General features: G+C 41.8%; 179 protein-coding genes (1 of these 179 cut by a window edge). 85 read left to right on the forward strand and 94 right to left on the reverse strand.

Translation table 11 applies throughout. From position 1 onward, the window contains the following. Nucleotides 1–396: 396 nt before the first annotated feature. Nucleotides 397–1,863: a UDP-N-acetylmuramoyl-L-alanyl-D-glutamate--2,6-diaminopimelate ligase gene (locus NZ848_RS07065; RefSeq protein ID WP_259014928.1), complete on the forward strand. Its 1,467-nt coding sequence runs from the start codon at nt 397–399 to the stop codon at nt 1,861–1,863. A gap of 86 nt (nt 1,864–1,949) precedes the next feature. Here the strand turns inward: NZ848_RS07065 and NZ848_RS07070 are convergent, their stop codons facing one another. From NZ848_RS07070 to NZ848_RS07115, 10 genes are all read right to left on the reverse strand, one after another. Then, nucleotides 1,950–2,570, reverse strand: a complete 621-nt coding sequence (locus tag NZ848_RS07070) for an OmpH family outer membrane protein (RefSeq protein ID WP_253531853.1) — start codon at nt 2,568–2,570, stop codon at nt 1,950–1,952. Between the two features lie 110 nt (nt 2,571–2,680). Continuing rightward, nucleotides 2,681–3,751: a 3-isopropylmalate dehydrogenase gene (gene leuB, locus NZ848_RS07075; protein ID WP_101724944.1), complete on the reverse strand. Its 1,071-nt coding sequence runs from the start codon at nt 3,749–3,751 to the stop codon at nt 2,681–2,683. Nucleotides 3,752–3,819: 68 nt separating this feature from the next. Then, nucleotides 3,820–4,206: a GxxExxY protein gene (locus NZ848_RS07080; RefSeq protein WP_259014929.1), complete on the reverse strand. Its 387-nt coding sequence runs from the start codon at nt 4,204–4,206 to the stop codon at nt 3,820–3,822. Between the two features lie 32 nt (nt 4,207–4,238). Next, nucleotides 4,239–5,756, reverse strand: coding sequence for an alpha-isopropylmalate synthase regulatory domain-containing protein (locus NZ848_RS07085; protein WP_216824391.1), 1,518 nt, complete (start codon nt 5,754–5,756; stop codon nt 4,239–4,241). 54 nt (nt 5,757–5,810) lie between these two features. Continuing rightward, nucleotides 5,811–6,407 (reverse strand): 3-isopropylmalate dehydratase small subunit, encoded by a 597-nt coding sequence (gene leuD, locus NZ848_RS07090; protein ID WP_259014930.1) that lies wholly within the window; start codon nt 6,405–6,407, stop codon nt 5,811–5,813. 60 nt (nt 6,408–6,467) lie between these two features. Continuing rightward, on the reverse strand, nt 6,468–7,868 hold the full coding sequence (gene leuC, locus NZ848_RS07095) for a 3-isopropylmalate dehydratase large subunit (RefSeq protein WP_259014931.1): 1,401 nt from the start codon (nt 7,866–7,868) through the stop codon (nt 6,468–6,470). 29 nt (nt 7,869–7,897) lie between these two features. Further along, nucleotides 7,898–8,533 carry a transposase gene (locus NZ848_RS07100; RefSeq protein WP_259014932.1) on the reverse strand — a complete coding sequence of 212 codons (636 nt, stop codon included), beginning with the start codon at nt 8,531–8,533 and terminating at the stop codon, nt 7,898–7,900. Nucleotides 8,534–8,615: 82 nt separating this feature from the next. Then, complete coding sequence (locus NZ848_RS07105) at nt 8,616–9,458, reverse strand: helix-turn-helix transcriptional regulator (protein ID WP_253531841.1); 843 nt, start codon at nt 9,456–9,458, stop codon at nt 8,616–8,618. Between the two features lie 3 nt (nt 9,459–9,461). After that, the gene (locus tag NZ848_RS07110; RefSeq protein ID WP_259014933.1) at nt 9,462–10,220 is read right to left on the reverse strand and encodes an ABC transporter ATP-binding protein; all 759 of its coding nucleotides are present in this window, start codon (nt 10,218–10,220) and stop codon (nt 9,462–9,464) included. Between the two features lie 61 nt (nt 10,221–10,281). Beyond that, a complete protein-coding gene (locus NZ848_RS07115) occupies nt 10,282–11,013 on the reverse strand; it encodes an MlaE family ABC transporter permease (protein ID WP_101724938.1) in 732 nt (243 codons plus the stop codon). Between the two features lie 112 nt (nt 11,014–11,125). Between NZ848_RS07115 and NZ848_RS07120 the strand changes: the two genes are divergently transcribed. Beyond that, nucleotides 11,126–11,833, forward strand: coding sequence for an SDR family oxidoreductase (locus tag NZ848_RS07120; protein ID WP_259014934.1), 708 nt, complete (start codon nt 11,126–11,128; stop codon nt 11,831–11,833). 76 nt (nt 11,834–11,909) lie between these two features. Here the strand turns inward: NZ848_RS07120 and pdhA are convergent, their stop codons facing one another. From pdhA to recF, 3 genes are all read right to left on the reverse strand, one after another. Continuing rightward, on the reverse strand, nt 11,910–12,926 hold the full coding sequence (gene pdhA / locus NZ848_RS07125; protein WP_101724936.1) for a pyruvate dehydrogenase (acetyl-transferring) E1 component subunit alpha: 1,017 nt from the start codon (nt 12,924–12,926) through the stop codon (nt 11,910–11,912). A gap of 212 nt (nt 12,927–13,138) precedes the next feature. Then, on the reverse strand, nt 13,139–13,444 hold the full coding sequence (gene rpsJ / locus NZ848_RS07130) for a 30S ribosomal protein S10 (RefSeq protein WP_101724935.1): 306 nt from the start codon (nt 13,442–13,444) through the stop codon (nt 13,139–13,141). A 174-nt stretch (nt 13,445–13,618) separates the two neighbouring features. Further along, nucleotides 13,619–14,722, reverse strand: a complete 1,104-nt coding sequence (gene recF / locus NZ848_RS07135) for a DNA replication/repair protein RecF (protein WP_259014935.1) — start codon at nt 14,720–14,722, stop codon at nt 13,619–13,621. 133 nt (nt 14,723–14,855) lie between these two features. Between recF and NZ848_RS07140 the strand changes: the two genes are divergently transcribed. The 6 genes from NZ848_RS07140 (at nt 14,856) to NZ848_RS07165 (ending at nt 21,530) form a co-directional block, all read left to right on the forward strand. Continuing rightward, complete coding sequence (locus NZ848_RS07140; protein ID WP_259014936.1) at nt 14,856–16,205, forward strand: sugar porter family MFS transporter; 1,350 nt, start codon at nt 14,856–14,858, stop codon at nt 16,203–16,205. A 321-nt stretch (nt 16,206–16,526) separates the two neighbouring features. Beyond that, complete coding sequence (atpD, locus tag NZ848_RS07145; protein WP_253531820.1) at nt 16,527–18,035, forward strand: F0F1 ATP synthase subunit beta; 1,509 nt, start codon at nt 16,527–16,529, stop codon at nt 18,033–18,035. Between the two features lie 2 nt (nt 18,036–18,037). Next, nucleotides 18,038–18,280: an ATP synthase F1 subunit epsilon gene (gene atpC, locus NZ848_RS07150; protein ID WP_101724931.1), complete on the forward strand. Its 243-nt coding sequence runs from the start codon at nt 18,038–18,040 to the stop codon at nt 18,278–18,280. Between the two features lie 288 nt (nt 18,281–18,568). After that, complete coding sequence (gene moaA / locus NZ848_RS07155) at nt 18,569–19,558, forward strand: GTP 3',8-cyclase MoaA (protein ID WP_259014937.1); 990 nt, start codon at nt 18,569–18,571, stop codon at nt 19,556–19,558. Between the two features lie 57 nt (nt 19,559–19,615). After that, nucleotides 19,616–20,059, forward strand: coding sequence for a peptidylprolyl isomerase (locus NZ848_RS07160; RefSeq protein WP_101724929.1), 444 nt, complete (start codon nt 19,616–19,618; stop codon nt 20,057–20,059). A gap of 94 nt (nt 20,060–20,153) precedes the next feature. Then, the gene (locus tag NZ848_RS07165; RefSeq protein ID WP_259014938.1) at nt 20,154–21,530 is read left to right on the forward strand and encodes a protein-disulfide reductase DsbD family protein; all 1,377 of its coding nucleotides are present in this window, start codon (nt 20,154–20,156) and stop codon (nt 21,528–21,530) included. On the opposite strand, the gene aat is transcribed toward NZ848_RS07165, so the two are convergent. The 5 genes from aat to NZ848_RS07190 all read right to left on the reverse strand — a co-directional run bounded on the left by aat (nt 21,520) and on the right by NZ848_RS07190 (nt 27,342). After that, entirely contained in the window at nt 21,520–22,158 is a 639-nt protein-coding gene (gene aat / locus NZ848_RS07170) for a leucyl/phenylalanyl-tRNA--protein transferase (RefSeq protein ID WP_253531813.1), read from the reverse strand. The genes NZ848_RS07165 and aat overlap by 11 nt on opposite strands. Nucleotides 22,159–22,229: 71 nt before the next feature. Continuing rightward, on the reverse strand, nt 22,230–23,237 hold the full coding sequence (locus NZ848_RS07175; RefSeq protein WP_259014939.1) for a toxin-antitoxin system YwqK family antitoxin: 1,008 nt from the start codon (nt 23,235–23,237) through the stop codon (nt 22,230–22,232). A 170-nt stretch (nt 23,238–23,407) separates the two neighbouring features. Next, nucleotides 23,408–23,905 carry a DUF2911 domain-containing protein gene (locus NZ848_RS07180; RefSeq protein WP_259014940.1) on the reverse strand — a complete coding sequence of 166 codons (498 nt, stop codon included), beginning with the start codon at nt 23,903–23,905 and terminating at the stop codon, nt 23,408–23,410. 72 nt (nt 23,906–23,977) lie between these two features. Next, the gene (locus NZ848_RS07185) at nt 23,978–24,715 is read right to left on the reverse strand and encodes an ABC transporter ATP-binding protein (RefSeq protein WP_101724924.1); all 738 of its coding nucleotides are present in this window, start codon (nt 24,713–24,715) and stop codon (nt 23,978–23,980) included. A 77-nt stretch (nt 24,716–24,792) separates the two neighbouring features. After that, the gene (locus NZ848_RS07190; protein ID WP_259014941.1) at nt 24,793–27,342 is read right to left on the reverse strand and encodes a tetratricopeptide repeat protein; all 2,550 of its coding nucleotides are present in this window, start codon (nt 27,340–27,342) and stop codon (nt 24,793–24,795) included. Nucleotides 27,343–27,480: 138 nt separating this feature from the next. Between NZ848_RS07190 and NZ848_RS07195 the strand changes: the two genes are divergently transcribed. Together NZ848_RS07195 and NZ848_RS07200 are read left to right on the forward strand one after the other, a co-directional pair. Then, nucleotides 27,481–28,140 (forward strand): phosphatidylserine decarboxylase family protein, encoded by a 660-nt coding sequence (locus NZ848_RS07195; RefSeq protein WP_259014942.1) that lies wholly within the window; start codon nt 27,481–27,483, stop codon nt 28,138–28,140. A 30-nt stretch (nt 28,141–28,170) separates the two neighbouring features. Further along, nucleotides 28,171–28,521, forward strand: coding sequence for a YraN family protein (locus tag NZ848_RS07200; RefSeq protein WP_259014943.1), 351 nt, complete (start codon nt 28,171–28,173; stop codon nt 28,519–28,521). Here NZ848_RS07200 and ruvB read toward each other — a convergent pair. Continuing rightward, nucleotides 28,518–29,543: a Holliday junction branch migration DNA helicase RuvB gene (gene ruvB / locus NZ848_RS07205; RefSeq protein ID WP_259014944.1), complete on the reverse strand. Its 1,026-nt coding sequence runs from the start codon at nt 29,541–29,543 to the stop codon at nt 28,518–28,520. The genes NZ848_RS07200 and ruvB overlap by 4 nt on opposite strands. A 162-nt stretch (nt 29,544–29,705) precedes the next feature. Continuing rightward, nucleotides 29,706–32,363, reverse strand: a complete 2,658-nt coding sequence (locus NZ848_RS07210; RefSeq protein ID WP_259014945.1) for a PKD domain-containing protein — start codon at nt 32,361–32,363, stop codon at nt 29,706–29,708. Between the two features lie 328 nt (nt 32,364–32,691). Here NZ848_RS07210 and NZ848_RS07215 point away from each other — a divergent pair, with 328 nt between their 5' ends. From NZ848_RS07215 to NZ848_RS07230, 4 genes are all read left to right on the forward strand, one after another. Continuing rightward, a complete protein-coding gene (locus tag NZ848_RS07215; protein ID WP_253531794.1) occupies nt 32,692–33,741 on the forward strand; it encodes a PorP/SprF family type IX secretion system membrane protein in 1,050 nt (349 codons plus the stop codon). 329 nt (nt 33,742–34,070) lie between these two features. After that, the gene (locus tag NZ848_RS07220; RefSeq protein ID WP_253531792.1) at nt 34,071–35,549 is read left to right on the forward strand and encodes an APC family permease; all 1,479 of its coding nucleotides are present in this window, start codon (nt 34,071–34,073) and stop codon (nt 35,547–35,549) included. Nucleotides 35,550–35,883: 334 nt separating this feature from the next. Then, entirely contained in the window at nt 35,884–37,527 is a 1,644-nt protein-coding gene (locus NZ848_RS07225; protein WP_259014946.1) for a hypothetical protein, read from the forward strand. A 318-nt stretch (nt 37,528–37,845) separates the two neighbouring features. Continuing rightward, nucleotides 37,846–40,170, forward strand: a complete 2,325-nt coding sequence (locus tag NZ848_RS07230; RefSeq protein WP_259014947.1) for a beta-galactosidase — start codon at nt 37,846–37,848, stop codon at nt 40,168–40,170. 24 nt (nt 40,171–40,194) lie between these two features. Here the strand turns inward: NZ848_RS07230 and NZ848_RS07235 are convergent, their stop codons facing one another. From NZ848_RS07235 to msrA, 3 genes are all read right to left on the reverse strand, one after another. Continuing rightward, nucleotides 40,195–40,635, reverse strand: a complete 441-nt coding sequence (locus tag NZ848_RS07235) for a small multi-drug export protein (protein ID WP_101724914.1) — start codon at nt 40,633–40,635, stop codon at nt 40,195–40,197. 332 nt (nt 40,636–40,967) lie between these two features. After that, on the reverse strand, nt 40,968–42,182 hold the full coding sequence (locus NZ848_RS07240; RefSeq protein ID WP_101724913.1) for a pyridoxal phosphate-dependent aminotransferase: 1,215 nt from the start codon (nt 42,180–42,182) through the stop codon (nt 40,968–40,970). A 265-nt stretch (nt 42,183–42,447) separates the two neighbouring features. Further along, a complete protein-coding gene (gene msrA, locus NZ848_RS07245; RefSeq protein WP_259015095.1) occupies nt 42,448–43,011 on the reverse strand; it encodes a peptide-methionine (S)-S-oxide reductase MsrA in 564 nt (187 codons plus the stop codon). A 215-nt stretch (nt 43,012–43,226) separates the two neighbouring features. Between msrA and NZ848_RS07250 the strand changes: the two genes are divergently transcribed. The 3 genes from NZ848_RS07250 to gldJ all read left to right on the forward strand — a co-directional run bounded on the left by NZ848_RS07250 (nt 43,227) and on the right by gldJ (nt 49,022). Beyond that, complete coding sequence (locus NZ848_RS07250; protein ID WP_259014948.1) at nt 43,227–44,108, forward strand: PPK2 family polyphosphate kinase; 882 nt, start codon at nt 43,227–43,229, stop codon at nt 44,106–44,108. A gap of 195 nt (nt 44,109–44,303) precedes the next feature. Then, the gene (gene mfd / locus NZ848_RS07255; RefSeq protein WP_259014949.1) at nt 44,304–47,654 is read left to right on the forward strand and encodes a transcription-repair coupling factor; all 3,351 of its coding nucleotides are present in this window, start codon (nt 44,304–44,306) and stop codon (nt 47,652–47,654) included. Nucleotides 47,655–47,750: 96 nt separating this feature from the next. Further along, a complete protein-coding gene (gldJ, locus tag NZ848_RS07260) occupies nt 47,751–49,022 on the forward strand; it encodes a gliding motility lipoprotein GldJ (RefSeq protein WP_259014950.1) in 1,272 nt (423 codons plus the stop codon). Nucleotides 49,023–49,122: 100 nt separating this feature from the next. Here gldJ and NZ848_RS07265 read toward each other — a convergent pair whose 3' ends face one another. After that, nucleotides 49,123–49,809, reverse strand: a complete 687-nt coding sequence (locus tag NZ848_RS07265; protein WP_259014951.1) for a ComF family protein — start codon at nt 49,807–49,809, stop codon at nt 49,123–49,125. A 37-nt stretch (nt 49,810–49,846) separates the two neighbouring features. Between NZ848_RS07265 and NZ848_RS07270 the strand changes: the two genes are divergently transcribed. The 8 genes from NZ848_RS07270 to NZ848_RS07305 all read left to right on the forward strand — a co-directional run bounded on the left by NZ848_RS07270 (nt 49,847) and on the right by NZ848_RS07305 (nt 63,214). Beyond that, on the forward strand, nt 49,847–50,203 hold the full coding sequence (locus NZ848_RS07270; RefSeq protein ID WP_101724905.1) for a hypothetical protein: 357 nt from the start codon (nt 49,847–49,849) through the stop codon (nt 50,201–50,203). Then, nucleotides 50,200–50,967: an exodeoxyribonuclease III gene (locus NZ848_RS07275; RefSeq protein ID WP_259014952.1), complete on the forward strand. Its 768-nt coding sequence runs from the start codon at nt 50,200–50,202 to the stop codon at nt 50,965–50,967. The genes NZ848_RS07270 and NZ848_RS07275 overlap by 4 nt, the downstream gene beginning before the upstream one ends. A gap of 158 nt (nt 50,968–51,125) precedes the next feature. Next, entirely contained in the window at nt 51,126–54,446 is a 3,321-nt protein-coding gene (locus tag NZ848_RS07280) for a DUF4175 family protein (RefSeq protein ID WP_259014953.1), read from the forward strand. Between the two features lie 214 nt (nt 54,447–54,660). Next, on the forward strand, nt 54,661–56,523 hold the full coding sequence (gene mnmG / locus NZ848_RS07285; protein ID WP_259014954.1) for a tRNA uridine-5-carboxymethylaminomethyl(34) synthesis enzyme MnmG: 1,863 nt from the start codon (nt 54,661–54,663) through the stop codon (nt 56,521–56,523). Between the two features lie 74 nt (nt 56,524–56,597). Next, a complete protein-coding gene (locus NZ848_RS07290) occupies nt 56,598–58,220 on the forward strand; it encodes an Ig-like domain-containing domain (protein ID WP_259014955.1) in 1,623 nt (540 codons plus the stop codon). A gap of 599 nt (nt 58,221–58,819) precedes the next feature. After that, a complete protein-coding gene (locus tag NZ848_RS07295) occupies nt 58,820–60,619 on the forward strand; it encodes a tetratricopeptide repeat protein (protein ID WP_253531776.1) in 1,800 nt (599 codons plus the stop codon). A 728-nt stretch (nt 60,620–61,347) separates the two neighbouring features. Continuing rightward, nucleotides 61,348–62,190 carry an acetyl-CoA carboxylase, carboxyltransferase subunit beta gene (accD, locus tag NZ848_RS07300; RefSeq protein ID WP_253531775.1) on the forward strand — a complete coding sequence of 281 codons (843 nt, stop codon included), beginning with the start codon at nt 61,348–61,350 and terminating at the stop codon, nt 62,188–62,190. A gap of 46 nt (nt 62,191–62,236) precedes the next feature. After that, the gene (locus NZ848_RS07305) at nt 62,237–63,214 is read left to right on the forward strand and encodes a radical SAM protein (protein WP_259014956.1); all 978 of its coding nucleotides are present in this window, start codon (nt 62,237–62,239) and stop codon (nt 63,212–63,214) included. 4 nt (nt 63,215–63,218) lie between these two features. On the opposite strand, the gene NZ848_RS07310 is transcribed toward NZ848_RS07305, so the two are convergent. After that, complete coding sequence (locus NZ848_RS07310; RefSeq protein WP_253531771.1) at nt 63,219–63,503, reverse strand: putative quinol monooxygenase; 285 nt, start codon at nt 63,501–63,503, stop codon at nt 63,219–63,221. A 181-nt stretch (nt 63,504–63,684) separates the two neighbouring features. On the opposite strand from NZ848_RS07310, the gene NZ848_RS07315 reads away from it, so the two are divergent. The 3 genes from NZ848_RS07315 (at nt 63,685) to fbaA (ending at nt 66,576) form a co-directional block, all read left to right on the forward strand. Then, on the forward strand, nt 63,685–64,359 hold the full coding sequence (locus NZ848_RS07315) for an SGNH/GDSL hydrolase family protein (protein WP_259014957.1): 675 nt from the start codon (nt 63,685–63,687) through the stop codon (nt 64,357–64,359). A gap of 39 nt (nt 64,360–64,398) precedes the next feature. Next, complete coding sequence (locus NZ848_RS07320; RefSeq protein ID WP_259014959.1) at nt 64,399–65,304, forward strand: polysaccharide deacetylase family protein; 906 nt, start codon at nt 64,399–64,401, stop codon at nt 65,302–65,304. 189 nt (nt 65,305–65,493) lie between these two features. Further along, nucleotides 65,494–66,576, forward strand: a complete 1,083-nt coding sequence (gene fbaA / locus NZ848_RS07325) for a class II fructose-bisphosphate aldolase (RefSeq protein WP_101724894.1) — start codon at nt 65,494–65,496, stop codon at nt 66,574–66,576. A 61-nt stretch (nt 66,577–66,637) separates the two neighbouring features. Here fbaA and NZ848_RS07330 read toward each other — a convergent pair whose 3' ends face one another. Continuing rightward, nucleotides 66,638–67,432, reverse strand: coding sequence for a Rossmann-like and DUF2520 domain-containing protein (locus NZ848_RS07330; protein WP_259014961.1), 795 nt, complete (start codon nt 67,430–67,432; stop codon nt 66,638–66,640). 608 nt (nt 67,433–68,040) lie between these two features. On the opposite strand from NZ848_RS07330, the gene hemE reads away from it, so the two are divergent. After that, nucleotides 68,041–69,066: a uroporphyrinogen decarboxylase gene (hemE, locus tag NZ848_RS07335; protein WP_259014962.1), complete on the forward strand. Its 1,026-nt coding sequence runs from the start codon at nt 68,041–68,043 to the stop codon at nt 69,064–69,066. A gap of 39 nt (nt 69,067–69,105) precedes the next feature. Here the strand turns inward: hemE and NZ848_RS07340 are convergent, their stop codons facing one another. Both NZ848_RS07340 and NZ848_RS07345 read right to left on the reverse strand, forming a co-directional pair. Then, nucleotides 69,106–70,167, reverse strand: a complete 1,062-nt coding sequence (locus tag NZ848_RS07340; RefSeq protein WP_259014963.1) for an NAD-dependent epimerase/dehydratase family protein — start codon at nt 70,165–70,167, stop codon at nt 69,106–69,108. Between the two features lie 20 nt (nt 70,168–70,187). Further along, nucleotides 70,188–72,236 (reverse strand): KUP/HAK/KT family potassium transporter, encoded by a 2,049-nt coding sequence (locus NZ848_RS07345; protein WP_101724890.1) that lies wholly within the window; start codon nt 72,234–72,236, stop codon nt 70,188–70,190. A gap of 172 nt (nt 72,237–72,408) precedes the next feature. Here NZ848_RS07345 and NZ848_RS07350 point away from each other — a divergent pair, with 172 nt between their 5' ends. The 4 genes from NZ848_RS07350 to NZ848_RS07365 all read left to right on the forward strand — a co-directional run bounded on the left by NZ848_RS07350 (nt 72,409) and on the right by NZ848_RS07365 (nt 76,395). After that, a complete protein-coding gene (locus NZ848_RS07350; RefSeq protein WP_253531761.1) occupies nt 72,409–73,191 on the forward strand; it encodes an enoyl-CoA hydratase/isomerase family protein in 783 nt (260 codons plus the stop codon). 110 nt (nt 73,192–73,301) lie between these two features. Continuing rightward, nucleotides 73,302–74,408 carry a hypothetical protein gene (locus NZ848_RS07355; RefSeq protein ID WP_259014964.1) on the forward strand — a complete coding sequence of 369 codons (1,107 nt, stop codon included), beginning with the start codon at nt 73,302–73,304 and terminating at the stop codon, nt 74,406–74,408. A gap of 116 nt (nt 74,409–74,524) precedes the next feature. Beyond that, entirely contained in the window at nt 74,525–75,100 is a 576-nt protein-coding gene (locus tag NZ848_RS07360; protein ID WP_259014965.1) for an RNA polymerase sigma factor, read from the forward strand. Continuing rightward, nucleotides 75,100–76,395 (forward strand): energy transducer TonB, encoded by a 1,296-nt coding sequence (locus NZ848_RS07365; protein WP_259014966.1) that lies wholly within the window; start codon nt 75,100–75,102, stop codon nt 76,393–76,395. The genes NZ848_RS07360 and NZ848_RS07365 overlap by 1 nt, the downstream gene beginning before the upstream one ends. 67 nt (nt 76,396–76,462) lie before the next feature. Here the strand turns inward: NZ848_RS07365 and NZ848_RS07370 are convergent, their stop codons facing one another. The 4 genes from NZ848_RS07370 to NZ848_RS07385 form a co-directional block, all read right to left on the reverse strand. Continuing rightward, entirely contained in the window at nt 76,463–79,870 is a 3,408-nt protein-coding gene (locus NZ848_RS07370; RefSeq protein ID WP_259014967.1) for a DUF7133 domain-containing protein, read from the reverse strand. 110 nt (nt 79,871–79,980) lie between these two features. Then, nucleotides 79,981–82,386: an outer membrane beta-barrel protein gene (locus NZ848_RS07375; protein WP_259014968.1), complete on the reverse strand. Its 2,406-nt coding sequence runs from the start codon at nt 82,384–82,386 to the stop codon at nt 79,981–79,983. A 380-nt stretch (nt 82,387–82,766) separates the two neighbouring features. After that, nucleotides 82,767–83,294 carry a YceI family protein gene (locus tag NZ848_RS07380; RefSeq protein WP_253531735.1) on the reverse strand — a complete coding sequence of 176 codons (528 nt, stop codon included), beginning with the start codon at nt 83,292–83,294 and terminating at the stop codon, nt 82,767–82,769. A 159-nt stretch (nt 83,295–83,453) separates the two neighbouring features. Continuing rightward, complete coding sequence (locus NZ848_RS07385; protein ID WP_259014970.1) at nt 83,454–84,497, reverse strand: quinone-dependent dihydroorotate dehydrogenase; 1,044 nt, start codon at nt 84,495–84,497, stop codon at nt 83,454–83,456. Nucleotides 84,498–84,922: 425 nt separating this feature from the next. Between NZ848_RS07385 and NZ848_RS07390 the strand changes: the two genes are divergently transcribed. From NZ848_RS07390 to rpoN, 5 genes are all read left to right on the forward strand, one after another. Beyond that, a complete protein-coding gene (locus NZ848_RS07390; RefSeq protein WP_259014971.1) occupies nt 84,923–85,543 on the forward strand; it encodes a TetR/AcrR family transcriptional regulator in 621 nt (206 codons plus the stop codon). Between the two features lie 22 nt (nt 85,544–85,565). Continuing rightward, on the forward strand, nt 85,566–86,894 hold the full coding sequence (locus tag NZ848_RS07395) for a TolC family protein (protein ID WP_253531730.1): 1,329 nt from the start codon (nt 85,566–85,568) through the stop codon (nt 86,892–86,894). 56 nt (nt 86,895–86,950) lie between these two features. After that, a complete protein-coding gene (locus tag NZ848_RS07400) occupies nt 86,951–88,123 on the forward strand; it encodes an efflux RND transporter periplasmic adaptor subunit (protein ID WP_259014972.1) in 1,173 nt (390 codons plus the stop codon). Nucleotides 88,124–88,273: 150 nt separating this feature from the next. Next, a complete protein-coding gene (locus tag NZ848_RS07405; protein WP_259015096.1) occupies nt 88,274–91,663 on the forward strand; it encodes an efflux RND transporter permease subunit in 3,390 nt (1,129 codons plus the stop codon). 279 nt (nt 91,664–91,942) lie between these two features. Further along, the gene (gene rpoN, locus NZ848_RS07410; RefSeq protein ID WP_253531726.1) at nt 91,943–93,415 is read left to right on the forward strand and encodes an RNA polymerase factor sigma-54; all 1,473 of its coding nucleotides are present in this window, start codon (nt 91,943–91,945) and stop codon (nt 93,413–93,415) included. 65 nt (nt 93,416–93,480) lie between these two features. On the opposite strand, the gene NZ848_RS07415 is transcribed toward rpoN, so the two are convergent. Together NZ848_RS07415 and NZ848_RS07420 are read right to left on the reverse strand one after the other, a co-directional pair. Then, complete coding sequence (locus tag NZ848_RS07415) at nt 93,481–94,164, reverse strand: response regulator transcription factor (protein ID WP_259014973.1); 684 nt, start codon at nt 94,162–94,164, stop codon at nt 93,481–93,483. 63 nt (nt 94,165–94,227) lie between these two features. Further along, nucleotides 94,228–96,150 carry a sensor histidine kinase gene (locus tag NZ848_RS07420; RefSeq protein ID WP_259014974.1) on the reverse strand — a complete coding sequence of 641 codons (1,923 nt, stop codon included), beginning with the start codon at nt 96,148–96,150 and terminating at the stop codon, nt 94,228–94,230. Between the two features lie 155 nt (nt 96,151–96,305). On the opposite strand from NZ848_RS07420, the gene NZ848_RS07425 reads away from it, so the two are divergent. Together NZ848_RS07425 and NZ848_RS07430 are read left to right on the forward strand one after the other, a co-directional pair. Then, nucleotides 96,306–97,151, forward strand: coding sequence for an SGNH/GDSL hydrolase family protein (locus NZ848_RS07425; RefSeq protein ID WP_259014975.1), 846 nt, complete (start codon nt 96,306–96,308; stop codon nt 97,149–97,151). Between the two features lie 12 nt (nt 97,152–97,163). Then, nucleotides 97,164–98,234, forward strand: a complete 1,071-nt coding sequence (locus NZ848_RS07430; RefSeq protein ID WP_259014976.1) for an aminotransferase class I/II-fold pyridoxal phosphate-dependent enzyme — start codon at nt 97,164–97,166, stop codon at nt 98,232–98,234. Between the two features lie 4 nt (nt 98,235–98,238). Here NZ848_RS07430 and pyrR read toward each other — a convergent pair whose 3' ends face one another. Then, nucleotides 98,239–98,772 carry a bifunctional pyr operon transcriptional regulator/uracil phosphoribosyltransferase PyrR gene (gene pyrR, locus NZ848_RS07435; RefSeq protein WP_101724873.1) on the reverse strand — a complete coding sequence of 178 codons (534 nt, stop codon included), beginning with the start codon at nt 98,770–98,772 and terminating at the stop codon, nt 98,239–98,241. A 135-nt stretch (nt 98,773–98,907) separates the two neighbouring features. On the opposite strand from pyrR, the gene pth reads away from it, so the two are divergent. The 3 genes from pth (at nt 98,908) to NZ848_RS07450 (ending at nt 100,885) form a co-directional block, all read left to right on the forward strand. Then, entirely contained in the window at nt 98,908–99,468 is a 561-nt protein-coding gene (gene pth / locus NZ848_RS07440; RefSeq protein WP_259014977.1) for an aminoacyl-tRNA hydrolase, read from the forward strand. 241 nt (nt 99,469–99,709) lie between these two features. Further along, a complete protein-coding gene (locus tag NZ848_RS07445) occupies nt 99,710–100,171 on the forward strand; it encodes a hypothetical protein (protein WP_253531716.1) in 462 nt (153 codons plus the stop codon). 171 nt (nt 100,172–100,342) lie between these two features. Next, entirely contained in the window at nt 100,343–100,885 is a 543-nt protein-coding gene (locus NZ848_RS07450; protein ID WP_259014978.1) for a hypothetical protein, read from the forward strand. Here the strand turns inward: NZ848_RS07450 and NZ848_RS07455 are convergent. The 6 genes from NZ848_RS07455 to purQ all read right to left on the reverse strand — a co-directional run bounded on the left by NZ848_RS07455 (nt 100,882) and on the right by purQ (nt 105,587). Continuing rightward, the gene (locus NZ848_RS07455; RefSeq protein WP_259014979.1) at nt 100,882–101,628 is read right to left on the reverse strand and encodes a TPM domain-containing protein; all 747 of its coding nucleotides are present in this window, start codon (nt 101,626–101,628) and stop codon (nt 100,882–100,884) included. The two genes, NZ848_RS07450 and NZ848_RS07455, sit on opposite strands and share 4 nt — an antisense overlap. A 39-nt stretch (nt 101,629–101,667) precedes the next feature. Continuing rightward, the gene (locus tag NZ848_RS07460; protein WP_253531711.1) at nt 101,668–102,102 is read right to left on the reverse strand and encodes a TPM domain-containing protein; all 435 of its coding nucleotides are present in this window, start codon (nt 102,100–102,102) and stop codon (nt 101,668–101,670) included. A gap of 90 nt (nt 102,103–102,192) precedes the next feature. Next, nucleotides 102,193–102,774 carry a LemA family protein gene (locus NZ848_RS07465; RefSeq protein WP_253531709.1) on the reverse strand — a complete coding sequence of 194 codons (582 nt, stop codon included), beginning with the start codon at nt 102,772–102,774 and terminating at the stop codon, nt 102,193–102,195. 111 nt (nt 102,775–102,885) lie between these two features. After that, nucleotides 102,886–104,178, reverse strand: a complete 1,293-nt coding sequence (locus NZ848_RS07470) for a DASH family cryptochrome (protein ID WP_259014980.1) — start codon at nt 104,176–104,178, stop codon at nt 102,886–102,888. 108 nt (nt 104,179–104,286) lie between these two features. Continuing rightward, entirely contained in the window at nt 104,287–104,898 is a 612-nt protein-coding gene (gene udk, locus NZ848_RS07475; protein ID WP_253531705.1) for a uridine kinase, read from the reverse strand. 2 nt (nt 104,899–104,900) lie between these two features. Continuing rightward, nucleotides 104,901–105,587, reverse strand: a complete 687-nt coding sequence (gene purQ, locus NZ848_RS07480) for a phosphoribosylformylglycinamidine synthase subunit PurQ (RefSeq protein ID WP_101724864.1) — start codon at nt 105,585–105,587, stop codon at nt 104,901–104,903. Nucleotides 105,588–105,743: 156 nt separating this feature from the next. On the opposite strand from purQ, the gene NZ848_RS07485 reads away from it, so the two are divergent. Then, nucleotides 105,744–106,889: a carbon-nitrogen hydrolase family protein gene (locus tag NZ848_RS07485; protein ID WP_259014981.1), complete on the forward strand. Its 1,146-nt coding sequence runs from the start codon at nt 105,744–105,746 to the stop codon at nt 106,887–106,889. Here NZ848_RS07485 and NZ848_RS07490 read toward each other — a convergent pair whose 3' ends face one another. From NZ848_RS07490 to NZ848_RS07505, 4 genes are all read right to left on the reverse strand, one after another. Beyond that, nucleotides 106,890–108,071, reverse strand: coding sequence for a PepSY-associated TM helix domain-containing protein (locus tag NZ848_RS07490; RefSeq protein WP_259014982.1), 1,182 nt, complete (start codon nt 108,069–108,071; stop codon nt 106,890–106,892). Between the two features lie 101 nt (nt 108,072–108,172). Next, a complete protein-coding gene (locus tag NZ848_RS07495; RefSeq protein ID WP_259014983.1) occupies nt 108,173–110,539 on the reverse strand; it encodes a TonB-dependent receptor in 2,367 nt (788 codons plus the stop codon). Nucleotides 110,540–110,724: 185 nt separating this feature from the next. Then, the gene (locus tag NZ848_RS07500; protein ID WP_253531698.1) at nt 110,725–111,108 is read right to left on the reverse strand and encodes a DUF983 domain-containing protein; all 384 of its coding nucleotides are present in this window, start codon (nt 111,106–111,108) and stop codon (nt 110,725–110,727) included. Nucleotides 111,109–111,115: 7 nt separating this feature from the next. Continuing rightward, complete coding sequence (locus NZ848_RS07505) at nt 111,116–111,910, reverse strand: sulfite exporter TauE/SafE family protein (RefSeq protein WP_259014984.1); 795 nt, start codon at nt 111,908–111,910, stop codon at nt 111,116–111,118. 220 nt (nt 111,911–112,130) lie between these two features. On the opposite strand from NZ848_RS07505, the gene NZ848_RS07510 reads away from it, so the two are divergent. Further along, on the forward strand, nt 112,131–113,741 hold the full coding sequence (locus NZ848_RS07510; protein ID WP_259014985.1) for an amidohydrolase family protein: 1,611 nt from the start codon (nt 112,131–112,133) through the stop codon (nt 113,739–113,741). Nucleotides 113,742–113,790: 49 nt separating this feature from the next. On the opposite strand, the gene NZ848_RS07515 is transcribed toward NZ848_RS07510, so the two are convergent. Next, nucleotides 113,791–114,525, reverse strand: coding sequence for a glycosyltransferase family 2 protein (locus NZ848_RS07515; RefSeq protein WP_259014986.1), 735 nt, complete (start codon nt 114,523–114,525; stop codon nt 113,791–113,793). Between the two features lie 278 nt (nt 114,526–114,803). Between NZ848_RS07515 and dinB the strand changes: the two genes are divergently transcribed. Further along, the gene (gene dinB, locus NZ848_RS07520; RefSeq protein WP_253531690.1) at nt 114,804–115,844 is read left to right on the forward strand and encodes a DNA polymerase IV; all 1,041 of its coding nucleotides are present in this window, start codon (nt 114,804–114,806) and stop codon (nt 115,842–115,844) included. Nucleotides 115,845–115,897: 53 nt separating this feature from the next. On the opposite strand, the gene pyk is transcribed toward dinB, so the two are convergent. Then, nucleotides 115,898–117,349, reverse strand: coding sequence for a pyruvate kinase (pyk, locus tag NZ848_RS07525; RefSeq protein WP_253531688.1), 1,452 nt, complete (start codon nt 117,347–117,349; stop codon nt 115,898–115,900). A 541-nt stretch (nt 117,350–117,890) separates the two neighbouring features. Between pyk and NZ848_RS07530 the strand changes: the two genes are divergently transcribed. Both NZ848_RS07530 and NZ848_RS07535 read left to right on the forward strand, forming a co-directional pair. After that, complete coding sequence (locus NZ848_RS07530) at nt 117,891–119,045, forward strand: 2-isopropylmalate synthase (RefSeq protein WP_259014987.1); 1,155 nt, start codon at nt 117,891–117,893, stop codon at nt 119,043–119,045. A gap of 113 nt (nt 119,046–119,158) precedes the next feature. Further along, nucleotides 119,159–120,202 (forward strand): S66 peptidase family protein, encoded by a 1,044-nt coding sequence (locus NZ848_RS07535; RefSeq protein WP_259014988.1) that lies wholly within the window; start codon nt 119,159–119,161, stop codon nt 120,200–120,202. Nucleotides 120,203–120,260: 58 nt separating this feature from the next. On the opposite strand, the gene NZ848_RS07540 is transcribed toward NZ848_RS07535, so the two are convergent. Then, a complete protein-coding gene (locus NZ848_RS07540; protein ID WP_259014989.1) occupies nt 120,261–122,795 on the reverse strand; it encodes a M14 family zinc carboxypeptidase in 2,535 nt (844 codons plus the stop codon). A gap of 181 nt (nt 122,796–122,976) precedes the next feature. Then, nucleotides 122,977–123,366 carry a TraR/DksA family transcriptional regulator gene (locus tag NZ848_RS07545; protein ID WP_101724850.1) on the reverse strand — a complete coding sequence of 130 codons (390 nt, stop codon included), beginning with the start codon at nt 123,364–123,366 and terminating at the stop codon, nt 122,977–122,979. 307 nt (nt 123,367–123,673) lie between these two features. On the opposite strand from NZ848_RS07545, the gene NZ848_RS07550 reads away from it, so the two are divergent. Together NZ848_RS07550 and NZ848_RS07555 are read left to right on the forward strand one after the other, a co-directional pair. Continuing rightward, complete coding sequence (locus NZ848_RS07550) at nt 123,674–124,951, forward strand: Glu/Leu/Phe/Val family dehydrogenase (protein WP_101724848.1); 1,278 nt, start codon at nt 123,674–123,676, stop codon at nt 124,949–124,951. Between the two features lie 171 nt (nt 124,952–125,122). Then, nucleotides 125,123–125,542, forward strand: coding sequence for a nucleoside-diphosphate kinase (locus tag NZ848_RS07555; RefSeq protein ID WP_101724847.1), 420 nt, complete (start codon nt 125,123–125,125; stop codon nt 125,540–125,542). Between the two features lie 51 nt (nt 125,543–125,593). Here the strand turns inward: NZ848_RS07555 and NZ848_RS07560 are convergent, their stop codons facing one another. From NZ848_RS07560 to NZ848_RS07570, 3 genes are all read right to left on the reverse strand, one after another. Then, a complete protein-coding gene (locus tag NZ848_RS07560; RefSeq protein WP_259014990.1) occupies nt 125,594–126,580 on the reverse strand; it encodes a Gfo/Idh/MocA family protein in 987 nt (328 codons plus the stop codon). A 199-nt stretch (nt 126,581–126,779) separates the two neighbouring features. Further along, nucleotides 126,780–128,009, reverse strand: coding sequence for an isocitrate dehydrogenase (NADP(+)) (locus NZ848_RS07565; RefSeq protein ID WP_253531679.1), 1,230 nt, complete (start codon nt 128,007–128,009; stop codon nt 126,780–126,782). A gap of 161 nt (nt 128,010–128,170) precedes the next feature. Continuing rightward, nucleotides 128,171–131,287, reverse strand: a complete 3,117-nt coding sequence (locus NZ848_RS07570) for a carboxypeptidase-like regulatory domain-containing protein (RefSeq protein WP_259014991.1) — start codon at nt 131,285–131,287, stop codon at nt 128,171–128,173. Nucleotides 131,288–131,957: 670 nt separating this feature from the next. Here NZ848_RS07570 and NZ848_RS07575 point away from each other — a divergent pair. Then, nucleotides 131,958–133,025: a mannose-1-phosphate guanylyltransferase gene (locus tag NZ848_RS07575; RefSeq protein WP_253531675.1), complete on the forward strand. Its 1,068-nt coding sequence runs from the start codon at nt 131,958–131,960 to the stop codon at nt 133,023–133,025. Nucleotides 133,026–133,034: 9 nt separating this feature from the next. Next, nucleotides 133,035–133,607, forward strand: coding sequence for a hypothetical protein (locus tag NZ848_RS07580; RefSeq protein WP_259014992.1), 573 nt, complete (start codon nt 133,035–133,037; stop codon nt 133,605–133,607). 72 nt (nt 133,608–133,679) lie between these two features. On the opposite strand, the gene NZ848_RS07585 is transcribed toward NZ848_RS07580, so the two are convergent. Beyond that, the gene (locus tag NZ848_RS07585; RefSeq protein WP_259014993.1) at nt 133,680–136,229 is read right to left on the reverse strand and encodes an outer membrane beta-barrel family protein; all 2,550 of its coding nucleotides are present in this window, start codon (nt 136,227–136,229) and stop codon (nt 133,680–133,682) included. A 453-nt stretch (nt 136,230–136,682) separates the two neighbouring features. Here NZ848_RS07585 and NZ848_RS07590 point away from each other — a divergent pair, with 453 nt between their 5' ends. From NZ848_RS07590 to secDF, 6 genes are all read left to right on the forward strand, one after another. Further along, nucleotides 136,683–137,633, forward strand: coding sequence for a sensor histidine kinase (locus NZ848_RS07590; protein ID WP_259014994.1), 951 nt, complete (start codon nt 136,683–136,685; stop codon nt 137,631–137,633). Next, nucleotides 137,630–138,382, forward strand: coding sequence for a LytR/AlgR family response regulator transcription factor (locus tag NZ848_RS07595; protein WP_253531668.1), 753 nt, complete (start codon nt 137,630–137,632; stop codon nt 138,380–138,382). The genes NZ848_RS07590 and NZ848_RS07595 overlap by 4 nt, the downstream gene beginning before the upstream one ends. 21 nt (nt 138,383–138,403) lie before the next feature. After that, entirely contained in the window at nt 138,404–141,220 is a 2,817-nt protein-coding gene (locus NZ848_RS07600; protein ID WP_259014995.1) for a PQQ-dependent sugar dehydrogenase, read from the forward strand. Between the two features lie 24 nt (nt 141,221–141,244). Then, the gene (locus NZ848_RS07605) at nt 141,245–142,927 is read left to right on the forward strand and encodes a carboxylesterase family protein (protein ID WP_259014996.1); all 1,683 of its coding nucleotides are present in this window, start codon (nt 141,245–141,247) and stop codon (nt 142,925–142,927) included. 139 nt (nt 142,928–143,066) lie between these two features. Further along, entirely contained in the window at nt 143,067–143,441 is a 375-nt protein-coding gene (locus NZ848_RS07610; RefSeq protein WP_259014997.1) for a hypothetical protein, read from the forward strand. Between the two features lie 100 nt (nt 143,442–143,541). Further along, a complete protein-coding gene (secDF, locus tag NZ848_RS07615; protein WP_259014998.1) occupies nt 143,542–146,529 on the forward strand; it encodes a protein translocase subunit SecDF in 2,988 nt (995 codons plus the stop codon). Between the two features lie 78 nt (nt 146,530–146,607). Here the strand turns inward: secDF and NZ848_RS07620 are convergent, their stop codons facing one another. After that, entirely contained in the window at nt 146,608–147,492 is an 885-nt protein-coding gene (locus NZ848_RS07620; protein WP_259014999.1) for a MerR family transcriptional regulator, read from the reverse strand. A 263-nt stretch (nt 147,493–147,755) separates the two neighbouring features. On the opposite strand from NZ848_RS07620, the gene prfB reads away from it, so the two are divergent. Next, nucleotides 147,756–148,830 (forward strand): peptide chain release factor 2 gene (gene prfB / locus NZ848_RS07625; RefSeq protein WP_101724834.1). Its coding sequence is split into 2 segments (ribosomal slippage): nt 147,756–147,815 and nt 147,817–148,830, totalling 1,074 coding nucleotides; the frame shifts between segments, so codons are not numbered across the junction. Nucleotides 148,831–148,893: 63 nt separating this feature from the next. Here the strand turns inward: prfB and lgt are convergent. Next, on the reverse strand, nt 148,894–149,784 hold the full coding sequence (gene lgt, locus NZ848_RS07630; RefSeq protein ID WP_253531656.1) for a prolipoprotein diacylglyceryl transferase: 891 nt from the start codon (nt 149,782–149,784) through the stop codon (nt 148,894–148,896). A 258-nt stretch (nt 149,785–150,042) separates the two neighbouring features. Here lgt and argC point away from each other — a divergent pair, with 258 nt between their 5' ends. Continuing rightward, entirely contained in the window at nt 150,043–151,011 is a 969-nt protein-coding gene (gene argC / locus NZ848_RS07635; RefSeq protein ID WP_259015001.1) for an N-acetyl-gamma-glutamyl-phosphate reductase, read from the forward strand. 156 nt (nt 151,012–151,167) lie between these two features. Here the strand turns inward: argC and NZ848_RS07640 are convergent, their stop codons facing one another. Both NZ848_RS07640 and ahcY read right to left on the reverse strand, forming a co-directional pair. Next, nucleotides 151,168–151,689 carry a KdsC family phosphatase gene (locus NZ848_RS07640; RefSeq protein WP_259015002.1) on the reverse strand — a complete coding sequence of 174 codons (522 nt, stop codon included), beginning with the start codon at nt 151,687–151,689 and terminating at the stop codon, nt 151,168–151,170. Nucleotides 151,690–151,853: 164 nt separating this feature from the next. Further along, the gene (ahcY, locus tag NZ848_RS07645) at nt 151,854–153,167 is read right to left on the reverse strand and encodes an adenosylhomocysteinase (protein ID WP_253531644.1); all 1,314 of its coding nucleotides are present in this window, start codon (nt 153,165–153,167) and stop codon (nt 151,854–151,856) included. A 316-nt stretch (nt 153,168–153,483) separates the two neighbouring features. Between ahcY and NZ848_RS07650 the strand changes: the two genes are divergently transcribed. After that, nucleotides 153,484–155,241: an SMP-30/gluconolactonase/LRE family protein gene (locus NZ848_RS07650; protein WP_259015003.1), complete on the forward strand. Its 1,758-nt coding sequence runs from the start codon at nt 153,484–153,486 to the stop codon at nt 155,239–155,241. A gap of 458 nt (nt 155,242–155,699) precedes the next feature. Further along, entirely contained in the window at nt 155,700–156,092 is a 393-nt protein-coding gene (locus tag NZ848_RS07655) for a hypothetical protein (RefSeq protein WP_259015004.1), read from the forward strand. A 120-nt stretch (nt 156,093–156,212) separates the two neighbouring features. On the opposite strand, the gene NZ848_RS07660 is transcribed toward NZ848_RS07655, so the two are convergent. The 4 genes from NZ848_RS07660 to NZ848_RS07675 form a co-directional block, all read right to left on the reverse strand. After that, the gene (locus NZ848_RS07660; RefSeq protein ID WP_259015005.1) at nt 156,213–157,337 is read right to left on the reverse strand and encodes a Gfo/Idh/MocA family protein; all 1,125 of its coding nucleotides are present in this window, start codon (nt 157,335–157,337) and stop codon (nt 156,213–156,215) included. A gap of 19 nt (nt 157,338–157,356) precedes the next feature. Further along, a complete protein-coding gene (locus tag NZ848_RS07665; RefSeq protein WP_259015006.1) occupies nt 157,357–158,265 on the reverse strand; it encodes a TolB family protein in 909 nt (302 codons plus the stop codon). A gap of 73 nt (nt 158,266–158,338) precedes the next feature. Continuing rightward, entirely contained in the window at nt 158,339–159,928 is a 1,590-nt protein-coding gene (nadB, locus tag NZ848_RS07670; RefSeq protein WP_259015007.1) for an L-aspartate oxidase, read from the reverse strand. 76 nt (nt 159,929–160,004) lie between these two features. Continuing rightward, on the reverse strand, nt 160,005–160,775 hold the full coding sequence (locus NZ848_RS07675; RefSeq protein ID WP_253531633.1) for an SDR family NAD(P)-dependent oxidoreductase: 771 nt from the start codon (nt 160,773–160,775) through the stop codon (nt 160,005–160,007). A gap of 174 nt (nt 160,776–160,949) precedes the next feature. Here NZ848_RS07675 and NZ848_RS07680 point away from each other — a divergent pair, with 174 nt between their 5' ends. The 8 genes from NZ848_RS07680 to NZ848_RS07715 all read left to right on the forward strand — a co-directional run bounded on the left by NZ848_RS07680 (nt 160,950) and on the right by NZ848_RS07715 (nt 170,196). Continuing rightward, nucleotides 160,950–162,344 carry an MBL fold metallo-hydrolase RNA specificity domain-containing protein gene (locus NZ848_RS07680; RefSeq protein WP_259015008.1) on the forward strand — a complete coding sequence of 465 codons (1,395 nt, stop codon included), beginning with the start codon at nt 160,950–160,952 and terminating at the stop codon, nt 162,342–162,344. A 185-nt stretch (nt 162,345–162,529) separates the two neighbouring features. After that, a complete protein-coding gene (locus NZ848_RS07685; RefSeq protein WP_253531629.1) occupies nt 162,530–163,414 on the forward strand; it encodes an NAD kinase in 885 nt (294 codons plus the stop codon). Between the two features lie 69 nt (nt 163,415–163,483). Next, nucleotides 163,484–164,497, forward strand: coding sequence for a DUF6089 family protein (locus NZ848_RS07690; RefSeq protein ID WP_101724822.1), 1,014 nt, complete (start codon nt 163,484–163,486; stop codon nt 164,495–164,497). Between the two features lie 29 nt (nt 164,498–164,526). After that, nucleotides 164,527–165,297: a type IX secretion system protein PorG gene (gene porG, locus NZ848_RS07695; protein ID WP_158237874.1), complete on the forward strand. Its 771-nt coding sequence runs from the start codon at nt 164,527–164,529 to the stop codon at nt 165,295–165,297. Nucleotides 165,298–165,478: 181 nt separating this feature from the next. Continuing rightward, nucleotides 165,479–166,234 (forward strand): isoprenyl transferase, encoded by a 756-nt coding sequence (locus NZ848_RS07700; protein ID WP_253531623.1) that lies wholly within the window; start codon nt 165,479–165,481, stop codon nt 166,232–166,234. Nucleotides 166,235–166,245: 11 nt separating this feature from the next. Next, nucleotides 166,246–168,900, forward strand: coding sequence for an outer membrane protein assembly factor BamA (gene bamA, locus NZ848_RS07705; protein ID WP_390890868.1), 2,655 nt, complete (start codon nt 166,246–166,248; stop codon nt 168,898–168,900). Nucleotides 168,901–169,037: 137 nt separating this feature from the next. Continuing rightward, nucleotides 169,038–169,595 (forward strand): OmpH family outer membrane protein, encoded by a 558-nt coding sequence (locus NZ848_RS07710; RefSeq protein ID WP_259015010.1) that lies wholly within the window; start codon nt 169,038–169,040, stop codon nt 169,593–169,595. Nucleotides 169,596–169,602: 7 nt separating this feature from the next. Beyond that, a complete protein-coding gene (locus NZ848_RS07715; RefSeq protein WP_101724817.1) occupies nt 169,603–170,196 on the forward strand; it encodes an OmpH family outer membrane protein in 594 nt (197 codons plus the stop codon). 77 nt (nt 170,197–170,273) lie between these two features. On the opposite strand, the gene NZ848_RS07720 is transcribed toward NZ848_RS07715, so the two are convergent. From NZ848_RS07720 to NZ848_RS07730, 3 genes are all read right to left on the reverse strand, one after another. Further along, nucleotides 170,274–171,509, reverse strand: a complete 1,236-nt coding sequence (locus tag NZ848_RS07720) for a thioredoxin family protein (protein WP_259015011.1) — start codon at nt 171,507–171,509, stop codon at nt 170,274–170,276. Between the two features lie 183 nt (nt 171,510–171,692). After that, entirely contained in the window at nt 171,693–172,721 is a 1,029-nt protein-coding gene (locus tag NZ848_RS07725) for a sugar phosphate isomerase/epimerase family protein (protein ID WP_259015012.1), read from the reverse strand. Between the two features lie 33 nt (nt 172,722–172,754). Continuing rightward, nucleotides 172,755–175,481 carry a PQQ-dependent sugar dehydrogenase gene (locus tag NZ848_RS07730; RefSeq protein WP_259015014.1) on the reverse strand — a complete coding sequence of 909 codons (2,727 nt, stop codon included), beginning with the start codon at nt 175,479–175,481 and terminating at the stop codon, nt 172,755–172,757. A 296-nt stretch (nt 175,482–175,777) separates the two neighbouring features. Here NZ848_RS07730 and NZ848_RS07735 point away from each other — a divergent pair, with 296 nt between their 5' ends. Continuing rightward, the gene (locus NZ848_RS07735; RefSeq protein WP_259015015.1) at nt 175,778–176,542 is read left to right on the forward strand and encodes an NUDIX hydrolase; all 765 of its coding nucleotides are present in this window, start codon (nt 175,778–175,780) and stop codon (nt 176,540–176,542) included. A gap of 46 nt (nt 176,543–176,588) precedes the next feature. Here NZ848_RS07735 and glpK read toward each other — a convergent pair whose 3' ends face one another. From glpK to NZ848_RS07750, 3 genes are all read right to left on the reverse strand, one after another. Further along, nucleotides 176,589–178,085 carry a glycerol kinase GlpK gene (gene glpK / locus NZ848_RS07740; protein WP_259015016.1) on the reverse strand — a complete coding sequence of 499 codons (1,497 nt, stop codon included), beginning with the start codon at nt 178,083–178,085 and terminating at the stop codon, nt 176,589–176,591. A gap of 67 nt (nt 178,086–178,152) precedes the next feature. Next, complete coding sequence (gene fucP / locus NZ848_RS07745) at nt 178,153–179,412, reverse strand: L-fucose:H+ symporter permease (RefSeq protein ID WP_253531601.1); 1,260 nt, start codon at nt 179,410–179,412, stop codon at nt 178,153–178,155. Between the two features lie 192 nt (nt 179,413–179,604). Then, nucleotides 179,605–180,525, reverse strand: coding sequence for a sugar phosphate isomerase/epimerase family protein (locus NZ848_RS07750; RefSeq protein ID WP_259015017.1), 921 nt, complete (start codon nt 180,523–180,525; stop codon nt 179,605–179,607). 342 nt (nt 180,526–180,867) lie between these two features. Between NZ848_RS07750 and NZ848_RS07755 the strand changes: the two genes are divergently transcribed. Further along, entirely contained in the window at nt 180,868–181,374 is a 507-nt protein-coding gene (locus NZ848_RS07755; RefSeq protein WP_253531597.1) for an RNA polymerase sigma factor, read from the forward strand. Nucleotides 181,375–181,529: 155 nt separating this feature from the next. Here NZ848_RS07755 and NZ848_RS07760 read toward each other — a convergent pair whose 3' ends face one another. From NZ848_RS07760 to NZ848_RS07810, 11 genes are all read right to left on the reverse strand, one after another. Further along, nucleotides 181,530–181,907: a phage holin family protein gene (locus NZ848_RS07760; RefSeq protein WP_259015018.1), complete on the reverse strand. Its 378-nt coding sequence runs from the start codon at nt 181,905–181,907 to the stop codon at nt 181,530–181,532. Between the two features lie 149 nt (nt 181,908–182,056). Next, complete coding sequence (locus tag NZ848_RS07765) at nt 182,057–185,095, reverse strand: efflux RND transporter permease subunit (RefSeq protein WP_259015019.1); 3,039 nt, start codon at nt 185,093–185,095, stop codon at nt 182,057–182,059. 113 nt (nt 185,096–185,208) lie between these two features. Then, the gene (locus tag NZ848_RS07770; protein ID WP_259015020.1) at nt 185,209–186,258 is read right to left on the reverse strand and encodes an efflux RND transporter periplasmic adaptor subunit; all 1,050 of its coding nucleotides are present in this window, start codon (nt 186,256–186,258) and stop codon (nt 185,209–185,211) included. Between the two features lie 11 nt (nt 186,259–186,269). After that, entirely contained in the window at nt 186,270–186,848 is a 579-nt protein-coding gene (locus tag NZ848_RS07775; protein WP_259015021.1) for an NAD(P)H-dependent oxidoreductase, read from the reverse strand. Between the two features lie 13 nt (nt 186,849–186,861). Continuing rightward, nucleotides 186,862–188,208 (reverse strand): TolC family protein, encoded by a 1,347-nt coding sequence (locus NZ848_RS07780; RefSeq protein ID WP_259015022.1) that lies wholly within the window; start codon nt 188,206–188,208, stop codon nt 186,862–186,864. Nucleotides 188,209–188,290: 82 nt separating this feature from the next. Continuing rightward, on the reverse strand, nt 188,291–188,725 hold the full coding sequence (locus NZ848_RS07785) for a PaaI family thioesterase (protein ID WP_101724804.1): 435 nt from the start codon (nt 188,723–188,725) through the stop codon (nt 188,291–188,293). Between the two features lie 35 nt (nt 188,726–188,760). Continuing rightward, entirely contained in the window at nt 188,761–189,378 is a 618-nt protein-coding gene (locus tag NZ848_RS07790; protein ID WP_101724803.1) for a TetR/AcrR family transcriptional regulator, read from the reverse strand. Nucleotides 189,379–189,542: 164 nt separating this feature from the next. After that, complete coding sequence (gene bshC, locus NZ848_RS07795; RefSeq protein WP_259015023.1) at nt 189,543–191,087, reverse strand: bacillithiol biosynthesis cysteine-adding enzyme BshC; 1,545 nt, start codon at nt 191,085–191,087, stop codon at nt 189,543–189,545. A 197-nt stretch (nt 191,088–191,284) separates the two neighbouring features. Continuing rightward, nucleotides 191,285–193,051 carry an AMP-dependent synthetase/ligase gene (locus NZ848_RS07800; protein ID WP_259015024.1) on the reverse strand — a complete coding sequence of 589 codons (1,767 nt, stop codon included), beginning with the start codon at nt 193,049–193,051 and terminating at the stop codon, nt 191,285–191,287. Nucleotides 193,052–193,110: 59 nt separating this feature from the next. Next, entirely contained in the window at nt 193,111–195,603 is a 2,493-nt protein-coding gene (gene priA, locus NZ848_RS07805) for a replication restart helicase PriA (RefSeq protein ID WP_259015025.1), read from the reverse strand. Nucleotides 195,604–195,834: 231 nt separating this feature from the next. Further along, nucleotides 195,835–197,175, reverse strand: coding sequence for an Nramp family divalent metal transporter (locus NZ848_RS07810; RefSeq protein ID WP_259015026.1), 1,341 nt, complete (start codon nt 197,173–197,175; stop codon nt 195,835–195,837). Nucleotides 197,176–197,324: 149 nt separating this feature from the next. On the opposite strand from NZ848_RS07810, the gene NZ848_RS07815 reads away from it, so the two are divergent. After that, nucleotides 197,325–197,981 (forward strand): metal-dependent transcriptional regulator, encoded by a 657-nt coding sequence (locus NZ848_RS07815; RefSeq protein ID WP_259015027.1) that lies wholly within the window; start codon nt 197,325–197,327, stop codon nt 197,979–197,981. Between the two features lie 134 nt (nt 197,982–198,115). Continuing rightward, nucleotides 198,116–199,195, forward strand: a complete 1,080-nt coding sequence (locus NZ848_RS07820) for an LptF/LptG family permease (RefSeq protein ID WP_253531559.1) — start codon at nt 198,116–198,118, stop codon at nt 199,193–199,195. Here the strand turns inward: NZ848_RS07820 and NZ848_RS07825 are convergent, their stop codons facing one another. Further along, nucleotides 199,196–199,897 (reverse strand): SGNH/GDSL hydrolase family protein, encoded by a 702-nt coding sequence (locus NZ848_RS07825; protein ID WP_259015028.1) that lies wholly within the window; start codon nt 199,895–199,897, stop codon nt 199,196–199,198. Nucleotides 199,898–200,036: 139 nt separating this feature from the next. Here NZ848_RS07825 and NZ848_RS07830 point away from each other — a divergent pair, with 139 nt between their 5' ends. Both NZ848_RS07830 and NZ848_RS07835 read left to right on the forward strand, forming a co-directional pair. Beyond that, on the forward strand, nt 200,037–201,233 hold the full coding sequence (locus tag NZ848_RS07830; protein ID WP_173830513.1) for an argininosuccinate synthase: 1,197 nt from the start codon (nt 200,037–200,039) through the stop codon (nt 201,231–201,233). A gap of 270 nt (nt 201,234–201,503) precedes the next feature. Next, nucleotides 201,504–201,647, forward strand: a complete 144-nt coding sequence (locus tag NZ848_RS07835; RefSeq protein WP_158237873.1) for a hypothetical protein — start codon at nt 201,504–201,506, stop codon at nt 201,645–201,647. A gap of 83 nt (nt 201,648–201,730) precedes the next feature. Here NZ848_RS07835 and NZ848_RS07840 read toward each other — a convergent pair whose 3' ends face one another. Next, nucleotides 201,731–202,018, reverse strand: coding sequence for a PqqD family peptide modification chaperone (locus tag NZ848_RS07840; protein WP_259015029.1), 288 nt, complete (start codon nt 202,016–202,018; stop codon nt 201,731–201,733). Nucleotides 202,019–202,093: 75 nt separating this feature from the next. On the opposite strand from NZ848_RS07840, the gene NZ848_RS07845 reads away from it, so the two are divergent. Together NZ848_RS07845 and NZ848_RS07850 are read left to right on the forward strand one after the other, a co-directional pair. Then, the gene (locus NZ848_RS07845; RefSeq protein WP_259015030.1) at nt 202,094–202,999 is read left to right on the forward strand and encodes a hypothetical protein; all 906 of its coding nucleotides are present in this window, start codon (nt 202,094–202,096) and stop codon (nt 202,997–202,999) included. A 53-nt stretch (nt 203,000–203,052) separates the two neighbouring features. Then, nucleotides 203,053–204,924: an asparagine synthase-related protein gene (locus tag NZ848_RS07850; RefSeq protein ID WP_253531550.1), complete on the forward strand. Its 1,872-nt coding sequence runs from the start codon at nt 203,053–203,055 to the stop codon at nt 204,922–204,924. A gap of 164 nt (nt 204,925–205,088) precedes the next feature. Here the strand turns inward: NZ848_RS07850 and NZ848_RS07855 are convergent, their stop codons facing one another. After that, nucleotides 205,089–205,823 (reverse strand): copper homeostasis protein CutC, encoded by a 735-nt coding sequence (locus tag NZ848_RS07855; RefSeq protein WP_259015031.1) that lies wholly within the window; start codon nt 205,821–205,823, stop codon nt 205,089–205,091. A 50-nt stretch (nt 205,824–205,873) separates the two neighbouring features. Then, complete coding sequence (gene gldA, locus NZ848_RS07860; RefSeq protein WP_259015032.1) at nt 205,874–206,581, reverse strand: gliding motility-associated ABC transporter ATP-binding subunit GldA; 708 nt, start codon at nt 206,579–206,581, stop codon at nt 205,874–205,876. A 175-nt stretch (nt 206,582–206,756) separates the two neighbouring features. Here gldA and NZ848_RS07865 point away from each other — a divergent pair, with 175 nt between their 5' ends. After that, entirely contained in the window at nt 206,757–207,845 is a 1,089-nt protein-coding gene (locus NZ848_RS07865) for a Gfo/Idh/MocA family protein (RefSeq protein ID WP_259015035.1), read from the forward strand. On the opposite strand, the gene NZ848_RS07870 is transcribed toward NZ848_RS07865, so the two are convergent. The 7 genes from NZ848_RS07870 to NZ848_RS07900 all read right to left on the reverse strand — a co-directional run bounded on the left by NZ848_RS07870 (nt 207,846) and on the right by NZ848_RS07900 (nt 215,551). After that, entirely contained in the window at nt 207,846–209,636 is a 1,791-nt protein-coding gene (locus NZ848_RS07870; protein WP_259015037.1) for a family 43 glycosylhydrolase, read from the reverse strand. 125 nt (nt 209,637–209,761) lie between these two features. After that, the gene (gene guaB / locus NZ848_RS07875) at nt 209,762–211,228 is read right to left on the reverse strand and encodes an IMP dehydrogenase (RefSeq protein ID WP_259015038.1); all 1,467 of its coding nucleotides are present in this window, start codon (nt 211,226–211,228) and stop codon (nt 209,762–209,764) included. 147 nt (nt 211,229–211,375) lie between these two features. Continuing rightward, entirely contained in the window at nt 211,376–212,716 is a 1,341-nt protein-coding gene (gene xylA, locus NZ848_RS07880) for a xylose isomerase (protein ID WP_259015039.1), read from the reverse strand. Between the two features lie 218 nt (nt 212,717–212,934). Then, nucleotides 212,935–213,192, reverse strand: coding sequence for a SemiSWEET transporter (locus tag NZ848_RS07885; protein WP_101724785.1), 258 nt, complete (start codon nt 213,190–213,192; stop codon nt 212,935–212,937). A gap of 183 nt (nt 213,193–213,375) precedes the next feature. Further along, complete coding sequence (locus NZ848_RS07890; RefSeq protein ID WP_259015040.1) at nt 213,376–214,986, reverse strand: PepSY-associated TM helix domain-containing protein; 1,611 nt, start codon at nt 214,984–214,986, stop codon at nt 213,376–213,378. 5 nt (nt 214,987–214,991) lie between these two features. Further along, entirely contained in the window at nt 214,992–215,279 is a 288-nt protein-coding gene (locus tag NZ848_RS07895; RefSeq protein ID WP_253531526.1) for a hypothetical protein, read from the reverse strand. Nucleotides 215,280–215,296: 17 nt separating this feature from the next. Then, nucleotides 215,297–215,551 (reverse strand): hypothetical protein, encoded by a 255-nt coding sequence (locus NZ848_RS07900; RefSeq protein WP_259015041.1) that lies wholly within the window; start codon nt 215,549–215,551, stop codon nt 215,297–215,299. A gap of 93 nt (nt 215,552–215,644) precedes the next feature. Between NZ848_RS07900 and NZ848_RS07905 the strand changes: the two genes are divergently transcribed. Next, nucleotides 215,645–217,966: a TonB-dependent receptor gene (locus tag NZ848_RS07905; RefSeq protein WP_259015042.1), complete on the forward strand. Its 2,322-nt coding sequence runs from the start codon at nt 215,645–215,647 to the stop codon at nt 217,964–217,966. A gap of 6 nt (nt 217,967–217,972) precedes the next feature. Continuing rightward, entirely contained in the window at nt 217,973–219,277 is a 1,305-nt protein-coding gene (locus NZ848_RS07910) for a hypothetical protein (RefSeq protein WP_259015044.1), read from the forward strand. A 41-nt stretch (nt 219,278–219,318) separates the two neighbouring features. On the opposite strand, the gene NZ848_RS07915 is transcribed toward NZ848_RS07910, so the two are convergent. Then, complete coding sequence (locus tag NZ848_RS07915) at nt 219,319–220,596, reverse strand: Hsp70 family protein (protein WP_259015045.1); 1,278 nt, start codon at nt 220,594–220,596, stop codon at nt 219,319–219,321. A 453-nt stretch (nt 220,597–221,049) separates the two neighbouring features. Between NZ848_RS07915 and NZ848_RS07920 the strand changes: the two genes are divergently transcribed. Further along, nucleotides 221,050–222,246: a PQQ-dependent sugar dehydrogenase gene (locus tag NZ848_RS07920; protein WP_259015046.1), complete on the forward strand. Its 1,197-nt coding sequence runs from the start codon at nt 221,050–221,052 to the stop codon at nt 222,244–222,246. A 67-nt stretch (nt 222,247–222,313) separates the two neighbouring features. On the opposite strand, the gene NZ848_RS07925 is transcribed toward NZ848_RS07920, so the two are convergent. Continuing rightward, nucleotides 222,314–223,189, reverse strand: a complete 876-nt coding sequence (locus NZ848_RS07925; RefSeq protein WP_259015047.1) for an SDR family oxidoreductase — start codon at nt 223,187–223,189, stop codon at nt 222,314–222,316. 113 nt (nt 223,190–223,302) lie between these two features. Between NZ848_RS07925 and NZ848_RS07930 the strand changes: the two genes are divergently transcribed. From NZ848_RS07930 to hemC, 3 genes are read left to right on the forward strand one after another with little or no spacing between them, the layout of a single operon-like run. After that, nucleotides 223,303–224,484, forward strand: coding sequence for a putative sugar nucleotidyl transferase (locus tag NZ848_RS07930; protein ID WP_259015048.1), 1,182 nt, complete (start codon nt 223,303–223,305; stop codon nt 224,482–224,484). Nucleotides 224,485–224,507: 23 nt separating this feature from the next. Beyond that, on the forward strand, nt 224,508–225,614 hold the full coding sequence (locus NZ848_RS07935; RefSeq protein ID WP_259015049.1) for a DNA polymerase III subunit: 1,107 nt from the start codon (nt 224,508–224,510) through the stop codon (nt 225,612–225,614). A gap of 13 nt (nt 225,615–225,627) precedes the next feature. Beyond that, nucleotides 225,628–226,566: a hydroxymethylbilane synthase gene (gene hemC / locus NZ848_RS07940; protein ID WP_259015050.1), complete on the forward strand. Its 939-nt coding sequence runs from the start codon at nt 225,628–225,630 to the stop codon at nt 226,564–226,566. Between the two features lie 81 nt (nt 226,567–226,647). Here hemC and NZ848_RS07945 read toward each other — a convergent pair whose 3' ends face one another. The 3 genes from NZ848_RS07945 to NZ848_RS07955 all read right to left on the reverse strand — a co-directional run. Further along, nucleotides 226,648–229,290, reverse strand: coding sequence for an SbcC/MukB-like Walker B domain-containing protein (locus NZ848_RS07945; RefSeq protein ID WP_259015052.1), 2,643 nt, complete (start codon nt 229,288–229,290; stop codon nt 226,648–226,650). A gap of 14 nt (nt 229,291–229,304) precedes the next feature. Beyond that, a complete protein-coding gene (locus tag NZ848_RS07950; protein WP_259015053.1) occupies nt 229,305–230,528 on the reverse strand; it encodes a metallophosphoesterase family protein in 1,224 nt (407 codons plus the stop codon). Nucleotides 230,529–230,636: 108 nt separating this feature from the next. Then, on the reverse strand, nt 230,637–230,686 hold the final stretch of the coding sequence (locus NZ848_RS07955) for a GH3 auxin-responsive promoter family protein (protein ID WP_253531484.1). It continues 1,471 nt past the right edge of the window; only the last 50 of its 1,521 coding nucleotides appear in the window; the start codon falls outside the window, past its right edge; it ends in the stop codon at nt 230,637–230,639.

Raw genomic sequence — 230,686 nt, forward strand, 5'->3', positions numbered from 1 at the left:
AATTTCCTGAACTATCTGTAACTTAAAAGATAATGAATAGTCTTTTTGGGTACGTTTGACATAACTGTTTTGTCCTTCCATTTTTGATACTTTTTTTGTGTATCGCTATTTCAGGACGGGACAGTCAGAGGGTTTAAAATCGGCGTAACAAAATGGTATAGAGAAACCACTCTTTCTCAAAATCAAATCTGGCAAAGAAATTATCATGAACATATCATACGAAACGAAGAGTCTTATAATACCATCTCTCACTACATCCACAATAATCCAAAAAATTGGAAAGCAGATAAATTTTATATCTGATATATTTGCAAAAGGTATGTGTCTGTAGGGGTTCAAAATTTTGAACCCCCATCGCAAGAACCACCCCTATGACAAATTAACCAAGCCGTTATTATGATATTAAGCGATATTCTATATAAAGTTTCTCTGTTAGCTGTTTCGGGCAAAACAGATATTGAAATAAAAAACATTGTCTTTGATTCCCGTCAGGTACAAAGCGGAAGCCTTTTTGTTGCCATTGGTGGCACACAGGTTGACGGCCACAATTTCATACAGAAAGCCATTGAACTGGGGGCTTCTGCCATTATCTGTGAGCACCTGCCAGAGGTTTTAAATGAAGAAATCTGTTATCTGCAGGTAGAAAATTCAGCCCGCACCATGGGTCTGGTGGCAGCCAATTTTTATGGCAACCCATCTAAAAAACTAAAGCTGGTGGGTGTTACTGGCACCAACGGCAAAACCTCAACAGTTACATTGTTATTCCGTTTGTTCCGTAAATTGGGGTATCGCTGCGGCTTGCTGTCTACCGTTCAGAATCAGATAGATGATGATATCATTCCGTCTACCCATACCACGCCCGATTCGGTAAAAATCAATGAATTGCTACTGGAAATGGTTCAGAAAGGTGTGCGCTATTGTTTCATGGAGGTTAGCTCGCACTCAGTAGTGCAAGAGCGTATTGCAGGACTTCATTTTGCTGGAGGCATATTTACAAACATTACCCACGACCACCTTGATTTCCACGAAACTTTTGATAATTACATAAAAGCCAAAAAAGGATTTTTCGATCAGCTTCCGGCGTCGGCTTTTGCATTGGTAAATACAGACGACAAGAACGGCAAAATAATGATTCAGAATACAGCCGCCCGCAAGGAGACTTATTCATTAAAGAATATCGGCAGTTTTAAAGGCAAAATTCTGGCTTGCGGGTTGTTTGGCTTGCAGATGGATATTGACGGGCGAGAAGTATGGTTTAAGTTAATAGGTGCATTTAATGCCTACAATCTGCTGGGTGTATTTGGCGCCGCTGTTTTACTGGGCGAAAATCCGGACGAGGTACTGATGCAACTTTCAGACATCAAACCACCCTCTGGCAGGTTTGAGCAGGTAGTATCACAAAACCATATTGTAGGTATAGTTGATTACGCACATACCCCCGATGCCCTGAAAAATGTACTGGAAACCATTGTTGATTTACAGGAAGGCAACCAACAGATTATTACAGTGGTGGGTTGTGGCGGAAACAGAGATGCTACCAAGCGCCCCATTATGGCCGAAATAGCCAGTCGCCTCAGCAATAGAGTTATACTTACTTCTGACAACCCAAGAAATGAAGACCCTTTTGCTATTCTTGGGCAAATGGAGGGCGGTGTGCCTGTGATTTATGTCAACAAAGTACAAACCATAGAAGACCGCAGAGAGGCCATATTTGAAGCCGTGAGAATAGCCCGTCCGCAGGATATTATCTTAGTAGCTGGCAAAGGGCATGAAACGTATCAGGACATTAAGGGCGTGAAGCATCACTTTGATGACAAAGAAGTGCTGCAGGAGGCCTTTAAAGAGATTTGGGAGAAACAATAAAAATACGCCCCTAAACAATTCTTACATCGTTTAGGGGCGTTTTTCCTATTTTGTCAATCTAAAAACAGTCAACCTGTTTCAGGATATTAAGATTTTTTAGGCGCTGGCTTTTTGGTGGTTGCTGCCGGTTTTGGTGCAGAAACTGCCGGCTTCGGTTTTGGCGGAGGCGTTGAACCCAGTTTTAGCAAAATGGCATCAGACAGGTTATCTCGGTCGTTGTCGTTAGCAAAAAGCAATATAGGCGTTGACTCCCTGTTGGAACCGTCTACATTTCTTCTGAAAACAAATTTATAACCTTTTTCGGCAGCTACTTTCTTGGTAGTGGCATCTACCTTGTCGCGAATCTCTTTATATTTTGTCTGAATCAGGTTTTGCAATTCTGCTTCAGCACTGGACTGATATTCATCTGCCACTTTTTTCAGATCCTGTACTTCTTTCAGGGCTGCATTTAACGATTCAGTGGTAACATTGCTTATATCTTTTAAAGACTGCTGATAAAGCGCGTATTTCTCTTGATAAACCTTGGCTTTTGCTTCAAACTGCTTTGAAAACTCTTCTCTTTTAGCCGCTACTTCGTTCTGCAGATCTTTTATATCTTTCAGATTTACCATCACGTAGTCATCATACACATAACCAATTTTAGGGAGCTGAGCGAATGATACCTGACTAACCAAAGCAGCAATAAGAACAAGAAATAACTTTTTCATTGGGGGTGTTTACGTAATTTTTTATCAAAACTAACTAATATTTCTGATGAAAAAAAGAGTGCGCCACATAAGGCTTATGTGACGCACTTGCTTATAAGAAACACTTCTGCTTATATTCTTTTCAGAATCTCCTCTCCTATTGCGTCGGTTCCCAGAATCATTTCTTTTGGTGTTGAAGCATCGGCGATGTCTCCGGTACGGAAGCCCGCCTTCAACGTCTGCTCAACTGCAGAAATGATGGCTTCGCTTTCGGCTTTTAGACCAAACGAGATATCTAACATCAGAGCTGCCGACAAAACAGAGGCCATAGGGTTAGCCAGACCTTTACCAGTAATATCATGCGCCGAACCGTGGATTGGCTCATAAACACCGGTACTGTCACCAATTGAGGCTGAAGCCAACATTCCCATTGAACCGGCAATCTGTGAGGCTTCGTCAGTCAGGATATCGCCAAAAAGATTAGCTGTTACTACTACGTCAAACTGTCTTGGGTTCTTGATTAGTAACATAGCAGCCGAATCTACAAACTGGTGCTCAACTGTTACTTCAGGATATTCTTTTGCTACTTTCTGCACTACTTCTCTCCACAAACGGCTGGTTTCCAACACATTGGCTTTGTCAACAGACATTACTTTCTTACCGCGTGTCATGGCTGCATCAAAGGCCTTACGGGCTATGCGCTCAACTTCATAACGGCTATACTCGGCAATGTCATAAGCGGTATCGCCATCGTTTTTACGGCCTTTTTCTCCGAAATAAATATCGCCTGTCAGTTCACGGAAAAACAGGATGTCTGAACCCTTCAGAATCTCCGGTTTGATGCTTGATGCCCCCAAGAGTTCATCAAACAACTTAATTGGGCGCAGGTTGGCATACAAACCTAACTCCTTACGCATTTTTAAAAGTCCTTGCTCCGGACGCACTTTGGCCGATGGGTCGTTATCATATTTCGGGTGGCCTACTGCTCCGAAAAGAACGGCGTCAGAGGCACGCATTTTCACAAGGGTTTCTTCCGGTAGCGGGTCTCCGGTAGCTTCTATGGCTACGTGACCAATCAGGGCTTCGTCATAAGTAAACTCATGACCGAATTTCTGCGCTATTTTTTCTACTACTTTTTTTCCGACGGCTGTTACTTCCTGCCCGATTCCGTCTCCGGGAACAACTAAAATATGTTTTTTCATTTATTTTTGATTATTTATTCTTTATAACCACGGAGTTACTCAGAGTTCTACACAGAGTTTCACGAAGTTTATATTACGAATCTTTTTATTCCTTCTTTTAAACTTATTACATTGAAATTCATCAAGTAGCCTAATTTATATTTACCTAATCTCATATAGGTTAATACCTGGGCCCGATGAACATCATTGATTGCTTCAACAGATTTTATTTCTAATACAATTTTATTCTCAACTAAAATATCAATTCTATATCCACATTCAAGCTTCACTTCTTCAAAAATCAATGGCATTGGTTTCTCTTTTTCAGCAAAGATGTTTGCCTGAAACAATTTATAAAATAGGCATTCTTTATAAGCACTTTCTAAAAGTCCAGGACCCAAAGCTGAATGAACTTCATAAGATACTTTTAATATCCTACCAGATAATTCATTTAGCTCTGTGTAACTTAGTGCCATAACTTTGTGAAACTCTGTGGTAAAAATTAATTTTAAAACTGTATCAGATTCAACATTTTCTGGGTTGCTTTAATGGCAGATACCGTCTGGTCAGAATCAAGGCCACGCGTTTTAAATTCCTTGTTGTTCTGTTCCCAGGTAATTATTGTTTCACAAAGTGCATCTGTTTTTCCACCAGGTGGAATCCGAACGGTATAATCCGTCAGCATCGGAAGCAATATTTTCTTTTTATCATAAATCTTCTTTAAAGCATTCATGAAAGCATCATACTGCCCATCCCCCTGCGCGTTTTCCTCAAACACAACCCCATCAATTTTAACCTGTAAAGTGGTAGACGGCCGTAGGTTTCTTGAATGGGTCAAAACATAATTCATTACCTCTACTCTTTCAACAATAGCATTAGAATCAATAACATCAGAGATAATATACGGTAAGTCTTCTCTGGTTACTACCTCCTTCTTATCACCCAGTTCAATTATACGTTGCGTTACTTTCTTTAAATCAGCCTGCGACAATTTGATGCCCAGCTCCTGCAGATTCTTTTCAATATTAGCCTTGCCCGAAGTTTTGCCCAGCGCATATTTCCGCTGCCGACCAAAACGCTCCGGCATCAGATCGTTGAAATACAGATTGTTTTTATTGTCGCCGTCGGCATGTATGCCCGCCGTTTGCGTAAACACGTTTTCTCCTACAACAGGCTTATTGACTGGTACAAGAAAACCTGAAAACGTTTCAACAATTTTACTGACCGAATACAATGACTCTTCTACAACCGATGTTTTTACATCCGGAAAAAAGTCGTTCAGCACTGCAATGGTACTGGCCAGCGGCGCATTACCTGCACGCTCACCCATACCGTTTACGGTCAGGTGCAGGCCTTTGGCTCCTGCACGCACGGCTTCCATGACATTGGCTACGCTGAGGTCGTAGTCGTTATGGGCATGAAAATCGAAGTGATGATTGGGGTAACGCTCAACAATGGCATGTATAAAGTCGTACGATTCCTTAGGGGTTAGTACCCCCAGGGTATCTGGCAGCAGCACTCTTTCGATGGGCTGCCTGGTTATAAAATCCAGGTATTGAAACACATACTCACGAGAATTTCTCATGCCGTTGCTCCAGTCTTCCAGGTATACATTACATTTAATACCTTTCGATTGCGCCAGCGCAATTACCTGAGCTATTTCGTCGAAATGCTGTTCGGGGGTTTTCTTTAACTGATGGGTAAGGTGATTCAGAGAGCCTTTGGTGAGCAGGTTCATCACTCTGGCTCCGGCTTCAAGCATCCAGTTAACAGATGTCTCTCCGTCAACAAAGGTCAATACCTCTATTTTTTCGAGAAACCCGTTTTCTGCTGCCCAGGATGTTATTTTCTTCACGGCCTCAAACTCACCGTCAGACACCCTCGCAGAAGCAACCTCTAGTCGGTCAACTTTTACTTCTGTTAATAGTAACTGGGCAATGGTAAGTTTTTCGGTAGAAGAAAAAGACACTCCGCTGGTTTGTTCACCATCGCGGAGTGTTGTATCCATTATTTCTATATAGTTCATTATGCTGTTGCTTAAAGCAGTGGTTTTGTTGTCTCCGGTAAAAGGGGTAGCTGATTAATAGAGACTCTTTTCAGCAAATGATTTTATTTCCTCTTTCATGGCTTGCAGATAATCAATGTCATCGTAGCCGTTTATCAGGTTATCTTTCTTATATCCGTTAATGGCAAAACTTTCTTTCTCGCCGGTAGATAATATCGTGATGCTTTGTTCAGGCAGGCTTACTTCCAGCTCGGCTTTAGGGTCTGCCTCTATGGCCTGGAAAATTTTATCCAGAAACTCCGGGCTTACCTGTACAGGCAAAATACCTACGTTGATGGAATTACCTTTGAAGATGTCGGCAAAGAAGCTAGACACCACACAACGGAAGCCGTAGTCATAAATAGCCCAGGCGGCGTGTTCGCGACTGGAGCCACTACCAAAGTTACGGCCACCTACCAGAATCTTGCCCGAATAAATTGGGTTGTTGAGTACAAAATCCGGTTTCGGAGAATCGTCTGAATTATAGCGCCAGTCTCTGAACAGGTTGTCGCCAAAGCCTTCGCGCTTGGTTGCTTTCAAGAAACGGGCAGGTATTATCTGGTCAGTATCCACGTTCTCGATAGGCATGGGTACAGCGGTACTTTTTAGTACTGTAAATTTATCGTAAGCCATTTGTCGTAATATTTTTAAAGTCAGACAATTGTTCGACTTATCTGACACCTTTGTTTTTGTTTAGATTAATTCTCTTGGGTCGGTTACTTTTCCGGTTACGGCTGCTGCTGCTGCTACTAATGGGCTGGCCAATAGTGTACGCGCACCCGGCCCCTGACGGCCTTCGAAGTTACGGTTAGAGGTAGACACCGCATACTTACCTGCCGGAATCTTGTCGTCGTTCATGGCCAGACATGCCGAGCAACCCGGTTGGCGCAATTCGAACCCGGCTTCATTCAACACATCCAGAATACCCTCTTCCTTGATCTGAGACTCAACCACATGAGAGCCAGGCACCAACCATGCCGTTACGTTGTCTGCTTTCTTGCGGCCTTTTACAATAGAAGCAAAAGCGCGGAAGTCTTCAATACGGCCGTTGGTACAGCTGCCTAAGAAAACGTAGTCAATAGGTTTGCCTATGATCTGCTCGTTTTCTGCAAAGCCCATATAACCCAATGATTTTTTGTAGCTGGCTTCGCCGTCTTTTACCTGACTGGCCATTGGGATATTCTGAGAAATACCTGTACCCAAACCCGGGTTTGTACCGTAGGTTATCTGCGGCTCAATATCGGCAGCATCAAATGTATATTCTAAATCAAAAACGGTGCCTTCGTCAGTTGGCAGGGTTTTCCAGTAGGCAAGGGCTTTGTCCCATGCTTCGCCTTTTGGTGCCATCTCTCTTCCTTTCAGATAAGCAAAGGTAGTTTCATCAGGAGCAATGATACCCCCTCTGGCACCCATCTCGATAGACATATTACAAACCGTCATGCGGCCTTCCATGCTCATATTTCTGAAAACATCTCCGGCGTACTCTACAAAATATCCGGTTGCTCCCGCTGCAGTTAATTGAGCAATAATATAAAGCGTTACGTCTTTAGGCATAACGGCAGGCCCCAATTTACCATTGATGTTTACACGCATCTTTTTAGGTTTAGGCTGCATGATACATTGCGAAGAAAGTACCATTTCAACCTCTGAAGTACCGATACCAAAAGCAATGGCACCAAATGCTCCGTGGGTAGACGTGTGCGAGTCGCCACAAACAATAGTCATACCCGGTAAAGTAATACCATTTTCAGGCCCTACTACGTGTACAATACCGTTCTTCTGATGGCCCAAACCCCAGTGTGAGATGCCATATTTGGCCGTATTTGTTTCAAGGGCTTTCAACTGATTGGCAGAGAGCGGGTCTGAAACCGGCAGGTGTTGGTTAATGGTAGGTGTATTATGGTCGGCAGTAGCAAAGGTACGATTCGGGAACAGTACGTTGATTCCTCTGGTTTCCAGACCTAAGAAAGCCACCGGGCTTGTTACTTCATGAATAAAGTGACGGTCGATAAAGAACACATCCGGGCCGTCTTCGATTTTACGAACAACGTGCGCATCCCATACTTTGTCGAATAGTGATTTTGGTGTTGACATTTTATATTTAAGCGTTTTATTTCTGTGATTCACTTGTCAGGATTTCCTGACTCGTCTATTAAGTTTTCTGTTTGCTCTCCAAATAGCTTATCATTTTCCCAGGTTAATGGGTTATTGATTATATATTGGCTAATCGTGTTAAAATCCTTATCGTCTCTAATGATATTGTCCCAGAAACGGCTTTGCCATTCAAAATCAGGTACAATCGGGTGAATATGTTTTGTACAAATTGACTTGTAAGGACCAATAATTGATGAAACTGTATTTTTACCCTGATTTCTGAACCGTAATTGGGCATGAGTTTTATCATTTGATAATTCACCGTTCTGTGTAGAGACAGGGCAATGCCCTGTCTCTACCTCAATATTGGATTCACTATTAATATTAGTCTTATCAAAAATCAAAATGCCATGAATATGATTGGGCATTACAACGAAATCACCTAAGGTAACGAATGGAAAATGTTTGGGGATTTCATGCCAAAAACCTTGTACGATAGCCCCTGCCGTAGATAATTTCATTATCCCTTCTTTACATTCACCCAGAAAATACTGACGATTTTTAGTACAAACAGTAATAAAATAGATTCCATTAGACCCGTAATCCCAATGTGGGTGCCGAGCAGACGGAATACGATATTTGTTCTGAAACTTATCTGCCGACATTTCTCTAATTCAACAATACAAATTTGAGTATAATAACTCAATGCGGATTAACGAAATACGACCAAAAAATAATGTTTTTGGCTCATTGGTTTTTCTTGGGCGTAAAACCGTATTTTTCTTTGTAGGCTTTGATGAAATGAGAAACGCTCTCATATCCTATTTCGAGACTGATTTCAGAGACGTTCTTTGGGGTATTTTGCAGAAGAAATGAGGCGTATTCTAAGCGCCTGTTTTTGATCCAGGCAGCCGGCGAGGTATGAAATTGTTGTTCGAAATCACGCTTGAAAACCGACAGACTGCGGCCGGATATCCGCGCTAATTCACTAATAGAAAGGGGTTTAAGATAATAGTTTTCGAGCAGATAGGCCAGGTCTATTTTCTGACCCTGATAAATTTTGAAGAGTGTTGACTGGAACTGACCCGTTTGGTCCAATTCAAGCAGGTGTAACATCAACTCATTGAATTTCAGTTTCAGAAACTGATTGAGCAGATTGGTACGGGCACTGAAGAACGGAATAAGCGAATCGACAAACTTATCAAAGTTCTCGTTGCTTTCAAGGCTCAGTATTTGTTCAAATGCCCCGTCGGGCGAATCTTCAAAGAGCGAAAGATTTTGCCCTACAAACTCTTTCAGCAGGTTTTCGGGAAAGAAAAAAACAAGGCTGCGGTAGTTGCTGTCGATAGACTCGTTCATGGAGTAGCAACCCCGTTGAAAGAAAAGAATCTGCCCTTTTTGTACGTGGATGTCTTGTGTAGGAGAAATAAACTTCTTTTCGCCTTCCAGCACATACACGATGGCGTGTTCTTCAAAGAAAATCTCATTGCGCGACGGATAGACATTGTTACGGTAAGCAACGAAGGTCATTTCCTGAATCTTGAGCAATTCAAACTCATTGGCGCTTATGGAAGACGGTACCCTGAGCATTGCCTATTTCTTGTTATCACCTCTCATTTTCTGTAAGGCTTTATTAGAGAAAACAAACTCTTCCAGTTCTGGGGTAGTGACATCAAGAATGGTCTGGCTACTGCCCTCCCATATTTTTTTTCCTTGGTACAAAAACATAATGTAGTCACCTATCGAGAGAACCGAGTTCATATCGTGTGTAATAACAACTGTGGTTGTGTTATATTCTTCGGTTATTTCCTGAATCAACTCATCTATTTTTATTGAGGTAAGTGGGTCAAGGCCAGAGTTGGGCTCATCACAAAACAGGTATTTCGGGTTCATTACAATGGCTCTGGCTATACCTACCCTTTTCTTCATTCCACCCGATATCTCAGAAGGCATCCGGTTTCCGGTTCCTTCCAAACCTACTCTTTGCAAACAAAACTCTACCCGGTCTTTTTTCTCTGCTTCCGGCATTTCGGTAAGCATATCTAAAGGAAACTGTATATTCTGATGCACGGTTTGCGAATCGAAAAGCGCCCCACCCTGAAACAGTACGCCCATTTCGCGGCGGATATCCTTCTTGTCTTCCTCTTCTCCCAGATAAAAATCACGGCCATCATAAAGCGTTAAGCCGCCTTCTGGCCGCACCAGGTCTAGCATACATTTTAACAATACGCTTTTTCCTGTACCGCTTGCCCCGATAACCAGACTTATCTTTCCTTTTTTAAAAACACCACTTACATTATCTAAAACCTTGCGGTCGTTGAAAGACTTCGAAATGTTTTTTATTTCTATCATATAATTTCAATCCTGAAAAGAACGCTGTGAAGAGTAATGAAAAAACCGGGTTTGCCGGGTATCAGGTCAATAATTCAGCCAACAGGTAGTCGGCAATTAAAACAGCTATACAACTATTGGTTACGGCCGATGTACTTGCCTGCCCTACTTCTAAAGCCCCGCCCCGGGTGTAATATCCTTTAAAAGCAGAGATGGTAGAAATAAGAAACCCAAAAACAAAGGCTTTAATAATGGCAATAAAAACATTGAACGGAACAAACGAATATCTGATACCATAGATATAATCTTCGGGGGTAATAATGCCTGTTAGTGTTCCGGCTAGGTAGCCGCCCAGAATACCCAGAAAACCTGAAAGAATAGCCAACAACGGAAACGTAAACATAGAAGCCAGTAATTTAGGCAGCACCAGGTAAGACGCAGAGTTGATTCCCATTACCTCCAGTGCGTCTATCTGCTCGGTTATTTTCATGGTTCCCAGCTCACCAGCAATGTTAGACCCTATTTTACCTGCAAGCACCACACACATAAAAGTAGATGAGAGCTCCAGGAGGGTCATGTCGCGCACAATATTACTTACTACATATACCGGTATTAAGGGGCTTACCAGGTTGGCTCTTGTCTGCACACAGGTAACGGCGCCAATAAATACAGCCACAATGGAAACAATGAGAACTGAACTGACACCAATAGCCAGACACTCGTCTATAAACCGATTCCAGTAAACTTTGAAAGTTTCTCTACGGCTAAATAGTTTCCCCAGAAATATTAAATATTCTCCTACAGTTCTTAACATGCTTTTTAACGATATTTGCAAAGATAACGAATAGTTTAATAACGCATTTTAGATAAGAAAGTTTATATTCAAAAACCAGAGCCATACCATAAAACAATTAAATGAGCTGAACATGAGCAAAAAACTGATAGTAGTTTCAGGCGGTAGCCGCGGAATCGGTCGGGCCATTATTGAAATCTTCGCCCAAAACGGCTTTGATGTACTGGCCTCGGCCCGAAAAGAGGCTGATTTAAAAGAGCTGCAAAACCATATAACCACCCAATATAAAGTAAACTGTTTTATTTATGCCGCCGACCTGGCCATAAAACAAGAGGTAGCAGGGCTGGTGGGGTTTATTCAGTCGCTCAACAGGCCGGTAGATGTGCTTGTAAATAATGCAGGGAGTTTCATTCCGGGGAATATCCACGAAGAGCAGGATGGCGTGCTTGAAAGCCTGATAGAAACAAACCTTTACAGCGCGTATTACCTGACCCGCGGACTAATCAAAGGCATGATTGCCCAAAAAAGCGGGTATATATTTAATATGTGTTCGGTTGCCAGCCTGATGGCCTACCCTAAAGGTGGGTCTTATAGTATTTCAAAATTTGCCCTGCTGGGTTTCAGCAAAGGCTTGCGCGAAGAAATGAAACCCTATCAAGTAAAAGTAACATCTATTATGCCTGGTGCGGTACTAACAGACAGCTGGGCGGGTGCAGACATACCAGCCGAAAGGTTTATGCAACCGGCTGATATAGCCAAGACCGTCTGGACTGCCTACTGCCTGTCTGACGGAGCTGTGATTGAAGAAATTGTACTGCGCCCACAGAAGGGCGATTTGTAAAATACATTTTTACAGGAAACAATAAAGCCGGCTTTTATGGGCCGGCTTTATTGCTATTATAAATTACTCAGAAAGACTATTCTCTCAGGAAAGGATAATCAGATTGTACGTAAATATCATCAAATGCGGTTTCTGCTTTAGGGAACGGCGATTCTTCTGCAAATTTTACCGACTCCTCTACTTTCGCTTTCACTCGTAAATCTATTTCTTCCAATTCTGCTTCTGTAGCTATACCGTTGGTTAAGATACGGTCGCGGCAAAGTTCTAACGGGTCGCGGCGTTTCCATTCTTCCACTTCATCCTTGGTACGGTATTTCTGAGGGTCTGACATTGAGTGACCACGGAAACGATAGGTTTTGAACTCAAGGAAAGTAGGGCCTTCTCCTGCTCTGGCGCGGTCGGCAGCACGTTTTACTGCTTCGTGTACCATTTCAACATCCATCGCGTCTACCGGTTCTGCAGGCATATCATACGCCTCACCAATGGTGTATAGTTCTCTTACGTTTGAGGTACGCTCTACCGATGTACCCATGGCATAGCCGTTGTTTTCAACTACAAATATTACGGGTAATTTCCAGGTCATGGCCATGTTGAACGCCTCGTGCAACGCCCCCTGACGCACAGCGCCATCGCCAAAATAACACATACAAAGGTTTTGCGTACCTTTATATTTTTCGGCAAATGCTATACCTGCACCTAACGGAATCTGCGCCCCTACAATACCATGCCCGCCAATAAAGTTTACTTCTTTATCAAAAATGTGCATTGAGCCCCCTTTACCTTTGGTTGTACCGGTTTCTTTTCCGTACAACTCTGCCATAATTCTGTTGGGGTCAGTACCCAGCGCCAACGGATGGCCGTGGTCTCTGTAGGCGGTAATCCATTTGTCATCTTTGGTTAATGCCGAAACAGCTCCTGAAGAACAAGCCTCCTGGCCTATATATAAATGACAAAATCCACGAATCTTTTGCTGCCCATACAACTGGCCGGCCTTCTCTTCAAATTTTCTTTGAAGAAACATAGACTCGTACCAATACATATATGTTTCTTTAGAATACTTTACTTTTGGTGCTTTTTCTTTGGTAGCTGCCATCTCTGATTCTTTTATAATTAAACGTCATTTTGCTTAGACGAAGCAAATTTATGAATTAAATCATTATCGACGAAAAATATTGAGATAATCTGTTCATTTAAATAGCCAACCGGGGGGAATTATCACCTGATTCTCCGTCAACCCATGCCTTATAAAACACAAAAAAGCCTCTGAGTTAACTCAGAGGCCTATCGCAATCAACTAAGAGATAACTATACTTTAATCTCAACGTCAACACCACTTGGTAGTTCCAGTTTCATCAACGCGTCAACAGTTTTCGGGCTGGCCGAGTAAATGTCGATCAAACGTTTGTAAGTACATAACTGGAATTGCTCACGTGATTTTTTGTTAACGTGCGGAGAACGCAATACAGTGAAGATTTCTTTGCGAGTAGGCAACGGAATTGGTCCGCTAACAACGGCTCCTGTAGATTTTACAGCCTTCACAATTCTCTCTGCCGATTTGTCCACTAAGTTGTGGTCAAACGACTTTAATTTGATTCTGATTTTTTGTGACATTGGTTCAAAAATTTTAAGATGAACCCCTCCGAAAGAACCATTTGCTTCAGAAAGGGCATAAAAAAACGTCGTTTTTTACAACGCGGGTGCAAAAATACGTAAAAACTTGGTACTTATAAAGTTATAAGCGAAAAATTAATAAAAAACATAGAAGCAAAACCACCTGGCCCAACTTTACGAAGCTACGTTTTTATGATTGTCAATACTGAAATACTTTACCTCGGTATCTACCTGTTCCAGAATTTTCCGGGTTCGTTCAGGCCGGGCATCCGTAATAAAAACCTGCCCGAAAATACCATGATTAATGCTCTCTATCAGGCTGTGAATCCGGCGGTCGTCTAGCTTATCAAAAATATCGTCCAGCAGCAGTATGGGCTTTAGCTCTTTCAGTATCTCTATCATTTCAAACTGCGCCAGCCGTAGCGCCATTACAAAAGATTTCTGTTGCCCCTGCGAGCCAAACTTCTTGATGGGGTAAGTGTCTATCTCAAAAACATAATCATCTTTATGTATGCCTTTGGTAGTGCGTTGCGCCCTTATGTCCGTCTGGCGATTCTGGCGGAACTCCTGCGTAAAATTATCAACGGCTACTTCAGACTCATACACTATTTCTACCTCTTCCCTACCCTCACTTATTAAGGCATAATGGTTTTTAAACACCGGCAGAAAAGTTTCCATAAACTCTTTCCTTTGTTTATGAAGCCTAACGGCCAGTTTTACCAGTGGGTCAGAGTAGGTATCCAGTAAATCATGGTCCATATAATTACGCTCGGCAAAGATTTTCAACAAGCTGTTTCTTTGCTCAAGAATACGGTTATACTGCTGGTAGTCAGTCAGGTATTCGCTATCCATCTGCGACAGCACCCCGTCAAAAAACCTTCGTCTTTCTTCGCTGCCCTCTTTAATAAGTTCGGTATCATCCGGGGCAATCAATACTACCGGAAACTGCCCTATGTGGTCAGCAATACGTTCGTAGGGTTTCTTTTCATACATCATTATTTTACGCTGCCCCCGCTGAATAGTACAGGTAATCTGATGAGTATGGCTGTTTTTACTAAAAACACCGTCAATCATCATGTAGTCGGCATCATGATTAATGCTGAACACATCCTGGTGGTGCATGGCACTTTTGCTCAGTGCCAGAAAATAAACAGCATCAAGCAGATTTGTTTTCCCACTCCCGTTCTCACCCACTATACAATTTACCTGCGGCGAGAAAGTAAATGTGGCTTCTTCGTAATTCTTAAAATTAGATAGATAGATTTTCTCTAAAAACATTCTGCTGACTTCGATAACAATATCCTCACTACCCAAAACGGGTATCTACTTACCAATCTGTAATACGAAATTACAGATATTTCCTGAAAATTTAGTTAATTTGTAAGCGTTGTTGCATTTAACCTATCTATTTATGAACAAAAATCTACTATTGTATTTTATTGCTGCTGTTGCCGCTACCGGCGGGCTTCTTTTTGGTTTTGACACCGGTGTTATTAACGTGGCTCTCCCCTCATTGCGGGCACAATTTAACCCAAGCCCTGAAACAGAAAGCCGGATAGTGAGCGCAGTTCTGGCCGGTGGTATGCTGGGGCCTTTTCTCAGCGGCCCCCTGACCGACATACTGGGCCGAAAAAAGATTAACATCGTGGCATCGTTGATTTTCGTAGTTGGCTCTATTATTACTGCCATGGCGCCAAGCACTCTGTTCCTCATTATCGGCCGTTTATTTCTGGGGCTTGCCATAGGTATTGTGGCCTCAACAGTACCTATGTATCTGGCAGAAATTGCCCCTACCCACATGAGAGGCCAGCTGGTAACGTTTTTTCAATTGGCTATTACCCTGGGTATATTGTTATCTTATGTGGTGGGTTTCTTCTTTGCCGAGCAGGCCGACGGCTGGCGGAATATGTTCTGGGCGGGGTTTGTGCCGGCTGCCATTTTGTTTCTGGGCATGCTTTTTGTGCCCGAAAGCCCACGCTGGCTTATTAGCAAGGGCCGCGATGCCGAGGCACTGGCTGTACTGAACCGCCTGCGCGAACCTGAACAGGCCACACAAGAGCTTACCCAAACCAAAAGAATAGTAGAAAACGAAAAACATAACAAAGCCGACTGGAAAATGCTGTTCAGCAAGCGCCTGCGTATTCCTTTATTTATTGCGGTGGGTATTTTCTTTATACAACAGTTTTCGGGTATTAATGCTATCATTTATTTTTCGACAGATATTTTCAAAAACGTATTTCCGGAGGGCAACACAGCAGCACTGGCCACAGTGGGCGTGGGTGTAACCAACTCAATAGCTACCGTGTTTGCTATTATGTTTCTTGATAAATGGGGGCGTAAACCATTACTTTATACAGGGCTTATAGGCACGGCTATTTGCTTATCTACGGTAGGGCTGGCTTTTTTTATGAAAGACTCGCTTGATGCAGGCTTGCAGCAATTCATGCTGGTAGGTGGTATTTATACTTATATTATTTTCTTTGCTATCAGCCTGGGGCCATTAGGCTGGCTGTTGATTTCAGAGATTTACCCATTAAAAATACGCGGGTTTGCTTCAAGCATGGGCAGCTTCAATCACTGGGTTTTTGATTTATGCGTGGCTTATACATTTCCTATTATGGCGGCTACTTCGCTGGGTACCAATGGCGGCATATTTGGTATTTATACCATTGTAGTGCTGCTGGGCTTGCTTTTTGCCAAGTTTGTGGTTTTTGAAACCAAAGGTATGAGCCTGGAAGACATTGAAGATAAATGGAAGTAAATATACGCCTGTAACTTTTTTACGTTATATTTTAATTGCGCTTTAATGTGAGGTATCCGGTATGGTTTTTAGGGCAATGCGACCGATTCCCGGGGGGTTTAACAAGACAAATTATTGAATTTATACTACGAACCGTTTTTTAAATTTGCAAGTGTACCCATTTAGGATTCGGTATGTTATCTAAAAAAAATACAAAATCATTGCCCAAGATTTTGCTTTTAAAAACTAGAAGCATTAATTTTGCGTCCCAAAACGAGATGTTATCGTTTTTACGCGCAACATCTTGCTTTCAAACTATCTAAATTTTAAAATACTCCATAAATGGCTAATATTGGTAAAATCTCACAGATTATCGGACCCGTGGTTGACGTGAGTTTTGAGGGAAAAGGTTCGTTTATCCCCCCTATTCTTGATGCGTTGTCGGTAGAAAAGGCGAATGGTCAAAAAGTAATCCTGGAAGTACAACAACACCTTGGCGAAGACCGCGTACGTACCATTGCAATGGACGGAACCGAAGGTTTGCAACGTGGTATGGCTGTAACGCACCTGGGTTCTCCGATTACCATGCCAACTGGCGATGCCATCAAAGGTCGTTTGTTCAATGTGGTTGGTGAGGCTATCGACGGCTTGGAGCAGGTTACTACTCCGGGTATGTCTATTCACCGTTCTGCACCTAAATTTGAAGAATTAGCAACAGCAACTGAGGTTCTTTTTACTGGTATTAAAGTAATTGACCTGCTTGCTCCATACGTAAAAGGTGGTAAAATCGGTTTGTTTGGTGGTGCGGGTGTAGGTAAAACCGTATTGATTCAGGAGTTGATTAACAATATTGCCAAAGCTTATGCCGGTCTGTCGGTATTTGCCGGTGTAGGTGAGCGTACCCGTGAAGGAAATGACCTTCTTCGTGAGATGATTGAGTCTGGTATCGTAAAATACGGTGAGGCTTTCAAACACTCAATGGAAGAAGGTGGCTGGGACCTGAGCGTAGTTGATAAAGAAGCTTTGAAAGAATCTCAGGCAACCTTTATCTTCGGTCAGATGAACGAGCCTCCTGGAGCACGTGCACGTGTTGCCTTGTCTGGTCTTACTGTTGCTGAGCACTTCCGCGATGGCGACGGCGAAGGCAAAGGTCGTGATATCCTTTTCTTTATTGATAACATTTTCCGCTTTACACAGGCCGGTTCTGAGGTATCAGCACTTTTGGGTCGTATGCCTTCAGCGGTAGGTTATCAGCCAACTCTGGCAACAGAGATGGGTAATATGCAAGAGCGTATTGCTTCAACCAAACGTGGTTCTATTACTTCAGTACAAGCGGTTTATGTACCTGCCGATGACTTGACTGACCCTGCTCCTGCCACAACATTTACCCACTTGGATGCTACCACGGTATTGAGCCGTAAAATTGCCGAGCTAGGTATCTATCCTGCGGTAGACCCTCTTGATTCTTCTTCACGTATTCTTTCTGCTGCTGTATTGGGCGATGCGCACTACAACACTGCTCAACGTGTAAAAAACATTTTGCAACGTTATAAAGAACTACAGGATATCATCGCAATCCTTGGTCTGGAAGAGTTATCAGAAGAAGATAAACTGGTTGTATCTCGTGCGCGTCGTGTGCAACGTTTCTTGTCACAACCGTTCTTCGTGGCTGAACAGTTTACAGGTTTAAAAGGGGTATTGGTTGATATCAACGATACCATCAAAGGCTTTAACCAGATTATGGATGGCGCCTATGACAACCTTCCTGAAGCCGCTTTCAACCTTGTTGGAACCATTGAAGATGCCGTTGCGAAAGGTGAAAGATTAATTGCAGAAGCGAACAAACAATAACAATGAACTTAGAAATAATTACCCCCGATAAAAAAGTATATACTGGCGAAGTAAACGCTGTTTCTTTCCCTGGTAGCGAAGGTCGTTTTCAGGTTTTGAAAGACCATGCTCCGCTTGTCAGTACACTTGCCAAAGGTGATTTGGTGATCGAAGCAAATGGTAAAAAAGAAACATTTGTGGTAGATGGTGGCGTGGTAGAAGTAGTAAAAAACAAAATTCTGGTACTTGCTGAAGCAGTAGCTTAATTTTTCAGATATGCTTGAAAGAGGCCTGGACATCCAGGCCTCTTTTGTTTTTTAGCAGATTGTGAGTACTTTTACCGTGAAAGTTTAGTGATTTAGTAAATGAGCAATTGCGTGATTTGTCATTCTCACATCAGGAATCAGAGAATACGTATCTTAGGTGTTGGTTGCCAAAATTACACGCATGTGTAAAATTTAGCACAATTATTTTCTATTAAAGATTGGGGTTAATAGCTGTAGAGTGGTGTAATCATACATTCACTAAATCACTCACTCACCAAATTCTTCAATATGCTCATAGATAACCACGGCAGGCCTATCAATTATCTGAGGCTGGCAGTTACAGACCGCTGTAACCTGCGTTGCTTTTATTGTATGCCTGAAGAAGGCATACAGTATCTGCCTAAACCTCATTTGTTGAGCTATGAAGAAATGCTACGGCTGGTGGGTATTCTGGCAGAAATGGGCATCAGTAAAGTGCGTATTACAGGGGGTGAACCTTTTCTGAGAAGAGACCTTATGCCGTTTCTATGGAAGTTGTCTGAGATTGAAGGAATCAATAAAATCAATATTACTACTAATGGTGTGCTAACGGCTCCGTTAGTACCTGAACTAAAAAAACTGGGTGTCAATTCGGTTAATCTGAGCCTGGACTCGCTTGACCGCCAACGGTTTTTTGAAATTACACGCCGCGACGAATTTACTAAAGTGTGGCAGACGCTGGAGGCTCTTCTGGAGCATGAGATTCCGGTAAAAATTAATACAGTGGTAATGTCTGGCAAAAATGATGAGGATATTCTATCAATGGTTGAGCTGGCACGAAACAAAAGTGTATCTGTCAGGTTTATTGAAGAAATGCCCTTTAATGGAGCCGGGCTGCGCCCTGAACAGATTCAGGATTTCTGGAGTTATGGAAAAATAATGGATTTAATCCGATTGGCACATCCTGACATATACCGGATGGCTGACGAACCGAACTCAACCTCATACAATTACCGGATTCCGAACTTTAAAGGATCCATTGGTGTTATTGCTGCTTTCAGCCGTACTTTTTGCGGCACCTGTAATCGTATCAGGGTAACTCCTACCGGGGTATTTAAAACCTGCCTGTATGACGATGGCGTTTTTAACGTACGAGATATGATGCGGCAGAAACTTTCTGACAGTGAAATGAAGTTATTAATCAGTGAAGCGCTACAGAAGCGGGCTGCTGATGGCTTTGAAGCAGAAAAGAACAGGAAAAGCCTGGTGTCTGAATCAATGACCACCATTGGAGGATAAAATATTCAGTTTTATAATTATTAATTTTTTAAACGGGTCGCCGTAACGATAACTATTATGTTAAAGGCAGAAATGATTACCGATAAGGGTACTATGCTTATCGAATTTTACGAAGAAGATGCTCCTATTGCAGTTAATAATTTTGTAACGCTTGCAAAGAAAGGATTTTACGATGGCTTGAAATTTCACCGCGTTATTCCTGATTTCATGATTCAGGGCGGTGACCCAACCGGCACAGGTGCAGGTGGCCCCGGTTATACCATTCAATGCGAGTTGACAGGCAATAACCAATACCACGACAGAGGCGTACTTTCAATGGCGCACAGAGGCCGTAACACGGGCGGTTCGCAATTCTTTATTTGCCACAACCGTTCTAACACGCAACATCTTGACCGTAACCATACCTGCTTCGGCAAAGTAGTTGATGGCCTTGAAGTAATTGATGCGATTCGCCAGGGAGATAAAATCCAGAAAATCAACATTACCGAAACAGAAGCTTAAGTCATAAATTTTTTGTTAAAAACTGCTCGTTCTGTAATATTTCCGGGCAGTTTTTTGTTTACCATACAAAGCAAGTACCAACAACAAACACCCTATGCAAGAAAGTAACACATTGATTGGATTTCTACTGACCGCCTTTCTGGCAGGTTTCGCATCAATATTCATGCCGTGTATATATCCAATAATGCCAATGACCGTCAGCTTTTTTACCAAGCAGTCGCAAGGTACTGGTAAGGCCACATTCTATGGTTTATCTATCATGTTTGTATTTGCCATTATCGGCCTGGTAGCTACCCTATTTGGCGCCCCGTTTCTGAATTTCATTAGCACACACTGGGCACCAAATCTGATATTCTTTGTCATATTTGTTATTTTCGGCATTTCGTTATTAGGGGCGTTTGAAATTGTATTGCCTCACGGTATGGTGAACAACATTGACCGGATGTCTGAAAAAGGTGGTTTGCTGGGTATATTCTTTATGGCTTTAACACTGGTGGTGGTTTCTTTCTCGTGTACAGCTCCGTTTGTTGGTTCTTTATTGATACTTGCAGCCAAAGGCGAGGTATGGCGCCCTTTGTGGGGTATGCTGGCTTTTGGTTTACCTTTCGGTTTGGTCTTTACTTCTCTGGCGCTGTTTCCGCAATGGTTGAAAAGCCTGCCGAAGTCTGGCGGCTGGATGAACGAAATGAAAGCTGTTTTCGGTATTCTTGAATTTGCACTGGCCTTGAAATTCCTGTCGAATATCGATTTAACCTACCATTTCAATCTGATATCGCGCAATCTGTTCCTTATTGTCTGGATTATCATTTTCATTGCCATCGGCCTTTATATATTAGGTGTTATCCGCTTGCCTAAAGATAGCAAGGTTGGCAAGTATAGTTTTCAGCGTGTGGGCTTTGCCATTCTGTTTTTTGCATTTGCGGCCTACATGGTGCCTGGTGTTGTAAAAGGAAAAGAACTAAGCCTGTTGTCTGGCCTTTTGCCTCCTAAAACGTTAAACACTGCCCCTATTGATGGTTCAAAGCTGCGTGCCCTACCGCATGACTTACAGGGCTTCTATGATTATGACGATGCCCTAGCCTATGCCAAAGAAGTAAACAAACCACTGTTTATTGACTTTACCGGCTATGCCTGCGCCAACTGCCGTAAGATGGAAGAAAACGTATGGCCAAAGCCGGAGGTATTAGAAAGACTAAAAAATGAGTTTGTGATAGCATCTTTATATGTAGACGATAAAAAGGCGCTGCCTAAAGAAAAACAATATACCTCTAAATATGACGAGGAACTGAAAGAAACAATTGGTGATAAAAATATGGATCTTGAAATTGTGAAATACAATAACAATGCGCAGCCGTATTATGTAATTGAAGACACCAACGGAAAACTGATTGTGAAACAACCGATAGGCTATAGTTCTACTGCAGACTTCATTAAGTTTTTAGACGAAGGAATTAACAATTTCAAGAAATAAGGTCATCTGTTTGCACATTGAACAAATGTGCAACTTCAGCCTCTACAAATTTAGCCTTGTGGCGAATGGCTCTTTTCAGCATTCGCATGTATTCTGCCTTACTGATTTCTATGGCGCCGAAACGCTTCACGTTGTCGTTGATAAACTGTGTGTCAAGCAATTCGAAATCCTGTTTTTTGAGTAGCTCCATCAACGCGTGAAAAGCAACCTTTGATGCATTTGGCTCAGTATAAAACATTGATTCGCCAAAAAAAGCAGCACCTATGGCTACGCCATATACCCCCCCTACCAGTTGCTCACCCAGGTATGCTTCAACACTATGCGCAAAGCCCATCTGATGCAGGTTTGTATAGGCATTGATTATTTCTTCTGAAATCCAGGTGTCGTCAGAATCCCGGCGCGGCTGAGAACAAGCCACCATTACTGCCCTGAAATTGTAGTTGATACGAATCTCAAAAATCTGCTTATTAAGAAAAGGCCTGAGCGATTTAGCGGGTTTATAGGTGTCTATCGGAATAATGGCCCGAGGGTCTGGTGAATACCAGTATAGTGTGCCGTCGGAGTCGGCCATCGGAAAAATACCATTTATATACCCATAAATAAGATCGTCAGCAGAAAGTGGACTCATTGAGTTTTTTGAAATACACTAAGCAAATATAGAAACAAAATCGAAACCAGCAACAACGCTTTCATTCTTGCCTAGTTCTTTTTCAACCTCGGCGACTCAAAAACTACCTTGCCGCGTTCGTCATATTCTCTGATTACGTAAGATTCAAACTTCGTATCGAAACAGTCTCTACCATATTGTACTTCCTTTTTACGACGATTACCCGTTGGATAATACTCTACCCACTGCCCTACTTTCACGCTATCATCCATCATTCCCTGTTCAGCCAATGTTCCGTTTTCATTGAAAAGAAAATACTCGCCGCTCACTTTATTGTAGTTTACGGGTATTACCTCTTTTATCTTCTGCTGCGAGCCATCAAAATAACTGATGCGGGCGTCTCGGGCAAACCCTCTTTCATAATACTCTTTATTAACCAGATTATTGTTTTTGTCATACAACTCCCACCGGCCGTGCTTTGTACCCATATAGTACCAGCCTTCTTCTAACAGTAAATCGCCCTGGTATCTTTTGTAAGGCCCGTGCATGAGGTCGTTTTTGGTTTTGTCACGACCTAAACCCTCCACTATGCGATTGGCTTTGTGGTCAAACCAGTACAAATGCCGGCTATAATTGTCTGGCTGTTTATATTCCTGCAAAGTATAAAACTCTATATAAGTTGGTGAGCTGCTACTCCCCTGGCTGATGGTCTGCTTCTTCACTTTTATGCCTTCGTAATCGCGGCCGTTAAACTCTCTTCTGTAGCTTTTCAGTTCTTTTTTAAGCTTTTTAACACCCTTAGATATTTTCAGGCCCAGGTCTGGCAAGGTTTCGGTAGCTAGTTTACGGGCATCTTCAGCATTTGAGATACTGAAATTGGCAGCTGGTAAAGCTGCACTCTGGGTGCCCAATGCAGAGGTTGCCCCAGCCGAACCGGATACACCTCCGGAAACCTTAGGGCCGCTTATTTCAACAGCATCTTTTATTATGTCTTTTGCCGATCTCCTTTTTGCTGTGGGTACAGCACCGGGTGTCTGCGCTGCTGCGTCAAGACCCATAAGCATACCGGCACAAACTATAATAAGGGGTAGAAATCTCATTTTATAAACACTTTTATACTTCTTTATAGAAACGAATGCTTCAAAGAAAAATTTTATTGCCACTAATAAGGCCACAGTAAAATTAACAGGTTTGTTAACGCGTTCAACCAAAACACAAAAAAAAGCAGAAGCACATGCCTCTGCTTTTTATCACTACACTTACCTAAACCCTAAAACTCCATGGGAACACTAACACTAGTGGTATCCCAGGCGATGGTTAAAACCTTATCATCAGTAGTGATTGTTAGCTTTTCTACCGGTTGCGACAATGCTTTTACAGGTACTGTTACTTCTACTACGTTCTTGTCTTTGATTTTGTCGTAGCCATAAGCACCCCATTGTTTCAACTCACTATTCAATATGATTGTCCACTCTTTTTCTCCTAATTTAGAAAAAAGCGTATATGTTCCTGCTTTTACCGGTTTACCTCCAAATTTTACATTTTTATGAAACGTAATCTCGGTTGCTTCATCTGCTCCTGTTCTCCATATTGTTCCATATTTCTCAAGACCTCCAAAAATGGTACGTCCTTTTTTTGATGGTTGGCCATAAGTAACTTTTACATTTTTACTTTCTGCCGTAACATGTGGGCTGGCTCTTTTTTCCTGAGCAAAAACTAGAGAGGTGATACTAAACAAAAAAGATAATAAGAATACTGATTTTTTCATGGTTAATAAAATAGTTATGGTATATGGGTATTAACGAAAAAACACCTGGTTTAGTTTAACAATATTTTGAAATTATTCTTTCGTTTTCTCGGCAAATATCTTAGCCATTTCACGCGGATTTGTGGGTGTTGCATTAATTATATCCGACTCCACCAGCCCGTCTCTTAAACGCACAATGCGGTGCGCATATTTGGCAATGTCTTCTTCGTGGGTTACCATTACAATGGTGTTTCCCTTTGAATAGAGTTGGTCAAACAATTCCATAATTTCGTAAGACGTCTTGGTATCAAGGTTACCAGTAGGCTCATCGGCCAGCAATATACTGGGGTCGTTTACAAGCGCCCGGGCAATGGCCACACGCTGGCGCTGCCCACCAGACAACTCATTAGGTTTATGGTGCGCGCGGTTCTCAAGACCTACGTTTTTTAACGTCTGCATGGCCTTTTCTGTCCGCTGCGACTTCGTATAGCCAGCATAAATCAGCGGTAGGGCCACATTTTCTAAAGCAGATTGACGAGGCAAAAGGTTGAACGTCTGGAAAACGAAGCCAATCTCTTTGTTTCTGACCTCGGCCAGTTCGTTCTCACTCATGCGGCTTACATCATGATTATTCAACACATAACGGCCGGCTGTTGGCGAATCGAGACAACCTATAATATTCATCAACGTAGACTTACCGGAGCCTGACGGCCCCATAAACGCTACATATTCTCCTCTTTCTACAGAAATGGTAACCGACTTCAGGGCATCGATTATTTCGCTACCCATAATGTAGCGTTTAGAAATATTGGTAGTCTCAATTATTTTCATTTGCAATTATGAATGAGTGAGTTCGGGCTAATAAGAGGTAGTTTGCAAACCTCCGTTTTCATTTCAAATATATTCTTTCATTCAAAACCAACCTTGTTTTTTTCCATCAATGCTTTTTGGGCTTGATAGGTGGAAAGAAACGCTTGATAATCGGTAGGACTCAATAAAGCCCGAAGCTTTTCAAGGCCGTCTATGGCGTAATTCTCCACTCCTATTTTCAAAGATTGCTGTACATACAGCTTCCAAAGTGCCGCATTTTCGTCGTTCAGCTGCAGTGCGTTAAATATAAACAGGTAGGCATCCCCCGGCTTTTTTAGCCTGATATTGTAGAATTCTGTAACCCGGGCTATCACCAGGGGGTTTAGCGGATTAGCAGCAAGCGCCTTATCAAAATCATTTTTGGTTCTGGCATTTTCCAAAGCTTCCTCGGCCTGGGTTTCCTGATATTCGGCCAGTATTGCCCGGTAGCCCTGCTTTTGCAATACCTCTGCCGATGCCCTGTCACCTGCTATTAATAAATGTCTTTCGGCCTTATCAAATATCCCTTGCTGCAAATACCACATACCAGCAACCTGATTGTACAACCTCTTTTTGCTTGTTGAGTCATTAGCCAGAATGGTAAGCTGTTTCAAACCCTCCAGTTTATTTTCTCTATAGTAATTCTGCGATGCAATGGCAAACTCAAGATCTTCATAAAAACTTTGGTTGCCCTCTTTCTGCTGAATCTTTTTTAAAACCCGGGCGGTGTATGGGGCTTGCAAATCTTTGCCGGCAGTACAATTGTAAATTAAAGCAAACTGGCTTACGTTCAGCACCGAGTCTGTTCTTAATTGTATTGAGCCAGGTGGTGTATTTTTGTTTATTTCATACGCTGTGAGATTTGCATGTAGCGCATCGTCTTTACTCTTGCCCGCATCTATGCGATTCTCAGAAGCCTCGCTTTTCTTGTATTTCATTTGAAACGCCAACAGGTTGGCCTCTGCCAAATCGCAGTCAGTACAATTTTCTCTGGCTAGTGTCAGGTAGTGCTGCGTTGAGTCGGTCACTTTTGTTTTTTCATATAACCATGCCAGGTTGGTCAGCAATGGTTGGTTATCCGGAAATCGCCTTACCCCTTCCTGCAAAGTAAAGAGGGCATCAAAAAACATATCTTTCTCTTGCAGAATTTTACTCAACCCTGCGTATGCATACGGGCTGGGGTTTTTCTCTAAAGCACTTTTCAGAAATGCCCCGGTATTCTCTTTATCATTCACTGCCATTGCCAGAGAAGCCAATCCGTAGTTCGACTGATGATTCAGGATATCAGCATGAAGCGCCTCTTTATAAAATGCCTCGGCATATACGCCATCGTTATCGGTTTTGTAGTAATTGGCAATGGTATTGTAATAACCGGCCGTGGCTTGATAATAAATATAAAAGTTTTTTAAAGAGAACAATGTAACCATACCTACGATAGCCCCTAAACGAAAAAGCGAAAGTTCGAGAAACTGAGGCTTGTAAAGAATACGATGCACAGGTAAGCCTTTTTGCATGGCCTGAATAAAATTAAGAACAACATACAATGCAAAGGCTAAACCCATTACCAGATGCGCCGCTACAATAAATTTCTGAAAGGCTTCCATTAACGGGTCATTGCCCGAAGCGAACACAAAGGCAATTGTTGCGGTGGTAATTATACCTAAGCCCAGATACAACCAGGCACCTATGTTTCTAAAATGAAAAGTATCTGACTCTTCTGTTACACATCTGAAACCCCAGATACCTAACAGCAAAGAGCTGACATATAACACTATCGGGCTTATGGGTAGAACGTTCCAGTCAATGTATCTGTTACGCTCTAAAAACATCAGTAACACATTAAGCAGGTAAATGCTTGAAACAATCAGGAATTGGCTCAAAGAACTCTTACCCTTTACGCCAGCGTTGGAAACAACCCACACCAGTGATGCCACAATTTCATGTGATACCAAGAGAATAAACAACACACTTAAAACAATGGCCGACACAAGCCCGTAAGAGGCAACTGCCAACCAAGGATGGTTTATTTTTGAGAAACCAGTTATAAGCACCCCCCCTACAATACTTAGCAGCAAAAAAGAAGAAAGTCTGGTTAAGAAACCTGCACTTTTATTAAAATTATTGAAATAAAAAGCCACACCTGCAAAGCCGGCAAAGGCAATAAGAAAAGCCGCCTGATTGGTGAGATTAAAAACGTTTTCAAGATGAAACGTAACCAATATACCTGCCAGCAGCACCATGCCACCTAAAAACCAGTATCTGGGCATGGCAGATACCGATGCCAGCAGTAAGTTGAGGCCAATAAGATACAAACCTATAAAGCCGTAAGCCGCCAGGGTATTGGTTTGCATCATAGAAGCAATAAAGCGTTCTTTTACCAGATACGCATTGCCGTTGATTGTAAACTTCAGCTGGCCGTCAGAGAAACTGTCTGATATTTTTGCGACTTCGTCCAATTCGCTCAGAATATCCCAGTGTATTACGTTGTCAATACCATAATAGGTATACCACGCCATTGCCGCTACAGAAAAAAACAATACCACCAAAATCGCCCAAAAGATACTTTTCTCAGGTTTAGACCAGTTTTGCCAAAAAAACCAATGATACATAAATGCTTAATGTTTTCTACCTGAAGGCCTGTTTGTCAACAGGTTATTCACATGTACCGATAAATATTTGCGCTGTGAAGATAACGCAAAAACATTGTTTGATTATATTTGCGCATCCAAAAAACCGAGATATTAATCATGACACTGCATAAAGAGGGAACAGGAACAATTTCTTTAACAATAATTGCTTTCGTAATACTTAACGGATTAGTAAGATACTTTGCTCCTGACAATTCTCTTGTTCATCAAATAGCGCTGGGTGTAAGTCTGGTGTTCTTTATTATCATTGTTCAGTTTTTCCGTAAGCCTACACGCAATACTACTAAAAACAGCAAGCATATAATTGCCCCTGCCGACGGCAAAGTGGTTGTGATTGAAGAGGTGGTGGAAACAGAGTATTTTAAGGAGCCTCGCCGACAGGTTTCCATTTTTATGTCACCTATCAACGTGCATATTAACTTTAACCCTATTTCGGGCATTGTAACTTATTTCAAGTATCATCCCGGCAAATATCTGTTTGCCTGGCATCCGAAATCAAGTACTGAAAACGAAAGAACTACCATTGTAGTAAAACATAGCAACGGTACCGAAGTGCTTTTCAGGCAGATAGCCGGTGCATTGGCGCGCAGGTTGTGCTGGTATGTACAGGAAGGCAAAAACGTAGAGCAGGGCACTGAGTTCGGGTTTATTAAGTTTGGTTCAAGAATTGATATTTTTCTGCCTTTAGATGCCAAAATTCTGGTAAATATTGATGACCGCCCGGTAGGTGGAGAAACCGTTATTGCCGAATTACCTTAACCTATTCTGTATTCATAACTTCTGCCCAGCATGGCTCAACACAATGATACCGGTAACAAAGCAGAAGAAATGGCCGCCGGTTTCTTAATAAAAAACGGGTATGAGATACTTGACCGCAACTATGTATTTGGCAAGGGCGAAATAGATATTATTGCAACCAAAGACAACTGGCTGGTGTTTGTTGAAGTGCGGGCCCGCTCTGAGGTTTTGCATGGGTATCCTGAGCAAACCATTTCAAAGGCCAAAGCAGGGCTCATTATAAAAACAGCCGAAAACTACGTTTATCAGAAAAACTGGCGAGGCAAAATACGGTTTGACATCATTGCTATTATTGTCGGGCAGCACTTCGAAATCCGCCAGTTTGAAGACGTTTTCTTTTAAAACAACTCTCCCATTTTGTATTTAGGCAGAATATTCAGATGCTTATAGGCTTTTTCTGTTGCTTCTCTGCCCCTAGCGGTGCGTTTCAGGTATCCTTCCTGAATCAGGAAAGGCTCGTAAACTTCTTCAATTGTTTCGGCCTCCTCTCCTACTGCCGTTGCAATGGTTGATAAACCAACCGGCCCGCCTTTAAATTTATCTATAATCGTCTGCAAGATTCTGTTATCCATTTCATCCAAACCATCCTGGTCTACATCCAAGGCTGTTAAAGCCATTTCTGCAATGGCAAGGTTTATTTTGCCATCGCCTTTTACCTGAGCAAAATCACGGGTGCGTCTCAACAAATTATTGGCAATACGCGGGGTTCCCCTGCTTCTGCGGGCAATCTCAAATGCGCCATCTTCACTGATTGGCGTTTTTAATATATACGACGAACGCTTGATAATCTTACAAAGTAACTGAGAGTCGTAGTATTCCAGCCTTGAATTGATACCAAACCTGGCGCGGAGTGGCGAGGTGAGCAATCCGGCTCTGGTGGTAGCGCCTATCAAGGTAAACGGATTCAGGCCAATCTGTACGCTGCGGGCGTTGGGGCCGGTATCAAGCATGATGTCAATGCGGTAATCTTCCATTGCTGAATATAGATACTCTTCCACAATGGGATTCAGCCGGTGGATTTCATCAATGAAAAGCACATCAAATGGCTCAAGATTGGTCAGCAGGCCAGCCAGGTCGCTTGGTTTGTCAAGCACCGGGCCTGAGGTTATTTTAATATTAGTACCCAGCTCATTAGAGATAATGTACGATAACGTGGTTTTACCCAACCCCGGAGGGCCGTGCAACAACACATGGTCGAGCGCTTCTTTTCTTTGTTTGGCAGCCAGAACAAAGACTTTTAAGTTCTCAAGAATTTTATCCTGCCCTGTAAAATCATCAAACGAAAGAGGCCGCAGCGCTTTTTCTATTTCCTTTTCAACCGGCGAAAGCCCCTCGCTCTCGCCTTTTATATAATCTTTTCGCATGAAATCTCTGAGAAATGCTCTCTTTTATACAACCAAATATACGATATTTCAGGGGGTTTATAATAGAAACCCTTTGAAAGTATCTGTGAAGTATCTTTTTATAATTACCTGCCCAAAGGTATAAAGAGTGGCCGTAATGAAGAATGTAAATCTTATAAAATGTTATCTGATTAAAAGTATCCCCCCAGATTTAGTTATTTTAGGTCGCTCAGGGAAGTATTCACTTTTATAGCTTACTACAAAGGCATACAGCATTGGAGCCATTATCTGCCCTTTGTAAGAGCCATCCCATTTATCAAATGGATCTAGAGACTGAAATATAATCTCACCCCAGCGGTTATAAATTTTCAGGTCGTAATCTGTGATATATTTATTAGGCGTTTCCAATACATCATTCACACCATCGCCATTGGGTGAAAAGGCCTCCGGAATAAAAAGGCGGGGGTCACATTTGTCTTCTACAACAATTTTATCGTCTGTGGTGCAGGTGTAAAGTTCTCCGCTTTGAGATGTAAAGTTATTGGTTACAAATGTAGTGTATGTGCTTTGCACATCAACGGTTATGGTTGGTGTTGTTTCATTCCTTGGCCTCCATAAATAGGTTGGGTCAACGGTATTTTGGGCTTTGGGGTCTAATAAAAGCGTAGCCCCTTCCCGAAAACAGGCATAAGCAGAATCTGCCAGATTAATTATTGGTGAGGGCTTAATGTTTATTTCATCTGTTACCGTAAACACATCACATTTCTCTCTTAACGAATTACCCAATATAGGTATATTCACCACCTTGCTTATTGCTGTCTCGGCATAAACTTCTACCGTCATTGTAATGGTGTATCGCCCGGGTTTTGTATAAATATGAGACACTTGCGTTCCTTTACCTTTTGTACCATCGCCAAAGTCCCAGCTTACTTCATTTTTCATGGGGCTGCAAATGCCTTTGGTTTCAAAAATAGTAGGTTGGTTCTGGCAGGTTCCTTTATAGGTAGCACTTAAGCCGTCTCCATCCTGCTGTGGCTTGGCATGTACTACGTTCGGAAGCCCCAACTTACTGGTACCTACCACATTAGGAGCCGTAGCCTGATTAAAAGAAATATAATTAACTACTGCCACATTGCTTGTTATCAATGCATCGGGTTGTGTTATATAGGCAATTTCTGTGCTGCCATCTACTGCCATGTAAATAAACCCACCCGTACCTGCATTGGTAGGCCCCATTTGCAAAGCCCCAAAAATATGAGTAGACGACTCTGCTATCTGTTTTTTCTGCTGGCTTATCTGGGCATCTGAACTTAAATTAAGATTTAACTGATACAAATAAGATTTTACTGTTGAGGATGGAGCTCCTCTGAGGGTATAATAAAGTTTTTCGCCATCCTGCGAAAACTCTACACCATATATTTTTGGGGGCGCATTGCCCAACTCAATGGTATGCACAAGTGTTAATACGCCTGTGGTAGCATTAATGCCATATACTTCTATATAATTTTTGCCGTCTTTTATATATGCTGTAGCCAGCTTACGTCCATTCGGAGATATTTTCATATATCCGCTTTCATCAGGTATTTTATTAGTAATTGGGGGTTGATTAACCAGATTAGAGCCAGTGGAATCAATTTTCAGTACTTTAAATTGTCCGGTAGTTTTATCCTGCGAATACACAAAGAACACCATGTTCTTTTTATCATCTTCAATACTTTTTGTTACGATTTGTTCTGTTGATGCCAGACTAACAGGAATATCGGTTTCAACAATTGCCCCCTGCCCACCATTACGGCGCATATCTACAATACTGTAAGACAGCCTGCCTGTGGTTTCGTTCATGGTGTACACATAATAAAGATGATGCGGACACTCATTGCAATTGCTTTTAGGAACAATTAGAGACGACTGTGTAGATGTATTAGTACCCGGCAATGAAGTAGCTGTAGCCGGTGGTGGCAGCTGAAAAGGTACGGGTTGGTCGTCTTTGCTGTATATTTTTACGCCATCGGTATACAATACCAGATCTCCTTTGGGGTCAAAAACCATAGCTACACCTTCGGGGGAGTCAATCGGATTACTTTGGGTTGACTGAACAGGTATGTAAACAGGGTTGTCCTGGTTTGGGGGTTCAAATAGGTCACCATTATCAGCCAGCGGGTCTCTGGGTACTACCGAAGTTGGGTTAATACCAAACTCAAGCGTTGCCCCTTTGCCGAAATACCACTTTTCAGCACCCCCTCCACCGGCAGATTGCATACAGAATTTTACATTGATTTTGGCTGTTCTTGAGCATTGTCCACTTGCATCAAAAACCTCAACAGAATAACAGCCAGATTTGGTAACATCAATGGTTTTGGTTGTCTCACCATTCGGAAACCATAAATACTTAACACCCGGGGGTTCAGGCGAGCCTTTTTCTAAAACGTTATATGGGTTTAAGGTTATGGTTTTACCATCACAAATGGTAGAGTCTTTACTGATTTGGCCTTTAAATGTGGGTTGAGTGGGTGGCTGGCTGATGGTAATCGTGCGGGTTACAGGTGCTTGTTGTACCCCTCCTTTTGTTCGGGTAAGAGTTACCGTATAGGTACCTGCTTGGTCATAAAGATGATTCGGATTACGCAAGTCAGACGTTTTGCCGTCACCAAAATCCCAAAGCCAGGCAGTAGAAAGCGGGTCTTCATCAAAAAAAATAGTGGGTTCGTTACAGTCAGCGGTTGTAGGGGTTCCTCCTGGCCCGGTAGAAGAAGCAGGCATACTTTTACATAGCTTCCCCCCTACGTAAAACGGATTCTGACCAAAGGCGATAGTTGATATACATGCTAATGTGGCTGTCAAAAAATAAATCCTTAGATTAGTACCTGTACCTGCCCACATAATTCATTATACATTTTGTAAGTACTGATTAAAACAGAAAGTTACGGTTTAATTCCAGAATTTTAACGATAGCCAACCCGTATTTATTTGATACCCTCAATAAAGATTAATAGCAAAATTGAGTTTTTTTTTGTTCTTTACACCAAACAATAGGGCATGCTCGTTACTTTATATATTAATATTAAAAAATTAGTAATTTCGCCCTGTACCCTTTTCGTAAAAACCGGGATTTTGCTGTAGTATGGATTTTTGCTTGGAAATACACCATTATCTCCTAACGGAACAGGCTATGAAAAAATTTTATTTACGAATAGTTCTCTTGTGCCTGGTTTGTTACAGTGGGCAGGCACAAGACCCGCAGTTTTCGCAGTTTTACGCTGCCCCTTTATATCAGAATCCGGCCTTTGCCGGTAGCGCTTTTGCTACCCGGTTAATAGCCAATTACCGTAACCAATGGCCCTCAATAACGGCCAATTTTGTTACGAGTTCTTTTTCTATAGACCACCACCTGCAAAGCCTGAATAGCGGTATCGGTTTAATTGTTACCAACGACTCACAAGGGCCCAACAGGCTTACCAGCACCGATATAAGCGCCATTTATGCGTATCAGTTAAAGATAGACGAAGATAATTTTCTAAGGCTTGGCCTGCAAGGGACTTACTCAAACAAAAGTATGAACTATCTGGGGCTTACTTTTGGCGACCAGTATGATGACAAAGGCCTTACCGGAAACCCCACAAATGACCCCTTCGGCCCCAATGGAAGCAATTTACCGAATATCAATATGGCCGACTTCAGCGCCGGGGCATTGTACTACAACAGTACATCATGGTTAGGCGTTACGGCACACCATATCAACCAGCCATCTTACACGTTTTTTGCTTCTGATGCCCCCAAGAGCGCTTTTTTACCCATGAAACTGAGCATCAGCGGAGGTGTAAAAATACCCATTGCTAATCCTTACTCTGGTGCGGCCTATTCAGACAAAGAGTTTTCGGTATCACCGGCGTTTTTGATTAAACGGCAAGGCAAATTTAACCAGCTTGATTTAGGGCTGTATGCCACCTATACTCCGCTTACGGTTGGGGTCTGGTATAGGGGGATTCCGATAAAAAAGAGGAACATCACCCCTACTAATCATGATGCCCTGGTTTTTTTGATAGGCGTAAGACAAGACAGCTTTTCTATCGGCTATAGTTATGACGTAACGATCTCAAGCCTGGGTGCCTCTTCCGGTGGTTCGCATGAAATATCGCTGGCTTATCAGTTTGAACCCGTTATTAAAAAACTAACACGTTATAAAAGAAATAAAAAGTCGCTGGCGTGTCCTAAATTTTAATACTTAAAACATCTGGCATTGGCCAAAGCGCTGCCAATAGCTGGTTTATTAGAATGATAACCACAAACTTTAAATACGGTATATCGGGCTTTAACTGAGGCATTTCAGATACTAATTTGGTTGCTGCCAAAAACGTAACTAAATGCCCGTTTTATTCTTTCCGATTAAAATTTCAATTCTTCATTAATACAAGCCTGTTTTTCTAAGTAAAAAGCTAAAAATTAAAAGAATATTTCGTTTTTTGGACAAACAGTTTGGCTTTTCAACCCAATTTTACATTATATTGCACTATATTTCTAAAACAAACCAAAAACAACTCTAAACATCTTATGAAACACAGTATTTGGCGTAAAAAGCCAATGTCTGCATATGAGGCAGATATTAAAAATAACCAACTCAAGAAGATAATGGGTAAGTGGAGTCTTACCGCAATTGGAATCGGGGGTATTATTGGAGGGGGTATATTTGTATTAACAGGTACTGCTGCTCATTACCATGCCGGGCCGGCATTAGCACTTTCGTTCATTATAGCGGGTATTGGTTGCGTTTTTGCTGCGCTTTGCTATTCTGAATTTGCTTCTATGCTTCCGGTTGAAGGCTCAGCTTATGCTTATGCCTATGGTACTATCGGTGAGCTATTTGCATGGATTATCGGATGGGGATTGATTTTGGAATATGCCATGGGGGCCATGACAGTGGCCGTAAGCTGGTCTGGTTACTTCAATAAGCTGGTTCATTTATTTGGTGTTGATATTCCTTACTATTTACGTAACGACCCCTGGTCGGCAGCATCTTATGCACAGGCGAACGGTCTGGAGCCGGTTGGTTTTGCATTCAATTTACCTGCTTTTATTATTACCTGGGTTGTAACCTGGATTCTCGTAAAAGGTATTAAAGAAGCAACTAATACCAATAACCTGATTGTAATTTTAAAGTTAGGTGCGGTTATTTTCGTAATTATTGCAGGCGCTTTCTTTATCAATTATTCAAATTGGGAGCCATTCATTCCTGAGCCAACTATGGTAATGCATGAAGACGGTATAGCAAAAGAAGCCTATGGCTGGAAAGGTATATTTAGTGGCGCTGCGGCTATTTTCTTTGCTTATATCGGTTTCGACGTAGTTTCTACCTCAGCCGGTGAAGCCATTAATCCTAAAAAAGACATTCCGTTTGCTATCATCGCATCGTTGTTAATCTGTACAGTATTATACATATTGGTTTCGTTGGTGTTAACCGGTATGCTTAATTATAACGACATTGTGGGTGATGCGCTTAAAGCTCCGGTGGCCTTTGCTTTCGATAAGGTAGGTCAACCCTGGGCTGTTTTCATAATTACCGCTGCGGCCACCGCAGGTTTAATCTCGGTAATGTTGGTGATGATGTTGGGTCAAACCCGGGTTTTCTTAGGTATGGCAAAAGACGGGTTATTACCTGATTTCTTTAAGCAAGTGCATACCACATGGAAAACACCATGGAAAAGCACCATTCTTGTAGGTCTTTTAGTTTCGTTAGTGGCCTCATTTACTCCTATCGGTATTCTGAGCGACATGACAAGCTTTGGTACCTTGTTTGCCTTTGCTATGGTTTGTCTGGCCGTTTTAATTCTGCGCTTCAGAGAGCCAAACAGAGACAGACCTTTCAAAACACCAATGGTGTATATAATAGGGCCATTAGGTATCGTGACAAACTTTGCCTTGATGCTTCTTTTAGACAGTAAAGCGCAGCAGTTTGCTGTTATCTGGATGCTACTAGGCTTAATTGTTTATTTCTTATACAGCCGGAATAAAAGCAATCTGAATAAATTATAAGCATTGTTTTGCTATAAAAAGGGTCGTTCTACCACAATGGAACGACCCTTTTTTCATTTTTAAGCTATTACCTACCTCCTGCTTTATATTATTTCTGAGGTTTGTTATTTAGTTTATTTACTCAATTGTTTTCGTAATTTTGCAAACATCATGATGCTCAGTATCATTGAGCATTTGTAGCTGTTTCTTTGATTGTTTATAATAAAATCTGTGACGGCATCAGTAGCCATAACGCCAGACAGTTGAGGTACCATGGTTAATCATTACCTGCACTGCTGGCTGCATATTGTTTTTATCTTTTAAACGTTGCTGCCTGGTCTATTAAATTTAACCTATGCGAAACACAAGGCTTGTTTTTTATTTGTTGCTGCTGCTTTTACCCTTTTTTGCTTTCCTGGTGATTTTTATCAGATACGGCCTAAATATTCCGTTTGAAGACGATATCGGGCTTCTCCGTTCTGTGTTAATAGACTTACCTGCTTTAAATGGAATAAAAGATAAAGTCCGGATATTTTTTATTCCGCAGAATGAACATCCAGTGGCTATTTTCAAATTTGCCATCTGGGCATATTACCATTTATTGGGTAATATCAACATCAAACACATCAATTTTATTGGCAACCTTATATTTTTAACTTCATTTGGCTTTTTTTTCCGACAACTCAAAATTTTAAAGATTTCTTGGCTTTGGTTAATCCCAATTCCTTATATTCTATTATCACTATACGCTTACGAAAACGCCCTGTGGGCTTTGTGTTCTTTTCAGCATACTGCCATAATAAGCTTCTTTTTATGGGGGTTTTATTTTTGTTTTTTCTATACCGAAACCTCAGGCAGGTTTTATGCAGGCCTGGTTTTACTGATTTGTGCCAGTTTCAGCAGTGGTAACGGCATTCTGGGCTTTATTACGGTTTTTATTATATTAATTTCTGAAAAACGTTTCAAAAGTGCTGCAATTATTGGCTTTGCGCTATTAATCACTAAATTTTGGATTCTTAACCGGCTGCCCTTTCATGAGCCGTTTCCTATAAAAGATATACTTAAATCTTTACTTATTTTAACCGGCTCTATAGTTCAAACCTCAAGCAAGCTATTTATTATCTATTTACTGGGCGGGTTTGTAATTGCCTTACTGCTAATTTTCTTAATTTATAGCTTCTTTGCCCGATTGGATCGCGAAAAACGATTGTATTACCTGCTTACCAGTGGGATTTGCCTTTTCGCTTTAGGTACATTTTTAGGATTATCAACTTTCAGAAATATTATTTCCTCCGATTTTCCGGATAGGTACAGAACCTATACGCAATTGCTCTGGATTACCCTGTACCTATATCTGATTCCTTTTCTGGTTCAGTTAAGAACCCGGAAATATATGTTTAGTGTCGCTTTACTGGGGGGCATGCTTTATTTTTGCCATTCTTTTTTTGCTGCACGCTCTAAGGCCCTGTTTTTTTACCATCAGAAACAGCTTATTTCGGTAAACTACCATTATTCTAATACAACCTCCTGTGGTTGTTATTACCGTAATTATTTCGATCAGACCCTACATACTTTAGCAGAAAGAAACATTTTCCATTTACCAGAGCCGGTGTATAGTTTGAATAAATTAAAAGAATTACCCGGTATTTTTAAGTTGAATGCCATGACTCTTAATTCTGAAACACTTTATATGGCATCAGAAAACAGTATTCTTACAAATGACGGAAACCTCTTTATTCTTTTACTTAACTCAGCAAACAAAAACGCATTGCTAGTGCCAGTAATGAGTCTGCGGAACACTGATAAAGTATCCTTATTATCAAACAGGACCTTTTTCAATGGTTTCAGAATGGTAATTCTTAAAAACTGCCTTCCTGAAGGTACTTATAAAGTTGCAGTAGCCGCCTGGAAAAAAAACGCCTTTGTCTTTACTGACTGCCAGTTAATATTTGATGCCAAAACACACAAAATTGTTAATAGTAAGGCACTTGTCCTCTAGTAAATTAGCATTCTCAGGCCAAATAAGCGATAGGGGTATTATGGTTTATTATACTTCATAAAGTCATTAAAAACCCCACTAAGAACGATTGGTCTTTCAATTACTTCATCGCATTTATTCGCTTGGCCATGTTATTTACCAGATTTGTATCTATTTTACTCAATAACCTTACGCTTTTTTCGATTTTCTCGCTTAATATTTCTAAATTTCAATTAATTTAGTTGAAGCCTGCCATTATTGTATTTTTCTGAGAATCATTAATTTTAAGAGGTCTGAAGATTCATTTTTTCGAGCAAGATAAATAACAACCATTTCGAAATGAGATTATCTGTATTTTCAATTATTATATGGTTAGCGTGTGTTTTTCCTTATAACTCTGACGCGCAAAGGTATTTATGCCACGGATTAGGTAATCTTGAGAGAGATGTTAATCATGGGTTGAATGTGATGAATAAAATGGTTGGAGCTGGTTGTAATTCAACATTACTGACAGTCTGGTGGGACAGGGTGTATCCAAAACCAAATTCTACCCCAGATTGGGCTCAATTAGATAACCAGATAAACCATGCTGTAAATAATCTGAAGATAAAAGTAGCCATCAGAATACATTTAGGCAGGCACATAGCAAGCATAAATGGGTTTTATACTCTGGAAGACGCCGTAACTGATTTTAAAGGCAAGCCACTAACCATGTATTATGATAATAACCACTTTAGCTTTGCGCACCAGCCCTCAGTTGAAAAAGCCGGTAGTTTCGTAAAGGAAGTGTGCGAGAGATATAAAAAATTACAACAACAAGGGCATATCATATTTATTTCGGTTGTCAATACCCCCACTCAGGAAATAGGCTATAACTATGATAACCAGCAATATCCTGCTGCGCCGTATCCGGCGGTTTTTGACCACTCCAAATGGGCAATGATTAAATGGATTGAATGGACAAAGTCTAAATACAAAACCATTAGAACACTAAATACCTACTGGAGAACCAGTTATAAAACTTTCGACGAAGTTGAACCTTATGTAAACTGGGGGAATATAAAAGACTCTTTTAATGGGCAACGAGGAAAAGACTGGTATTATTTCCGCCATTTAATGTTAAAGAATTATATTGATTATATGACCCGAACCATAAAAAGTGTTGACCCGGGTTATAATGTGGCTTGCGAGTATGGCGGGATAAGTGATGATTTAACCTTGCTCAGGGGTACGTTTGGATTTAAGGATTTGTCTGAAAATGTTGATATAATTAAAACCTCTACCGATGCATTTAGAGGAGACGGCATGCAGGGAGACCTGGTTATCAGTAATTTAAAGCCTAATCAGAAGTTTTATACCGAGGTTGCGCACTTTGATTTGCCCACGCCTGAGGCTTTGAGAAACTACGTAACACGGGCGGCTGAATATGGTTGTAATTTTATAATGCTTGGCGCCGACTACGACAACGGGAAGGATATAGAGAAAATTTTGCCCGCTGTATTTGAAGGGGTAAAGTGGATTAACAGGCCAACGCCACCAATTGTTTTTGCAGATACCATGAATTACAGGCTCTCGCAATTTATTGACAATCGAGAAGCAGTAGTAGATGATTGGAAAAAGCGCTCGGAAAACGGTAAAAAAAAGATAAAATTCAATTATGATGAAGATATCATTAACGAAAAACATGTAATTGACAACCCGTTGCCAGATATTGTATCTGGTAACCCTAATGAACCAACCAAACCTCCGGTTCAGGAAGGGCCAAATGATATTCCTACTGCCAATACAAATGCTTATACATTCAATGTTGTACTCGACGAGTCTTTTGTACTGCGTATCCCCAATAATCTTTTCGTTGACCCTGACGGATACATTGCTTACATTGAGTTAATTAATCCCCCGGGCTGGTTAAAATTCAACCAATTTGAATTCAGCTTTTATGGAAGGCCTACCGCTGCCGGCAAAACACCTGTGAAGTTACGTGTCTATGATAACATGGGGGCAAGCATTGAATCTGTAGTTTATTTTGATTGCGCTTTGCCTAATATTAATTTTGAGCTCATAAAAGCCACTTATTTTGAGAATCCGATTGAGAGCCGGGGATGGATTGACAATAATACCATTTTGTATGCTGAAAATCTGCCTGATAAATTGAATATTTTAGCCCGGTGCAATCTAAATTCGGTGATTTTTAAGTTCGAACTCAACGGTCCATATAAATTTGAACGAATTTCTGAACGGGTGCCACATAATTTGTTTGGTGAAGGCGAAATCAGAGGCATGAAATTCCCGCTTGGCAGGTATTCTCTCACGGCAAAAGTCTATCGAAACGACTCCCTTATCACTTCAAAAAGCATTCATTTTACTGTAAAATATTCTCTAGACGCATCTAAAAAGACACTGCCTGACTGGGTTGTTTATCCTAATCCTTTTCTGGACGTGTGCAATATAAAACTACCGGCAGAAGAGTCTTTTGATATGCTTGCCTTTACACTTATTAGCTCTTCGGGTAAAAGGATACCCGTATCAAAACAATACATACAATACGTAGACGGAGTTGCTTACATAGATATGGGCGCAATGGGAGTAATGGGAGGGAGCTACCTGCTCGAAGTCAGCAAGCCGGATATGGTTATAAAGCGTATCAGAGTAATAAAGATATAGCTAAATACCTGATTTACAGCGTTTTCAGGTAAAAATATCGCGTAGATAATAAAGGAATAAACTCTGGATTATACCCCATACGCAGGCGCTTAAAAGCATATTCAGAATAATTTCTTTCTTCTGATATCTGAAAGCAATAGCCAGTATGGCGCCTAAAATAGGGCTGAAAAATATAGGAGTAAGAAAGGATATACCAATAAGACCAAACCTGCGCCGTACTTTTATGGCCAATCTGTTAGACCTGGTAAATACCTTTTTTTTGGTTTTTCTACGGAAAATCTTTGAAAATACCTCACCAATATAATTACCAAAAAACGTTATCAGCGTTACTGTAATCATCATTCCGATAACCGAACAGACGGCTGTTTCTACCCAGGAAATTTTCAACGCCCAACCGGTTAATGGGCCCCCAAAGAACTTGAGCATACTAGCCAGAATTACCGATACATACTTAGCCACTTCCATTATCTGTATTCTTTTAAAAATAATTGCTTATCTATTTTTTATCAACTCTCAAACTTAAAAACAGGTTAGTATATTAACGCAGCAATTATCTATTTTGGTTTAAATTTATGAATAACATGTAAAGTAAAAAACTAAAGATTGAATCTTAATTTTTTCTTTATCTCTTCTCTGCATCATTCCAATTGCATTATTAGTAACAGTTAAAACAATCTGTTTTTTCTTTTTTAACCGAACTGTACTAAAAACACTATTAAAAAGTATAATACTTTTTAATAGTTGAAAAATAAAATAAGGGGCTCTGATATGCCAGAACCCCTGTACTTTATTAACAATTATTTCAAAGTAGCTAAAGCCGCCTTAACTCTTCCCATGGCTTCTGTAAGAGCTTCGTCTGATGCTGCAGTTGATATTCTCAAACATTTAGGCGCGCCAAACGAACCACCTCCTACCATAGCCACGTGTGCGGTTTCAAGCAACCACATACATAGCTGGTCGGCATCCTTAATAGTTACCTTGCCGTCAGATTTACCAAAGTAGTAACTTACGTCAGGGAACGCGTAAAATGCACCATCAGGCACGTTTACTTTCAAACCCGGGATATCTCTTAAAAGCTTAATAACCAATTCTCTACGACGCAGATACGCCTCCTTCATCATTTTCGGTGCCGACATGTCTTCCCATGCTACCACAGCACCGCGCTGAGATATTGAGCTGGTACCAGATGTAACCTGCCCTTGTAGTTTTTCAACACCGTCAGCAATCCATTTGGCCGCTGCAATGTAACCCAAACGCCAGCCGGTCATGGCAAAACCCTTGGCAAAACCATTCACAGTAATGACTCTGTCTTTAATTTCCGGAATAGACCCGATACTGAAATGGCCTTCGTCGGTAAAGTTAATGTACTCATAAATCTCATCAGCCAAAATAAATACGTTTTCATGATATTGTATCACTTTGGCTAAAGCTCTTAGCTCCGCTTCGCTATAAACAGACCCCGTAGGGTTGTTAGGAGAAGCATACATAACCACTTTTGTACGGTCTGTAATGGCTGCTTCCAGCTGCTCAGGCGTTACTTTGAAATCGTTTTCAAAGGCGCCCTCAACAATTACTGACTTTCCATCGGCTAGTTTTACCATTTCAGAGTAGCTAACCCAGTAGGGGGCTAATATGACTACCTCATCGCCCGGATTTACCAGACATTGTATTACGTTTGCTAATGAATGTTTTGCTCCTGTAGAAATTACAATATTTTCAGGTTTCCAATCCAGATTATTCTCACGCTTGAGCTTGTCTGCAATTGCTTTGCGGAGTTCAGGAATACCAGCTACTGGTGTGTAGTGGTGGAAACCATTATCGATAGCTGCCTTGGCAGCTTCACAAATGTGTTGTGGAGTTTTGAAATCTGGCTCTCCGACAGATAAATTAATGACTTTGTGCCCCTGGGCCGCTAATTCGCGCGATTTTTTCGACATACCAAGCGTGGCCGATTCCTCCAACGCATTGATTCTGTCAGCGAGTAAACTCGCTGTTTCAACTAATGCAGACATGATTTTTTGAAATGAAAAGTACAATAATTTTTTATCTTTCAATTACCGTAATTAGCTTCTTGATTGACAGCTAAGTACTTATAACTAAAATTCGGGTGCAAAATTAGTTTGTTTATAACAGAAATACCATTTTTTTCTACTGTTTTAAAAGTTACTGTGGTTTTATTACCTATAAAACCACAAAAAATCTGTTAAGACTATACTAAACAACAAAAAAGCGCCCTGCATCGGCTTGGATTCAGGGCGCTGTAACTATCCGGTTTTCTTATTGTTTTTTCTTGGCCAGTTTATCTTTAAAAACCTTCTCAAACTTCTCAACTTTTGGTCTTACCACCAATTGGCAATAAGGCTGCGAGCCGTTTTCATTGAAATAGTTTTGATGGTAGTCTTCCGCTACATAAAAATCCTTTTCAGGCTCAATAGCGGTTACAATAGGGGCCTTAAAAATACCGGAAGCGTTTAACTCTGTTTTGTATTTTTCTGCCAGCGCTTTCTGGGTATTGTCATGATAAAACACCACTGAGCGATACTGCGTACCGATATCATTGCCCTGGCGGTTAAGTGTGGTTGGGTCATGGGTTTTCCAGAAAACCTCAAGTAACTCTTCATAAGATATTTTCTTGGGGTCGTAAGTAATCCGCGTAACCTCTACATGGCCTGTTGTACCTGTACAAACCTCTTTATAGGTAGGGTTTTTGGTGGTTCCACCCATATACCCTGATTCTACCTTTATAACACCTTCAAGCCTCTGAAAAACGGCTTCAACACACCAGAAACATCCGGCACCAAAGGTGGCAACGGCTTTATCAAGCACTACTTCTTCGTTCATTTTCTTTTCTTTTTTGTTGATTTTATATCCTGATAGGGCCATAACTCCAATTATGACTCCCAGCATTGCTATTGATAGTATCCTCATTATTTAACAGTTTTTCTTGATTGAACGTTTTAATTAATAAACGAAATATTTAACATTTCAGTTTATTAATTTAGAAAATGTATTTCTGATATTAGCATACCTTATTGTATTTCTTTAATTGCCTTTTTATGAACAAAATAGATATTCAGGATTTCCTATCTGATAAACCCGGAAAGTTTTCAATCAGTGCAACCAAAACCAAATGTAAGAACTTTTACGAAGACAAAGTAGATTATGAAAAATCTCTTGCAGAAATGCATAAGCAGATGGATGAGTTACAAAGTTTAATGTATGCCCACAACAGATATGGTCTGCTTGTGATTTTACAGGCAATGGATGCCGCAGGGAAAGACGGCACCCTTAATGCTGTTTTTTCAGGCGTTAATCCACAGGGTTTAAAATGTCATTCATTTAAAAGACCTACTGAAACAGAGCTGGAGCATGATTATCTGTGGCGAACCAACCTGCAATTGCCTGAAAGAGGCAGTATTACGGTCTTTAACCGTTCTTATTATGAAGAGGTATTGATAACCAAAGTTCACCCTGAAATATTAAAAAATAACCAGCGCCTGCCCGAGGAATTAACCGACGACATGGACAAACTCTTTAAAAACAGATACGAAGACATTAAAAATATGGAAGCCTACCTGCACAGAAATGGGGTACGGGTAGTAAAACTTTTTCTTAACGTTTCTAAAGAAGAACAAGCCCAAAGGCTTATTGAACGCATAAAAGACCCATCAAAAAACTGGAAATTTGATGAAACCGATGTAAAAGAACGCGGTTTCTGGAAAGCGTATCAACATGCCTACGAAGACCTAATCAACGCCACAGCCACAGAAAAATGCCCCTGGTATGTGGTTCCGGCTGATGATAAAAAAAATATGCGGCTCATTGTTGCTTCAATAGTAATAAAAGAGTTACAAAAGCTTAAAATGGCCTATCCGGATACAACTGAGGCTCAACAACAGGCACTTAAAAAACTGATTGATATCATTCAATCGCAATAGAATCATGCACTTCGTATTACTATAACCATACTAACTAAAGGCGCATTTTTATGCCCCATTTTATCAGCAATTCAGGTTTTTTGAAAGTATTAATACATCAAAAAATCAGTATTGCGTTTATTTTATAATTTTGTACTGAAATTAAGAATCCGGAAATTTAATTCGGTCCGTTTACTATATACAAAAAATTGCCCTGTGGAAGTAAAAGAGTTACTGAAAATATATAGTGAAGACAGTTTCATTCAAACTGCCATTGAAAACATAAAGTCAAACAATGTTCTGCAACTGAAAGGGCTTTCCGGAAGTTTAGACGCCGTTTTTGCAGCTGTTTATTACCAAAATAACCCGCAGCACAATGTTTTTATTCTGAACGATAAAGAAGATGCAGCCTATTTCTACAATGATTTACAGAATCTGCTGGGCGAAGAAAATGTGTTTCTTTTTCCGATGTCATATAAAAAACCTTATGAATATGAAGAAATAGATAATGCCAATGTACTGCAAAGAGCTGAAATTCTGAATCAACTCAATAATGATAAGGCAAACCTGCTGATTGTTACCTACCCTGAGGCACTGTCAGAAAAAGTAATCAATAAGAAATCGCTCATTGCCAATACTTTACAACTTAAAACCGGTGATACCCTTGACATTACATTTATTGCCGAGCTACTCATTTCGTATGATTTCGAAAAGGCCGACTTTGTGTATGAACCGGGGCAATTTTCGGTTCGCGGGGGTATAGTTGATATCTTCTCTTTTGCTTCAGAGTACCCCTGCCGTATTGAACTTTTCGGCGATGAGATAGACAGCATCCGCTTGTTTAATCCTGAGTCTCAACTTTCAGTTCAAACCGTTAGCCAGATTAACATAATACCTGATGTACAGAACAAACTGATTCAGGAAACCCGCGAATCATTCTTTAGCTTTATTCGTCAGACAAGTATTATTTGGACAAAAGACGCATCGTTCTGTTTTGAAGTAATTGATGAGTGTTTTCAGCAGGTAGAACAGCACTTTCAGCAGATTCTGGCCAAGAGCGGCGGCATACGAGTAATAGAAACACCCGAGGCATTATTTGAAACCCGCAGGGGAGTGCAGAACGAATTTAAGAAGTTTAAATTAATTGAATTTGGAACCAAAAATTATTATAAAGACGCCGAAAAATTAACTTTTCAGAGTAAAAATCAGCCTTCATTTAATAAAGATTTTAAACGCCTGACAGACAACATCAAAGAAAACCAGGCGCGCCATTTTACTACTGCTATTACGGCAGAATCAGTAAAACAACTTAGCAGACTAAATTCAATTTTTGATGAAATTGACCCTTTCACCAAATTTCAATCGCTTCAGATTTCGCTACGCAGTGGTTTCATTGATGAACAAACCAAAGTAGCCGTTTATACCGACCATCAGATATTCGACCGTTACCATCGTTTCAAAGTCCGCGACAAGTTCAGCAAAACTAAAGCGCTGACAATGAAGGAGTTAAAGTCTCTGCAAACAGGTGATTTTGTAACTCATATTGATTACGGTATTGGCCGGTTTGCCGGCCTGGAGAAGGTAACGGTAGGCGACAAAGAGCAGGAAGCCGTAAGACTTATATACCGCGATAACGACATTCTGCTGGTTAATATTCACTCTCTGCACAAGATAGCCAAATACTCTGGCAAAGAAGGTGCCCCGCCAACCATGAGTAAATTAGGCTCAGCTGAGTGGGAAAACAAGAAGTCGAGAGTCAAAAAGCAGGTAAAAGACATTGCCAAAGAGCTGATAGCGCTGTATGCCAAACGCCGTATGGCGCCGGGTTTTGCGTTCTCAAAAGACGGATTCATGCAGGCCGAGCTGGAATCCTCATTCTTTTATGAAGATACCCCAGACCAGGCCAAAGCTACCAGCGATGTAAAAGAAGACATGGAAAAACCGTATCCGATGGATAGGCTGGTATGCGGAGATGTAGGCTTTGGCAAAACAGAAGTGGCCATCCGGGCGGCCTTTAAAGCTGTAGCCGATAGCAAGCAGGTGGCTGTACTGGTACCTACAACTATTCTGGCCATGCAACACCACAAAACATTTGCCGAACGCCTTGCCAAATTGCCTGTAACTGTTGACCAGATAAGCCGGTTCAGAAGTGCCAAAGAGGTTGCTGAAACACTTAAAAAGCTTAAAGAAGGCAAAATTGATATACTGATCGGCACTCACCGAATACTGAACAAAGACATTGAGTTTAAGAATTTAGGCCTGCTTATTATAGACGAAGAACAAAAATTTGGTGTAAAAGCCAAAGACAGACTTAAAGAACTGAAGTTAAATGTAGATGTACTTACGCTTACAGCCACACCTATACCTCGCACACTGCATTTTTCATTACTGGGGGCAAGAGATTTATCTGTTATTTCAACGCCTCCGCCCAACAGGCAGCCTGTAACAACAGAGGTGCATGTTTTTAGAGAAGAAATGATTCGTGACGCCATCAGCTATGAACTCAAACGCGGTGGGCAGGTCTATTTTGTTCATAACAGGGTTAATGATATTGAATCTATTGCCAATATCATCTTAAGACTGGTACCAGATGCCAAAATTGGCATAGCTCATGGGCAAATGGAAGGTGACAGGCTTGAAAAAGTAATGATGAAGTTTGTTGAGGGCGAATATGACGTGCTGGTTTCTACCAACATTATTGAATCGGGGCTTGATATTCCAAACGCTAATACTATCATTATCAATCAGGCGCAGAATTTCGGCATGTCAGACTTGCATCAAATGAGGGGCAGGGTAGGGCGTTCAAACCGTAAAGCCTTCTGTTATCTGCTTACGCCACCTATGTCTGTTTTATCAAGTGATGGCCGAAAAAGACTTCAGACATTGGAAGAGTTTTCTGATTTGGGCGATGGATTTAAGGTTTCTATGCGTGATTTAGACATCAGAGGTGCCGGAAACCTGCTCGGTTCCGAGCAAAGCGGGTTTATCAATGATCTGGGCTACGAAACCTATCATAAAATTCTGGATGAAGCTGTGCAGGAGCTGAAAGAAACCGAGTTTAAAGACCTATTTATGAAGGAATTGACGGCTGCAACTGCAGATTTGCGTTTGCCAGACTGCCAGATTGAGACAGATTTGCAGATAATTATACCAGAAAATTACGTGAGTAATATATCTGAACGCCTTTCGTTGTATAATCAGCTTGATAACATCGAAAAAGAAGAAGAATTATCAGCTTTTCAGACATCCCTTATCGACCGGTTCGGTCCTATGCCACAAGAAGTACAGAATCTTGTTAAAATGGTAAGAATCAGATGGAAAGCCGAGCAATTAGGTTTCGAAAAATTAACTTTAAAAAACAATATCTTAAAATGTTATTTCGTTTCCTCTGAGAAAACGGAGTATTTCCAGGCAGATAAATTTGGTAGGATTCTGGATTACATAAAAAACAACCCTAAAAAGTGTTCTTTGAAGGAATTGAAATCAAAACTTCTTTTTACAGTAGAAAATTTACATACTATTGATGATTTAGATATACTTTTAAGTAAGTTTGTTGGAAAAGATTGACCTTTCTTTCAGTTTTGCGGAACAGTATATGAAGATATTAACGCCAAATAACCTATTTTTGCAAAACGAATTCTATTAACACAAATCATTTTTACAATGAAAAGAATACTTTTTAGTTCGATTACAGGAGCATTAGCCCTGTCGCTTGTCCTAAGTGGTTGTTCGAGCAAAAAAAGAACCAGTATTGATCCGGGGCGTAACAGTAATGCAACAGGTATAGCATACGCAAAAGAAAAAAAAGGTAGAAAAGCGAGGAGAGGGCCGGCAAATGAAGGTTTTCAGGTGAATTCGTTTAAAGGGCAGCCCGCCGGGCCTAACCTGGTGTATATTGAAGGAGGACGCTTTACAATGGGTACTGTTGAAGAAGACATTGCATACTCTCGCGATAACCTTGAAAGAACAGTAACGGTATCTTCTTTTTATATGGACGAAACCGAGATTTCAAACCTCAACTGGCTTGAGTATCTATACAGTGTTCAGAGAGATTCTTCACAGGAGTTTTATGAGTCTGCCTTGCCCGATACCACTGTCTGGATGAATAAACTCTCTTTTAATGACCAATATACTGAACAATATCTAAGATACCCCGGTTTCAGATTGTATCCTGTTGTGGGTGTAACATGGGTACAGGCTTCTGATTATTGTAAATGGAGAACCCGCGCAGTTAATAGCGAAATGGCCATGCGTGCTGCTCCAAAAACCAGAAAAAACCGAAGAAACCCAACAACACAGGCTCCACAAGCCAGAGTTGAAAGCCGTTTAGCCATTGAAACCGGAAACGTACTGCCTAGTTATCGGCTTCCGACAGAGGCTGAATGGGAATATGCAGCCAAAGCTATGGTGGGTACACAATACATGGACGAGAACCAATCTAATCAGCGCATTTATCCCTGGGATGGTTCATCTTTGCGTACACCTAAAGGTAGCAAGAAAGGAGCTATGCTGGCCAACTTTAAAAGGGGCAGGGGTGACTTCGCCGGTATAGCCGGCCGCAGTAACGACGGCGGTATCATTACGATGGAAGTTTACGATTTTCCTCCAAACGATTTTGGTTTGTATAACATGGCTGGCAATGTGAACGAATGGGTTATTGACCTGTACAGACCTAACTCATTCCAGGATGTGAACGATTTGAACCCTATCAGACGTAATGATTACATGGATGAAGAAAGCCTTTACGACAAGAAAGGATTTAATACCCTGATTGATAATAAATTACGTGTTTATAAAGGAGGTTCGTGGAACGACGTTGCCTATTGGTTGTCGCCGGGTACGCGTCGTTATTTAGACCAGGACTCTGCCACTGCTACCATTGGTTTCCGTTGCGCAATGATTGCAATCGGACCTAAAGGAAAACGTAAGTTATAAGCTCATTATAAGCAAGTTATATTGATTTTTGAACCTTGGCTGGCCGCCAAGGTTTTTTTATTCCCTATCAACCCCCGATTCGTTTTGCTACAGCCAATTCTCAGTCGGCAGCAGCGAGTGTAATTATGGCAATTTCAGAGCATCCTCCGTCTAATAAAGACTGTCCGAAAGATTCTATCGTGGCACCCGTCGTCAGCACATCATCAACAATCGCAATTTTCTTACCCTTTATCTTTTCGGTATCGTCTATATCAAAAACATTCTGTGCATTCGTGAAACGTTCAAACCGGCTCTTGTTGGTTTGAGTAGTGGTGCTGATCAATTTTTTTGCAACTGCTGTATCGTACGGAACACCAAGTGCGTTTGATAATCCTTCGGCTATACAGTTGGCCTGATTATAGCCACGCTGTTTCTCTTTTTCTTTATGCATCGGCACACCTATAATCAAATCTATTTTTTTATCAAACCCTGCTGCTTTTAAATCCCGTCCATAAAGCTCGCCCAACAAAACACCCAGCTCTGGTTTGTTTTTGTATTTCAGCTGATGCAACAAGCGTTGCACTTTTCCCTTTTTAGAAAACCTTACAAAAGAAATTGTAAATGCAACATTGAGTTTTCCCCAGAATCTTTTTTCTATATCAACGTTGGGCTTTAGGTGTGTATAGGTTCTGGGTAAATCTATAAGGCATTTAGTACAAATCAGTTTTTCTCCACCCAAAAGTGTATCACCACAAGATTCACACGTTTTCGGATAGATTATATCTACCAAATGATTTACCCATTTCATAAGCTTTCATTAAGTTTGTAAATAAATAGAATTGTGCATGACAGACGATGTTAATTTAAAAGAAAACTGGCAAACATTATTAATGTTTCTGAAACAAAATCTGGGAAAAAAACCAGTCGACCTCAATGGTGTATTGTTTATAATTGGTGTACAGGAGTTAGGGAAAGGCAAAAAATTCTTTACAAAAGAAGAAAAACAGGATTTAATGCACATAGCTATTTGCAAAGTATTAAGTTATGGTGGATATTACGTACTCGATGGGGTAGATGCTGAAGGCTGGCCTCATTGGAAACTTATAAAACCTTTACCTAATTTTGACTTACTGGCGCAGGAAAACCTGTTGAAACATTTTGTGATAGAGTATTTCAGAACCGAAGTCGGACTACATATATGAAAATTATCAGCTACAATGTCAATGGCATACGTGCCGCCATCAATAAGGGATTATTAGATTGGCTAAAAATTACTCAACCTGATGCTATCTGTTTACAAGAAATTAAGATTTCTGAAACAGAACTAATTGCCCCGGCATTTGAAGAATTAGGCTTTCATTGCTACTGGTTTCCTGCACAGAAACGTGGCTATAGCGGCGTTGCCATACTAACAAAAATAAGGCCTAAGCACGTTGAATACGGCATAGGCATAGCTGAGTATGACTTTGAAGGCCGGGTTATCAGGGCAGACTATGATAATTTCTCATTATTATGCGCCTATTTCCCTTCCGGAACTACCGGCGATATAAGGCAGACAATAAAAATGAAATTTCTGGATGATTTTTTCATTTACGTACAAAAACTAAATGAGGTTATTCCAAACCTGATTGTGAGTGGCGACGTGAACATTTGTCATACAGAAATAGACATTCATAATCCGAAATCCAATGCCAATTCTTCGGGTTTCTTACCAGAAGAACGCGCCTGGGTTGGCAAATTTATTGAGAACGGTTACATTGATACCTTCCGTTTCTTTAATAAAGACCCTCATCATTATACCTGGTGGTCATACAGGGCAGGGGCTAGGGTCAAGAATCTTGGCTGGCGTATTGATTACCACTTTGCCTCAAAACCTATGGAAGCACATCTGAAGAGCGCTCTCATCCATCCTGATTTACATTGCTCTGATCACTGCCCGATAGAACTTTGTATCGATTTTAATTAAAAATCTAGTGCATATACGTAGGTATTCGGGAATATTCAATATTAATATTAAATAAATTGAATATTCCCTTTCACTAAAAAGAGCAAGTTTCCGTTAAAATATAGTAAATTAGATTTATTGAGTCGTTGCAAATAGAAACTCCTTAACTTTTTCATACTATGTCGGGTACTGTTAAAGCTCTTTTCGAAAAAATTGATGAGTACAAGCGTCGGTATTATAAGAATCTTTTAATTAAAGGTTCATTAATTACTTTAGGTTTATTGCTCAGCTCTTTTTTGTTGCTCAATACCATTGAGTACTTCGGCCGTTTCAATTCTTTTGTAAGAGGGGCTTTACTACTGCTCTTTGTTGGAGTTACCATTTACTCGCTTATCTTCTGGGTTATCAAACCCATTATGTATCTGCTACATCTGAACGAACCACTTACTTATGAAAAAGCCGCTCAAGAAATCGGAAAGTTTTTTCCGGAGGTAGGGGATAGGCTCCTCAATACACTTCAGTTAGCACGGTTTTCAGAGAAAGACAACGCTCTGTTGCAGGCAAGTATTAATCAGAAATCGCAGGATTTGAAATTTGTTCGCTTTGCCGATGCTATCAAATTCAGTGAAAACAAGAAATACCTCAAGTACGCACTGCCACCGCTGGTTCTGATTTTATTGATAGCTGCTGTTTCTCCTAAATTTTTCAGGAGCAGCACTGAGCGGATTGTGTATTTTCAGAAAGAGTTTGCCGAAGAAGCACCATTTAAATTTGAGATAACCAACGATAAACTAAAAGCCATAAAAAATGAAGATTTTATATTAAATCTCAAACTCATTGGTAATGCCATACCAGAAGCTGTATACCTGGTGGCCAATGACAGAAAGTTTAAAATGAACTCAATCGATAACAAAACCTATTCTTTTACTTTTTCAAAGGTACAGAACGCTGTCGATTTTCATTTTCTTGCCTCCGGCTATAAGTCTAACCAGTTTGAGCTGGAGCTGGTTAGTAGGCCTAACTTATTATCTTTTGATGTTAGCCTAAATTACCCTGCTTACCTGAATAAAGCCAACGAAAATTTCAATAACGTGGGTAATCTGGTAGTTCCGGAAGGTACCACAATACAATGGAATTTAAAGGCTGCCAATACAGACTCCTTATTTTTGAGTTTTAACAATGAAGGCAAAGTACATGCTAAAGATGGTTTTGGAGACAATTTTTCTTATGTAAAGCGCCTCAAAAACTCAGTTTCTTACCAGATTCAATTAAAAAATGAATTTAGTAGTAACCGGGAAAACGTTGACTTTTACATAAATGTAATTCCGGATAAGTATCCACAAATACAACTGGAGCAGTTAAGAGATTCTACATTATTCAATTATATTGTTTTAGGCGGAAACATTACCGATGATTACGGACTGTCGCAGTTTAAATTATTCTATAAGACTGTCAGAGACAATAACAAAAGTGAGGTTTTTCAACCATTAGACGTTGCCTTTAACAAATCGCAGGTTTCGCAGAGTTTTTATTACCAGCTACCTTTAACGGATTTAAAGCTGAATCCTGGTGATAAAGTTGAATATTACTTACAGCTATGGGATAATGACGGAATTAATGGCTCTAAAAGCTCAAAAACGCCCGTTATGACACTTTCTCTGCCATCTACTAAGCTATATGATGCTGAGATAGAAAAAGCTACTGAGAAGACCGAAAATATGCTTGAGAAAATAACTGAGAAGTCGAAGAAATTAAAAAATGAGCTGAATACCCTTGAAAACCGGCTTAAGAGCAAAAAAGACCTTGATTTTCAGGAGAAAAAACAATTGGAAGAGCTACTCAGAAAGCGTGATGACCTGGTTAATGAATTAAAAGCATTGCAGGAGCAGTTTGACAGTATGCAGGATAAAGCCAATCGTTTCCAACAACAAAGCCCACAGATGCAGGAAAAAATGCAGCAGTTGAAAAAACTGATGAATGAGCTAATGAATGATGAGTCGAGCAAAATGTATGAAGAGCTTAAAAAATTGCTTAATAAAGACATGGACGAAAAAACCATTGAGCAATTGGAAAAACTAAAAAACAAAGAGCGGAATATGGATAGGGAAATTGACCGCACTTTAAAGTTATTTAAACAATTACAATTGCAACAAAAAGTTGAAAAAGCCGCTCAGGAATTAGAAAAACTTGCCGACAAACAGGATAATCTTGCTGATGAAACAAAGAAACAGGAAGAACCTGATAAGGGGAATCAGGATGAAAACAAGGATAAAGATTTAAAAGAAGAGCAGGAGGATCTGAATAATGAGTTTGACGATATGAAAGAAAAGATGGAAGATATAGATAAACTCAGTAAAGAATTAAAAAAGGACCTTGATACAAAAAAAGAAGAGCAGGAAGAAATATCTAAAGAGCAGAAAAACGCCAGTAAACAGCTTGAGCAAAAGCAGAAATCATCGGCATCAAAGAGCCAGAAAAAGGCTGCCTCAAAAATGAGACAAATGGCCAGGCAGATGTCGGAAGAAATGCAGAGTGCTGAAATGCAGGAAATGGATGAAGACCTGGATGCCATGAGAGCCATACTGGAAAACCTGGTAAAACTGTCTTTTGACCAGGAAAGCCTAATGAAGAACTTCCGCACCATGACAGTCTCTGACCCCCGTTTTGTGAAATTATCGCAAGACCAGTTAAAACTACAGGATGACGCCAAAATTATTGAAGACAGCCTTTATTCATTAGCCAAACGTGTGTTGCAGATTCAATCGTTCATTACCAAAGAAGTTACTACCATGCGTAATTCGATGGATGAAAGTGTGAAGTTTATCAAGGAACGTAAACTGAATGTGGCATCGGCCAAGCAGCAATTTGCCATGACATCCATTAATAATCTGGCGTTGATGCTGAGCGATACCTTTAATCAGATGCAGCAAATGATGGCCAACGCCATGCCTGGAAGCGGTAAAAAAGGAAAGAAGAATCAGAAGCCATCTCAAATGCCACTAGGAGAAATGCAACAAAAGCTAAACCAGGGTATGGAAAAAATGGGGCAGGGGCAAGGAACAGGCAGGCAGATGTCTGAAGAAGCAGCACGTCTGGCACAGGAACAAGCCAGATTAAGAAAGATGATTCAACAATTACAAGAAGACCTGAAAGGAACAGAAGCTGGCAAAAAACTCGGTAATGAATTAAAGGACCTTGAGAAGAAGATGGATGAAAACGAAACAGACCTTGTAAATAAAAAAATAAACCCTGAATTAATAAGACGGTCAAAGGATATCCAGACCCGTTTATTGGAAGCTGAAAAAGCCATTAAACAACAGGAAGAAGACCCGAATCGTCAGTCGCGTACGGCGCAACAATTTAATCGGCCGGCTCCACCATCTATGGAGAAATTCTTACAAGAGAAAATAAAACAGGTAGAACTTATCAGAACAGTTCCTCCTAATTATACACCCTTTTATAAGAAACAAACGGATAATTATTTCAGAAAAATCAAGTAATTATATTTATTTGTACCTTTGCAAGGGCGCTCTAAGGGGTGTCCTTTTTTATGAGACACTATATTATTGAACTTATTACCCTTTTTATTAATTAAGTAATCACAGTTATAAAAATTTCAAATAGCTGTTTCACGTGGAACATGAAATTTAAATCTTAAATATTTCATTTGAATATAATGTTTCACGTGAAACAACGTCTAAAAAAACAAAAGTAATGTTTCCAGAGTATGATGTTATTGTGGTAGGAGCAGGGCATGCAGGGTGCGAAGCTGCAACAGCAGCTGCCAATATGGGTTCGTCGGTATTATTAATAACCATGAACATGCAAACCATAGCTCAGATGTCGTGCAACCCGGCAATGGGAGGAGTAGCAAAAGGCCAGATAGTAAGAGAAATTGATGCACTTGGTGGGCAATCAGGCATTATCAGTGATAAAACAATGATTCAGTTCAGAATGCTGAACAGGTCTAAAGGGCCAGCCATGTGGAGCCCCAGATGCCAAAGCGATAGAATGATGTTTGCACTAGAATGGAGAGATACACTTGAAAGAACCACTAATCTGGATATCTGGCAAGATATGGTATCTGGCCTATTGGTAAAAAACAACAGGGTAGCAGGTGTAAAAACTTCCATGGGTATAGAAATACAAAGCAAATCGGTGGTTCTAACCAATGGCACATTTTTGAACGGCAAAATACATATCGGAGAAAAAACATTTGGCGGTGGCCGAACCGGAGAAAAAGCAGCACATGGCATAACAGAACAATTGGTTGAATTGGGTTTTGAAGCAGGTAGAATGAAAACCGGAACACCTCCAAGAGTAGACGGTCGGTCATTGGACTGGAACGAAATGGAAGAACAAAAAGGAGACGAAAACCCCGAAAAGTTTTCGTACACAGATACACCCCGCTTACAAAAACAAAGAAGTTGTTATGTAACATATACCAACGAAAACGTTCACCAGGCACTTAGAAAAGGCTTTGATAAATCGCCCATGTTTAGCGGTAGAATAAAAGGTTTAGGGCCACGTTATTGCCCGTCAGTAGAAGATAAAATAAACCGTTTTGCAGACAAAGACCGCCATCAGATATTTGTAGAACCAGAAGGATGGAACACCGTAGAAATGTATATCAATGGTTTTTCTACATCACTTCCTGAAGATATACAGTATGAAGCCCTTCGCCTTATACCAGGATTCAAAAATGCAAAAATGTTTCGTCCGGGATATGCAATTGAGTACGACTTCTTTCCGCCTACGCAACTAAAACTGACCTTAGAAACACACCTGATAGAGAACCTATTCTTTGCAGGCCAGATAAACGGAACAACAGGTTATGAAGAAGCCGCGTGCCAGGGATTAATAGCCGGTATAAATGCGCATAATAAAGTAAAAGAAAAAGATAGCTTTATTCTAAAAAGAAATGAAGCATATATTGGGGTATTGATAGATGACCTAGTAAACAAAGGCACCGATGAACCCTACCGAATGTTTACGTCAAGGGCAGAATTCCGCACATTGTTAAGACAAGACAATGCAGATATACGCCTTACACAAAAAGGATTTAACATTGGTCTTGCATCACAGCCACGCCTGGAAAGAATGAACCAGAAAAAAGAAAAATCAGACAAACTGGTTAAGGCATTGAAAGAAATGAAAATAGCACCAGACCAGGCTAATAACTTTCTGGAATCTATTGAATCTGCCGCACTCAGAGAAAAATCATCATACTATAGCATATTAAAACGACCAGAGATTGAACTGGAACATATCAGAAACCTAAGCGATGAAATAAATACATATCTTAGTACTTTTGATGACGAAGTACTGGAGCAGGCAGTAATTCATGTAAAATACGAAAGCTATATTGAAAAAGAATTATTAATGGCAGAGAAAATGTCTAAGCTTGAAAACCTGAATATAGTGCCTAACATAGATTACGACAAACTCACGTCCATATCAATAGAAGCACGTCAGAAACTAAAAAAGCTAAAGCCGCAAACCCTGGGGCAGGCATCAAGAATTAGTGGCGTATCACCTGCCGACATCTCAGTATTAATGGTTCATTTAGGCAGATAAAACTATTAAATTTTCTTAATTACCCTCAAATATACTTTGAGGGTTTTATTTTTGAGCAAACAAAGCAAACAGTAATGCTAAATAGAAAATTATACCAACTAATAGCTATCATTATCAGTAGTAATTTTATTCTGGGTTGTGCTCAGTTCGTACCACCAACAGGAGGGAAGAAAGACGAAACACCGCCCAAGCTGATAAAATCATTGCCGTCAGATAAACAAACCAACTTCAAAGGAAACCAGGTAGAATTGTATTTTGATGAACTGATTGATGTAACATCACTTCGGCAAGAGTTAGTCATTGTGCCAGAGCAGGAAGGATACTACAATATAAAACCTAAATCAAATAGTGTAGTCTTAAAATTCGACAAACCATTTAAAGACAGTACTACGTATACTCTTAACTTCAAAAAAGGAATTAAAGACCTTAATGAAAGAAATGAGGCAAGAAACCTTAAAATTGCTTTTAGCACAGGAGCAAAAATAGACTCACTTGAGGTACAGGGAAATGTAAAAAATCTGTTCACAAACCAGCCAATATTAGATGCCCAGGTATCATTATATCAGGTACAGGATTCTCTCAATTTAAGAAAAACAAAACCAAACTATTTCACCAAAACAGACTCAAGTGGTAATTTCAAGTTCGAAAACCTAAAAAAAGGTAGATACAGATTATACGCATTTAACGACAAAAACAGCAATCTGAGGTACGATACAAAATCAGAAATGATAGCCTTTGTGAAAGACACAATCAGGCTCGACTCAAACATTGCCAACATTAATATGGCACTTTATATGGCCAATAATGAAAAACCAAAAAACCAGAAAACACTACAAAGGGCAGAAGATTTTACAATTATATACGATAAAGGAATTAAGTCTTATAAGGTTTCATTCGTTAATCCCGCAGATAGCCTTCCTTATTCAGCCAAAAGAAACGAGCTTAAATTCTACAACATACCATTAAAAACAGACACTGTTAAAGTAAACATAACCGTTAGAGACTCGGCAGATAACGAACTGACGCACCTGCAAAAAATTAAATTCAGAGACCAGGAAAGAAAAAGAAACGTAAAAGCAGAGAACTTAAGCTTTGAAATAGAGCCCAAAACAAAAACACCGGTAGAAAAAAATCTAAACTACAAACTTTACTTTGATACCCCCATTGCCAAAACAGATTTAGGAAAGATAAAGATAATGAGCGATACCATTAAAAACGAACAGCTTGATGTAAAGGAATTATCGTGGAACAGTTATAAAACACAATTGATTATAAAAAAAGAAATAACAGCCACAAGAGAGGTTAAAACGGTTTTCGAAACTGGTGCTTTTATAACCATAAAGGGCGATTCAAGTAAAAAAACAATCAATCAGAACCCAATATTAATGCCTGAAGATTACGGAATAGTAGAAGGCAGCATTACAGGAAACGAATATAATAAAATAGTGCAGCTGATTGACGAGAATTACAAAGTTGAAAAAGAACAAAAAACAAAAGAGAAATTTAACTTCGTCAACGTAAAGCCGGGTGCATACCTCATACGAATTATAGAAGATAAAAATAACAACGGCCAATGGGACTATGGAAACGTAGAAAAAGATATAGAACCAGAAAAAGTATATTTTTCGACCGACGTCATTCGCGTAAAGGCAAACTTTGAACTACGTGATATAAAAGTAGCCATAGAGAATAAATAAATAGTTTTCTACAAACAAACAGTAGGGTGGGAGGTAGGCTCTTCCACCCTTTTCTTTTATCTGAACAATAACAAATACCTTCTCAGACCATAATAAGGCATTAAAACAATCTGAATGCCAATCAATAAAACAAAAAATAGCACTTCAGACACCAAAAACTAAGGCAAAATAGGATAAAAGTAATTATAAACATAGTGGATAAACTGTGGATAACCTATGGACAGCATGCCTATAACCTTGTATAACGCCGTGGGGAACACACCTGTAAAAGTGGAAAGAATAAATAAACTGTGGAATACGCCTGAAAGTATCCTGTTTTCCTCAATTCACACCAAGTGGATTAACGTGGAAACATAATGTGGATTAATACATACCCTATAAACAGTATTTAAAAAAACAGTAGTGTGTATAATAGTATTTAAAACTAATAATCAACAAAATAAATGTGGATTAACATAATAAAACTGTGGAAAAACAGATTATTAAATTGAAAAGTTGGATAAGCGTTTTCCACAGATTATATTTATTCACATTTCCACAGGCTTAACAAAATAAAAACAACAATAAAACATTTTTATTTTTTCTTTTTCCCGAAAAACATGAAGCGGTATTTTTTATTTTTTGTGTTGATTTCAATCTCTTTGGGCCTTTGCGCTCAGGACATTGAATTGGCTAATGAATATTTTAAACAGGGAGAATTTGAAAAAGCAAAAGAAATATATGGGAGGCTGGCCCGCGACAAAAATTCAGTGGGGCTTATCCACAGCAATTATCTGCAGACTTTATACAAATTAAAAGAATGGGGCGAGGCCGAAAAATTTCTGAAGCGCCAGATAAAAGCCAATGAACAGTTTTTAACCTACAGAGCAGATTACGCGCTTATGCTTGAAATGACGGGCAGAGTAGACGATTCTCAGAAAGAACTAAATAGTTTAATTGACCTGGCTGCTCGCAATGAGGGTACACTGTACGAAATACAAGACTTTCTTTTTAAAAATAACAAAGCTGAGCAGGTAATTCAGTTGTTAAAAAAAGCCCGTGAATTGGCTAGAGATGATAACAAATATGCCATTTTCTTTGCACGGGCTTATCTTTACAACGGTCAAAAAGAACCTATGATTGACGAAATGCTGAAATATGGCTTAAACGAAGGTAATAGTGATTACGTAAAAGCCACGTTTCAGGATAATCTAAAGACAGAAGCTGAAGTAGAATTGCTCGAGAAAGCCCTTTACAGCAAGGTACAGAAGTTTCCGAACGAACAATACTACCTGGATATACTTATATGGCATTTGGTGCAGCAGAAAGAGTTTTACAAGGCTTTTGTACAAACACGGGCATTAGACAGAAGATTTAAACAGGAAGGGCAAAAAGTTTTTGAGCTGGCGCAGATGGCTTTGATAAACAAGGATTTCAAAAATGCTATTCTGATGTATGAATACGTAATGAAGGAGTATCCGCAAGGTCAGTTTTATCCTTATGCTCGCAGAAATGCCATTTTTTGTAAAGAGGAGGTAATAAAAACCACGTATCCGGTTGATTTACTCCAGATCAGGGGCCTTATCAAAGACTATAATAACTTGTTTACAGATTTGGGCCGGAATCAGAAAACCATGGAGGCCATGCGTAACACCGCACAGTTGTATGCTTTTTATCTGAATGAAAAAGATACGGCCATTGCCGTACTTGAAAAGGCCATAAGTATAGCCGGTAATGATATTGTTTTCAGAGATAAGTGTAAATTAGACCTGGGAGATATTTATATACTGAAAAACGAGCCCTGGGAGGCGACTTTGCTGTATTCTCAGGTTGAAAAATCTCAAAAAGAAGATTTTCTGGGGCAGGAAGCCAAACTAAAAAATGCCAAGCTGCATTATTATAACGGTTTATTTGATTTATCAAAAGAGGTTCTGGATATTCTTAAAAAAGCCACAACCCGCGAAATAGCCAACGATGCCATGCAACTGAGTTTGCTTATTCAGGACAACACAGGCCTTGATAGCACTGAAGCCGCCATGAAAGAATATGCCGCTATTGATTTATTGCTTTTTCAGAATAAAAATCAGGAGGCCTTGGCTGCACTTGAAAGCGCCTTTCAAAAATACAAAAGTCATTCTCTGGCTGACGAAATTCTGTGGTTAAGGGCCAATACCTACCTGAAAACCAATCAACCTAACAAAGCGTTGGATGATTTGGAATTTTTACGAAAAAACTATAACTATGATATTCTGGCCGACGATGCGCTTTATCTGGAAGCCAAAATCTATCAGGAAAACCTGGGTCAGAAAGACAAAGCAATGGAGTTGTACAGGGAAATCCTGCAGAATTTCCCTGGCAGTATATACAGTGCTGACGCCCGCAGGCGATTCAGAATCCTTCGGGGTGATGCAATTAACTGATACCAGGTTCTTTTTAATTTGAATGAGTTTCATAAATACCGCTATGAGACTCATTTTTTTGTTTTAGAGGGCTGTAGATATTCAAAAGAGAAGTCTAACCAGATTAATTAGTAATTTTTATTGAGGTAATTTCAAGATGCTACTGGCGTAATTATTTCAGATTAAAGCCAGGTAGGAACGGAATAACTCAAAAAGTTAAAAAACAGGTATAATGTGGATAATGTGGATAAAAATGTGAATAAGCCTGAATACTTTATCAGATATATCGAGAAATTAAGTCTAACTGGTGTGAATCGTTAAAGTTTATCAGTAAAATGTGGATAAGTTATCAACAGTTGTTAATAAACTGGCTTTTTTTGAGGAAAACACTAATATTAAATAGGGTCTAAATCTAAATTTTGAATTCCGGAAAATACAAAAGAGAGTGAAGCAAGGGTAAATGCAGGGGTAGGAGTATTGAATTTCTCAGCAGGGTGTATATAAACAAACGTGGTATTTATAGATACAAGGGGGCAGTTCATTAATTAATAATTAATCGGCAACATTATAATTTTTCGGGTAGCTAAGGGCCTGAAATGAGCATATTTTGTACAAATTTGAAGCTGCTAACCATCTCAAACCCGGCTTTTGGATTAAAAATATGAGCTGAGTCATAAAAATTTAAGTAAAAAGGTTGAAATGAAAACCTAAGATTATTTACCTTTGACCCCTCAAAATGATTTTCACATATGTCTTGGTTTAAGCGAACTGTCAAAGGGATTCAGACACCAACCGAAATGAAGCGTGAAGCTCCTGATGGGTTGTGGTATCAATGTCCGAATTGCAAGAAAGTAATGCATACACGTGAGCATAAAAACAATGCTTTTACTTGTATTCATTGTAATTACCACGAAAAAATCGGCTCAGAGGCCTATTTCAATATATTATTTGACGAAGGAGTTTACACAGAACTGGATGCCAATTTGCGCTCTGGTGACCCACTTCATTTTGTAGACACAAAGCCTTATCCGGATAGAATCCGTTCTACTGAGAAAAAAACCGGCTTAAAAGACGCGGCTCGTACTGCCCACGGTAAAATGGAAGGTATTGATATTGTAATTACCTGTATGGATTTCGGTTTCATCGGTGGTTCAATGGGGTCGGTAGTAGGCGAGAAAATAGCCAGAGCCATAGAATATGCCTTGAAAAACAAAGTGCCGTTTCTTATGATTTCACGCTCTGGCGGTGCCAGAATGATGGAAGCAGGCTTTTCTTTAATGCAAATGGCCAAAACATCAGCCCGTCTGGCGCAATTGGCAGAGGCAGGTATTCCATATATTTCGCTTTTAACAGACCCAACAACCGGTGGTGTAACTGCTTCTTATGCCATGCTGGGCGATTTCAATATATCTGAACCACAGGCCCTTATCGGTTTTGCGGGCCCTCGGGTAATTAAAGAAACAATTGGTAAAGAATTACCGAAAGGCTTCCAGACAGCCGAATTCGTTCTTGATCACGGTTTCCTTGATTTCATTGTCGACAGAAAAGATTTAAAAGATAAGCTGGCAAGTTTATTAAAAATGCTTGCTTAAATGCCATCTGGGGTAAAATCATACTTATCAACCACCAACTAAAAGTATGAGACTTATCAAGCATCCTGTATTGTGCAATTATTACCTTACCTATAGGTGTAATGCTACCTGTAGTTTTTGCGATATATGGGAGAAACCCTCACCCTACATTTCAATTGATAACTTCAGAGAAAACCTGAGAGACCTGAAACGATTGGGGGTAAAAGTTATTGACTTTACAGGGGGCGAACCTCTGCTGCACCGCGATTTAGATATACTGCTACTGGAAGCCAAAAAAGCAGGCATGATTACAACCGTAACTACCAATTGCCTGTTGTATCCTAAGTATGCCGAACGCCTCAAAGGCAGGATAGATATGCTTCATTTTTCACTTGATTCGCCTGTTGAAGAAGAACACAATTTGTCCAGAGGTGTAAAGTGTTTCGACAAAGTGATGGAATCAATTGAAATTGCGAAACAAATAGGTGAAAGACCCGATATTCTCTTCACAGTTTTTGAGCAGAATATTGATAAAATAGAACAGGTATGGAAAGATATTATCATGCCCAATAACTTGGTGCTGATACTGAATCCGGTGTTTGATTACAATAATGTTGAAACCGGAGGGGGCCTGTCAGAACAAACCTTAGAGAAACTTTTATGGTGGGGCAGGCAAAAAAATGTTTACCTCAATGAGGCCTTCATCAGCCTTCGCAGAAACGGCGGTAACCATACAGACAACCCCATCTGCAAGGCAGCATCAACCACGCTCGTAATATCGCCTGAAAACAAACTTGTTTTACCGTGTTATCATTTGGGCACAAAAAGTTTTAGTATAGATAATAATCTCTACGAATTATATAAATCGGCAGAAGTACAGGAAATTGTTGCGCTGGAAGGTAAACTAAAAGAATGCGAAGGCTGCGTTATAAATTGCTATATGCAGCCATCATTTGCTGTTGAGATAAACAAGTACTTCTGGAAAGCCCTGCCAAGTACTCTTAAATACAATTACATTAAGAGTACCTGGAAACAGCTACTATAAGTTTTTATACCTTAGATAAGAAAAACAATTCGGCGGGCGCTGCCAGCAAATCTTCGGCTTTGGCAGAAAACTCAGCAATATGAACATTGGCCAGATGGTTTTCAAGACTCTCTTTGTCTGTCCAGTTTTCATAAAAGAAAAATAGTTTGGGGTCGTCGTTGCTTTGGTGCAGCACATAATCAATACAACCGTCTTCTTTCAGGGTAGGGGCAACCAATGCGTGCAAAGCGCTTTTGGCTTCTTCAATTTTTTCTTCTTTTACTAAAATCTTGGCAATTACAGTAAGCATATAAAAAATATGTTGATGGCACAAACAGAGTTTCAAAAATAGAAATTTATTCTTTCGGAAGAAGGGTTTTTGTCATAAATTAAAAAATAACTTCCTTACTATTGCAAACTTTGACAATCAATTCAAAAAAACTAATTTTAGCCGGATAAAAATAATTAACAGATTCAACCTTAAAAAAAGAATGAAAAACACCCTGAAATTTCTCTCTATTCTATTTCTGTCAATACTTATGTTTTCAATGAAACAGGATAAACCCACCAAAGTAATTTTCTTTGGTGACTCCATCACGCAAGCAGGCATCGGACCCGGCGGATACATCACCAAAATGAAAGAAATGCTTGAAAAACAAGGCATAAAAAGCAAATATCAACTGATAGGCGCCGGTATAGGAGGCAATAAAGTTTATGATTTGTTTTTGCGTATGGAAGATGACGTACTGGCGCAAAACCCCGACGTGGTAGTTATTTATATTGGCGTAAATGATGTATGGCACAAAACAAGCCATGGCACCGGTACAGACGCCGATAAATTTACAGGTTTCTATAATGCCATTATAAAAAAGTTGCAGTCTAAGGGCATTAAAGTGATTTGCTGCACACCGGCAGTAATTGGCGAGCGCACCGATAACAGTAATGCACAAGATGGAGACCTGAACTATTATTCTGGCTTAATCAGGACTATAGCTTCTAAATATGACTGCCCGCTGGTTGATTTAAGAAAAGAATTTATCAGCTATAATCTTAAGAATAATCCTCAGAATAAAGAGTCTGGTATTCTTACAACCGACAGAGTACACCTGAACGACACGGGTAATCAGTTTGTGGCCGACTTGATGATGAAAGCTATCTTAAAATAAAAAAATTTTCGGGGCGCATTCGCGCCCCTTTCTATTATTATGAAAAACCTTTTTACTTTATTCGTTTTAATGTTTTTTACGCGTGCAAATGCACAGAAGCAGATAGCTATAACGATTGACGACCTACCGTTTGTCAGCGAAATATCCTTAAAACATGCGCATACTTCAACCGATAAACTGCTTCAGAAAATAAGAAAACACAATATCCAGGCCGTAGGTTTTGTGAACGAATCGATGGCTGTCAGAATCGGAGAAATTGATGCACGTGTGGCTTTGCTTGAAAAATGGCTGGCCAGCGGAAACCTGCTTGGGAATCATACGTTCTCGCATCGTTCATTAACTACAACCCCATTGGAAGATTTCAAAATAGACTTACTGAAAGGTGAGATTATTACTACTCAGCTCAATAAAAAGTATAATCATACTAAAAAATACTTCAGGTATCCGTTTTTGCAAATGGGTGCCGACAGCGCAAAAAGATATGGCTTTGAAAAAGTGCTGAAAGACCAGGGGTACATTAATGCACCCGTTACAATAGAAGCCGACGACTGGTACTACAATAAAGTGTACATGGATGCCATGAAAGCCGGTAAACACGAGCTGATGAAAAGCATTGCCCGCCAATACATTCAGCATAATATTGATTACTTTGATTATTACGAGAAGTATACTCAGGAGATTATAGGCAGGCCAATCAAACATATTTTTCTTTGCCATGCAAACGCCCTGAATGCCGATTATTTTGACGAGTTATGTAAGGTAATGACCGACCGCGGCTACAGCTTCATTTCACTCGACGAGGCACTGGAAGACGAGGTGTATAAACACGCCGATACAGTGCTGGCAAAGGGTGGTTTCTCATGGCTGCACAGATGGAAAATAACAGAAAAAAAAATCAGCTTTGAAAGAAGTGGAGATTCCCGCCGACATCAGAGCTCTGTATGAAACAAAATAACAGGTTATATTTTTTGAAAGCCCCATTTTTAACCACCCAGTAAGGCTATATAATGTAAACTTTTCGTTATTTTCTGATACAAATTTTTTAAAAATATCTAATTTGCATAAAATTTAAAACTGGCTTCATCTACATATCTATAATAACATTTATTCTTTTTAAAATTCAAAATACTTAACATGAGTCAATCTTTGATTAAGCCGGGCGTAGTTTCAGGTGAAGCACTTGCTGCTTTATTACGCCACGCCAACGAAAACGATTATGCCCTACCCGCTGTTAATGTTGTAGGAACAAACTCAGTAAATGGTGTAATGGAAGCAGCAAAAGCTGTTAATTCGCCGGTTATTGTTCAGTTCTCAAATGGCGGTGCATCTTTTTATGCAGGGAAATCTCTACCAAACAAAAATCAGGAAGCCTCTATTGCCGGTGCAATATCAGGAGCTATACATGTACACCAGATTGCCGAAATGTATGGCATTCCGGTGGTTTTGCATACCGACCACTGTGCAAAGAAACTTTTACCTTGGTTAGATGGTCTTTTAGATGCAGGTGAAAAATACTTCGACCTACACGGCAAGCCATTGTTTGGCTCGCACATGATTGACCTTTCAGAAGAGCCAATCGAAGAGAACATAGAAATATGCGTAAAATACTTCGAGCGTATGTCTAAATTAGGCATGACCCTTGAAATTGAACTAGGTGTAACAGGCGGAGAAGAAGACGGTGTTGATAACTCAGATGTTGACAGCTCAAAACTATATACTCAGCCATCAGAAGTAGCGTATGCTTACGAAGAACTGAAGAAAATCTCTCCGAACTTCACTATTGCTGCGGCATTTGGAAACGTTCATGGTGTTTATAAACCAGGTAATGTGAAGTTACAGCCGATTATTCTGAAAAACTCTCAGGATTACATCAAAGAAAAATTCGGTACCGGTGAATTACCAGTAAACTTCGTGTTCCATGGTGGTTCAGGTTCATCTCGTGAAGAAATCAGAGAAGCCATTAAATATGGTGCCGTAAAAATGAACATCGATACCGACGTCCAATGGTCAACCTGGGAAGGAATCCTGAAATATTACAAAGACAAAGAAGGATATCTGCAAGGCCAGCTGGGTAACCCTGAAGGTTCAGATTCTCCGAACAAAAAATATTATGACCCACGTGTCTGGCTTCGTAAAGGCGAAGAAAGCATGATTAGCCGTCTGAAAATAGCTTTCGAAGATTTGAATTGTATCAATCGTTGCGAAGGTCTGTTTTAATCAGCAGCCGGGTTTAGCTTTTAAATCATCAGCTTATTTGCAGGCTGATGATTTTCTTTTTTCAGGAGTGCCACTTCCTGATACTTTCGCTCATTACTTCATAAATCTCAAACAAATCAGGCTGGTTGTTCAGATACAACAGATGGGTATTAATAGTTGATTTATCTCCTCTTATTGCCGGTCCGGTTTGTACATCAGCCGGATGGTCAGCCAGCAAAGCTTTCTGAAAAGTTTCTTTTATTAGCGGTTTCAGTAATTCAAATTCCAGGTTTTCTTCGGTGGTAATTTCGTTAGCAAGCGCCAGTAAATGGTTGGTAAAATTGCAGGCAAATACCGCTGCAACATGCAGCACTTTTCTTTCGCGTGAGCTTATCAGATATACTGTATTGCTTACGCTCTGCGCCAGTTGTACCAGTTTGTCTTCGGCAGATGCCTCCTCGGCCTCAATGCAAAACGGCACTTCTTTCAACGACATTTTTTTCTGAATGCTGAAAGTCATTAACGGATAAAATACGCCACATCTGACAGGTAAATCATGGTGGGCAATCATCAGGTTTTGCAAATCTTCCAGACTTTTTGTTCCGGAAGTGTGCACCAGAATGGCATTCTCTGGTAAAACCAGCATTGAACATACTTCGGCAATGGCATCATCAGCAACGGCCAGAATAAAAACTTCAGCATTGCTTTCAGAAAAGTCGAGGTCAGTTTTGACCTTTGCCTGATACAGCATTGAAACCAGCGCCCGCGCCTTTACCTGCTTACGACTATACACTTCACATACCTGATGGTGGTGATCTTCCAGTGCAATGCTTAAGTGCCAGGCCACATTACCGGCACCAATCATTGAAATCTTCATGATGCTTTTAGTTAACGATTAAACTGATGGCTGCAAAAATCAGAAAAAACGGCCGAATAATAGCAAGTAACCTTAAAACTAGTTCTCAAATTTAATCGGTGCCGGAAAGGTAGAAAAACAACTGTTTTTTTCAATACGCTAATCTTGACATACAGCATTGAACAGCTGTTTTTATGCACCAGGATTTAATTTTTTTATCAGCCTGATTTTCAGTTGAAAACAGAGAAAATTGCGCTAAAAAATATGCAAACACTTGAAAACGTGCGGTTTACGTTGTATATTAGCAGAGCCGGTTAAGAAAAAAACTAAGTATTTCAGAATAAACATAGTTAATAATACTTAAAAACCGGCGCAAATATGGCTTTGGTTTAAGCAAAACAAGTTTGCGAATTGCAGACATTCTTAAACCAAAAGGCCTTTGTTAAGCGTATCCCAAGAAAGAAATAGTGACGTTAACTGCTGTAATTACTTAAAATCAAAAACTCCCTGTAGAATTAAAGATGACTTTCAGGTTAACCGAACGGGCCATGAGCGAAACTCATGGCTTTTTTTATATAAATATGCCAGTGTCTCAAAGCACGACCTGCGTTTTTAATTATCTTTGTGGCATGGAATTACAAAATGATTTGCTTTTACGTGCTGCCAGAGGAGAGCAGGTAGAGCGCGTACCGGTCTGGATGATGCGTCAGGCAGGCAGGATTTTACCTGAGTATAGAGCCGTAAGGGCTCAGGCAGGCAGCTTTATTAAGTTAGCCACTACACCTGAGCTGGCCGCAGAAGTAACGATTCAACCGGTTGATATTCTGAAAACCGACGCCGCCATCATTTTTTCGGATATTCTGGTTGTGCCAGAGGCTATGGGTTTACCCTACGAAATGATTGAGGCCCGGGGCCCGGTATTCCCCAAAGTAGTACAATCAAAAAAAGATGTAGATGCGCTGAAAATAAGTGACCCCGAGACAGACCTTGGGTATGTACTTGCCGCTATTGATATTGTAAAGAAAGAACTCAACGGCCGCGTGCCGCTGATAGGCTTTGCAGGGGCGCCTTTTACTATCTTTTGCTACATGGTTGAGGGGCGGGGGTCTAAAACATTCTCTACAGCTAAAAAGATGCTGTATTCTCAGCCCCAATTAGCGCACCTGCTGCTTCAAAAGATAACAGACAGTACCATTACCTATCTGAAAGCCCAGGCGCGCCACGGAGCCGATTTGGTGCAGATTTTCGATTCATGGGCCGGCATTCTTTCGCCAGACCAATACAGAAAGTTTTCTTTGCCTTATATTGCCCAGATTTGCGATGCAATCGATGAGGTGCCGGTAACGGTTTTTGCAAAAGGGGCTTTCTTTGCCCGTAAGGAGATGTCGAAACTGAATTGCAGCGTAGTGGGTATTGACTGGAACATGGACATCCGGGAGTCACGCAGAATGCTGCCCGGTAAAACGCTGCAGGGTAACCTGGACCCCTGTGTGTTGTATGCATCGTTTAAGGAAGTTGAAAAGCAGACCAAAAAGATGCTGAAAGCCTTTGGTACACAAAGATACATAGCTAACCTGGGGCATGGTGTTTACCCTGACACAGACCCCGAAAAAGTGAAGTGCTTCTTTGAAACCGTAAAAACGTATTCGGTATAAAAACGATAAAGCCGTTCAGATTCTGAACGGCTTTATCGTTTACTTTAATATCGGTTCAAGGGCTTCCCTGTTTTCGGCAAGCCAGGCCGTTATATCTTCTACAATTTGTTCTATACCTATCTGCGGCTTCCAGCCTGTCAGTGCCGTTACTTTTGAGTTGTCGGTAATATACAACCGGATATCTGCCGGACGGTTCTCTGCTACCTGACTGATTGGGATATTTTTACCGGTAACTTTCTGGCAAATGCTGGTTAGCTCCTGCAATGAGGCACTTACTTCTACACCACCCCCGGCGTTCAGAATTTCGCCGTTTATTTTATCAATGTTATGAAGCTGCCAGTCAATTAGTCTGTAAAGGTCTGCCACGTGCAGCATATCCCTTGTTTGTTTTCCTTTGCCGCCATAGCCAATGTAAGCCAGTTGTTGTTCAAAAAAATGTTTGGCAATCCAGAGAACCATTACGCCCTGGTCTACTTTACCCATTTGCCAGGGGCCGGTTAAAACACCGCAGCGGTTAATAACGGTTTTCAGGTTATAAAACTCGTTATATTCCTGAATGATAAGTTCAGAGGCCAGCTTGGTGGTTCCATAAAGAGAACGGGCGCCATCCAGCGGAAAATCTTCAGCAATTCCTTTTGAAGATACGCCTTTTATTTGCTGATTATCTGTTAGTTCAAAGCGTGTTTCAGATTCTCTAAAATCAAGCGTTTCGATGGTTTTTATCGGATAAATACGGCTTGTAGAGAGAAAAATAAAATTAGCCTTGCAACGCACAGCATAGTTAAGGCAGTTAACAGTACCAAACAGGTTGGTATTAATCAGATAGTCTGGCGAGCCATTCAACCCGGCCAGTACGGATGGCTCTGCCGATGCCTCGATGATTGAATCCACCACTGGCAGGGTATCAAAATCTTCTTTGTTGCGAATATCGCCATGAATAAAACTTATACCGTGTTTTCCCAGCCGGGCCACATTTAACTCAGACCCCTTTCTTCTGAGGTTGTCAAGACAGAAAACTTCATAAGAAGGATAATTTTGTTTGAGCGCAATAGCCAGCGAAGAACCGACGAATCCGGCACCTCCGGTAATTAAAATTCGCATATATAAGTTTTTAGGTTGTGTTATCCGTTATTCTGCCAGGGCACTCTTTTCAGATTAATGTTTTCTGCCGGCCTAATCACAAGCGGTACTTTTTCTACTTTTACCGAGCTGCTATCCAGGCCAAACCATTTGTCTTCAGAAGGTGTAAATTCTTTGATGAAGAAATAAGCCTTCATAATCAGGTTTTCGCCAAAAGGAAGCTGGTTATCATAAGACAGAAACTTCTCTAAAACCACAAAGCGGAAGTCACCAATCACATTATGTTTATTCAAAGATTCGTAACGGCTTCTGATATCTACCTCGCCACATTTAACCATGTCTTCCAGAACCTTTTTAAAGTACAGATTTACCTTATGCGGCACCCGGAAACCCAGGCGGAAGTTTACTTTATAAACGTCATCAGGGGCAATGGTTTTTACTTTATACTCCATGGTGTACGGGTCATCGAGTGTATCCACATGCACAAACCAGTACACATCTGCTCGCTTCGGGCGTTTCTGGAAAATAGAGTAAATTATCTTGTTTTCAATCTCTGACGCACGCGAGGCATTACTTAAAAAAACCAGGTGAGTGGCATATTTTGGAACCGTGATGTCATTACTTAATTCCTGAAGAGACTCAACGTATTTATCCAGCTTTTCATATTCTGTAAGGCGCATTTTAATGTTAAATGCCATTATCCAGATATACATTATAAGCGCAAGAATGCCCCCTATAATGAGAGATACATAGCCACCATGAGGGAATTTCTCCAAGTTGGCAATCAGAAATGCCCCTTCAATAAAGAAATACACCAGCATAAACAGCAATACACCCCAGATATTATATTTCTTGGCATAAAGATAATAAGACATCAGCATGGTGGTCATTAACATGGTAAGCGTAATGGCCAGCCCATAAGCGGCCTCCATGGCAGAAGACGTATCTGTTGGTACACCCTCCAGGGTTCTTTCTTTGGCTACGTTAAAGAAATACAGCTCAACACCCAGGCAGCCAATCCAGAGCAGAATATTAATGCTCGGAACGTACAACTGGCCTTTCTGGTCTGATGGATAATTGATTTTTATCTTAGGCCAGAAATTCAGACGAATAGCCTCTGATACTAATGTGAAAGAACCGCTTATTAAAGCCTGGCTGGCAATAATTGCAGCAGAAGTAGCAATTACAATGCCGAATGGCAAGAACCACTCAGGCATAAGCCCATAAAAAGGATTAAAGTTGGGGATACTTGCCGCCTTTTGTCCGGCAAATTGCATCACATATACCCCTTGTCCGAGGTAATTCAGAATCAGGCAAAGCTTCACGAAAATCCAGCTGATACGGATATTACCACGGCCACAGTGTCCTAAATCAGAATAAAGCGCTTCAGCCCCTGTAGTACAAAGAAAAACAGCGCCAAGAAGCCAGAATCCACCCGGATGATGAACCAGCAGCTTGTAAGCATAATAAGGGTTCAGGGCCTTTAAAACAGTGGCGTCGCGGATAATCCAGGAAAAACCCAACGTTGCCAGCATACCAAACCATAAAAACATGAGAGGGCCAAACAAAAACCCTACCTTTTTGGTGCCCAGTATCTGAACCAGAAACAATCCGGACAAAATAACCAACACAATTTTTACAATAGTGTCGGGCGTTATTTGTGGAAAAGTAATCCGGAGCCCCTCAATAGCAGAGGTAACAGAAATAGGAGGGGTAATGATGCCGTCGGCCAGTAATGCACTGGCGCCAATAATGGCAGGAACGGTGAGCCATTTGGCGTGGCGGCGTACTAATGCAAATAAAGCCAGAATTCCCCCTTCGCCTTTATTATCGGCTCTGAGTGTCAGAATAACGTACTTCACAGTGGTTTGCATGGTCAGTGTCCAGAAAATACACGACAAGGCACCATAAATAACTTCCTGATTAATTGGTTCGGTTCCGGCAATTGCTTTTAAAACATATAGCGGAGACGTACCAATATCACCATAAATTATACCAAGTGCAACTAACAAACCTGCAGCAGAAACTTTATCGAGGTTATGATGTATGGAACCACTTCCATTACCGGTTAACGGTTTATTTAATTCCATTTTGGAGAAAAATTAAAAAAAGTTCGCAAATATATCGCATCAATGTGAATTCCTATAAATTTTGTTTGAAAATGTTTGGATAAGCCACTTTAGTTGTCAAATTTGTGTATATAATATAACAATTTTCAGCCAGTTTAAATTACATAAAATAATAAAAACCTGAATATCAATTATGTACGAAAATATAATCTATGAAATTTCGGAGAACACAGCTACTATTACACTTAACAGGCCCCAGGTATATAACGCACTAAGCACCGCACTTATTAAAGAAATAACCCAGGCTGTGCAATCGGCCGACCGGAATGAAGACATAAGGGCTATTGTTATAACCGGAACCGGCGACAAAGCTTTTTGTTCAGGGGCAGATTTAAAAGCCGGATTAGAAGGCGGAACATTCTCATTGGGTGAATCGTTGCGAGAAAACTATAACCCGATGGTGCTGGCTATCCGCAATGCAGAGAAACCGGTTATCTGCCGCCTAAATGGCATTGCCACCGGGGCAGGAATGTCTCTGGCACTGGCCTGTGATCTGATAGTTGCCCATGAAGCAGCCTACATGAGTGAATTGTTTGTGGGTATAGGACTAATGCCAGACGCCGGGTCTATGTTTTTTCTGCCGCGCATCATCGGGCCCCACAAAACCTTTGAATTATGCAGCACCGGTAGAAAGATATTTATGGAAGAAGCCCTGCAACTAGGCCTGGTAAGTAAAGCCGTACCTTATGAAAAACTGGATGAGGCCGTTAATGAGCTTACGGGTTTCTATAAAACGGCTGCAACACGCTCAATAGCAGTAATGAAAAAGGTACTGAACCAGAGTTTTAACTCAACACTGGAAGATGTATTGGAGCAGGAAGCCGTTAATCAGGATTTGTTGGGTACGACACACGATTTTGCAGAAGGGGTGATGGCGTTTTTACAGAAAAGGAAACCCGTCTTTCAAGGTAAATAAAGGCTAAAATACATATAATCCACTGATTCAGCAGCTTGCTTGTAATGGCTGTAATTGTTTTTTTTCCTACTTTTGTATCAAGAAACACAAACAACCAAAATTAACTCACAATGAAAAAAACTATACTGCTCATTGCTGTAGCAGCCATTTCAACTTTTACTCTTTTGTCTTGTGGCAGTGAAGACCTTTTTCTTGTTAATCCTAATGGTGCGAAGGAGCCGATGCAAACATGCACTGTTACGGAGATGAAACAAGTAGACGGTGAAGATTCAGTGATAGTAAAGCTTTCATATAATTCAAAAAATTTGTTGGTCAGCCAACTTACGGGTAATAAAGGATTTAGGTTTGAATATGATGATAAGAATCGTATCGTAAAGTTGACCTCTAATGAAGGAGATGAGGAGACTATTAAATATGAATATGACGGGAAAGGTAATATTTCTAAGGCTGTTTATGATTTAAAAGGCAACATGCTTTCAATGCATAGCGAGTTTATTTATACTACTAACGCAAATGGCCAGGTTGAAAAAATCACACTAGTTACTGAAGAAGAAGAAGAGACGCCGGGTGGTGGTAATGGAGGAGAAGAAGGAGACGACGATGAAGGCGGTAATGATGATGGAGGAAACAACGGCGGTGGTGAAGGAGATGGCGGTGGTGATGATGGTGGAGACACCGGCGGTGATAATGGTGAAGACACCGGCGGTGATGAAGGAGATGGCGGTGACAGCGGTGGAGATGATAGCGGAGAAGACGATGGTAATGAAGGTGGAGAAGATGACGGCGGTGGTAGAAAAGGGCTTAGGAAAAAAACCAAAAAAACTACTAATGTTGATTTTTTCATTGAGTATGATGCTAAAAATAACATCAAGAAAATTTCAATAGAAAATGAAGGTAAAAGAATAACATTATTAGAAAACGGTAGTTTTGATGATAAACCAAATGTCCAAAGTAATCCGAGTTTAGCAAAGGCATTTTTTCCATATATAATTCAGGGTGTTGTTTTTGGTGGAGACTATACTATGTATTTTAATGCAAATAATACATTGAGCAGTAAAGTACTGGTAAATATAGGGGATTTAGTAGGAGAGATTAAGTACACCTATAAATATGAATATACCAAAAACGGGTATCCATCTAAAATGAAAGCCACAGTATTGGTCCCAAAAGAAGACCCACAAGAGTTTGAGCAGATATTTTCATACAGTTGCAAATAACAAAAAAGACCCTGAGTAATCAGGGTCTTTTTTGTAGGTACCTACTCCACAAAAATCAGCTTGTTTTTTTCTAACAAGAATGATTAAATTGGGCTGATAAACACAAAAGCTGTCGCATGCATTTTTTCAAGAGAAAATCAAATCCACGCACTGATGCCGAATACCTGGAGGCCTATCAGAAAAGCAGTGATTTGAATGTGCTCGGCGAATTGTATGCCCGACACATGGAAATGGTTTTTGCTGTTTGCTACCAATATCTGCGAGACGAAGAAGAAAGTAAAGATGCCACTATGGCCATTTTTGAACAATTGATTGGCTCTCTGAAAAAACACAGCATCACTAATTTTAAAAGCTGGTTGCATAGCGTGGCGCGCAATTATTGTCTGATGCATTTGCGGGAAAAAAAGATAGAAGTGGGAGGTTTGCAATTGTTTGATAACGATTTTGTGGAAAAAGAGATTTTTGTGCATCTACCTGATGACGACCTTGACGTTGAAGCTGATTTACAAAAACTGGAAACCTGTATTGAAAGACTGGAATCTGAACAGAAAAGATGTATTGATTTGTTTTATATACAAGGCAAATGTTACAAAGAGATAGCAGAACAAACCCGACTGGAGATGAATAAAGTGAAAAGTTATATTCAGAATGGCAAGCGGAACCTGAAAATTTGTATGGAAAAAAACAACTAATGGCAAAGAAAAAAAGCATAGAACAGGAACAAAGTCTACTCACAGCCGACGATTTAAAAAGATATGAGGCAGGAGAAATGACGTTCCGGGAAATGAATCGGGTAGAGAAAATACTACTCAGACAGCCGTTCTATGCCGATGCCAGCGAGGGTTTCAAAAAACTGGATGAAGACGGTATATCAGAAGAAAAAACGGCAGCAGACTTAAAAACAAGGCTTCAGCATAGAATCAACAAACCAGCAGGTAAGCAAGTTCGCCCCGGATGGAATAACGCCTGGCGTGTGTCAATAGGCATTGCGGCCGCGGTGGCAATGGTTATTACTACTCTGCTTTTCTGGCTCAACAAAGAGGCCGTAAAGGCTCCGGTAGCCCTCGGGCAAAAAGAAAAACAAATAAAGCCAGCCCCCCCAACAAATATTGAAAGCCAGCAGATAGAAACCCCAAAAATTGACCAGAAACGACCTGATTTGGATGAAAAGAGGCAAGCTCTGTATAGTATTAAACAAACACAACCGGCCGGTGCTGGAGTGGCAGATAACCCGCACTTAAAGGAAGACGCCGGCTCTGCCGTTGCACCAAAAGAAACCGAAACTCTGGCAGAGGTGGTGCAGGTTCAGCCTGCTGCTGTTGCAGCCACGGCAGAAAAGAAAACATCAGCTACAGTGGAAGGATTTTCAACTAATGACATCGTAACGTCTGGCGCGGTAGCTCGTATGCCTACGGCCGGTATAACAGGCATAGTAGTAGATGAAGACTATGAGCCGATGAAAGATGTAACCGTTGTTACAAGGGGTAAATTTACCGGTGTAAAAACAGATGAAGAAGGGCGGTTCAGATTAAAAGATACAAGAAAGGGCGATGTATTGGTCTTTAACAGCTTATTGCTTCCACAAATGGAGGTGCCGGTAAAGTCGGTCGAGTCTGGAAAAGTGGTTTACAGTGAGTACAATATCAACCTGTATAACAAACCGGGTATTTCGGTAAGAAGCCCCAATGAAGTAAATGCCATTCAGGCCAAGCCCGAGTATGGCTGGGAAGCTTTTGAGCTATATCTGAAAGAAAATATGAAGTTACCGTCAATACCCATCGAGAAAAGAGTAAAGGGCAGGGTAGTGGTGAGTTTTAAAATAAGTGATAAAGGCGAGCTATCAGATTTTTCTATCGTTAAAGGTATGGGTTCGGGCTATGATGAAGAGGCCATCAGGCTGATTAAAAACGGGCCGCGGTGGTTTCCGGCTACTAAAGATGATACCCCGGTTTACAGCACCAGACAGGTTGTTGTAAGGGTTAGATAAAGATGCCGTTAAACCAAAAAAGCGCCTCAGCAAATCTGAAGCGCTTTTTTGATTAATATCTGTAGGTTTACTTTTTCAGACTTGATAAAAACTCTACCATATCTCTGATTTCTCTTTTCGACATCAGTGTTCCCATCGGAGGCATGCCTGATGGCATGTTTTCTCTTTTGGCAATACGTGCTACCGGAATAATCAGCGGCTCGGCATCAGAGGTGTTGATAGTTAATTCAGTTTCTGTTTCCTTAGCCAATGTTCCGGTTATTTCCTGACCGTCTTTCAGCTTAATCATAACTGAACCAAAACCGGGAGAAATTCTGGCACTTGGTTCAATCAAAGCCTGCAGAATCTGTTCACGGGTCAGCACATCACCAATATGTGTCAATGGAGGCCCAACGGCGCCACCAACACCCCCTAAAGAGTGGCATCTTACACACTGCCCGGTTGAGTTAGTATTGAAATACTGACGGCCGGCAAATCTATTGCCACCAAACAAGGCTTCTCTAAACTCATCCATAGGCGAATTATGCACACTATTGGCGGCCAGCCTGGCTTTCAGCGCTTCCGGGCCTTTGGCATCAACAGCCTCTTTTAATTCAAGGGCAATATTAGGAGATAACTTTTTATCTATCAATTGCGTAACCAGATCTTCCAATATAACCTGTGTTTTATCGGCATCCATTTTGGTTAATACCGCAAGCATCTGTTGTTGTTCTCTAACGCTGCCCTTAGTAAAGATTGAGTTTACAATAGCAGGTAAAGACTCTTTCGTTACGTTTGAGTTATTCAATAAACCCAGAGCAGACGTTCTTACGGTTTCATCCTTATCGTCCATGCCTTTCTTCATCAATGCATCCATTTCAGAATACTTCAGCGTGTTCAGGGCAGATAACAAAGCAATTTTAACTTTGGCATCGTTGCTGGCTTCATAAATAGTAACCAGCTGGTTATTGGCATTTGTGATATTCAAATCAGCCAGCAGGCCTGCCGTAGCAATAATAGTTTCCGGATTCTTTTCTTTCAGAAATACTGCAATATGTGGTTGAACTTTGTTTCTGGCTATGGCCGGGTCTCTTTCAATTTTACCACGATAACGGCCATCTACACGGTCAAGCACTGATGGGTTAGCCCATGAACCCAAAGTAGCCAGTGCCTCCGCTTTCAACTCGTCTTTAATATCAGTTCTTTTGGCGAAATCAATCAATAAATCCAGTTCTTTGTCTCCTCCAACACGTAAAGCCGCGTTGATGGCTCTTCTGATAATAACCTCCGATTTAATGCGTTTGTCTTTCAGCGTAGCGGCCAGTGCAGGTAACGCAGCCTCAATAGACAAATCATCATTGATGGCTCTGGCGGCCTCTGCCACAATATACTCATCAGCATCATTTAAGAAAACACTGATATTCGGGTCTTTTAATCTTCTTAAAACCAGAACCGCGGCTGTTCTGAGCGCCTTGCTTGAATTGCTTGAAAGTGCAATGATAGGCTCTGCCTTGCCGATTCTGGATAAGGCCAGAACTGCGGCGTGTCTGATATACAAATCAGTGTCGTTATTGGCTTTCAATAAGTCTATTAAAGGCTGAACGGCATCCTGATTAGCCGTGCGGCCCAACGCTTCTGCGGCAAAGAATCTTACACGGGCATTTGAGCTTTTCAATAAAGGAATCAACTGGCTGCCAAAAGTAGTTACGCGGGCATCGCCAATAACTTTGGCGGTCTGGGCTACTATTTCTTCATCTTTATCGTTCAACAGCTCTCCCAAAGCGGCGCCAAATGACTTATTCATGCGCGTTAACTGACCAATACCCCAAATACCATGAATACGCGCCAGTTGGTTCTGTTTCTGTGCAATAGCTTTGTTAAAAATGGCAAAGCCTCTTTTGTCTCTTTGGGCCAGTTCAAACTGTGCTTTCTGGCGGATACGCATATCGGCATACATCAATAGGCTATACAACTGGTCGTCAGTCTGCTCGGCATATTTTAGCTGCATCAGGCGCTTGGTTTCTTCTCTTTGCGCTTTCAGGTCATTTTTGTCGGCATTTACATCTATTTTCCAGATACGGCCATAGTTTTTGGTTCCCCAGCCGTTAATCCAGTCAGCTACATATAATGCACCATCCGGGCCGAATCGGATGCCTGTCGGCAAAATGCCACTTACTACATCTTTTTCGCTGTCAAAATCAAATGAAGCACCTTTAGGTTTTAAACCAAAAGACCAGATGTGCGAGCGCGTTGGCGTACCAACAAACTCTACCAGAAAGAACTTGTTTTTCCATTCTGAACCTAAGGCCGTACCTGGGTTGTAAATCATACCTGTTGGGCCATTATGATAGTTTCTGATGGGCGGAATGATATAAGCTGCCTGCCCGTCCCAACGTGGTTTATACAAGCCCTCATCCATCCAGACTTTGTATTTGTTGTTTTTGGGGTCTGTATATTTACCATATTGCCAGTTAGAGCGCCAGCCTGCATCTGAACCCTCAACTACGTGTACGAGCCTTTCGCTTTCGCCGGGATGATCGCCGTCGTTGTCTGATGATATCAGGTTGCCGTATTCATCGAACGCAAATTCGTGGGTATTACGAAGCCCCGCTGCAAAAATCTCGAAATCGCTGCCGTCAGGGTTTGAGCGCGCAATAATACCCGAGTTTGGGTGTTCAAATTTCTTGCCGTCTTTAGTGGTAACATTTGCGCCAATATCGCCTATGTTCCAGTAAATTCGTCCGTCCGGGCCTTCTGTTAGGCCAGACATACCATGACCACTGAAACCAATATGCACAGCATAACCATGGCTGATTGAAGTTTTGGTGTCAGGAATCCCGTCGCCGTTTTTGTCGGTTAAACGCCACACATCAGGTGCAATACTTACAAACATATCTTTTTCTCTAACCAGAATCCCTCCGGCAACGTCGGTAACTTCGGTAGAAAAGTCGCTCAGAATGCGTGTAGAAATATCAGCAATGCCATCTTTGTTTTTGTCTTCAATCCGCCAGATTTCATCTTTTTCCACGGCAAGATCTCGCCAGTCATGAGAGCCGTCTTCGTTCAGGTCTTTCAGCCATTCGTTTTCCTTGCTTTTTTCGGGTGCAAATGTGCTTTTCAAAAAAGCCCGGCGGTCTTCTACGGTCTGCAAGCCAATAGAGGCCGTCATCCAGTCGCGGTGCCCACGGATATCAAACTCTGAGTTTTTCTGTCTGTTGGTACGGGTCAGATACACACGTCCCCAGTCGTCGATGGTCATGGCAACCGGGTCCGGAGCCAGCGAGTCAGACGCCCAAAGGGTCATCTGCAGTCCATCAGCCAACTTTGCAGCCGTTTTTTCACGAATTTCTTTCGCTTTGGCAACTGCCTGTGCGGGGTCTTCAGTAACAACAATGGGTTTGTCTTTAGTTGTAGACGAGCGCATGCACGATACAACCAAAACAATAGATAAAAGCAAAAGAAACGCCTTACTTTTAATTGGGGTTTTAAATGTCATGAGATTTAATAATGATTAGAATTTAAAAAAGAGCCGAAAAATAATGAATAAACCTCAAATTAAAGCCATTGCTAAAGCGTTTTTAGCAAAAAATCATTGGCTTGGGGGCATTAATTGCTGCTTTTTTCGAGATTATCAAAATTGAAAGGGTTGTTGCGCTCGTCTTTTTTTCTTAAACCAAAATTATAACGAAGGTTAAAGCCAACCCGGCGGGTATCTGCCCGGCGGAAACCAAACGCCGATATACTGCCCTGGTTAATGGTAAAGTTATTTTTATTGGTGTAGAACACATCATTGATACTAAGGTTAACCATCAGCTTTTTTTCAAAAAACTGGCGGTTTACACTTAAGTTGAGATTGCCGAAGTTGCTTAGCTCATAAAACTGTTGCTGGCCTTTCATTCTGAAAAAACCATTCATGCTGATGTTGGTGAGTTTATCAACCTTAAACTGGTGGAATGTAAAAAACGACCAACTACCCCTCTGAAACGAAAGCGGCGCGTTTTCATAAAGGCCGTTATAGTCGTTATAGTTATACTGTGCCCCTGCCACAAAGAAATAACGGCTTATGGGAGGAACCGCCCCCAGAATCCGGAAATAGGTCTCCTGGTTTTTGCCCAGGTTGTCATAAGTACGGTAAGCAACACTCTGGTTTTTAGGGTCCTGATATATTACATTCGTGAATATATCTTGTGTGTAATTACGACCTACGGCAAAAATCGGCCGGTCTTCAACACTGATATTTACCTCAAAGTTTTGTGTAAACTGAGGCCTTAATGAGGGGTTTCCAATTTCATAGAGGTACTGGTCAATAAAACGCGGCGACGGATTAAGGTATTCATAAACCGGGCGCGTAATTGAACGCCGATGCACCAGATACGCGCGCATATCGTAACCTGCAATTCTGGCCAGTTTTCGGCTCAGGTAAACATACGGAAAGAGGTCTGTTCTTTTAATTCTGAATGAAGTGTCGTTGGGTACAACCTGATGCCCGTTCATGTTGGTGTTTTCAAGCCTTGTTCCGGCTTTCAGAATAAACTCTCCGAAAGTCTTCGATAGCTGAACGTAAGCCGCATAGATTTGCTCATTATAATTAAATTCGTTGGTTCTTGAAAAATCAATGCTTTGTGTTTCGCCTGCTTTAGAGTAATAAGCAGTGGCGCTGGTAAAGTTCTGAAATGTAGCTTTCAGGCCTGATTCAAAAGTAATTTTATGTGGAAGTTTCCATTTTATATCCGACTGTAAGGCCAGAAAATTACGGGTGTTTCCTATGTTACCTGTTCCGCCGGTAGCTGTGCCTGCAGGTACTAAGTAGGCGGTATTAAAAATCTGGTCGGTTTTGTTGTTGAAATAATTAAACGACACGTCGTTGGTCCATTCCGAACCCAGCGAATCAATCTTGTATTTAGACGAAACCCCCTGATTAACAGAATAGTTGTTTCCCTTGTTATCAGTTGTGTTGATGTTATTGGTAAGGATACCGGCGGAATTCAGGCTACGGATAACGCTCTCGTTGCTGGAAGACGAGTTGTTCTGATTATAGCTTAGCCGGCCGTCATAATTTAGCTCCCATTTTTTTGTAAGCTCATATCCTAATCCAAATCCGGCGTAGACCATATTGCCCGGGTAAGTAGTAAAGGCCTTCTGAGATAACTCCCTGTCGGCCGAAAACCTCCGGGTGGTTTCTATTTCCTCAAAACTATTCCGGTGTGAATAATTCAGATTCAAGAACGAGGTAAGCTTGCCGCTGCTGTTATTAAGGCTGGCACCTATAAACTGGTTTCCGTATCTACCCTGATTCATACCAGCATTTACACTTCCGGTAAGGCCAATTTTTACTCCTTTTTTCAGAATTACATTCACAACCCCACCGCTTCCGCTGGCGTCATATTTTGCCGACGGCGTACGCAGAATCTCTATCTTTTCAATGCTGTTAGGTGGCAGGCTTTTTAAGATAGAGGCAATGTCAGCCGTGCTCATCTTCTGCTCGCGGCCATTTATATAAATTGTGGCAGGGCTGGTGGTGCTCAGATAAATGTTTCCGTCCTGATCAACAAAGAGGCCAGGTATTTTTTCCATCACTTCATAAGCGCTAGTGCTGGTATTGACAATGGGTTCGGGGTCTACTACGGTTTTGTCGTCTTCCTGTTGCATTAATGGTTTGCGGGCGGTTACCACTACATCGCCCAGCAGTTGGTTGTCGGCTTCCATTACAAACTTAAAATTGCTTTGTTTGTCAGACACACTTATGCCCTTTTGTACTGCCTTGTAACCAATAGATGTGGCCAAAAGCGTATATTGCCGACCCACCTGTAAACTAAACCTGGCAATGCCCAGGGTGTCGGTGGTGGCGTTAAGCACTTTGGTTGTATCGGCCCGGTTTACAATTTTGATGGTTGCGCCAATAACTGGGCTCTGGTTGCTTTCTGTCAACTGAATACGGATGGGTAAAGTCTGAGAAAAAACAAAAGCAGGCAGAAAAATAAAAATGGAAATAGAAAGAATAGCTTTTTTCATTTGAATAGCAGTAATGCGGTATTTTTTCGGCAAAACTAACCAAAAAAGGCTGCTGAAATGATTAAAAAATGCTAAATGGTAGGCTTTAATGCGTTGATTGCAGTAATCTAATAAAAAATATAAAATTACAAGGAGGGTAAAAAACGGACTTAAAACGATGAAAAAAAGATAAAACCGTACAAAAGCCGTTTAAGTAGCGACGAAAGAAAAAATAAAAAATTTTAATAAATATATTGCGTTTAATAAAATATCCATATATTTGACTTGTCATTTCATAAAACAAGCAATAAACCTAAACTAAATCATACTTTTTAAAAAAGAAAACCCCTGCTGTAAAGTAGGGGTTTCTTTTTTTGATTCTGGTTTCAGAAAAGCGTTTCTTAACCTTTCACCACCTGTATATTCAGTACCAGTTTCACGTCATCACTTACTACCACTCCGCCTGCTTCTGTTACTGCGCTCCAGGTTAAACCAAAATCCTGACGGTTTACTTTACCTGCAATTTCAAATCCGGCTTTTGTTTGTCCATAAAAATCTGTCATCACACCACCAAACTCAGCTTTCAATGTAACAGGCTTGGTTACACCGCGCATTGTCAAATCACCTTTTAGTGTATAGTTCTCGTCGTCTACTTTCTCAAATGAAGTAGAGGCAAATGAAATTTTCGGGAAATTTGCTGCGTCAAAGAAATCAGCCGATTTCAAGTGGCCGTCTCTTTGCTCTTGTCCTGTTGAAATGCTGTCTACATCGGCCGAAAATTTGATAGAAGCGCCTTCAAAATCTGTGTCGTTAGCGGTTTCTACCGTTCCTTCATAAGAACCGAAAGTACCGGTTACGGTTGAAATCATCAAGTGTCTTACTTTAAACTGTACTTCTGAGTGAGAAGCATCAATAGTCCATGTTGCCATTGTTTTAAATAGTTTTTATTGTTAATAATTTTTTTCGTGTTTTTACATTGTATGTATATACATAGAAAACAAATGTCATTAAAAAAAGTTCATAAAAACAAAAAAATCATTTAATGTCTAAATGATTTTTTGTTAATAACAGATAAGAAGCAGCTTATGTTATATTTTTTCTTGTAGAATTCTGTTACAGATGTCTTTTACAAGGCCGGGGCCTTCATATATAAAGCCTGAGTAAATCTGAACCAGCGAGGCACCCGCTTTCAGTTTTTCGATGGCATCGTCTTGCGAATGAATACCACCCACCCCAATAATAGGGAATGCCTTCTTAGATTTTTCAGAAAGATACCGTATCACTTCCGTAGAACGGGCTGCTAAAGGCCTGCCGCTCAGGCCACCGGCGCCAATGGCTTCAACCTCTGCCCGGTCAGTTACCAGTCCGTCACGGCTGATGGTCGTATTGGTAGCTATTACACCCGAAATACGTGTTTCTTTCACTATTTCAATGATATCATCCAATTGTTCGTTTGTCAGGTCCGGAGCAATTTTCAGTAGTATAGGTTTGGGTTTTGACTTCCGCCCGTTGTCTCGTTCCAATACTTTTAATAAATACTTTAAGGGTTCTTTTTCCTGTAGTGCTCTGAGACCGGGTGTATTGGGCGAACTTACATTAACCACAAAATAATCTACATAAGGATATAAGTCATTAAAAGCTTTCAGATAATCATAAACGGCGTCGTCGTTTTCGGTGGTTTTATTTTTACCTATGTTGCCACCTACAATAACCTTCGTTTTTCTTTTACGAAGTTCCCTGCCTGCAAACGTCGAACCTTCGTTATTGAACCCCATGCGGTTAATCAGAGCTTCGTCTGGCTTTAGTCTGAAAAGCCGGGGTTTATCATTGCCCAACTGCGCCCTGGGCGTAACGGTTCCTATCTCTATAAAACCAAAACCCAGATTCGCCAATTCGTCAGTCCATACGCCGTTTTTATCAAATCCGGCTGCCAGCCCTACCGGATTCTTGAACCGGAGGCCAAATACTTTACGCTCAAGGCGAGGGTCTTTTTTTTCAAAAATAAATCTTAGAACTGATGGCGCCAGAGGAATCTTGCAAACAAACTTCAGTACATCCATCACTTTGTAGTGAATCTTCTCGGCGTCGTAGCGAGTAAGATAAGGAAAAACGTATTTCTTATAGAAAGTCATTAAAAATGATAAGCCGTGCTACGGCAAAATTGTTGTAAATAAAACGAAATATCAGGTAAGCCGGTAGAATTGTCATACAGACAGCAAAATTACATGATACGGGGGGATTTCCGCAAAAAATTGATTAATTGATTTGCTCTCGAAAAACACACCTAAAAAAAGTACAAAAATTTGTTGATATATAAACAATGTGTCTGTTTTAAAATCGGGTATAAACCAAATCTACAGCGGTTAATGATAAGTTTATCAGCAAATAATTGTGGTTCATCATATATCAATTGGCAAATACTTCTGTAAGGCTCAATTTTGTGCTACTTAAAGGGTTCTAAAAAAAATTATAAAAACTTTGAACCTTTCAAAAGTTTCCACAGTTTCTACGCTTAGATAACCTTACTATAATGATATAAGAAGCACAGAAAATGTAAATGGAAATTAAAGAAAGAATTTTAAAGACTGCCGAATCGCTCTTCCGGAAATTCGGGATAAGAAGCGTATCAATGGACGACATTGCGTCAGAACTCGGCATTTCAAAAAAGACGATTTATCAGAATTTCGAAGACAAAGATTCTATAGTTTATGAGATTGCCCGTACCAACATGGTGTGCGACATCGAAGAGTCTGAGCGAATATATAAAGAGTCGGCTAATCCTATTGAACAGGTCTTTAAAGAAACCACGCTGCTGCGCAAACAGGCCTCAACCATTAACCCGGCTGTGTTTTATGATTTGAAGAAGTATCATCCTAAAACATGGCAGCTTTTTCAGGAATACAACAAGGTTAATTTTTTAGAAATAGTAAAACAAAACCTGAGAGAAGGTATAGCACAGGGATACTACCGTGAAGATATCAATATAGAGATACTCTCCCGGTTACGAATGGAAGAAGTTGAGTTTGCTTTTAGCCGGGAGGTTTTCCCTCCGGAAAGTTTTAATCAGATGGATGTACATACTACGCTCATTGACCATTTCCTGAGAGGCATTATGACGCCCAAGGGGCTGGCTTTTTATGAGAAATGCCAGCAGGATGCCCATCTTGAGCATTTTTAATTTTAATAAAACAATCAACTATATGAGAATAAAATACCTGATTTTTTTCCTAATCTGTGGAGTAGCCACACATGCCCAACAGACCTTTACCCTGAAAGAGGCTGTACAGTATGGTGTAAAAAACCACCTGTCTGTAAAAAATGCCGAACTGGATATATTAGGTGCCGAGCTGACAATCAGGCAAATTAAGGCATCTGGTATGCCCCAGATAAACGGCCAGTTTCAGTATACCTACAACGCCATTATACCAACGCAGCTAATAGATGCCAAAAACTTTGACCCTAACGCACCAGACGGCGCCGTTACCAAATTTAAATTTGGTGTACCCTGGGCAGGGCAGGCCGGTGTAGGGTTAAACCAGCTTATTTTTGATGCCACCTGGCTGGTAGGTCTTAAAGCCGCTCCGGTTTACCGCGAACTGGCAAAAAGAGGCGTTACAAATTCAAAAATTGCAGTGGCCGAAAACATTGCCAAGGCTTATTACTCAGTGTTGGTTGCCGACGAAAGAGGCAAAATACTTGATTTGAACATTGCCCGTCTTGATTCATTAATCAAAGAAATGAAAGCCATGTTTCAGCAGGGTTTTATTGAGAAAATAGACCTTGACCGCCTGGAGGTGCAACGCAATAACCTGATTACCGAAAGCCAGAAAGTAAAGAACCTGATTGCTCTGAGCCAGACACTTCTGAAATTTCAGATGGGGCTTAAACTGGATACGCCAATTGTGTTGACAGACAAACTGGCTGATACCAATGTTAATGCGCTGGCCCTTACTGAATATCAGGGCGTTGACTATGCAAACCGGATTGAATACTCTACCCTGATGGTTCAGCGACAACTGGCTTTGCTCGACATTGAGCGTACTCAAAAGGGTGCTATTCCGAAACTCTCTTTCAACGGCACATTTGGCGCCGGCCACAGTAATACCCGTTTTAACCCGTTTGAACGCTGGTTTGGTTCTTCTGCCTTAACCCTGGGCGTAACAATACCTATTTATGACAGCGGCTTAAGAAGAATACAGGTGCAACAACAACAGATTTCACTAACCAAACTTGACCAAAGCGCATTGTTGCTTCGCGAATCATTCGATTTACAGGCTCAAAATGCCTCAATCAGTCTTAAAAACGGCCTTGAGAGCCTGAATGTGCAACAAAGAAATCTTGAACTGGCACAAGAGGTTATCAGAGTTACTAAAATTAAGTATCAGGCCGGAACAGGCTCAAATATTGAGGTAGTCAATGCCGAGTCGGCTCTGAAAGAAGCACAAACCAATTATTTTGCTGCTCTGTATGACGTACTCATTGCCAAAGTTGATTTAGACAAAGCATTGGGTAAACTTTGGATAGAGTAGCCTGAATACCATCAATTACAATTCAAGACATAAAGTATTAATAAAACACATTTTGTATGAAAAATATATCTCTTACCCATTACAGGACCCTCTCAGGATTTTCTAATATAACACTTGCCCTTGTACTTGTTGTGCTGGTTGCGGCCTGTTCGAAAGGCGGAGGCAATAGTGTTGAGCAGAAAAAAGAAGAGCTTGCCAAACTACAGGCCGAAGAAAAAACGATTTCAGAAAAAATTCAGAAACTACAAGGCGAACTAAAGGTGCTTGACCCCAAGCAGGAGGCAGAAAAAGTACTAAGCGTTTCGGTTACACCTGTTTCGGCTCAGAATTTCCAGCATTATGTTGAGTTTCAGGGCAGGCTTGATGCCAAAAACAACATTTTTGTTTCTCCGCAAATTGGTGGCGCTATCACCAATCTGTATGTAAAAGAAGGAGACTACGTAAAACAGGGCCAGACCATTGCTACTATTGATAATTCGGTAATGAAACAGTCTCTTCAGGAGGTTGATGTGCAACTGGAAACCGCCCGTGTGTTTTATAACAAGCAAAAGAATCTCTGGGATCAGAAAATCGGTACAGAAGTACAGTATATTCAGGCCAAAAGCAATGTTGAGGCTCTGGAAAAACGCCTGGCTACCTTGCAAAGCCAATTGGCTATGACCAAAGTAACAGCGCCCATGAACGGATTTGTGGATGAAGTACGCCAGAGAGCAGGCGAACTGGCAGCCCCTGGCCTTGGTATTGTAAGAATCGTGAACTCAGATAACCTGAAAGTGGTAGCACAAGCTGCCGACTCTTATGCGGGTACAATTAAACAGGGCGATGTTGTAACCATAAAGTTCCCGGATTTAGGTAAAGAAACCACAGCCAGATTGTCTTTTGTAAGCCAGACAGTTAACCCGGCCTCTCGTACTTTTACCATTGAGGCGTCGGTTCCTAAGATAGACAAACAGCTGAAACCCAACATGACAGCTGTTATGAACGTAAACGACCAGAATAAAAGCAATGCCATCATTATCAACCGTAATCTTATTCAGCAGGATGAGAGCGGCAATATTGTTTACGTTGCTGTAACAGAAGGCGGTAAAAAAGTGGCTCGCAGCCGTAAAATCACTACCGGGCTCACCTATGGTGGCGACATTGAAATCGTTTCGGGTTTACAGGCGGGTGATCTTTTAGTTACACAGGGATATCAGGACCTGGTAGACGGCCAGCTGATAAGCTTCTAATCATTACCGGAAAGGCAGCACGGCAATTGCCAATGCTAGCTTTCTTTATGTCTTCAAATTAAAAAATTAAAAATCATATAAGCCTTTCAGAGGTTTTAGATTATGGAACACGACGATTTACAAAAACAGGATCTTCCTCACGGTAGTGGGATGATTTATGGGATGGTCAGATGGCTGGGGAATAACCAGACCACTGTCTATATATTTACGGTTATGATATTTCTGGCAGGTCTGGGTATCTACTTCAACCTTCCGAAAGAGCAGTTTCCGGATATTAAAGTCCCACAGATTTACGTTCAGACCATCTATTTCGGAACAACGCCTTCTGACATAGAGAACGTAATCAATAAACCGATTGAAAAGCAGCTAAAAACCATTACGGGTGTAAAACGCATCAAGTCTAATGCCTTGCAAGACGTATCGGTTATTCTTATTGAGTTTAATCCGGATGTAAAGGTTGAGGCGGCGCTTCAGCGTGTGCGCGACGCCGTTGATAAAGCCAAAAGAGACCTGCCTCAAAAGCTGGACAGCGGCCCGACAGCCCAGGACGTAAACTTTTCGGAGTTTCCGATTATGAACATCAACCTGGCCGGCAATTTTCCTTTAGAAAAACTGAAAGACTATGCTGAAGAATTACAGGATGACATAGAGTCGTACCCCGAAATCACAAAGGTTGATATTGTTGGTACACTTAAGAGAGAAATCCAGATAAATCTGGATTTATACAAAATGCAGTCTACCGGTCTTACATTCTATGACATTCAAACTGCTATTCAGGGAGAAAACATCAATATTTCAGGTGGAGACCTGAATGTTGACAATGTACGCCGCACCATTCGTGTAAAAGGAGAATTTAAAGATGTGTATCAGATACAGGACGTACAGATTCGCAGCTCAACCGGTGCAACGGTAAGGCTGGGTGATGTGGCCGAAGTTGTAGACAGCAACGAAGAGCAACAGGATTTTGCACGCCTGGATGGTAAACGTGTTGTAACCCTAAACGTTATAAAAAGAGCAGGTGCCAGTGTGATTGACGTGTCGGAGCGGATTGAAGAATTGTTGGAGAAATACCGCGAGGAACGTTTCCCCCGTGGCCTTGAAGCCAGAATTACTGCCGACACATCAGAGCGTGTAAAAAGCGAAATCGCCGATTTGATTAACACAGTTGTGTTGGGCTTTATATTTGTTGTAATTGTACTGATGTTTTTCATGGGAGTGCGCGATGCCGTTTTCGTGGGGCTTTCAGTACCTCTTTCAGCGCTTATTGCCTTTATACCGCTTTGGTTTTCTGGCTTTACGCTTAATACAATCGTACTTTTTGCATTTTTGTTAGGCTTAGGTATAGTGGTTGATGACGCCATTGTGGTAATAGAAAACGCCCACCGCTTGTTTAACCGCTTCAGGAATCTGAGCATAAAAGAGGCGGTGAGTCTGGCGGCATCTGAGGTGTTCCTTCCGGTATTGTCAGGTACGCTTACTACTATCGCTCCGTTCTTCCCACTGCTATTCTGGCCGGGTATTGTGGGTGAGTTCATGAAGTTTCTGCCTATAACGCTGATATATACTTTGTTTGCATCTTTAATTGTTGCCTACGTAATTAACCCTGTGTTTGCCATTTCGTTTATGCGCAGGCATGACGAAGAGCAACATGAAGATACCAGCTTTAAGTCTATTCAGCGGCCACTTATTATTATGGCTATTGTGGCACTGCCTGCCTACTTTATAAATGTAGGTATTGGTAATTTCATAGTGCTGATGGCCATTCTTTATGCGTTCAATCATTTTGTGTTGACACCAAAAGTAATTATCCCGTTTCAGGACGGCGCGCTGCCACGTTTCAAAAACGCGTATCGTCGCCTTATTGCCTGGATAATCACAGGGTATCGCCCGGTTTTTGCCGTAATAAGTATGTTTGGTTTGTTGATTTTCACTTTTGTAATGCTGGGCATTGTGCAGCCAAAGGTAATTTTCTTCCCAAGCGGAGAGCCCGACTACATATATGTATATAACGTAATGCCTGTGGGTACCGACGCCCGCGTAACCGACTCCGTAACCAAAGTTATTGAGAAAAAGGTATTTGGTATCATCAAGAAAAACAAAGCAGAAGCGGCCATTAACTCGGTTATATCAAACGTAGGTAAAAATGCCGGAGATCCGTTTAACCCTGACCGTTCGGCCACGCCGCAGAAATCTAAGGTTACCATTGCTTTCGTGAAAAAAGAAGAGCGAGGCGATATCTCGTCTGCAGCCATTCTTGACCAGATGAGAAACGAAATTAAAGGAATACCCGGTACAGAAATTTCGGTTCAACGAGAAAACAACGGCCCACCGACAGGTAAACCAATTTCGATTGAAATTATGGGTGATGATTTCAATCAGTTGATTCAATTGGAGAAAGAAGTTCGTAAAAACATCGAAAAAGAGGGTATTAAAGGTATAGAAGAGTTAAAGTCTGACCTGATTACCAATAAGCCGGAAATCATTATTGATGTTGATAAAGTAAAAGCACAGCGCGAGGGCATCAGTACGTCGCAGGTAGCAATGGCTGTTCGTACCGCTTTGTTCGGAGCTGAGATTTCGAAGTTCAGAGACGATAAAGACGAGTATCCGATACAATTGCGTTTGAAAGAAAATGACCGTAACAGCATTGAAAAACTTCTGAGTATGAATATCACCTATCGTGATATGAACCTCGGCGGGGTGTTGCGTCAGGTACCTTTAAACTCAATTGCCAATATCACTTACTCAACAACGTTCAGCCAGATTAACCGCAAAGACCAGTCGAGAATTATTACTTTGGGCTCAGAGGTACTCAATGGTTATAACGCCAACGAAATTGTACAAGAGATACAAAGCAAAGTAATAAACCGTATGACGGTACCAAGCGGGTACGCCGTTAAAATGGGCGGAGAGCAGGAAGAACAGATGGAGTCTATGATATTCCTGATGGGCGCACTCGGAGCCGCAGTATTGCTCATTTACCTCATTCTGGCAACACAGTTTAACTCTGTAGTGAAACCGGTTATCATCTTCGTTACCATCTTGCTTTCGTTCATAGGGGTATTCCTTGGCTTTATGGCATTTGGTATGACATTCTCTGTTATTATGTCGGGTGTGGGTATCATTGCACTGGCAGGTATTGTGGTGAAAAACGGTATATTACTGATAGAATTTACTGATGAGTTAAGAAGTAGGGGGTATCCGTTAAAGCAGGCTATTATTGAAGCCGGTGGGGTGCGTCTTACTCCGGTACTTTTAACGGCCTCGGCAGCTGTATTAGGTCTTGTGCCTTTGGCATTAGGTTTAAGTATGGACTTCGTAACTTTATTTACAGACCTGAACCCCCATATCTTTATCGGCGGAGACAGTGCCGTGTTCTGGGGTATTCTGGCCTGGACCATTATTTTCGGTCTGTCGTTCTCAACTGTGCTTACTTTGGTGATTGTGCCTTGCATGTACTACATTAATGAGAGAGTGCGCGATAAGTATTTCCGTAAGAATAAAAAACAGCAACCCGGAGCCGCCGAATCAATGGCCTAAAAGCCAATTTCAACACGCGGCAGGTTTATTACATACCCTACAGGACATAAACTCTTGTAGGGTATTTTTATAGAATTAAAGTTTTCTTAATGCTTCATAATTGGCTTATTTTCAATTAATTGTCTTTTTTTAGGTTTTTTAATTACAATTTTTTGTCTCAAAAATTTGTTCATTCAATAAAAAACCCATTCCTTTAATTACTGCTCGGGCTTTTTGGCACGAAAAATGTGGAGGGGGGTTGCCATAATCCACTCCAATTGAAAAAATTCTACAATTCACATGCAAAAGTTAAGTCTTAATCAATCACTTCAGCAAAGGCTGTCTCCTCAGCAGATACAGTTTATTAAACTGTTGCAGATACCTACGGCCGAGCTGGACCAACGAATAGAAGAGGAGCTGGAGGTTAACCCGGCTCTTGAAGAGGGGCTGGATATGGACGACCGGGTGAAAGATGAATATGAAGATGATTATAGCGACGATTACGATGAATATAACGAGTATGAAACTTATGAAGGCCTGGATGTAAAACAATATCTGGATCAGGACGATTACGCCGGTTATAAAATGTATGGCGATGGATGGGGAGAAGAAGACAAAGACGTAATGCCCATTGTGGCAACCAGCACCCTGGCCGAGTCGCTGATACAGCAATTGGGGTATCTGAAACTGGACGAACGCCAGGAGGCCATAGGTCAGCAACTCATTGGCAGTATAGAAGAAGATGGGTACATCCGCCGGCCGCTGCGTTCTATTAGTAATGATATGGCCTTTACTCAGAATATCTATACTAATGAGGAAGAACTGGCTGAGATTCTAAAAAAAATTCAAACTTTTGAGCCTTCAGGTATTGGTGCCAGAGATTTAAGAGAATGCCTTTTGCTGCAGCTTGAACGTAAGAATCATGAAGATTTTGAAGTTCAGGTGGCAATCAGAATCATTACTGATTTTTTTGATGAGTTTACAAAAAAGCATTATGAAAAAATTCAACGCCGACTCGACATTGATGATGAGGTTTTGAAAGATGCCATCAGGGTTATAACAAGGCTAAACCCTAAACCGGGTAACACCGGCAATGGCGATAGTACGGCGGCATATCTGTTGGCCGATTTTATTGTTACCAATAATAATGGTAAACTGGATGTTATTCTTAATTCAAAAAATGCGCCTGAATTACGGGTAAGCCGTTCTTTTGCCGACATGCTTGATACTTATGACAAAACAGACAAGAATGGTTCGGCGCAGCATAAAAGTATAAAAGAGACCGTAACCTTCGTGAAGCAAAAACTGGATGCCGCCAAGTGGTTTATTGACGCCATTAAGCAGCGGCAGCAAACATTGCTTAAAACCATGAAGGCCATAGTAGATTATCAGTACGATTTTTTTCTGGAAGGAGACGAGTCTAAGCTAAGACCTATGATTCTGAAAGATATTGCTATTAGAATTGACATGGATATTTCAACGGTCTCGAGGGTTGCTAACAGTAAAGCCGTACAAACCGATTTTGGCATTTATCCGCTTAAATACTTCTTTTCTGAGGGTATTTCGACAGACTCGGGCGAGGATGCTTCCAGCAGAGAAGTGAAGAATATTCTGAAAGACCTGATTGACAATGAGCCCAAAAATGCCCCTTTGTCAGACGATAAACTTGAAAAAATACTCAACAAGCGGGGCTATAACATAGCGCGCCGTACAGTAGCCAAATACCGTGAGCAACTGAATATTCCGGTAGCCCGGTTAAGAAAGCAGTTGTAGGGTATTACCAGCCGAACTAAAAAGGGGTCTGCAAACATAATTCGAAGACCCCTTTTCAATATATCTTATCCTTCTATCAATTTAAACCCTTCGCCATGCATATTCATAATCTGTACGGCAGGGTCTTCTTTCAGGTGCTTGCGGAGTTTCGTGATATAAACATCCATACTGCGGGCATTGAAATAACTGTCGTCTCCCCAGATGAGCTTTAAGGCAAAACTACGGCTTACCGACTGGTTTTTGTTCTGGCAAAGTAGTTTCAGCAGTTCTGACTCCTTCGTTGTTAATTTATTTTGTGTTTCGTTTAATGTCAGGGTGTTTGTCTGGGTATCAAAACTATAAGCGCCTATTCTGAAAACCGTGGCAGGTGTTTCAGACTCCTGCTTGTTAATACGCCTGAAGATGGCCTTCATCCGCATCAGCAGCTCTTCCATACTGAAAGGCTTGGTTATGTAATCATCAGCCCCCACTTTAAAGCCCTGAATGGTATCTTCTTTCATTGACTTCGCTGTCAGAAAAATAATAGGTACCTCCTTATCTTTCATGCGTATTTCTTTGGCCAACGAAAACCCGTCTTTTTTAGGCATCATCACATCGCAGATACACATGGCATAGTTACCCTGCTCAATAAACATTTTAATACCTTCTTCTCCATTTCTGGCCAGGTCGGTAGTAAATCCTTTGGCGGTCAGGTACTCTTGCAATAACATGCCCAGGTTTGGGTCGTCTTCTGTCAATAAAACTTTCATAGTATATACGAGCGTGGCGGTTAAAAAACCTTCTGAATATAAATTCAGACTGTTTGTCAGATACTAAGCAATTTTGGCATTCAATGGCAGATATACCTCAAAGCGGCTGCCGTCACCAGGTTTACTGTCAACCTGTATGATACCCTGATGCGACTCCACCATTTTCTTCACATAACTTAAACCCAGGCCAAAGCCTTTTACATCGTGCAGGTTGCCTGTGGGAACCCTGTAGAAACGTTCAAAAATCTTGTTCAGCTGGTCTTTAGTCATCCCGATACCTTTATCGGCAATAGTTATTTTCAGGTAATCGTCAATGTTTTCTGTCTTAATGGTAATTTCCGGGTTTTCAGGAGAATACTTGTTGGCATTGTCGAGCAAGTTAAAGATAATATTGGTCAGATGCACATCATCTGCTTCAATTTCCGGATGCTCAGCATCCAGCTCCAGATGCACCATTCCGTTTTTCTGTTCAATCTGCACGCTCAGGTTGTGCAGCACCTGCTCAATGGTTTCATGAATATTTACACGCTCCATTTTTAGTTTTACATCCCCTTTGTCAAGCAATGCCATTTGTAGCACTTTTTCAACCTGCGTGCCCAGTCGGCGGTTTTCATCCTGAATAATATTCAGATATCTGGTCATCTTGCTATTATCTTTCTTCACTTCATTGTCTTTCATCACCTCAACAGCTAACGATATCGTTGAAATGGGCGTTTTAAACTCATGGGTCATGTTATTGATGAAGTCGTTCTTGATAGTAGCCAGCTTTTTCTGTTTCAGCATTGTATTGACGGAGGTATAAAATATACCGCCAATCATCAGAATTAACAGAATAGAACTAGCAAAAACGGTCCACATATTACTTAAAATAAAACCCTGGGTATCTGGAAAATGCACATATAAATAGTGGTTTTGAGGTTGCAGGTCGCTTGGAAACAACTGCGCCTTATAAGCATCTTTTACAAAATCAGAATTCGGGTTGGTGGCAAAAGATGCAAAAATCATATTAGAGTTATCTTTAACCACATATTGATAAGGAATAATGATGCCCTTACTTTTCAATGCCTTTTTCAATAAGGTATCGAGCGAAATACGGTCAAGGCGCTCATGAATATCACGCGAACCATGAATCACGTCTGTTAATACATCTTTAACCAGTTCGGCTTTGTTTTTGGTGCGCTCAATATTTTCCTGGTCATTAATAATTGCCTTTGAAACCTCTTCGGGTTTTTCGGCGGGTTTCCGTTTTGGGGGCTTCACAAGTGCCAGATTCAGGGTGTCAATAGATGGAAAAGTATAAGAGTATCCAAAACTGATTACGCTGTTGGTTCTGTCGTCGCCACCAATGCTAATCTGGTGGCCTTCCTGGCTATGCTTGTTTACCGACAACATCTGGCGGTTAAACTCCCGTATTAAATCTTCGGCGGTTTTCTGGCGTAAAAGGTTGTTTTTCATTGGCTGGCTCATGTCTTCTACCACCAGGTTTTGTTCTTCCAGCATTTCCTTTATCAAATCCATTTGCTTTACGGGTATTTCAAACAACTGCACACCGCCGAAAACATCGGTAGCAGCCACAGTATTATTACCTTGCTTACGTATTCTGGTTGCGGGGGCAGTAGCTATATGCGGATTAAACCTGTCAGCGCCATTTGAAAAATTTGATACAGTAGGAGCCTCTGCGTTAATCATCAGGCCGAAATCTTCCGGTTGTTCAGGTTTTAAAAGTTTAGACACATGTTTTTTCTCTTGTTGTTTCTGAGTAATAGCCACTAGCCTTTTCTGCTCTTCAATTTTCATTTGCTGATTAGCCAGAAAAATAATCTCCTGCTTTTCTATTTTTTTGATGGTTTCCTGCAAAGCATCGTTTACGTTGCGGTCAAATTGCTCCTGCCTTACTGAAATGGCATTCTCTATCCAGTACCATTGAAAGGTGATAAGCCCAATCATGGCAATAAGCATAAATATGATAATATTTCTGAAGTTCATCTGCTGGCTCATTAAACGCAAACCTGATACATTATATAAAACAAAGTTTATCCACGAAATTAACGCCAAACAAATGAAAATTTGTCTTATTTAACACTTTTTAACATCAGATATTATCATTAGGTTTACAGTTTTAACATTTATCAGAACCGCTAATGCTTTGGCTTTTATTAATTGCAATACTATTGGGGCTTGCTTGTGTTTATGCGTTTTTTTGGAAGAAAATCGCCCGCAGTAAACCCGTCAATTATCCGTCGCCGGAGAATCGGAAAAAACTAGATGCAACCAGAAAAACGCTGGTGTGCCTGGGTGATAGCATTACCCAGGGCAATTTAAGTTATAACTGGGTTGACGGTCTGGCAGAAGCGCTGCCGGATATGCAGGTTTTAAACGCGGGCATTAATTCTGACCTTACCTTTTCTATACTGAACAGGATAGAAGACGTAATTGCCAGCCAGCCGGATTACCTGATTATTCTGGTTGGCACTAATGACGTAAACGCAACTATGGGTTTGGCAAATCTGAATAGTTATAAACAGTCTGGGAGGATTTCGAAAGACACTATTCCTGACTTTGGTTCGTTCAAAAATAATTATCGCGAAATAGTAAAGTTGTTAAAGCAAAAGACCCGGGCTCAAATAGCGCTGGTATCATTGCCGGTAATGAGCGAAGACCTGGCACATGAAGTCAACCGCAAGGCAGACGATTACAGCCTTTTTGTTAAAGAACTGGCAATAGAACAGGGTATAGGGTATGTGCCTTTCAGAGAAAAACAGAAAGAATATCTAGGGGCAAATCCGCATGAGGGTATTTATACGTTTGAAGATACCACCAGACTATTCATGCTTTCGTTAATTAATCATTATATTCTGGGTAAAGATTGGGACTCCATCAGTGCAAAACATGGTAATCTGCTTACGCCCGATAACCTGCACCTCAATTCTGTTTCCGGCAGCATGTTGCTTGATTTAGCCAAGGCATTTATTATTTCAGCCAGATAATGCACATAACCCATGCACAACCACTTTACTATACATCAGCAGCCTTCAAACAAGATATTACTAAATGAGCAGGAATATCACTTTTTTAGTGGTACGTCGTATCTGGGTATGAATCAGGATGCAGCGTTCAGAGATTTACTGATAGAAGGCCTGCATCAATATGGTTTGTCATTCGGCAGTTCCCGTAACGGTAATGTACAGCTGGCAGTTTACGAAGCCGCCGAAAACAAGCTGGCAGACTGGGTAGGGGCAGAGGTGGCCCTGACGCTGTCGTCCGGCATGCTGGCAGGGCAAGTAGTGGCGCAATACCTGAAAACGCAACAGGCGGCCTTTTTCTATGCACCACAGAGCCATGCGGCCAACTTCCACGAACCTGAAGTGCAGTTGCCCGCCATGAGTTTTCAGGAGTGGTCAGAGCAGATAGCACAGCAAATAAATGATACAAATGCAGCACATTCAGTTATTGTATGTAATTCAACAGATGGTTTAAGAGCAACAGCCTATCCATTTGGCTGGGTGAAAACTTTACCCACAAGCAAGGCCATTACGCTGGTTATTGACGATTCTCACGGGTTGGGTATTACCGGTAACAATGGCGCAGGCATTTTTCAGCAGATAGAAGTAAAGCCTAATGTAGGCCTTATAGTTGTTTCGTCATTACATAAAGCAATGGGGATTCCGGGTGGAGTTGTTTTTAGCGGCAAGCAAACCATTAATGCCCTTAGGCATACTGCCTATTTTGCCTCTTGTTCTCCTATTGCTCCGGCTTATTTGTACGCCTACCTGAGAGCAGATGAAATCTACAAACGTAATTATGAGCGCTTGCAGAAGAATATCGGGCGGTTTGTTTCTCAACTGCAATCAGCGCAGTCTTTGTTTGGGTTTCAGCCAGCTTATCCGGTTTTTTATACCAGCCATGATAACCTCTATACTTACCTGTTTAAAAACGGCATACTTATTTACAGCTTTGCTTACCCAATTAAAACAGGCAAGCCTAATACCCGTATTGTTATAAGCGCCTGGCATACAGAAGAGCAAATAGATTTACTGGCTGGTAAGTGCAGGGCATTTGCAGAGAAGTAGGCCATCAGCCCATTAACCATATTTTGTCTTCTTCGTGGCCTTGTTCTTTCCACTCTACTAACACCCGCTGGCTGTCTAGTGTATTTACTTTCATGCCGGTGTAGTCTGGCTGAATTGGCAAATCTCGCACATACCTGCGGTTAATGAGGCATAGCAATTCTATTTTTTCGGGTCTTCCAAAAGCCTGCATGGCATCAATAGCAGCCCGAACCATTCTTCCGGTTGCCAGTACGTCATCTATCAGAATCACTTTTTTGTTTTCAATCACAAACGGCACTTTGGTTTCGTTGGGTTTAAGTGGCGAATCTCTCCGTCGGAAGTCGTCACGGTAAAAAGTGGCATCCAGATAACCCAATTTAATCGAAACGCCAGTTTCTTCCTTTAGTTTTTGCGTTATTCGCTCTGCCAGGTATATACCACGTGGTTGCAGACCCAGTATTACTGAATTAGAAAAATCTTTATGGTTTTCAATCAGTTGCTGACATAAACGGTTAATCGTGATGTCAAGAAGCGGATTGGTAAGAATAAGTCGTTTCATACAAAAATTAATAAATAATGGAATTGTAATTGTGTGATTGGTGTCTATTGTTAAAGATTGTCGTCAAATTTTAGGAACTTTGCCGACAAATTTATCGACTCATTTTCTCATTCACTAATTCGCTCATTAAAAAAAATGAAATATCTGATTGCCGGGCTCGGAAACATTGGTCCTGAATATGCTTTCACTCGTCATAATGTAGGTTTTATGGTGCTAGACCGCCTGGCCGCACAAAATAACTTCAGTTTTAAGATGGAAAGGTTGGCCTATACAGCCGAATTTAAGCACAAAGGCCGCCAGATATACTGTATCAAGCCCACTACTTATATGAACCTGAGCGGTAATGCCGTAAACTACTGGTTGCAGGCATTAAAAATACCGGTTGAAAATCTGTTGGTGATATGCGATGACCTGGCTCTGCCTTTTGGTAAACTGCGCCTGAAGACCAAGGGCTCGCACGGTGGGCAGAACGGTTTAAGGAATATTGAAGAAAAGCTGGGAACGCAGAATTATCATCGGTTACGCTTCGGAATCGGCAATGATTTCCCTTCCGGAAGGCAGGTAAATTACGTTCTGGAGCCTTTTAGCGAAGATGAAATGAGCCAGTTGGTCGCAAGATTAGACCGAGCCGACGACATAATTGCCAGTTTTTGTACGATTGGCTCCGAACGAACAATGAATTTTTTCAACGAATGATTGTATTATTTAAAGAATTTTCATATTTCCCGATTTTGGAATTTTATATAAGTTGTATTTTTCTAAGACGAACAAAATTTTGTTTTCCCGTTTATTAAATGTGTAAAATTCTGAGAATAACCCATTAGTAAGAATATATTTAGAACAATATTCGGCACCTGCACGGATTGCATATTTGGATTATATTAATTTTCGCTGTAGTTTTGCATCGTTATCCACAAGATAAAAATAGAACAAAACAATGAAAAATTCATTTAAATCCGTTATATTTGCAGTTGTACTTGGGTCATTCTTGATTTCTGCAAATATTGTAAAAGCAAATGACCGTGACTCAGCCAAGAAGGAAGTGATGTTGGTAAAAGGTGCTGAAGTAGATTTCGCGAACTTCATGTCGAAAAAAGCGAAAAAATTTGTAAAGACCGAAGATTGGGGTATATTTGTAAATGTTGTAAAGCTGTATAATGCCTCTCCTGCCAAATTTATGGCGTTGAGTTCAGCTCAGAAAGCAGCGTTTAACGAAGCAGCAGCTAACATTGAAACGAAAGTTTCTAATCTACGTGGCGAAGAGGCAAAGGCCTGGAGAAACAAGGTAATAGCTACTACAAAGATTATTAACGTACTGTGGAACTACCAGTCAAACGTTGAGCCAATTGAACCAGAAAACGCAGTAAGCCCGGTTGTGGTTGAAATGTTAGGTCGCTAAGGCTCAACTTAGCAAAGAATTAAGTTTTTCATAGTTTAATAGGTTAGGGTTGAATAGATGGACACTTACCCCACTGCTTCTGGCGGTGGGGTTAAGTTTTTTATAGGGGTTTGTGTTTTACTCCGGAACATCTGACCCCGTTATTTGCGTTATAAACTAAACTTCAACCTGATGCGCGTTTTATTACTTCTATTGCTCTTTTTAACGGCTTGTACCGAAACCGAAAACAAAATACAATCAAAGGCTTATTATGATCTGGCAGGTTTGTTCAACGCGCACATCAGTCGTCTGGCATCTGGCAGGCCTCAGGTAGAAAAAACAGTGTTAATAAAAGATAAGCAAGAGAAAATTGTAACCGGCAAAATTGACCGGCGCAAAGAACTGGATTTATTTCTGCAGGCAGACCTGAACAAGCAGTCGTATCAATCTGCCTATACCATACATCAAACACAGAATGAAATATCATATAAGCTAAAAACAGGAGAAAAAATGCCCGTAAAGCATTTGTTGATCAGGTTTGATACCAAAGGCTTGCCACAGCAGATTGAAGCCGAAATTTACGCAAGAAACTATCTGTATGAGTCTGAAAAAAAACTAAAAGCGCATTTTGAGAATAACCAGCTGAAAACTTACCATATAGAAGGGTATCAGGAGTTGTTTATTGGCAGCAGGAAGTATTTCTCTGTTGATGCCAAAATAAAAGGAGACTATTAATAGTCTCCTCCGGCGCCGCCGCCACCAAAATCTCCTCCGCCAAAGCCTCCGAAACCACCGCTATCTCCACCGCCTGACCAGCCGCCAGACGAGCTTCCCCAACCCGTGAAAGTGGTATAGGGTATCCAGCCACCACCACCGCGATTACCATGGTTTCCGCCTTTACCCCGGCTAAGGATGGCAATAATAACAAAAATGATGATGATAACAACCACAAATCCTAGCCAGCCACCGTCTTCTTCGTCATCTTTATCGGCCTTAAATTCGCCTTTGGCGTAATTAATAATTTTATCAGTAGCCACATCAAGCCCTTCATAATATCGGGCTTCTTTAAATCTCGGCTTTATGTCTTTCTCAATGATACGTTTACTGTAAGCGTCAGTTATAGTGCCCTCCATGCCATAACCGGTGGCAATAAATACTTTTCTGTCGCCGGGAGCCCATAAAACAACAATACCGTTATTTTTGCCTTTTTCGCCTATACCCCATGCTTTACCAAGTTTAAAGGCATATTCGCTGATATCGTATGGCTGAACGGTCTTTACTATTACAATCGTAATTTGCGTAGAGGTGGTATCATAATAACCCTTTAGCTTCGCTTCCAGTTGTGCGGTCTGGTCTGGGCTCAGAAGGCCACCCACAAAGTCATTGACAAATCGGGCAGGGTTCGGCTTTTCCGGTATATCCTGCGCAAAGGCCAGGCTTTGCAACAAAAAAAATAATATGAGCAGTTTTTTGAACATTTTCTAGTGGTTGTTTACACACAGGTAAACATTTACAGGCTAAGGTATAGGGTCGGTTGAGATATCATCAGATAATTCGTTGATATCGTCAGAACGATACGGAAAAAACTTCTTTAATTGATTTCCCGTTTCCCGGATTCCCATCTGCAGGCCTCCGGCAAAATCTTCCAGTAAAAAGTATTGTCTCATGCTGTCTCTTATACCATCCCAGAAGTTAGTGGGTACCACCTTATCAATGCCTTCGTCTCCCCAAACGGCAAACTTATGGCTTCCGTAAGCCAGATAAAACAAAACCCCGTTGCGTTGGGCGGTTCTTTCAAGGCAAAGAAACTGAAACACCTGTCTGGCCCTTTCAGTGGGGTCTTCTGTAGGGCATATTTCCTCAACATGCACTTTTATTTCGCCAGAAGTGTTCAGTTCGGCATCTTTAATTGCCTTCACAATTCTTTCTTTAGCGATTTCCGTCAGAAACATGATTGTATGAGATAAGATGTGGCTGAGAAACAAAACAGCACATACAGGCTTTGGTTAAGCCTGTATGTGTCTGAAAATACTTCTTTAAAATCAGAACTTAACTGTTGGTGCAGCCTGGGCAGCGTCTGATGCCTGGAAGAAGCCTTTCTCGCTAAATCCGAATATTTTTGCAAAAATTACAGCCGGGAAACGTAATGCAGCAGTATTGTAGGTTTGTACGGCTCCGTTAAACTCATTACGCGCCACTCCAATTCTGTTTTCTGTACCTTCCAGTTGAGACTGTAGCTCCAGGAAATTCTCGTTGGCCTTCAGTTGCGGATACTGCTCAACACTTACAAGCAAACGGCTCAAAGCCCCGCTTAACTGGTCTTGCGCTGCCTGAAACTTCTGAATGTTTTCAGGTGTAAGGTTCTCAGGGTTTATTTGCATAGAAGTGGCTTTAGCACGGGCTTCTATTACTTGTGTAAGCGTAGTTTTTTCAAAGTCTGCTGCTCCCTTTACTGTGCTTACCAGATTAGGTATCAGATCTGAACGGCGTTGGTATTGCGTTTGTACATTAGACCATTTACGTTTCACTTCCTGATCTTTTTCTAAAAGGCCATTATATGACGAGCAACCATAAACGCTTAAAAGTAAAATAATACCAATTATAATTAAGGTGCTTTTTTTCATTTTTTCGAAATTTTGTTTGTTTACTGAAATTTGATTCAAATGTAATAATTAGAACATGATATGCAAGAATTACATATAACAAGTGGATTAAAATCGTTATAAACGGACGTTTTAACCCATCCACAATTGTATGTATGCCTGTTGCAATTCTGTAGTATCGGCCAGATTGCCCACTTCTGAAATTTCTTCATCCAATAAATCTCTGCCTGTGTCTGCTATGAGATTCCAGTTACCCCAGTTGCTGCAAACATCATAATCGGTCAGCACACTCTCAAAGTAGGTGGCTCCCCAGGTCCAGTCTATGCCCAGCTCTTGTATCAAATGCTTGGCAACCGCTTTTCTGCCCATTTCAGACATATATCCTGTCAGGCTCACTTCTTTCATGTTAGCATCAACAAATGGTATGCCGGTTTCTCCTTTTACCCAGGTATCAAACGTTGGGCGGTGGCGTTTCCAGGGTTTCATCAGGTCGTTTTTTATACCACTGGCCTTAAACATGCGTGTGCCATGTTTTAATGCCGAAAAGTGATAGAAATCTCTTTTGAGTAACAGTATTATTAACCAATAAGCAGACTCTTTGTTTGCGGTCTCGGCTTCAAAACGTTTAACTTCTTCATAAACCGTGCGCGCCGAAATGCAACCGAGGCTTAACCAGCCCGATAGTTTTGTCGAAAAATCGGCACCTAACAGACCGTCTCTTGTTTCTTTAAAGGTTCTCAGCAGATCTTTTTCCCATATATACTCATTAAGCCTGGCCAGTCCTTCGGTTTCACCACCTGCAAACTGAAATGCTGCCCGGGTATCGGCTACCGGGGCTGTTTCAAAACCCAGCTCCTGATAGGTAGGCAGGTTACCGGGTTCAATACAGTCAACAACGGGCAATTGCCCGGGTGATCGAAATGTTTGGCGTACCGGTGTTGCCCTTTCAATTTTTTTCTTGAATTCGGCAAAAGTTGCCGGTATAAAGTTTATCTGAAAGGGCAGGTCGCGGGCATGAAAAAGCGTGGCCGACCAGATCAGCTCTATCTCGATATTCATCGGCTTCAGTACTTTAGATAAAGAAGCTTCAATGGTGGTTTCGTCCTGTGTTACTTCTTTGCTTGCATAAACTGCGGCAGCGTCAGTGTCTTTAGCTATTTTTGCTATTATATCTTCCGATATACCCCTTCGTATTATTAAATCAGAGCCTTTTTCCTGAAGGTTTTTCCGAAGATTCTCAACGGCTTCCAGCAGAAATTTAGTTCTGAACGCCCCTGTTCTTTTAAAGCCCAGAAAGTTTTTGTCGAAGTATCGGTCATCAAAAACATAAACCGGAATCACATTGCCTGCTTTAGAGGCCTCTAAAAATGCCTCGTTGTCATGAAGCCTTAAATCGTTTCTGAACCAGAAGATTATATTTTGCATGAGGATTATTAAAAAGTTTGATGCTAATGTCTGGGGTTTGGTTTTAAATCAAATGGCTTACACAAGCCCCGTTAGACAGAAAAAGCCCTCGGCAGAGGGCTCCTGGATTTATAGTTTTGTCTTTAAAAAGGCGGTCAGAATTTCCAGGCCTTTCTCAAAATGTGTATTATTATTGATGATAATATCTGCGTCATACTTGGTGGGTTCTATAAACTTCTCATAAGTGGGTGCCACGTGGTTTTCCCAGCGGTACAGCACATCTGTTAAGTCGTAGCCACGCTCGTTTCCGTCGCGTATAATCCTTCGTTTAATCTTTACGTGTTCGCGTGCGTCAATAAACACTTTCAGGTCTAGCAGGCGCGATACTTCTACTGAATGAAAAACAAAGATTCCTTCAACTACAATGATAGGCGCCGGATTGAAGGTCAGAATTTTAGGAACAATACTCGGGTTATTAAAGGTATATTCTTTCTGCTGAACCACCTTTCCGTTTTTCAGGTCTTCTACATGCTGGGCATATAAGCCAAAATCTATGGCCTCGGGTAAGTCGTAGTTCTCAATGTTGTTCAGGTCTTTAGGCACTAAAGCCTGCGGACGGTAATAGTTGTCCTGAGAAATAAGACAGATATCCTGAGCCGAAAATGCACTTAACAACTGATGCAGAAAATACGTCTTTCCGGAAGCGCTCCCACCTGTAATACCAACAATATATGGATTCATGCTTAAGCCAGTACTTGTATAACTTGTTCCAGTATAAATCGACCGTCAATATTGCCCAGTGCTTCGTCAGAGGCGCGCTCAGGGTGCGGCATCATGCCAAATACATTTTTTCCGGCATTTGTTACGCCTGCAATATTTTCAATGCTGCCATTAGGGTTTGCCTCAGCAACAATATTGCCTGCTTCATCACAATAGCGGAACAACACCTGGTCGTTGTCGTTAAGTCTTTTCAAGGTGTCTTCATCAGCAAAATAGCGGCCATCGCCATGGGCTATCGGTATTTTAAACGCTCTGTCTTCCAGGCCGGCCGTCAAAAGCGCAGTGCTACTTTGTGGTTTCAGATAAACATTGCGGCAGATGTACTTTTGAGCAATGTTTTTTAATAAAACACCCGGTACCAGCCCGGCCTCTGCTATTACCTGAAAACCATTGCAAATACCCATTACATACCCACCCCTGTTGGCATGAGCGATAACCTCGTTCATAACAGGCGAAAACCGGGCAATGGCTCCCGAACGGAGGTAGTCTCCATAAGAGAATCCACCCGGTAATATAATAAAATCACAACCTTGCAGGTCATGGTCTTTGTGCCAGATTTTAACAATCTCTTGTCCAAGATTGTGTCTTAAGGTAAAAACGGTATCGTCTTCACAATTGGAGCCGGGAAATACTACTACGCCGAATTTCATAATTTAAAATCCCGAAAGCGAGCCAGGGGATTGTTTTATTTTTAGTAAATAAGAAATTTTACGCAAAATTATGAAAAATCTATAGCATTCAGCCTAATATTTTTCAGAAATTGCTGGTAGATATTCAACCGCATCACATTTATTATTCCTACCCGAATGAAAACCACTAGAAAAATACTTCTTTCTGCAGGCAGTGTCTTGGTATTATTATTAACTTTTTATCTGGTATGGGCCAATACAGGCCTGGGTTCTGAAACAAAACAAAGCTTGAAGATTGATGCCACTGCCTCTTACGGAGACTCAAGCAACAAAGGGAATGTGGTTGGCATACAGGCGTTTGTAGAGCCGGTTGATTATGCCTCTGAAGCGAATTTTAGAAGAAAAATAAGGTTTTATATGGAAGAAGCCAAAAAGAAAAACTGGCTGATACCTAATAAATCGATTGTGGTTTTTCCTGAGTACTTTGGTACTTGGCTGGTAGCTTTACAGGAAAAAGAGCGTATTTACAGCACGCCTGAAATAGAAGAGGGTATGCAGACAATGGTGCTGCGGAATGCAGGCAGGTTTCTTGCAACCTTCTTGAAATGCCCCCCAAACGTACAGGATAAGTTGAAATACAGCGTTTTTGCCATGAAGGCGAAAGTTATAGCCAGGGTGTATCAGGATACATTTGCTTCTTTGGCTAAAGAATACAAGGTTACCATTGTGGGTGGGTCTGTTTTATTACCTGACCCCGTGGTTGAGAATGGCTTGCTGAAAACAAGAGGGGGGCTATTGTATAACACATCAGTAGTTTTTGAGACCGATGGCACTATTAATCCGCAATTAATTAAAAAGGCCTTTCCAACAGCCGATGAATTAGGGTTTATTTGTCCGGTAAAACCAAAGGCCATTCCTGTATTCAATACAGGTGCTGGTAAAATGGGTGTTTTGATTTGTGCAGACGCGTGGTTTTCTGAGGCTTACCAGACATTAAAGAGCAAAAGCGCCGATTTTGTGATAACGCCGTCGTACTCTAATGGTTATGGCTATTGGCAACAGCCCTGGAGCGGGTACTCCGGCGCAAAAACACCTGAAAAGGCGAAGGCTGATGTAGGGAAAATATCGTTAGGAGAGGCCTGGGTTAAATATGCCATGGCTACCCGCGCCAAAGAAGAGGCCGGAATAAAAAAAGGAATCAATGTTTTTCTTCAGGGAAAACTCTGGGATTTAGGCGCTGATGGTTCAACCATTGTGTTAAGCGACTCGGCACATGCCACACCCTTTGTTGGTAAGTCGGCTTTAATAAACCTTTGGCTGTAATTAGGCCATAGCCAATTGGTTTTTTTTAGCTGATGACACCTTTTTACTAACCTTTTTATATTTACGCTGATACCATATCAGAAAGCCTGTAACAGGCAAAGAGGCGGCAAACAGGCTTGCAATAAAAGCAAGCAGCTTACCTGCAAAACCAAAGTTCTGGCCGGTGTGTAAATCTCTGTTGGCGTGTTTCAGCTTATCAGCCGTAGAGTAGTCTTTAAAGAGTTCGGTTTTAAGTACCGCACCAGAGTACTGATCAAACTCAAAAACATTGCTTTTTTTGTAAATCTGGTATGGATACTTAAGATTTACCTTTATAGTTTCTTTATTATTTTTGGCAAAATTAATATGTGCCTCTTTCCAGCCTCCGTAGGCCAGAGCCACGCTTGAAAGCGCATCATCAGGGCTAAAAACCTTGCCAGGTTGGTAAATAGAAATGGTCTTTTTTTGTTCTGGCATTTTTTGTCCTAACGCAGCATAGGTAATTTTCTGAACTGGTTTAATGGCCCACCAGATGCCCGTCATGGTTATTACAAACAGAGGTAGCAGAAAATAAAAACCCAGCACATTATGAAGGCTGTAATTGAGTACCTGAAACTTGCTCTTAAAATTAACAGTAAATGCAAACCTGCGTTGGTTTCTCTTACGTGGCCACCACAAATACAGACCCGAAAGCAGCATTACAAGAAAAACCACCACATTTATTTTAATAATCCATTTGCCGGTTTCTCCCAGAAGAAGGCTTTTGTGAGTGTCTTCTACCAGATGCATAAAATCGTGCTCCAGATTATAGCGGCCAAGTAAGGCGCCCGTATACGGGTCGAATCCATAGGCTTCTTTTCGGTATTCTTTTTCTTCTTTATTGCCTTTGGCGGGCTTTGCTTTAGCATCTGCTAATTTTACAATAACAGAACGTGTTGCATCTGAGAAAACCCTGACCTGCTCAATTTTTTTATCGGGGAAAACTCTCTTTGCCTCTGCCTCAATAGTAGCCAGCGATACCCTGGCCGATTTTGACGGTTCAACAAACCGATATTTTCTCAGGGTTAGGTCACGAATCTCTTCTTCAAAAACAAATAAGCATCCGGTAATAGAAACAATAAATACTACAATACCGCTAATAAGCCCACCCCAGAGATGGACCCTCCCCAGCCAATATTTTATACCGTTGTTTTTCTTTGCCATGAGTAAAAAGAAGTTATTTATGCAAAACAATTTTAGATTTATAATTATTAAAAATTACCATCTGTAATTTTAAGTACTATTCATATCTGAACGGTCTCAAATCAGAAGTTCACCGATGCACCTACACTCAATATTCTGCCCTGGGTGTGTTCATAAGTATTAGATACCTGCGTAGCGGTATTAGTGTACTTATGCTTTTTAAGGTTATCGAAGATATCAGTAGCACGTAAAAACAAAGCATTGTTTTTGCCGAAGGTTTTCTGAATACCGATATCCACAAAATGTACTTTCCCTTCCCCTTCCTGTACTGTATTTTTTGGCCCTACCCAGTTGCTTATAATCTGAGCGTTTATTTTTGAAGGCAGGCTGAAATCGGCAAGAACTTTGGCTGTCCAGGCAAACTGGTCTTTCAGTTGGTCACCATTATTGATGTCATCTGAACTGATTTTCGACCAGAACCTTGAGTAATTACCGTTAACATTGAGCCATTCGCCTATTTTTGCTGCCGATACCAATTCAATACCGCTGGTTTTAGCGCCCCGCAGGTTAATTTGTTTTTCAGTAAATATGCCATTTTCTTCGGTAATGTTTTTTTGAATTAAATCGCGGATATCACGCAGAAAAAGGTTTGCGCCTATGTTAAAGTCTTTTATCTGTGTAAATACACCCATTTCGTAAGCCCAGGCGCGTTCAGGGCGTAAATCGGGGTTTCCTACTTTTTGTTCAGTGGTGCTTTTTATTTCAACGTAGGGGTTCAGGTCATTAAAACCAGGGCGGCGTATTCTTCTACCCACAGATGATGCCAGATACGTTTTTGAAGAAAGAAAATACTGCACATGTACAGAAGGCAAAGCGGTGGAATAATGGCCGTTGCTGTAGTTGGTCTGAGAGCTGGCTTTGGTTCTTATATCGGCTATTTCATGGCGATACCCAAAATTGGTTTTCAGCTTTTCGGTATTCCATTGAAAAGTAGCATACATGGCGTTTACAGACTCATTTGCTTCAAAGTTGTTCTTTCCCTCATCTTTAGGTTTCCAAGTATTACTTTTCTCATCATAGGCATCGGTAGTTCTGGCTATGGTTCTTGTTGTATAAAAGCCCTGATATCCAACTTTAAGGGTTGTATTTTTTACAATTGATGACAACCAGTACAAGCCAGGCAATTGGGTGTTCAACGAAATTCGGTCTTCTACTTTTTGCATTTTAGGCGTTTTGTTCAATACCGGTTCATTGGTTTCCAGTAATGCATATTCGTTCTGGTTCTGGGTTTTGTTTTCGCCAGACTTGTTATAGTTATAAGACAATTGAAATTCATGCTTGCCCAGGTTTTTAGTAATTCGGGCAGATGGGCTGTGGAAATAAACCTTTCGTAACTCAGGAGACAACACAAATTTACCACTCTTAAACTTATTGGTGGCATCAAATATAGAGGTTCGTTCTTCTTTCGATTTATCCTCGGTCTGGTCTCCGTACAAGTATTCTGTGTAAAAATCCCAACCCTTGGTATTGTAGCCTAAAAATCCTTTGGCTGAGTTATTGGTAAACTTCTTGTTTTCGTTTTTTTTCTGGTTCTGAACCTCAGTTTTTTCGCCTGCATTATTCAGTTTCAGTATTTCACCCGTACTTTTGTTTTCAACAATTCTGTATAAACGGTCAAAATTTGCCCCGGCAGTAAGGTTTCTGGCTCGGCCGTTTAATGAAAGCCCACCATTGTAGCCTCCCTGGTGGTCTGCAGTAAAACTGGCTCTGCCAATGGTTTCATATAGTTTTGTTGCCGGTACACCCTTTTTAAGAATAATGTTTACAACGCCGTTTACACCGGCAGAAACCACATCAGCGGTTGGGTTAGCTAGTATTTCAATTCTTTCAATCTGGTTAGCAGGTATCAGATCCAGAACGGTTTCGCGGTTGTTTCCGCTTACACCTATGGGTTGGCCGTTAATCAGAACCTGCGTGTATCCATTCCCCAAACCTCTGAAACGGATGTCTCGGTTATGATTAGGGCTTCCGCCCATAGCAACGCTAGGCATGGCTTTCAGGATGTCGCCGGCAGTACCGCCATTTTGTGATATCAGGTCTTTGCTGGCATACTGAATGGTTTGTGGTTTTACTTTGGTAATACCAATATTGCCTACCACGTTTATTTCCTGCAATGTGTTGGCCGTTTCATGTAGCTGAATCTTAGCTTCGGTTGGGTGTCCGTCAATAATTTCTATTTCCTGGCTGGCAGCCTCGTAGCCAACCATCGTTACCAGTATAGTATGTTTGCCTGTTGTGATGTTTTTAAGGCTAAATTCTCCCTTTTCGTTCGCTATTGTTCCTGCTTTGGTTTTTTTTACCGCAACGCTGGCAAAACTGACGGGCTGGCCATCGGCGTTAACGACTTGCCCCGTTAACTGTCCGTTTTGTGCATATAAGGTTGAGGTGGAGATTAAAAAGAGTAAAAAAGTAGTGGATAGATTCTGCATGCTATTTTGCTTTAGACTAATTCTAAATAGTGGTGCAAAATTAATAACAGAATACAAAAGCGCAATGTTTATTTAAAATAATTCTAAATAAACATTGCGCTTTTAAATTGCCGAAGATAGTAAAGGGGTTATCAGCAGACCCCAGGTGTGATTTTAAAAAAATCAAAAAGATTTAACAGAAAACGTCAGTGTTTATGAGTAGCGCTGCCGGGATCGTATTTGTTAAAAGCCTGCAACCATATAGAACGTGATAAACGATAGATGAGCGGAAACAACAAAAACGTTAAGCCTAGATAGCCCAGAATATACCAAAGCCAGTCAACACGCTCTTCAAAAAACAGGTAATAAGCAACCGTGGCAATCACAAACAAAGCTATGTTAAACATATAGCTTACATACATGGCGCCGTAAAAAAAGCCAATTTCTCTTTCGTATTTCAGGCCACATTTGGGGCAATGTTTGTGCATGGCAGTTAGCTGCTTTAGCGCGTACGGATTGCGGTTCAAAAAAACCTCGCCTTCCTGGCAACGCGGGCATTTCATTTTTATGGCAGCTTGTATTTTGTTCATGATATAATTATTTTAGTAGTGTTTCTTTAACGATTATCCAACAACCTATAATAAGAATAAACCAGCCAAATGCCGGTTTAAGTTTCTCGCCGTCTATTCTTTTCGACAAATAACTGCCAACCAATACACCTGCTACAGTGCAAAGTACAAATTCTGAAATAAACCTGTAATCCAATACAACACCGGCCGAAAAATCGCCTATAGCGCCAAATATTGAGTTAATGGTTATAATGAGCAGCGATGTGCCCACTGCCTCTTTCATGGGTAGCTGTGCAAAAATAACCAGTGCCGGAATAATCATAAACCCGCCGCCTGCGCCTACAAGCCCGGTTAATATACCAACCAGAATACCCTCCAGAAATATCACCCAATAACTCACTTTGGTTTTTACAATTTCATTGTCTTTTTTCCGGCTTTTTATGGTTGAGTACGAAGCGCCAATCATCAGCAAACCAAAAAGAAGCATTACCATCAGGTTTTTACTGAGCGTAAAATGGTCTGACTGATAGATAACTTCCGGAATGCGATGCATCACATACTTACGCATAATAAAAACCATAATAAAAGCCGGAAATGAAAAGAAAAGCCCTTTTCTGATGTCAACCAGCCCTTTTCTGAAATAATCAACCGAACCAACCAGCGAGGTAATGCCTACTATAAAAAGCGAATAGGTAGTGGCTGTGGAAGGGCTAACCCCCATTACATATACTAATACGGTAACGGTTAGTATAGAGCCTCCGGCACCGATAAGCCCCAGAGTAATACCAATCAAAAACGCCAGACCAAAACCTACTATTTCCATAGAATATAAATGAAAAGTAGAAGAGGGTTTAATTAACCGTACTTTTCAGAAATGGTGCAATTTAAAGAAATTATGTCGGTTAATGGTTTTAAACATTGTATTTTTCAAATATACCAATTCGGTAGATATACTATTTTACGGTAAGGGGCATAAAAAAACCCCGAGGCACTTAAATTATCCTGAATCCTGATTATTTTTGTTAAAAACCTACCAACATCGTATGTATAAGAAAATTACACTTCTTCTGAGTTGCGTTACCTCTACCTTGTTTGCCCAGATTGAAAAGGCTCCGCCCAGGGCAGAGGGCGAATACGCCAATCGTTTAATTATCAGAGGTGTTACCCTCATTAACAGCACCGGAGCACCACCAGTAGGCCCCGTTGATATTGTAGTTGAAAAAAACAAAATTGTGCAGATACGCCAGGTGGGCTACCCGGGTGTGCCTATTGAAGAAAAAAGCCGGCCCAAATTGAACACCGGCGATAAAGAACTGCACTGCACCGGTATGTACCTCATGCCCGGTTTTGTAGATATGCACGGCCACATTGGAGGTAAAGCCCAGGGAACCCCGGCCGAATACGTATTTAAACTCTGGCTGGCGCATGGTATTACCACTATCAGAGACCCATCAGCAGGAAACGGGCTCGACTGGACCCTGGAACACAAAAAGAAAAGTGAAAGCAATGAAATAACTGCTCCGCGCATTAAAGCCTACACTGCGTTTGGGATGGGGGCGGATAAGCCCATCACAACACCTGAAGAAGCCCGCCAGTGGGTAAGAGCCAATGCCGCTAAAGGGGCAGATGGAATCAAATTCTTTGGGGCTGCTCCGGATATTTTCCGTGCTGCTTTAGAAGAAAACAAAAAGATTGGTCTGCGTTCGGCATGCCATCATGCACAACTGGAAGTTGGCCGTATGAACGTGCTGGCAACAGCTAAAGCGGGGCTAACAACCATGGAACACTGGTACGGCCTGCCCGAAGCGCTGTTTGACGAAAGAACCTTGCAAAACTACCCGCCGGATTATAATTACAATAATGAGCAAGACCGCTTTGAAGAAGCAGGCAAACTCTGGAAACAGGCCGCAGAGCCGGGCTCAGCCCAATGGTATCAGGTAATGGACGAACTCCTGAAACTGGATTTTACACTTGACCCCACCTTTAACATCTACGAAGCCAACCGCGAACTGATGCTGGCACGCAGAGCCGAGTGGCATGATGAATACACCCTGCCATCGGTATGGCGTTTCTATGGGCCCAGTCGTATCTCTCACGGGTCTTACTGGCTTAACTGGGGAACCGAGCAGGAGGTAGCCTGGAAAGAGAACTACCGTATCTGGATGCGCTTTGTGAATGAGTATAAAAACCGCGGCGGCCGCGTAACCACAGGTTCAGATTCCGGATATATCTATCAACTATATGGCTTTGCTTACATCAGAGAGCTTGAGTTGCTACGTGAGGCGGGTTTCCACCCATTAGAGGTAATAAGAGCTGCTACATTAAAAGGGGCTGAGGCGCTGGGAATGGCCGACCAGATAGGCTCGGTAGAAGTAGGAAAATTCGCCGATTTCGTAATAACAGAAGAAAATCCGCTGGCTAACCTCAAAACCCTGTATGGTACGGGCGCTATAAGGGTTAATGATAAAAACGAGGTAGTAAGAGTAGGAGGGGTAAAATACACCGTAAAAGATGGTGTGGTATATGACGCCAAAAAACTACTGGCCGATGTGCGCAAGATTGTAGCTGACGCCAAAGCGAAAGAAGACTTTGAGATAACCCAACCGGGCATTCCGCAAAAAAAGGCGGCAAAGGTTCAGGGTTCTACCAAATAACTGATTGGAAACAAAAAGGCGATATAGTTTCTTCTATACCGCCTTTTTGTTATTTTTTAAAATAATCTCCTCTTGAGAAATGCTTTTCAATCCAGCAATACATCAAAATGAAAAGATAACGGCTGCCCATTTCTTTAATTTTCAGCTTAGATTCGCCATACTTGCGGTTGGTCCAGCTGTTGGGTACAACGGCATACGTGTATCCGCGCACAATTGCTTTTAAAGGGAGTTCGACTGTGAGATTGAAATGCGGAGATAAGAACGGCTTAATGCCCTCAATGGTTTCTCTTTTATATAGCTTGAATGCATTGGTGGTATCATTATATTTGATACCCATCATGTTTTTAATAATGAAATTGGCAATGCGGTTAATAAACTTCTTGAGGGGCGGATAATCAATCACTTTTCCACCTTTTATCCAACGGCTGCCATAAACCGCATCTACGTTTTTCTCAAGCATGGTTTTATAATACTTCACAAGGTCTTCGGGGTCGTCAGACATGTCAGCCATAAATACAGCCACGCAATCGCCTGTGAAACGTTCCAGGCCATACCGTACAGCGTAGCCAAATCCATTCGGGCCTTTATTGGTATCAAAAACAAGTGTCGGAATTTCTCCGGAAAGTGATTCAAGAACAGCCAGTGTCTGGTCTTTAGAGTTATCGTTAGTAACCCATATTTCGTGAGGAATATCGTGCTTTTTTAAGGTTGTATATAAAGTGCGCAGGGTTTCCGGAATACTCTCTTGTTCGTTATAGGCAGGAATAACAACGCTTAGTTTCATCAGTTTTATTAAATTTAGCTTCTCGCAGGAAGATAAAAGTGCAAGTGTTCAAACATTTTTATTGAATCGGAGGCAAATGTCTGAAAACTAAACCTAAATTCAAAGGAACAGAAGCCCTGATGCATAAATGAGATAAGCACAAGCCTGGACTGTTGATTCTTTGTCAGAAATTTTATCTTTATGTTATAAGTATAAATATTAATAACTTTGTTTAAACACGTACTTATATCATATTAGGGGTTTTAGGGGTGGCAAGCCGTAAAATTATTCATATTGACATGGATGCTTTCTACGCATCGGTAGAGCAGCGAGACTTTGCCGATTTGCGGGGCAAACCCATTGCCGTAGGTGGAAGCCGTGAGCGGGGTGTGGTAGCTGCTGCCAGCTACGAGGCCCGCAAATTTGGTGTGCGCTCGGCCATGTCGTCCAGAATAGCCAGGCAGAAATGTCCGCAATTAATCTTCGTAAAGCCGCGCTTTGAAGTCTACAAACAGGTATCAGTAGAAATCAGAGAGATTTTTCTTGAATATACGCCTTTGGTTGAGCCGCTATCGCTCGATGAAGCATATCTTGATGTAACCGAAAACCTGAAAGGAATAGAAACCGCCACACAAATAGCGCAGGAAATAAAAGAGCGAATTAAACAGAAAACCGGACTCACTGCCTCTGCCGGGGTTTCAATCAATAAATTCCTTGCCAAAATTGCCTCAGACTACAGAAAGCCCGACGGATTGTTTGTTATTAAACCCTCACAGGCCGAAAAATTTGTAGAAGTATTAGAGATTGGCAAATTTCATGGAATTGGCAGAGTAACAGCCGAAAAAATGAACAAAATGGGCATTTTTACCGGTAAAGACCTGAAAGCCAAAAGTGTTGAGTTTCTCACAAATCATTTTGGTAAAATGGGGGGCTATTATTTTGATATTGCCCATGGGGTAGATAACCGCCCGGTTAACCCCGATAGCATACGGAAATCGGTAGGAGTAGAGAATACCTTTGACAAAGACTTTACAGAGCCGGAAGACCTTTACAGAGAAATGGACGATATACTGGAACAACTCTGGCGCCGCATGACCCGCATAAAAGCCTATGGTAAAACCATTACATTGAAGATAAAATTCGCCGACTTTGAGAGCATCACCCGTAGCCGCACTTCACAATTACCGGTACTTGAAGAAACATTGCTGGCAAAAATATCTTATGAGTTGCTGCATGCCCTTTTACCAATGCCCAAGGGTGTTCGGTTACTGGGTATTTATTTATCAAATCTGGCTTTTGAAGAAGAAATGGCCGGAAGGCAGCTAACGATTGACTTCTAACGAAAAGAGCTCATCATAACGACGAGCTCTTTTCTATATGGTTCAGATTAGTATTATTCAACCCGGCTTAATTTGATAGTGTTGGTCCGGTGGTTTTCATGAAGAGGCATACTTAGGGTATTTACAAACAAATCTCCTGCAGCAAGCTCTCCTTTTTCAACCAGGGTATCTCTGATGTTAGCCACTACTTCTTCTACACTTTTATCTTTCAGGTGATTGTATTTAAAAGCAGTAATGCCCGAATACAAACTCAACTGGGTTAAAAGCTTTTCGTTTCCGGTGAAGATAAATGTATTGGCCTTAGGGCGGTGATGCGATAAACGAACAGCCGTATAACCAGAGGTAGTAATGCCAATGATGGCTTTTACTTTCAGGTCACGTGCAAGGCGGCAGGCGTTCATTACCACGTTATCATTTTCTTTTTCTTCAGACTTATAAGAGTCTTCCGTAACACGGGCATGGTGGCGGTAATATAATTTCTTCCAGTCGGCTTCGTTCTCTACTTTTTCAATGGTTTTTACCATTGTTTCAACCGCAAGAATAGGATATTTACCAGAGGCGCTTTCTGCACTTAGCATTACGGCATCTGCACCATCTAATACGGCATTGGCCACATCACCAACCTCTGCACGGGTTGGGCGGGGGCTGTCAATCATGCTTTCAAGCATTTGTGTTGCCACAATTACAGGTTTGGCAGCCAGATTAGATTTTTCAACCAAAGCTTTCTGAATCAATGGCACGTCTTCTGACGGAATCTCCACACCGAGGTCTCCACGGGCTACCATAATACCATCTGTTGCGGCAATGATAGAGTCCATGTTGTCAACCGCTTCCGGCTTTTCTATCTTGGCAATAACCTTTGCCTCTTTTCCCTGCGCTTTTATGTAATTCTGTATATCCTTTATTTCGTCTGCTGTTCTTACAAAAGAAAGGGCTATCCAGTCTACATCATTCAATAAACCAAATTTCAGGTCTTCCCAGTCTTTTTCTGTAACCGATGGCTGAGAAATATTGGTATTAGGCAGGTTTACACCTTTCTTTTGTTTTAAAAGGCCGCCATATACTACTTCTGTAATAACGTCCATTCCGTCAACGCCGGTTACTTTTACTTCCAGCTTGCCGTCGTCCATCAATATTCTTTCACCCAGCTTCACGTCCTGATACATACCCTTATAAGGTGTGCTCACACGCTGACCGTTTCCGATTACATCTTCGTTAGTAAATACCAGTTTGTCGCCAGCAAAAATTTCAACACCCTCATTACCTGTTTCCATCTGGCCTATTCTGATTTTCGGGCCTTGTAAATCCTGCAGAATAGCGCATTTAAAACCATGTTCAGCGTTTATTTTCCTGATACGGCTAATACGCATCTGGTGGTCTTCGTGGGTTCCGTGAGAGAAATTTAAACGGAAAACATTTACACCGGCTTTAGCCAGTGCCAATAGCATTTCTTCACTTTCAGAAGCTGGTCCGACTGTGGCTACAATTTTGGTTTTTCTGTGCATATTTAAAATAAAATATTTCTTAACCCTGAGAACGTCGCAAAAATAATAACTATTTATGAGAATTACCGAATAAACCCTGTTGATTTATACGGCAAGCCTATTTGTGTCAAAAATGACTTAATATATAAGTGCCTAATATTCAGCCGTTTAAATATTTATTAAATGATAATAAAAAAGCAGGTGCCCTATCCTGATGGGGGTTGAAATATCATCTTTTGATGGCCTGAACCTGCCAAAACACAGTATATAACCTTGAAACCCGAAACCCTTACAGTAGTTAAAAAAGCAGTAAGCCCGGTTTGAAAAAAATAAAAAGAAGTTTTTGCCGGAAAAAAATAATGTGTTAAATTTGTGTCCTTAGTAATTTCAAAAAGCAATTGAAACAAAACGTAATCGCAATTTCACTTCTCCTTCTGCTCAGCTTTTCAGTGTGAGAAACGGAGACTTTGTATAAATCAAAAGCCCTTTCTTGCACATGGTGAGAAAGGGCTTTTTTGCGAGAAAAAGAAGTAGTAAAAATAACTAAACACCTCATTAAGCAATGAGCCAGAAAATTTATGTTTTCGACACCACCTTACGAGATGGAGAACAAGTGCCCGGTTGCCAGTTAACAACCGACGAAAAGGTTATGATTGCCAAGCAGCTGGAAAAGCTGGGTGTCGATATTATTGAAGCAGGTTTCCCGATTTCAAGTCCCGGCGATTTCAACTCTGTTGTAGCGGTTTCAAAAGCCGTTACAGAACCAACGGTTTGTGCCCTTTCAAGAGCAATCAAGGGTGACATTGAGTCTGCTGCTGAAGCCCTGAAATATGCCAAGCGGCCGCGTATACATACCGGTATTGGGGCTTCTGATATTCACATCAAACATAAATTTAACAGTACTCGCGAACAGATTATTGAACAGGCCATTTCAGCAGTGAAGCATGCTAAAAAGTTTGTTGAAGACGTAGAGTTTTATGCTGAAGACTCTGGTCGTGCCGATCTTGAGTTTTTGGCAAAACTGACCGACGAGGTTATCAAAGCAGGCGCTACAGTAGTAAACCTGCCCGATACAACAGGATATGTGCTGCCACATGAAATGTATCAGCGTATTTCATATATCATGAATAATGTGCCAAATGTAGACAAAGCCATTATTTCCATGCACAACCATAACGATTTAGGTCTGGCTACTGCCAATACCATTGCGGGTATTCAAGCCGGAGCAAGACAGGTAGAGGTAACCATCAACGGTATTGGTGAGCGCGCTGGTAATACTTCGCTGGAAGAAGTAGCCATGATTCTGAAAGTGCACAAATCGCTTGGTTATCATACCAATATTGAAAGCACCATGCTTGCGCCTATCAGTAATTTGGTTTCTGATACCATGCGTATGCCTGTGCAGGCCAATAAAGCCATTGTGGGCCGTAATGCCTTTGCGCACTCGTCGGGTATTCATCAGGATGGTTTCCTGAAACATACCGAAAACTACGAGATTATCAGCCCGCAAGAGGTTGGCGTAGATAAGTCGTCTATTGTGCTTACAGCCAGAAGCGGCCGCCATGCTTTAAAGCACCGTTTGGAAAAACTGGGTTATAATCTTGATAAACCCGAAATTGATTATACGTACAGTCGCTTCCTTGAGCTTGCCGACAGAATTAAGGAAGTAAATGATAAAGACCTGGTATTGTTGATGAAAGAGGTTGCTGTTTCCTGAAAAACAGGCCTGTCGATTCTGATAAGGGAGTTTGTGAATCTGTTCATAAACTCCCTTATTTTATGTAGTTTAGCAGATAGAAATTTATTAATCACACCTACTTCATCGAAAAAATGCCTGATCGTCGACATTTTCTCAGTTCAAGCCTGCTGGCTGGTATAGGGCTGGCCAATCTGAATTTTTCGTTTCCTGATAACCAGCATAAAACTTTAAAACCGGCGGCGCTGAAACCGGGCGATACCATCGGGCTGGTTTGCCCGGCCTATTCGGCATTTTTAAAAGAAGAAGTGCAGATAACCATTGAAAGCCTGGAAACATTGGGTTTTAAAGTGAAAAAGGGCGACCACATGTTTGACCGATACGGGTATCTGGCAGGAACAGATGCCGACAGAGCCGCCGACATCAATAAAATGTTTGCCGATAAAAGCATTAACGGCATAATGGCCATGCATGGCGGCTGGGGTTGTGCCAGAATTCTGCCTTTGCTTGATTATAAAACCATTCAGAAAAACCCTAAAGTTTTTATTGGCTATAGCGATATAACCGCTTTGTTGCTGGGCATTTACAGCCAGACAGGGCTTGTTACTTTTCATGGGCCGGTAGGTTCTTCAACCTGGAACAGCTTTTCTGTTGAAAATTTTAAAAACCTGCTGCTGGAAGCCAATGCAGTGCAATTGACAAACCCCGTAAAAAAGGGCGACAACCTGGTGCAGGTAGATGACCGCATATATACCATTAACCCCGGCATTGCTACCGGCAGGTTAATAGGCGGAAACCTGACAGTGCTTAGCCATATACTGGGTTCGCCTTATGTGCCTGATTTTAAGGGGAATATCTTGTTTCTGGAAGATGTAGGTGAAGATATTTACCGTATGGACAGGATGATTACCCAACTGAAACTGGCAGGTATTTTAAACCAGCTTTCGGGTTTTATATTTGGTAAGTGTACAGACTGCCCGCCGTCTAAAGGGGGCTATGGCTCTTTAACTATGGAAGATATTTTTGAAGACCATATCAGGCCCTTGAGCATCCCGGCATTCTCAGGCGCTATGATAGGCCATATAAAAGATAAATTTACTGTACCTGTTGGTATTAAAGCTACTATTGATGCAACCAAAGGAAGCATTACACTAAACGAAAGCGCCGTTAATAAATAAACAAAAAGCCCTTTCAGTACATATTCCTGAAAGGGCTTTTTGCCTGCAATGGAGGCATTTACTCTTCTTCGCCGCCAAAACGGCCACCACCAATGGTGTGTCCAAAGAAAAGAGCATTCAGAAACAACTTGTTGGTTCCGTACCAGAATGCCCGGAAATTCGGGTTCTCCGACATCAGAATGATTTTCCCGGCACCCAAAGTCTGCGTAATAACAGCGGGTGAGTTTTTAATTAAAGCCTCATTTTTTGGATGAACATAACCCGCAATTAATGGATTACTTGTGAAAATAATTGGCGTATTATAAGGGTTTTTGGTGTCTTCAAAGAAGATGTTATTATCTTTAAACAAAGCCAGTTTTTCCTGCGAGTATCCGAAACAAATTGGGTGAGTAGGGTCTATTTTTGTTTCAAATATGGTTCCGGCAGTTTCCATGGCACCGCTGTATTTCTCCTGCAAAACATAAGGTCTTTTTCCGCTGCCATTGTTATCCGGTCTTGGCTTTACAGTTATTGAAGCCAGTTTTTTATTGGCTGCCCATTCGGCGGCTTCTGTCATGGCAACCAACACGCCACCACCTTGTATGAAGCGTCTGATTTTCTCGTCCGATAAATTATTATAGTTACCACCCGAAAGCACAATATGCGTGTATTTGTCCAGATTAACCCTATTGGCTGTTTCAATATCAGCAAAAGTCAGAGGTATGTTGATGCGTTGGTCTAGCAGGTGCCAAATTTCTCCGGCATCATTGGCATTTACACCCGGGCCCGCCAGCATCAAAACCTTAGGCAATTTCAATTTGCGAAATTTCTCACTTCCAAGGTCAATTCCGGCAGGTGTAAGGCCGGTGGCAGTAGCATAGAAATTAACTCCGTCACGGTCGGCAAGTGTTTGCAGCAAAGCGCCGGGGTCGTTACCGTTGCATATTATTTGTATGGTGCCGTAGTCAAACTTCTGTTCTTTTCCGCCTACAATAGCCGTGAGGGGTTCAATAGCTACTTTAAGGGTATAACCTTTATCTAGTAATTCATAGGCAGTTCTTGGCGCAAAATAGCTGTTCCATTCAAAGAAATAGGCATAAGTGCTATTGCCATAAACCTTCCCTTTCGGAAACTCGTTTACATGCACTTTTTCGCCCAGCGAAACAGCTGCTTTAGCTTCAGCCGTAGGCACATTCATACAATATTGTAACGACCACGCCGAAATGTCATAGAAAAGGCTGTCTTCAAACTTGGTTCGCTTCTCGAACATGGATTTGATAAGGCGATGCTGTGGCTGGTTCATTGGTACCGCAAAAGAAGTCGCCTTGTCGAACGCATTGCCGTCTATGGTTTCGTCTTTACCCAGTTTATAAACATCTACCTGGTTTCTTTTCAGCATATTTACCATCTCCCAGGTTTTTACAGCATCTTTGCTTCCACCAAAAACATAGGCTTTTACGGCATCATTTGAACCTTCTTTATAAAAATTGCGCATGTGTTCCAGCAATTCTACCCGCATTTCGCGGGCTGCTTTCAGCGTTGAAAACGTGGCAGAAACCTGATTGCGGATAGTGAAAGGAAAACTCAGCAGTCCGTTAACCGTTTCCTGCAAATGCCCGCGAGACGAGGCTTGTTCGAAAAGTATACCAATAGACCCGTTCACATCGGGTAGGGTAGAGCCTTTTCCGTAGTAAAAGTCGTCGTAGTTCTCTTGTGTATAGTAAGCAGAATTGATTCTGTCTAGCCCCTGAGCGTGATATTTTCCTATTTTGGCTGTCAGTTCAATATTGCTTTTGGGAGTAAGCGGGTGCGTACGTGATGGGATACCCGGTTGAAAAAAAAAGGTAGATGCACTTCCCATCTCATGGTGGTCAGTCAGAATATTAGGTCTCCATTCGTAGAATTTCACCAGCCGGCCTTTACTTTCAGGCATTTGCTGGTACAGCCAGTCGCGGTTTAAATCAAACCAGTAATGATTAGTACGGCCGTTCGGCCAGGTTTCGCTGAACTCCCGGCTGTTGATATCACTTACCAGATTATTGCTTCGGTTGATATTCACCCAGGTGGCAAAGCGGTTGCCACCGTCGGCATTAATACATGGGTCAATCAGAATTATGGCCTCGTTTAGTAAGGAGTCAACTCCCGGACCCTGTGCCGCGGCTAGATAATACGCCGACATCAGGTTAGAGTTAGTGCCGCTGGCTTCATTCCCATGCACCGAGTAGCCCATCCAGACAACAATAGGCATTTTTTTCAAATCCAGGCCGCCAGATTGCCCCGGGTTCACCAGTTTCTGGTGCTCTGCTTTTATCTGGTCCAGTTTCGCATGGTTTTGTGGCGAGGTTACCGTCAGCAACAATAGCTCACGGTTTTCGAAAGTCCTGCCATAAACCTCTACCTTGAACCGGTCTGATAACCGGGCCAGTTCTTTCATATAAGCATACTGCTCATAAGGTGTAACGTGTTGCTCGCCAACCTGATAACCAAGAAACTGCTTTGGTGTAGGTATTTTGGGGTTATAGTTTACATTTTGTGGCAGGTAATAGCTGTCGGCCACCTGCCCGAAAGAATTAATTTGTAAGGTGATGAAGAATAAGAGTAGTATTTTTTTCATGAAACAGATGAGTAGTTTAGGAGGCAATTAAACACTTTTCTGCCTAAAAATACAAAAAGCCTCTGACAGAGAGGCTTTTTGTATAGACAAAGAATCTATAAACCTTAAAGTTTTTCCGGCCAATGCAATGCGGCAGGGTAATACTTAAGGATTTTATATGTTTTGCAATACTGTAAGGCAATCAATTAGAAGCTCTCAGTTTGGCTTCAATGGTTTGCTGGGTATGTGGTACCGCTCTTAAACGCTCTTTTGGAATCAGCTTGCCGGTATCCTTGCAAATACCGTAAGTTCCGTTTTTGATGCGAATCAACGCTGCTTCCAACTGTTGTGCAAATTTTTGCAAACGACCTGCTGACTGGCTAAGTTGTTCTTTTTCGCTCACATCTGCGCCATCTTCTAATAATTTTGTACTACTCGACGTGTAATCAGTACCATTATCATTCTTACGACTCAGCGTTTCTTTAATGAAGTTCAGCTCATTTCGTGTCGCTTCTAATTTGTTGGTAATAATCACTTCAAACTCCCTTAGCTCCTCTTCTGAATAGCGGGTTTTTTCTTCAACTACAGCCATAATCGTAATGCAGTAAATTGTTAAAAAATGGGTCTATGCTTAAAAAACGCCACAAAGATAGCGTTTTTTAAGCCCTTAAACAATGCCCTGTGCAAAATATTGGGTAATTGGCAAAAAAATTTATCTTATGGTAATTTGTCAAATGCGATAAATTATTTGGTGTTGCGCAGAATTGCCAGTTTAGGATTGGGTATATTTTTAAAAATGAATATAATGTTAAGTTTGTGTGAAATTTAACAATTTTAAGAAATACTATCTTTTTTCTAAGTTTGCACCCTAAAAACTTCAACAATAGAACTTTCTGTTTATGAATTACATAGAACCGGCTCCGATTAAGGATAAAGAAAATCCGTTGGAGTCAATGATGTCAAGGTTTGATGCCGCAGTAAAAATTCTGGGTATCAGTGAAGAGATGTACTACATCCTGAAAGTACCTGCACGCCAGGTAACAGTAGGCTTGCCCGTAACTATGGACAACGGGCAGATTAGAGTCTTTGAAGGTTACAGAGTTATTCATTCAACCATATTGGGGCCAAGTAAAGGCGGTATCCGCTTTGACCCTGCCGTGAACATTGATGAAGTGCGGGCATTAGCAGCCTGGATGACCTGGAAATGTGCTGTGGTAGATATTCCTTACGGTGGAGCCAAAGGCGGAATAGCCTGCAACCCGCGTGAAATGTCGGCCGGCGAAATGGAACGATTGATGAGGGCCTACACCTTGTCTATGCTTGATATCTTTGGGCCGGATAAAGACATTCCGGCGCCTGATATGGGTACAGGCCCACGTGAAATGGCCTGGTTGATGGATGAATATTCAAAAGCAAAGGGTATGACTGTCAATGCCGTTGTAACCGGCAAACCATTGGTTTTGGGTGGTTCGCTTGGCCGTACGGAAGCCACAGGGCGCGGCGTAATGGTATCGGCACTTTCAGGAATGGAAAAGCTACGCCTGAATCCTTATCGTGCTACGGCTGCGGTGCAGGGTTTTGGTAATGTGGGCTCTCATGCAGCTCAGCTATTACATGAGAAAGGCGTAACCATTTGTGGTATCAGCGATATTTCGGGCGCTTATTATAACGACCGCGGAATAGACATTGAAAAAGCAATTGCTTACAGAAATGCCAACAAGGGTACCCTGGAAGGTTTCAAAGAAGCAGAGTTGATTAGTAACGAAGAGTTGCTGGCACTTCATGTAGACGTGCTGGTGCCTGCTGCCAAAGAAGACGTAATTACACATGATAACGCCGCCAGCATTCAGGCAAAACTGATTGTGGAAGGCGCCAATGGCCCCACCTCTGCAAGTGCCGACGAAATTATCAATGAGAAGGGCATTATGGTAGTGCCTGATATCCTGGCGAATGCCGGTGGGGTAACAGTTTCTTATTTTGAATGGGTACAGAACCGAATCGGGTACAAATGGGCCTTAGACAGAATCAACCGTCGTTGCGACCGCATGATGAAAGATGCATTTGATAACGTATTTGAAACATCGCAGAAACATAAGGTGTCTATGCGTCTGGCCGCCTACATTGTGGCTATAGACAAAGTAGCCAGCACCTATAAGTTTCGTGGTGGATACGGTTGATACAAAATTTCAGGATAATTAAAGTATTACTCAGGCCCATTTGCTATCTGTAAGTACAAATGGGCTTGTTGTTTATTAACCATCAGATTTTACACTTAATTCTAATCAAACAGTTTACTGAATGCCTTGAATTGAGTATTTTTGCAGAAATTATTAAAAAATTAAACAGATATGGCAGGTAACAGAACCTTCACGATGATTAAACCACATGCTGTGGCGGATAATCATATTGGTGGAATTATAGCTATGATTGAGGCCGCCGGCTTCAGAATTGTAGCAATGAAAAAAACACAACTGACTCCGGCATTGGCGGGTAAGTTTTACGAGGTACATAAAGAAAGAGGTTTTTACGGAGAGCTTTGTGAGATGATGTCGTCGGGCCCGATTGTACCGATGATTCTGGAAAAAGAAAACGCCGTGGCCGACTTCCGCACCCTTATCGGAGCTACGAATCCGGCTAATGCAGAAGAAGGAACCATCCGTAAGAAATACGCTAAATCACTGGGTGAAAACGCCATTCATGGTTCAGACTCAGACGAAAACGCTGCTATTGAAGGTGCATTCTTCTTTGGTGTAACCGAACAATATTAATAGTATCTATAAAGAGAAGGGCCTTGCCGTAAAAAGTAAGGCCCTTTTTTGTCAGCTATCAATACCCTCATAAAAAATACCGGCTTTCTGGCGTATATCATCTAACAAACTTATCAGTTTCACGCTCATGGAAAGCGGCATTTTTACGCTTTCTTTTTTGTTGTGGCGCAGGCAATTATTCACTTCTTCAATTTCGTAATTATATCCCCGTGTTTCTCTGTCAAACGAAAAAGTAACGGGCTCATTCTCTGTCTCAAAAAGCGTCAGGGTTTTTGTTTCATGAAATCGCTCCGGTAAATGAATATATCCTTTCTCTCCATAAATAAGCGCTTCTGTTCGGGTTCTTGTGGCATAAGTAGCGTTTAGCATAGCAGTAGCCTGTGGATATCTGAAAACAAAACTTGTTGTTTCGTCGACCCCTGTTTTGCCTGCAATGGTAAAGGCCTGCACATCAGTAGGGTAACCTAATATCAAAAGCGCCAGATATGCCGGATAAATGCCAATGTCGAGCAGGGCCCCACCACCCAAAGCCGGGTTCAGTACGCGGCGTTCCGGAATATGAGGCGCAACAAAGCCAAAATCGGCCTGAATGGTTTTCACCTTCCCTATTCTGTCTTCGGCAATCAGCTCCAGGGTTTTTTCTATAGCGGGTATAAACCTGGTCCACATGGCTTCCATCAGAAATGTATCATTTGCCCTTGCTGCTTCTACCATCTGCTGCACCTCTTTCAGGTTCATGGCAAAGGGTTTTTCACAAAGTACAGGTATCTTATTATTGAGGCACAAAATAGCTGCCGACGCATGAGCCGTATGGGGTGTGGCAATATATACCACGTCTAAGCCGGGGGCATTGAAAATTTCTTCATAAGAGCTATAAAAATGGGGTACATTGAATTGCTTCGCAAAGTTTTCAGCACGCTCTGAAGAGGTAGAAGCAACCGCGTACAGCTCAGTATCCGGTACGTTCACTAAGTCGGTTGCAAATTTTTCTGCAATTTTCCCTATTCCGATAATTCCCCACCGTATTGTTTTCGCCATTGTATATATTTATTTCAGAAGCCAACTTTGTATGGCATCAGGTTTAAGAATATGGTTTTTTTGAATACCTGCCAATATAAGCAAAAAACGTTTAAGCGGCCATTTTGTTTAAATGAAAACGGCTGTTGGTATTACCTGGCCAGAAAACAAAACACCCCGGCTGTAGGAGCCAGGGTGCCTGTTAAGCAATAAAAATGTATTATTTGCTTAATTTTATCTTCAGATTTTGGTCTAATGCGTCCAAAAACTCTTCCGTATATAAGTAATGCTCACCGTGGGTTACTTTGTTTCCGTGGATACAAACCGCTAAGTCTTTAGTCATTTTACCAGACTCAACCGTTTCAACGCAAACCTGCTCCAAAGCCTGGCAGAAATCTATCAACTCCTGGTTGCCGTCTTTTTTACCACGGAACTCCAATCCGCGGGTCCATGCAAAAATTGAAGCAATAGGGTTAGTTGAGGTTGGTTTTCCGGCCTGGTGGTCACGATAGTGGCGGGTTACCGTTCCGTGAGCTGCTTCTGCTTCCATGGTTTCGCCGTCCGGAGTAACCAATACAGAAGTCATTAAACCTAATGAACCGAAACCTTGCGCTACAGAGTCAGACTGCACGTCGCCATCGTAGTTTTTACAAGCCCAAACAAATGAACCGTTCCATTTCAAGGCAGATGCCACCATGTCATCAATCAGACGGTGTTCATATACAATACCTGCAGCTTCAAATTTAGCTTTGTAGTCTGCCTGATAGATTTCCTCAAAAATATCTTTAAAACGGCCATCATATTTTTTCAGGATGGTGTTTTTGGTTGATAAGTACAAAGGCCATTTTTTGTTAAGCGCCACATTGAAACAAGAGTGCGCAAAACCGCGGATAGAGTCGTCGGTATTATACATACCCATGGCTACTCCGCCTCCTTTAAAGTTATATACATCAAACTCTTTAACGGTACCGTCAGCGCCTTCAAATTTCATGGTTAATTTACCAGGGCCATCAACTACGAAATCAGTAGCGCGGTATTGGTCACCGAATGCATGGCGACCAACGATGATGGGGGAGGTCCAGTTAGAAACCAGGCGAGGCACGTTTTTACAAACGATAGGCTCACGGAAAACAGTACCATCCAGAATGTTACGGATTGTGCCGTTTGGCGATTTCCACATTTGTTTCAGATTAAACTCTGTTACACGGGCTTCGTCAGGCGTAATAGTGGCACATTTGATACCCACACCATATTGTTTAATAGCATTGGCTGCGTCGATAGTTACCTGGTCATTTGTTTCATCGCGATACTCAACGCCAAGGTCATAATATTTAATATCTACATCAATATAAGGCAGAATCAATTTTTCTTTAATAAAACGCCAGATGATTCGCGTCATTTCGTCACCGTCTAGCTCAACAACGGGATTAGCTACTTTAATTTTATTCATGATAATGAGTTTAATTAATAATTACGGTTGTAAAGTTATAAACAGAATATGAAAAATCGTAATTATATGAAACTTTCTGTTGCCAGTCAATAAAAAAAGAGCCTCCAAACGGAAGCTCTTTTTAACTTAAACCAAAGAAAATTATGAAAATTAATAAAATCTTATTTGTTCAGAAGTTCGTCAAACGACAACGACACATAATACATAGAACCTACCGATGCACTTCCGTAAGCCTGTATGTAAGGCTTGCCACCAATGTTGGTACCACCCACTTTCAGGATAGACTTAATGCTTGGTAATTTAAGACTTACCTGTGCATCTATGGTATTAATGGCCGGTACGGTAGTGTTTGAAAAGAACCCGATGCCGGTTGTTGTTGGCTGGTTAAAGCTGGCTTCCCAAACAAACGAATTCTGATGTTTGAAATTAATATTAAAGCCTATTTTGTTGCCACTGCCCAATCTTTTACCAAAACCCAGGTTGTAACGGTATTCTGGTGTATTAAAGCCTGCATATTGTTGCTCGGCCGATGGCGTAAAGTTTTTCAAACGGTTATTGGCTATGTTACCGCTCAGGTAGAAACTCTTAACGAGCGAGTAATTCAGACCAATTGCCCAGCCGTCAACTTTTATTTTTTCTGAGGTATTGGCTGGTCTTGAATAACCCAATCTTGTGTTTGCGCTTGATACGCCCGACTCAATCGGCAGACCCGGCCCGGCAGCTTTCGTAGGCACAACCACCGACACCCCACCAATAAAGTTTCTGTAAGTGCTGGTATAGTAATAAGCATCTACAAATAGTTTTTTAGCTATTAAGCCTTTGTAACCGATTTCAACTGACTGGATGCGCTCTGGTTGCAGGGTCTTGGCCGAGTACTTAGGTAATGAGGCCAAAGCATAAGCAGGAACCACCTGAGTGGTAACGGCTGTAATTTGAGTAACCACAGTGCTTTGAACGTTGTTTGCAATGGTTGTTTGTATGGCAGGCGAAGCCATTGTTTGCGCAACGCCGGCAGCAATGGCAGCTGGTGCCTGGTCGGCAGGTATTTGTCCGGCTGCTACAGCCGCATTTACCTGAGCCGTAACGCCAGCGGTTACCTGAGCCTGCACCGCTGCGGTAACACCTGCTTTAATGGCTGGCAACTGTGCATTTACCGCCTGCGTAGCATAGGCTTGGGCCTGTGCTAAAACAGTCTGTGTGATATATTTTGTTGGGTTAGCCTGGAAGTCATTCAACACAGGTAAGGCAATACCATTGTTCAGATTATATCTGTTCACAAACTCAGGCAGACCACCAATCAGTGTTCCAGCCGGTGTTTTAAGGTCAATATATTGATTCTGAGTAGTTGGAATTCTGAAACCTGTCTGGTACGATACTCGGATATTCTGCTCACCAAAAGAAGCAACCCCTGAAACACGCGGTGTAAACTGTCCTTCAAAATTCTCGTTTTTATCATATCTCAAAGAGCCGGTAATTTTAAAGTGGTCTTTAAACAGGCTTTTAGCAGCCTGTACGAACGCGCCATATTCGTTAATACCGATGCTGCCGTTTCTGCCTTCTTTTCTGTCGGCAAAAAGAGTTCCGTCAGACCGTAAATCATATTTTCTGATGTTGGCGCCAGCCAGCAGGTCAATAAATTTAATCTGATTTTTGAAGTTATACACCCCTTCGGCATGGTACATGTTGGTTTTGTCAAGAAAAGCACCACCACCATTGGCAATTGGTAAATCTCTGTATTTTTCAAGCAAGGCATCGTAAGCGGCTGTGCCCGGTTGAGGCATACCCTGGTCGGCTACTGCACGGGCTGCAAGGTGGGCCTGGTCTGCAGCCAAACCGCCACTTCTGGCCTGAACGAAGGCTCCTACATATTGCCCGAACCACGTTTCATGCGGCTTGATAGAGTTAAGCATTGAAACGGCCGTTAAGCCAGTAAAATATGACTGACCCGAGCGCTCTTGTGTTGTATAGGCGCGAAGCGTGAAATTGTCGCCTTTCAACTCAAGCTTGGCTTGAGTAAGGTTAAAGTTTCTTAACGAATAACGGCCAGTGCCGGTATAGGCAGTGGTACCATAGCCATAGTTAACCTGTGCAATGGCTTCCACTTTTTCGTTCAACCGGTAGTGCAGTGCAACATTGGTCTTAAAACTTTTGGTGTTGTAGTCAATCATGTCTACTTCTTTAAAACCGGTGCGGCTTACATTAGTATTGGCCGGAATAAGCCCCGCTGCGGCTGAAGGAAGCAAACCGGCGTTAATCATGCTGTTGGCTACGGTTGTCATGTTTGCCTGTACTTCATCGCCGTATATATTCATACCGTCGTAGTCTGTTTTTACACCTGCTCCGCGTGAGCCATCCTGTACACCGCCCAGGTTAAGGTTGGTGTAATTGTTGGCCTGCCAGTCTTTAGCCGTTATATAAGAAAGGTTTACCTTGAAGGCAAGCTTATCATTAAATGCCTTTGCATAACGAAGCGATAAATCGTGGAACGGCGTAGTAACAGTAGTACGGTTTGAGGCCGTCATCACCCCGCTTTTGGCAGTTGCGCTTAAACCCTGATACAGGAACGGGCTTTTGCTGTTCATCAGAATCAGACCATTAATGGCATTGGGGCCATAAAGGGCCGAAGCAGCACCAGGAAGCAATTCTACGCTTTCAACGTCAAGTTCTGGCATACCCACAATATTGTCAACAGGGAAATTAAGCCCCGGTGCCTGGTTATCCATACCGTCAATCATCTGTACGGTGCGGGGGTTTCCGGTTGCACCAAAACCACGCATATTGATTGATTTGAACAATAAGCCCTGGGTGGTCATGTCTACACCTTTCATGCTTGCAAGGGCATCATAAAAAGACGGAGCCGCTGCTTCACGAATGGCACGAATATCCATTTTTTCAACAGCAACCGGCGATTTCATCACGGTTTCTTCTACACGAGAGGCAGCCACTACAACCTCCTGCCCTAATATGGACTGCTCTTTCAATGCAATTGTAATAGCAGCATTATTGCCTGAAACACTTACTTCCTGGCTTTCATAACCTACCGAAGATATTACTATCGTAAACGGCGGCGGTGTAGACGTACTGAAAGAAAAGTATCCTTTAGTGTCGGTAATCGTACCAATTACCTTACCTTTTACCTGCACACTTACTCCAATCAAAGGCTCTTTAGTAACAGCATCTGTTATAGTACCTGAAACTTTGGTTTGAGCAAATACAATATGGGTAATAAATAAGTAACAGATTCCGAACAATAATTTTTTTACGGAAAGTTTGAACATGGGGGTATTGGTTAGTGAGTTAACAAAACGTAAATTTGTGTCAAACATAGAAAAGAAAAAAGTAATATGCAAGCATACTATCGCTTGATTTTATAAAAATTTTACAATTTTACCAAAAAATAATTATATAAGCCCCGGTATATTACTTTTCGGTATCGTTTTTTAATTTTTGCTGTAGTTTTCGGGACTAGCCACCCCTCAACGCCTCATATATTATCTATTTAACTGTTTTAGTTATCGTTTTGGTTTTTGATTGGCAACTCCCCGGCATGGCTGCCTATTGTTAGTGTAAAGCCGCAAAGCTGCCAACAATACCAGTGCACTGAGCAAGTCGGGTTTATGAGAGCCGGCCATGTAAGCATCAAAACAAATTCGGCCACCTTAATGAAGGCACAGCCGGGTGTTTACTGTATAAAAAATAGATATTTTTGGATATAAAGTCGTAAATCTGATTAACACAAACTTAATTTTGGTGGAATGTTAAAGAAAATGTAGTTTTACATGCAGTTGATTTTGAAATAGCTTATAACTCAAAAGTAGAATACTCTCAAAAAACCAAAGAATTATCAAATCTTCAATAGCATCTAAGTAAGCAATAGGATTGTATTCTCAACTTTTGTACATTCCTTGATTATTTACTCTGATATTATATTAACACTTAGCGATTTTAATGGAAAACAATTATGTAATCATTATGGCCGGAGGAGTCGGAACACGATTCTGGCCGTTTAGTCGTAGTACCAACCCAAAACAGTTTCATGATGTACTGGGAATCGGTAAAACAATGATTCAGCAAACTGTTGAACGTTTTGAAGGTGTTTGCCCAAAAGAAAACATCTACATTGTTACCAGCGAAGAGTACTACCATATAACAAAACAACAATTGCCGTATCTGTCTGACGACCAGATATTACTAGAACCGAACCGTAGAAATACCGCACCGTGTATCGGTTATGCCTGTTATAAAATAGCCTCTAAAAATCCGGATGCCAATATCGTAGTTGCTCCTGCAGACCACATCATTCTGAAAGAAGAAGAGTTCCGTAAGAGAATCAACGTTGCCTTGCATTTTTCGGCCAGTAACGACGTTTTGGTAACGTTGGGTATTAAACCAACCAGACCTGATACAGGTTATGGATATATTCAGTTTACAGAGACGGAAGGCGATATTAAAAGGGTGAGAACCTTTACAGAAAAACCAGACCTTGAGTGGGCTGTTAAGTTTGTAGAAAGCGGAGAGTTTGTCTGGAACGCCGGTATCTTTATCTGGAATGTGAAGACTATCAAAAAGACTTTCGAAATGTTTTTACCTGAAATGGCTGAAGCATTTGAAGAAATCAAGAAAGACTTCTACACCGCCGGTGAAGCCGAGGCACTTAAAAAAGCGTATCCGCAGTGCAAAAGCATTTCAATTGACAATGGTGTGATGGAGAAAGCGGAAAACGTGTTTGTGGTGCTGTCTGATATCGGCTGGTCTGACCTCGGTACCTGGAAATCATTGTATGAGATTTCAGACAAAGACGAAAACCAGAACGTAATAGACGGTAACACTTTGTTGTATAATACCAGTAATTCAATCATCAAAACTCCTGCCGACCGCCTGGTGGTTGTAAATGGCCTTGATGGTTATATAGTAGCTGAATACGATAACGTGCTTATGATTTGCCGTAAGGAAGATGAGCAGAAAGTTAAAGAGTTTGTGGCTACAGCCGGAACGAAAGGTAAAGAGTTTGTTTAACAGAAAACCATGGCTAAGAATAGTGTTTTAATACTAAGCTTGTGTCTGACCCAGTTTGCCTGCTCAAACGTGGAACGTCTGGATACTACCGAAGTGAAAGAGGAAATGGAAGGACACAAAATAAAAAAGGTGTCGCCTGCCCAGATAATGGATCAGGTAGAAGTGTTGGGTAGTCGGATAAGCACCGATTTGTCAGGCGAACTGGAAAAACAACTGAAAGGTGCATCTGGGGCGCGTCTTGAAGAAATATGCCAGCTTAAAAATATCCCCTTGCTTGATTCAGTGGCAAACAGGTATAACCTGAAGGTGCGTTTACTGGGCCAGCCAGACATTGGCAGCAATAAAACCCTGTATGCCAAAGAAAAAGAAGTGCTTGAAGCCTATGCAGATATTGCGGCTCAGAAACAAACTTTGAGCAGCAATATTCAAAGCGTTGGCGACTCCCTATATATCTACACGGCTCCTATCGCAGCTGAAAAAGGTGCAGGGAAACTATGTTTCAGCGATAATTCAGGTTTTGCCGTCTGGAGCATCATCCTGAGAAAAGCAGACATTATCAAGAGTATCAAGCCTAAAAAATAGAAAGAGAGCTATCAATGAAAGATAGCTCCTTTAACTAAAACAAAACTATAAAAAACCTAATTTTGAAAATCCTTAGTTGTTCATATTATTACTTTCTCCTGCCTTCACGTCATCGTTCTTAACCGATTTGGTTTTCTTCTCTACCATTCTCATATTTCCTATTTTGTAACTGAATGTCAGCCTTACGTTCTGGTTGTAGATATTATTAACACTTATCTGGTTAAACTGCGCCGAGTTTAATGTTGTTTTTACTTTTATACCGCCCAGAAAGTTCTCGGTAGCCAAGCCCAGGCTTCCTTTTTTGTTTTTGAAATCTTTTCTGAAACCAAGCGAGTACATATAGAAGCTACCCTGGGTACCTTGTAACTGTATCTGGTTACCTCTGAAAAAGCTAAAGCCTTGTATACCCCATCCGTTTTTCAGCTGAATCTGCGTTTGCAGACGGCCACCTATAACCACACCGTCGTTACTGATAAGTGACGACACCCCGTCTGAGCCCTGCGCCATACCTTCCAGATAGCTGTAGTATAGGTCAATACCTGCATTTACCGACCATTTTGGAGTAATGTTCAGGTTTCCGAATATGTTCGTACCGTACATCTGTTGTTTACCTATGTTCTCAAATGTGGTAACAATTGCACCGGCCAGGGTGTCAGAAGGTGCGCTCAGGCGCAAGATAGAATTGTTGGTCTGGCGGCCGAACACCGAGGCGTTCAGATAAACCTTTTTGATGTTTGCACTGGCGCTTAGTTCGAAATTGTCAGTTATTTCCGGACGAAGGCTCGGGTTACCAATGGTAATGTTCTGCGGGTTGGCTGCATTAAAGTTAGGGTTTAACTGTTGCAAGCCCGGGCGCTGAATACGCTTGTTATATGCCGCCTTTAAGGTAGTAGCACCAATAGTTTTTGAAACGTTTACACTCGGCACCAGATTACCATAAGAAGGAATATTAATATCTTTTACCTGATCTTTTGCCTCAATAGTTGTGTATTCGTAACGGGCACCCACTTTAAACACATACTTGTTTTTGGTTGAGTAGGTATATGACATATAGCCTGAAGCTATGTTCTGCGAGTAGTCTAGCAAGCCGGATGGGTTTCTGGCATCAGTGGCAAAGTCGCCTGTCGGGCCGGCAAAAAGATAGCTGAAATCGCTGTTTACCTGTCTGAAAATGCCTTTCACGCCTACTTCAAATACCTGATTCTGTTTTATCGGGGTCTGGAAGTCAGTCTGCAACGTAAACTCCTGATTAGTATTACCGTTCAGGTTTTTCTGGCGGCTTGTAAGGCCTCCTGATTCGTTCAGTAAGTCTGCCAGAAAGTTATTTTTAAGATTACTCTTACTGTATTGTGTTGAAACCGACCACTCTTGCGATGGTTTGAAAGTACGAATGTAATCAAGGTTTACATCAATTGAGCTTGAAAGATCTTTGCTGTCTACATTTCTGTATGCCGTAGAATTAAAAACATTATTGGTATAAAGACTGGTGGTGTAGTCTTGCGTTCTGATAAAATTACGTGTGCCCAGGTTAATGCCCGCAGTAAGCGACTGGTTCTTGGCAATGTCATAGTCAAACCCTAGATTATATCTTCCAAACAAGCCGTTGTCAAAGGCATCAGCAGTTTGTTTTGTCAATACCGTATTGCCGCCTCTTAAAGTACTCTGGTCTAGCGAAGTAGCCGCCTTATTATAAAAAGCCCGGCCACCGCCACCCATTGAGATACCCAGTTTACCTTTACGGATATTGCCGTTCAGGCCCAGATTAGAGCCCCTTACGCCTACACCCGAGTCCAGGTTTAAAGTTAACCCTTCAATAGAACTCTTTTTTGTAATAATGTTAATGATACCACCTGAGCCCTCAGCATCATATTTGGCCGAAGGTGAAGTAATCACTTCAACCGACTTGATGAGGTCTGACGGAATCATTTTAAGCGCATCTGCAATACTGCTGGCTATAATGGTTGAAGGCTTATTGTTGATTAATACTCTGATATTAGACGTACCACGTAGCGAAACGTTACCGTCAAGGTCTACCGTCAGCAAAGGTACTTTTCTTAATACATCGGCTGCGTCACCACCTTTAGATGTTATATCTTTTTCTGCATTATACACAAGGCGGTCAACTTTCTCTTCAATCATTGATTTTTCGGCGGTTACCGTCACCTCGTCCAATTGTTTGGCACTGGTAGATAATTTAATTACGCCCAGGTCAATATCTTTTCCTTTTTCAACTTTTATATTATCAATTACCTTGTCAGCATAACCAATAAAACTGATAACCAGCTTATACTCGCCGGCGGCTACTCTGGTTAAAGAAAATTTTCCTTTTTCGTCGGCCATTGTTCCGTCTACCACTTTGTTGGTTGCCTTGTTATAAAGGGCTACGTTAGCAAACTCTACCGCGGTTGTTACGGCCTCATCTACTACAAAGCCGGATATTTTCGAGTTTCCCTTCGGAGCGTTTCCATCAAGGTTAAGTTGGGGTGTTTGCTGGGCATTATTGGGTCTGCCATTGCCGTCTCCTCTCTGGCCGCCCATTCCGCCGGGTCCGCCCGGAAATTGCGCTGCAGCAGAGAAACCAACAAGGGCTGCCAAACTAAGGATACTGATAAACTTCTTCATTGTCTTATTTTTTATAATTTTTTTCGCTTGATTGTCTTTTAACTTCAACAAAATAAACAGGTGTTTCCGGTACTTTTTCAGTAAATAGATGAAATCTTGAAGAGTGAAGATGAAAGATAAAATGTAGCTTATAAAGTGCAAAAAAGGTACAGAACAGGCCATAAATCAGGTTTTGATTGCATTTTGAGCAGTTTTGTCGTCAGACTTAACACTTTGGTCTGTTTGGTGTACATTGAGTTATTTTATTAATATAGATTTGTTTAGGCTTTGTACTTTAGAAACCCCCTTGGTTTTGTGTGTAAGGAAAAATAAAAAGTGCAATTATTTATAAAAACTCTTTCATACTTAATGGCTATATATAATAGAAAAATATCTTATCAACACCTGTTCAGGGTTTTATTTCATATCTTCTTTTGGGGAGTCTGGTCTATATGGCCAATCATTAATGCTTTAATGAACGGTACGGACAGAGACCATTGGTATCTGACACACATCGTTCCGCTGTCTGTTACGCATATCCCTCAGTTTTTTATTAACACTTTAATTCTGATGCCTTATTTTCTCAGGAAAAGAGGGGTAGGTTCTTATGTGTTTTCAGTACTTGTAATGAGTATTATTTTTATGTTTGTTCAGTATTTTCTGAAACTCTGGATTTGGGAAAACCCGGTTGACATGAGTGGGCATAAAATTGTTATCTTTGAACTAAAGACTATTTTCCCTATTCTTTTTGTAAGTGCCATCAGTACTGTTTACGGTTTAATTATTTACATGGCCGACCAGGAAAAAACCAAACAGGAAGAAAAACAGGAAAAACTGCAGGCCGAGTTGTCGTTCCTGCGGTCTCAGATAAGCCCGCACTTTATTTTTAATGTGCTGAACAGCATTGTGTATCTGATACGCACCAAGTCGGCAGCTGCAGAGGCTGTTACTATTCAGTTATCTGAACTGATGCGCTATATGTTATACGAAGCCGACGACGTGCAGGTGTCTCTGGACAAAGAAATCAATTACCTGAATAACTACATAGAATTGCAGAGGGTAAGGTTTGAAGAAGACGTTGAAATAAACATGAAGGCAGAAGGAAACATTGGCTCACAGATTATAGAACCTATGCTGCTGATTCCTTTTGTAGAAAATGCATTTAAACATGGAGTGGGCATGATAGACTCGCCGGTGATTGATGTTCTGGTAAGATGTAATGGTAGTGAGCTGTTTTATGAAGTAAAAAACAAAATAGCCCCTGAGCTTCCTGAAGACAAAGACAGCAGCTCGGGCATAGGCCTGAAGAACGTCAGACGCAGGTTAGAACTGCTATATGCCGATAAACATAGACTAGACATAAAAAAAGAGAACAACTGGTTTATTGTTTCTCTGTTTTTGCAACTAAAAACAATTGGCTCATGACACTCAGATGTATTGCCGTTGACGACGAAAGTATGGGGCGCAAGCTCCTGGAAGAGAACATCAAACAGATACCTTTTCTGGAATTGGTACGTACCTGCAAAAATCCGTTTGAAGCCATGCAGGCTTTGCAGGAAGAAAAAATAGACCTGATGTTTCTGGATATTCAGATGCCGGGTATGCTCGGAACAAAGTTTCTGCAGAGCTTAAGAGAAAAACCCATGGTTATTTTTGTAACGGCCTATGCTAACTATGCGGTTGAAAGCTATGATTTAGATGTAATAGACTACCTGATGAAACCCGTAAGCCTTGACCGCTTTACAAAAGCAGCCTATAAAGCGCTCGAACTTCATCGTAAAAACACAATGCCTCCTGCGCCGGCGGTTGCTGCAACGGCAGCCGACCCTGCCCAGCCTAAACCAGAAGAATTTCCCGAATTTTTTTTCATAAATGTCGAGTATTCGCTGGTAAAAATTACCATCAGAGATATAACCCATATTGAGGGTCTGAAAGATTACATCAAAATTTTTCTCACAACCCAAACCAAGCCCGTCCTTACCAAGTCGACGATGAAGGCCATAGAAGAAAAATTGCCACCCAGACAATTTATGCGGATTCATAAATCTTTTATTGTGAATACTGATAAAATTGAATCAATCAGAGGGCAAAGAATCAGAATCGGGGCACATGAGATTCCGGTGAGCGAATCAAGCATTGATGAATTACTGAAACTATTAAACTATTCAAAATAAACCCGTTTACCTTTTTTATCAATGATGCAATACAAGAAGTTTACAAGTCTCTTTGTAACGGGGCTTTTTTTTGCCTTTCAAGGCCTGGCCCAGATTCCTGAAGAAAACAGATTTACCAAAGTTGTGCTGGCCGAAAAGCTGGATGAACCCATGGAGATGGCCTTACTGAAAGATGGTCGCGTCTTGTTGGTAGAGCGTAAAGGCGCCTTGAAACAGTATAACCCCGCAACTAAAGAAATAAAAACGCTTGCCACTATTCCGGTTAATACAAAATACACAAACCGCGAGGGAGTAAAGCGCGAAGCGGAAGAAGGTTTAATGGGGCTGGTGCAAGACCCTGATTTTGAAAAAAACCATTGGATTTACATGTATTATGCAGACCCCGCCGTGCCGAAACACATATTGGCACGCTGGGAGCTGAAAGGAGAAGAACTCGTGGAGGCGTCTAAGAAAATACTTCTGGAAGTGCCAACCCAAAGACAAGAATGTTGCCACACAGGCGGGGGTATGGTTTTCGATAAGTCGGGTAATCTGTATCTGACAGTAGGAAATAACACCAGTAACAGTAACTCTGATGGATATGCTCCTATTGATGAGCGTCCGAATCAGGAAAACTGGGACGACCAGCGGGGGGCCTCTAACACGAACGACCTGCGCGGAAAGATTCTGAGAATTAAACCAGAAGCCAACGGAACGTATTCTATACCTAAAGGAAACTTGTTTCCGGTTGGTACTCCTAAAACCCGTCCTGAAATTTATACCATGGGTCATCGTAACCCCTGGAGACCAAGTATTGACACCAAAACAGGATATTTGTATTGGGGAGAAGTAGGCCCCGATGCCTCTAAAGATTCAGAGCGTGGCCCGCGTGGTTATGATGAGTTCAACCAGGCCAAAGGCCCTGGTTATTATGGCTGGCCGTATTTCATTGGTGATAACAAAGCGTATGCCGACTGGGATTTTACAACCAACAAAATCAAAGCCGATTCGAAGTTTGACCCCGCCAAACCTATCAACGATTCACCGAATAACACAGGTTTGAGAGAGTTGCCGCCTGCACAAAAAGCATTTATCTGGTATCCTTATGCTATTTCTGAAGAGTTCCCGCTGGTGGGTAGCTCGGGCAGAAGCGCAACCGGAGGGCCCGTGTATCATCGCTCAGATTTCCCGTTGGCTAAACGCCCTTTCCCTAATTATTATGAAGGCAAATGGCTGATTGTAGAGTTTATGCGTGGCTGGATTATGAGCGTAACGATGGACGAAAACGGCAATTATAAATCAATGGAGCGTTTTATGCCTAATACAGACTTTGGCAGCGCCATAGATATTGACTTTGCACCTGACGGCGACCTGTACGTGCTTGAATACGGCACGGCCTGGTTCAGAGGTAACGACAACGCACGACTGGTAAAAGTTGAATATAATGCAGGTAACCGCAAACCGGAAGTTCAGATTGCAGCCGATAAGTCAGGAGGGGCAATTCCTCTCAAAGTTAATTTCTCTTCTGCAGGTACAACTGATGCCGACGGCGACGCCCTTACGTATCAATGGACTGTAAGCAACAAAACTGCTGGCACAAGAACCTTTAAAACAGCAAATCCTGCTGTAAGTTTCGATAAACCCGGCATTTATAAAGCAACTTTAACGGTTACAGATGCGAAAGGTGCTAAAAACAGTAAATCGCTGGATATTAAAGTAGGCAACGAACCTCCAACGGTTGTATTTGATATTTTAAAAGGAAACAGAACGTTTTACTTCCCTAATAAACCACTTGAATACGAGGTAAAAGTAACAGACAAAGAAGACGGAAGCCTGAGCAACGGTAAAATTAAACCCGAGCAGGTAGCAGTTAATATTGATTACATGCCAATAGGCTATGATAAAATAGAGGTTTCGCAAAACCACCGGGGTGCAGATGCCGCCGCTTTTGCCTCAACCGGCCAAAGACTGATTGAAGCCAGCGACTGTAAAGCCTGCCACGTGATTGACAAAAAATCGGTGGGGCCAAGCTATACCGATATTGCCAATAAATACAGAGGTAATGCCGGCATAAAAGAGCAGTTGGCCAAGAAAGTAATCAGCGGTGGTATGGGCGTTTGGGGAGACCACGCCATGAGTGCCCACCCGCAGCTTTCGGTTACTGATGCCACATCGATGGTAGAATATATCCTGAGCATAGGCGAGAAAAAAGCGGTACAGTCGTATCCTGCCAAAGGCAGCTACACTACTGCAATACCAGCCGGGCAAAAAGAGAACGGCTCATTTGTGCTGAGAGCTTCTTACAAAGACAGAGGCACCAAACTGATGCCTGCGCTGCAATCGGAAGAAACCATTGTATTGAGAAACTCATTCCTTGACCCTGAGCTGGCCGATAAAGCCAAAGGAACACAAAAAGTAATGACCCCGTCTAAGTCGTTCTTTATTGTTGGTACCGACTCTTACATTGCCTACAACAAAATAGATTTAACCAACATAGACCAGATTGACTTCTACGTGCAGGCAACTACCCGTGTAGGAGCAGCCGGAGGCGTTATTGAAATCCGATTAGATTCACCAACCGGCCCACTGGCAGGCAAAACCGAGATGATAGAGGTGAAAGAACCGGCGGCCTTCCGCCCGCAGGCTAATAACGGAGCACAGCAAGCGCCGCCGCCAATTCCTGGTGTAAGACAAGACATGCAGATGGCCGTAAGAAGAGGAACCGTAATGGCACCTGTTAAAATTTCATCTGGGGGTGTGCATGATGTTTATTTCGTATTTAAAAATCAGAAAACCCTGCCTACGCAAATCATGATGCAGGTATTGGGCATTGATTTTAAAAGCGGAGCAAATGAATAAGCACCAACTTAACTATAAAAAACTATGAAAACTTTAATCTTAAGAACAATCCTGACGGCCTTTGTGCTGTCAGGATTTCACCTCCTTACCTTTGGGCAAAAACTGGCACCGGGGCCGCAGGTGCTTACTTTCCATTCTGACATTGACGACACCGAGCAGCCTTATGGCTTGTATCTGCCTAAAAACTATAATCCCAAAAAGAAATATCCTCTTGTGGTTATGTTACATGGGGCAGGGTCTAATCACCGTTTGGCTTTGCGCCGTGTATTTGGCAAAAGCAATGCAGAGGGAGAGTCTGACGTAGAAGCCAGCCGTTATTTTCCTGAATGGAAAGATGTAAACTACATTGTTATCAGCGCTTATGCCCGTGGTACAATGGGGTATCAGGGTGTGGCTGAAAAAGACGTAATGGATATGCTTGCCGATGCAAAGAAGCGTTTCTCAATAGATGAAAACCGTACCTACCTTACGGGGTTGTCAATGGGTGGCGGCGGAACCATGTGGATAGGCCTGAGTTACCCTGATATTTGGGCTGCCATTGCGCCGGTTTGCCCGGCGCCTCCGGCCGGAACCCTCGAAATGGTACCCAATGCATTGAATTACCCGGTTTATTTTTTTCAGGGCGACCAGGACCCGGCCGTAAAAGTTGACTCAACCCGTAAATGGGTGCAACGGTTTAAAGATGCCGGGGCGCAGGTAGAATATACCGAATATCCGGGTGTGAAACACAACAGCTGGGAAAACGCCTACAAAGACGAGTTTATTTTCAGCTGGTTCTCTCAATTCAAAAGAAACCCTTTCCCCGAACGCGTTCGTTTTGCCACCAGCCAATATAAACACAATAAAGCTTACTGGGTAGTTTTTGATGAGTTTACGCCGGGTACTACCGCATCAATTGATGCCCAATTTACTGCCAAAAATAAACTGGAGATTACCACCAAAGGCCTGCAATCTTTTACTTTAAAGCTGGATGGGCACCCGTCTTTTAAATCAAAATTGCCTTTAGAGTTAGTTATTAACGGGCAGGCAATTAAAGCAGAGACAGGCCCGACTGTAACACTGACACAAAATAACAACTCATGGGCTGTTAATACTTCGGGTGCCTTCGCATCCGCTAAGAAACCCGGTGCCGAAGGCCCAATGGCAGAAGCCCTTGCCGACCGCCATATATATGTATATGGCACAGGTGGAAGCCCATCTGCCGACGAACTGAACAGAAGACGCACCGAGGCACAGAAAGCCATGGAGTGGTCGGTTTACAGAGGAGATTTCATTGGCAGAGTAATGGTGTTTCCGCGCCTGTTGAGCGATAAAGAAGTGCGCCCGAGCGATATAGAAAGTTCAAATCTGATTCTTTTCGGTACGAAAGAGACCAATAGCCTGATTGATAAATTCAGTGATAAACTGCCGGTACAACTAAATGCCTCGGCCACAGACTATGGCCTGGCTTATGTGTTTCCGGTAGGAGCGCGCTATGTGCTGGTTAACTCAGGTTTACCATGGTGGACTCTAACCGAAAACCAGAATGCCATGTCTCGCCAGAATTCCCCGATGCCTATGAATAACATAGCCAGATTTCAGGACTTTGTACTCTTTAAAGGTACCGTTAATAACGTAATAGCCGGAGGAAGATTTAACAATGACTGGACACTCCCTGCCAAAGAGGCTGAAAAGCTAAAAGCATCAGGTGTAGTGGTTTTCAGATAAACATACCGTTTTTTGTATGAAGCGTGCCTTAATATGCTGCAAGTGCAGTATTCAGGGCACGCTTTTTGTTTATTAGTTTTAAATTTTTAGCGGCTTATTTGACTTATTTCGTGAAAAAATTGTAGCTTTGTCACCCTTAATGGCAAAAAATTCTTACATATCGCGTTCTTTCGGGCTTTTAATGTTCGTCATGGTTGTGCTGACGAGTGTTTTGGGTAAACAGATTTACCACAAGCATTCGCCGGAAGCACCTGTTGCCGTTGAGAAGACTAAGGCTGAGAAGGCAAACAAAAAAGATAATTCAAAAGAACAAACGGTTGTAAGAGAGGTATCGCTTGAAGTAGTAGTACCAAGCCATGCTTTTGATTTTGGCCATTATGCTATCATTGTTCCGCTTCCGCAGATTATTTATGTGGTAGTTGAAACCTCGGTTAAAACCATTACCAAGCCTTTGTACAGACTATCATACTTCGAAAAACTGTACGAGCACCACATTGCACCCAACGCCCCATAGTATTTTAGCCCGGCACGGTCTGTGCCATCCTTCTTTTCAATCATGAGTCCGTCATGATGCTTCATTCAAATTCAATTTTATTTCTTAAATATACCCTCTAATGAACAACAAAGGTGGAATTATAGCGCTTTTGGTTGCCTTCCTGTCAATCAGTGCTTACTTTTTATTGCGTACCTGGAAAGCCAACGACATCAGAAAAGATGCAGAGGCTTTTGCTACCGACAAATCAGGAAAAATTGATTACGCCAAAAAACAAAGATATCTGGACTCGCTGTGGAAAAAACCAGTGTTTTTAGGTACAACAACTGAAGACCTTACCAAACAGGAATTAGGCCTTGGCCTTGACCTTCAAGGAGGTATGAGTGTAATTCTTGAGGTTTCTCCTGCCGAAATCCTTCGTTCGCTTGCAGCCAGCGCAAGAGACCCCAAAGTAGCTACTGCTATTGAAAACGCTCAGAAAAGGGCCGTTTCTACCAGCACAAACTTTGTAGACCTGTTTGCACAGGAGTACAAAAAGTTGGCACCAGACACAAAACTGGCTTCGGTTTTTTCTAATAGCTCAAATCGCGGTACACTTAGCCTTGAGTCGTCAGACAGCCAGGTTGTAAACTACATTAAAAAAGAAGTAGATGGCGCTTTTGACCGTGCCTTCAGAATTATCCAGACCCGTGTTGATAAATTCGGTGTAGCTAACCCTAACCTTCAACGTTTGTCTGGTACTAACCGCATTCAGGTAGAGTTACCGGGTGTTGATAACCCTGACCGCGTGCGCAAGTTGTTATCTGGTGCAGCTAAACTTGAATTCTGCGAAGTGTATACAATGCAGGAAATTGCCCCGGCAATTGATGGTCTTGCAGGTATTTTATTGCAGATGGATATTGAGGCAAGAAAGAAAGCTCCGGCAGCAGCTGAAACCACTACTGCCAGCACGCCAAAAGACAGCTCTAAAAACAGCCTGAGTGCCCAGTTGGCCGGTGGTGCCAAGGGTGATTCAACTAAAGGAGACTCAACTGCTTTGGCTCAACGCCAGAACAACGCTTTCAGCAACCTTTTCATACCAACAGGCTATGGTCTGGCTGTTAGAACCAAAGACATTGCCCGCGTAAAAGAAGTAATGGATCGTTCAGATGTGCGTGCTTTGTTCCCGGCAAACGCCAGCTACGTTTTTGATATCAAGCCTCGTGCGAATGGTACCAACACCAGCGAAGAAATTGTGGATATGTATTTTGTGAAAGACCTGGGCAAGGCGCCTTTGGAAGGTGACGTAGTAACCAACGCCAGCCAGGATTACGATGAACGCGGAAAACCTGCCGTTGAAATGCAGATGAATGCAGAAGGCGCCAGAAAATGGAAAGCCTTAACAGGTGCAAACATTGGCCGCCCGATAGCTATTATTCTTGATAACTATGTGTATTCTGCGCCAAACGTAAACGGCGAAATTGGCGGAGGACGCTCAAGCATTGCCGGTAACTTTACTGTAGAAGAAGCACAAGACTTAGCCAATGTGTTGAAAGCCGGTAAATTGCCAGCACCAACCAATATCATCTCTGAAGACATCGTAGGTGCTACGGTAGGTTCAGAAGCTGCTCAGGCGGGTATTATCTCTTCATTAGTTGGTTTGTTGATAGTTTTGGGCTTTGTGTTAATTTACTACAACAAAGCCGGTGTCATTGCCGATATTGCCCTTATTGTAAACTTGTTCCTGCTGCTAGGTGTAATGGCCTCTTTTGGCGCTACACTTACCTTGCCGGGTATTGCCGGTATGGTATTGTCAGTAGGGGTGTCTGTCGATGCTAACGTACTTATCTACGAGCGTATCAAAGAAGAGTTGGCGCTGGGTAAAACCTTTAAAGATGCCGTAAGAGATGGTTTCAAAAATGCAATGTCGTCAATCATTGACTCCAACGTAACCACGCTAATTACAGGGGTTGTACTTTTTGTTTTTGGTTCCGGCCTTATTCTTGGTTTTGCTACTACGTTGTTGATTGGTATCTTCACGTCATTGTTCTCAGCTATTTTTGTTTCAAGATTATTCTTTGAATACTACATTAGTAAAGGTAAATCGGTTTCGTTTGTTACTAAGTGGTCAGAGAAACTATTTAAAGATTCGAAATTCGATTTTGTATCCAAACGCAAGTTGTATTACACTATTTCAAGTGCCATTATTATTGCAGGTATTATTTCAATTGCAATCAAAGGATTTGGTCTTGGTGTAGACTTCCTGGGTGGTCGTACTTACATTGCCAAGTTCAGCCAGACTGTTAATACCGAGGATATTGAGAAAGCGCTGAAACCTACATTTGAGGGCCAGGCCATTGAGGTTAAAACTTTCGGAGGTTTCGATCAGGTGAAAATCACCACCCCTTACAAAATTGAAAACACCAATACAGAAGTTGAAAAAGATATTCAAGCCAGTGTAAATAAAGCTTTGGCTAATTTAAACGGCAACTCAGGAAAAGTAGTGAGCTCTTCAAAAGTAGGGCCAACCATTGCTAATGATGCCATCTGGGGTGCAATAAAAGCCGTTTTAATTTCAATCATATTGGTATTCGCCTATATTTATATCCGGTTCCGTAAGCTTGCTTTTGGTTACGGCTCATTGGTGGCATTGTTGCACGACGTCCTTATTATCCTTGGGGTATTCTCTATTCTTCGTGGTTTCTTGCCATTCTCGCTTGATGTTGACCAGGCTTTTGTAGGTGCTGTGCTAACCATTATGGGTTACTCAATGAACGACACCGTGGTTGTATTTGACCGTGTGCGTGAGTACTTATCCGAAAAACGCGATGTGAAAGAAGATATTCCTACCGTTATCAACAACGCCTTGAACAGTACCTTGAGTAGAACAGCCGTAACGGGGTTCTCTACCTTGCTTGTACTATTGGTATTATTGATTTTTGGTGGTGAAACCATCCGTGGCTTCGTATTCGCTATGTTTATTGGGGTAATTGTAGGTACTTACTCTTCGTTGTTTGTTGCAACGCCTATCGTTGTTGACGGTATGCAACGCGACATGCGCAAGGAAGCTGAGAAACTGGCCGCAGCAACACCTGTAGCCGCAGAAAGCAAAAAATCTAAAAAAGCATAATTGCCTTTTTAAAATAAAAACAAACGCCCTGACTTAACACAAGCCAGGGCGTTTTGCTTTCAAATGTTAGATATGGTGTCAGGCTTTTTGCTCTGCAACTTCAATTAACTGGTTAATATGAGTTATAATGCGCGTATGGGTGCCGGTTTCTATACCTTGCCCGATAACCTGATAGCCGGTGAGCAGAATCTGAGTGTCCGGAAATTTATTTTCCAGGCGCGTTACATAAGCCTGCGCGTCTTTTTGAGATGGCGTAGTGGTAATTGCAGAGAAAATATAGTCGGGTTTCTGAGACTCACAAACATATACGAGTTCATCAAACGGAAGGGTTTGCCCCAGATAGATAACTTTATGGTTACGGGCTCGGAGTACAAAATTGGCAAAAAGCAAAGAAAGTTCGTGCAGCTCGCCTTCCGGTAAAAACAACACAAATTTTTTCGACTCTTCAGTAAAAGAAGGGCTTTTGCTATCTATGGCCACAATAAGTTTCTGGCGTATTAGGTTAGATATGAAATGCTCTTGTGCCGGGCCTATAGAACCTGTTACCCATAAAATACCAATTCGGCTCAGGAAAGGGTAAATGATGTTTATCATCATATCCTCAAAACCAAACCTATTGTTATTGATATGCATTATTCGTTCAAACTGGGCTTCGTCCAGGTCAATCATGGCAATGGTAAGCGCATGTATTTGCTCCGGATAGCTGTTTTTTTTCTCAGAAATTTCAATAACCTCTTTTGACAGCTGATCGGCTGAGAACTTTGCAATTTCAGAAATCTTGTACTCGTGGTCTTTCAGGAGCGCGATATTCAGTACCAATTTCAGATCTTCATCATCATAAATTCTGATATTAGTATCGCTACGTTTAGGGGTTATAATATTATAACGTTGCTCCCAGATTCTTAGGGTATGAGCTTTTATTCCGGATAAATGCTCTAAATCTCGTATGGAGTAGTTACTCATTATGTTATAAATTTTCTTAACTTAGGTTAATGTGTGTTCGGGTAATATCCCTTTCAGATGAGCCATAAATCAGTACATCTGATGTCAGTATGCGTTTTCGGGTAAAGATATAACACCAAAACAAAAAAGTTGTTTAAAAAAAATCAGAATAGAATAATATCTGAAAGCGCAAGTTAAGGATAATGAATAAAATTAAGTAGTTTTGCAGGCTGTAACTTAAAGTAAGCAGTCTTTACCAGCGATAAATAATTTCAAACACAAATATGACTACCGAACAATTGAAGGAGTTAAAAGCCAGAGTAGCGGCTTTAAGGGGGTATCTTTGACTACGATAGCAAGAAAGAACAACTAGATGACCTCGAGAACCAGACCGCCCAGCCGGAGTTCTGGTTAGATGCCGAAAAGGCCGAAAACGTTATGAAACAGGTACGCGCCCTAAAAGGCTGGACAGGCGGCTATGAAAAGGCTGAAAGCGCTCTGGGTGACCTGGAAACCCTGTTTGAGTTCTACACTATGGGCGAAGCCACAGAAGAAGAAGTAGACGAAGAGGGCAAGAAATTTAATGAAATACTGGAAGAATTAGAGCTCAAAAAAATGCTCTCTAATGAAGAAGACCAGTTTAGCGCTGTATTGGAGATAAATGCAGGTGCCGGTGGAACAGAAAGCCAGGACTGGACCAGCATGCTGATGCGGATGTATATGATGTGGGCCAACAAAAAAGGCTACAAAGTATCGGAGCTCGACTATCAGGATGGTGATACGGCTGGGGTTAAATCAGTTTCATTGCAGATTGAAGGTCCTATGGCTTATGGATTCCTGAAATCAGAAAACGGGGTGCATCGGCTTGTCCGGGTTTCACCTTTCGATTCCAACGCGCGCCGTCATACGTCATTTGCATCGGTTTATGCCTATCCTTTAGTGGATGACTCAATAAATATTGAGATAAAAGATGCAGATATTGAAATCCAGACTTCTCGCTCGGGTGGTGCCGGAGGGCAGAACGTAAACAAGGTTGAAACAAAGGTACAGCTTACCCATAAACCAACCGGTATTGTGATAACCTGCCAGATAGAACGTAGCCAGCATGCCAACCGCGAACATGCGATGCAGATGTTGAAGTCTAAGTTGTATCAGTTAGAGGTTGAAAAACGTAATGCTGCCAAAGCAGAAACTGAAGCCGGAAAAATGAAGATAGAGTGGGGGTCGCAGATAAGAAGTTATGTGCTGGATGACCGCCGGGTGAAAGACCATCGGACAAATATTCAGACGTCTAACACTGAAGCTGTTTTAAATGGCGAGATAGACGAGTTTATCAAAGGGTTTTTAATGGCCAGTTAGACCATTTTTATTTGTTTAAATATTGAAATGCCCCGCAGGAAACTATCTTGCGGGGCATTCTTTTTATTTTTTATTCTCTTTCGCTTCAAATGTATGCGTTGAGTAATACTCTGCATCTTTTTTTCCTTTGGTTAAAGAGTAAATCAGAATACCTATACCCAGCAGCACCGCCGGAATACTCAGAATCTGCCCCATGTTATAGGTCATTTTGTCTTCAAATGCCTCCTGGTTTTCTTTCAGGAATTCGTAAAGGAAACGCAATGTAAATACCCATATCAGAAATATGCCCAGCAGCAATCCATGTGGTGTTTTTTCTTTAAAACGGTTCCATAAATAAAACAACAAGCCACACAGAACAAGGCATGAAAGTGCTTCATACAACTGTGCAGGATGGCGGGCAAATGCCTCGGGAGTCATTTTTAATGAACCGTCAGGATTCAGACTAAAAGTATTGAACCGAAAAGCCCAGGGTACATTACTTGGTTTACCCACTATCTCGTGGTTCATCAGGTTTCCCAGCCGTATAAAAGCGCCCCCCAAAGCCACAGTAATAACAATGCGGTCTGTTATCCACAGAAAAGGCTGGTCTTTGTGCTTGCGGCCATAAATAAACAGCGCTGTAAGAATACCAATAGTGGCGCCGTGGCTGGCCAGACCTGTGTACGGTGGCACAATCATATCAATCAGAAACTTACCGGGGTCTTGTTTGAAACTTTCAAATTCATAAAAGAAATAATGCCCGAAACGTGCACCTATTACAGTAGCAATTATCATTACAAATAAGAGAGAATCCAGGTCTTTTTCCGGTTTTCTTTCCTTTTTGAAGATATGGGCCATTATCTGGTAGCCTATCAGAAAGCCAGATGCAAAAAAGAGCCCATACCAGCGTAATTCAAAACTACCGAGTTTAACAATAATCGGATTTACATTCCAGGGTATTTCTAAAAATAGCATAATGTAGATTTTAGATTTTTGCCAAAATTATAAGTTTTATCTGATACATAGATGTAAAAGTTTTCAATTGAAGCCGAAAGAACATTTAAAATATCTTAAATTTGCGCCAGAAACTTCTACAAACTATCTGTTGTTATACTTCATACCCGCCAGGCAGGGTATTTTCTGTACTAGCAATACATTAACTGTTACATTATTCTTTGGCAAGTAGCTTACCCGCGGGTAAGCTGGAATTGCATTAAATTTTTTTACTTGTTTATGAAAATTAATATCGGAATCATCGGAGGAGCAGGATATACAGGGGGAGAACTACTGAGAATATTGCTAAACCACCCAAACGCCAGCATTGCATTTGTTAACTCTAAAAGCCAGGCAGGTAAACCGGTATATGCTACCCACGGAGACCTTTTGGGCGAAACTGATTTAACATTTGCCGATGAGCAGGATTTCAGCAAAGCTGATGTATTGTTCCTTTGTTCGGGGCATAACGAATCAAAGAAGTTTCTGGCTGAACATACCATTCCGGAAAACATTAAAATTGTTGACCTCAGTACCGACTTCCGTGATGAAAGCAATGGCTTTACCTATGGGCTGCCCGAGCTGCAAAGAGACAAGATAAAAACAGCCGCCAAAATTGCTAATCCGGGGTGCTTTGCCACCAGTATCGAGCTGGCTTTACTGCCTTTGGCAAAAGCCGGGATTTTAAAAGAAGATATACACGTAAGCGCCATAACAGGCAGCACTGGTGCGGGGCAATCGCTCTCTGCCACTACTCATTTTAGCTGGAGAAACAACAATATTTCTATTTATAAAGCTTTTACTCACCAGCACCTGAAAGAAATCAACCAGAGCATCAGGTCTTTGCAGTCAGACTTTGGCAAGGCCGTTAACTTTATACCTTACCGTGGTAATTTTACCAGAGGCATTATGGCCAATGTGTATACCAAATTTGATGGCACCCTAGAAGAAGCGCAGGCGCTCTATAAAAATTATTACAAAGACCACCCCTTTACCCATATAAGCGAAGAGTCTGAAATAGACCTGAAGCAAGTGGTAAATACCAATAAATGCATTTTGCATCTGGAGAAGCACGGAGATAATCTGCTTATAAGCAGCGTTATAGATAACCTTACCAAAGGGGCGTCAGGGCAGGCAGTTCAGAATATGAATCTGATTTTCGGATTAGAAGAAACAGCGGGCTTAAAGTTGAAACCTGCTGGATTTTGATTGAACCATTGTACATTCACTCAATGAATTGGGCGACTATCTAAACAAAGGTTAGTTTTTGCAGGTACATACCGACGTAAGTCGGTATCAAAAATTAAAACTAACCTTTGTTTCTGTAGCCGGTGAATTCATCCACCGTAAGTAAAAAATCAGAGATTAAAATATCTTCATCCATTTACCCTGTTCTTTCATTACCATTTCTATAATTTCTCTTACCGCACCTTTGCCGCCGTCTTTGGTTGAGCGGTAATTGGCAACTTCAACAATTTCAGCTACGGCATCGGCCGGGCATACAGAAAGCACTTTTCTGTGTTTCATAATCTCCCAGTCAGGTAAATCATCGCCCATATATATGGTTTCTTCGGCTTTCAGGTTGTTATCAATCAGATATTGGTCAAAAACCGAGAGCTTCTGGTCGGTGCGAACACCCAGATAAATATCTTTTATTCCTAAAGGAGAAAGCCTTTCTCTTACGCTCTCTTCTTTTCCGCCCGATATAATGGCAATAGAATACCCGGACCTCACCGCTTTGCCCATTGCATAACCGTCTTTTACATTAAAAGTGCGGGCCAGTTCGCCGCCTCTTAATGCCAGTACAGTTGAGTCGGTCAGTACGCCGTCAATATCAAAAATGAAAGTAGTAATTTTACGAAGCTTGGATTTTAATTTCAGGTTCATGAAAACTAGAGTGGTTTAAACCACAATATTCGCTTAAATTCGGCTAATTATGGTCGGGCTTGCCAAAATAAATTATCATTATAGGCTTAAATACTAATGCTTGGATACAAAAAAGCGGAGGCTTCTGTTGAAACCCCCGCCTGATACCATTCAGATATTGCGTATTAATAACGATACATTTCTGATTTGAAAGGCCCTTCAACTGCCACACCAATGTAGGCTGCCTGGTCTATATTAAGGGTGTCAAGTTTAGCGCCAACATGAGCCAGGTGGAAAGCAGCTACTTTCTCATCCAGTTGCTTAGGTAGCACATACACTTTTTTCTCATACTTATCGCTGTTGTTCCAAAGCTCAATCTGAGCCAGTGTCTGGTTAGAGAACGAGCACGACATCACGAATGATGGGTGACCCATAGCACAACCCAGGTTTACCAGGCGGCCTTCAGCCAGAATAATGATGTCTTTGCCATCAATTTCGTACATATCTACCTGTGGTTTGATAGTAGATTTGGTGTGGCCATAGTTTTTGTTCAACCAAGCCATATCAATTTCGTTATCGAAGTGGCCAATATTACAAACCACGGCTTTATCACGCATGGCCTTGAAGTGGCGGTCGCGAATAATATCAATGTTTCCGGTAGCTGTTACAAAGATGTTGGCACGGGTAGCGGCCTCGTCCATCGTAACTACTTCGTAGCCGTCCATAGCTGCCTGTAATGCACAAATCGGGTCAATTTCAGTAACCAACACTCTACAACCTGCACCACGAAGTGAATCGGCCGAACCTTTACCTACATCACCATATCCGGCTACAACAGCCACTTTACCGGCCAACATTAAGTCGGTAGCACGACGGATAGCATCTACCAACGACTCACGACAACCGTATTTGTTATCAAATTTAGACTTCGTTACCGAGTCGTTTACGTTAATGGCAGGAAGGTGCAAAGTACCGTTTCTCTGACGCTCATATAAACGGTGAACGCCAGTAGTTGTTTCTTCTGAAAGGCCTTTAATATCACCAATCAACTCAGGATATTTGTCAAAAACCATGTTGGTTAAATCTCCACCATCGTCAAGAATCATGTTTAGTGGTTTTTGTTCTTCACCAAAAAACAAAGTTTGTTCAATACACCAGTCAAACTCTTCGGCCGTCTGGCCTTTCCAGGCATAAACCTGAATACCTGCCGCAGCAATGGCAGCAGCGGCGTGGTCTTGGGTTGAGAAGATATTACATGACGACCACGTTACTTCAGCGCCTAGTTCAACCAAAGTTTCAATCAGAACGGCTGTCTGTATGGTCATGTGTAAACAACCTGCTACACGCGCTCCTGCCAATGGTTTTGACGGGCCGTATTCTTTACGGATGGCCATCAAACCCGGCATTTCGGCTTCGGCTAATTTAATTTCTTTACGACCCCAATCGGCCAGTGAAATATCTTTTACCTTGTAAGGAATGTAATTTTTTGCTGCTGACATATCTTTTAAGTTAAATTATCCTTAATAAAAAGTTAATCTGGTTTCTTTTTCTAAAATTTATGCAAAATTAGGATAATTTATTTTCTGAATAAATATTATTTGGATAATTTTATTTTTTGCACCTACGGGGCTCAAATGTTTATAACGGGTTAATATATAACCTGTATCAAGTGCGCTTGCCCGGCTACTTTTTAATTGGTATGCTATTTAGGTTGTTTTAAGACGCAATGTGATTATAATATTGATTAACAGGAGTTTAGAGTCCAAAAGTTTTTGCTACATTTGGTTAATCTGTTTCATCCGTTTCTTCTCACCTATGAAAAAAATAATTGCTGTCTTCTTTGCCTGCTGGCAAATGTGTGCCTATGCCCAGACGCCTAATGAAAACTATCCTGACGACCCCGCTTCTATCGAACAGGCAGGCGTACCTAAAGGAGAAGTGCTGAAGTTTGAATTTCAGGACTCGAAGATTTTCCCCGGTACCTGGCGCGAATACTGGGTCTATATTCCGGCACAATACAATCCCGATAAACCTGCCTGTGTGTATATCAATCAGGACGGTGTTCAATGGAAGGCCCCGACGGTTTTCGATAACCTGATTTACAAAAAAGAAATGCCTGTTACCATCGGTGTCTTTGTGATGCACGGCAGGGTAAAAGCAGCCAATGCAGAAACGGCGCTTGACCGCTTCAACCGTAGCTATGAATATGACGGCCTGGGCGATGCCTACGCCAGGTTTTTGTTGGAAGAACTTTTGCCGGAAGTAGAGAAGAAAAAAGCGAGTGACGGACGACCTATCCGTTTATCAAAGAGCGCGAACGACCGTGCCATTGGTGGTGCGAGCAGCGGAGCAGTTTGTGCCTTTACGGCAGCATGGGAGCGGCCTGATGCTTTCTCAAGGGTCTTTAGTGCTATTGGCACTTATGTGGGTTTAAGGGGAGCGCATGAATACTCAACACTCATCCGTAAATATGAACCCAAGCCAATCAGGGTCTATTTGCAGGATGGCACCAACGATTTGAACATTTATGCCGGAGACTGGTGGAAAGCCAATGAAACCATGGAAAGAGCGTTGACCTTTGCAGGCTATGAAGTAAATCATATATGGGGAGAAGGCGGGCATAATGGCAAACACGGCACTGCTGTTTTCCCTGAGGCCATGCGCTGGTTATGGAAAGACTACCCGAAGCCTGTAGCCGCCGGTAAATCTAAAAACCAGTTTTTAAGTGAAATACTAATTGATAATGAAGGATGGGAACTGGTAGGAGAGGGATACACCTTTACAGAAGGTACGGCAGCCAATGCCAAAGGAGAAGTGTTCTTTCAGGATATCCCCAATTCAAAAACCTATAAGGTAGATTTGGCAGGCAAACTGAATATACTGGATACTGATGCGAAGAAATCGAGCGGTACTTGCTTCGGGCCAGATGGGAAGCGGTATGTAGTAGCCGGTGGCACCAAACAGATTCTTAATTATGACCAGACAGGTAAAGAAACCGTTATAGCAGACAACCAGACAGGCAACGATATTGTGGTTGCTAAAAACGGTAACGTTTATATCACTGCGCCTAATGGGGTAAGCAATCCAAGTAAGTTATACCTGATAAGACCCAACGGAGAAAAAGTTGAGGTTGATGAGGGATTAAAATTTGCCAATGGTCTGACACTCTCGCCCGACCAGACACAATTATACGTAACCGAATCGGCCTCGCATTGGGTGTGGGTGTATCAGATTCAACCTGACGGAAGGCTGGCACATAAACAAAAGTTCGGATGGCTGCATGTGAGAGATGTAGACGAAAACGCGTGGTCTGACGGACTTAAATGTGACCGCGACGGAAGAATTTATGTAACTACGCTGAGCGGCATACAGGTACTTGACCAGACTGGCCGTGTTAATGCTATTCTACCGGTACCCAAAACCAAGGGGCAGGTATCTAATCTATGCTTTGGAGGCTCAGATTTTGATGTGATGTACATTACCTGTGTAGATAAGGTGTATCGCCGGAAAGTGAAAGTAAAAGGTGCCAACACTTTTGATACGCCACATAAACCGGCTGCGCCTAAGTTATAAATTTGAACGGTTATTAGCGTTTAAGTAGATATCAATCAGTAGCATCTCTATCAATTATGGATTCTAATCAACCCGCAATTTATAGAGGTGCTTTAAGTTTCCTTTATTGTTAACTACTTCATAGATTAATTTATTAAAGAGAATTAAACGAGAAGTAGAACAAAAAATGCCGTAGAATAAATTTGTACCCGTAATGAGAATTGCTTATTTGTAAATTGTTTAACTTTACTATATTGAAAATAAGAGTCTGTGAATAAAGAAAGCTTTCAATCCATATCAGGTTTTTGTTTCTGCAATTTCTATTTGCTAACTATTAGAAGTGTTTAAAGCTGTTCTTCAATAGCAAAGATAAGTTTAAGTCTTTTTTAAGAAGTTTTCCAGAAAATCGTTAATGATTTTCTGGTTAATATTTTAAAAGCATTGTTTAATCATTTTTATTAATTACAAATAAAAAGGCCATGAAAAAAACCATTCTGTTAGTATCAGGAATGTGTATGTTATCATTTGCATGTAGCAAAAATCAACCATTACTTGATGAAAAACTCTATGCTGAGTTGTGTATAAGCCCGGACAAATATCAATTACCTGTAAAGCAACTAGAGTATAAGAATAAGAACGCAGTGATAAAATATGGTACAGGGGTTTCGAATGCATATTTCTGGTATATTCAAATTGAAGGAAATGAAAAACAACTCTTTTCTCCTTGTGCATTCCCGGAAGCGTTCAAATATGATGGAATGAAGGTAATAATTTCAGCTACTTCGTATAGCCTTAACTGTAAATCAGGAATACCTTGTGGAGCAGGGGCTAATACGCCCATTGTAATAGCGGAAATTAAGCAAAGAGAATAGGTAAGCATTTGTGAGTAATTATAAGTTTGAAGTGTTTTATTCAGAGGGACGAAATAATCCAATGCCCTCATAAGAGTTCTATTGTTATATAGTCTAGTTTTCAAATCTTATTTTTCCATATTAAGTCAACTTAATCTTCTTCCCATTCCCCGCAGCCTCATAAATAGCCGATAGTATCCGGGCATCTTTCAGCCCTTCTTCGCCTGATATATGGGGAGGGAATTGCTTGGTTTCCAGAAATTCCTTACAGATGGCTTCCAGCATATTGGCCTGATGATGCACAACGGGTAAGTGCAAATCGCCCTGGCTGGTGCGCCCTTTAATTGGCCCATAGCTGTAAGCCGGGCTCAGGTGCATAAAGCCTTTATCGGCCGTAATAAACAATTGCTCAATATTGGTTTTGTAAGATGTAAAACCGTTTACGGTTACGGCATCCGGAAAATCAAACTGCCACGATACAGACTCCTCTACATCTTTAAATCTTTCCTGGTCAGTAATCGGGCCAAACTGTGCCGTAACAGCCAAAGGCTCTTTACCTGTTACATAACGTGCTGCCTGCACGCAGTAAATGCCAACATCCATCAAAGGGCCGCCACCAGCCATGGCTTTTTTCAATCGCCATTGAGTCGGGTCGCCGATTCTGAAGCCAAAGTTTGACTGTATAAACCGCAAGTCTCCGAAAACCTTTTCCTGGCTCATCCTGATAACTTCTTTTGTAAAAGGTTCAAAGTGCATACGGTAGCCAACGCCCAGTTGTACGCCCGCATCTTTGCAGGCTTTTATCATTTCCTGGCACTCTTCTACAGTATTGGCCATTGGTTTTTCGCACATAACGTGCTTGCCTGCTTTAGCTGCCCGAATCACAAACTCAGGGTGCATAGAATTAGGCAGCACCACATACACAATGTCAATGTCTTTATTATCTGCAATCTGGTCGAAATTCTGGTAGTTATACACATTCTTTTTCGGAATGTTATATTTCTTCATCCATTCTTCGGCTTTAGCGGGTGTACCGGTTACTATACCGGCCAGATAACAATTTGTGGTTTTTTCTAAACCAACCGCCAGTTGATTTTTGGCATAGCTGCCTAGCCCTACCAGGGCAATACCCAGTTTCCTGCCTTCATACTTTGGTTTAGACTCCGGAATACTCACAATGGAGGGGATGGCGAAGGCTGCCGCTGTGGTGCCAATACCCACACCCAGATTCTGGATAAACGAACGACGAGAAAGATTTTCAGCCATGTGCGTAAGGTTTTAATATTTATTTATCTACCTGATATGATACAAATGCCAGCTTTTTGCCATCCGGCGACCAGCTGGGTACGTTGATTGTGCCCTGCCCACCGAAGAACACCGCAGTCAGATCCCTGATTTTTTTAGTTTTCAAGTTCATAATACGCAGTTTTACGTCTTTACCAAAAGGGTGTGTTGCTTTCTGGTCTTCTATATATGTAATAAAAACTATCTGCTTGCCATCAGGCGATGGATGAGCAAACCAGTTGCTGTAATCATCATAGGTTAGTTGTTCCTGATTACTGCCATCCGGGTTCATGCGGTATATATGCATTTTACCACTTCTGTGCGAATTAAAATAAATGTATCTGCCATCGTAAGAGTATTCCGGGCCGTCGTCCAGGCTTGGTGCGTTGGTCAGTCTTTTTTCTTCTCCGCCGTTAACGGGTATGCTGTACACATCAAATTCGCCGGTTCTTGCGGCACAGTATACCAGTGTTTTTCCGTCCGGCGATATGCCGTGCCAGTATGAAGGGGCTTTCTCTGTTATTAGTTGTGGGGTGCCGCCTTGTAGTGGAAGCGTAAAAATGCGTGAAGAACCACCGGCGGTGCCTTGCATACGAGGGTCGTTATGGCTGATGATAAGCAACGCGCCATCAAAACTGATACCGTGGTCGTTATTGCATTTGTTGGCAAAACCGGTGTCAATTTTACCCAGTTTCTCACCATTCAAGGCTATTTTTTCTAATAAACCACCCGAGTTAATGATAAAGTACTTTCCGTCTCTCGACCAGTTGGGGGCTTCAAAGTGGCGTTTTTCTTTAATTACTACCGTTCTTTTACCGGTTTCAATATCAATGGTTTCAAGGGTACTCTCTACATTTGGGGGGGCTTGTGCATAAACACCAAGGGGAAAAACAAAAAGTAAGAGTTTCATAGCATTGAGCATAAGGCATTTAAGGATTTGAACAGAAATCAAATATACTCAATTTGCGTTGATACCCCAACCTCTACAAGACCGAATTTTCGGGTTTGCCGCCTAACTTATACGGATAATCGGTAGTGTAGTGCAAACCGCGGCTTTCTTTGCGCTTCATGGCGCATTTAATTACCAGTTCGGCACATTGTACCAGGTTTCGCAGTTCGCAAAGCTTTACCGATAGCTTGGTTTTTTTATAAAACTCTTCTGTTTCGTCTTTAATTAGCTTTAAACGCCGAAATGCCCTTTCTAGTCTGAAATCAGAGCGTACAATACCTACATAGTCAGACATCATTCTTTGCAGTTCGCGCAGGTTATGGGTAACCAGAATTTCTTCGTTCGACTGCTCGGTTCCGAACTCGTTCCAGTCGGGTACGTTTTCCTGAAATCTTATTTTATCTACTTCATCAATAGCCATGAGTGCTATTCTGTTGCCGAAAACGGCCGCTTCTAGCAACGAATTAGAAGCCAGGCGGTTGGCGCCATGCAGGCCGGTTGAAGAACACTCGCCACAGGCAAACAGTCTCTGAATAGTAGAACGGCCGAACTCATCAACCAAAATGCCTCCGCACAAATAATGGGCGGCAGGTACAACCGGAATCATGTCTCGGGTAATGTCAATACCAATGCTCAGGCATTTTTCGTAGATATTAGGAAAGTGCTGCAGAATTAGTTCTTTTGATTTGAACGATATGTCGAGGTAAACATGGTCTTCCCCCGATTTTTTCATTTCGGCATCTATTGAGCGTGCTACTATATCACGGGGTGCCAGTGAGCCGCGGGGGTCGTAGTTTTGCATAAACTCTTCACCCTTTTTGTTTTTAAGCACTCCTCCCTCGCCTCTTACGGCCTCAGTAATCAGAAAACTCGGGTATTCGCCGGGATTGTAAAGAGAGGTCGGATGAAACTGAATCATCTCCATATCGCGCACACGGCCTTTGGCTCTGTAAACCATAGCAATGCCGTCTCCGGTGGCTATTACGGGGTTAGTTGTGGCCGAATAAATGTTGCCAGCCCCACCTGTAGCCATTAGTGTAACTTTAGATAGAATGGTTTCTACCTGGCCAGTATGCACATTGAGCGCATATACACCAAAGCAGTTAATGTCGTTGGTTTCGCGGGTAACCTCAACACCTAAATGGTGCTGAGTAATTATTTCTACGGCATAATAATGTGTCAGAATCTCAATATTCTCATTTTTCTCCACCTGCTCCAGCAGTGCCCTTTCAATCTCTTTGCCCGTTACGTCTTTATAATGCAGTATTCTTTTTTCAGAATGCCCCCCTTCGCGTGTCAAATCATATTCAGAGCCATGTTTATCAAAATTAGTACCATAATCAATCAATTCCTGAATACGGTCTGGCCCCTCTGTTACAACAATTTCTACGGTTTTTCTGTCGCAGAGTCCGTCTCCGGCAATAAGGGTATCGTTGATGTGTTTTTCAAAAGAATCGGTTTCGGGGTCAAAAACAGCAGCAATGCCACCCTGCGCATATTTAGTATTGGTTTCGTCGGCATTTACTTTCGTTAAAATCAAAACCTTTCCTTTAGCGGCAGCTTTCAGTGCAAAGCTTAAACCCGCAATACCGGAACCAATTACTAAAAAATCTACTTTTCGCATGAGATAAAATTCGAATAATTTTCAATAGAACAAGTGTGTGCGGCAATCTGTTTCAAATCTTAAACACCTGTTGCGTTTAATTGTTCAGGCGTACAAAGCCACCGTCAATCAGGTAATCGCAGCCGGTAATGAATCCGGCCTCGTCTGAACACAGATAAACCGCCAGCGAGCCAATCTCTTCAGGCTTAGCCATACGACCTATGGGCTGGGTTTTTGAAAGTTTATCGAACATTTCTTTTTCTTTTCCCGGATACGTTTTTTTTAGAAAACCATCTACAAAAGGCGTATGTACCCGTGCCGGAGAAATACTATTGCAGCGGATATTGTATTTTAGGTAATCTTTTGCTACCTGCAGGGTCATGGTATAAACAGCGCCTTTGCTCATAGAGTAGGCAAACCTGTCTGGTATACCCACTGTTGCTGCAATAGAGGCCATGTTCAGTATTACACCGCCTTTGTTTTTCAAATGCGGTATAACCGCCTGCAGGCAATTGTAGGTGCCTTTTACGTTTACATTAAAAACCTTCTCAAAATCTTCTTCGCTGGTGGTTTCCACGTTTCCTATGTGTGCTATACCCGCGTTATTAACCAGAATATCAATGGTGTTTTCTTTGGCTATTTTATCAATTACCTTTTTTACCTCTTTCTGTTTCGAAATATCAACTTTATGAAAATAGGCCTCACCTCCATTGGCGTTTATGAGGTCGGCTTCACGTTCGGCCTGGTCAATGTTCAATTCAAATATGTGTACGGTTGCTCCTTGTTTGGCGAATAATCTGGAAATGGAAAGACCTATGCCGCTTGCTCCTCCGGTTACGATAGCTACTTTATTGTCAAGACGAAACATCTTAAAGAAATTTATGGATTAATGTTTGTTTACCTGCGTAAATTTTCGTCAAAATTAGCAGTCAATTCGGTAAGTAAAAATATTTATAAATACATTTGTCAAAATGCCAATGCTTATTCCTGAGTCTGGCCATCAGAAAAGTTTTAACCGACATAAATATTATTTGAAAATATTATGAAAATTCAATTTCACGGAGCCGCACAGCGCGTAACGGGTAGCAAACACCTGATTACTACCCGAAAAGGAACCAGAATTTTGTTAGACTGCGGATTATTTCAGGGAATTAACACTTCTGACCTGAACCTGCAGTTTGGGTTTGACCCCAAAGAAATTGATGTGCTGGTGCTTAGCCACGCACATATAGACCACACGGGTCTGGTGCCTAGATTAGTAAAAAAGGGCTTTAAAGGCGATATATATGCCACTTATGCCACCAAAGACCTTTGTGAAATAATGTTATTCGATTCGGCCTACATACAGGAAAAAGACCTGGAGCGGATTAACGAAAGAAGGCAAAAGAGAGGCGAAACCTTACTGGAACTACTTTATGACGAAGAAGACGTAAAAGCGGCCCTTGCGTTATTCAAAACTGTTGATTACCACACCCCGTTTTATCTGGAAGAGGGCGTTAAGGTGGAGTATTTTGACAGCGGCCACATTTTGGGCAGCGCTGGTATTTACCTGACATTTGAAGAAGCCGAAGAAACCAAAACAATATTTTTTACCGGTGACGTCGGTCGGCCGAATGATAAAATCCTGCGTAGCCCAGAGCCATTCCCTCAGGCAGATTACATTATATGTGAATCAACCTACGGCGACCGCCTGCATGAGCCTGAAATAGACATGAAAGCGCACCTTTTGAAAGTGGTGCATGACACCTGCGTTTTACGGAAAGGTAAGTTGATAATTCCGGCCTTCGCCGTAGACCGCACACAAGAGCTGGTATATGCCCTTGACCAGCTATATACTGAGGGGAAACTCCCCAAAATACCAGTATATGTAGACAGCCCGCTGGCCGTTAAAGCCACTATGGTAATGAAGCGGAATGAGTCATGCTTTAACCCGGAAATACTGGGCTATATAAAACATGACGGCGATGCCTTCGGCTTTGATAACCTCCATTACATCAGCGAGGTAAACCAGTCTAAAGCGCTGAACGCCTCAAAAGAACCCTGCGTCATTATTTCGGCGTCGGGCATGGCAGAGGCAGGGCGAATCAAGCATCATATTGCCAATAATATAGAAAACCACAATAATACCATATTGCTGGTAGGTTATTGCTCGCCCGAAAGCCTGGGTGCGGCTTTGAAGCTTCAACCCAAGCACGTTAAAATTTTTGGAGAAGTACACCGGGTAAACGCGCACATAGAAATAATGGATTCTTTTTCAGCCCATGCCGATTACTCAGAACTGATAGCCTACCTGGGCTGCCAGAATGCCTCAAAAGTAAAGCAACTGTTTTTGGTGCACGGCGATTTGCCCAGTCAGCTGGCGTTTAAAAACCGCCTGATGCTGGCAGGGTTTAATCAGATTCTGATACCGGCGCAGGGTGAAATATTCAATTTATAGTAGCTGGCTGCCGCAGTGTAAATCGGCTTTGCAGATAAATTGGGGCAATACGCAGGTATAAGCAGATTGTATTTTCGGGAATCAAGAATTAAATCATACCTTTGCAGGAGATTTCAGATGTGACAGTTTTTTGGCATCTTTGCACTTCAATGCCCGTTTTAACAGCAATTTTAATATAATTCCTAATGAAAATCGCCATTCACGGTCGAAAATTCAATGTGGAGTCTGTACCTCATGTACAGCAGGTTTTTGATGAACTAGACAAACATCAGGTTGAAATCCAGCTGTCAGAGTCCTTCAAACGTATTTTGCTGCAATCGGGCATCCAGCTGAAGTGTAAAAATGTATACACCTCATCGCAGGAAATTTTCAACGCCGACCTCGCCTTCAGCCTGGGCGGAGACGGTACCTTCCTGGAGACGCTGTCGCACGTGGGCAAGCGCGAGATTCCCATTCTGGGTTTTAATTTTGGCCGTCTGGGTTTTCTGGCGGCGGTCTCTTATGAGCAGATTGAAACCACTATTGGCCAGCTGGTAAACGGCCAGTACGACATTGATGAGCGAACCATGCTGTGCGCGTCGTCAGACGCTGAAATATTTGAAGAAGGCATGAATTTTGCATTGAACGAAGTGGCCATATCTAAAACAGATACGTCGTCAATGATTGTGGTGCATGCCTACATTAACGGCGAATTTCTGAATACTTATTGGGCTGACGGCCTGATGGTAGCAACAGCAACAGGCTCAACCGGATACTCGCTCAGCTGTGGCGGGCCATTGGTAATGCCGCATTCTGCCAATTTTATAATAACGCCTATTTGCCCGCATAACCTCTTTGTGAGGCCCATGATTGTGTCAGACAGCAGCGTTATTTCTTTAAAAGTAGAAAGCCGCAGTAATAATTATCTGGTGTCTATGGATTCGCGCGCCAAGATCATTGCAACAGAAGACGACAACACCATTGTTGTGAAAAAAGAAAGCTTCAAAGCCAGAATGATTCGTATTGATGGCAATAATTTTCTGAACACCCTCAGAAATAAACTTAAATGGGGTGTAGATGCCCGTAACTGATAATATTTTATTTGAACATACGTTAACTATTTCAGACTAGCTTTGCTAATTTAGATGAAAACTCACAACATGAAAAAAGCATTATTAAGCGGTGTGCTGTGTATTTCTTTGTTACTGACGGGTATATCAGAATCCAACGCGCAGTTAAACATTTTTAGTAATAAAAATAAGATGTATCAGTATTCGACCGTTGGAATCGGAGTTGGTTCATCACATTATTTCGGAGACTTGTCGCCTTACGGTACATTCTATTATGGTTTGATTACCAATGTACGCTGGAACGGTACACTTAATTATACATGGCATTTTTCGTCGCAGGTAGCTGCCAGGTTTTCATTTACTTATGCCCGGATAGCCGGCGACGACTATACTTATGGAAAAAGAGATTTAGACAGGTTTTACAAAACATACATGAGAAACCTTCATTTCAGAAACGATATAAAAGAGTTTACCGTATCGGGCTTGTTTAATCTTTTACCGTCGGCAGCCAAAGGGCAAAAGAACAGAAATCTGGTTATGCCTTATGCCGTTTTAGGAATTGGGTTTTATGCCCATAACCCCAAAGCCAGAGAGTCAGCAACAGATGCAACAGGCGGCTATAAAGGATTAGGAAAATGGATTCCTCTGAAAGATTTACAGACATCTGGCCAGGGTTCGGGTGGGCCAAAGCCGTACTCTTTAGTTCAGGCGGTAGTTCCGGTAGGTTTAGGCTTTAAAATAAGAGTAAACCAGAAGTTTGATATAAACCTGGAAGGCGGCTTCAGAATAACTCCGTTTGATTATCTGGATGATGTAGGTGATGCCACATACCCGGCTACTTATCCTTCGCCTGAATCAGCGGCGTTCTCAAACAGATATTCTGAGAATTTTTCAGCAGCTACCGGCAAGAGCCGTGTGGAAGATTTCCAGTACATTGTTCAAACTAAATTTGGTGCGCCAGCAGGCCAGACGCCTTTTGTTAATGGTAGCGGCTATTCAGCAGGTACCGTGAGAGGTGGCTCAAGATGGGACAGCTATTTCCTGAGCCAAATTACATTAAGTTATATTATTGGCGATGGCATCAAATGCCCGCCACTCAGATAAAATTGTTTTATTTTTAGTATAAAATTCTGGTGAAAAAAAGTCTTGTACTGGTAATACTCATTGCGGCTTTGCCCAAACTACATGCGCAGATATTTGAAATCGGCGCAGGTGTAGGCGGGCTTAACTATAAAGGAGACGTACTACCCAAATATAAACCCTTTGTGGTTGACCCTGGTGCCAACCTATTCGGGCGGATGAACATAAGCCGCTCCATATCATTAAAGGCTAACGTAGTTGCAGGCAGGGTTCATGCAAATGACAGCGACATGGACGATGTGTATCACAGAACACGGGGTTTTAATTTTAATGCCAGAATTTTAGAAATGGGTGGCCAGATTGAATATAATTTTCTGAACTTCCGGACCAGCTCTTCCCGTAATGCTACTAACTGGTCTCCTTATGTTTTTGGCGGTGCTGCTTTTACCATTCGTTCTACTAATTACAATATCAGAAGTTATTCAGATATTTTACTGCCTTCATTTTATTATACCAGCGGATACAGCGATACCCGTACCAATGCCTGGATTCTCGGTATTGGATTTAAAAAAGAACTGAGCCCGCATTGGAACTGGGGAATGGAGTTTGGCACACGCTGGATTAACGATGACTTTGTGGATGGCCTGGGCTATAACAAAGATGGTGTCTATAACACTAACTTAAACACAGGCATTGATAATATAGTAAAATATAACCTTAAAACACAAGTACCCGGAACAAGAACAAAAGACATGTACTACTATACCAATTTCAGTATCAGTTATGTATTTTACAAGATTTATTGCCCTCCGGTCAGACGATAAATTTTCTGTTTTATGTACTTTGGCGAAAGATTCTGCTGTTTTTTGTTAAAAAATTATAACAAAAGTCTACAAATCGGTAAAAACTTATCAATGACAGTTCTTTTTTCCTAACTTTGCAATCCTTTTCATCAATTGACACTACGTTTGGTTGATAATTCACCATTGATAATAGTTTTTTTACGTGAAAGAAAACATTAATTTAAGCAATTTACCCAAACACATAGCCGTTATAATGGATGGCAACGGTCGATGGGCTAAAAAGCAGGGTGCCATGCGTATTTTCGGGCATCATCATGGTATCAAGGCAGTGAGAGAGTCAGTTGAAGCCTGTGTAGAGCTTGGTGTAAAATACCTTACTTTATACACGTTTTCAACAGAAAACTGGAACCGGCCGAAGCTTGAAGTTGACGGTATCATGCAATTGCTTATCAGAACCATTGGTGAAGAAGTACCCGACCTAAACAAGAATAATGTTCGTCTGAAAGCTATCGGAGACCTGGACTCACTACCCAAATCTGCGCAGAAGAAATTAAAAGAATCAATAGAGCTGACTAAAAGCAATACAGGCCTTACCTTAACACTGGCACTAAGTTATAGTGGCAAATGGGAGATAGTAGAAGTTGCCAGAAAAATTGCACGGCAGGTAAAAGATGGTAAACTGGCTCTTGAAGACATAAACGAAGATGTATTTGCTCAGTTTCTGGCTACCGGCGACGCCCCTGACGTGGATCTGATGATTCGTACAGGCGGCGACCACCGCATCAGTAATTATCTGCTCTGGCAACTGGCCTATGCAGAATTGTATTTCATAGACGATTTATTTTGGCCCGAATTTCGCAAACAACACCTGTTCGAGGCGATTTATCAATACCAGCAGCGCGAAAGACGCTTCGGAAAAACAAGTGAGCAATTACCTCCTGTCTTAAAAGAGGTATAAAAAATAAAATGATGATCTTTACAAGTAAAAAGTATCAGTTTAACCAACCCTTTTCCGGGATACCCACTATCAGATTAAAAAAAGGCTTCCTTTTTATTGCACTTTTGTTTTCTTCAACAGAAATTTTTGCTCAATTAAGAATTGGTGTTGGGCGGCAGGGCGCGCAGTCTGCCAATGGCGTTAGCTATGAACGGCCTCAGGAATACACCATATCAAAAATTACTGTCAGCGGCGTTAAATTCCTCGACCCAAACACCCTTATCTCAGTTTCAGGGCTGAACGTAAACGATAAGATTTCCATTCCCGGCGAAAGAATCAGTACGGCAATCCGCAGGCTGATGGAGCAGGGTATCATTGAAGACGTAGCCATTAACATTGTTAAAATAGAAGGTGGAAAAGTAGAGCTGGATATCAACCTGCGCGAAAGACCCCGCCTAAATAAATTTACCTTTAAAGGTATACGTAAAGGCGAAATTGAAACCGTAAGCGACAAGGTGAAATCGAATAAGGGAAAAGTAATAACCGATGCCCTTATCAAAAATATTCAGCTTACTATCAAGAAAATCTATGTCGATAAAGGGTTTCTTAATACCAATGTTCAAATCAAACAGGTATCAGATACCATCAGAGCAAACAATGCCACCTTGATTGTAAATATTGATAAGAAAAAGAAAGTAAAAATAAACGATATCAAACTGAATGGCGTAGAAGAAATGCCAGACTGGCGTGTATTGGCCAAGCTGAAAAGTACCAAAATAAAAGCGCCGCTGAGAATTTTTACACCCTCAAAATTTGTACCTAAAAAGTTTGAAGAAGATAAACAGAAACTGGTAGAATACTATAACAAAAAAGGGTATCGTGATGCCCAGGTTACATCAGATTCGGTGTATTCGCCAGATGGCCGCAACCTGAACATTGTGCTGAATATTAACGAAGGCCATAAATTTTATTACCGTAAAATTACCTGGACAGGTAACTACCTCCGTAAAACTGAAGACCTGCAAAGAATACTGGGTGTTGAGAAGGGAGACGTATATAACCCTGAAGATTTAAATAAACGCATAAACGGGATTCCACAGGGAGACGTGAGTTCTATGTATATGGACGACGGCTACCTGTTCTTTAGCTGTACGCCGATTGAAGTAGCCGTTGATGGCGACTCGATTGATATTGAAATGCGTATTATTGAAGGCAAGCAGGCCACCATTAACCGTATCATTCTGAATGGTAATACCAAAACAAGCGACCACGTAATCATGAGAGAGCTATTGACCCGTCCGGGTCAGAAATTCAGCAAAACTGAATTGATAGAGTCTCAACAGATACTGGCCCGTATGAACTACTTTGACCCACAGAAAATTGAGCCAAAGCCTATTCCTCAGGCAGATGGCACAGTTGATATTGAATATAACGTTGAAGAAAAACCAAGTGATAACATAGAGCTTTCCGGCGGTTGGGGTGGTTTGCAGGGTTTTGTGGGTACTTTTGGGGTTGTTTTCAATAACTTTTCTGCCAAAAATATCACCAACCTGAACAAATGGCGGCCTTTACCTGCCGGAGACGGCCAAAAACTGGCATTGCGTGTGCAGGCCAGCGGCAGGTTCTATCAAACCTACTCTGTTTCATTTACAGAGCCCTGGCTGGGTGGCAAAAAACCAAACTCATTTACAGTGAGCATCTTCCATACTTCGTCTGACAACCGTGCGTATCAGAGAGCGCTTGAAAGACAATATGGAGCCAATTCGCCTTATCTTTCAATGTTAGGCGGGGCAAGTATTTATAACGGGTACTTTAAAAACACCGGGGCGTCGCTTACGTATGGTAAACGCCTTAACTGGCCCGACAGAAACTTCAGTTTCAATGCTTCGTTGTCTTACCAGAGATATAATGTAGATAACAGTTACTTTATTCCGGGTTTCCAGAAGGGGGTAGCGAACGACCTGTCGTTGATTACAGCCATATCAAGATATGCGCTTGATAACCCGCAGTTTACACGTTCTGGCTCTCAGTTTACTTTATCGGCTACCTTTAACCCGCCTTACTCAATTCTGAGAGGCACACCAACCACCGACAAATTTAAGTGGATTGAAGGACATAAATGGATGTTTGATGGCGATTGGTATACGCCAATTGTAGGTAAGTTTATCTTGCACGCCAAAGCTAACCTTGGTTTCCTTGGAAAATACAGCTCTGGTTCAGACTACAGCCCGTTTGGCCGTTTCATTCTCGGAGGAGCCGGTCTGGGTATGCAGAATGCCATGAACGTAGGTGCTGAACTGATAGGTTTGCGCGGATACGACGAAGGCGTTGTACATGAGTTGTCGATGGATGAGGCCGAAAGATACAGAAAAGGAGAAATCACACTAAGCCGTCTGGGTGGTTTGGCTTACAGTAAATATACAGCCGAAATACGCTACCCGGTATCATTGAACCCACAGGCAACTATATTCTTACAGGTGTTTGCCGAAGCCGGTAATAGCTGGGGTAGTTATAAAGATATTAACCCGTTCAAGTTACGTCGTACTGCCGGTGTGGGCGCCAGGATTTTCATGCCTGCTTTTGGTTTGCTTGGTCTTGACTTCGGACAAGGATTTGACCCGATTCCGGGTATCCCGAACCGAGGTTTAAAATCGTTCACGTTCAGTATTGGTCAGCAAATCAGATAACAAAGGGCTTTTTTGTTAATATCTGTTAATAGTATACCAGCCCTGACTGAACGGCGTTAATAAGGCAATTAAGCACCTCAAAAGACGTTAGTAATAAACCAGAGAAGAAAATATTATCCATTCGTAACTATTTTTGAATGAAAAAGACAATTATTTTGCTATTTTTGGCACTCTTTTCTATTCAGTCTTTTGCACAAAAGTTTGGGTACATTGATTCGGAGTTCATTACCAGCAAGATGCCCGAATACAAAAAAGCCAAGGACGAGATGGAGAAATATTCTGAAAAATGGGTGCTGGATGTGCAGGGCAAGTACGAAGAGTTAGAAAAAATGCGGCAGCAGTTTCAACGGGAAGAGATTCTCCTGACAGCCGAGATGAAGCGAGAGCGGCAGAAAGCGCTGGATGATAAAGAAAAAGAAGTAAAAGAGTTAAACAACAAAATTTTTGGAATGAACGGCCTTTTATTTGCCAAAAAAAAGGAAATAATGAAGCCAATCATGGACGACATCTACAAAGCTTGTGAGAAAGTTGCCCGCCAGAAACAATTAATGTTTATATTTGACAAGGCCTCAGATATGAGCATGATTTACACCGACCCCCGCCACGATTACACAGATTATGTAATGGAGGCCCTGGGGATTTCCTTAAAGGAAGATAAAAATCAAAATAACCAAGTAACCAAACCAAAAAAATAGTAACAAAATGAAAACAAAGCTTTTTGCCTCGTTGATTGCGGCTTTAATGTTTGTCGGTATTACTGCGAATGCTCAACAAAAAATCGGATATACTAACGTAGATTTTATTCTTAACAACTTACCCGATGCTAAAGATATAGAAACAAAATTGAAAACCGAAAAAGCACAATACGACAAATTGTTGCAGGATAAAATCACGGATTTTCAAAAGAAATATGAAGATTACCAAAAAAACCAGGCAACTATGTCGCCGGTAATCAGAGCTGACCGCGAGAAAGAATTGACAAACCAAAACAATGCAATTCAGGAATTTCAACAAAATTCTGAAACTGCTTTGCAACAAAAACAACAACAATTGTTGGCTCCGGTTTTAGATAAAATTGACAAAACTATTAAAGAAGTAGCCAAAGAAAGCGGTTATGTGTATGTATTTAATACAGATGCAGGCCCGGGTACTACGCCTATCTTGTTGGTTGCTCCTGATGCTGATAATATCTCAGACCTGGTTTTCAAAAAATTAGGTGTTACGCCTCCTGCCAAACAAGCAGCTGGTAATACAACAACGGCTCCGGCTACTACTCCTGCTCCTAAGAAAAACTAATTTCATTAAGGGCATTGCATAAAAAAAGGTCTTTGTAAAACTACAGAGACCTTTTTTTATGGGGTTTAAAATGGCTGTTAATTTACTTCAGCGGCTAGTTTATCAATGTTTTTCGACAGGCTTTCCACTACATTTCTGCTATTTGCATCTTTAGCGTTGGCACGGGCATTACCAAGTGTAGTTTTAGCCTGAGCAATTTCCTGCTTTGCTTTGGCTTTATCGCCTGCTTTTTTATACAAACGAGCCGACTCATATCTGTAATTGGTAAGGTCTTGGGCTGAGCTCAACTGGGGCTGTGCTACATTCAGCCAGTTTCTTACCTGCGCAGCGTATTTTCCGTCAGGGAAATTATTATTGTAAAACGTTACGTAATAAACCAGCATTTGCGGCTGCTTTGTCTGGCTCACCTGGTTCTGTATAAAGGTAAAGGCTTTGTCTTGGCCCTGCTCACGAATCATGGCCTGTGCCTCAATGTGCCAGGTATTGCTGGTTATGTATTGCCCCGCACCTACAAGGGTCATGTACTGTTTAATTTTATTTACCTTAGCCATTGAGTATTTGCTGGCTTTGGGGCTATAAATGGCCATCTGTATCAGCAGGGCCATAGCGTTGGTTTCATTGCCTGCATGCCCGTCTTCTCCTTCATATTTACGGGCCGTGCCCAGATTCTTCATCCAGAATTCGGCAAAGCCGTTATCCATATCCATTACACATTTTTTGGCTATAGCCCAGCTTTCTTTTGACCCCAGTTTGTCTTTCGGATACACCGCATACAAATCATTGGCAATTCTTAAATTTCGGGTAGTGTCTCTTGTAAGCCTGTATTGGTAACTCAGGTCTATCATTGAGTTTACGTCGCGGGTACCGGCCAGATATTTTTTCCAGGCGTTGGCTGTTTGTCTCTCGGGGTCAAGCGCAGTTTTGCCATGTTGTATCAGGCTTCCGGGCGTATTGATAGGGTCGTTAAGATAAATGATGTTCTGGTTGTTATCAAAAAACAAAAAGAGCGGATAGCTTAGCAGATAGATTTTTTTGTCGTTCAGAAACTTTACCTGCCGCGCATCGCTCAGATTCAGCTTGAAATTGATAAAATTCTGGTCATAAAACTTGCCCACTTCATTATCTTTCAGGGTTGGTTCCAGCTTCATACAAATAGGGCAGCTGGGATGATAGCATTCAACAAAAACCGGTTTGTTCTGAGCTTTCGCCTTGGCAAAGGCAGTCTCTATGGTGGGTTCCCACATAATGCCCTGTGCCAATGCCAGGGTCTGAAAAAATAATAAAGTTGCCGACAGTAATAATGTTTTTTTCATTGAAACGGTGCTTGTCAAAAGCGGTATTTAGTGTAATACTTTTTAAATGGTTTTGCTATTACAGCAACAGTAATTGCTTACAGCTACAAACAGTAAAGGTAATAGATTCAGAGCAATAGTTTATAAAAATAAAGCCATCAAACGCGTTAACGTTGATGGCTTTGAAAAATGTAATGATTACTTTCAGGCCAGTTCTTTCTGTACTTTTTCCAATAGCTTTTTGGTGGCTTTTATGCCATCTGCATTGGGCAGGTAACTGGTGTCTCCGCCCAGGTCTCTCATCAGGCCTCCTTCATATTCTATACCTACATAACCGCCTGTCCAGCCGGAAGCCTTAATAATTTTAAATATTCTGATGAAATCAGTATCTACATCTTCTCCATCAGGGCCAAATTTATGGGTTTTGGCGCTTATGCCTTTGGCATAAGGCATCATTTTCTGTACGCCGTCATACTTGTCATGCTCTTTTACGCATTTAGTAGCCATAATACCTTTCAGATCCATAGTGGCAGGCTTGCTTCTTTCAGCACAGAAGTTACCAAAGTCAGGCAAAAAGCCTTTGTTTTTTGCTTTTACCTGTTTCATCACACTCACCAGCCAGTCGGGGTCGGTTGAATATCCGAAGTGATTTTCTACAATTACATTCAGGCCTGCTTTGGCTGCGAAATCGCATAATTTCTGATACCCGTCGGCAGCGGCTTTGCCTACTTCTTCCATGCTTCCTTCTTCGCCTTTACCCGATAGTGCCGACATGGCATCGCCCCAGTTAACTCTGATAGACGTGCAACCCAGATATTTTGCAGCCTCTACCCATGCGTAATGGGCTTCTACCGCTTTCTGGCGCTTGGCAGCATCCAGCGATGCAATGTTCTCACCGTCTACCATAATCAGGTGGTTTTTCATGCCCAGGTCATCGCAGCGCTGTTTCAGTTCTTTCATATAGGCCTGGTCGGTATGTTTATTGTTGAAAAACCCTGAAACGTATTCAAGGACAGAAATACCAAATTCGGTTTTGGCTCTGGCCGGAAAATCCATGTTTTTCATTTTGCCGGTATATAACTCTGAAGCGAAAGAGAACTCAGCCAGTGAGATTTCGAAGGTGAATTTTTTTGCTGATTCAGCTGCTAAAAGGGTATCGGGTAACATGCTTGACAAGCCTAGACCTGCTGTAGCAAGGCCTAACTGGCTCAGAAATTGACGACGTGTATTCATGAGTTGATTATTAAATGATGGATATTTCTGAAATTATGGTTCGAAGGTTACTGAAAAAGGCACAAACAAAGCGCCTTTTGATTTGTCGTTTTTGAAAACAAAGTACAAATCACTGAAACCATTAGTGGCCGGAATACGCACCTGGTAAGTCTTGGGCAGTTTCGCACCCGAGAAGGCGTTCATGTCGTCACTAGGCTCAACAAAATCTGTTTTGCCCAATAGCGGCCCATCCGGCGAACCGGTATGCACTTCTACAATTCCGCCTTGTGCGTTTAGCTGTTGCTTAGGGGCTGCTATTATGAAGCGCAGGGTTTTCACGTCTGTGAGGTCAATGTTCTTGAAGGCCGCATAGGTATTGGCCGCCGTTACTATCAACAGATTGGTTTCGCCCATCTTGAATTTCATGATGTTTTTTGATGTTTCCGGGGCTTGCCCAAGTAATATGGTAGGGCTTTGCAGCACCACTGTTTTTTCGGTGGTTTGTGCAGGCAGCCCGTTGGCGCCTTTGTCGGTATAAGAGGCCTTAACTTTAAAGACGCCTTTTCCGGCGTCGGCCCCGTCAGGTATTCTGGTTGCAAACGTGCCTTTGGGCGGTAACAAAGCAGGGGGTGTTTTCTTATCTGCCAGGCTCAGGATATACTTTACCATTTGTCCGGCTTCGGGCAAGCCAATATTCGGATGGGCCGACATGGCCACGTCGCCCCATACACCGGCGCCACCTTTAATGATTTTGTCTGATAAAACAGCAACTGCATTACTATTGGTCTTATATTTTTTGGATACCTCAGTAAAGGCGGGGCCGATTGATTTTTTATCCTGAAAATGGCAGGCTTTGCAATCGCTTTTGTCAATCAGGTTTTTGCCTGCTGTAAAAGTAACCGGCGCTGCCTGATGCCCCTGAACTTGTGGAGCATCTTCGGCATCCTGATAAATAGCCGTAATTTTCACTTTGGCGGCCGGTATACGTTTATTGTCAAGGCTGCCATCTTCTTTGTCAGATACCTTCACTTCGTAAGGCACTTCTTTGTCAGGGAAAAAGAAGGTCTGGTTGCCACTCAAAAGCGCAAGCGAAACCTGTGGTGGCTCGTTTCCGGCCTTGATAATCAGTTCTTTGGTATCTTTAAGGCCTTGGGCATCTGTTACCGTTAGTGCCGCCTTATAAGTGCCCAGCTTACTGAAAGTATAGGTAGGGTTTGGGTCGGTAAGTATTACCGGATTGCCACCCGCTTGTGGCGTTATTTTCCATTCATATTTCAGGGCATCATTATCATAATCTCTTGTTCCTTCTGACCAAAACGTCACTTTAAGTGGTAAAGCACCGGCCTGTTTATCTGCCATTGCCATTACCATTGGTTTACGATTACCGCCGTTGTATTCAATTCTTACAAGTTTTGATTCCGGATTGGCCACAAACCAACCTTGGCCGTATTCGAGTATATACATATCCCCATTCGGCCCAAAAGCCATGTCAATGGGGTGTTCCAGTTTCAGATTAGGTAAAAAACGCTCCATTTTTACGTAATCGCCCTGCTCGTTCATTGTTACGGCAATTATCCAGTCGCGCATCCATTCATAAATAAACAGCTTATTATTATAGTAATCAGGAAATGCACGTTTGGCACCGGCAAACAATTCTTTTCTATAAACCGGGCCTGCCATTGCACTGCGGCCACCCGAACCAAAGAGCGGAAACTTCTTTGATTCTGCTGCCGGATACCACAGAAAAGCTTTCTGCGCAGGGGGCAGCTCTTGCAGACCGGTATTATTAGGAGAATTATTAATTGGTTTTTCAGGATTAAACTTATCGCCCGATTTCTGGCTGGCAAAATCAAAGTGCCAATAAGCTTTATTGTCGCCCACAAAATAGGGCCAGCCAAAATTACCTGCCTTACGGGCCTGCCCAAACTCGTCTTCAGCTGCCGGGCCAAGGCCTGTTGAGTCTTTTCCGGCATCGGGGCCTACGTCTCCCCAATACAAAAAGCCATTCTTTTTATCAACCGATATTCTGTAAGGGTTTCTGTGGCCCATGGTATATATTTCAGGGCGTGTTTTAGGTGTGCCTTTCGGAAACAGGTTACCGTCGGGAATGGTATAGCTGCCATCGGCTTCAGGGTGAATACGGATAATCTTGCCTCTAAGGTCATTGGTGTTCGCAGAAGATTTCTGCGCATCGTAAGGGCTGCGACCGGGGCGCTCATCAATGGGCGCATAGCCGTCAGATGCCCTCGGGCTGGTGTTATCGCCGGTTGAAAGATACAGATTCCCGGCAGAGTCCCAGTCAATTGAGCCACCGGTATGGCAGCATTGGTCTCTTTGGGTGGGTATTTCCAGTATTACCTTTTTACTATTCATGTCTAGCGTGTTGCCTTTCAATTCAAAGCGTGCCAGAACATTTTTGGGCTCACTTCCGGCTGGAGAGTAATACAGATAAACCCAGTGGTTTTTCGCAAAGTTGGGGTCAATGTTTAGTCCGAGTAATCCATCCTCTGCCTCAGGCTGCCCGCCATCTGCAAAATTGTACTTGGTACTAACCGGAATAGTGGCAATAGTAGTAGTTTTTCTGGTAAGGGGGCTGTACATCTTTACCAGCCCGTGGCGTTCAATAAATAGCACGCGTTCGTCTGGTAGCACAGCCAGCTCAAGCGGCTCATTCAGGTTTTCGGTAAGGGTTACTTTCTGAAAGCGGTTTTCTTCAGGCACCTGCGCCAGCATAGCCAGTGGCATTATGCCTAACAAAAGGCCTTTGATAATTGTTCTCATAATTTCAATCAGGTTTTATTACATTTTCGGGGTGATAGTTTGTTCTTTCAAACTTTGCGCTCAGATGGTAAAAGGTTCACCTTTATCAATTTTGCTAACCGTAAAACAAAATAAGGCGGCTGAGCAAAATAGGTATAAAAGGCAAGGTTGAATATAAAAGAGACAAGTAATAGGATTTTTCTGATTTTAAAAATAACTATGCTAATGTGTAAAAACTACGCAATAATAGAGAATTTTTCAATGTGTACAATAAACACAAAGAATTTTTTTATTTTTGGGCTGAAACCAACACTGATATGGACCCACGACTAAAACAATATCTGGAAGCTACATTAAAAGAAGTATCAATTGATTGTGTGATTTTTGGATTTCATGCCGGAGAACTGAAGGTGCTGCTGCTTAAATGGAAGGGCACCGACTCCTGGAGCCTTCCGGGTGGGCGTATTTATCTGGACGAGGCCGTTAATGATGCGGTTATCAGAATTTTGCAGGAAAGAACAGGGCTTAAAGAGATTTTTCTACAACAATTTTACACTTTCGGAGAAACTGACCGCTATAAGAAATTTGACCCGGGGGTATTGATGAGTAAAATGGAGCAGACGTTCGGCAAACATTTTTATGACGAGAAATACATGAAACGCAACGTGTCTATCGGCTATATGGCACTGGTTGAATTTGAACAGGTAATGGCTACCCCTGACTGGTACACCGATGAATGCCGCTGGTGGGAGATTTCGGCCATACCTGATTTACTTTTTGACCACAACTATATGATTGAAATGGCCCTGAAAGCACTGCGCAGACAAGTGAGTTATCAGCCGATAGGCTATAACCTTTTGCCGGAAAAATTTACCATGCCCGAACTGCAAAGGCTTTATGAAACTATTCTGGGTAAACAGCTAGACCGACGGAATTTCCAGAAGCTGGTGTTAAGTTATGATATTCTGGAAAAACTACCTGAAAAACGGACAGGCGGGGCCTTTAAATCACCGTTCTTATACAGGTTTGATAAAGAGAAATATGATAGAGCGGTAAGAAGCGAAATATTGTTTACTATATAAAGCAACAGAGGCGCATGATGATATTTGCGCCTCTGGTAATAATATTTTATTTCTCCCAATCGAACGACCGTTTCACCGCTTTTTTCCAGCCTTTGTAGAGTTTGTTTCTTTCTAAGGCTTTCATTTTGGGTTTCCAGGTCTTGTCTACACCCCAGTTTTGTATCAGATCGTCGAAGTTTTTCCAATATCCTACGGCTAAACCTGCGGCATAGGCTGCCCCTAGGGCGGTGGTTTCAATCATGGTAGGGCGAATGACCGGAACCTTCAGCATATCAGATTGAAACTGCATCAGCAATTCATTTACTACCATGCCGCCATCTACTCTTAAAGAGCGTATTTCAATGCCCGAGTCGTTTTCCATGGCATTGAGTACATCTTTTGTCTGATAGGCAGTAGCTTCTAATACTGCACGTGCAATGTGGCCTTTGTTTACATAGCGGGTCAGGCCAGCCATTACGCCTCTGGCCGATGACTTCCAGTAGGGGGCATACAGGCCTGAGAAAGCCGGTACAAAGTAGGCTCCGCCATTGTCATCAACACTTTTAGCTAAAGGTTCAATATCAGTACTTTCTTTAATAATACCCAGGTTGTCGCGCAGCCATTGCACCAATGCCCCTGCAATAGCCACCGACCCTTCCAGCGCATAATGCACTGGCTGGTTTTCAAACTGATACGCCACAGTGGTTAATAATCCGTGTTTAGAGGGTACCAGTTCAGTGCCTGTGTTCATGAGCATAAAGCAGCCGGTACCATAGGTATTTTTTGCTTCGCCTGCTTCAAAGCAGGTTTGCCCCACAAGGGCGGCCTGTTGGTCGCCGAGGTCTCCGGCAAGCGGAATCCCAGCCAGTACCTCAGATGTAATGCGGCCATATACCTTACTGCTCGGCTCTATTTTAGGTAGCATCTGCAATGGAATATTCATAATCTCTGCCATTTCAGCATCCCATGCCATCGACTTCAGATTCATTAATTGTGTCCGGCTGGCATTGGTAACATCAGTTATGTGCAAACCATCGTTAATGCCTCCTGTCAGGTTCCAGATAAGGTAGGTATCCATGTTACCAAAAATGGCATTTCCTTTTTCGGCTTCCTCTCTCACCCCCGGTACATTGTCGAGAATCCACTTGATTTTCAGGCCACTGAAATAGGTAGCCAGCGGCAGACCCGTGCTGTCCTGAAAAAACGCTGATCCGTGGCTTCTGGTGAGCGCTTTTACGGTTTCATCTACACGGGTATCTTGCCAAACCAGTGCGTTGTAATAGGCTTTACCGGTGCGTTTGTTCCATACAACTGTGGTTTCTCGTTGGTTGGTAATACCGCAGGCGGCAATGTCTTCTGTTTTAATGCTTTTTTCTATGCGGGCTCTGGCAATAACTTCCAGCGTGTTTTTCCAGATTTCCTCCGGATTATGCTCAACCCAACCGGGCTTGGGGTATATCTGTTCATGTTCTTTTTGTCCAACCGAAACGATATTCCCTTTGCGGTCGAAGATAATACAGCGGGTACTGGTTGTACCCTGGTCGATAGATGCAATGTACTTCATAGAGATTGAATAGTATTGTTGATATAGCAAAGGCAGGAATAAACCCTGCCTTTGTTTTCAATATATCTTATCTGCTTACTTTAGAACCCGAGAAACCATACCAGGCAATGTAGGCAAACATGGCTACTGGTAATAATAAAGAGGTAGCAATATCTGTGCTGTCGGCTATGGCACCCATAATAGGAGGGAACGCCGCGCCGCCTACAATACCCATAATGATGAATGACGACCCTAACTTGGTATATTTACCCAGGTCTTTTACGCCTAAAGAGAAAATGGTAGGGAAAGTGATGCTCTGGAAAAAGAAGAATGCCATAAGGGCATTAACTGCTATTTGTCCTTTTGCCTGAGATGCCACCAACAAAGAAGCAACAATGCCCAGCGAATATATGCCCAACAATATGTTTGGTTTAATGTAGCGCATCAGGAATGTACCGGCAAACCGGCCAACCATGAATATAATCATACCTAACGACAACCAGCGTGAAGCATCAATATTAGAAACTTTGATGGCGTCCATTACAAAATTGATAAACAGCCCCCATACGCAACCCTGTACACCTACGTTTAAAAACTGGGCAAATGCCCCAAGCACAAAGTGTTTGTGCCTAAAAAGACCAGATAAAGAACGGCCAAATGAAGTGTTGTCGGCTCCCATATCTTCAGCAGCAGAGGCAGACTCCTGAATTTCAGGCATGGGGGTTCTCAGAAACATCAGTGCAATTAACAAAACGGCGCCACCGACAATCATATAAGGTAGCTGCACAGATTTGAAACCCTCTTCAATACTCTGTTTATGTTCGCTGAAAACCAGCATACTGCCAACCAATGGCCCGATAATAACACCCAGGCCATTGAACGACTGCGCCAGATTCAGACGTCTTTCTGACGATTCTGCCGGGCCAAGAACGGTAGCATAAGGGTTGGCCGCTGTCTCAAGAAATGCCAGACCACAAGCTAATATAAATAAAGAAATCAGGAAAAACGTCCACGACTGTGCCTCACTGGCCGGATACACCAGAAATGCCCCACCCGAATAAAGCAGCAAACCGGCCAGAATGCCTTTTTTGTAACCCCATTTTTTCATGAACATACCGGCAGGCAGTGCCATCAGGAAATAAGCCCCATAGGTAACAATCTGTACCCAGGTAGATTGAGAGATGGTAAGGCTGAGGGTTTCCTGAAAGTGCTTGTTGAGTACGTCTAGCATACTAATGGCAAAGCCCCACAAAAAGAATAAACTTGTAACAAGAATAAACGGAACCAGATAATTGTTTTGAGTAGCGGTGGTCTGGAAATTGGGTTTGTTGCCCGAAATAGAAGCCATGATAGTTTAGGGTTAAAATTTCAATTTTTTTGATTGAACAGATTTTGTTCAAAAATGAGAATTTTTTAAGAAATAATAAGATAAAATTTAAACAAATATAAACTTTTAAAGAAGCGTGCCTGCTTTGTGGCCTGAAAATAAAAACAGCGAGGCGCGCCTTGCCTCGCTGAATTAATAAATTTTACGTTTATTCTAAGGCAAAAACTGCTTTACGTAGTTACGGGCGGTAAGAATAGCCGACGTGATGTCGTCAATGCTGCCTTCATAGGCCTTATCTTCTACCTCAATTACCACAGGGCCTTTGTAGCGTACATCCGTTAAGGCAGTGAAGAACCCACGCCAGTTTACATCGCCCAGACCCGGCAGCTTGGGTGAATGGTATTCTAACGGATTGGCCAGAATGCCTACTCTGTCTAGTTTGTCTCTGTAAACCTTTACATCTTTAATATGTATATGATGTAACCGGTTTTTATATTGATAGATAGGTTTTACTTCATCCATCATCTGGAATATCATGTGCGACGGGTCATAATTCAAACCAAAAAGCGGAGTAGGGAATGCCTCAAACATGGCATCCCAAACTGCCGGAGAGATGGCAAGGTTTTTTCCACCCGGCCATTCGTCGTTTGTAAAAAACATCGGGCAATTTTCAATACCTATCTTTATTCCTTCCTGCTCTGCCGTTTCAATAATCGGCTTCCATACTTTTTTAAAGGTAATGAGGTTTTCCTGAATATTCTTCCTGGGGTCTCGGCCAATAAAAGTGTTCATAACCGGTACCCCCAGTTTGTTACAGGCTACAATAACTTTCTTGATATGCTCTACATAGTATTCTGCCTTTTCAGTGTCGGGGTCTAGGGGGTTCGGATAATAACCCAGCCCTGATATGGATATCCCCCTGCTATGGGTATAATCTTTAATATACTTTATATGTTTATCGTCCAGATTATTTACATCTATGTGTGTAACGCCGGCATAACGGCGGGCTTCAGAGTTGTCTTTGGGCCAGCACATCATCTCAAGGCAGGCAAATCCGTTTTTCGAAGCGAAATCTACTACGTGTTCAAAACCAAAATCGGCTAAGATAGCACTTACAAATCCAAGTTTTAACATATTTCAATCGAGGGTTATTTTATCAGAGCGTAAAGTAAATCTTTTTTGTTTAATCAGTAAATAATTAACAGCGATAATTCGCTTGCCGAACGTAGGTTGGCACCGCGCGAAGATGGAAAGTGGGGAATCTCACGCCATTCAGGTTAAACAGAATTTATGGCTGGTACAATTTTTTAGTGTTTTTAATAGCCTGCTGTTTAATGAAACAGGTCGATTCCGCCCAATTAATGCCTGGTTTTTTCTTTTAATAAAATTCTTGCAAAAAAAATGGGGCAGTTTTGGTATTCTGAAAATTTATTTTTTATTTTTGTTTAACGAAAAATGAAAAAAGATAAACAAACCATGACAACTCTTGAATTTAATTACGCCATTTCAAAGACCTCAAAGGCATTAAAGCCTTTTGCCTTTAGATTGACTAAAGACCAGGAGGACGCCAATGATTTATTGCAGGATACGCTTGTAAAAGCATTTATGAATCGTGAAAAGTACACCGATGGTACAAACCTGAAGGCCTGGCTTTATACGATAATGAAAAACACTTTCATTACCAATTACCAGCGGATAATGAGAAGAAATACATTTATAGATACAACAGACAATTTACACTTTATCAACAGTACTGAAAGCAGCATTGAAAATGAAGCATATTCTTCTTTTACCATGAGAGACATCAACCATGCGGTTGAGGCCCTGGATGAGAATTATCGCCAACCGTTTATGATGCATTTCAGTGGGTTTAAGTATCATGAAATAGCACAGAAACTGAAAGTGCCTATCGGAACGGTCAAAAACAGAATACACATTGCCAGAAAAGAGCTGAAAGAAAAGCTAAGTATGTATGCCTTTTAAGTTTACTTCAAAAATGTGTTTGCCTGATAATCAACTTCTGGCAAATACCGGGGCGGCAGTATTGAAAGTGTGTGTGCTAAATACGAAATACTAAAAAAGTTATCTGTGCGAGCGGATAACTTTTTTGTTATATAAAAGGTAAATCAATTTATGGGTTATAGTTCCGGCGGGGCGTCGTCAGCAGGCATATTATTAAGATTTTCATCCACTATCTGTTGAACCTGCTCTTTTATTTTGTTTTGAACACGGTCTCGGGCAAAAACAAATAATGCCAGAATACCCGCATAAACCAGAAATATAATCAGATAACCCAGCCAGAGGCTTTTCAGCCAAATATTGAGCCCAATCGCCGCCAGAATACTGAGAAAAATGATAACCGTTATAGATAAAATAAATAAAACAAGCAGATAAATGGCTTTTACGGCAATGCCTTCTATTTTTTCCTGAAAGCCTAATTTGGTTAATTCAAATTTTGCTTCAATAAGCCTGATGACGTTGTCGCGGAAGTCGCTAAGATTCAGAAAGTCAGCCATACGATACAGATTCTTTGTATTTCAGTTGCAGGGCCTGACACATAGTAGCCCTTAAACAATTGCAAGGTAGATAAAACAAGGCATCTGACAAAAAGACTTGAGAAAGTTTTAGGGCGATGCCCGTCAACGGCATCGCCCTGAAGAAAGAATTATATCTGAGGGGGCAGCAACTTATACATTACCGGCGTTACAATGCGGGTCAGTATCAGAGATGATACCAGACCGCCAATCATTACCAATGCTAATGGCGAATAGAGTGGTGAATGCTCGAGCACCAATGGAATCAGGCCGCCTATGGCTGTAAGCGTAGTTAGTACTATTGGTATAAACCGGGTTTCGCCGGCCTCTTCTATGGCTTCGTTTATACCTAAACCCCGCTCTTTTCTTAAGAAATTGGTGTAGTCAACCAATAATATTGAGTTTTTTACTTCTATACCTGCCAGAGCTATAATACCAACTATGGCCGTGAACGACAATGAATTGCCCGTAAACAACAGAATCAGAATAGCTCCTATCATACCCAGAGGAATAACCGACAGCACTATAATAGTGCTCTTGAAAGTTTTAAATTCAAGAATCAGAATAGCCATGATACCGAAAATGGTAATCATGATAATAGTACCTAAGCCGCCGAATGTTTCCTGAGAGCGTTCTACTTCTCCGGCCATTTTTATCGAATAGCCTTTGGGCAGTTTAAGTTCAGATATGCGCTTGCTGGCTTCTTTGGTTACTGTTGGCGTCAGGTAACCGCTTTTTATAAAGGCAGTAACAGTTGAGTAGCGGTCACGGTCATAATGGTTAATTCTGTTCGGCGATGTTTCAAAATCTATAGAGGCTACCTGCCTGAGCGGAATAAGACTGCCCATCTGGTTACTGATAAACATTTTCTGGAAGGCGTCCATACCGGCACGTTCTCCACGAGGCAGACTTACATTGATATCAATCTCGTCTTCATCATTTTGTTTAAAGGTTCCCATGTTGATACCTGCAATACCCATGCGCACGGTTCTGTCGATATCTACAGTTGGAATACCCAACATACCTGCTTTGTCTTTGTTGATGTTTACTCTGAGGTCTACGTTCTGCGCCGAAAGGGGGTTGTTAACATAAATAGTACCCTGGGTTTCTTTGAATATTTTTTCTACTCTGAATGAAATAGCCCGTAGTGAATCGAGGTTTTCACCAAGAATACGTACAGCCAGCGGTGCTTCTACCGGCGGGCCCTGCTCAAACTGAATCACCTTTATTTTGGCACCCGCAAATAAGTCAAATTTTTTGCGAAGCTCGTCAATAAATTTTTCTCTTTCAGGTACTTCTACGTCGTCCTGCAACTGCACAAAAATTTGTGCAAAGTTAGATAGCGTACCGCCTACAGGTAAAACATTATAATATACTCTCGGATTAGACTTCCCAACATTTGTTGCATAGTTTTTCACGATTTCATGCTTTGCCAGCTCGTTTTCAACAAAACGGGTAGCTTTGTCGGTTTCTGAGAGGGTTGTGCCTAATGGGGTATCAACATTAATCAGAAACTGCGGTTTTTCAGAGCGGGGGAATACACTTGTACCAACTACCGGAATCAGCGCCAGGCTACCAGCAAAAATAGCAAAGGCAATAACCAGACTGATAACAGGATGCCTGAGCGCCAGGTGTAGTATCTTACGATACGACCCCTCAATGCCGCGTTTCATTAATTTTAGCACCACGTTTTCCTGATGCTCTTCTCTGGGCATTAGCTGGCTGGCCAGAAATGGCACAATGGTAAGAGACACAAATAAAGAGGCAATAATGGTAGTGATAACCGCTATTGGCAAACTACGGATAAAGTCTCCTGCGGCCTCTGGCAGAAAGCAGAGTGGTAAAAAAGCAAAAATCAGGGTAGCTGTACAACCCAAAACCGCCAGCCCGATTTGCTTGGTTGCCTCAATGGCCGCTTGGCGGCGGGGCATGCCCGAACGCAGAAAGCGAGCAATGTTTTCAACAACTACAATTGAGTCATCAACCAGTAGCCCCAAAGCAATAACTAACCCCACTACACTTAGCTGATTAATGCCGAAGCCGGCCAGGTCGAGCATGGTAAGACCCATAGCTAGTGAGAGCGGAATGGATATCATTACAATAACCGATGCCCTGAAGCCCAGAGGTATGAGGGTAATTAATACCAGAAGAATGGCAATGCCGAAATCGCGCGTTAACCCTAATAAACGGGTGGAAACACTCTTGACCTGGTCGAAACTTTGCTCAAACCGGATATTTGGTGGAAGATTCTTTTTGAAATTGTCAATAACCGGGCGGATTTTATCTCCGGTGTCAAAAATATTACTTCCGGCTTTCATGTTGGCAGTTACAAACACGGCACGTTTGCCATTCAGCCTGCCCATGTACGATTCTTCTTCGTAATCCATGTTTACTTCGGCAATATCTTTCAGATAAGTAACGGCGGTGCCTGAGGTATTTACAACGGTGTTCCTTATTTCTTCCAGATTTTCATAACTTCCAGACGTTTTTACGCTGAACTTCCTGCTCCCGATTTCGATATTTCCTGCTGGTATATTGGCGTTTTCTGACTGAATGGCTCCCAGAATCCGGTTTAGCGGTATATGAAACTGCGCCATTTTGTCAAGATTAACCGCCACGCGCACCTGCTGTTTCGGGAAAGCCCATACTTCTGCTGCCTTGATAGATTTTACTTTCAGTAAATCTTCTTTCAGTAATCTGGCTTCTTTTTCCAGATCTTTATATGGGGTAGTTTCTGATAACAAAGCACATTGTATGATGTTTACACCTTCAGGCGTATAACGCATAATATCTATGCTGTAAATATCTGTGGGCAGCGTGTTCCGTATAGCGTTTATTTCTCTTACAACCTCGTTATATTTTTCGTCAACGTTTACTTTGTATTGAAACTCAACCACAATGTTGGCCACGCCTTCATCAGAAGTAGATGTTACTTTTTTGATATCGCTGATACCCGAAAGGCGGTCTTCTATTGGGTCAACCACCAGTTTTTCCATGTCGGCCGGAGATGTACCCGGATACACCACAATGATGCTATTGAAAACAGCCTTCAGGTCGGGGTCTTCGGCTTTGGGCATATTCAACAAAGAGTTGACACCAATGGCCAGTATCATTATGAAAATAATGATAGTGAACTGGTAATTTTTTACGGAAAATTCTGCTAGACGCATTTGAATAATGTATTAGGTGTAACAAACAGCCACAGATATCGGCGGCTAATCTATTCAGTTGATACGCTTGTAGGGAATGGCCATTTACTGTAGATAGATAATGGCAGAATAACCTACTTCTGCACCACTTTTACTTTGCTTTTATCGCTCAGAAAATTGGCGCCTTTGGTAACTACGGGTGTTCCTTCCGGCAACCCGGCTGTTATAGCCACGTGCCTGCCAAAGATACCGCCAATGCTAACCGCATTTTTGCTAACACTTTTGTTATCGGCATTCAGCACGTAAACAAAGGCTTTGGTTTTGTCGGCCTCAACAAGTGCCTCTACGGGTACAGCTACTGATACCAGCCCTTTTCCTGTCGATATCTCCGCTTTTGCCACAAAACCTGATATCAGTTTTTTACCGTTGGGTTGTATCTGCAGTTCAGCCTCAAAGGTACCGGTGGCCGGGTTAACGGTCTGCGCCAGTTGTGTGATGCGGGCGCTGAAAGGTTCGTTCGGGTAAGCATCCAGATACACAGTGGCCGCATCACCTGTTTTTACTTTTATCACATCTTTGTCTGCCAGACCCACGTTAACGATATAAGCAGACTCGCCCGTGCCAAGTATAAATACCGGAGCAAACGGTGTAATTAATTCGCCCTGCTCAGCTATTTTTCTTAAAATGCGGCCGCTGGCAGGTGCATAAATCTTTGATAGCCTCTGGTTAAATTCTGCTACCTGTACGCTTTGTCTGGCAACATCATAGCCTGTAGTAGCATCCTGAACATTGGTAAGGGTGGTGGCTTCGTCTGCATAGAGTTTCTTTGCGCGTTCGAGGTCACGTTCAGATTTTTCAAGACCCAGCCTTGCCTGTTTTACTTGTGCATCTATTTCCGATAGGTCAAGTTCGGCCAGCAGCTGGCCTTCTTTCACGTATTGCCCTTCGTTTACATACACTTTTTTTATCATGCCTCCGGTTTTAAAGGCCAGTTTCATTTCTGATTTAGACGCTAATACACCGCTGGCAACAATAGGTTCGCTAAGTGTTTTAATACTAGCATTCTGTACTTCAACCGGCAATACCTCTTCGGCTTCCTGCTGGGCAGTTTCTTTTTTCTTGCTGCAGCTTACCAGTACAAGAAATAAGAATGCATAAATGAGCGGAAAAAATTTCTTTTTCATATAAGGTCTGTTTATTTCTGATTAAAGCCTGATTTTTCTATTTTTTTGAGCCACTTTTTCCTGTACTCATCACTCGACAATCTTAACGGTCCAATGGTGGTGGTACGTACTGGTTTTATGCCGCAGAATTCTAATGTCATGTGTTTCATAGCGTAATAGGTGGGTCGGCCGTTTACAAGCCAGTAATACCATGCCGGCTGGTCGAGTGTACTGATGATATGTGCGGTTTTACCTACCAGCAGTTTATCCCACCACAGTGAATTATCGCGTTTGGCAAACACAATGCCCGGCAGAAAAACCCTGTCGAGAAAACCTTTCAGTAGGGCAGGAAATGACCCCCACCATACCGGATAGAAAAACACGAGGTGGTCGGCCCATTTTATTTTTTCAACCGACTCCAGTAAATCCGGCTCCAGTTCCATTCGTTTTCGGTAGCCATAGCGCAGAATAGGGTCAAATTTCAAATCGGCTATAATTATTTCTTTTATTTCGGCGCCAGATGCGGTCAGGCCCTTCTTGTAAGCATCAAACAAAGCGAAATTGAAACTCTCGCTATCAGGATGCCCTTGTATCAGTAGTACTTTTTTCATCATTTTTAAGAGATTATCTGACAGCCCCAACTTTATCAAGCATGGCTTTTTTTAGTAGTATGTCATATTTGGCAAGAGATTCTTGCAGCCGCGCCGTAATTACCTCGTTTTGTGCCCGTAGGTATTCTATTAAAATAGCCTGACCATTGCGATACCGGCTGTCTACCACCTTAAAGTATTTGTCGGCTTTTAAAGTGCCGTCTTTAGCGGTTGGCAGGGTTTTCCGGGCGGCTTCCCACTCAAAATAAGCCTGCGACACCTGCAATTGAATCTGCTTCTGCACTTCGTCAAGTTTGGTTTCCAATAAATTCTTCTGAATTTTAGCCTGTTGAATTTTGGATTTTTTCTCGTAACCATGAAAAACATCCCAGTTTAGCCCAATTTGCCCTATGGCGTAGGCCTGGTCTTTAAAGGTGTACCCCCTGCCCTGGAAGCCGGTGCTGCCACCCACAAAAACCTGTGGCCGAAATGCGTTCATTTGCTGCAGTTTAATGGCAGATTCAGTGGCCTGTATGTTGGCTTTTAACTGATTGATTTCCTGACGGTTCATTATTGATTGTTCGCGGGCGGCCTCAATGTCTGTCCGGGTGTCGGCGTCAAGAAAAATGCTGTCAACCTGAATTTCAGTGCCGAAATCCCGGTTCATCAGAAAATTAAGGTAGGCTTTTGCTGTATTACGGTTTTTGTCCATTGCGGCTACCTGCTGGTCAATTTTGCTTACCTCGTATTCTGCTGAATAAATTACATCTTTGGTAGCTACATTATTACTCACCAGTTTTTCATTCAGTTTTACAAAATCGTTCAGCACCTTGCGCGACACCTCAAATATCTTTTGCGCCTCTAGTGTTTGCAGATATTGCAGATAAGCGATTGTCATATTGTAACGTACTTCGTTTTCAATAATCCGCTTTCGGGCCTCCTGGGCTGTCAGCAAGTCGCGCTGAATGAGCAGATTATAACGGATGTCGGTATTGTAAACCGGATACTGAAAAGTAAATTTGGTATCATGAAAATTGTTCGGAGCCAATTGCTCATTCACATTTTCTATCTGCGGAAAACTGTTAGAGTTGGTCAGTCTGTTCAGTGTAGAGTAAACGGGGTTCAGCAAGTCGCCAACGGGAAACGCTAAACGTCGGCCTCCTGCTGCCAGGGTATAATTAGGCGCAAAAGTAATTTTTGGCGAAAAATTAGCCTTGGCCTGTTTTACGTTCTCCTGTGCTTTCTCAATTTCAAGGGTTTCCTGTCTTAAAGCCAGATTATTTTTCAGTCCTTCCTGAATGTAGGATTCCAAAACCGGAGAAGTAATTTGCCCTGTGGCCACAAAAGGGCATAGAATGGCAATCAAAATGATTTTTTTCATATCTCACTGACGCTTTTTCAATTAATGAACAGTGTTAAGTTATAGGCTCAAATAAACCCGTCGTGTAAGACGGGCCTTATTTTTAGATTTTTACGCTTGTTACCACCATGTTAGAGCTACACTTGGCTACTATTTTGTGGTCGGTGTTCAATATCTGGCATTCAATGTTAATAACAGTTTTACCTGCTCTGATAATCTTTGACTTTACCAGCAATGTATCTCCTATTTTGGCAGGTAAAAGGTAGTCGGCATTCAGGTTTACGGTTGTGTAAAAGTTTTCCCGGCCCAGCATAAAAACGGTCATGCCCATTATTTCGTCCATCATGGCGGCAGCCGTACCGCCGTGCAGAATTTTAGCCGGGTTTGTCATATCATCTCTTACTACAAATTCAACCGTTACCGACCCTTCTTCTATTGATATTAATTTTCCATTGAGCCATCTGCCCAGTGCTGAGGGGCTTAGTTCAGAGGCATGTTTGCCAATATGTGATTTGAAATACTCAAGAACCTGACTCATCGGCGATGCATGTTTAAATAAATTGATAGAACAGTTTATATTTTACGTTTCAGTAATTCAACGAATCGCTCATAGGCATGTTGCAGGCGTGGAATACGCTCTGTTTCTTCAAACATGGTCGACCGTTTTTTCAGGTGAATAGTTACCAGCCCATGTACGGTTGCCCAGATCATTAATGAGGTTCCCTCTACGTCATCTACTTCAAAATACCCGGCTTCAATGCATTCTTTTACTATTTGCCGAAGCATTTCAAAGGCAGCTCTGCCTTCTACCCATATTTCTTCCCGGCACTCAATGGTTTCAATCGGCGACACCATCAGAAACATCAGCTCGTATAGTTCCGGATTCTCGAAGCCATATTCCAGATAATACCTGCCCATGTTGATTAATCTTTCAAACGGGTCTCGTATATTTAGTACTCTTTGAAACTGCTCAATTAGTTTCTGGAACGACTCATGATGTAAATCAAACAGCAATTCACTTTTGTCTTTGTAATACAGATAGATTGTCCCGGGGCTATATTCAATGGCATCTGCAATATTCCGGATGCTTGTTTTTTCAAAACCCTGCTCAATAAACAACCTTCGCGCGGCATCCATAATCAGGCGCTTCATTTCATGTTTCTCTCTTTCTTTTCTTTCGGCTATCCCCATCTGGCTCAGGTATTTTAATTAACAATGCAAATAAAATGAACAGTGTTCAGTAAAGCAAATTCTAATCAATTTTTTACATAAACGGAAGATATAAAATTTATTCGGCTTCAATACAAAAGGCTGCCTCAACAGAAACAGCCTTTAGGTAATTATCTACAGTTCAATCAAATTTCAATAATATTAAATTTATAATCCAGCGGAGCCAGCGAATCAAGCAGTTTTTGAATAAACTGGTGGTCGTTCAGGTAAAAATTCAGGAAATTCTCTTTTCTTTCCTGTAGCCCTCCACCCGGGAAGAGCCTTTCTTTAAGAGCCAGCAACTGGCTCACCGAGCTTTCCTGGTTACGTTCTTCGGCGCGTTTAATACGTTTTTCCAGGTGTTCCAGCGCATTGATGCTCTTGGCCTTAACGCCTTCAACGGGACCTTTCATGGTTGCTTCAATGATTGTGGCCTTTTTCAGAATCCTTTCGAAAATGTCATTTATTTCATCAATTTCAAAAGCCAGACTCAGCGATTTCCTAGAGTTTTTTTCTACAAAACTTTTTCTGAGTGTAACTTCATCAGCAAACAGTTCTTCGGTGGTAATACCCAGTTTGTCTATTTTTTTTCGGCTGGCCTCGTTCACTACTAAAGCAAAGTTACGGGGCATCAGCAACGGAAACGATTCCTGATAATGGTCAAACACGCCTTTCAGTTGTAGCCAGTAAGGTACTTCTGATGGCCCGCCAATATAAGCAAGATTAGGCAGGATGGTCTCCTGATAGAGAGGCCGAAGCACCACATTCGGGCTGAATCTCTCCGGATTAGTTTCAATTAGCTGGATTATCTCGGCTTCTGAAAAACTAGTGTCTGTATGTAGTACTTTATATTGGTTGTCTTCTTTTACAATGCGTTCTCTTGTGCTGTCTTCCAGATAAAAGAAGTTAATTTCGCGAGGGGTAATTTGTGTGTGGTAGCCAAGTGCCTGTAGTTGATCAGAAGTGCTTTTTACAATATGGCTGGCTGAATGCTGAAGAATGTCGTCTTTTATAACCGGGGCGAAGAGGGCTTTCAAATCTGCCGAGTCGGCATCAAGGCATATCAGGCCCTGGTCTTGAAACAGATGGCTCATGTAACATCGTACCGCATTGGCCAGTGTGTCATGGTTCAGATAGGCATTCTGAAAAAACTCTACCCGTTCGGGTATCTGGTCACAAATGGCGCGCAGCTCCTTAGGATTCATGCGTCCTACGGCTCCTTTCTGGGTGGTTTCCCACTTATAGTTTTTACCGAAAAGGTTGAAAACCGAAATCTCGTCGAAATCATGGTCTTCACTGGCCATCCAGTAAACAGGTACAAAATTATAGTCTGGAAATGCGTCTTTTAATTGTTTAGCCAGGTTAATGATGGTTACAATCTTGTAAATAACATAAAGCGGACCTGTAAAGATATTCAGCTGGTGGCCGGTGGTTACAGTAAAGGTTTTATCATCTAATAATAAAGAGAAATCGGGTTTTGAATCAAGATTGGCATATTGTTTTTCCAGAACCGAAACCAGGGTCTGGCGTTTTTCCTGCGTGAAAGCCCTTGATTGAATAGCTTTTCTGAATCCTTCAATGTCAGGATATTGATTATAGAAAGAAGTAAGCGTCTCGTTTTTTGTGATATAATCTAAAAACAATTTCGGGAAAGCGCCAACGGCTTTCAAGTCTAAGGTCTGCAAAGGCATAAATAAGGCTCGATTTCTTTATTTTTCTGATAACAAGAAAATGATTAGACAGGTTTCAAATTACCTGAGTGGGTAAAACTATTTACCCCATTCCGGTATATTAATGACTAAAAGGTCTACGTATAATTGTACAACGAAAACCCAAACATATATTTATAACCGGCACCTCATTTTTTACCTCCGGGCTTGGCGGGTTCTTACAGGTACATGCCCTCAATTAAATCTTTGTATTTCTGGGTAATCACTTTTCGTTTCGGCTTAAGGGTAGGGGTTATTTCACCGTCCTCTATGGTCCATGCTTTGGGTAAAAGTTCAATTTTCTTTACTTGCTCGTAAGGGGCAAATTCTTTGTTGAAACGATGCACCTCATCCAGAATCAGTTTATGTACCTCAGGCTTTTTGGCCATTTCGGCATCAGTGGTATATAATATGCCATGAGCTGCGCACCACTCTTTCAGGGCGGTAAATTCAGGTACTATCAATGCAGAAGGAAACTTCTCTCCTTCGCCCACCACTATAATTTGCTCAACATAAACAGACTCCTTTATTTTGTTTTCTAAAACCTGCGGAGCTACATATTTACCACCCGATGTCTTGAAAATCTCTTTCTTGCGGTCTGTTATTTTCAGGTAACGACCTTCTTCCAGTTTGCCAATATCGCCGGTGTGCAACCAGCCGTCAGCATCTATGGCTTCATGGGTTAGTTCGGGCAGGTTGTAGTACCCCAGCATAACGTTGGGGCCTTTAAAAAGAATTTCTCCGTCGTCTGCTATCTTTACTGTTCCGCCATCAATAATTGGCCCAACGGTTCCAATCCGCAAATCAAGTGGTTGGGTTCTGTTGGTAGCTATTACCGGCGATGCTTCCGTCATGCCATATCCTTCAGAAACCGGAATACCCGCCGCCCAGAAAACCCTTGCCAGACGTGGCTGCAAAGCGGCTGCTCCTGAGCATACCAGCCTGATGTTACCACCCAGCGCCTCTTGCCATTTGCTGAATACGAGTTTCTGCATCAGTTTTAGCTGTACGTTATACCACCAGCCGGCATTTACGTTGGGGTCATATTGCAGGCCCAGTTCAAGTGCCCGGAAGAAAATACGGCGTTTTAAACCGCTTAATTCATATCCTTTGGCCACTATTTTATCGTAAACTTTTTCAAGCAGGCGGGGTACTGTGGTAAAAATCTGTGGTTGCACGTCTTTCAGGTCTTCGGCAATGGTGTTCATGTTCTGGGCATAATAAATAGAAGTACCCGTACGCATATACAGATACAGCACCATGCGCTCATACACGTGGTTTAATGGCAGAAAACTTAAAGCTTTGCAGGATGGGTCAATCGGGAAATAGTTTTTGCAGGCTTCAAAGTTACTGATCAGGTTTTGATGCGACAGCATAACGCCTTTGGGCCTGCCGGTTGTGCCTGATGTATAAATGAGGGTCAGTAAATCATCTGTTCTGATTGATTTTTTTATTTCTTCTATTGCTGATTTGTTTTCAGGCGTTTCGTTCTCTGCTACCTCCTTCCAGTGGCTGGCTCCACTAATTTTATCAAAAGTGAAAATAGTTTTCACCGAAGCTACTTCTCTGGCTGCCTCTTTTGCCCTTTCGTATAGGGTCTGGTCTCCGGTAAAAACATAAGAGACGCCTGCATCCTGAAAAATGTACCTGTAATCTTCAACAGTAATATTTGGGTAGAGAGGCACATTAACAGCGCCTACCTGTTGCATGCCAAAATCTATGATGTTCCATTCCGGGCGGCTCTCTGAAATAACAGCAATTTTATCGCCTTTTTTTACCCCCAGTTTCAACAAACCGTAGCTGAAACTGTTAACACTTTCAATAAAGTCAGTAGCCGGAACTTTTACCCATTCTCCGTTTATTTTTGATGCAAAAACATCGGGTTTATTATGAAGGGCAATAGATTCGGTTAGTAATTCAAATACACGGTTAATAGGGTTACTCATGTTAACAGGGGTTTGGTTGGGCGCAAATTTAAGAAAAAAACAACGGCAGCCATAAAATGTTAAACGGGGTCTACATCAACCACCACATTAACTTCCTTATGCTCTCTGATTTGTTGCATTTCTGTTATAGTCTCTCTTAAAAACGCTTTGGCAGCCTTAATATTCAGCTTGTCTTTTTCAAGTTTCAGCATAATATCAAATAAAAACTTGTTTCTGATACGTTCAATTAGTGCCTTTTCAGGCCCCAGCACGCGCGCTTTACCGAGTTTATCTAATAGTTTGTCAGCCAGCCAGTGGGCGGCTTTTTCTGCCTTTTCGGCCTCTTCGTGCTTGATAGTAATAGAAATAAGCCTCGAAAACGGCGGGTACAGATAGCTTTCTCTTTCTGATATCTCTTCCTGATAAAACCCGGGGTAATCGTTTATTACTACTTTTTGTAAGATAGACTGGTCTGTATTATTGGTCTGTATCAACACCCTGCCTCTTTTGGAACGCCTGCCCGCCCGGCCACTCACCTGCGTGAGCATCTGAAAGGCTCTTTCTGACGCCCGGAAATCAGGGAAATGAATCATGCGGTCGGCATCAAAAATACCTACCAGGCTCACCTGGTCAAAATCCAGCCCCTTGCTAATCATTTGTGTACCCACCAGTATGTCTGTGCCGCCTTGCTCAAACGCTGCTATGATGTTCTGATACGCGTTTTTTGTGCGGGTGGTATCAAGGTCCATGCGCTGAACCCGTGCCTCCGGGAACATGATTTTCAGGTCGTCTTCCAGTTTTTCTGTGCCAAAGCCAACGGTTCTTATCTTGCCTGAACCACAAACCGGACAAACCCTTGGCATCTCTTCCTTGTGCCCGCAATAGTGGCAGCGTAATTCTTTCGAGTGCATGTGGAAAGTAAGGCTTACCGCACATTGCTCACACTCAGACACCCAACCGCACTCCTGGCAGTTCAGGTAAGGAGAGTAGCCGCGCCGGTTCTGAAAAATGATGGTCTGCTCACGATTGGAAAGATTATTCTGAATACCTTCATGAAGCACACTCGAAAAATCGTTTTTCATATTTTTCGATTTCCGTTCTTTTTTCAAATCCACCAGCATAATTTCAGGCAATTGAGCCTCGCCGAAACGTTGATTCAGCTCAACAAAACCATACCTGCCTGTTTGTGCCTGATAGTAGCTTTCAACGGAGGGTGTGGCAGAGCCTAACAGGATTTTGGCTCCCTGTTTCAGCCCCAGCATGATGCCTACGTCGCGTGCATGATACCGCGGGGCGGGGTCAAACTGTTTGTAAGAGGTCTCGTGTTCTTCATCAATTATTACAAGACCCAGATTATCCATTGGTAAAAATATAGCTGAGCGAACCCCTACCACAAACTGATAGCGGCCGTCAATAATACCTCTCCAGACCTCAACCCTTTCATTATCTGAGAACTTGGAATGGTACACACCCATTTTATCGCCAAACACACGTTTCAGCCGAACGACTATCTGTGTAGTAAGGGCAATTTCAGGTAAGAGATACAGCACCTGCGAGCCGCCTTCCAGTACCTTCTGAATTAAATCGATATAGATTTCGGTTTTACCGCTTCCGGTAATACCATGCAACAATACAATGTCTTTTTCCTGAAAATTCTGAAGAATTGCATCACTTGCCGCCTGCTGTGCAACAGTCAATTCAATTTTAAGAGGCTCTGTCGGGAAATCATCACCAAAGCGCGAAACAGTTACTTCAAATGGCTCTAGTATCCCCTTATTAATCAGGGTGTTTAAGGCAGAATCGGAGGTTTCGCCATCTGTGAAAACTGACTTGTCTACACCATCGGTGTTTTTGGCTGGCAAATCATGAATAGGAATATGCTTGAGGTACTCCATAATCACCATTTGCTGTTTTGCTGATTTACTGAGCGAATCAACCAGATTCAGTACTTCTTCACTTCCTTCATAAACGCGCTTCAAACGTACTTTTTTGGCAATTTTCGGCTTGTATTTTTCCTTCACCTCTTCGTACATAATGATGGCATGCTTGCTGATAAGCGATTTTATCATCGCGTTGATGTTCTTTTCACCAACAAACTTCAGGGCATCGTCATAAGTAAGAGAGGTTTGGGTATTCAGTATTTCCAGAAACGCTTTCTCTTTTTCATCAAGCAGCTCAGGATAATCAAAATCCGGGTTCAATTGTATTCTTGACTGGCTGCTCACTTTCAGTCCGGAGGGCACAGCCACGTTCATTACCTCACCAATGCTGCACATGTAGTATTCGGCAATCCACTCAAAAAGCCATAATTGTGACGACGTAACCAGGGGGTCAATGTCCAGGAGTTCAAGAATGTATTTGGCCTGGTATTTTTCCGGCGGTTTAGTGTGTATTTTGCCTACCACAGCTGTTACAACCCTGTTTTTCCCGAATTCTACAATTACGCGTGCTCCTGTCTTGATGTCGTTCACAAAGTGGCGGGGTACGCGGTAAGTAAACATACGCGGAATAGGCACCGGCAGAATAACGTCGGCAAAGTAGGTGGTTTCAACAGAAAAAAGCTCTTCGGTCATTTTTGGCAAACTAAGGTATTCTAAAAAAAACAGTTTAAATGAAAGCAGACCTAAGCCCGCTAAATATAAACGTTTTTTAAGTCATTCAGGTATTGAGTATCAATATATGCCTGAATGCTTAATGAATAAACAATGATTGAGCCGACTTGATTCAAAAACAGATAGATATTAAAGCGCCTTTGAGAGAGAGTAAAGCCGGGGAATGATAATCACCCGGCTTTCTGTAAAACCTTAAAAAATTGTATCAATAAGCAGATAGCCATTCAGGCTGATGATAATAAACGCCACAACCCAGGCTGTGTATTTTACCCAGTTTGGGTTTGCAAATGTGCCCATTTTCAGTTTGTCAGACGTAAAGGCTACCAACGGCACCACGGCAAAGCTTAATTGCAAAGACAAAATTACCTGGCTAAGCACCAGCAAATCGGAAGTGCCTCTTTCGCCATAAATAATAGCAACAATCAGTGCCGGCACAATGGCAATTAAGCGGGTAATTAATCTACGTAGCCAGGGCTTCAGTTTAATGTTCAGAAAACCCTCCATTACAATCTGCCCGGCAAGTGTACCGGTCAGGGTAGAGTTTTGCCCTGCTGCCAGAAGTGCCACTGCAAAGAACAAACCGGCCAGTTTTACACCCAGAATGGGGTCTAAAAGGTGGTAGGCATCTGTAATATCGGCCACGTGCTGGTTGTTTGAAAAGTGGAAGGTAGCCGCAGCCATGATAAGTATGGCAGCATTGATAAAAAAGGCAAGGAATAATGATACCGTAGAGTCTATGGTAGCATATTTTATGGCTTGTCTCTTGGCAGGTACGGTATCTTCAATTTTACGGGTTTGTACAATGCTTGAGTGCAGGTAAAGGTTATGTGGCATAACCGTTGCCCCCAGAATACCAATGGCAATGTAAAGCATTTCAGGGTTTACCACAATCTGGGTGCTTGGTACCAGACCTTTGGCCACGCCAAACCAGTCGGGGTTTGAAACAATGATTTCATACCCGAAGCAAAGCAGAATAATCAGTATCAGTGCGCCCACTATTACCTCAATGAGCCTGAAACCCTTGTTTTGTAAAAACAGAATAAAGATTACGTCAACGGCTGTAATGATGATACCATACGTAAGCGGAATATTAAAGAGCAGGTTCAGGGCCACGGCTGCACCTATTACTTCGGCCAGGTCGCAGGCAGCAATGGCTACTTCTGCCAGAATCCACAGCACAAAAGAAACGGGTCTTGAATAAGCATCACGGCAGGCCTGCGCCAGGTCTCGCCCGGTGGCAATGCCCAGTTTCAGCGACAGGTGCTGCAGCAGCATGGCAAACAAATTAGATATTAAAATAACCGAAAGCAGGGTGTAGCCAAATTTGGCACCGCCGGCAATATCGGTAGCCCAGTTGCCTGGGTCCATGTATCCTACTGCTACCATCAGACCCGGCCCGATAAAGGCCGAGAGTTTTTTCCAGAAGCCTCCGGATGTATGAACAGCAATGCTGCCGTGTACCTCCGGCAGCGAAACCCTATTGATTTTGGTTTTCCAACCTTTATTTTGGTCTGTTGGTAATGTCTTCTCCATGGTAGTTCAGCTACACTAAATCTAAATTTTATGCAATAATAAAAACAAAAATGTGGTTATCAAAATAAAATTTTAGGTTTGTCTAAAAATTTGATTAATCAGGTATAACTTTTACTTTTGTGCTTGTATCACCATCTTTTTTAAGGTATATGACTTCATTTACAGAGGAAAACTATCTGAAAATTATTTACATGCTGAGCGAGCAGAATGGCGGAAATGAAGTTAGTACCAACGAGTTGGCCGAGCATACGCAAACCAAGGCAGCCTCGGTTTCTGATATGCTACGCAAACTGGCCGAGAAGAATTTTATCAATTATCGCAAATATCAGGGGGTAACCTTAACCAAAGAAGGGCAGCACATAGCATTAAGTATTATCCGTAAGCACCGGCTGTGGGAGGTTTTTCTGGTAGAAAAACTGGGCTTCGGTTGGGACGAAATACATGACATTGCCGAGCAGCTGGAGCACATAGATTCTAAAGAACTTACTGAAAAGCTGGACGACTTCTTAGGTAATCCGCAATTTGACCCACATGGTGACCCTATACCGGATGCCAAGGGCAAAATGCCGATGCTCAGGTCTCATAAGTTATCTGAAATACCTGTCGACCACACGGTAGCAATGGTTGGGGTGTCAGTACATTCACCTGCTTTTTTGCAGCACCTGGACAAAAACCATATTACGCTTGGCTGTCATATTAAAATTCAGGAAGTAAGTGATTTCGATAAGTCTTATACGGTTTTAATAGATAACGCGCATGTTGTTTTTGTAAGTAACGAAGTTGCCAAAAACCTGCTTGTGCAGTAAAAGCTGTTAAAGTTTTATAATTTAAGCTGATTATGCGCTTCTTTTCATAATTTTGTGTGTTGTATATATAGCCCTGTCAGAGATTAGAGCCCAATCTCTTCTTTTTTGAGGTAACCTATATTGTTAAACCTTGCATGAATATACTCGATAAATACTTAATCAAACGATTTCTCACAACTTATATATTTGCGGTTCTGGTAATTGTTTTGATTATCATGGTGATTGATTTTGTGGAGAAAAACGATGATTTTATCCAGAAACAGGCACCTATGCGGGCTATTCTGCTACAATATTATGCCAATCTTGCTCCTTACTGGGCCAATTATATCAGCCCGCTCATGATTTTCATATCAACGGTATTCTTTACAGCCCAGATGGCTGCCCATACCGAGATTGTAGCCATTCTGAGCAGCGGTGTAAGTTTTCCGCGTCTGATGCTGCCTTACTTTTTAGGCTCTTCGGTTATTGCTGTTTTTTCATTTGTAATGGTAGGCTGGATACTCCCCAAAGCCAATACCGAACGGCTGGCATTTGAGAATGTATATGTGAACGATAAGTTTTACTTTTCAACCCGTGACTTCCACACTGCAGTAGCGCCTAATACTTATGCGTATATGTCGAGCTATAATAATGACGCCAAAACCGGGTATGATTTTACACTTGAGAAAATTGTTAATAATAAACTGGTAGAAAAGCTGAGCGCCAAACGGATTGACTGGAACGACAGCACCAAAAAATGGCGCATACATAACTATAAAATCAGAACGCTGGGCGTAATGAAAGACAAAATGGTTTATGGTGACACACCAAAAGATACCACCATCAATTTGTCGCCCAAAGATTTTGAGAATGAACACCAGATACATGAATCATTTACGATTCCTGAACTGCAAGAAAAAATATCTCTCATCAAGACCCGCGGTGCTGAAGGGATAGAATCTTATGAAATTGAACTTTATCAGCGTTTTGCTACGCCCTTTGCTGTTATCATACTTTCTTTAATGGGTCTCATAGTGTCTGCACGCAAGGCCAGGGGTGGGGTAGGTTTCCAGATAGCCGTGGGTTTCGTGCTGGCGTTTGTTTATATTCTGTTTTATATCATGTCTAAAGGTATTGCCGAGTCTGGCAATATGCCTCCTATACTGGCCGTCTGGCTGCCCAATATTGTATTTGGTATGATTGGTACCGTCATGTACTTTACCGTGCCGCGGTAATTATCTAAGTATTATTTTTACTGTACCAACAACCCTGCTTGCCCATAAGTCATGCATTTTTGCAGAAAAATGCAACTGGTCGTCGGCAATGTAGGCTGCCTCAGGGTGTTCGCGCGTCAGAGTAGTTATATCAATAAAAGAAATTCCCATTTTGTCGCAGGCATCTTTTGCTACTTTGTTGAAAGCATCAATATCCTGTGCGATTTTTTCTTTGTTATAAGCCTGTGCATAGGGCGTAATACTGTAGTCGGGTATCGACAAAACAAACACACGCCGGGCATCAGCATGGGCAAGGGTAGCGCTTGTTTCCAAGAGTTCGGTAAATTCTTTTTTATAGGTATCAATGCTTTGGCCGTTAAACTGGTTGTTAACGCCAATCATAAGCGACACCATATCGTAAGTGCCTGCAGGTTTGGTGCGGGCCACGGCATCGGCAAGGTTACGGGTGGTCCAGCCGGTTCCTGCTACTACGTCAAACCTATTTATTGTAAAATCACTTTTCAGCAATTCAATGAGCTGGTTAGCCCAGCGGTCTTTTTCCAATACACTTTCGCCTATAGTGTAAGAGTCTCCCAAAGCCAGAAAACTTCTCTCAGGAATATTCTCCTCTTTTTGGGGAGATAATTCAACAGTTGATGGCGAGCCGCTAACACATGAAAACAGAAAAGTTGCCAGCGATAAATGAGCAAAAAATTTATACATAACTGATATAACCTGATTTAAACGTTTATGTACTATTCTGTAATTATATTTAGATTATAAACGGGAATTTAACGGTAGAAGTCCTATTTTTGCAAAATTTTATTAAAACCTATATTCCGTTTCGGCGGCTGATATAATTATGAAAGTTGTTTTAGCCTATAGTGGAGGATTAGACACCTCGTTTTGCGTAAAGTACCTGACCGAAGAGCTGGGTCATGAAGTGCATTCCGTATTGGTTGATACGGGTGGGTTTACAGAAGAAGAAATCAAGGATATTGAAACAAAGGCGTATGAACTGGGCGTTAAAAACCATCATACCGCCCGCATGGTAGGCGAATATTATCAGAAATGTATCAGGTATCTGGTGTATGGCAATATCCTGAAAAACAATACGTATCCGCTTTCAGTAAGTGCCGAGCGTATGTTTCAGGCAGTAGCAGTGGCTGACTACGCCAAAGAAATTGGCGCCGAAGCTGTTGCACACGGAAGCACAGGTGCCGGAAACGACCAGGTTCGTTTTGATATGGTTTTCAGAATCGTTCTTCCTAATGCACAAATTATTACGCCTATCCGTGACCTGCGTTTGTCGCGTGAGGCTGAAATAGATTTTCTGAAGTCGAAAGGCGTAGTGCGCGAATGGCATAAAGCAGCCTACTCAATTAATAAGGGTTTATGGGGAACCTCAGTAGGAGGTAAAGAAACCCTCACTTCTGATGGGTTCTTACCCGAAAGCGCATTCCCGACACAGGTAACCAGGAAAAAAGGAAGCGAAATAACGCTACAATTCATAAAAGGTGAACTCAAAGGTGTAAACGGCCGCCGGTTTAAAAATCCGGTAGATGCCATCCGTCGTTTGTCAGAGCTAGCCTCTCCATACGGAATTGGCCGTGACATCCACGTGGGCGATACTATTATCGGTATTAAAGGCCGTGTAGGATTCGAGGCCGCTGCTCCGTTGATTATCATCAAGGCACACCATTTGTTAGAGAAACACGTGCTTACCAAATGGCAGCAATACTGGAAGCAGAACCTTGCCGAATGGTATGGTATGCTTTTGCACGAAGGCCAGTTCCTTGAGCCACTGATGCGTAATATTGAAACGTTTCTTGAAAGTACCCAAACCAATGTAACTGGTGAGGTGCGTGTGCAACTGGCACCGTATCATTTCCAGTTATTGGGTATCAAGTCAGACTACGATATGATGTCGCCGGTATTTGGCAGCTATGGAGAAATGAACAATGCGTGGTCTGGCGATGATGTAAGAGGTTTCTCTAAAATCATGTCCAATCAGGTAATGATTCATGAGAAAATAGCCGAACTGGCTGCGAAGAAGTAAGTCAATAACATTAATAAAAAGTTATTGACTTTTAATTGATTACTATAAGCGAGACCCCGAAAATACGATGCTTTCAGTATTTTCGGGGTTTCACTTTTTGTTTGCAATCAATGCCCAATAGTATAAATTGATCCTGTACAAATCCAATGTTTGCTACCATTTAAAAAGTAAACTTGTATTCAAAAAACCATTTTTTTATTATTCGCTTAGTTTCATTAGCTTTGTGAAATAGCATCTTGCTATTATACCATTTTTTAAATACATTAAATTATGAAAACAGAAAAAACTGAAAGTGCTCAAGACACATTTACCCTTGAAGAATGGACAAAACCCTCAGTAGAAATACTTTCTATAATGGAAGTAACTATGGGTTCGAGCGATGCAGGAGAAGATTATGCATCTGAAATAAGCTAATGCTAGCATAAATTACTCACATCTGTAACATGAGAATAAATACAGGAGTGTTTGCAGATGTGAGTATTTTTAAGCCTTACATTTCAGTTCACCACTACAATATTTCCTGAATACATTAAATTGAGGCATTCCAGGGTATCAATTGTACACTGAGATTCTTCTACTTTGAATTTCTGCATGAGCTTCTGAATCAAATCTTTTACAAGAATGGGCTGTTCCAAGTATAGCCAGATTATAGCTCCAGTATTATTCAGGTTAATATAGTTGCCACTTTTCAAATCCATTATGACTGTTTCATTATCAAATTCAACGAATTGCAAATCATTTGTTTTGCGGGCAACAAAACTTTCAAGGTGTAATAACTTTTTCATTTCTTTCATTTTTTGATAACCATTGCCGATACTTGGCACAATTATCAGGCAAATTTATAAATATATTTAAATTTAATGTTTAATTATTGGGGGTTTGGTTTGCGTATTTTATCGGAAATTGAATTTCCGGAATTACTGTCTTGCGAATTTTCTGTACCAGATGTAGTAATTAAATATGGCATAACACCAGAAACTATCACGGGTATCCAGCTAACAAAAAAAGGATTCTTCTACAAAATTGACGAACAGGCATTGTTGTTTAAAGTTACCAACGTTGCTAATTATTATGCTTTTGGTGGACACACCGTGGTAGTTGAACCCTGCGTTGAACAGGAAATGCGAACGATCAGGCTTTATATTCTGGCAACTGTGATGGCCGGAATCCTCACTCAAAGGAAATTATTGCCTTTCCATGCTTCTGCCATTATTCGCAATGAAGCTTTGATTCTAATTGCGGGCGAATCTCAGGCCGGGAAATCGACTACTCTGGCAGGTTTAATTAAAAGAGGGTTTAATATATTTGGGGATGATGTACTGGTACTAAAAAAAGATGAAGACCAAATGGTACTGGCCAGTGCTTCATATCCGATGATTAAACTCTGGGATGACACAATCGAAAAACTTAATGATGATACTTTCCGTGACCGCTCGTTCAGAATCAAATATGATTTGGAAAAATTCGGCATCTTTTTTCATAAGCAATTTAACAAAGATCAATATCCTTTAAAGAAAATTTATATTATTAAAAAAAAGGATATCCCTGATGTAAGTATTAAAACTCTAAGCGGAATTAACGCCTTTGAGGCGTTAAGAAGTCATATTTACCGGCCCATTCTATTACAAAGTAATACTATGCTATCCCGTAGCTTTACGATTCTAACAGAACTTTCAAAGTCTGCAGTTATTCTTGAAGTATCGAGGCCACTTGTCTGCAACCCCGAAGACCTGATAAACCATATTGAAGCTTCTATCCTTCAATAGACTATTGAAAGAATCTTCTTCAAAAAATCCTCCATAAAAAGATTAATCAAACTATGGGTTTAATATTCGGACGTATCAATAAAACCGGGAAAAAGGTAGATGAGACTATTCTGGAAAAGGTTTTTCAGTCTGTTTCTCGCATTAAGCCAGATGATGGCTCGTCATGGACAGACACGGATATAGTCTTGGGAAATACCCACCTTATTGAAGATGCATACCCTTACCTGGCGCACCTAATTATTACGGCAGATGCCCGTATAGATAACAGGCCCGAATTAGCTTCTATGTTGGGCAATAACGTAAATTTACTAAATGATGCCCAGCTTATATTGATGGCATTTTACAAGTGGGGCGAAAAATGCGTACAATTTCTGGAAGGAGAATTTGCGTTTGTGATATGGAACAAAGCAAGCCATGAACTCTTTGCGGCAGCCGACCCGGTAGGTCATAGACCATTATATTATTATGATTCTGAAGATGAATTTATCTTTTGTAATGAAATAAAAGGTGTTACCGCCGTTAAGCAAACACCTGATATTTTCAATGAGGATGTGCTGATTGATTACTTTTTTAAAAAGGGACTACCCGTGCACACTTACAATCAGGAGGTGTTTTCGCTCTGTGGCGGCAACATACTAACACTTAAACGTGGAAAAGTTGGCATAGAAAAATACTGGCGCCTGCAAGCAAGTGGAAAATATTCTTTTAAAAAAGAGCAGGATTGGTACGACTGTCTGCTTCATTTAGTCTATAACGCCGTTGAAAAAAGGCTGGACTATGAACGGCCGGTTGGTCTTACTCTAAGTGGCGGGCTTGATTCTTCTTGCCTGGCTTTTGTACTTTCAGACCTGCTGCAAAAAAGAAACAAACCTCTTTATACTTTTTCCTCGGTATTGCCTGTTGGCTATGAGGGCATTGCCAGAGATGAGCGTAAATACATCGAATCCATTGGGAGGCGGTATCCTAATATTATACAAAATTTTGTTGATTCTTCCGAAATCGGATCTATTGATAGTTTAAACGAAAGTTTTTTATTCGACGAAAGTATTCCAAATCCATTTCATTATCTGGATAAAGCAATACTCTCCTTAGCCAGAGAAAAAAAAGTACATACTTTATTTACCGGGTACGGAGGAGACTTTGGGGTTTCATGGAAAGGTGATTTGGTTGTTTATCAATTAATCTATCAAAGGCAATTTAAAGAGGCGTTACAGCTAATAAAAGAGTTTGGAAAGCGGGAAAACCTATCAATGTTACAAGTGTTTGTTAAGAAATTTATTCCCCATACAGAGTTATACAGGCATCTTCGACCTTTGTTAAAAATGGGGAGGATAAACTGGCAAAATGAAACTACGCTGAAAAGTGATTTTGTAAAAAAATACAGCCACAGGGTAATCGAATATACTCCTTTGAAAGATTTTCATTCGAATGCTGAGTATCAGATAAATGAAGGCCGTTTCGGAAAAATAACTGCTATGTTTCATACAAGAAACGCTGCTTTCGGCATAGAATCGGCCGTTCCTTACTTAGATAAGTCCATTCTGGAGTTTTTGATGGATATTCCTCTGCCTTTTTTTGTGAAAGGAGGAATCCCAAGAAGTCTTATTAGAAACATTATGAAAGGAAATGTGCCTGATGAGATTACCAGACGAATGGATAAACTTCCATATTCACCCGGATACCAAAACAAAATAAAGAGTCAAAAGTCTTTGCTTCAGACAATCTCAAGTCTTAATAAATATGAATTTATTTTTGATAAGTACCTTGACAAACATAAAATCATCAATAATTTTATTAACATTAAACCCGAAGAAGGATTTACCCCCGCTGAAAACATAGTTGGGATAAGATTAATGCAGGCCGTCAACGCAGCCGTTGTAATCAGCAGGTTAAAAGAAGAAAACTATCATTTTAAATTTGTCTGACGCAGAATACCGATTAACATAACACTAAAAGTATTCGTCAATAATTTAGTAATCAATCACCTTATCAGACAACATGTAATGAAAATCGCAATTCCATTTTAACCAATACGCCAGTTTCAGCAATAGAAGAATTGCATGAAACTTAAAGTTTTGGGTAAGGGATATCAGGCATTATCGATAATCTCTGCTACTGCCGTGCATTTATCAAAATCGGCTTCATAAATTTCAAATTCGTTAGTAAGGGCTGCGCTTGCCATACTCACATCCGCCTTGCGGTATTCCATTCTACTGTTTACAATGCCTTTGCCTGTCATGTGCAGGGCATGGACACCCGCCTCTAACAATTGCGCTGCGTTCTGGGCGCTTACACCACTGCCTGCCATAATTTCTATTCTATTGGTTGCCTTTTCAGCTAATTGTTTCAGTAGGCCTATGCCGTCAATGGCGGTATTCTTTTGCCCTGAGGTAAGTATTCTTTCGCAGCCGGTTTCAATAACCGCTTCCAACGCCTCAAAAGGCTCTACGCTTACATCAAATGCTCTGTGAAAGGTTACTTTCATGGGCCGAGCCAGTTCAACTAATTCTTTTGTACGGATGGCATCAACCGTACCGTCCGGATTCAGGATGCCAAACACTACGCCGTCTGCTCCCAATTCTTTGGCAGTTTGTATATCGGCTTTCATTACCTCAAATTCAGTATCTGAATAACAGAAATCTCCTCCACGCGGACGAATCATGACATACAATTTGATTGAAAGATGCTGGCGAGCCAATTTTATTAATCCGGCTGACGGGCTGGTTCCGCCCTCAAACATACCTCCACATAACTCAACCCGATACGCCCCGGCCTTCTGGGCTGTCAGGCATGATTCTAAAGAAAAGCAACAGATTTCAAGCATATATAAGAAAATGAGATAATAAAAGTCTTTTATTCATATAAAACTCAATACTACACCGTCAACTCCCGAAAAACCTCTTCCATTGCCTTGCCATCTTTTTTCAGTTCAGATAGGGTGCTGTCGGCTACAATTTTCCCACGGTTAATGATTACCACGCGGTCGCAGATGGCCTCTACCTCCTGCATGATGTGTGTACTGAAAATAACGGTTTTGTCTTTGCCTATTTGTTTAATCAGGTCTCGTATTTCAACCAGTTGGTTAGGGTCAAGGCCGGTGGTTGGTTCGTCTAAAATCAACACATCCGGGTTATGTATCAACGCTTGGGCAAGACCTACACGTTGGCGGTAACCTTTTGATAGCTGCCCTATTTTTTTATGTTTTTCAAGGCCCAGCCCAACGCGCTCTATCGTGTTATCTATTTTAATTTCCAGGTCTCGTCCTTTCAAGCCATATAAAGAGCCAATAAAGGCCAGAAATTCCCTCACGTACATATCCAGATACAGCGGATTATGTTCAGGCAGGTATCCTACATTCTTTTTAACCTGAATAGGCGCCGTTTTTACATCAAAGCCACTTACCTCGGCAGTGCCTTCTGTAGCCGGAATATACCCAGTCAGGATTTTCATGGTCGTTGATTTCCCGGCACCATTTGGGCCCAGAAACCCCAGAATTTCTCCTTTTTTTACTTCAAAAGATATATTATCAACAGCTTTTTGTGTGCCGTAAACTTTGCTGAGGTGCTGAACTTTAATAGACATGGTCTGGCTGTTCTATGATATCAGTACCGATATTAATCCCCTGGGTTATCGATACATGTAATGGTTTTACAGGTTCTTAACGCAAAAATAGGGTTTATCGTGAAAAGATTCCTTAAAAAAAGTCTTTGCAGCGCTTTTTAATTAAATTTGTTTTTATTCAACCTTATTTAAACCTATGAAAAAAATTCTTCTTCTCCTGTTGGTTACCATTCAGGTAACTTTTGCGCAAGATAAACCGGTACGTATGGGTATTGTGGGTATGACACACGACCACGTTCGGCAAATTCTGCATACCATTAAGCACGAAGGTGTTGAGATTGTGGGCTTTGCCGAACCGGATAAGGCATTGGCCATGAAATACCTGGCAGAATATAAATTGCCCGAAAGCCTGTGGTATGCCAGTCTCGACGAAATGATTGAGAAAGCAAAACCGGAAGCCGTCTGCGATTTCAGAAGTATTATTGAGCATCTGGAAACTGTACAGAAATGTGCCCCCAAAGGAGTGCATGTAATGGTTGAAAAACCATTAGCGGTTAATTTTGAAACTGCCAAACAAATGGAGGCACTGGCCAAAAAGCATAAGATTCAGTTATTGACCAATTATGAAACCACCTGGTATGCAAGTAATCATGAAGCCTACAAAATGATTAATGAGCGCAATGAAATCGGTGAAATCAGAAAGGTGGTGATACATGACGGTCACTCTGGCCCTAAAGAAATAGGGGTTAGTAAAACGTTTCTCGACTGGCTGGCTGACCCCGTAAAAAACGGCGGCGGCGCAATTATTGACTTTGGTTGTTACGGAACCGATATTATGGCCTGGATTATGAAAGGCGAAAGACCTCTATCGGTAACAGCTGTTACGCAGACTATCAAACCCGAAACTTACCCAAAAGTGGATGATGAGGCTACTATTATTGTAACTTATCCTAAAGCACAAGGTATATTTCAGGCTTCATGGAATTGGCCATTTGACAGAAAAGATGCAGAATTCTATGGCAAAAACGGATATATCATTGCAGATAGAACCCAGCAAATGCGTGTAAGAAAAGGAGATAGAAACGCCCCACCGGAAGAAAAGGTAGAGATTAAACCATTAGCGTATCCGCTGAACGACCCATTCAGTTACTTTGCCGCGGTGGTACGAGGCAAAGTAAAATCTGAAAATGATTTAGGGTCATTGAAAATCAATATGGTTGCCATGGAAATTCTGGATGCGGCCGTGAAATCGGCCAAAGCCAAAAAAACCATTGAACTAAAATAATTATTTAGGGCCAACTACCCGGCTTACGGCAGAAACGCCGTTTTCATTAAAGGCCTCAATAGCAAAGTAGTACTTTTGCCCAACCGTTAAGGCCCTTAGTTCAAGATTGGATGGGGCGTCTCCCCATATCTGGTAAGTCTGATACAGCTTATCAGCGGCGATGCCCCATAAAATATTATAGCCCACTGCGTCAGGCACTTTTTGCCAACTTATGTCTGCATTGCGTTCGTCAGTTTGTCGGCTTGCTGTCAGTCCTTCTGGTGTTACCGGAGCCTTGCCAGTTCCTTTTCCAAAGATACGTATATCACTTATGGCCAGATTCGGCATTGGCACATGTACATTTTCAAATTTAATGTAGCGTGCTCTAACAGGTTTTGCCAGTTCTTCATACGCATTGGGGCGGTCTCGTTTCTCGTTCGTGTTATCTACAATCTTAGTCCAGTCTTTGGCGTCGGTTGAAGCATACAATCTGTATTGAATATACACCTTCGGCAAGGCGCTATCGTAAATATCAGACTTATAATCGGTATAATTGATTTGCAGCGAATGCACATCCTGTGGTTTTTCTAAATCAATTGTTAGTGTTTCGCCGCTTTTGTTGGTTTTAGCTACCCAGAAGGTACGGGGGTTTTCGTCCGTTACCAGATTGGCCGAGAACTTCTCATCCTGCACCGAAGAAGACCTAACCGGTTTTTTGTAAGAGAGCAGCATCCATCCTGCAAAAAGCTCGTTTTTATCTGTCCATTTTTTGGTAGGCAATATTTGAGGGAAATCCGCAAAGCGTGTATTGGCATACATTTGTCCGTCTTTATCGAAACCTGCGGGAACCATCTCAATCCGGCGTTCAAAATTCCAGTTTACTGCTATCCATGGGGTACCGGTGTTCCAGTAATTGCCGTATAAATCCTTGAAAGTATTTCCATGCCCCATGCCTGTCATGAATCCACCGGGTTTGTACGAAACCGGATTATAAGGTGCATACGTAAATGGGCCCAGCGGGTCATCGCCTACATAAGTACCGTTGGCGTACACGTTATATTCTGTACCCGGTGCGCCATATTGCAGGTAGTATTTGCCGTTATGTTTGGTCATCCATGCGCCTTCGGTAAATGGCTTGATGGTGTCGCGGTGGTCGCGGCCAAAGCGCTCCCAACCGTGTTTTTCCGGGTGCAGGTATATCAGCCCTTTATAATTGTTTTTCTCTTTATAAGTCAGGTTTTTGTTTTTGTCGAGTTCGGCTCCGAAAAGCGGATACACGTTTGAAGACCCCCAGTACATAAACCAGCGGTCGGTGTCCTCGTCATGGAATAGGGCGGGGTCCCATGGGCCAATATCTTTAGGTAATTGCGGCAACCAGCGGTTATAAAAATGCAGTTTGCCGTTTTCTGGCGTGGTAGTATAAAAAATAGGTCTTTGCTGAAAGGTTGATTGGAAAAGGTAAAGTGTATCTCTCACCGAAATGGCCGCAGGTGCGCACATATCTTCCATTGGCCAGCGGCTGGGTATAATATAATGCCAGTTCAGCAGGTCTATCGATTTCCAGTATCCACCCTGAATGGTATGAAACAGGTAATACTCATTTTTATGGGTGATAATCACAGGGTCAGCACCTGAGCGATACGATATTTTTTCGTTGGTCTGTTCCCAGTTATACTGGTAGTTAATATCCATCGGGTTGCAGAAGGTCTTCTGCTTAAATGGCTTTGGTTTGGCTATGTTCAGCTGAGGGCTTTGCGCCAGGCTAAAAGAAGTAATGAATAACAGGCTGAATAATAGTTGAAAGATTTTCATAGGTTGAAGTTTAAACTACAAATATAAAATAAGTAGGCAAAAAACAATGACCATTGAGTAGGATAGAAAAAACAAAAGAGGCTCGCCCGGAGCCTCTCAAGAGTATTTGTCTGGAAGACGTTTTCTTACCTCGAATAATTCGGCGCCTCACGCATAATCTGGATATCGTGCGGATGGCTTTCTTTAATACCGGCTGCTGTTATTTTTACAAATTTAGCCTGTTGTAAGGTAGCTATGTCTCCAGCGCCGCAATAACCCATACCGGCTTTTAAGCCGCCTACCATTTGGTACAGAATCTCGGCAGCACGGCCTTTGTAGGGTACACGACCTACAATGCCTTCCGGAACCAGCTTTTTGATATCATCTTCGGCATCCTGGAAATAACGGTCTTTCGAGCCATCTTCCATGGCTTCTACTGAACCCATACCACGGTACGTTTTAAATTTACGTCCTTCGTAGATAACCATTTCTCCAGGGGCTTCTTCGGTTCCGGCCAATAATGAACCCATCATTACCGTGTTTGCACCTGCGGCAATGGCTTTGGTGATATCGCCCGAGAAACGGATACCGCCATCGGCAATAACCGGAACACCGTATTTAGCTGCGGCAACAGCTGAATCGGCAACGGCCGATAACTGCGGCATACCTATACCTGCTATAATACGCGTGGTACAAATACTGCCCGGCCCTACACCAACCTTAATGGCATCTGCACCTGCTTTGGCCAGCGCTTCGGCTGCTTCGGCTGTGGCAATGTTTCCAACAATTACATCCAGTTTCGGAAACGCCAGCTTGATACGTTTAAGGGTTTCAATAACACCCTTTGAGTGTCCGTGTGCAGTGTCAATACTCACAACATCCACACCGGCTTTTATGAGGCTTTCTACGCGTTTTTCAATATCTGGTGTAACGCCAACTGCGGCTCCGGCAATCAGACGACCCAGGCGGTCTTTAGCTGCGTTGGGGCGGTCTTTCTTTTTCAGAATATCACGGTAGGTAATTAAACCTATCAGGCGATACTCTCTATCAACTATCGGTAATTTTTCAATCTTATAGTTTTTCAGAATCTCTTCTGCTTCTGCCAGGCCTGCTCCTTCATATCCAACTATCAGGTTATCTTTGGTCATTATATCCACAATGGGTTTTGTTATTTCCGTCTGGAAACGCAAATCCCTGTTGGTTACAATACCCTTCAATTTATTGTTTTCGTCAATAACCGGTATACCACCTACCCTGAACTCAGCCATTAAACGTAAGGCATCGCCGATAAGGGCGCCTTCGCTCAGTGTAATGGGGTCTATAATCATGCCGCTTTCAGAACGTTTCACCTTGCGTACCTGCTCGGCTTGTTGTTCAATGGTCATGTTTTTGTGGATAATACCGATACCCCCTTCCTGTGCCATAGCAATAGCCATTTCATATTCGGTAACGGTATCCATAGCCGCCGAAATGAGAGGAATATTCAATTGTATATTTTGCGTCAGGTAAGTTTTCGTTTGCGTATCGCGGGGAAGAACTTCTGAATAAGCCGGAACGAGGAGAACGTCGTCGTAGGTGAGTGCTTCGTAAAGCAACTTTGAAGAATCTAACATAGCAAATAAATTACGTTTTCTTATTTGCCAAGCAAAATTAAGGTAAATATTTTAATTGGCAATCAGCAGCAATAAAATTAATTGAAAATTCATATAAAAAGCCCTGTAATTTCTATTTTACAGGGCTTTGGTATAATGTATCAGTAATTAGATATACTGATTGATAATCATCTCAAACAATTCCTGCTTGCCGCTGATAACTTTCGGTTCACCATCTCTCAAAGCAATGTCTCTCAGGTCGGTTAGTGTTAGTTTACCTGCTTCAAAAGCTGCACCGTCGCCATTGTCGAACGAAGCATAACGGTTGGCACGTAGTTTTTTGTATTCCGATTTCTCAAGTATATCGTTGGCAATTAACAAGGCTCTGGCAAATGCGTCCATACCTGCAATGTGTGCAATAAAGATATCTTCAAGGTCGGTTGAGTTTCTGCGGGTTTTGGCATCAAAGTTAATACCACCTGTCTGGAAACCACCTGCTTCCAAAATAACCAGCATAGCCTCGGTCAGTTCAAACAAATCGATAGGGAACTGGTCAGTATCCCAACCGTTCTGGTAGTCGCCGCGGTTGGCATCAATACTGCCCAGCATACCGGCGTCAGCTGCCATTTGCAATTCATGAGCAAAAGTATGGCCTGCCAATGTAGCGTGGTTTACTTCAGCATTAATCTGGAAATCTTTATCTAAACCATAATTACGCAAGAAGCCGATAACCGTTTGCGCATCGTAATCATACTGATGTTTAGACGGCTCACAAGGTTTTGGCTCAATATAGAATTTACCGGTGAATCCCTGGCTGCGTGCATAATCGCGAGCGATAGTCAGGAATTGCGCCAGGTGGTCAATTTCACGTTTGGTATTGGTATTCAGGAGCGACATATAACCTTCGCGACCTCCCCAGAATACGTAACCTTCACCGCCTAAGGCGATAGTTGCATCAATGGCGTTCTTTACTTGCAAGCCACCATGTGCCACAACCGCAAAGTCAGGGTTGGTAGATGCACCATTCATATAGCGTTTGTGCGAAAACAGGTTGGCGGTACCCCACAATAATTTCACACCGCTTTCTTCTTGTTTTTTCTTGGCAAGCGCAACAATGGTTTTTAAGTTTTGTTCGAATTCGCTTTGTGAATTGCCTTCAGGGGCGATATCAATATCGTGGAAACAATAGTAAGGGGTGCCCAGTTTGGTCATGAACTCAAACGCTGCATCCAGCTTGTCTTTGGCTGCCTGCATGGGGTCGCCGGCCTGGTCCCAAGGAAAATCTTTTGTGCCGGGGCCAAACGGGTCGCCGCCTGTGCCACAGAAAGTATGCCAGTAGGCAGTTGCAAAGCGCAGGTGTTCTGCCATGGTTTTGCCTGCTACTACACGATTGGCATCGTAATATTTAAACGCCAAGTAATTATTTGATTCTTTACCTTCATAGGAAATAGGCCCCTTAATAAAAGGAAAATACTCTTTTTCGCCTATGGTAACTTTTAAATTTGCCATGATTGCTGGTCGGTTGAGCTATGAATAATTTTAAAATTTGATGCAAGTAAATTATTAAGTGTCAATCTTACAATTATTTTTTGATTTTTATTCAAAGTATTTGCAAAACAGGTTTAGGTGGGCATAAAAACAAAAAAACCAGACATGAAAATGCCTGTTCAAAATTGTAAGAAAATTCTGATAATTAAAAGTGCAGCGCTTTAAACCCTTTCAACTTATTAAAGCGAGTGGTTTTTATACTTAAACTTGAAGAAGAGAATTACCAAAGATAAAATGAGTGTTACACCATTGGCAGCAATAACCGGAAAAGCATTAACTTTTATACCATAAACCAGCCACATAACAACACCAGTAGTAAAAATAAGAAACATGGCCAGCGATACATCTTTGGCCGATTTGGTTTTGTAGATTTGAAGTACTTGAGGCACAAACGCAACCGTGGTTAATATGCCTGCTATATATCCTAAGGTTTCCATAAATCTTTACAATAAATGCTTATGACTCAATAACTTAACACTTTTGCCGTTAGTGAATCTTTTCTGTAAAAATAATGGAAAAATTATACTGATTAGTTCAAATTACCTGATAATCACAGGTAATACTTCATAAAGTACAATTTTTATTTAAAGTTTAGCCACCCCGGTGTTTATACGTAGGCATTAGCTTTTTAGCATGGCTTTATGGTTTTGGGTAACCGGGGTATGGGGTTTCGCATCGGGCTTTTTCCAGAATCGGGCAACCAGCGTGAGGCATATTATACCTGTTGCCAGCCAGAAGAAATCTACCGCGGCTAAATTGTACTGCCCGTTGCTCAGGGTGTTCCAGAGCCAGTCTTCAGTACAAAAGCCGTTGGATACTGGCACAAGCAGTGACAGCACCCCGCCAGAAACCAGATAACCGCGGGTAAGCCCGGCTTCGGTTTTCCAGAATAGTCCGGCCAGGGCTAAAACCAGCCATGAAAGGAAGAAGGTAGTATTGACCAGTTGAACATGATTAATGAGGCCTCCCGGAATAACCCTTTCTGCTATAAACAATAGTTCAATAGCCGGAAACAGCCCGAAACAGATAGCCAGATAACCCATAGTTACCCGATGATGAAAGCGCTTTTGCCTGGCGGTATAGTTTTTTTTGTTGCGTGCTTCTTTCCATAACAAAACTCCGCTGATAATTACAAAGCAGGTTATTAGTGCCAGAAAAAAATAGATGAATTTAAGTAACACCCCTCCAAAAGTGGCAAAGTGTACCCGCGCTATACCAAATAACACCGACTGCACGTAGGTTTTATTGCCGGGCATCATGTCTACCACTTTTTTGCCGTCTTTTAATTGTATGGCAAGCATACCATCGCCTGAAAAGTAATTCGGGTCTTTTCCGTATACAGTCATCAGGGCATCTTCCCTGCCATAGTGCTTCAGGTTTACTCTTTTAAGCATAAAATCGGGGTATTTTGCTCTTATTTCATCCAGCGAGCGGCTAATGCTGACATGGTTTCGGGCCAGTGGCGACTTCTCGTTCAGTACTATGGTATCTGCTGGGCGTATCAAGGCAAATACTTTCTTCTGGTCCCCGTTAAAGAAAACCATCACCACCGGCAAAAGTATCAGGATAGACAACATATAATAAGCGCCTGTAATGGCATACATTAACTGAAAAGGCAAACCCAGCATACCAAGCGTAGTGTGCGAGCTGGTCCAGATTTGTTTTAATGTTCCCTTTAATGAAAACCCGTAGAACTTCGTTACAATGTTCCGCCAGTGAATCAGAACTCCGGTAAAAACGGCAAAAAGAAAAAAGAGCGCCACAAAACCAGCTATGTATCGGCCGATATAAAAAGGAATCTGATCCAGAAAATGTAAGCGGTATAGTGTTTCACCAATGGTAGAGGGTTCTTCTCCGATATGTAATTGGTTATTCTCAGGATAATACTGTGCATGAAAGTGGTCTTCTTCCATTTTGTTTTTAGGTACCTGGTGGCCAAAAAAGCCCACAACCGGCTTATGGCTGGTAGGAAGATAAATGAAAACATCATCATTAACATCAAAACCTGGTTGCTTTGTCTTAATCTTTGCCAGTAGGGCATCGTAGTCTACAGGTTTGGTAATCGGATGCCGCGCTTCGGGGTTTTCCCATTGATAAAATTCATCTTTGAAGAGCGTAAAGGCACCTGCAAAAAAAATTACATACAGCACAAAGCTGATAGTAATGCCTGAAACAGTGTGGGTATGAAAAAGTATATGAAAAGCCCTGTTAGGTAAGCCACTTAATTTCATGTGTATTAACGGATAAAGAATACGGTAACAGAAAATAAAAGAATAAGCAGTAAGTAAAGCCCAAGGATCTTCCAGGCGTTTTTAGCCAGAAACGGCAGAATCATCAACACTCCCCAAATAAAAAAGAGGGTAAATGTGGATGTAAGCATTACTACGTTCCTGCCCTCAGCAGGCATCAGCGCCCCAAGGCATAAATGAAACGTAATAGAAAGAAAATAACCACCTAGAATAGCCGTAGCTATTTTTAGCGCTCTTTGGCCGGGGCTTGATAAATACTCTTTTTTAGCTGGCATGGGTTAAATTAGTTAATTCAGGATTTTTTGGAGAGTTCATCAATAGTAATCAGGGCTATTTGTAATACCACAGTAGCAAGCATGTAAGCGCATAAGGCATATAACAACCCACTAGCCCAGCCCCAATTGTCAATTAACAGACCCGCCCCGGCAATTATAGAAAGCAGGTTTAACCAAACATTGCTTTTAGCTGGTTTTATACTTTTTGGATAATACTTCGACTTTGAATAATGCAAAAAGGTTCCGGTTGTTATCAGTAAGATGCCAATCATATACTTGGGTGAATTTTATTTTTGCAAATATTATATTTATTTAGACTAATTCCAAATAATATAATAACTTTGTGCTTTCAAACTAAATCTCGAATGAAAGCACAATTATTATTGCTATTATTTACTCCTTATCTGTTGCTTGCCCAGGGCAACACTATTAAAGGCCAGATTAAAAGCACTACAGGCGAAGCCGTGCCTTTTGCAAGTGTTTCTTTAAAAAATACAAACATAGCCACTCTGACTGATAGCAGCGGAAAATTTGAAATCAAGGGGGTTTCTGCAGGTGAGTATGTGCTCATGGCCAGCTCAATTGGTTATGAAGGCTTTGAGAAAAAAGTAAGAGTCAGCAAAAATGCCTCTGTTTTTGAAGCGATAATATTGAAAAACTCCGATACCCAGCTGCAGGAAGTAACAGTAAAGCAGGAAAAACAAAGCCGATTGCAGGAAACCAAGCCTATAGCCATTAAAAGTATTGAAATTAAGAATGTAATTACTCAGAATGTATTGCTGACCGACGTAATCGACCGGGTTTCTGGCGTGCGAATCAGGCGTTCAAGTTCTATGGGCGACCGTTCGGATATATCTATTAACGGTATCAGAGGTGATGCAATCAGAGTATATATTGACGGTATCCCGATGGAATTGCTGTATCCTAATTTCGATATTTCAACCCTGCCTTTAGCTAATGTAATGCGTCTGGATATTTACAAAGGCGTTTTACCGGTTGATGTGGGCACCGATGCACTGGGCGGAGGTATAAATATTATCACTGAACAGAAATCGTATAATACCTTTCGTGCCTCATACAATGTTGCGTCATTTAATACGCATCTGGCTGATGTAAATCTGAGCCTGACCAATAAGCAGAATTACTTTGTCAATTTTTCGGCTGCTTATAATCAATCAGATAACGACTACACCATGAAAGCCCTGGTGTATGAAACCAACCGCGTTGAAAAAGTGAAGCGTTTTCATGACAAATTCCGGTTTTTTTACGGAGGCCTTACGGCCGGGGTTCATAGTAAACCCTGGGCAGATGAGCTCAGACTGACCATGAATTACTCGAGAGGATATAAAGAGTTGCAGAATGGTGCCAGAATATCGCATATTCCGTTTGGTGAAGCAGATTATCATGCTAAAAACCTGGCAGCTACCATTAAGTACGACAAGTCTTTTCTGGATGAAAAAATACTATTTAAAACCATCGGCAACTGGAGCGACCAGCTTTTAACCTATAAAGATACCACCGCAAATGTATATAGCTGGAGCGGTAAAATTGTAGGGCGTAACACACCCGGCGAATACGTTGCCGAAAGATTAACTGATAACTACAGCCGTAGCTGGATAAACCGCAGCAGCCTGGTGATACAACTGGCGCCGAATCATAAACTACTGGCCTCTAATTTATTTGCCAGCCAAAGACTAAAGGGCATTGATTATCTTGAATCAGACCACGCAAAAGATTACCTGCGTATTCCTCAGACCCTGATGAAGAATATCTCTGGCCTACAATACGAAGGGCTTGTGTTGTCGCATCTTACATTGTCGGCGGCAGTAAAACGGTATGATTTTGTGTTGAACGGAGCCGAAAACAGCACGTTTATGATGATTAGAAAGAAGGATGGATTCTGGGGGTGGAATGCCGGGCTGAAATATGACCTTTCAGAAAGCCTTTTTGCGCGGGTGTCTTACGAAAAAGGATTTCTCATTCCCCAGTTTTATCAGTTTGTTGGTAACGGGGCTGATATTCTTCGGAACACCAATCTATTGCCCGAAAGCAGTAACAATCTGAACGCCGGTATTTCTTATCTGAATAAATCAGACCAGGTACTTGCCATATCCGGTGCTGTCAATGGCTTTTATCGCAGGCAGAACGACATCATCTTTCTAGGCTCAAACATCACCAGAATCTATGAAAACGCCGATCAGGCAAGAACCCTCGGCACAGAAGGCGAAGCTACACTAAAATATAACAATACCTGGAGTTTAAGTGCAAACATCACCTTTTTACGCAAAAATTTCACACAGGTAAAAGACCCTAAAAATCAATATCTGGTTGGGTCGGCATTTCCTAATAACCCTAATTTCTTCGGTAACCTCGAGCTTGCCTGGCAAAAGAATGGGCTGGGCATCAGAAACTCGTTTTTTAGAGCTTACGCTTTTTACAATTATGTAGCGCCGTTTAACCACATCATGATTGGTAAAAACAATAGTTACAAAACCACACCCGATGCCTTTGTGCCGGTGCAACACAGGGTAGATGTAGGCTGTTCTTACAAGTTTCCGGTGCAAAATCTTACGGCCTCAATTAACGTACTGAATGTACTCAATGCAGCGCTGTTCGACAACTTTCTGGTGCCACGCGCCGGTACCAGTTTCAATGCAAAACTGATTTACGAAATCACTAAATTTTAATAGATAATGAAAACCAGACTACTTTTTTTGGGGCTCCTGGCTGCTGCCTTGTTTGCCTGCGAAACCACAGAACCTGAAACTAAAGAAGAACAATCGAAGTATTATGAAGACGGCTTCGTAATATCTTCGGTATCTCAAACCACCGCCGGCAATAGCTATTATGCCGGTTACTATTCGTCAATGCCAACAGGTAATATTGATATTACCACCAAAACCAGCTATAATTTTTTGTATACGAGAGCCGTATGGAAAAACTTTATTTTCAGTAACAACCTGAAAGGCGAGAACGTACTATCTAAAATAGCGGTGTCTAAAGAAACCGGTAATCTGGTAGAAGTTGCCAGTCTGCCTTTACTGGGCTCTCTGAATCAGGTATTGATTATTTCTGAAACACTGGGTGTTTATACTACCTGGGACAAAAAAGGGGTTACCCTTTTTAATCCGGCAACCATGCAGAAAATTACAGATGTTGATATGTCTAAAGCGAAGAGTTCTGGGTTAAGCTTAGACAACTATTCGCATGTGGTTTACCGAAAGCAGGATAATAAATTGTTTCTTTTTCTGGTAGCAGATAATTTTGACACCGGGCAGTTTTATGACCTCCTTGATGTGCATGCAGAGGTAGTAAACCTGAACAACAATCAATGGGAAAAAACACTCACCTTTCAGAACGCTACTTATCCCATTGCCCGTGGGTTTGATCATCCGTTGATTGACGAGCAGGGAAACATATTTGTAATTACACAGGGCCAATATGGTCTTGACGGCCAATTGGGCCCTAACTCAAGAAAGGGGTCAAGACCTAAAATACTGAAGATTCCGGCAGGTACAACTGATTTCGACCCAAATTATGCATTTAATCCTGTTGATAAAATCGGACAAACCAACCTGATGTTCCAGTTGGTTCTGGGAGGTATATACTATGGTAACGGTATAGCTTATGCCTGTATATCCGGGCAGCAGGACCCCCCGGCTTTATTGGCGCTTATTGCCAAAATGGCCAATGGTACTATTACCGAGACCGAATACAACCAGTTAAGAAGCCTGGCTTTTTATGGTGCCAACCAGCGTTGGGCAAAACTTGATTTGAATGCCCAAACAGCTACTATTATTCAGGATATTCCTTTAACTGCCGGATTCGCCTACCCAAACAACAGCATTGTAAATGGCAAGCTATATCTTCAGACATACAATGAAGACCTGAAAATGAACGGTTTTTATGAGCATGACCCAACTACCGGAACCAGCAAAAAAGTATTTGATTTAACAGCCGGTGGTATGGCCGTCGGTTTCATTAAACTTACTAAATAAGGTTCAAAACAAAACCCCGTCTACTCTGTCGGGGTTTTGTTTTACTTAAACTCCTGTTGCAATACCTTAAAGCTATAGGCTAATCCCATAGCCACACTGTTAAAGTTATCGCCCGATTTTACCTTGTCATCTCCGAACCTTTCCACAAAAATATTCTTCAACGGGCGCACCATTGATGTACCTCCGGTCATAAAGATGGCGTCAATATCTTTCGCTTCAATTTTGTATTTTTTCAGAAACTCCAGCAGATAATCCTCAATCTTTTCCATGTTTTTATTAATTATCTGGTGCTCAAATTCATTCATTGAAATATTTTCCCTCAAATCAATCTCATGTTGGCTGAACTCAAACACAGCTTCTTCTTCATGCGTTAGGTCTATTTTAGTTTTTTCTATTTGTTTAAAAAGCACATAACCCAGGTTGTCTTCTATCAGAGTCAGCAGGTTTTTCACCAGCGGATTTTTGCCCGAAAACACATAAGATTTACCAATGTTGGTTCTCATCCGAAGGGTATCCAGAAAGTTCATTTTTTCCCACGAACAGATATTCTGAAAGTAAGACAGCGGTAAATCCAGAGATTTGCCCGGTGTCAGTTCTTCTTTTACCCCACGGCCAAAATGAGGCGTGCCTTTGTGCCACATAATGTCAGAATCAAAGCTGTCGCCACCAATATAAACCCCGCCTTTGGCAATCATATCGGCTTTTCTGTCGGCCTGATGCACCGCATCAGGATTCAGATGCATCAATGAAAAATCAGACGTACCACCACCAAAGTCAGCTACCAGAACCAGTTCTTTTTTGGCCAGCTGGCGCTCATAGGTAAAAGCCGCACCAATGGGCTCCATCTGAAAATAAAACTCAGTAAAACCGGCAATTCTGGCTGCTTTAGAGAGACGTTCCTGAGCCAGTGCGTCTTTCTCGGGGTTTTCGTCAAATACCACCGGTCGCCCGATAACTGCCGTTGTTACATTCTCTCCTAAAAATTCATCCGCCTGTTTTTTCAGGTGAATCAGAATCAGCGAAACCAGATCCTCAATCGTATAACGTTTAGTACCAATACGCGTATCAACAAAGCTCTTATTGGGTAAAACCTTCTTGATTGATTTCATGAAGCGTCCTTTCCTGCGGCTTTCTACATATCGTTCTACCGCTTCGTGGCCAATCGAGAATGCCAGCGCATCTTCCGCCCTGCCGGTATCCGGAAAAAATAATAAAGAAGGCGTAGTAAATAACTTAATAATGTTATTGGTGGTAGTATCAAGAACAACCAGGGCCGAATTAGTAGTGCCAAAATCAATTCCGTAAATAAACTGACTCATGAGTAAAATTTCAGTGAAAATGTAAGTGGGGAAAGACACAACAGCTAATCCGGCTTAAAAAGTTTCGTATTACAGAATAAATTTCATGATAATACGGTTATGGCCATTTATTATGCCAATGTTAATGATTGATTTAAGGCCATATATCAGCCAAATTCTTATCAGCGCTATGGCTTTGGTCTAACTACCGGCAATATTGGTAGGTGAGAACAACTGCTTGGTCTAAAATGATACCGACAGCATATCCAGAATGAAAATCTGTTAGTAAATTTGGGTGTTTTTTTATGACGCTATTGGAATTATTTAAAGCCAGACCATTGTTAAAAAACGGATACTTAGACCTATTTAGCAGCATATAAGCAATAAGATGCTTATATTGCAAACGAATTGCCAGGCATAAAAAACACTTCTGTAACATTCAACCTGAATTGATACTTTAATTTTAAAATATATATGAAAAAAACGACACTACTTTCTTTAGCGTTTATTTCGGTTAGTTATGCCTCTTTTGCACAGGGAACTTTGCCGCCTGTTGAAACCAAGGCTCCTAATTCAAACTATAAACCTGCTTTTGAAGGCCAAACCAGAACTGCGGGCATAAAAACAAAAACACCTTATGGGTTTAAAGTACTTACCGAAGGGCTGACCTCTCCCTGGGGTGTTACCAGCCTTCCGGACGGCCGATTGTTGATTACTGAAAAACGCGGGAATCTGCGCATTGCTAAAATAAGCGGCGAATTGAGCAAACCCATTAACGGCCTGCCTGAAGTGAACTCAAACGGACAAGGCGGGCTTCTGGGTATTACAATTGACCCGGCATTTGCTAAGAACCGCATGGTTTACTGGACATTCTCTGAGAACGTAGAAGGTGGTACACATACATCAGTGGCGAAAGGTAAATTGTCGGCCGACGAGTCTAAAATTGAAGGGGCAACAGTAATCTACCGCGCTACACCAGCACATAAAGGCACGCTACACTATGGTGGCCGTATTCTTTTCGATAAAAGCGGCAATCTTTTTGTAAGTACCGGCGAGCGTTCAGACCTCGTTACCCGTCCGCAGGCACAGGCACTTAACTCAAGCCTGGGTAAAGTTATTCATATAACTACTGACGGTAAGCCTGTAAAGGGTAATCCGTTTGAAGGGCAGGAAGGCGCAAAACCAGAATTGTATTCTTATGGTCACCGTAACGTACAAGGTCTGGCATTTCATCCGGTTACGGGCGAGCTTTACTCTAATGAGTTTGGCCCGAGAGGTGGTGACGAGGTGAATCACGTTCGCGCTGGTAAAAACTATGGCTGGCCAACCATTACCTATGGTATTGAATACAGCGGAAAAAGCATTGGTGATGTAATTCAGCAAAAAGAAGGCATGGAACAACCGGTATACTACTGGGACCCGTCAGTATCGCCAAGCGGAATGACCTTCTACAGCGGTAATATGATTCCTGAGTGGAAAAACAACTTGTTTATTGGCTGCCTCAGCGGTATGCATATTGCACGGTTGGTAATTGAAAATGATAAAGTAGTGGGCGAAGAACGTCTGCTTTCTGAAGAATACCAACGTTTCCGCGATGTAACCCAGGGTAAAGATGGCGCATTGTATGCCGTTACCGACCAGGGAAGATTATACAGAATTGCTAAAAAATAAGTACAATACTACGACAGTTATAAAAACAATCAGATATCCCCTCATTGGCAGGGGATATTTTTTTGCCCTATGGTTTTAAACTTAATTGCCGGGCAAACGCCTTTAGCGTAATGGCTGGCTTGCCCAGTTCTTCCCAGGTGTTGGCCGCTTCAAACTTTTCAGGGTATTTATTCAGCGCGGTTACAATATGGTAACCATAATCAAACTTCCGGCTGATAACCCCCATCAGTTTCATCATAAACATAGGGGCCCAAATAGTGCGTAGTTTTTCTTTGGTGTAATACTTTACAAAGAGTTTGGCGGCTTCGTCTTGTGTAAAGGCCTCTGTGCCTTGCACTACATACTCTTTGTTTTCATCCGCAAGTATCTTGAATGAATTGGCTACCTGTAGCGCATAGTCATCAGCAGCTATGTAATAGAGAGGATAATCTGATGATCCTCCCAATGCAATCATATTCCCTTGTCTGGACTGGTAAAATATACTCTCCATAAAAGTAGAAGGATAAAAGATAGTATAAGGAATACCAGCGGTCTTTATCTTGCTTACTGCCTCTTGTTTAACCCTGAACACCCACCAGTCAAAACCGTCCATACCCTGATAAAGATGCACCAGAGAAGACAGGTATCCTATCCGCTTAATGCCTTCGCGCTTAGCTACTGCAAGAATAGTGTCTATACCCTTTTGCTCGGTATGCCAGTCAGATTCCTTTTCTGTTTGAAGCACCGAAAGGCTCAGAAAAACCCCGTCTTGCCCGCGAATCGCCTTTTCAACATCAGCTTCATTCTTTAAATTTCCTTTAATGATTTTAGCTCCCTCCAAAAAGTCAGCGGCTTGTGGTTCATTTCTTACCATAACACTTACCTCAAATCCGGCCTCAATTAAGGCTTTGGTAACGGGCTTGCCTAGCATACCTGTAGCACCAAAAACAACTATTTTTTTCATCAGGTGGTTTCATTTAAGTGATTATAAAGGTATAGCATTTGTTAACCCAGGCCAAATTTCTACAGAGGTAAATTTTAGTTATCTTTACCGCCGGAAAAACTAAAGGAAATCAGATGAACTACATTGTTTTTGACGACATTCAGATAAGAAATCAGCTAAAGCCGTTTACATTTACCAAACCGGTAGCCGGTATCAGATGCGGGATACTCACCAATGCTGAAAAGTGGGAAAGGATGCTGCATACAAAGGTTTCTTTTCTGACAGAAAACTACCTGCAAACAAAATTTGAAGAGATTGCAACTGATAATAATCTTTACATTAATGGAGCCGTTTGCCCAGATGCCCGGTTACTATCAGAAATCAGCCAGTTGAATGATGGAGAAGCACTTGTTGCAGGAGACACAACGCTTGCTATAAAAACCAAAGAAAAGCTTAATTTCCCGATAGATTGCTCGCGATATGGGGTAAAAGAATTTCCCGCAACGCAACTGACTATTCTGAAAAACCTGCCCGATATCTACCTTAATAACGGAAACCAGATTAAGGCTGATTATCTATTGGTTACGCAAGGCCGATACACACAGCCGGTTACAGACCCCTTTACCCGTATTTATGCGCCAGAAAACGTATTTGTTGAAGAAGGCGCCATTATCAAAGCAGCCATAATTAATGCCGAAAACGGTCCGGTATACATTGGTAAAAATGCTACAGTGCAGGAAGGTGCCATTATTATTGGTCCTTTTTCTGCCGATGAAGGCAGTATAGTAGCCTGGGGAAGCAAGATGCGAGCCAATACCACGCTGGGGCCGTTTTGCAGGGCAGGGGGTGAGGTAGGTAACTCTATATTAACTGCCTACAGTAACAAGGCACATGATGGTTTTCTGGGTAATTCAGTAATTGGTGAGTGGTGTAATCTGGGCGCCAATACGAATAACTCAAACCTGAAAAATGATTACACCGACGTAAAGTTATATAGTTACGTAAGCCGTCAGCTGGAAAAAAGCGGAGAATTGTTCTGTGGCTTGTTCATGGGCGACTACACCAAAGCGGGTATCAGCACCATGTTTAACACGGGTACGGTAGTAGGGGTATGTTCTAATATTTTCGGCGCAGGTTTTCAGAACAAGCACGTGCCTTCTTTCAGGTGGGGTGGAGCCGACTCCGGCTATGTGCCATATCGTTTCGACAAAGCCATTCAGGTGATAAACGAGACCATGAAAAGGCGTGAAACCCAACTTTCTGCCGCCGATCTGCAAATCCTGCAATACATTCATGAGACAGAATCGTCTATTTGATGAGAATGTCTTAACTTTGCATCATGCTTTTTCGCGAAATCACAGGTCTTGAAGATATTAAACAGTCGCTTATTGGTACTGTTGCCAATAACCATGTAGCGCATGCGCAGTTATTTCATGGCAATGAAGGAACCGCCAACCTGGCGCTTGCGCTGGCCTATGCTACGTACATTAATTGTGAAGACAAGCAGTCTGACGATGCCTGTGGCCGCTGTGCCAGTTGCATAAAAATGAGCAAACTGGCGCACCCGGATGTCAACTATATTTTCCCCACTGCCGGAGGTAAAAGCGTACTATCCGAAAACTTCATGTCTCAATGGCGTGCATTTGTTAATGAAACGCCTTACGGTAACTTACCCGACTGGCTTGAGAAAATTGGGGTAAAACAAGGAAATATACCTGCTGAAGAAGCCCGACAACTTATCCAGAAGCTTTCGTTGAAGTCGTACGAAGGAGGCTACAAGATTGTAATTATCTGGCAGGCTGAATATCTCCACAACACTACGGCCAATGCTTTATTGAAGATTCTGGAAGAACCACCAGAGCAAACCTTATTTTTGCTGGTAGTAAACAGCATGGAGCGATTACTAACAACCATTATATCACGCACACAGAGGGTGGCTGTCAGAAAATTTACAGAGCAGGAAATTATCAGCTACTTGTTGAAATACCGCGACATGCCTCATGAACGAGCAAAGCAGATTGCTTTTCTGTCGGAAGGCAATATGCACAGTGTGCTTGAGATGATAGACAAGGCCGAAGATAATGATCATGCCTGGTTTGCAAACTGGATGCGGATGTGCTATGCGACTAATGTGTCGAAACTGGTGCCAATGGCCGATGAGTTTGATACCAAAAGCAAAGAGCAGAAAAAAGCAATGCTTGAATATGGCCTGAGCTTGTTCAGAGAAATGTTTTTATATACCAATGGTGGTGAAAGCCTGGTAAGGCTTGAAAATGAAGAGCTGGTTTTTGTGCGGCGATTCTCAGCCGCTATTAACCTCAGTAACCTGGAGCAGATAACCGAGCTATTCAGCGAAGCGCATTACCATATAGAGCGCAATGCCCGGGCAAAAATACTTTTTTTAGATATTTCGTTAATGATAGCCCGCTTAATGGCAAAAGCATAAAAAGTAAACGTACATGAAAATAAAAATTGGCACCCGCGGAAGCAAGCTGGCACTATGGCAGGCATATTATGTAGAAGATAAGCTAAAAGCCAAAGGCCTAGAGACCGAGATTGTAATTATAGAAACCAAAGGTGATAAAATATTAGACCGCTCTTTGTCTAAAATTGGTAGCAAAGGCGTTTTTACGGAAGAACTGGAAGACCAGCTACGGAGCGGTGAAATAGACATTGCCGTTCATTCTGCCAAAGATTTGCAGTCTGAGTTGCCAGCAGACCTTGAGATTATTGCCTTTACAGAACGCGAGTTGGTAAATGATGTGCTGGTGAGCTTCAATAAGAATCTGTCTTTACAAAGTGGTGAGCCATTTGTAGTAGGTACGTCGTCAACCCGCAGGGTGGCAATGCTGAAGTATTACTATCCGCATATACAGGTGGTAGATATGCGCGGTAATTTACAAACACGCCTGCGCAAACTGGAAGAAAAGCAATGTGATGCCTTGCTGCTGGCTTATGCAGGTGTACACCGTATGCATTATGATGACCTGATAGCTGAACACCTGCCATTGACAGAGTTTGTGCCGCCGGTAGGGCAGGGGTGTGTAGCCATTGAGGCATCAAAGACACTGGCAGAAGAAAAACGCCTGATGATTGGAATGTTAATTAACGATGCCCAAACCCAGAAATGCCTTTTGGCAGAAAGGGCCTATCTGAAAAAATTACAGGGGGGCTGTTCTATTCCGTCTTTCGGTAAAGCATCTTTAGAACCCAACGAACAAGGAGGCTTGCATTTGAAAATGACAGCCGGGCTGATAAGTCTTGACGGTAAGAGACTCATTAAAGTAGTAGAAGAATCAACTGTGGACGACCCCGAAGCACTGGGTATAAAAGTAGCTGAACGCGTTTTGGCAGATGGCGGCTATGAAATACTGAGAGAGATAAGAGAGAAACTATAGAATTAAAACGAGGGCTTATTCTTTTGCGGATAGTCCCTCGTTTTAAAATCTTCGAGATAAATTTCGCTTGATTTGAGGTTTTTACCAGCTTTTTGAAACCTTGCTGCCGTCTTCGGTATTTTCAATTTTCAGGTATGTCTGTATCTCCTGTTGTAATTCTTCTACGTGCGATATAATACCTACAATACGGTTTTCTTTGCGCAAAGACTTAAGGGTTTCAAAAACAATCTGTAAGGAGTCTTTGTCAAGCGAGCCGAACCCTTCGTCCAGAAAGAAGAAATTATGGCGCGACTGCACCCGGTTATGAATATTATCTGCAAGTGCCAGGGCCAGCGATAAGGCAGCCTGGAATTTCTGCCCGCCAGAGAGGGTCTTTAGCAATCGGGTTTTGCCGCCGTTCAGCAGGTCTCTCACCTCAAAATCATTATCGGCATTTATTTCCAGGTGCAATTGGTGGCGTGTCATACGGTGGAAACGCTCATTAGCCGCATTGGCCAGGTTTTTCAGGTAAATGCTCGACACAAAATCAACAAACCCATTGGCTTTGAATAGCTTTTGCAGGGTGTCAAGGTTGTCTTTTCTTATTTCAAGTCTTTTCTTTTCTACGGTAAGCAGTTGCCTGGTTTTCAGGTTTTCAATAGCGCTCTGAATCTCTTTTTCAAGCCTGCCTTCTTCTTTCTTCAGATCATTAAACCGGGCTTCACTTATCTTAATGGTTTCTTTTATCTGGGTGTGTGTTTCTGTATCATATTTACGGCCTTCCGTATCTTTCAGCAATTGCTCGAGGGTTTGTTCGGTAGCCTGTAAGTCTGTCTGAAAGGCCTGAATCTCCTGACGTTCTTTTTCAATCATCAGGTTTTGTTTTAGTATTTCCTGCACTTCTGTCTCAGTCAGAAAACCATCCTGTTTTAATTGCAGGTTAATGCTATGCTGAATAGTTTGCAAAGCCTTTGTCTGTTTATCAAGATTGGCCAGCAGCGTTGTCAATACCCCCTCAGTTGTTTTTATCAGACCTTCTACCGAGCGGTGTTCTACATCCAAACGGGTAAAACTTTCAATAATTCTTTTATGCTCACTTTCTGCTTGTATTTGCTGGGTTTCTATGTCTGCAATGCCAAGGGAATCATAATCAGACCAGTTCAGAAATTTTAACTGACCAGAAAATACTTCTTTTTGTGCCTCAAAACCGGCAAGCTGTTCGGTGAGTTTAGATAGCGCCCTTTCATACGAGGCTCTATCGGTATTTTCTTTTTCAATTTGCGCAAGAGTATTTTTAATTCTAACTTCTGCCTGTTCTATTTCGGTTTTCAGGTTTTCTTTCTGGCGTACTATCAGGCTGATTTTTACATCAAAGTCTTCATGAGAGCTAAGAATTTCAGGGTGATGCACTGAACCGCAAAGCGGACAAGGCTCGTTGTCTTTCAGCGCGTCAGCAAATTTCTGTAACGATTTCTGAACTCTTAGATGCAGCAGTTCCTCATCCAGCTTTAACTCGGTTTTTTGTTCTTTCAGTTCGGCTTTTCTTTTTTCCAGGTTTTGCTCCAGTATATGTTTGTCCTGCAAAAGGCCTTGTATGATTTCTTCTTTGTTTTTTATTAATTCTTTGCCTTTGATTATTCTTTCTTGTAAGGTGTTTTTATCTTTTTCAATTGTCTTCAGACTTTTGATGGTGTTTAATTCTTTAGCTTTCTCGATATATTCTTCTCGTTTTTCATAAAAAGGCTTAATTTTATCCAATTCTATAAGAATAGACTGAAAGCGCGATTGTTTGTCGGCCAATGTGGCCTTATTAGCGTTTATCTCGTTTTTTTCACGATTATATTCTTTTTCTTTTATCGTTTTCTGGTCAAATAACGATTTGAAATTCAAGACACATTTTTCATAAAGTTTCAGTTTTTCTTCCCGCATTTTAAACCATTTCTCTTTTTCTTTCAGCAGCTCATGCCTGCGGGTAGTGGCATTCAGGTTAGAAAACAGCTTGAGCAGTTCGTCCTGCTGCTTTTCTTCATTGCGTTTTAGCAAAAGTTCTGCCTCCAGACTTTTGCTCATCTCTTTTTTTAACTGTAGCTCCTGCTCTTGCTGAGCAATACTTTCGGGAGTATCTTCGCCTAAACTTAATAGCTGGCCTTCTATTCTTTGTAATTCCTGCAGATTCCGTTCGGTCAGGCGTTTGTTCTTTTCGGCCAGGTCAAAACGTTCAAGGCCAAATAGCACTTTCATCATTTCTGAGCGGTCCCGGCCTTTCAACTCTATAAACTCCTGAAAATTGCCCTGTGGAATTATGACTGTCCGACGGAAATTTTCATAGCTTAAACCAATGGCGTTTTCGGTTACTTCCTCCAGCGATACCGGCATCCATGTCTCATTAAGCCACTGATAGACTTTCCGTTCTACTTTTACTTCTTTAAAGTTTTTGTTGCTTCGTTTACCTTGCACCACAAAGCGATACTTAGTGTCATCTTTTCCGGCAAGGCAGGTAAATTCAATGAACAGTTCGTTAGAACTGAGATTGGTCATATTATAATAGCGCTCATCACCCGATTTATTCAGGCGTTCTGTATCGCCATAAAGTGCAAAAACAATGGCTTCCAGTATGGACGACTTACCACTGCCAACAGAACCGAAGATACCAAACAGCGTGGCATCTGTAAGGTTGTAGAAATCAATCTCCTGCAGGCTTTTGTAAGAGTAAAGCCCTTTAATTTTAAGATATTGCGGAATCATACTTTCAATCGGTTTTACTGTTCTTCTCCTTCGGCAAGTACTTCCTTCAGCAGCAGCATCAGTTCTTCTGAAACCTCCTGTCCTTTTTTGCTCTTAAAATATTCTTCAAACAGCTTTTCGACGCTCATAGTAAGGTTAATTTTTGAAGCCTCTGAAGTGCCGTCGTTCAGGCTTCTGATTTCAGGTATTATCTGAATCAGGCCGTCGTGGGCATCCAGCAAACGTTTCTTTTCTGTGGCTTCCAGATACTTGTCAGACACGATCGTGAGCTGCACCAGCGCATGCGGGTTTTCTTGCAGCCAAACCAGCGCATCATCAATGCTTTCGAATCTCTTGCTCAGCAATTGTTTGCCTTTGGTGAGTGCAATGGGCTGATAGCTGCTTAACCTGCCTGCCTCGGCCTCAATTAAAACTACATATTTGGTTTGGTTGGCTTCTGAAAAACTATAGGCCAGCGGACTGCTCGCGTAAATTACCGGTGCAGGTACTGTATCTATTACCTGATACCGGTGCAAATGCCCCAGTGCCACATAATGTACTTGTGCCGGTACGTTTTCTGAATAAATAACCGACGCGCCGCCAATATGCAGAATCGGTCTTTCGTCTTCCGGCTCTTCGGGCATTACCCCGTCTTTTTTCATAAAGAAAAGGTGAGTGGCCAGCATATTAAAGCCGTTGTTGTCGAGATATTCGTCGGCCAGTGTCTGCCAATGGTTTTGCAGATGTGCACGAAGGGCCCCGTCTGTGTCTGCTAAGCCCAAAAATGTTTTCAGGCGTTGTTCATTGGCGTAAGGCGTTAGTATAATACGAAGAGGGAAATCATTATCGGGTATTTTAAGTTCTACAAAACCATTATCGACCTTCGTCAGCTCAAGCCCGGCTTTGGTCTTAAAGGGTTTTACCTTCATGTTAGGAAAGCCCGCAAACAGAATACCACAGGCACGGGCCAGGGCATCAGGCACCTCAATTCGTTCGGGCGAGTCATGGTTGCCTGCAATGGCTATTACGGCACGGCTACCGTTGTCTGACAATCGGTGAAGCGTAGAATAGAGTAATTCCATGGCCTCAGACGACGGGTTGAAGTTATCGAACAAATCTCCCGCTACCACAACGGCATCAACGGCTTCACGCTCGGCAATCTCACAGATTTCCTGCAAAACTTCCCGTTGTTCGTCAAGCCGATGGTAATTATCGAGCCTTTTTCCTAGGTGCCAGTCGGCAGTATGTAAGATTTTCATGGGTTGTTATGGTTACAGCGCAAGAACAGGTGGTTTTTTACAAGAATTAAAAAAGCCACTCAATTACAAAATTAGTGGCTTCAGCAAGAATTACAGTAATTACTGGCATCAACTTTTTACCATATCAAGTATATCATCTATGTACTCGCGAGAATTAC

The organism is Emticicia fluvialis (assembly GCF_024793945.1).
GTDB lineage: Bacteria > Bacteroidota > Bacteroidia > Cytophagales > Spirosomataceae > Emticicia > Emticicia fluvialis.

What these genes read in the sequence shown, in the direction of transcription:
- NZ848_RS07065 (WP_259014928.1), top strand. Translation starts at nt 397, where the DNA reads ATGATATTAAGCGATATTCTATATAAAGTTTCTCTGTTAGCTGTTTCG.
- NZ848_RS07070 (WP_253531853.1), bottom strand. Translation starts at nt 2,570, where the DNA reads ATGAAAAAGTTATTTCTTGTTCTTATTGCTGCTTTGGTTAGTCAGGTA.
- leuB (WP_101724944.1), bottom strand. Translation starts at nt 3,751, where the DNA reads ATGAAAAAACATATTTTAGTTGTTCCCGGAGACGGAATCGGGCAGGAA.
- NZ848_RS07080 (WP_259014929.1), bottom strand. Translation starts at nt 4,206, where the DNA reads ATGGCACTAAGTTACACAGAGCTAAATGAATTATCTGGTAGGATATTA.
- NZ848_RS07085 (WP_216824391.1), bottom strand. Translation starts at nt 5,756, where the DNA reads ATGAACTATATAGAAATAATGGATACAACACTCCGCGATGGTGAACAA.
- leuD (WP_259014930.1), bottom strand. Translation starts at nt 6,407, where the DNA reads ATGGCTTACGATAAATTTACAGTACTAAAAAGTACCGCTGTACCCATG.
- leuC (WP_259014931.1), bottom strand. Translation starts at nt 7,868, where the DNA reads ATGTCAACACCAAAATCACTATTCGACAAAGTATGGGATGCGCACGTT.
- NZ848_RS07100 (WP_259014932.1), bottom strand. Translation starts at nt 8,533, where the DNA reads ATGTCGGCAGATAAGTTTCAGAACAAATATCGTATTCCGTCTGCTCGG.
- NZ848_RS07105 (WP_253531841.1), bottom strand. Translation starts at nt 9,458, where the DNA reads ATGCTCAGGGTACCGTCTTCCATAAGCGCCAATGAGTTTGAATTGCTC.
- NZ848_RS07110 (WP_259014933.1), bottom strand. Translation starts at nt 10,220, where the DNA reads ATGATAGAAATAAAAAACATTTCGAAGTCTTTCAACGACCGCAAGGTT.
- NZ848_RS07115 (WP_101724938.1), bottom strand. Translation starts at nt 11,013, where the DNA reads ATGTTAAGAACTGTAGGAGAATATTTAATATTTCTGGGGAAACTATTT.
- NZ848_RS07120 (WP_259014934.1), top strand. Translation starts at nt 11,126, where the DNA reads ATGAGCAAAAAACTGATAGTAGTTTCAGGCGGTAGCCGCGGAATCGGT.
- pdhA (WP_101724936.1), bottom strand. Translation starts at nt 12,926, where the DNA reads ATGGCAGCTACCAAAGAAAAAGCACCAAAAGTAAAGTATTCTAAAGAA.
- rpsJ (WP_101724935.1), bottom strand. Translation starts at nt 13,444, where the DNA reads ATGTCACAAAAAATCAGAATCAAATTAAAGTCGTTTGACCACAACTTA.
- recF (WP_259014935.1), bottom strand. Translation starts at nt 14,722, where the DNA reads ATGTTTTTAGAGAAAATCTATCTATCTAATTTTAAGAATTACGAAGAA.
- NZ848_RS07140 (WP_259014936.1), top strand. Translation starts at nt 14,856, where the DNA reads ATGAACAAAAATCTACTATTGTATTTTATTGCTGCTGTTGCCGCTACC.
- atpD (WP_253531820.1), top strand. Translation starts at nt 16,527, where the DNA reads ATGGCTAATATTGGTAAAATCTCACAGATTATCGGACCCGTGGTTGAC.
- atpC (WP_101724931.1), top strand. Translation starts at nt 18,038, where the DNA reads ATGAACTTAGAAATAATTACCCCCGATAAAAAAGTATATACTGGCGAA.
- moaA (WP_259014937.1), top strand. Translation starts at nt 18,569, where the DNA reads ATGCTCATAGATAACCACGGCAGGCCTATCAATTATCTGAGGCTGGCA.
- NZ848_RS07160 (WP_101724929.1), top strand. Translation starts at nt 19,616, where the DNA reads ATGTTAAAGGCAGAAATGATTACCGATAAGGGTACTATGCTTATCGAA.
- NZ848_RS07165 (WP_259014938.1), top strand. Translation starts at nt 20,154, where the DNA reads ATGCAAGAAAGTAACACATTGATTGGATTTCTACTGACCGCCTTTCTG.
- aat (WP_253531813.1), bottom strand. Translation starts at nt 22,158, where the DNA reads ATGAGTCCACTTTCTGCTGACGATCTTATTTATGGGTATATAAATGGT.
- NZ848_RS07175 (WP_259014939.1), bottom strand. Translation starts at nt 23,237, where the DNA reads ATGAGATTTCTACCCCTTATTATAGTTTGTGCCGGTATGCTTATGGGT.
- NZ848_RS07180 (WP_259014940.1), bottom strand. Translation starts at nt 23,905, where the DNA reads ATGAAAAAATCAGTATTCTTATTATCTTTTTTGTTTAGTATCACCTCT.
- NZ848_RS07185 (WP_101724924.1), bottom strand. Translation starts at nt 24,715, where the DNA reads ATGAAAATAATTGAGACTACCAATATTTCTAAACGCTACATTATGGGT.
- NZ848_RS07190 (WP_259014941.1), bottom strand. Translation starts at nt 27,342, where the DNA reads ATGTATCATTGGTTTTTTTGGCAAAACTGGTCTAAACCTGAGAAAAGT.
- NZ848_RS07195 (WP_259014942.1), top strand. Translation starts at nt 27,481, where the DNA reads ATGACACTGCATAAAGAGGGAACAGGAACAATTTCTTTAACAATAATT.
- NZ848_RS07200 (WP_259014943.1), top strand. Translation starts at nt 28,171, where the DNA reads ATGGCTCAACACAATGATACCGGTAACAAAGCAGAAGAAATGGCCGCC.
- ruvB (WP_259014944.1), bottom strand. Translation starts at nt 29,543, where the DNA reads ATGCGAAAAGATTATATAAAAGGCGAGAGCGAGGGGCTTTCGCCGGTT.
- NZ848_RS07215 (WP_253531794.1), top strand. Translation starts at nt 32,692, where the DNA reads ATGAAAAAATTTTATTTACGAATAGTTCTCTTGTGCCTGGTTTGTTAC.
- NZ848_RS07220 (WP_253531792.1), top strand. Translation starts at nt 34,071, where the DNA reads ATGAAACACAGTATTTGGCGTAAAAAGCCAATGTCTGCATATGAGGCA.
- NZ848_RS07225 (WP_259014946.1), top strand. Translation starts at nt 35,884, where the DNA reads ATGCGAAACACAAGGCTTGTTTTTTATTTGTTGCTGCTGCTTTTACCC.
- NZ848_RS07230 (WP_259014947.1), top strand. Translation starts at nt 37,846, where the DNA reads ATGAGATTATCTGTATTTTCAATTATTATATGGTTAGCGTGTGTTTTT.
- NZ848_RS07235 (WP_101724914.1), bottom strand. Translation starts at nt 40,635, where the DNA reads ATGGAAGTGGCTAAGTATGTATCGGTAATTCTGGCTAGTATGCTCAAG.
- NZ848_RS07240 (WP_101724913.1), bottom strand. Translation starts at nt 42,182, where the DNA reads ATGTCTGCATTAGTTGAAACAGCGAGTTTACTCGCTGACAGAATCAAT.
- msrA (WP_259015095.1), bottom strand. Translation starts at nt 43,011, where the DNA reads ATGAACGAAGAAGTAGTGCTTGATAAAGCCGTTGCCACCTTTGGTGCC.
- NZ848_RS07250 (WP_259014948.1), top strand. Translation starts at nt 43,227, where the DNA reads ATGAACAAAATAGATATTCAGGATTTCCTATCTGATAAACCCGGAAAG.
- gldJ (WP_259014950.1), top strand. Translation starts at nt 47,751, where the DNA reads ATGAAAAGAATACTTTTTAGTTCGATTACAGGAGCATTAGCCCTGTCG.
- NZ848_RS07265 (WP_259014951.1), bottom strand. Translation starts at nt 49,809, where the DNA reads ATGAAATGGGTAAATCATTTGGTAGATATAATCTATCCGAAAACGTGT.
- NZ848_RS07270 (WP_101724905.1), top strand. Translation starts at nt 49,847, where the DNA reads ATGACAGACGATGTTAATTTAAAAGAAAACTGGCAAACATTATTAATG.
- NZ848_RS07275 (WP_259014952.1), top strand. Translation starts at nt 50,200, where the DNA reads ATGAAAATTATCAGCTACAATGTCAATGGCATACGTGCCGCCATCAAT.
- NZ848_RS07280 (WP_259014953.1), top strand. Translation starts at nt 51,126, where the DNA reads ATGTCGGGTACTGTTAAAGCTCTTTTCGAAAAAATTGATGAGTACAAG.
- mnmG (WP_259014954.1), top strand. Translation starts at nt 54,661, where the DNA reads ATGTTTCCAGAGTATGATGTTATTGTGGTAGGAGCAGGGCATGCAGGG.
- NZ848_RS07290 (WP_259014955.1), top strand. Translation starts at nt 56,598, where the DNA reads ATGCTAAATAGAAAATTATACCAACTAATAGCTATCATTATCAGTAGT.
- NZ848_RS07295 (WP_253531776.1), top strand. Translation starts at nt 58,820, where the DNA reads ATGAAGCGGTATTTTTTATTTTTTGTGTTGATTTCAATCTCTTTGGGC.
- accD (WP_253531775.1), top strand. Translation starts at nt 61,348, where the DNA reads ATGTCTTGGTTTAAGCGAACTGTCAAAGGGATTCAGACACCAACCGAA.
- NZ848_RS07305 (WP_259014956.1), top strand. Translation starts at nt 62,237, where the DNA reads ATGAGACTTATCAAGCATCCTGTATTGTGCAATTATTACCTTACCTAT.
- NZ848_RS07310 (WP_253531771.1), bottom strand. Translation starts at nt 63,503, where the DNA reads ATGCTTACTGTAATTGCCAAGATTTTAGTAAAAGAAGAAAAAATTGAA.
- NZ848_RS07315 (WP_259014957.1), top strand. Translation starts at nt 63,685, where the DNA reads ATGAAAAACACCCTGAAATTTCTCTCTATTCTATTTCTGTCAATACTT.
- NZ848_RS07320 (WP_259014959.1), top strand. Translation starts at nt 64,399, where the DNA reads ATGAAAAACCTTTTTACTTTATTCGTTTTAATGTTTTTTACGCGTGCA.
- fbaA (WP_101724894.1), top strand. Translation starts at nt 65,494, where the DNA reads ATGAGTCAATCTTTGATTAAGCCGGGCGTAGTTTCAGGTGAAGCACTT.
- NZ848_RS07330 (WP_259014961.1), bottom strand. Translation starts at nt 67,432, where the DNA reads ATGAAGATTTCAATGATTGGTGCCGGTAATGTGGCCTGGCACTTAAGC.
- hemE (WP_259014962.1), top strand. Translation starts at nt 68,041, where the DNA reads ATGGAATTACAAAATGATTTGCTTTTACGTGCTGCCAGAGGAGAGCAG.
- NZ848_RS07340 (WP_259014963.1), bottom strand. Translation starts at nt 70,167, where the DNA reads ATGCGAATTTTAATTACCGGAGGTGCCGGATTCGTCGGTTCTTCGCTG.
- NZ848_RS07345 (WP_101724890.1), bottom strand. Translation starts at nt 72,236, where the DNA reads ATGGAATTAAATAAACCGTTAACCGGTAATGGAAGTGGTTCCATACAT.
- NZ848_RS07350 (WP_253531761.1), top strand. Translation starts at nt 72,409, where the DNA reads ATGTACGAAAATATAATCTATGAAATTTCGGAGAACACAGCTACTATT.
- NZ848_RS07355 (WP_259014964.1), top strand. Translation starts at nt 73,302, where the DNA reads ATGAAAAAAACTATACTGCTCATTGCTGTAGCAGCCATTTCAACTTTT.
- NZ848_RS07360 (WP_259014965.1), top strand. Translation starts at nt 74,525, where the DNA reads ATGCATTTTTTCAAGAGAAAATCAAATCCACGCACTGATGCCGAATAC.
- NZ848_RS07365 (WP_259014966.1), top strand. Translation starts at nt 75,100, where the DNA reads ATGGCAAAGAAAAAAAGCATAGAACAGGAACAAAGTCTACTCACAGCC.
- NZ848_RS07370 (WP_259014967.1), bottom strand. Translation starts at nt 79,870, where the DNA reads ATGACATTTAAAACCCCAATTAAAAGTAAGGCGTTTCTTTTGCTTTTA.
- NZ848_RS07375 (WP_259014968.1), bottom strand. Translation starts at nt 82,386, where the DNA reads ATGAAAAAAGCTATTCTTTCTATTTCCATTTTTATTTTTCTGCCTGCT.
- NZ848_RS07380 (WP_253531735.1), bottom strand. Translation starts at nt 83,294, where the DNA reads ATGGCAACATGGACTATTGATGCTTCTCACTCAGAAGTACAGTTTAAA.
- NZ848_RS07385 (WP_259014970.1), bottom strand. Translation starts at nt 84,497, where the DNA reads ATGACTTTCTATAAGAAATACGTTTTTCCTTATCTTACTCGCTACGAC.
- NZ848_RS07390 (WP_259014971.1), top strand. Translation starts at nt 84,923, where the DNA reads ATGGAAATTAAAGAAAGAATTTTAAAGACTGCCGAATCGCTCTTCCGG.
- NZ848_RS07395 (WP_253531730.1), top strand. Translation starts at nt 85,566, where the DNA reads ATGAGAATAAAATACCTGATTTTTTTCCTAATCTGTGGAGTAGCCACA.
- NZ848_RS07400 (WP_259014972.1), top strand. Translation starts at nt 86,951, where the DNA reads ATGAAAAATATATCTCTTACCCATTACAGGACCCTCTCAGGATTTTCT.
- NZ848_RS07405 (WP_259015096.1), top strand. Translation starts at nt 88,274, where the DNA reads ATGATTTATGGGATGGTCAGATGGCTGGGGAATAACCAGACCACTGTC.
- rpoN (WP_253531726.1), top strand. Translation starts at nt 91,943, where the DNA reads ATGCAAAAGTTAAGTCTTAATCAATCACTTCAGCAAAGGCTGTCTCCT.
- NZ848_RS07415 (WP_259014973.1), bottom strand. Translation starts at nt 94,164, where the DNA reads ATGAAAGTTTTATTGACAGAAGACGACCCAAACCTGGGCATGTTATTG.
- NZ848_RS07420 (WP_259014974.1), bottom strand. Translation starts at nt 96,150, where the DNA reads ATGAACTTCAGAAATATTATCATATTTATGCTTATTGCCATGATTGGG.
- NZ848_RS07425 (WP_259014975.1), top strand. Translation starts at nt 96,306, where the DNA reads ATGCTTTGGCTTTTATTAATTGCAATACTATTGGGGCTTGCTTGTGTT.
- NZ848_RS07430 (WP_259014976.1), top strand. Translation starts at nt 97,164, where the DNA reads ATGCACAACCACTTTACTATACATCAGCAGCCTTCAAACAAGATATTA.
- pyrR (WP_101724873.1), bottom strand. Translation starts at nt 98,772, where the DNA reads ATGAAACGACTTATTCTTACCAATCCGCTTCTTGACATCACGATTAAC.
- pth (WP_259014977.1), top strand. Translation starts at nt 98,908, where the DNA reads ATGAAATATCTGATTGCCGGGCTCGGAAACATTGGTCCTGAATATGCT.
- NZ848_RS07445 (WP_253531716.1), top strand. Translation starts at nt 99,710, where the DNA reads ATGAAAAATTCATTTAAATCCGTTATATTTGCAGTTGTACTTGGGTCA.
- NZ848_RS07450 (WP_259014978.1), top strand. Translation starts at nt 100,343, where the DNA reads ATGCGCGTTTTATTACTTCTATTGCTCTTTTTAACGGCTTGTACCGAA.
- NZ848_RS07455 (WP_259014979.1), bottom strand. Translation starts at nt 101,628, where the DNA reads ATGTTCAAAAAACTGCTCATATTATTTTTTTTGTTGCAAAGCCTGGCC.
- NZ848_RS07460 (WP_253531711.1), bottom strand. Translation starts at nt 102,102, where the DNA reads ATGTTTCTGACGGAAATCGCTAAAGAAAGAATTGTGAAGGCAATTAAA.
- NZ848_RS07465 (WP_253531709.1), bottom strand. Translation starts at nt 102,774, where the DNA reads ATGAAAAAAAGCACCTTAATTATAATTGGTATTATTTTACTTTTAAGC.
- NZ848_RS07470 (WP_259014980.1), bottom strand. Translation starts at nt 104,178, where the DNA reads ATGCAAAATATAATCTTCTGGTTCAGAAACGATTTAAGGCTTCATGAC.
- udk (WP_253531705.1), bottom strand. Translation starts at nt 104,898, where the DNA reads ATGAATCCATATATTGTTGGTATTACAGGTGGGAGCGCTTCCGGAAAG.
- purQ (WP_101724864.1), bottom strand. Translation starts at nt 105,587, where the DNA reads ATGAAATTCGGCGTAGTAGTATTTCCCGGCTCCAATTGTGAAGACGAT.
- NZ848_RS07485 (WP_259014981.1), top strand. Translation starts at nt 105,744, where the DNA reads ATGAAAACCACTAGAAAAATACTTCTTTCTGCAGGCAGTGTCTTGGTA.
- NZ848_RS07490 (WP_259014982.1), bottom strand. Translation starts at nt 108,071, where the DNA reads ATGGCAAAGAAAAACAACGGTATAAAATATTGGCTGGGGAGGGTCCAT.
- NZ848_RS07495 (WP_259014983.1), bottom strand. Translation starts at nt 110,539, where the DNA reads ATGCAGAATCTATCCACTACTTTTTTACTCTTTTTAATCTCCACCTCA.
- NZ848_RS07500 (WP_253531698.1), bottom strand. Translation starts at nt 111,108, where the DNA reads ATGAACAAAATACAAGCTGCCATAAAAATGAAATGCCCGCGTTGCCAG.
- NZ848_RS07505 (WP_259014984.1), bottom strand. Translation starts at nt 111,910, where the DNA reads ATGGAAATAGTAGGTTTTGGTCTGGCGTTTTTGATTGGTATTACTCTG.
- NZ848_RS07510 (WP_259014985.1), top strand. Translation starts at nt 112,131, where the DNA reads ATGTATAAGAAAATTACACTTCTTCTGAGTTGCGTTACCTCTACCTTG.
- NZ848_RS07515 (WP_259014986.1), bottom strand. Translation starts at nt 114,525, where the DNA reads ATGAAACTAAGCGTTGTTATTCCTGCCTATAACGAACAAGAGAGTATT.
- dinB (WP_253531690.1), top strand. Translation starts at nt 114,804, where the DNA reads ATGGATGCTTTCTACGCATCGGTAGAGCAGCGAGACTTTGCCGATTTG.
- pyk (WP_253531688.1), bottom strand. Translation starts at nt 117,349, where the DNA reads ATGCACAGAAAAACCAAAATTGTAGCCACAGTCGGACCAGCTTCTGAA.
- NZ848_RS07530 (WP_259014987.1), top strand. Translation starts at nt 117,891, where the DNA reads ATGAGCCAGAAAATTTATGTTTTCGACACCACCTTACGAGATGGAGAA.
- NZ848_RS07535 (WP_259014988.1), top strand. Translation starts at nt 119,159, where the DNA reads ATGCCTGATCGTCGACATTTTCTCAGTTCAAGCCTGCTGGCTGGTATA.
- NZ848_RS07540 (WP_259014989.1), bottom strand. Translation starts at nt 122,795, where the DNA reads ATGAAAAAAATACTACTCTTATTCTTCATCACCTTACAAATTAATTCT.
- NZ848_RS07545 (WP_101724850.1), bottom strand. Translation starts at nt 123,366, where the DNA reads ATGGCTGTAGTTGAAGAAAAAACCCGCTATTCAGAAGAGGAGCTAAGG.
- NZ848_RS07550 (WP_101724848.1), top strand. Translation starts at nt 123,674, where the DNA reads ATGAATTACATAGAACCGGCTCCGATTAAGGATAAAGAAAATCCGTTG.
- NZ848_RS07555 (WP_101724847.1), top strand. Translation starts at nt 125,123, where the DNA reads ATGGCAGGTAACAGAACCTTCACGATGATTAAACCACATGCTGTGGCG.
- NZ848_RS07560 (WP_259014990.1), bottom strand. Translation starts at nt 126,580, where the DNA reads ATGGCGAAAACAATACGGTGGGGAATTATCGGAATAGGGAAAATTGCA.
- NZ848_RS07565 (WP_253531679.1), bottom strand. Translation starts at nt 128,009, where the DNA reads ATGAATAAAATTAAAGTAGCTAATCCCGTTGTTGAGCTAGACGGTGAC.
- NZ848_RS07570 (WP_259014991.1), bottom strand. Translation starts at nt 131,287, where the DNA reads ATGTTCAAACTTTCCGTAAAAAAATTATTGTTCGGAATCTGTTACTTA.
- NZ848_RS07575 (WP_253531675.1), top strand. Translation starts at nt 131,958, where the DNA reads ATGGAAAACAATTATGTAATCATTATGGCCGGAGGAGTCGGAACACGA.
- NZ848_RS07580 (WP_259014992.1), top strand. Translation starts at nt 133,035, where the DNA reads ATGGCTAAGAATAGTGTTTTAATACTAAGCTTGTGTCTGACCCAGTTT.
- NZ848_RS07585 (WP_259014993.1), bottom strand. Translation starts at nt 136,229, where the DNA reads ATGAAGAAGTTTATCAGTATCCTTAGTTTGGCAGCCCTTGTTGGTTTC.
- NZ848_RS07590 (WP_259014994.1), top strand. Translation starts at nt 136,683, where the DNA reads ATGAACGGTACGGACAGAGACCATTGGTATCTGACACACATCGTTCCG.
- NZ848_RS07595 (WP_253531668.1), top strand. Translation starts at nt 137,630, where the DNA reads ATGACACTCAGATGTATTGCCGTTGACGACGAAAGTATGGGGCGCAAG.
- NZ848_RS07600 (WP_259014995.1), top strand. Translation starts at nt 138,404, where the DNA reads ATGATGCAATACAAGAAGTTTACAAGTCTCTTTGTAACGGGGCTTTTT.
- NZ848_RS07605 (WP_259014996.1), top strand. Translation starts at nt 141,245, where the DNA reads ATGAAAACTTTAATCTTAAGAACAATCCTGACGGCCTTTGTGCTGTCA.
- NZ848_RS07610 (WP_259014997.1), top strand. Translation starts at nt 143,067, where the DNA reads ATGGCAAAAAATTCTTACATATCGCGTTCTTTCGGGCTTTTAATGTTC.
- secDF (WP_259014998.1), top strand. Translation starts at nt 143,542, where the DNA reads ATGAACAACAAAGGTGGAATTATAGCGCTTTTGGTTGCCTTCCTGTCA.
- NZ848_RS07620 (WP_259014999.1), bottom strand. Translation starts at nt 147,492, where the DNA reads ATGAGTAACTACTCCATACGAGATTTAGAGCATTTATCCGGAATAAAA.
- lgt (WP_253531656.1), bottom strand. Translation starts at nt 149,784, where the DNA reads ATGCTATTTTTAGAAATACCCTGGAATGTAAATCCGATTATTGTTAAA.
- argC (WP_259015001.1), top strand. Translation starts at nt 150,043, where the DNA reads ATGAAAATTAATATCGGAATCATCGGAGGAGCAGGATATACAGGGGGA.
- NZ848_RS07640 (WP_259015002.1), bottom strand. Translation starts at nt 151,689, where the DNA reads ATGAACCTGAAATTAAAATCCAAGCTTCGTAAAATTACTACTTTCATT.
- ahcY (WP_253531644.1), bottom strand. Translation starts at nt 153,167, where the DNA reads ATGTCAGCAGCAAAAAATTACATTCCTTACAAGGTAAAAGATATTTCA.
- NZ848_RS07650 (WP_259015003.1), top strand. Translation starts at nt 153,484, where the DNA reads ATGAAAAAAATAATTGCTGTCTTCTTTGCCTGCTGGCAAATGTGTGCC.
- NZ848_RS07655 (WP_259015004.1), top strand. Translation starts at nt 155,700, where the DNA reads ATGAAAAAAACCATTCTGTTAGTATCAGGAATGTGTATGTTATCATTT.
- NZ848_RS07660 (WP_259015005.1), bottom strand. Translation starts at nt 157,337, where the DNA reads ATGGCTGAAAATCTTTCTCGTCGTTCGTTTATCCAGAATCTGGGTGTG.
- NZ848_RS07665 (WP_259015006.1), bottom strand. Translation starts at nt 158,265, where the DNA reads ATGAAACTCTTACTTTTTGTTTTTCCCCTTGGTGTTTATGCACAAGCC.
- nadB (WP_259015007.1), bottom strand. Translation starts at nt 159,928, where the DNA reads ATGCGAAAAGTAGATTTTTTAGTAATTGGTTCCGGTATTGCGGGTTTA.
- NZ848_RS07675 (WP_253531633.1), bottom strand. Translation starts at nt 160,775, where the DNA reads ATGTTTCGTCTTGACAATAAAGTAGCTATCGTAACCGGAGGAGCAAGC.
- NZ848_RS07680 (WP_259015008.1), top strand. Translation starts at nt 160,950, where the DNA reads ATGAAAATTCAATTTCACGGAGCCGCACAGCGCGTAACGGGTAGCAAA.
- NZ848_RS07685 (WP_253531629.1), top strand. Translation starts at nt 162,530, where the DNA reads ATGAAAATCGCCATTCACGGTCGAAAATTCAATGTGGAGTCTGTACCT.
- NZ848_RS07690 (WP_101724822.1), top strand. Translation starts at nt 163,484, where the DNA reads ATGAAAAAAGCATTATTAAGCGGTGTGCTGTGTATTTCTTTGTTACTG.
- bamA (WP_390890868.1), top strand. Translation starts at nt 166,246, where the DNA reads ATGATCTTTACAAGTAAAAAGTATCAGTTTAACCAACCCTTTTCCGGG.
- NZ848_RS07710 (WP_259015010.1), top strand. Translation starts at nt 169,038, where the DNA reads ATGAAAAAGACAATTATTTTGCTATTTTTGGCACTCTTTTCTATTCAG.
- NZ848_RS07715 (WP_101724817.1), top strand. Translation starts at nt 169,603, where the DNA reads ATGAAAACAAAGCTTTTTGCCTCGTTGATTGCGGCTTTAATGTTTGTC.
- NZ848_RS07720 (WP_259015011.1), bottom strand. Translation starts at nt 171,509, where the DNA reads ATGAAAAAAACATTATTACTGTCGGCAACTTTATTATTTTTTCAGACC.
- NZ848_RS07725 (WP_259015012.1), bottom strand. Translation starts at nt 172,721, where the DNA reads ATGAATACACGTCGTCAATTTCTGAGCCAGTTAGGCCTTGCTACAGCA.
- NZ848_RS07730 (WP_259015014.1), bottom strand. Translation starts at nt 175,481, where the DNA reads ATGAGAACAATTATCAAAGGCCTTTTGTTAGGCATAATGCCACTGGCT.
- NZ848_RS07735 (WP_259015015.1), top strand. Translation starts at nt 175,778, where the DNA reads ATGGACCCACGACTAAAACAATATCTGGAAGCTACATTAAAAGAAGTA.
- glpK (WP_259015016.1), bottom strand. Translation starts at nt 178,085, where the DNA reads ATGAAGTACATTGCATCTATCGACCAGGGTACAACCAGTACCCGCTGT.
- fucP (WP_253531601.1), bottom strand. Translation starts at nt 179,412, where the DNA reads ATGGCTTCTATTTCGGGCAACAAACCCAATTTCCAGACCACCGCTACT.
- NZ848_RS07750 (WP_259015017.1), bottom strand. Translation starts at nt 180,525, where the DNA reads ATGTTAAAACTTGGATTTGTAAGTGCTATCTTAGCCGATTTTGGTTTT.
- NZ848_RS07755 (WP_253531597.1), top strand. Translation starts at nt 180,868, where the DNA reads ATGACAACTCTTGAATTTAATTACGCCATTTCAAAGACCTCAAAGGCA.
- NZ848_RS07760 (WP_259015018.1), bottom strand. Translation starts at nt 181,907, where the DNA reads ATGGCTGACTTTCTGAATCTTAGCGACTTCCGCGACAACGTCATCAGG.
- NZ848_RS07765 (WP_259015019.1), bottom strand. Translation starts at nt 185,095, where the DNA reads ATGCGTCTAGCAGAATTTTCCGTAAAAAATTACCAGTTCACTATCATT.
- NZ848_RS07770 (WP_259015020.1), bottom strand. Translation starts at nt 186,258, where the DNA reads ATGAAAAAGAAATTTTTTCCGCTCATTTATGCATTCTTATTTCTTGTA.
- NZ848_RS07775 (WP_259015021.1), bottom strand. Translation starts at nt 186,848, where the DNA reads ATGAAAAAAGTACTACTGATACAAGGGCATCCTGATAGCGAGAGTTTC.
- NZ848_RS07780 (WP_259015022.1), bottom strand. Translation starts at nt 188,208, where the DNA reads ATGAAAAAAATCATTTTGATTGCCATTCTATGCCCTTTTGTGGCCACA.
- NZ848_RS07785 (WP_101724804.1), bottom strand. Translation starts at nt 188,725, where the DNA reads ATGAGTCAGGTTCTTGAGTATTTCAAATCACATATTGGCAAACATGCC.
- NZ848_RS07790 (WP_101724803.1), bottom strand. Translation starts at nt 189,378, where the DNA reads ATGGGGATAGCCGAAAGAAAAGAAAGAGAGAAACATGAAATGAAGCGC.
- bshC (WP_259015023.1), bottom strand. Translation starts at nt 191,087, where the DNA reads ATGCCTTTGCAGACCTTAGACTTGAAAGCCGTTGGCGCTTTCCCGAAA.
- NZ848_RS07800 (WP_259015024.1), bottom strand. Translation starts at nt 193,051, where the DNA reads ATGAGTAACCCTATTAACCGTGTATTTGAATTACTAACCGAATCTATT.
- priA (WP_259015025.1), bottom strand. Translation starts at nt 195,603, where the DNA reads ATGACCGAAGAGCTTTTTTCTGTTGAAACCACCTACTTTGCCGACGTT.
- NZ848_RS07810 (WP_259015026.1), bottom strand. Translation starts at nt 197,175, where the DNA reads ATGGAGAAGACATTACCAACAGACCAAAATAAAGGTTGGAAAACCAAA.
- NZ848_RS07815 (WP_259015027.1), top strand. Translation starts at nt 197,325, where the DNA reads ATGACTTCATTTACAGAGGAAAACTATCTGAAAATTATTTACATGCTG.
- NZ848_RS07820 (WP_253531559.1), top strand. Translation starts at nt 198,116, where the DNA reads ATGAATATACTCGATAAATACTTAATCAAACGATTTCTCACAACTTAT.
- NZ848_RS07825 (WP_259015028.1), bottom strand. Translation starts at nt 199,897, where the DNA reads ATGTATAAATTTTTTGCTCATTTATCGCTGGCAACTTTTCTGTTTTCA.
- NZ848_RS07830 (WP_173830513.1), top strand. Translation starts at nt 200,037, where the DNA reads ATGAAAGTTGTTTTAGCCTATAGTGGAGGATTAGACACCTCGTTTTGC.
- NZ848_RS07835 (WP_158237873.1), top strand. Translation starts at nt 201,504, where the DNA reads ATGAAAACAGAAAAAACTGAAAGTGCTCAAGACACATTTACCCTTGAA.
- NZ848_RS07840 (WP_259015029.1), bottom strand. Translation starts at nt 202,018, where the DNA reads ATGAAAAAGTTATTACACCTTGAAAGTTTTGTTGCCCGCAAAACAAAT.
- NZ848_RS07845 (WP_259015030.1), top strand. Translation starts at nt 202,094, where the DNA reads ATGTTTAATTATTGGGGGTTTGGTTTGCGTATTTTATCGGAAATTGAA.
- NZ848_RS07850 (WP_253531550.1), top strand. Translation starts at nt 203,053, where the DNA reads ATGGGTTTAATATTCGGACGTATCAATAAAACCGGGAAAAAGGTAGAT.
- NZ848_RS07855 (WP_259015031.1), bottom strand. Translation starts at nt 205,823, where the DNA reads ATGCTTGAAATCTGTTGCTTTTCTTTAGAATCATGCCTGACAGCCCAG.
- gldA (WP_259015032.1), bottom strand. Translation starts at nt 206,581, where the DNA reads ATGTCTATTAAAGTTCAGCACCTCAGCAAAGTTTACGGCACACAAAAA.
- NZ848_RS07865 (WP_259015035.1), top strand. Translation starts at nt 206,757, where the DNA reads ATGAAAAAAATTCTTCTTCTCCTGTTGGTTACCATTCAGGTAACTTTT.
- NZ848_RS07870 (WP_259015037.1), bottom strand. Translation starts at nt 209,636, where the DNA reads ATGAAAATCTTTCAACTATTATTCAGCCTGTTATTCATTACTTCTTTT.
- guaB (WP_259015038.1), bottom strand. Translation starts at nt 211,228, where the DNA reads ATGTTAGATTCTTCAAAGTTGCTTTACGAAGCACTCACCTACGACGAC.
- xylA (WP_259015039.1), bottom strand. Translation starts at nt 212,716, where the DNA reads ATGGCAAATTTAAAAGTTACCATAGGCGAAAAAGAGTATTTTCCTTTT.
- NZ848_RS07885 (WP_101724785.1), bottom strand. Translation starts at nt 213,192, where the DNA reads ATGGAAACCTTAGGATATATAGCAGGCATATTAACCACGGTTGCGTTT.
- NZ848_RS07890 (WP_259015040.1), bottom strand. Translation starts at nt 214,986, where the DNA reads ATGAAATTAAGTGGCTTACCTAACAGGGCTTTTCATATACTTTTTCAT.
- NZ848_RS07895 (WP_253531526.1), bottom strand. Translation starts at nt 215,279, where the DNA reads ATGCCAGCTAAAAAAGAGTATTTATCAAGCCCCGGCCAAAGAGCGCTA.
- NZ848_RS07900 (WP_259015041.1), bottom strand. Translation starts at nt 215,551, where the DNA reads ATGATTGGCATCTTACTGATAACAACCGGAACCTTTTTGCATTATTCA.
- NZ848_RS07905 (WP_259015042.1), top strand. Translation starts at nt 215,645, where the DNA reads ATGAAAGCACAATTATTATTGCTATTATTTACTCCTTATCTGTTGCTT.
- NZ848_RS07910 (WP_259015044.1), top strand. Translation starts at nt 217,973, where the DNA reads ATGAAAACCAGACTACTTTTTTTGGGGCTCCTGGCTGCTGCCTTGTTT.
- NZ848_RS07915 (WP_259015045.1), bottom strand. Translation starts at nt 220,596, where the DNA reads ATGAGTCAGTTTATTTACGGAATTGATTTTGGCACTACTAATTCGGCC.
- NZ848_RS07920 (WP_259015046.1), top strand. Translation starts at nt 221,050, where the DNA reads ATGAAAAAAACGACACTACTTTCTTTAGCGTTTATTTCGGTTAGTTAT.
- NZ848_RS07925 (WP_259015047.1), bottom strand. Translation starts at nt 223,189, where the DNA reads ATGAAAAAAATAGTTGTTTTTGGTGCTACAGGTATGCTAGGCAAGCCC.
- NZ848_RS07930 (WP_259015048.1), top strand. Translation starts at nt 223,303, where the DNA reads ATGAACTACATTGTTTTTGACGACATTCAGATAAGAAATCAGCTAAAG.
- NZ848_RS07935 (WP_259015049.1), top strand. Translation starts at nt 224,508, where the DNA reads ATGCTTTTTCGCGAAATCACAGGTCTTGAAGATATTAAACAGTCGCTT.
- hemC (WP_259015050.1), top strand. Translation starts at nt 225,628, where the DNA reads ATGAAAATAAAAATTGGCACCCGCGGAAGCAAGCTGGCACTATGGCAG.
- NZ848_RS07945 (WP_259015052.1), bottom strand. Translation starts at nt 229,290, where the DNA reads ATGATTCCGCAATATCTTAAAATTAAAGGGCTTTACTCTTACAAAAGC.
- NZ848_RS07950 (WP_259015053.1), bottom strand. Translation starts at nt 230,528, where the DNA reads ATGAAAATCTTACATACTGCCGACTGGCACCTAGGAAAAAGGCTCGAT.